This window comes from Arthrobacter sp. CAN_A6 (genome assembly GCF_015751715.1).
In the GTDB taxonomy this organism is placed as follows: Bacteria; Actinomycetota; Actinomycetes; order Actinomycetales; family Micrococcaceae; genus Arthrobacter_D.
Genome location: NZ_JADOUV010000006.1, coordinates 1 through 230,686, shown reverse-complemented (window position 1 = coordinate 230,686; position 230,686 = coordinate 1). Strand labels below are relative to the sequence as shown.

At 66.3% G+C, this 230,686-nt stretch carries 211 protein-coding genes, 10 tRNA genes, 1 other RNA gene, 3 pseudogenes and 1 riboswitch (1 of these 226 cut by a window edge); of the genes and pseudogenes, 124 read left to right on the top strand and 101 right to left on the bottom strand.

Translation table 11 applies throughout. The features are described 5' to 3' along the window. Positions 1-50: the final stretch of an alpha-glucan family phosphorylase gene (glgP, locus tag IWX75_RS12060; protein WP_196822470.1), read on the top strand. The gene continues 2,563 nt to the left of window position 1, outside the view; 50 of the gene's 2,613 nt are visible here — the last part of the coding sequence; its start codon lies beyond the left edge, outside the window; the stop codon is at positions 48-50. Positions 51-89: 39 nt separating this feature from the next. On the opposite strand, the gene glgX is transcribed toward glgP, so the two are convergent. From glgX to IWX75_RS12030, 6 genes are all read right to left on the bottom strand, one after another. Next, a complete protein-coding gene (gene glgX, locus IWX75_RS12055) occupies positions 90-2,183 on the bottom strand; it encodes a glycogen debranching protein GlgX (protein WP_334684299.1) in 2,094 nt (697 codons plus the stop codon). A gap of 11 nt (positions 2,184-2,194) precedes the next feature. Then, positions 2,195-3,175, bottom strand: coding sequence for a 23S rRNA (guanosine(2251)-2'-O)-methyltransferase RlmB (gene rlmB, locus IWX75_RS12050; RefSeq protein WP_196822469.1), 981 nt, complete (start codon positions 3,173-3,175; stop codon positions 2,195-2,197). Between the two features lie 86 nt (positions 3,176-3,261). Further along, the gene (gene cysS, locus IWX75_RS12045) at positions 3,262-4,722 is read right to left on the bottom strand and encodes a cysteine--tRNA ligase (protein ID WP_196822468.1); all 1,461 of its coding nucleotides are present in this window, start codon (positions 4,720-4,722) and stop codon (positions 3,262-3,264) included. A gap of 40 nt (positions 4,723-4,762) precedes the next feature. Continuing rightward, a complete protein-coding gene (gene ispF / locus IWX75_RS12040; RefSeq protein ID WP_196822467.1) occupies positions 4,763-5,281 on the bottom strand; it encodes a 2-C-methyl-D-erythritol 2,4-cyclodiphosphate synthase in 519 nt (172 codons plus the stop codon). After that, positions 5,262-6,056 (bottom strand): 2-C-methyl-D-erythritol 4-phosphate cytidylyltransferase, encoded by a 795-nt coding sequence (gene ispD, locus IWX75_RS12035; RefSeq protein ID WP_334684298.1) that lies wholly within the window; start codon positions 6,054-6,056, stop codon positions 5,262-5,264. Before ispD ends, ispF begins: the two co-directional genes overlap by 20 nt. Before the next feature lie 63 nt (positions 6,057-6,119). Beyond that, on the bottom strand, positions 6,120-6,602 hold the full coding sequence (locus IWX75_RS12030) for a CarD family transcriptional regulator (protein ID WP_026532725.1): 483 nt from the start codon (positions 6,600-6,602) through the stop codon (positions 6,120-6,122). Positions 6,603-6,859: 257 nt separating this feature from the next. Here IWX75_RS12030 and IWX75_RS12025 point away from each other — a divergent pair, with 257 nt between their 5' ends. Next, positions 6,860-7,396: a hypothetical protein gene (locus tag IWX75_RS12025; RefSeq protein ID WP_196822466.1), complete on the top strand. Its 537-nt coding sequence runs from the start codon at positions 6,860-6,862 to the stop codon at positions 7,394-7,396. Between the two features lie 4 nt (positions 7,397-7,400). Here IWX75_RS12025 and IWX75_RS12020 read toward each other — a convergent pair whose 3' ends face one another. Both IWX75_RS12020 and IWX75_RS12015 read right to left on the bottom strand, forming a co-directional pair. Continuing rightward, positions 7,401-8,081 carry a response regulator gene (locus IWX75_RS12020; RefSeq protein ID WP_196822465.1) on the bottom strand — a complete coding sequence of 227 codons (681 nt, stop codon included), beginning with the start codon at positions 8,079-8,081 and terminating at the stop codon, positions 7,401-7,403. Further along, on the bottom strand, positions 8,078-9,304 hold the full coding sequence (locus IWX75_RS12015; RefSeq protein ID WP_196822464.1) for a sensor histidine kinase: 1,227 nt from the start codon (positions 9,302-9,304) through the stop codon (positions 8,078-8,080). The genes IWX75_RS12020 and IWX75_RS12015 overlap by 4 nt, the downstream gene beginning before the upstream one ends. A gap of 171 nt (positions 9,305-9,475) precedes the next feature. On the opposite strand from IWX75_RS12015, the gene phoU reads away from it, so the two are divergent. Beyond that, a complete protein-coding gene (phoU, locus tag IWX75_RS12010; RefSeq protein WP_196822463.1) occupies positions 9,476-10,135 on the top strand; it encodes a phosphate signaling complex protein PhoU in 660 nt (219 codons plus the stop codon). Between the two features lie 90 nt (positions 10,136-10,225). Here phoU and IWX75_RS12005 read toward each other — a convergent pair whose 3' ends face one another. Continuing rightward, a complete protein-coding gene (locus IWX75_RS12005) occupies positions 10,226-10,975 on the bottom strand; it encodes a phosphoglyceromutase (RefSeq protein ID WP_196822462.1) in 750 nt (249 codons plus the stop codon). A gap of 69 nt (positions 10,976-11,044) precedes the next feature. On the opposite strand from IWX75_RS12005, the gene IWX75_RS12000 reads away from it, so the two are divergent. Next, the gene (locus tag IWX75_RS12000) at positions 11,045-11,854 is read left to right on the top strand and encodes a class I SAM-dependent methyltransferase (protein WP_334684297.1); all 810 of its coding nucleotides are present in this window, start codon (positions 11,045-11,047) and stop codon (positions 11,852-11,854) included. A gap of 74 nt (positions 11,855-11,928) precedes the next feature. Here the strand turns inward: IWX75_RS12000 and IWX75_RS11995 are convergent, their stop codons facing one another. Then, a complete protein-coding gene (locus IWX75_RS11995) occupies positions 11,929-12,267 on the bottom strand; it encodes a DUF2516 family protein (protein ID WP_196822461.1) in 339 nt (112 codons plus the stop codon). A gap of 4 nt (positions 12,268-12,271) precedes the next feature. Next, positions 12,272-13,441 (bottom strand): trans-sulfuration enzyme family protein, encoded by a 1,170-nt coding sequence (locus IWX75_RS11990; protein WP_196822460.1) that lies wholly within the window; start codon positions 13,439-13,441, stop codon positions 12,272-12,274. A 115-nt stretch (positions 13,442-13,556) separates the two neighbouring features. Between IWX75_RS11990 and tmk the strand changes: the two genes are divergently transcribed. From tmk to IWX75_RS11970, 4 genes are all read left to right on the top strand, one after another. Continuing rightward, positions 13,557-14,204: a dTMP kinase gene (gene tmk / locus IWX75_RS11985; protein WP_334684296.1), complete on the top strand. Its 648-nt coding sequence runs from the start codon at positions 13,557-13,559 to the stop codon at positions 14,202-14,204. Beyond that, the gene (locus IWX75_RS11980) at positions 14,201-15,364 is read left to right on the top strand and encodes a DNA polymerase III subunit delta' (RefSeq protein ID WP_196822459.1); all 1,164 of its coding nucleotides are present in this window, start codon (positions 14,201-14,203) and stop codon (positions 15,362-15,364) included. The genes tmk and IWX75_RS11980 overlap by 4 nt, the downstream gene beginning before the upstream one ends. Continuing rightward, entirely contained in the window at positions 15,361-16,938 is a 1,578-nt protein-coding gene (locus IWX75_RS11975; protein ID WP_196822458.1) for an alpha/beta hydrolase, read from the top strand. The genes IWX75_RS11980 and IWX75_RS11975 overlap by 4 nt, the downstream gene beginning before the upstream one ends. A gap of 85 nt (positions 16,939-17,023) precedes the next feature. Next, positions 17,024-17,096: transfer RNA gene (locus IWX75_RS11970), tRNA-Thr, on the top strand. A gap of 169 nt (positions 17,097-17,265) precedes the next feature. On the opposite strand, the gene IWX75_RS11965 is transcribed toward IWX75_RS11970, so the two are convergent. Beyond that, on the bottom strand, positions 17,266-17,508 hold the full coding sequence (locus IWX75_RS11965; RefSeq protein WP_196822457.1) for an acyl carrier protein: 243 nt from the start codon (positions 17,506-17,508) through the stop codon (positions 17,266-17,268). 125 nt (positions 17,509-17,633) lie between these two features. Next, the gene (locus IWX75_RS11960) at positions 17,634-17,795 is read right to left on the bottom strand and encodes a hypothetical protein (RefSeq protein WP_196822456.1); all 162 of its coding nucleotides are present in this window, start codon (positions 17,793-17,795) and stop codon (positions 17,634-17,636) included. Between the two features lie 11 nt (positions 17,796-17,806). Between IWX75_RS11960 and IWX75_RS11955 the strand changes: the two genes are divergently transcribed. From IWX75_RS11955 to IWX75_RS11945, 3 genes are all read left to right on the top strand, one after another. Continuing rightward, on the top strand, positions 17,807-17,995 hold the full coding sequence (locus tag IWX75_RS11955) for a UBP-type zinc finger domain-containing protein (RefSeq protein WP_334684295.1): 189 nt from the start codon (positions 17,807-17,809) through the stop codon (positions 17,993-17,995). 163 nt (positions 17,996-18,158) lie between these two features. Further along, entirely contained in the window at positions 18,159-19,010 is an 852-nt protein-coding gene (locus tag IWX75_RS11950; protein ID WP_196822455.1) for an alpha/beta fold hydrolase, read from the top strand. A 256-nt stretch (positions 19,011-19,266) separates the two neighbouring features. Continuing rightward, complete coding sequence (locus IWX75_RS11945) at positions 19,267-20,604, top strand: CAP domain-containing protein (RefSeq protein ID WP_196822454.1); 1,338 nt, start codon at positions 19,267-19,269, stop codon at positions 20,602-20,604. 135 nt (positions 20,605-20,739) lie between these two features. Here IWX75_RS11945 and IWX75_RS11940 read toward each other — a convergent pair whose 3' ends face one another. From IWX75_RS11940 to IWX75_RS11910, 7 genes are all read right to left on the bottom strand, one after another. Next, on the bottom strand, positions 20,740-21,579 hold the full coding sequence (locus tag IWX75_RS11940) for an aldo/keto reductase (RefSeq protein WP_334684304.1): 840 nt from the start codon (positions 21,577-21,579) through the stop codon (positions 20,740-20,742). 88 nt (positions 21,580-21,667) lie between these two features. Next, on the bottom strand, positions 21,668-22,117 hold the full coding sequence (locus IWX75_RS11935; RefSeq protein ID WP_196822452.1) for a hypothetical protein: 450 nt from the start codon (positions 22,115-22,117) through the stop codon (positions 21,668-21,670). A 6-nt stretch (positions 22,118-22,123) separates the two neighbouring features. Further along, positions 22,124-22,651 (bottom strand): bacterial proteasome activator family protein, encoded by a 528-nt coding sequence (locus IWX75_RS11930; protein ID WP_196822451.1) that lies wholly within the window; start codon positions 22,649-22,651, stop codon positions 22,124-22,126. A gap of 120 nt (positions 22,652-22,771) precedes the next feature. Next, complete coding sequence (locus tag IWX75_RS11925; RefSeq protein WP_196822450.1) at positions 22,772-22,981, bottom strand: YbdD/YjiX family protein; 210 nt, start codon at positions 22,979-22,981, stop codon at positions 22,772-22,774. Beyond that, positions 22,981-25,254 carry a carbon starvation CstA family protein gene (locus IWX75_RS11920; protein ID WP_196822449.1) on the bottom strand — a complete coding sequence of 758 codons (2,274 nt, stop codon included), beginning with the start codon at positions 25,252-25,254 and terminating at the stop codon, positions 22,981-22,983. The genes IWX75_RS11925 and IWX75_RS11920 overlap by 1 nt, the downstream gene beginning before the upstream one ends. 134 nt (positions 25,255-25,388) lie before the next feature. Further along, positions 25,389-25,586: a hypothetical protein gene (locus IWX75_RS11915; protein ID WP_196822448.1), complete on the bottom strand. Its 198-nt coding sequence runs from the start codon at positions 25,584-25,586 to the stop codon at positions 25,389-25,391. An 81-nt stretch (positions 25,587-25,667) separates the two neighbouring features. Then, positions 25,668-26,648 carry an NAD(P)H-quinone oxidoreductase gene (locus IWX75_RS11910; RefSeq protein WP_196822447.1) on the bottom strand — a complete coding sequence of 327 codons (981 nt, stop codon included), beginning with the start codon at positions 26,646-26,648 and terminating at the stop codon, positions 25,668-25,670. A gap of 63 nt (positions 26,649-26,711) precedes the next feature. Here IWX75_RS11910 and IWX75_RS11905 point away from each other — a divergent pair. Together IWX75_RS11905 and IWX75_RS11900 are read left to right on the top strand one after the other, a co-directional pair. After that, positions 26,712-26,799, top strand: a tRNA-Ser gene (locus IWX75_RS11905). Positions 26,800-27,149: 350 nt separating this feature from the next. Further along, the gene (locus IWX75_RS11900; RefSeq protein WP_334684294.1) at positions 27,150-31,670 is read left to right on the top strand and encodes an ExeM/NucH family extracellular endonuclease; all 4,521 of its coding nucleotides are present in this window, start codon (positions 27,150-27,152) and stop codon (positions 31,668-31,670) included. Positions 31,671-31,771: 101 nt separating this feature from the next. Here the strand turns inward: IWX75_RS11900 and IWX75_RS11895 are convergent, their stop codons facing one another. After that, entirely contained in the window at positions 31,772-33,754 is a 1,983-nt protein-coding gene (locus IWX75_RS11895) for an FAD/NAD(P)-binding protein (protein WP_196822445.1), read from the bottom strand. 88 nt (positions 33,755-33,842) lie between these two features. Between IWX75_RS11895 and IWX75_RS11890 the strand changes: the two genes are divergently transcribed. Together IWX75_RS11890 and IWX75_RS11885 are read left to right on the top strand one after the other, a co-directional pair. Continuing rightward, entirely contained in the window at positions 33,843-35,933 is a 2,091-nt protein-coding gene (locus IWX75_RS11890) for a prolyl oligopeptidase family serine peptidase (protein WP_196822444.1), read from the top strand. A 72-nt stretch (positions 35,934-36,005) separates the two neighbouring features. Continuing rightward, a tRNA-Ser gene (locus IWX75_RS11885) sits at positions 36,006-36,093 on the top strand. An 80-nt stretch (positions 36,094-36,173) separates the two neighbouring features. Here the strand turns inward: IWX75_RS11885 and IWX75_RS11880 are convergent. Continuing rightward, complete coding sequence (locus IWX75_RS11880; RefSeq protein ID WP_196822443.1) at positions 36,174-38,288, bottom strand: RecQ family ATP-dependent DNA helicase; 2,115 nt, start codon at positions 38,286-38,288, stop codon at positions 36,174-36,176. Between the two features lie 131 nt (positions 38,289-38,419). Here IWX75_RS11880 and IWX75_RS11875 point away from each other — a divergent pair, with 131 nt between their 5' ends. Then, the gene (locus IWX75_RS11875; RefSeq protein ID WP_196822442.1) at positions 38,420-39,826 is read left to right on the top strand and encodes a phosphomannomutase/phosphoglucomutase; all 1,407 of its coding nucleotides are present in this window, start codon (positions 38,420-38,422) and stop codon (positions 39,824-39,826) included. Between the two features lie 122 nt (positions 39,827-39,948). On the opposite strand, the gene IWX75_RS11870 is transcribed toward IWX75_RS11875, so the two are convergent. Further along, on the bottom strand, positions 39,949-41,841 hold the full coding sequence (locus IWX75_RS11870) for a phosphoenolpyruvate carboxykinase (GTP) (protein ID WP_196822441.1): 1,893 nt from the start codon (positions 41,839-41,841) through the stop codon (positions 39,949-39,951). Between the two features lie 278 nt (positions 41,842-42,119). On the opposite strand from IWX75_RS11870, the gene IWX75_RS11865 reads away from it, so the two are divergent. Beyond that, positions 42,120-42,195 (top strand) — tRNA-Arg (locus IWX75_RS11865). Between the two features lie 85 nt (positions 42,196-42,280). Here IWX75_RS11865 and IWX75_RS11860 read toward each other — a convergent pair. Beyond that, entirely contained in the window at positions 42,281-43,966 is a 1,686-nt protein-coding gene (locus IWX75_RS11860; RefSeq protein WP_334684293.1) for a glycosyl hydrolase family 18 protein, read from the bottom strand. A 108-nt stretch (positions 43,967-44,074) separates the two neighbouring features. Between IWX75_RS11860 and IWX75_RS11855 the strand changes: the two genes are divergently transcribed. Further along, positions 44,075-45,493, top strand: coding sequence for a dihydrolipoyl dehydrogenase family protein (locus IWX75_RS11855; RefSeq protein ID WP_196822440.1), 1,419 nt, complete (start codon positions 44,075-44,077; stop codon positions 45,491-45,493). Here the strand turns inward: IWX75_RS11855 and IWX75_RS11850 are convergent. From IWX75_RS11850 to upp, 3 genes are all read right to left on the bottom strand, one after another. After that, a complete protein-coding gene (locus tag IWX75_RS11850) occupies positions 45,490-46,029 on the bottom strand; it encodes a SixA phosphatase family protein (protein ID WP_196822439.1) in 540 nt (179 codons plus the stop codon). The two genes, IWX75_RS11855 and IWX75_RS11850, sit on opposite strands and share 4 nt — an antisense overlap. 55 nt (positions 46,030-46,084) lie before the next feature. Next, positions 46,085-46,924 (bottom strand): winged helix-turn-helix domain-containing protein, encoded by an 840-nt coding sequence (locus tag IWX75_RS11845; protein WP_196822438.1) that lies wholly within the window; start codon positions 46,922-46,924, stop codon positions 46,085-46,087. Positions 46,925-47,391: 467 nt separating this feature from the next. Continuing rightward, positions 47,392-48,027 carry a uracil phosphoribosyltransferase gene (upp, locus tag IWX75_RS11840; RefSeq protein WP_196822437.1) on the bottom strand — a complete coding sequence of 212 codons (636 nt, stop codon included), beginning with the start codon at positions 48,025-48,027 and terminating at the stop codon, positions 47,392-47,394. A 23-nt stretch (positions 48,028-48,050) separates the two neighbouring features. Between upp and tadA the strand changes: the two genes are divergently transcribed. The 3 genes from tadA to IWX75_RS11825 all read left to right on the top strand — a co-directional run bounded on the left by tadA (position 48,051) and on the right by IWX75_RS11825 (position 49,246). After that, positions 48,051-48,560 carry a tRNA adenosine(34) deaminase TadA gene (gene tadA, locus IWX75_RS11835; RefSeq protein WP_334684292.1) on the top strand — a complete coding sequence of 170 codons (510 nt, stop codon included), beginning with the start codon at positions 48,051-48,053 and terminating at the stop codon, positions 48,558-48,560. Positions 48,561-48,608: 48 nt separating this feature from the next. After that, positions 48,609-49,094: a pyridoxamine 5'-phosphate oxidase family protein gene (locus tag IWX75_RS11830; RefSeq protein ID WP_196822436.1), complete on the top strand. Its 486-nt coding sequence runs from the start codon at positions 48,609-48,611 to the stop codon at positions 49,092-49,094. Positions 49,095-49,156: 62 nt separating this feature from the next. Next, positions 49,157-49,246 (top strand) — tRNA-Ser (locus IWX75_RS11825). Between the two features lie 74 nt (positions 49,247-49,320). On the opposite strand, the pseudogene IWX75_RS11820 reads toward IWX75_RS11825, so the two are convergent. Beyond that, positions 49,321-49,464 (bottom strand): annotated as a pseudogene (locus tag IWX75_RS11820) (IS3 family transposase); the annotation flags it as partial. Positions 49,465-49,559: 95 nt separating this feature from the next. On the opposite strand from IWX75_RS11820, the gene IWX75_RS11815 reads away from it, so the two are divergent. From IWX75_RS11815 to IWX75_RS11805, 3 genes are all read left to right on the top strand, one after another. Beyond that, complete coding sequence (locus tag IWX75_RS11815; RefSeq protein ID WP_196822435.1) at positions 49,560-50,279, top strand: LppX_LprAFG lipoprotein; 720 nt, start codon at positions 49,560-49,562, stop codon at positions 50,277-50,279. Continuing rightward, positions 50,276-51,829 (top strand): MFS transporter, encoded by a 1,554-nt coding sequence (locus IWX75_RS11810; protein ID WP_334684291.1) that lies wholly within the window; start codon positions 50,276-50,278, stop codon positions 51,827-51,829. Before IWX75_RS11815 ends, IWX75_RS11810 begins: the two co-directional genes overlap by 4 nt. A 221-nt stretch (positions 51,830-52,050) precedes the next feature. After that, a complete protein-coding gene (locus tag IWX75_RS11805; protein ID WP_196822434.1) occupies positions 52,051-52,827 on the top strand; it encodes a hypothetical protein in 777 nt (258 codons plus the stop codon). Between the two features lie 119 nt (positions 52,828-52,946). On the opposite strand, the gene IWX75_RS11800 is transcribed toward IWX75_RS11805, so the two are convergent. Genes IWX75_RS11800 through IWX75_RS11770 form a run of 7 tightly spaced genes read right to left on the bottom strand, consistent with a single transcriptional unit; the run spans position 52,947 to position 61,052 of the window. Continuing rightward, entirely contained in the window at positions 52,947-54,425 is a 1,479-nt protein-coding gene (locus IWX75_RS11800) for a glycosyltransferase family 39 protein (protein WP_196822433.1), read from the bottom strand. Positions 54,426-54,471: 46 nt separating this feature from the next. Beyond that, on the bottom strand, positions 54,472-55,380 hold the full coding sequence (locus IWX75_RS11795) for a phosphodiesterase (protein WP_196822432.1): 909 nt from the start codon (positions 55,378-55,380) through the stop codon (positions 54,472-54,474). Positions 55,381-55,385: 5 nt separating this feature from the next. After that, positions 55,386-56,519 (bottom strand): glycosyltransferase, encoded by a 1,134-nt coding sequence (locus IWX75_RS11790; RefSeq protein ID WP_196822431.1) that lies wholly within the window; start codon positions 56,517-56,519, stop codon positions 55,386-55,388. Further along, on the bottom strand, positions 56,509-57,846 hold the full coding sequence (locus IWX75_RS11785; RefSeq protein ID WP_196822430.1) for a family 1 glycosylhydrolase: 1,338 nt from the start codon (positions 57,844-57,846) through the stop codon (positions 56,509-56,511). Before IWX75_RS11785 ends, IWX75_RS11790 begins: the two co-directional genes overlap by 11 nt. Beyond that, positions 57,833-58,039, bottom strand: a complete 207-nt coding sequence (locus IWX75_RS11780; RefSeq protein ID WP_196822429.1) for a DUF6752 domain-containing protein — start codon at positions 58,037-58,039, stop codon at positions 57,833-57,835. The genes IWX75_RS11785 and IWX75_RS11780 overlap by 14 nt, the downstream gene beginning before the upstream one ends. Further along, positions 58,036-59,598, bottom strand: coding sequence for a class I SAM-dependent methyltransferase (locus IWX75_RS11775; RefSeq protein ID WP_196822428.1), 1,563 nt, complete (start codon positions 59,596-59,598; stop codon positions 58,036-58,038). The genes IWX75_RS11780 and IWX75_RS11775 overlap by 4 nt, the downstream gene beginning before the upstream one ends. Further along, positions 59,595-61,052, bottom strand: coding sequence for an SDR family NAD(P)-dependent oxidoreductase (locus tag IWX75_RS11770; RefSeq protein WP_196822427.1), 1,458 nt, complete (start codon positions 61,050-61,052; stop codon positions 59,595-59,597). The genes IWX75_RS11775 and IWX75_RS11770 overlap by 4 nt, the downstream gene beginning before the upstream one ends. Positions 61,053-61,271: 219 nt before the next feature. On the opposite strand from IWX75_RS11770, the gene IWX75_RS11765 reads away from it, so the two are divergent. From IWX75_RS11765 to IWX75_RS11735, 7 genes are all read left to right on the top strand, one after another. Then, positions 61,272-61,730 carry a 23S rRNA (pseudouridine(1915)-N(3))-methyltransferase RlmH gene (locus tag IWX75_RS11765; protein ID WP_196822494.1) on the top strand — a complete coding sequence of 153 codons (459 nt, stop codon included), beginning with the start codon at positions 61,272-61,274 and terminating at the stop codon, positions 61,728-61,730. Between the two features lie 100 nt (positions 61,731-61,830). After that, on the top strand, positions 61,831-62,592 hold the full coding sequence (locus IWX75_RS11760; RefSeq protein ID WP_196822426.1) for a DUF4232 domain-containing protein: 762 nt from the start codon (positions 61,831-61,833) through the stop codon (positions 62,590-62,592). A gap of 94 nt (positions 62,593-62,686) precedes the next feature. After that, positions 62,687-67,570, top strand: coding sequence for a DNA glycosylase AlkZ-like family protein (locus IWX75_RS11755; RefSeq protein ID WP_196822425.1), 4,884 nt, complete (start codon positions 62,687-62,689; stop codon positions 67,568-67,570). Next, positions 67,563-68,357, top strand: coding sequence for an Fpg/Nei family DNA glycosylase (locus tag IWX75_RS11750; protein WP_196822424.1), 795 nt, complete (start codon positions 67,563-67,565; stop codon positions 68,355-68,357). Before IWX75_RS11755 ends, IWX75_RS11750 begins: the two co-directional genes overlap by 8 nt. Before the next feature lie 22 nt (positions 68,358-68,379). Then, positions 68,380-69,300 (top strand): RluA family pseudouridine synthase, encoded by a 921-nt coding sequence (locus IWX75_RS11745; protein WP_196822493.1) that lies wholly within the window; start codon positions 68,380-68,382, stop codon positions 69,298-69,300. A 40-nt stretch (positions 69,301-69,340) separates the two neighbouring features. Continuing rightward, on the top strand, positions 69,341-69,967 hold the full coding sequence (locus IWX75_RS11740; RefSeq protein WP_334684290.1) for a DedA family protein: 627 nt from the start codon (positions 69,341-69,343) through the stop codon (positions 69,965-69,967). Beyond that, on the top strand, positions 69,939-71,252 hold the full coding sequence (locus tag IWX75_RS11735) for a tryptophan-rich sensory protein (RefSeq protein ID WP_196822423.1): 1,314 nt from the start codon (positions 69,939-69,941) through the stop codon (positions 71,250-71,252). The genes IWX75_RS11740 and IWX75_RS11735 overlap by 29 nt, the downstream gene beginning before the upstream one ends. A 106-nt stretch (positions 71,253-71,358) precedes the next feature. On the opposite strand, the gene IWX75_RS11730 is transcribed toward IWX75_RS11735, so the two are convergent. Beyond that, positions 71,359-72,549, bottom strand: coding sequence for an acyl-CoA dehydrogenase family protein (locus IWX75_RS11730; RefSeq protein WP_196822491.1), 1,191 nt, complete (start codon positions 72,547-72,549; stop codon positions 71,359-71,361). Next, positions 72,549-73,325 (bottom strand): SDR family NAD(P)-dependent oxidoreductase, encoded by a 777-nt coding sequence (locus tag IWX75_RS11725; protein ID WP_196822422.1) that lies wholly within the window; start codon positions 73,323-73,325, stop codon positions 72,549-72,551. Before IWX75_RS11725 ends, IWX75_RS11730 begins: the two co-directional genes overlap by 1 nt. Before the next feature lie 153 nt (positions 73,326-73,478). On the opposite strand from IWX75_RS11725, the gene IWX75_RS11720 reads away from it, so the two are divergent. The 4 genes from IWX75_RS11720 to IWX75_RS11705 all read left to right on the top strand — a co-directional run bounded on the left by IWX75_RS11720 (position 73,479) and on the right by IWX75_RS11705 (position 78,545). Then, the gene (locus IWX75_RS11720; protein WP_196822421.1) at positions 73,479-74,606 is read left to right on the top strand and encodes a glycoside hydrolase family 76 protein; all 1,128 of its coding nucleotides are present in this window, start codon (positions 73,479-73,481) and stop codon (positions 74,604-74,606) included. A 143-nt stretch (positions 74,607-74,749) separates the two neighbouring features. Beyond that, positions 74,750-75,823 carry an iron ABC transporter substrate-binding protein gene (locus IWX75_RS11715; protein ID WP_196822420.1) on the top strand — a complete coding sequence of 358 codons (1,074 nt, stop codon included), beginning with the start codon at positions 74,750-74,752 and terminating at the stop codon, positions 75,821-75,823. Positions 75,824-75,844: 21 nt separating this feature from the next. Next, a complete protein-coding gene (locus IWX75_RS11710) occupies positions 75,845-77,410 on the top strand; it encodes an ABC transporter permease (protein WP_442858975.1) in 1,566 nt (521 codons plus the stop codon). 16 nt (positions 77,411-77,426) lie between these two features. Further along, positions 77,427-78,545: an ABC transporter ATP-binding protein gene (locus IWX75_RS11705; RefSeq protein WP_196822419.1), complete on the top strand. Its 1,119-nt coding sequence runs from the start codon at positions 77,427-77,429 to the stop codon at positions 78,543-78,545. Here IWX75_RS11705 and IWX75_RS11700 read toward each other — a convergent pair. Beyond that, positions 78,529-79,131, bottom strand: coding sequence for a YdeI/OmpD-associated family protein (locus IWX75_RS11700; protein WP_196822418.1), 603 nt, complete (start codon positions 79,129-79,131; stop codon positions 78,529-78,531). The two genes, IWX75_RS11705 and IWX75_RS11700, sit on opposite strands and share 17 nt — an antisense overlap. A 69-nt stretch (positions 79,132-79,200) precedes the next feature. Between IWX75_RS11700 and IWX75_RS11695 the strand changes: the two genes are divergently transcribed. The 7 genes from IWX75_RS11695 to IWX75_RS11665 all read left to right on the top strand — a co-directional run bounded on the left by IWX75_RS11695 (position 79,201) and on the right by IWX75_RS11665 (position 86,387). Beyond that, entirely contained in the window at positions 79,201-79,890 is a 690-nt protein-coding gene (locus IWX75_RS11695; protein WP_196822417.1) for a VOC family protein, read from the top strand. Between the two features lie 130 nt (positions 79,891-80,020). Further along, entirely contained in the window at positions 80,021-80,560 is a 540-nt protein-coding gene (locus IWX75_RS11690; protein WP_026531628.1) for an NUDIX hydrolase family protein, read from the top strand. Positions 80,561-80,651: 91 nt separating this feature from the next. After that, positions 80,652-81,506: a DUF6707 family protein gene (locus tag IWX75_RS11685; protein ID WP_196822489.1), complete on the top strand. Its 855-nt coding sequence runs from the start codon at positions 80,652-80,654 to the stop codon at positions 81,504-81,506. 85 nt (positions 81,507-81,591) lie between these two features. Further along, entirely contained in the window at positions 81,592-82,866 is a 1,275-nt protein-coding gene (gene tgt, locus IWX75_RS11680; RefSeq protein WP_196822416.1) for a tRNA guanosine(34) transglycosylase Tgt, read from the top strand. Positions 82,867-83,008: 142 nt separating this feature from the next. Then, positions 83,009-83,560 carry a hypothetical protein gene (locus IWX75_RS17725; protein ID WP_334684289.1) on the top strand — a complete coding sequence of 184 codons (552 nt, stop codon included), beginning with the start codon at positions 83,009-83,011 and terminating at the stop codon, positions 83,558-83,560. Further along, positions 83,557-85,794 (top strand): L,D-transpeptidase family protein, encoded by a 2,238-nt coding sequence (locus IWX75_RS11670; protein ID WP_196822414.1) that lies wholly within the window; start codon positions 83,557-83,559, stop codon positions 85,792-85,794. Before IWX75_RS17725 ends, IWX75_RS11670 begins: the two co-directional genes overlap by 4 nt. A 170-nt stretch (positions 85,795-85,964) precedes the next feature. Continuing rightward, a complete protein-coding gene (locus IWX75_RS11665) occupies positions 85,965-86,387 on the top strand; it encodes a hypothetical protein (RefSeq protein WP_196822413.1) in 423 nt (140 codons plus the stop codon). 34 nt (positions 86,388-86,421) lie between these two features. Here IWX75_RS11665 and IWX75_RS11660 read toward each other — a convergent pair whose 3' ends face one another. Beyond that, positions 86,422-87,939 carry a helix-turn-helix domain-containing protein gene (locus IWX75_RS11660; RefSeq protein WP_196822412.1) on the bottom strand — a complete coding sequence of 506 codons (1,518 nt, stop codon included), beginning with the start codon at positions 87,937-87,939 and terminating at the stop codon, positions 86,422-86,424. Between the two features lie 99 nt (positions 87,940-88,038). On the opposite strand from IWX75_RS11660, the gene aceA reads away from it, so the two are divergent. From aceA to IWX75_RS11645, 3 genes are all read left to right on the top strand, one after another. Continuing rightward, a complete protein-coding gene (gene aceA / locus IWX75_RS11655) occupies positions 88,039-89,379 on the top strand; it encodes an isocitrate lyase (RefSeq protein WP_334684288.1) in 1,341 nt (446 codons plus the stop codon). Positions 89,380-89,417: 38 nt separating this feature from the next. Continuing rightward, a complete protein-coding gene (gene aceB / locus IWX75_RS11650; RefSeq protein WP_196822411.1) occupies positions 89,418-91,046 on the top strand; it encodes a malate synthase A in 1,629 nt (542 codons plus the stop codon). A gap of 103 nt (positions 91,047-91,149) precedes the next feature. Further along, a complete protein-coding gene (locus tag IWX75_RS11645) occupies positions 91,150-91,848 on the top strand; it encodes a DsbA family oxidoreductase (RefSeq protein WP_196822410.1) in 699 nt (232 codons plus the stop codon). Between the two features lie 53 nt (positions 91,849-91,901). Here the strand turns inward: IWX75_RS11645 and IWX75_RS11640 are convergent, their stop codons facing one another. The 3 genes from IWX75_RS11640 to IWX75_RS11630 all read right to left on the bottom strand — a co-directional run bounded on the left by IWX75_RS11640 (position 91,902) and on the right by IWX75_RS11630 (position 94,047). Continuing rightward, on the bottom strand, positions 91,902-92,579 hold the full coding sequence (locus IWX75_RS11640; RefSeq protein WP_196822409.1) for a LytR C-terminal domain-containing protein: 678 nt from the start codon (positions 92,577-92,579) through the stop codon (positions 91,902-91,904). Then, entirely contained in the window at positions 92,572-92,871 is a 300-nt protein-coding gene (locus IWX75_RS11635) for a type II toxin-antitoxin system VapB family antitoxin (RefSeq protein ID WP_196822408.1), read from the bottom strand. Before IWX75_RS11635 ends, IWX75_RS11640 begins: the two co-directional genes overlap by 8 nt. A 126-nt stretch (positions 92,872-92,997) precedes the next feature. After that, positions 92,998-94,047 carry a multicopper oxidase domain-containing protein gene (locus IWX75_RS11630; RefSeq protein ID WP_334684287.1) on the bottom strand — a complete coding sequence of 350 codons (1,050 nt, stop codon included), beginning with the start codon at positions 94,045-94,047 and terminating at the stop codon, positions 92,998-93,000. Between the two features lie 76 nt (positions 94,048-94,123). Here IWX75_RS11630 and IWX75_RS11625 point away from each other — a divergent pair, with 76 nt between their 5' ends. Next, positions 94,124-94,618 carry a hypothetical protein gene (locus tag IWX75_RS11625; protein WP_196822407.1) on the top strand — a complete coding sequence of 165 codons (495 nt, stop codon included), beginning with the start codon at positions 94,124-94,126 and terminating at the stop codon, positions 94,616-94,618. Here IWX75_RS11625 and IWX75_RS11620 read toward each other — a convergent pair. Together IWX75_RS11620 and IWX75_RS11615 are read right to left on the bottom strand one after the other, a co-directional pair. Next, entirely contained in the window at positions 94,596-95,996 is a 1,401-nt protein-coding gene (locus tag IWX75_RS11620; RefSeq protein WP_196822406.1) for a Tat pathway signal protein, read from the bottom strand. The genes IWX75_RS11625 and IWX75_RS11620 overlap by 23 nt on opposite strands. 22 nt (positions 95,997-96,018) lie before the next feature. Further along, on the bottom strand, positions 96,019-96,162 hold the full coding sequence (locus tag IWX75_RS11615) for a hypothetical protein (RefSeq protein ID WP_196822405.1): 144 nt from the start codon (positions 96,160-96,162) through the stop codon (positions 96,019-96,021). 686 nt (positions 96,163-96,848) lie between these two features. Between IWX75_RS11615 and IWX75_RS11610 the strand changes: the two genes are divergently transcribed. Both IWX75_RS11610 and IWX75_RS11605 read left to right on the top strand, forming a co-directional pair. Beyond that, positions 96,849-97,736, top strand: a complete 888-nt coding sequence (locus tag IWX75_RS11610) for a hypothetical protein (protein ID WP_196822404.1) — start codon at positions 96,849-96,851, stop codon at positions 97,734-97,736. Positions 97,737-97,759: 23 nt separating this feature from the next. Then, a complete protein-coding gene (locus IWX75_RS11605) occupies positions 97,760-98,677 on the top strand; it encodes an oxygenase MpaB family protein (RefSeq protein ID WP_196822486.1) in 918 nt (305 codons plus the stop codon). A gap of 61 nt (positions 98,678-98,738) precedes the next feature. Here the strand turns inward: IWX75_RS11605 and IWX75_RS11600 are convergent. After that, positions 98,739-98,823, bottom strand: a tRNA-Ser gene (locus IWX75_RS11600). A gap of 196 nt (positions 98,824-99,019) precedes the next feature. On the opposite strand from IWX75_RS11600, the gene ffs reads away from it, so the two are divergent. The 4 genes from ffs to recR all read left to right on the top strand — a co-directional run bounded on the left by ffs (position 99,020) and on the right by recR (position 103,824). Then, positions 99,020-99,115, top strand: an RNA gene (ffs, locus tag IWX75_RS11595) — signal recognition particle sRNA small type. A gap of 74 nt (positions 99,116-99,189) precedes the next feature. Further along, positions 99,190-100,122, top strand: a complete 933-nt coding sequence (gluQRS, locus tag IWX75_RS11590) for a tRNA glutamyl-Q(34) synthetase GluQRS (protein ID WP_196822403.1) — start codon at positions 99,190-99,192, stop codon at positions 100,120-100,122. Positions 100,123-100,131: 9 nt separating this feature from the next. Further along, positions 100,132-103,146: a DNA polymerase III subunit gamma and tau gene (locus IWX75_RS11585; protein WP_196822402.1), complete on the top strand. Its 3,015-nt coding sequence runs from the start codon at positions 100,132-100,134 to the stop codon at positions 103,144-103,146. A gap of 81 nt (positions 103,147-103,227) precedes the next feature. Continuing rightward, entirely contained in the window at positions 103,228-103,824 is a 597-nt protein-coding gene (gene recR, locus IWX75_RS11580) for a recombination mediator RecR (protein WP_196822401.1), read from the top strand. A 48-nt stretch (positions 103,825-103,872) separates the two neighbouring features. Here recR and IWX75_RS11575 read toward each other — a convergent pair whose 3' ends face one another. Next, a complete protein-coding gene (locus tag IWX75_RS11575; RefSeq protein WP_196822400.1) occupies positions 103,873-104,991 on the bottom strand; it encodes an ABC transporter permease in 1,119 nt (372 codons plus the stop codon). Further along, positions 104,988-105,920: an ABC transporter ATP-binding protein gene (locus IWX75_RS11570; RefSeq protein ID WP_196822399.1), complete on the bottom strand. Its 933-nt coding sequence runs from the start codon at positions 105,918-105,920 to the stop codon at positions 104,988-104,990. Before IWX75_RS11570 ends, IWX75_RS11575 begins: the two co-directional genes overlap by 4 nt. A gap of 225 nt (positions 105,921-106,145) precedes the next feature. On the opposite strand from IWX75_RS11570, the gene IWX75_RS11565 reads away from it, so the two are divergent. Beyond that, positions 106,146-107,432: an aspartate kinase gene (locus tag IWX75_RS11565; RefSeq protein WP_196822398.1), complete on the top strand. Its 1,287-nt coding sequence runs from the start codon at positions 106,146-106,148 to the stop codon at positions 107,430-107,432. Between the two features lie 33 nt (positions 107,433-107,465). Here the strand turns inward: IWX75_RS11565 and IWX75_RS11560 are convergent, their stop codons facing one another. Both IWX75_RS11560 and IWX75_RS11555 read right to left on the bottom strand, forming a co-directional pair. After that, positions 107,466-107,708 carry a hypothetical protein gene (locus IWX75_RS11560; RefSeq protein ID WP_334684286.1) on the bottom strand — a complete coding sequence of 81 codons (243 nt, stop codon included), beginning with the start codon at positions 107,706-107,708 and terminating at the stop codon, positions 107,466-107,468. Positions 107,709-107,819: 111 nt separating this feature from the next. Next, entirely contained in the window at positions 107,820-110,933 is a 3,114-nt protein-coding gene (locus IWX75_RS11555) for a S8 family serine peptidase (RefSeq protein WP_442858974.1), read from the bottom strand. Between the two features lie 213 nt (positions 110,934-111,146). On the opposite strand from IWX75_RS11555, the gene IWX75_RS11550 reads away from it, so the two are divergent. The 5 genes from IWX75_RS11550 (at position 111,147) to purL (ending at position 116,143) form a co-directional block, all read left to right on the top strand. Next, positions 111,147-112,052, top strand: coding sequence for a 3-methyladenine DNA glycosylase (locus tag IWX75_RS11550; protein WP_196822396.1), 906 nt, complete (start codon positions 111,147-111,149; stop codon positions 112,050-112,052). Positions 112,053-112,075: 23 nt separating this feature from the next. Continuing rightward, entirely contained in the window at positions 112,076-112,645 is a 570-nt protein-coding gene (locus IWX75_RS11545; protein ID WP_196822395.1) for an SSI family serine proteinase inhibitor, read from the top strand. A gap of 159 nt (positions 112,646-112,804) precedes the next feature. Further along, complete coding sequence (purS, locus tag IWX75_RS11540) at positions 112,805-113,065, top strand: phosphoribosylformylglycinamidine synthase subunit PurS (protein WP_196822394.1); 261 nt, start codon at positions 112,805-112,807, stop codon at positions 113,063-113,065. Then, positions 113,062-113,859, top strand: a complete 798-nt coding sequence (purQ, locus tag IWX75_RS11535) for a phosphoribosylformylglycinamidine synthase subunit PurQ (protein WP_442858973.1) — start codon at positions 113,062-113,064, stop codon at positions 113,857-113,859. Before purS ends, purQ begins: the two co-directional genes overlap by 4 nt. Next, positions 113,852-116,143: a phosphoribosylformylglycinamidine synthase subunit PurL gene (gene purL, locus IWX75_RS11530; protein ID WP_334684284.1), complete on the top strand. Its 2,292-nt coding sequence runs from the start codon at positions 113,852-113,854 to the stop codon at positions 116,141-116,143. The genes purQ and purL overlap by 8 nt, the downstream gene beginning before the upstream one ends. A 6-nt stretch (positions 116,144-116,149) precedes the next feature. On the opposite strand, the gene IWX75_RS11525 is transcribed toward purL, so the two are convergent. Next, complete coding sequence (locus IWX75_RS11525; RefSeq protein WP_196822393.1) at positions 116,150-116,713, bottom strand: DUF1990 family protein; 564 nt, start codon at positions 116,711-116,713, stop codon at positions 116,150-116,152. A 152-nt stretch (positions 116,714-116,865) separates the two neighbouring features. Here IWX75_RS11525 and IWX75_RS11520 point away from each other — a divergent pair, with 152 nt between their 5' ends. Beyond that, complete coding sequence (locus IWX75_RS11520) at positions 116,866-117,681, top strand: DUF1206 domain-containing protein (protein WP_196822392.1); 816 nt, start codon at positions 116,866-116,868, stop codon at positions 117,679-117,681. A gap of 23 nt (positions 117,682-117,704) precedes the next feature. Here IWX75_RS11520 and IWX75_RS11515 read toward each other — a convergent pair whose 3' ends face one another. Beyond that, the gene (locus tag IWX75_RS11515) at positions 117,705-118,121 is read right to left on the bottom strand and encodes a CoA-binding protein (protein ID WP_196822391.1); all 417 of its coding nucleotides are present in this window, start codon (positions 118,119-118,121) and stop codon (positions 117,705-117,707) included. Between the two features lie 296 nt (positions 118,122-118,417). On the opposite strand from IWX75_RS11515, the gene IWX75_RS11510 reads away from it, so the two are divergent. The 4 genes from IWX75_RS11510 (at position 118,418) to acs (ending at position 123,170) form a co-directional block, all read left to right on the top strand. After that, on the top strand, positions 118,418-119,227 hold the full coding sequence (locus tag IWX75_RS11510; RefSeq protein WP_196822390.1) for an ABC transporter ATP-binding protein: 810 nt from the start codon (positions 118,418-118,420) through the stop codon (positions 119,225-119,227). Between the two features lie 87 nt (positions 119,228-119,314). Further along, on the top strand, positions 119,315-120,358 hold the full coding sequence (locus IWX75_RS11505) for an aliphatic sulfonate ABC transporter substrate-binding protein (RefSeq protein WP_196822389.1): 1,044 nt from the start codon (positions 119,315-119,317) through the stop codon (positions 120,356-120,358). Then, positions 120,355-121,254, top strand: a complete 900-nt coding sequence (locus IWX75_RS11500; RefSeq protein WP_196822388.1) for an ABC transporter permease — start codon at positions 120,355-120,357, stop codon at positions 121,252-121,254. The genes IWX75_RS11505 and IWX75_RS11500 overlap by 4 nt, the downstream gene beginning before the upstream one ends. Beyond that, complete coding sequence (acs, locus tag IWX75_RS11495; protein WP_196822387.1) at positions 121,245-123,170, top strand: acetate--CoA ligase; 1,926 nt, start codon at positions 121,245-121,247, stop codon at positions 123,168-123,170. Before IWX75_RS11500 ends, acs begins: the two co-directional genes overlap by 10 nt. A 7-nt stretch (positions 123,171-123,177) precedes the next feature. On the opposite strand, the gene IWX75_RS11490 is transcribed toward acs, so the two are convergent. Beyond that, positions 123,178-123,435, bottom strand: a complete 258-nt coding sequence (locus tag IWX75_RS11490; RefSeq protein WP_196822386.1) for a hypothetical protein — start codon at positions 123,433-123,435, stop codon at positions 123,178-123,180. A gap of 101 nt (positions 123,436-123,536) precedes the next feature. Then, positions 123,537-123,642: riboswitch (SAM riboswitch) on the top strand. Between the two features lie 4 nt (positions 123,643-123,646). Between IWX75_RS11490 and sfnG the strand changes: the two genes are divergently transcribed. From sfnG to IWX75_RS11475, 3 genes are read left to right on the top strand one after another with little or no spacing between them, the layout of a single operon-like run. Next, complete coding sequence (gene sfnG, locus IWX75_RS11485; RefSeq protein ID WP_196822385.1) at positions 123,647-124,801, top strand: dimethylsulfone monooxygenase SfnG; 1,155 nt, start codon at positions 123,647-123,649, stop codon at positions 124,799-124,801. Beyond that, a complete protein-coding gene (locus tag IWX75_RS11480) occupies positions 124,801-126,186 on the top strand; it encodes an O-acetylhomoserine aminocarboxypropyltransferase/cysteine synthase family protein (RefSeq protein ID WP_334684283.1) in 1,386 nt (461 codons plus the stop codon). Before sfnG ends, IWX75_RS11480 begins: the two co-directional genes overlap by 1 nt. Next, on the top strand, positions 126,183-126,695 hold the full coding sequence (locus IWX75_RS11475; RefSeq protein WP_196822384.1) for a CoA-binding protein: 513 nt from the start codon (positions 126,183-126,185) through the stop codon (positions 126,693-126,695). The genes IWX75_RS11480 and IWX75_RS11475 overlap by 4 nt, the downstream gene beginning before the upstream one ends. Before the next feature lie 125 nt (positions 126,696-126,820). Here the strand turns inward: IWX75_RS11475 and IWX75_RS11470 are convergent, their stop codons facing one another. Continuing rightward, complete coding sequence (locus IWX75_RS11470; protein ID WP_196822383.1) at positions 126,821-127,627, bottom strand: carbon-nitrogen hydrolase family protein; 807 nt, start codon at positions 127,625-127,627, stop codon at positions 126,821-126,823. 89 nt (positions 127,628-127,716) lie between these two features. On the opposite strand from IWX75_RS11470, the gene IWX75_RS11465 reads away from it, so the two are divergent. Then, a complete protein-coding gene (locus IWX75_RS11465; RefSeq protein WP_196822382.1) occupies positions 127,717-128,211 on the top strand; it encodes a DUF427 domain-containing protein in 495 nt (164 codons plus the stop codon). Between the two features lie 48 nt (positions 128,212-128,259). Here IWX75_RS11465 and IWX75_RS11460 read toward each other — a convergent pair whose 3' ends face one another. Next, entirely contained in the window at positions 128,260-129,549 is a 1,290-nt protein-coding gene (locus IWX75_RS11460) for an adenylosuccinate synthase (protein ID WP_196822381.1), read from the bottom strand. 186 nt (positions 129,550-129,735) lie between these two features. On the opposite strand from IWX75_RS11460, the gene IWX75_RS11455 reads away from it, so the two are divergent. Next, positions 129,736-130,335, top strand: coding sequence for a hypothetical protein (locus IWX75_RS11455; protein ID WP_196822380.1), 600 nt, complete (start codon positions 129,736-129,738; stop codon positions 130,333-130,335). Positions 130,336-130,351: 16 nt separating this feature from the next. Here the strand turns inward: IWX75_RS11455 and IWX75_RS11450 are convergent, their stop codons facing one another. The 4 genes from IWX75_RS11450 to IWX75_RS11435 form a co-directional block, all read right to left on the bottom strand. Next, positions 130,352-130,546 (bottom strand): helix-turn-helix domain-containing protein, encoded by a 195-nt coding sequence (locus IWX75_RS11450; protein ID WP_196822379.1) that lies wholly within the window; start codon positions 130,544-130,546, stop codon positions 130,352-130,354. A 239-nt stretch (positions 130,547-130,785) separates the two neighbouring features. Next, positions 130,786-131,205, bottom strand: a complete 420-nt coding sequence (locus IWX75_RS11445; protein ID WP_196822378.1) for a DUF3151 domain-containing protein — start codon at positions 131,203-131,205, stop codon at positions 130,786-130,788. Positions 131,206-131,208: 3 nt separating this feature from the next. Continuing rightward, positions 131,209-132,228 (bottom strand): class II fructose-bisphosphate aldolase, encoded by a 1,020-nt coding sequence (gene fbaA, locus IWX75_RS11440; protein WP_196822377.1) that lies wholly within the window; start codon positions 132,226-132,228, stop codon positions 131,209-131,211. Positions 132,229-132,340: 112 nt separating this feature from the next. Beyond that, the gene (locus IWX75_RS11435) at positions 132,341-133,000 is read right to left on the bottom strand and encodes a TrmH family RNA methyltransferase (protein ID WP_196822376.1); all 660 of its coding nucleotides are present in this window, start codon (positions 132,998-133,000) and stop codon (positions 132,341-132,343) included. 64 nt (positions 133,001-133,064) lie between these two features. Here IWX75_RS11435 and IWX75_RS11430 point away from each other — a divergent pair, with 64 nt between their 5' ends. Beyond that, entirely contained in the window at positions 133,065-133,844 is a 780-nt protein-coding gene (locus IWX75_RS11430; protein WP_196822375.1) for an HAD-IIA family hydrolase, read from the top strand. 35 nt (positions 133,845-133,879) lie between these two features. Here IWX75_RS11430 and IWX75_RS11425 read toward each other — a convergent pair whose 3' ends face one another. Genes IWX75_RS11425 through IWX75_RS11415 form a run of 3 tightly spaced genes read right to left on the bottom strand, consistent with a single transcriptional unit; the run spans position 133,880 to position 136,768 of the window. Continuing rightward, positions 133,880-134,881, bottom strand: a complete 1,002-nt coding sequence (locus tag IWX75_RS11425; protein ID WP_196822374.1) for an alpha/beta fold hydrolase — start codon at positions 134,879-134,881, stop codon at positions 133,880-133,882. A gap of 48 nt (positions 134,882-134,929) precedes the next feature. Next, positions 134,930-135,508, bottom strand: coding sequence for an orotate phosphoribosyltransferase (gene pyrE, locus IWX75_RS11420; protein ID WP_196822373.1), 579 nt, complete (start codon positions 135,506-135,508; stop codon positions 134,930-134,932). Positions 135,509-135,559: 51 nt separating this feature from the next. Beyond that, positions 135,560-136,768, bottom strand: coding sequence for an ROK family transcriptional regulator (locus IWX75_RS11415; RefSeq protein ID WP_334684282.1), 1,209 nt, complete (start codon positions 136,766-136,768; stop codon positions 135,560-135,562). Between the two features lie 150 nt (positions 136,769-136,918). Here IWX75_RS11415 and IWX75_RS11410 point away from each other — a divergent pair, with 150 nt between their 5' ends. The 14 genes and pseudogenes from IWX75_RS11410 (at position 136,919) to IWX75_RS11350 (ending at position 150,836) form a co-directional block, all read left to right on the top strand. Next, the gene (locus tag IWX75_RS11410; RefSeq protein ID WP_196822371.1) at positions 136,919-138,442 is read left to right on the top strand and encodes a sugar ABC transporter ATP-binding protein; all 1,524 of its coding nucleotides are present in this window, start codon (positions 136,919-136,921) and stop codon (positions 138,440-138,442) included. Between the two features lie 5 nt (positions 138,443-138,447). Next, positions 138,448-139,497 (top strand): ABC transporter permease, encoded by a 1,050-nt coding sequence (locus IWX75_RS11405; RefSeq protein WP_442858977.1) that lies wholly within the window; start codon positions 138,448-138,450, stop codon positions 139,495-139,497. Beyond that, positions 139,494-140,588 (top strand): ABC transporter permease, encoded by a 1,095-nt coding sequence (locus IWX75_RS11400; protein WP_196822369.1) that lies wholly within the window; start codon positions 139,494-139,496, stop codon positions 140,586-140,588. Before IWX75_RS11405 ends, IWX75_RS11400 begins: the two co-directional genes overlap by 4 nt. Positions 140,589-140,640: 52 nt before the next feature. Beyond that, positions 140,641-141,869 (top strand): annotated as a pseudogene (locus IWX75_RS11395) (substrate-binding domain-containing protein). Between the two features lie 142 nt (positions 141,870-142,011). After that, the gene (locus tag IWX75_RS11390; protein WP_334684302.1) at positions 142,012-142,800 is read left to right on the top strand and encodes a sugar phosphate isomerase/epimerase family protein; all 789 of its coding nucleotides are present in this window, start codon (positions 142,012-142,014) and stop codon (positions 142,798-142,800) included. After that, complete coding sequence (locus IWX75_RS11385) at positions 142,797-144,005, top strand: Gfo/Idh/MocA family protein (protein WP_196822367.1); 1,209 nt, start codon at positions 142,797-142,799, stop codon at positions 144,003-144,005. Before IWX75_RS11390 ends, IWX75_RS11385 begins: the two co-directional genes overlap by 4 nt. 34 nt (positions 144,006-144,039) lie before the next feature. Continuing rightward, positions 144,040-144,783 (top strand): sugar phosphate isomerase/epimerase family protein, encoded by a 744-nt coding sequence (locus IWX75_RS11380; protein ID WP_196822366.1) that lies wholly within the window; start codon positions 144,040-144,042, stop codon positions 144,781-144,783. Beyond that, the gene (locus IWX75_RS11375) at positions 144,780-145,919 is read left to right on the top strand and encodes a Gfo/Idh/MocA family protein (protein WP_196822365.1); all 1,140 of its coding nucleotides are present in this window, start codon (positions 144,780-144,782) and stop codon (positions 145,917-145,919) included. The genes IWX75_RS11380 and IWX75_RS11375 overlap by 4 nt, the downstream gene beginning before the upstream one ends. A 15-nt stretch (positions 145,920-145,934) precedes the next feature. Next, positions 145,935-146,948, top strand: coding sequence for a sugar phosphate isomerase/epimerase family protein (locus IWX75_RS11370; RefSeq protein ID WP_196822364.1), 1,014 nt, complete (start codon positions 145,935-145,937; stop codon positions 146,946-146,948). A 141-nt stretch (positions 146,949-147,089) separates the two neighbouring features. Next, positions 147,090-147,701, top strand: a complete 612-nt coding sequence (locus IWX75_RS17720; RefSeq protein ID WP_334684281.1) for an acyltransferase family protein — start codon at positions 147,090-147,092, stop codon at positions 147,699-147,701. Continuing rightward, on the top strand, positions 147,628-148,314 hold the full coding sequence (locus IWX75_RS17715) for a hypothetical protein (RefSeq protein ID WP_442858972.1): 687 nt from the start codon (positions 147,628-147,630) through the stop codon (positions 148,312-148,314). Before IWX75_RS17720 ends, IWX75_RS17715 begins: the two co-directional genes overlap by 74 nt. A gap of 10 nt (positions 148,315-148,324) precedes the next feature. After that, positions 148,325-149,170, top strand: a complete 846-nt coding sequence (nadE, locus tag IWX75_RS11360) for an ammonia-dependent NAD(+) synthetase (protein WP_196822363.1) — start codon at positions 148,325-148,327, stop codon at positions 149,168-149,170. A gap of 5 nt (positions 149,171-149,175) precedes the next feature. Further along, positions 149,176-149,985, top strand: a complete 810-nt coding sequence (locus tag IWX75_RS11355) for an exodeoxyribonuclease III (RefSeq protein WP_196822362.1) — start codon at positions 149,176-149,178, stop codon at positions 149,983-149,985. Continuing rightward, complete coding sequence (locus IWX75_RS11350; protein WP_196822361.1) at positions 149,982-150,836, top strand: hypothetical protein; 855 nt, start codon at positions 149,982-149,984, stop codon at positions 150,834-150,836. The genes IWX75_RS11355 and IWX75_RS11350 overlap by 4 nt, the downstream gene beginning before the upstream one ends. 30 nt (positions 150,837-150,866) lie before the next feature. Here IWX75_RS11350 and IWX75_RS11345 read toward each other — a convergent pair whose 3' ends face one another. From IWX75_RS11345 to IWX75_RS11330, 4 genes are all read right to left on the bottom strand, one after another. Then, a complete protein-coding gene (locus tag IWX75_RS11345; RefSeq protein ID WP_196822360.1) occupies positions 150,867-151,883 on the bottom strand; it encodes a LacI family DNA-binding transcriptional regulator in 1,017 nt (338 codons plus the stop codon). 2 nt (positions 151,884-151,885) lie between these two features. Beyond that, on the bottom strand, positions 151,886-152,848 hold the full coding sequence (locus IWX75_RS11340) for a carbohydrate ABC transporter permease (RefSeq protein ID WP_196822359.1): 963 nt from the start codon (positions 152,846-152,848) through the stop codon (positions 151,886-151,888). Then, positions 152,845-153,810 (bottom strand): carbohydrate ABC transporter permease, encoded by a 966-nt coding sequence (locus IWX75_RS11335; protein WP_334684280.1) that lies wholly within the window; start codon positions 153,808-153,810, stop codon positions 152,845-152,847. Before IWX75_RS11335 ends, IWX75_RS11340 begins: the two co-directional genes overlap by 4 nt. 105 nt (positions 153,811-153,915) lie before the next feature. Then, positions 153,916-155,274, bottom strand: coding sequence for an ABC transporter substrate-binding protein (locus IWX75_RS11330; protein WP_196822358.1), 1,359 nt, complete (start codon positions 155,272-155,274; stop codon positions 153,916-153,918). Between the two features lie 237 nt (positions 155,275-155,511). Here IWX75_RS11330 and IWX75_RS11325 point away from each other — a divergent pair, with 237 nt between their 5' ends. Further along, positions 155,512-157,302: a glycoside hydrolase family 13 protein gene (locus tag IWX75_RS11325; protein WP_196822357.1), complete on the top strand. Its 1,791-nt coding sequence runs from the start codon at positions 155,512-155,514 to the stop codon at positions 157,300-157,302. Here IWX75_RS11325 and IWX75_RS11320 read toward each other — a convergent pair. The 9 genes from IWX75_RS11320 to IWX75_RS11280 form a co-directional block, all read right to left on the bottom strand. Beyond that, on the bottom strand, positions 157,295-157,921 hold the full coding sequence (locus IWX75_RS11320) for a hypothetical protein (RefSeq protein WP_196822356.1): 627 nt from the start codon (positions 157,919-157,921) through the stop codon (positions 157,295-157,297). The genes IWX75_RS11325 and IWX75_RS11320 overlap by 8 nt on opposite strands. Beyond that, on the bottom strand, positions 157,918-158,484 hold the full coding sequence (locus tag IWX75_RS11315) for a DUF6286 domain-containing protein (RefSeq protein WP_334684279.1): 567 nt from the start codon (positions 158,482-158,484) through the stop codon (positions 157,918-157,920). Before IWX75_RS11315 ends, IWX75_RS11320 begins: the two co-directional genes overlap by 4 nt. Before the next feature lie 17 nt (positions 158,485-158,501). Then, positions 158,502-158,849 carry a hypothetical protein gene (locus tag IWX75_RS11310; RefSeq protein ID WP_196822354.1) on the bottom strand — a complete coding sequence of 116 codons (348 nt, stop codon included), beginning with the start codon at positions 158,847-158,849 and terminating at the stop codon, positions 158,502-158,504. Next, on the bottom strand, positions 158,846-159,037 hold the full coding sequence (locus IWX75_RS11305; RefSeq protein WP_196822353.1) for a DUF2273 domain-containing protein: 192 nt from the start codon (positions 159,035-159,037) through the stop codon (positions 158,846-158,848). The genes IWX75_RS11310 and IWX75_RS11305 overlap by 4 nt, the downstream gene beginning before the upstream one ends. Before the next feature lie 10 nt (positions 159,038-159,047). Then, positions 159,048-159,518, bottom strand: a complete 471-nt coding sequence (locus IWX75_RS11300; RefSeq protein WP_196822352.1) for an Asp23/Gls24 family envelope stress response protein — start codon at positions 159,516-159,518, stop codon at positions 159,048-159,050. Positions 159,519-159,633: 115 nt separating this feature from the next. Further along, complete coding sequence (locus IWX75_RS11295; protein WP_196822351.1) at positions 159,634-160,128, bottom strand: hypothetical protein; 495 nt, start codon at positions 160,126-160,128, stop codon at positions 159,634-159,636. A gap of 161 nt (positions 160,129-160,289) precedes the next feature. Then, positions 160,290-160,365: transfer RNA gene (locus tag IWX75_RS11290), tRNA-Phe, on the bottom strand. A 77-nt stretch (positions 160,366-160,442) separates the two neighbouring features. After that, a tRNA-Asp gene (locus IWX75_RS11285) sits at positions 160,443-160,516 on the bottom strand. Between the two features lie 88 nt (positions 160,517-160,604). After that, positions 160,605-160,677, bottom strand: a tRNA-Glu gene (locus IWX75_RS11280). 157 nt (positions 160,678-160,834) lie between these two features. On the opposite strand from IWX75_RS11280, the gene IWX75_RS11275 reads away from it, so the two are divergent. Next, complete coding sequence (locus IWX75_RS11275) at positions 160,835-161,206, top strand: metallopeptidase family protein (protein ID WP_049822149.1); 372 nt, start codon at positions 160,835-160,837, stop codon at positions 161,204-161,206. Between the two features lie 28 nt (positions 161,207-161,234). Here the strand turns inward: IWX75_RS11275 and IWX75_RS11270 are convergent, their stop codons facing one another. Beyond that, positions 161,235-162,257 carry a universal stress protein gene (locus tag IWX75_RS11270; protein WP_196822350.1) on the bottom strand — a complete coding sequence of 341 codons (1,023 nt, stop codon included), beginning with the start codon at positions 162,255-162,257 and terminating at the stop codon, positions 161,235-161,237. Positions 162,258-162,519: 262 nt separating this feature from the next. Here IWX75_RS11270 and IWX75_RS11265 point away from each other — a divergent pair, with 262 nt between their 5' ends. After that, complete coding sequence (locus IWX75_RS11265; protein WP_334684278.1) at positions 162,520-163,176, top strand: FAD-dependent monooxygenase; 657 nt, start codon at positions 162,520-162,522, stop codon at positions 163,174-163,176. 56 nt (positions 163,177-163,232) lie between these two features. Here IWX75_RS11265 and IWX75_RS11260 read toward each other — a convergent pair whose 3' ends face one another. Then, on the bottom strand, positions 163,233-163,874 hold the full coding sequence (locus IWX75_RS11260) for a copper resistance CopC family protein (protein ID WP_334684277.1): 642 nt from the start codon (positions 163,872-163,874) through the stop codon (positions 163,233-163,235). Positions 163,875-163,980: 106 nt separating this feature from the next. Here IWX75_RS11260 and IWX75_RS11255 point away from each other — a divergent pair, with 106 nt between their 5' ends. Next, entirely contained in the window at positions 163,981-165,432 is a 1,452-nt protein-coding gene (locus IWX75_RS11255; protein WP_196822348.1) for an NCS2 family permease, read from the top strand. A gap of 14 nt (positions 165,433-165,446) precedes the next feature. On the opposite strand, the gene IWX75_RS11250 is transcribed toward IWX75_RS11255, so the two are convergent. Next, a complete protein-coding gene (locus IWX75_RS11250) occupies positions 165,447-166,223 on the bottom strand; it encodes a 3-hydroxybutyrate dehydrogenase (RefSeq protein WP_334684276.1) in 777 nt (258 codons plus the stop codon). A gap of 99 nt (positions 166,224-166,322) precedes the next feature. On the opposite strand from IWX75_RS11250, the gene IWX75_RS11245 reads away from it, so the two are divergent. Further along, the gene (locus tag IWX75_RS11245) at positions 166,323-167,216 is read left to right on the top strand and encodes a LysR family transcriptional regulator (RefSeq protein ID WP_334684275.1); all 894 of its coding nucleotides are present in this window, start codon (positions 166,323-166,325) and stop codon (positions 167,214-167,216) included. A gap of 71 nt (positions 167,217-167,287) precedes the next feature. Here the strand turns inward: IWX75_RS11245 and IWX75_RS11240 are convergent, their stop codons facing one another. From IWX75_RS11240 to IWX75_RS11225, 4 genes are all read right to left on the bottom strand, one after another. After that, complete coding sequence (locus tag IWX75_RS11240; RefSeq protein ID WP_196822347.1) at positions 167,288-168,100, bottom strand: spermidine synthase; 813 nt, start codon at positions 168,098-168,100, stop codon at positions 167,288-167,290. Positions 168,101-168,297: 197 nt separating this feature from the next. Beyond that, positions 168,298-168,585, bottom strand: a complete 288-nt coding sequence (locus tag IWX75_RS11235) for a hypothetical protein (protein ID WP_196822346.1) — start codon at positions 168,583-168,585, stop codon at positions 168,298-168,300. 107 nt (positions 168,586-168,692) lie between these two features. After that, on the bottom strand, positions 168,693-169,034 hold the full coding sequence (locus IWX75_RS11230; RefSeq protein WP_196822345.1) for a thiamine-binding protein: 342 nt from the start codon (positions 169,032-169,034) through the stop codon (positions 168,693-168,695). A gap of 44 nt (positions 169,035-169,078) precedes the next feature. Beyond that, the gene (locus IWX75_RS11225) at positions 169,079-170,392 is read right to left on the bottom strand and encodes a UDP-glucose dehydrogenase family protein (RefSeq protein ID WP_196822478.1); all 1,314 of its coding nucleotides are present in this window, start codon (positions 170,390-170,392) and stop codon (positions 169,079-169,081) included. A 193-nt stretch (positions 170,393-170,585) separates the two neighbouring features. Between IWX75_RS11225 and IWX75_RS11220 the strand changes: the two genes are divergently transcribed. The 7 genes from IWX75_RS11220 (at position 170,586) to IWX75_RS11190 (ending at position 179,874) form a co-directional block, all read left to right on the top strand. Next, positions 170,586-171,788, top strand: a complete 1,203-nt coding sequence (locus tag IWX75_RS11220; RefSeq protein WP_196822344.1) for a glycosyltransferase family protein — start codon at positions 170,586-170,588, stop codon at positions 171,786-171,788. Further along, a complete protein-coding gene (locus tag IWX75_RS11215; RefSeq protein WP_196822343.1) occupies positions 171,775-173,109 on the top strand; it encodes a glycosyltransferase family 4 protein in 1,335 nt (444 codons plus the stop codon). The genes IWX75_RS11220 and IWX75_RS11215 overlap by 14 nt, the downstream gene beginning before the upstream one ends. Further along, positions 173,106-174,251 carry a glycosyltransferase family 4 protein gene (locus tag IWX75_RS11210; RefSeq protein ID WP_196822342.1) on the top strand — a complete coding sequence of 382 codons (1,146 nt, stop codon included), beginning with the start codon at positions 173,106-173,108 and terminating at the stop codon, positions 174,249-174,251. Before IWX75_RS11215 ends, IWX75_RS11210 begins: the two co-directional genes overlap by 4 nt. Beyond that, positions 174,248-176,071 (top strand): ABC transporter ATP-binding protein, encoded by a 1,824-nt coding sequence (locus IWX75_RS11205; protein ID WP_334684274.1) that lies wholly within the window; start codon positions 174,248-174,250, stop codon positions 176,069-176,071. The genes IWX75_RS11210 and IWX75_RS11205 overlap by 4 nt, the downstream gene beginning before the upstream one ends. Further along, positions 176,068-177,282 (top strand): aminoglycoside phosphotransferase family protein, encoded by a 1,215-nt coding sequence (locus IWX75_RS11200; protein WP_196822341.1) that lies wholly within the window; start codon positions 176,068-176,070, stop codon positions 177,280-177,282. Before IWX75_RS11205 ends, IWX75_RS11200 begins: the two co-directional genes overlap by 4 nt. Further along, positions 177,276-178,328 carry a phosphotransferase gene (locus IWX75_RS11195; protein ID WP_196822340.1) on the top strand — a complete coding sequence of 351 codons (1,053 nt, stop codon included), beginning with the start codon at positions 177,276-177,278 and terminating at the stop codon, positions 178,326-178,328. Before IWX75_RS11200 ends, IWX75_RS11195 begins: the two co-directional genes overlap by 7 nt. A gap of 67 nt (positions 178,329-178,395) precedes the next feature. Next, on the top strand, positions 178,396-179,874 hold the full coding sequence (locus IWX75_RS11190) for a sensor histidine kinase (RefSeq protein ID WP_196822339.1): 1,479 nt from the start codon (positions 178,396-178,398) through the stop codon (positions 179,872-179,874). Positions 179,875-179,922: 48 nt separating this feature from the next. Here the strand turns inward: IWX75_RS11190 and IWX75_RS11185 are convergent, their stop codons facing one another. Further along, entirely contained in the window at positions 179,923-181,125 is a 1,203-nt protein-coding gene (locus IWX75_RS11185) for a PucR family transcriptional regulator (protein ID WP_196822338.1), read from the bottom strand. 100 nt (positions 181,126-181,225) lie between these two features. On the opposite strand from IWX75_RS11185, the gene IWX75_RS11180 reads away from it, so the two are divergent. The 5 genes from IWX75_RS11180 to IWX75_RS11160 are packed head-to-tail and all read left to right on the top strand — an operon-like array spanning position 181,226 to position 187,146. Further along, positions 181,226-182,314, top strand: a complete 1,089-nt coding sequence (locus tag IWX75_RS11180) for a ferredoxin reductase (protein ID WP_196822337.1) — start codon at positions 181,226-181,228, stop codon at positions 182,312-182,314. 54 nt (positions 182,315-182,368) lie between these two features. Beyond that, positions 182,369-183,526 carry a fatty acid desaturase family protein gene (locus IWX75_RS11175; protein ID WP_196822336.1) on the top strand — a complete coding sequence of 386 codons (1,158 nt, stop codon included), beginning with the start codon at positions 182,369-182,371 and terminating at the stop codon, positions 183,524-183,526. A 51-nt stretch (positions 183,527-183,577) separates the two neighbouring features. Then, positions 183,578-185,659: a phosphate acetyltransferase gene (gene pta, locus IWX75_RS11170; RefSeq protein WP_196822335.1), complete on the top strand. Its 2,082-nt coding sequence runs from the start codon at positions 183,578-183,580 to the stop codon at positions 185,657-185,659. Then, the gene (locus IWX75_RS11165) at positions 185,656-186,777 is read left to right on the top strand and encodes an acetate/propionate family kinase (RefSeq protein ID WP_196822334.1); all 1,122 of its coding nucleotides are present in this window, start codon (positions 185,656-185,658) and stop codon (positions 186,775-186,777) included. The genes pta and IWX75_RS11165 overlap by 4 nt, the downstream gene beginning before the upstream one ends. A gap of 27 nt (positions 186,778-186,804) precedes the next feature. Next, entirely contained in the window at positions 186,805-187,146 is a 342-nt protein-coding gene (locus tag IWX75_RS11160; protein WP_196822333.1) for a YnfA family protein, read from the top strand. Between the two features lie 19 nt (positions 187,147-187,165). Here IWX75_RS11160 and IWX75_RS11155 read toward each other — a convergent pair whose 3' ends face one another. Beyond that, a complete protein-coding gene (locus IWX75_RS11155) occupies positions 187,166-187,477 on the bottom strand; it encodes an AzlD domain-containing protein (protein WP_196822332.1) in 312 nt (103 codons plus the stop codon). Further along, a complete protein-coding gene (locus tag IWX75_RS11150) occupies positions 187,474-188,205 on the bottom strand; it encodes an AzlC family ABC transporter permease (RefSeq protein ID WP_196822331.1) in 732 nt (243 codons plus the stop codon). Before IWX75_RS11150 ends, IWX75_RS11155 begins: the two co-directional genes overlap by 4 nt. Before the next feature lie 101 nt (positions 188,206-188,306). On the opposite strand from IWX75_RS11150, the gene IWX75_RS11145 reads away from it, so the two are divergent. Then, positions 188,307-189,482 carry a zinc-dependent alcohol dehydrogenase gene (locus IWX75_RS11145; RefSeq protein ID WP_196822330.1) on the top strand — a complete coding sequence of 392 codons (1,176 nt, stop codon included), beginning with the start codon at positions 188,307-188,309 and terminating at the stop codon, positions 189,480-189,482. A 22-nt stretch (positions 189,483-189,504) separates the two neighbouring features. Here IWX75_RS11145 and IWX75_RS11140 read toward each other — a convergent pair whose 3' ends face one another. Then, positions 189,505-191,304, bottom strand: coding sequence for a glycoside hydrolase family 15 protein (locus tag IWX75_RS11140; protein ID WP_196822329.1), 1,800 nt, complete (start codon positions 191,302-191,304; stop codon positions 189,505-189,507). A gap of 40 nt (positions 191,305-191,344) precedes the next feature. After that, complete coding sequence (locus IWX75_RS11135; protein ID WP_196822328.1) at positions 191,345-192,211, bottom strand: glycerophosphodiester phosphodiesterase; 867 nt, start codon at positions 192,209-192,211, stop codon at positions 191,345-191,347. Between the two features lie 171 nt (positions 192,212-192,382). Here IWX75_RS11135 and IWX75_RS11130 point away from each other — a divergent pair, with 171 nt between their 5' ends. Beyond that, entirely contained in the window at positions 192,383-193,588 is a 1,206-nt protein-coding gene (locus tag IWX75_RS11130; protein ID WP_196822476.1) for a DUF445 domain-containing protein, read from the top strand. Here the strand turns inward: IWX75_RS11130 and IWX75_RS11125 are convergent. Beyond that, positions 193,585-194,373 (bottom strand): hypothetical protein, encoded by a 789-nt coding sequence (locus IWX75_RS11125; RefSeq protein ID WP_196822327.1) that lies wholly within the window; start codon positions 194,371-194,373, stop codon positions 193,585-193,587. The two genes, IWX75_RS11130 and IWX75_RS11125, sit on opposite strands and share 4 nt — an antisense overlap. A gap of 206 nt (positions 194,374-194,579) precedes the next feature. Next, on the bottom strand, positions 194,580-194,849 hold the full coding sequence (locus tag IWX75_RS11120) for a GlsB/YeaQ/YmgE family stress response membrane protein (protein ID WP_442858971.1): 270 nt from the start codon (positions 194,847-194,849) through the stop codon (positions 194,580-194,582). A 629-nt stretch (positions 194,850-195,478) separates the two neighbouring features. On the opposite strand from IWX75_RS11120, the gene IWX75_RS11115 reads away from it, so the two are divergent. From IWX75_RS11115 to IWX75_RS11100, 4 genes are read left to right on the top strand one after another with little or no spacing between them, the layout of a single operon-like run. Continuing rightward, positions 195,479-196,243: a DeoR/GlpR family DNA-binding transcription regulator gene (locus IWX75_RS11115; protein WP_196822326.1), complete on the top strand. Its 765-nt coding sequence runs from the start codon at positions 195,479-195,481 to the stop codon at positions 196,241-196,243. Beyond that, positions 196,240-197,262, top strand: a complete 1,023-nt coding sequence (locus IWX75_RS11110) for a 1-phosphofructokinase family hexose kinase (RefSeq protein WP_196822325.1) — start codon at positions 196,240-196,242, stop codon at positions 197,260-197,262. The genes IWX75_RS11115 and IWX75_RS11110 overlap by 4 nt, the downstream gene beginning before the upstream one ends. Next, positions 197,262-199,340 (top strand): PTS fructose transporter subunit IIABC, encoded by a 2,079-nt coding sequence (locus IWX75_RS11105; protein WP_196822324.1) that lies wholly within the window; start codon positions 197,262-197,264, stop codon positions 199,338-199,340. Before IWX75_RS11110 ends, IWX75_RS11105 begins: the two co-directional genes overlap by 1 nt. Positions 199,341-199,382: 42 nt before the next feature. After that, on the top strand, positions 199,383-199,661 hold the full coding sequence (locus tag IWX75_RS11100; RefSeq protein WP_196822323.1) for an HPr family phosphocarrier protein: 279 nt from the start codon (positions 199,383-199,385) through the stop codon (positions 199,659-199,661). A gap of 219 nt (positions 199,662-199,880) precedes the next feature. On the opposite strand, the gene IWX75_RS11095 is transcribed toward IWX75_RS11100, so the two are convergent. The 3 genes from IWX75_RS11095 to IWX75_RS11085 all read right to left on the bottom strand — a co-directional run bounded on the left by IWX75_RS11095 (position 199,881) and on the right by IWX75_RS11085 (position 202,733). After that, positions 199,881-200,606 (bottom strand): hypothetical protein, encoded by a 726-nt coding sequence (locus tag IWX75_RS11095; protein WP_196822322.1) that lies wholly within the window; start codon positions 200,604-200,606, stop codon positions 199,881-199,883. Further along, positions 200,603-201,340: a hypothetical protein gene (locus IWX75_RS11090; protein WP_334684273.1), complete on the bottom strand. Its 738-nt coding sequence runs from the start codon at positions 201,338-201,340 to the stop codon at positions 200,603-200,605. The genes IWX75_RS11095 and IWX75_RS11090 overlap by 4 nt, the downstream gene beginning before the upstream one ends. 133 nt (positions 201,341-201,473) lie before the next feature. Further along, positions 201,474-202,733 (bottom strand): endonuclease/exonuclease/phosphatase family protein, encoded by a 1,260-nt coding sequence (locus IWX75_RS11085; RefSeq protein WP_196822473.1) that lies wholly within the window; start codon positions 202,731-202,733, stop codon positions 201,474-201,476. 231 nt (positions 202,734-202,964) lie between these two features. On the opposite strand from IWX75_RS11085, the pseudogene IWX75_RS11080 reads away from it, so the two are divergent. Further along, positions 202,965-203,378: pseudogene (locus IWX75_RS11080) on the top strand (ZIP family metal transporter); the annotation flags it as partial. A 92-nt stretch (positions 203,379-203,470) separates the two neighbouring features. On the opposite strand, the gene IWX75_RS11075 reads toward IWX75_RS11080, so the two are convergent. Then, positions 203,471-203,543, bottom strand: a tRNA-Lys gene (locus IWX75_RS11075). Between the two features lie 155 nt (positions 203,544-203,698). Between IWX75_RS11075 and IWX75_RS11070 the strand changes: the two genes are divergently transcribed. The 3 genes from IWX75_RS11070 (at position 203,699) to IWX75_RS11060 (ending at position 206,166) form a co-directional block, all read left to right on the top strand. Continuing rightward, on the top strand, positions 203,699-204,346 hold the full coding sequence (locus IWX75_RS11070; protein ID WP_196822321.1) for a hypothetical protein: 648 nt from the start codon (positions 203,699-203,701) through the stop codon (positions 204,344-204,346). Between the two features lie 191 nt (positions 204,347-204,537). Next, positions 204,538-205,155 carry a DUF47 domain-containing protein gene (locus tag IWX75_RS11065; RefSeq protein WP_196822320.1) on the top strand — a complete coding sequence of 206 codons (618 nt, stop codon included), beginning with the start codon at positions 204,538-204,540 and terminating at the stop codon, positions 205,153-205,155. Continuing rightward, positions 205,156-206,166, top strand: coding sequence for an inorganic phosphate transporter (locus IWX75_RS11060; RefSeq protein ID WP_196822319.1), 1,011 nt, complete (start codon positions 205,156-205,158; stop codon positions 206,164-206,166). Between the two features lie 4 nt (positions 206,167-206,170). On the opposite strand, the gene pstB is transcribed toward IWX75_RS11060, so the two are convergent. The 4 genes from pstB to pstS all read right to left on the bottom strand — a co-directional run bounded on the left by pstB (position 206,171) and on the right by pstS (position 210,254). Continuing rightward, positions 206,171-206,950 (bottom strand): phosphate ABC transporter ATP-binding protein PstB, encoded by a 780-nt coding sequence (gene pstB, locus IWX75_RS11055; protein ID WP_196822318.1) that lies wholly within the window; start codon positions 206,948-206,950, stop codon positions 206,171-206,173. A gap of 30 nt (positions 206,951-206,980) precedes the next feature. Then, positions 206,981-208,084, bottom strand: coding sequence for a phosphate ABC transporter permease PstA (gene pstA, locus IWX75_RS11050; protein ID WP_196822317.1), 1,104 nt, complete (start codon positions 208,082-208,084; stop codon positions 206,981-206,983). A 1-nt stretch (position 208,085) separates the two neighbouring features. After that, a complete protein-coding gene (gene pstC, locus IWX75_RS11045) occupies positions 208,086-209,018 on the bottom strand; it encodes a phosphate ABC transporter permease subunit PstC (protein ID WP_196822316.1) in 933 nt (310 codons plus the stop codon). Between the two features lie 120 nt (positions 209,019-209,138). Then, positions 209,139-210,254, bottom strand: coding sequence for a phosphate ABC transporter substrate-binding protein PstS (pstS, locus tag IWX75_RS11040; protein ID WP_196822315.1), 1,116 nt, complete (start codon positions 210,252-210,254; stop codon positions 209,139-209,141). Between the two features lie 206 nt (positions 210,255-210,460). Between pstS and IWX75_RS11035 the strand changes: the two genes are divergently transcribed. The 9 genes from IWX75_RS11035 (at position 210,461) to IWX75_RS10995 (ending at position 223,550) form a co-directional block, all read left to right on the top strand. Further along, positions 210,461-211,588, top strand: coding sequence for an FUSC family protein (locus IWX75_RS11035; protein WP_196822314.1), 1,128 nt, complete (start codon positions 210,461-210,463; stop codon positions 211,586-211,588). Between the two features lie 254 nt (positions 211,589-211,842). Next, on the top strand, positions 211,843-213,561 hold the full coding sequence (locus IWX75_RS11030; protein ID WP_334684271.1) for a sensor histidine kinase: 1,719 nt from the start codon (positions 211,843-211,845) through the stop codon (positions 213,559-213,561). Between the two features lie 276 nt (positions 213,562-213,837). Next, positions 213,838-215,844 (top strand): FAD-binding monooxygenase, encoded by a 2,007-nt coding sequence (locus tag IWX75_RS11025; RefSeq protein WP_196822312.1) that lies wholly within the window; start codon positions 213,838-213,840, stop codon positions 215,842-215,844. Between the two features lie 9 nt (positions 215,845-215,853). Next, positions 215,854-217,338 (top strand): fumarylacetoacetate hydrolase family protein, encoded by a 1,485-nt coding sequence (locus IWX75_RS11020; RefSeq protein ID WP_196822311.1) that lies wholly within the window; start codon positions 215,854-215,856, stop codon positions 217,336-217,338. A 117-nt stretch (positions 217,339-217,455) separates the two neighbouring features. Beyond that, a complete protein-coding gene (gene hpaE, locus IWX75_RS11015) occupies positions 217,456-218,997 on the top strand; it encodes a 5-carboxymethyl-2-hydroxymuconate semialdehyde dehydrogenase (protein WP_196822310.1) in 1,542 nt (513 codons plus the stop codon). A gap of 51 nt (positions 218,998-219,048) precedes the next feature. After that, positions 219,049-220,137: a 3,4-dihydroxyphenylacetate 2,3-dioxygenase gene (hpaD, locus tag IWX75_RS11010; RefSeq protein ID WP_196822309.1), complete on the top strand. Its 1,089-nt coding sequence runs from the start codon at positions 219,049-219,051 to the stop codon at positions 220,135-220,137. A 2-nt stretch (positions 220,138-220,139) separates the two neighbouring features. Beyond that, positions 220,140-220,925 (top strand): 2-oxo-hept-4-ene-1,7-dioate hydratase, encoded by a 786-nt coding sequence (gene hpaH / locus IWX75_RS11005; RefSeq protein ID WP_196822308.1) that lies wholly within the window; start codon positions 220,140-220,142, stop codon positions 220,923-220,925. Continuing rightward, positions 220,910-221,728, top strand: a complete 819-nt coding sequence (locus IWX75_RS11000; RefSeq protein ID WP_196822307.1) for an HpcH/HpaI aldolase family protein — start codon at positions 220,910-220,912, stop codon at positions 221,726-221,728. The genes hpaH and IWX75_RS11000 overlap by 16 nt, the downstream gene beginning before the upstream one ends. Positions 221,729-221,876: 148 nt before the next feature. Then, on the top strand, positions 221,877-223,550 hold the full coding sequence (locus IWX75_RS10995) for a thiamine pyrophosphate-binding protein (protein WP_334684270.1): 1,674 nt from the start codon (positions 221,877-221,879) through the stop codon (positions 223,548-223,550). 41 nt (positions 223,551-223,591) lie between these two features. Here the strand turns inward: IWX75_RS10995 and IWX75_RS10990 are convergent, their stop codons facing one another. The 3 genes from IWX75_RS10990 to IWX75_RS10980 all read right to left on the bottom strand — a co-directional run bounded on the left by IWX75_RS10990 (position 223,592) and on the right by IWX75_RS10980 (position 225,320). Then, positions 223,592-224,536 (bottom strand): EamA family transporter, encoded by a 945-nt coding sequence (locus tag IWX75_RS10990; RefSeq protein WP_196822305.1) that lies wholly within the window; start codon positions 224,534-224,536, stop codon positions 223,592-223,594. Positions 224,537-224,688: 152 nt separating this feature from the next. After that, entirely contained in the window at positions 224,689-225,078 is a 390-nt protein-coding gene (locus tag IWX75_RS10985) for a class I SAM-dependent methyltransferase (RefSeq protein WP_196822304.1), read from the bottom strand. Between the two features lie 5 nt (positions 225,079-225,083). Beyond that, positions 225,084-225,320 carry a hypothetical protein gene (locus IWX75_RS10980; protein ID WP_196822303.1) on the bottom strand — a complete coding sequence of 79 codons (237 nt, stop codon included), beginning with the start codon at positions 225,318-225,320 and terminating at the stop codon, positions 225,084-225,086. A 128-nt stretch (positions 225,321-225,448) separates the two neighbouring features. Between IWX75_RS10980 and IWX75_RS10975 the strand changes: the two genes are divergently transcribed. Then, positions 225,449-226,225: a type 1 glutamine amidotransferase domain-containing protein gene (locus IWX75_RS10975; protein ID WP_196822302.1), complete on the top strand. Its 777-nt coding sequence runs from the start codon at positions 225,449-225,451 to the stop codon at positions 226,223-226,225. Positions 226,226-226,417: 192 nt separating this feature from the next. On the opposite strand, the gene IWX75_RS10970 is transcribed toward IWX75_RS10975, so the two are convergent. Next, positions 226,418-226,795 (bottom strand): hypothetical protein, encoded by a 378-nt coding sequence (locus IWX75_RS10970; RefSeq protein WP_334684269.1) that lies wholly within the window; start codon positions 226,793-226,795, stop codon positions 226,418-226,420. Between the two features lie 193 nt (positions 226,796-226,988). Between IWX75_RS10970 and IWX75_RS10965 the strand changes: the two genes are divergently transcribed. Both IWX75_RS10965 and IWX75_RS10960 read left to right on the top strand, forming a co-directional pair. Continuing rightward, the gene (locus IWX75_RS10965) at positions 226,989-227,567 is read left to right on the top strand and encodes an ArsR/SmtB family transcription factor (RefSeq protein WP_196822301.1); all 579 of its coding nucleotides are present in this window, start codon (positions 226,989-226,991) and stop codon (positions 227,565-227,567) included. Further along, positions 227,564-228,355: an SRPBCC family protein gene (locus IWX75_RS10960; RefSeq protein ID WP_196822300.1), complete on the top strand. Its 792-nt coding sequence runs from the start codon at positions 227,564-227,566 to the stop codon at positions 228,353-228,355. The genes IWX75_RS10965 and IWX75_RS10960 overlap by 4 nt, the downstream gene beginning before the upstream one ends. Positions 228,356-228,377: 22 nt before the next feature. On the opposite strand, the gene IWX75_RS10955 is transcribed toward IWX75_RS10960, so the two are convergent. After that, on the bottom strand, positions 228,378-229,400 hold the full coding sequence (locus tag IWX75_RS10955; RefSeq protein WP_196822299.1) for an NADPH:quinone reductase: 1,023 nt from the start codon (positions 229,398-229,400) through the stop codon (positions 228,378-228,380). 251 nt (positions 229,401-229,651) lie between these two features. On the opposite strand from IWX75_RS10955, the gene IWX75_RS10950 reads away from it, so the two are divergent. Beyond that, positions 229,652-230,071 (top strand): hypothetical protein, encoded by a 420-nt coding sequence (locus tag IWX75_RS10950; RefSeq protein ID WP_196822298.1) that lies wholly within the window; start codon positions 229,652-229,654, stop codon positions 230,069-230,071. 230 nt (positions 230,072-230,301) lie between these two features. Then, the gene (locus tag IWX75_RS17710; protein ID WP_334684268.1) at positions 230,302-230,625 is read left to right on the top strand and encodes a MerR family DNA-binding transcriptional regulator; all 324 of its coding nucleotides are present in this window, start codon (positions 230,302-230,304) and stop codon (positions 230,623-230,625) included. Positions 230,626-230,686: the final 61 nt, after the last annotated feature.

Here is a 230,686-nt window from a genome sequence, read left to right as displayed (position 1 = left end):
ACTCGACCCTGGTGTCGAAGGCGGAACTCGGCCTCGTCGTCAACGCCTGACCGGGCCTCCGGAGCAATCCGGCCGCCCGGCCCACCCGGTCAGCAGCGGTAGATGCTGACCGAGTTGGCTGCAACGGAGTCCGCCTCGCCCGAGAGCAGGCGGGCTCCGTTGCGTTTCATCGCCGGATCGGCGGAGTCGAAGGTGCGCTCGAACCACCGGGGCTGGGCGTCGTCGATCCCCTGGTTCTGGAGGATCCAGGCGGCCGGAAGATGGATCCTCTGGTCCTCGAGGGATCCGTTCATCACCACCAGCCCGTTCACCGTTCCGCCGTGTGACCCCAGCAGGAACTGCACGGTGCGGGTGGCCGGGTTGTCCCACTCCCCCGGGGTCATGGGCAGTCCGGCAGCGCTGAACCACAGGAGCGTGGAGCTGTCGCGGCGGGCCGGAAAGCTTGCCGGGAGCCCGGCGAGGAAGTCGCGCCGGATCGTCAGCAGCGTCCGGGTGGCCTCGAGCATCCGTCTTGCTGCCGCGTCCTGCGGCCAGTGCACCCACGCAAGCTCGTTGTCCTGGCAGTAGGCGTTGTTGTTGCCCCGCTGGGTCCGGCCGAACTCGTCCCCCGCGGTGATCATCGGGACGCCCAGCGAGACCAGCAGTGAGGCCATCAGGTTGCGGGCGGTCTGCTCGCGCGCGGCGATGATGCCCTCGTCCTCCGACCGCCCTTCCGCTCCGTGGTTGTAGCTGCGGTTATCGCTGTGCCCGTCACGGTTGCCTTCGCCGTTGTCCTCGTTGTGTTTGCGGTCGTACATGGTGAGGTCCGCCAGCGTGAAGCCGTCGTGTGCCGTCACGAAGTTGAGGGAGGCCAGGGGACTCCGGCCGGAGCGCGCAAAGGTATCGGTAGAGCCGGCGAGGCGTCCCGCCAATTGCCCGGGCGAGGACCCCCGCCCTCCAGCGCGGAGCGCCGCATGGTCCCGCAACCAGAAGTCCTTGACGGTGTCGCGGAAGCCGTCGTTCCAGTCCGCCCAGCCGTGCGGGAAGTTCCCGGTCTGCCAGCCTCCCATGCCGATATCCCAGGGCTCGGCGATGAGTTTGACGCCGCGCAGTGCCCGTGAGGCCCCCGCCGCCACGAGGAAGGGGTGGCGCGGGGTGAAGGTGTTCGATTCGTCGCGGCACAGGGTGACGGCGAGGTCGAACCGGAAGCCGTCGATCTGGAACTCCTCCGCCCAGTAGCGGAGCGAGTCGAGGGCGAATTCGACCACCTTGGTCTTCGAGAAGTCGAGGGAGTTGCCGCAGCCCGTGGTGTCGACGTACCGGCCGGCGTCGTCGTGCCGGTAGTAGTCCCGGTCCCCCAGTCCCCGCCAGCACAGCGCGGGGCGGCCCTGCGGGCCTTCGGCGGTGTGGTTGTACACGACGTCCAGGATCACTTCGAGGCCCGCCTCGTGGAGCTGCTTCACCATGCCCTTGAACTCCGCGATGACGGCTTCCGGGCCGGCGGCCCGGGCCTGCTTCGTGGCATAGCCGGAGTGGGCTGCGAAGAAGCCCAGCGTGTTGTAGCCCCAGTAGTTGGTCAGGCCGAGCGGTTCGAGGTGGGGCTCGTCGATGTGGAAGTGGACCGGCAGCAGTTCCACCGCCGTGATGCCGAGTTCCTTCAGGTACCCGACCATGGCGGGATGGGCGAGGCCCGCATAGGTTCCCCGCAGGTTCTCGGGCACCCCTGGGTGCAGCTGCGTCAGTCCCTTGACATGGGCCTCGTACACCACGGTGTCCCGCCAGGGCGTGCGCGGACGCTCGGAGGTACCCCAGTCGAAGGAGTGCTCCACGAACACCGAGAAATACGCCGGGCTCGATGCGGCGTCGTCGACTTCGATCGCGCGCCCATAGGGATCGAGCAGGAGCTGCGACGTCCCCGGAGCCCCGGGAAGGGCCTCACCGGTGGGCCAGAACGCGTAGGAGGCACCCTGCGCAATGGGTCCGATCACCCCGTGGTGCACCCCGCCGTCGAGGCCCGGAAGGGTCTCGGACGTCCAGCCGCCGGTGGGGCTCTGGTAGTGGACGTCGATCGACGGTATGGAGGGCGCCCACACTGCGGCGTTCGCGTGGGCGTCATCAGCCCATCGACCCCTCAACCGGTGAAGGCCGAGGGGGAACTCACTCGAGGAATGGGCTGCCTGTCCCTGCGCGCTGATGGGTTGCACCGTTCCGGTGCTCAGGAAGAGCGCTGGCGGGACACCTCGTACAGCGTGATTCCCACCGCCATCGACGCATTGAGGGACTCCATGGCGGAGTCGATCGGAATGGAGACGATCTGGTCGCAGTTCTCCCGCACCAGGCGGGAGAGCCCCTTGCCCTCCGACCCCACGACGATGCAGATCGGGTCGCTGGACAGGGTCAGGTCCGGAAGTGAGACGTCGCCGTCGCCGTCGAGACCGAGAACGAAGATACCCTTCTGCTTGAAGGTCTTCAGGGCGGAGTTCAGGTTGCCGACGCGTGCTACCGGTACGCGGACGGCTGCCCCGGCGCTCGTTTTCCAGGCGGACGCCGTCACGCCCACCGACCGGCGCTCGGGAACGATGACGCCGTGCGCGCTGAACGCGGAGGCGGAGCGGATGATCGCACCGAGGTTCCTCGGGTCGGTGATGCCGTCGAGGGCGATGAAGAGCGGCGCGTTGGAGATGTGGCCACGCTTGAACTTGTCCAGGGTGTCGTCGGCGAGGTCGAGGGCGTCGGCGTACTCGTAGGGTGGAATCTGGAGCATGAGGCCCTGGTGCACGGCACCATCGGTCATCCGGTCGAGTTCCGGCTTCCCCGTTTCCATCACCGGGATGCCCCGCTCGGTCGCCATTTTGAGCGACTCCCGTACGCGGTCGTCCATCTCGATGCGGATCGCCACGTGGAGGGTCTTGGCGGGAATGCCTGCGCGCAGGGCCTCGACCACCGAGTTGCGGCCGGTGACGATCTCCTCGGCCGCCTTGCCCTTGGTCCGCCCGGTGCCGGCGCTCTTCCCACCGCGCTTCGCCGCTGACCGGTCGGCCAGCTCCTTGTTCTTGTACGCCTGGTGATAGGGGCGGTCCTCCGCCTTCGGCGTCGGGCCCTTACCTTCGAGCGACTTGCGTCCATGGCCGCCGGTGCCGATGGTGGGCCCCTTTTTCAACTTGCGCACTGCGCCTGGACGTCCGTGACTGGCCATGGAAAAACACCTTTAAATAGAAGAAGAATCTTCCCCAGTTTACGCGGAAGCGCGACGGCGCCGGATACGCGCCGCTCCGCACCCGGTCAGGGCGCTTCCAACCGCCACGTCGCTCCGGCAGCCGAGTCCTCCACGGTGACCCCGGCTGCGGCCAGGGCATCCCGGATGGCGTCGGCCCGGGACCAGTCCCTTGCGGCACGCGCCTCATCCCGCTGCGTGAGCTGGGAACGGACCAGGGAGTCGAGCGCGATGCCGGCGGCCGACTTCCCGGAGCCGGTAGCCTGCTGTGCGTCATCGAGCCCGAGAACCCTCGTCATGGCAAGGACAGCGGCCAGGGCAGCGCCGGCGTCGGCGTCGTTCCCGTCCGCCAGCGCGGTATTGCCCGCGCGGACGGTTCCGTGGAGCACGGCGAGCGCCTGCGGGACGTTGAGGTCGTCATCCATGGCCCTGCCGAACTCCTCGGGCAGGTGGGCCGCCGGGTCGGTTGCTCCCTCGGCCTCCCCCACCCTCGCGGATGCCTTCGCAAGAAAGCCGTCGATGCGCCCCACGGCTGCCGCGGCCTCCTCGAGGGAGGTGGGGCTGTAATCGAGCACCGAGCGGTAGTGGGCCTGTCCGAGGTAGTAGCGCACCACGCGTGGGCCCGCGACGGCGAGCATCTCCGCGGGGCTCACTGTGTTGCCGACGGATTTCGACATCTTCTCGCCCTGGTAGGTCACCATGCCGTTGTGCATCCAGAACCGGGCGAAAGGATGGCCCGCGGCCTGCGATTGGGCCATCTCGTTCTCGTGGTGCGGGAAGCGCAGGTCCAGCCCGCCGCCGTGGATGTCGAATTCGGGTCCGAGGTACTTAATCACCATCGCCGAGCATTCGAGGTGCCAGCCCGGCCGGCCGGTTCCCCATGGGCTGGGCCAGGATGCCGAGGGCGGGTCAGTGTCCTTCGAGCCCTTCCACAGCGCGAAGTCCCGCGGATCCCGCTTGCCGCGTGGACCGGCGTCGGGCGCGCCCTGCATGTCGTCGATGTTCTGGCGCGTGAGGGATCCGTAGGCAGGCCAGGACCGGACGTCGAAGTAGACGTCGCCGGAATCATCGAGGGCCGGGTAGGCGTGCCCGCGCTCGATCAGCTGCCCGATCAGGGCGTGCATCTCCGGGATGTGCCCTGTGGCGCGTGGCTCGTAGGTGGGCCGGCGCACCCCGAGGGCATCGTAGGCCTTGGTGAACTCGAGCTCGTACCGGTAGGCGAGGGCCCACCACGGCTCATCGGGCACCGTCGCCGGGTCCGCGTCGGCAGCGCCTGCCCCGAACGAGGCGAGGGATTTGGCCAGGATCTTGTCGTCGATGTCGGTCACGTTCCGGACGACCGTCACGCGGTGCCCCCTCGCTTCGAGCCAGCGCGTGAGCTGGTCGAAGGCGATCGCCGAACGGATGTGCCCGACGTGCGGCATGCCCTGCACCGTGGCGCCGCAGTAATAGAGGCTGGCCTTGCCCGGGATCAGGGGTGCGAAGTCGCGCACCTCGGCTTGGGCGGTGTCATAGAATCGCAGGCTCACCGCTCCAGATTACCCGGCGGCGGTCGCCACGGGTCTCCGGTTAGCTGCCCGGGCGCGGCCTGGACCGGACGACGACGGCGGTCGCCACCGCCGCGACGCCCTCCCCGCGGCCGGTGAGGCCGAGGCCGTCGGTCGTGGTCGCGGAGATGCTGACGGGAGCCTGCGCGGCGTCGGACAGGGTCGCCTCGGCCTCGGCGCGGCGGGGCGCGAATTTGGGACGGTTTCCGATGATCTGGACTGCGATGTTCCCGATGTCGAACCCCGCCTCGCGCACGATCGCGGCCGCCCGCTTCAGGAGGAGGGCGCCCGAGGCGCCGGCGTACTCTGGACGGTCGGTGCCGAAGTGCGTTCCGAGATCTCCCACTCCCGCCGCGGAGAACAGTGCGTCCGCTGCGGCGTGTGCAGCGGCGTCGCCGTCGGAGTGCCCGGAGAGTCCCCGCTCCCCGTCCCACAGCAGGCCGGCGAGCCACAGCGGCGCCGGGTCGCCGTCAGGTGCGTAGGCGTGGACGTCGACGCCGATGCCGGTGCGGGGAAGGTGCTCATGGTCGCTCAGGTACATGGTTCGGCCTTTCCGGGAGGAGGGAGGGAGTCTTTCCCGCGACCAGAGTCTCGGCGAGTGCCAGATCGAGAGGCGTGGTGACCTTGAAGGCCAGTGGATCGCCGTCCACCACCACCACGGGAACGCCCTGGAGCTCAACGAGCATGGCGTCATCGGTAATGGCCGGATCTGCCGCATCCGCCCGGTCATGGGCGCTGCGTAGGACTCCCGCGTCAAAGCCCTGGGGCGTCTGGACGATCCGGAGTTCGGCGCGGTCCGGTGTCCCCGCCACCTGCCCGTTGCGCACGATCTTCACGGTGTCGACCACGGGAAGCACGGGAATGACGGCGGTGGCGCCCTCGGACAGGCGGGATTCGACCCGCTGGAACACGTAGTCCGGGGTGAGCGCCCGCGCGGCGTCGTGCACCAGCACCCGGCTCACCGCGTCGCTGAGTCCGGTGAGCCCGGCTCGGACCGATGCCGCCCGGCTCGGCCCGCCGGGCACCGTCGTCACGCGGACCGCCCCGGACGCAGCCTGCGCCACCGCCGCGAGGGCGATGTCGTCTCCGGGGATGACCACCACGATCTCGTGCGCCACACCCGAGGCGAGGACGTTCGCCAGGGCGTGTTCAAGAAGGGTCACTCCCCCGCAGAGCACGCGGGCCTTCGGGATGCCGAAACCCAGCCGCTGCCCCGAGCCGGCAGCCACGAGGATGACTCCGTTCCGGGTTCCGCTTCCAGGCATTCCTGAAGAAGCAGTGTCGGCGGGGGTTTTCTCGGGCTGATGACGTGGCACGGCTTCACCCTACGGCAGGTTAAACGAAAAAGAGGGACCCCTTTCGGGGCCCCTCGAGAACGTTCAGGAAGCCAGAACTTCGTCGAGAACTACTGCAGCCTTCTCTTCGTCGGTCTTCTCGGCCAGTGCAAGTTCGGAAATCAGGATCTGCCGCGCTTTCGCGAGCATCCGCTTCTCCCCGGCGGACAAGCCGCGGTCGTGGTCGCGGCGCCAGAGGTCACGTACGACCTCGGCCACCTTGATGACGTCACCTGACGCAAGCTTCTCCAGGTTGGCCTTGTAACGGCGCGACCAGTTGGTGGGCTCTTCAGTGAATTCGGCCCGGAGGACATCGAACACATGCTCGAGGCCTTCCTTGCCCACTACGTCCCGAACCCCAACGAGGTCAACGTTTTCTGCTGGTACTTCTATTGTCAGGTCACCCTGTGCCACCTTGAGCTTGAGATACATCTTCTCTTCGCCCTTGATGACGCGCATCTTGATCTCTTCGATTTTCGCTGCGCCGTGGTGAGGATAAACAACTGTTTCGCCGACCTCAAAAACCATGTGGACTTTCCCCTTTCCCGCAGATCAGTTTATCACGGCAGCGACACGCCGAACCCGCGTTTTCGCAGGTCAGCAAGGGCAAACCAGCCGATTTAGCTACGATTCTCCTCTTGACGAAAGCGGTATCACCTGATTCAGGGGTTTCCGGGCGAACGAATCGACCCACGCGATCGTGGGCTTTGCCGATAGTCTGTTCCCAGAGGTCCTCACCGGATTCGTCAACCTGTCCCGACAGAAGAACCCCAGGAGTTTGTGCTGTGAAGAGTGCACCGAAGAACCGAGTGCAGCAGGCTGCTGCTGCCGGCGCCGTACTGGCCGTACTGGGGGTCACAGGCTGCACCGCCAACAATCTCCAGGCCACCACCATCCAGTACGCAGCGTCGGACGGCATCGTGAAGGACGTCGGCCCCATCGAGTTGCGCAACATCCTCGTCATCTCGTCGGAGGACGGCGAGCCCGGCAGGCTCCTCGGCACGGCTATCAACACCAGCGACTCTCCTGTGCAGCTCACCATCGAGGCGGAGAACGAAACCGCGGAGATCACCATCGAGGCCGACGAGAAGTGGGTCTTCGAGGACGAGGTGGACGACGACGGCACCCTCGCGGGCATTGCCGAAATCCCCGGCTCCCTGCTGGACCTGACCTTCACCGTCGAGTCCGAGACGGCGGAGTTCAACGTTCCGGTCCTTGACGGAACCCTCGAGGAATACCGCGAATACGTTCCCGGCGGGTTCACCCCTGAACCTCCGGAACCTGCGGTCACCGAGGAAGAAGAAGAGTCAGAGGGGACCTGATCCCTCAGGTCTCGTACTTGTAACCGAGCCCGCGCACCGTCACCAGGTAGCGCGGGTTCGACGGATCCGGTTCAATTTTCGTCCGTAGCCGTTTGACGTGCACGTCGAGCGTCTTGGTGTCCCCCACATAGTCCGAACCCCACACGCGGTCGATCAGTTGGCCCCGTGTCAGGACCCGCCCCGAGTTCCGCAGAAGCATCTCCAGCAGTTCGAACTCCTTGAGCGGCAGGGCGATCTGCACGCCGCCGACGCTGACCACATGGCGCTCGATGTCCATCCGCACCGGCCCGGCCTCGACGGTGTTCGGGACGAGTTCCTCGGGTTCCCCCTGCCGCCGCAGCACTGCGCGGACGCGGGCTACGAGCTCCCGCGAGGAGTAGGGCTTCGTCACGTAGTCGTCGGCGCCCAGTTCGAGGCCCACCACCTTGTCGATCTCGGAGTCCTTGGCGGTCAGCATGATGACGGGGACGCTGGAGCGCTGCCTCAGCTGCCTGCAGACCTCGGTTCCGGACAGCCCCGGAAGCTGCAGGTCGAGCAGGACGAGGTCCGCTCCTGCGCGGTCGAACTCGGCGACGGCGTCGATCCCATTGTCCACCACAGCAACCTCGAAACCCTCCTTGCCGAGCAGGTAGGACAGCGGGTCGCTGAAGGATTCCTCGTCTTCGACAATCAGAATGCGGGTCAAGCGCGGACTCCCTGTTCCTGGGCGCTGCTTCCGCCCTTTTTGGTTGGTTTGGGTACTGTCGCCGCCGGGCGGACCGGTGGCGGAGCGGTGTCGTCGTCGCCGGCTTCCATCTCGGGCAGCCGCACGGTGAAGGTGCTGCCCTGTCCCGCCTGCGACCACACCGTCACCTCGCCGCCGTGGTTGGAGACGACGTGCTTGACGATGCTGAGGCCGAGGCCGGTCCCGCCCGTCTGCCGGGAGCGGGCGGCGTCGATGCGGTAGAACCGCTCGAAAATCCGCTCCTGCTCCTCGGGAGTGATCCCCGTGCCCTGGTCGGTGACGGAGACCTGCACCAGGCCGTCGCGGGAACGCAGCCCCACTCCTACCCTGGTGCCCTCCGGCGAATAGCGGATGGCGTTGTCGATGAGGTTGCGGAACGCCGTCATCAACAGGTCCGGGTCCCCGAACACCGGCAGCGCCACCGACCCGCCGACCACGATGTCGATCCGCTTGCTCTCCGCGGGCAGTTTGTTGCGGTCCACGGCCTCCGCGATCACCGTATTGATGTTGACGGGCTTGCCCCGGCGCACCACGTCGGCCCCCTGCAGGCGGGACAGCTCGATGATGTCCTGAACGAGGGCCGAGAGCCGCGCGGACTCCTTGTGCATGCGCTGGGCGAACCGCCGCACCGCCACCTCGTCCTCCGCAGCTTCGTGGATGGTTTCAGCGAGCAGCGAGATGGCACCCACTGGTGTCTTCAGCTCGTGGGACACATTGGCGACGAAATCGTTCCGGATCTCCTCGGTACGCGTGATCTCGGTGCGGTCGTCGGCGAGGATCAGGATGTATTCGGTTCCGAGGGCCGCCACCCGCACCTGGATCACGATGCTGCCCTGGCCGAGGGGGCCGCGCGGCAGTTCCAGCTGCTCCTGCTCGATCACGCCGTCGCGCCTCACGCGCGAGGTCAGGGCGAGGAGTTCCGCGTGGACCACGGTATGCCCGCGCACCAGGCCGAACGCGTAGGCCGCCGGGCTGGCACGGACCACGCCATCGATTGCGTCCACGATCACGTAGGCCCGGCCGATGATCGAGAGAACCTCAGCGGCGCCGTCGGGCAGCACCGGCTCGTCCTCATAGAGGAGCTGGCTCCGCTGGGTTTCACTCGTGCGGTACGCCAGCATGCCGAAGACACCGAGCGCTAGGCCGACGAGCCCGGCGGTCAGGCTAAGGAATACGAAATCCACGTTCCCAGCTTATGCGCTGGCGTTCCCGCCCGGACCTGATCCGGTGGCAATAGGCAAGGGGTTCAACTAACGTTCACTAGAAGCTGTGCAATAGTTCATGCTCGCCTGAGATTGTCGTGGACGGAACTGTGCACGCAGTTGAACTATCACTTCAACGGAAAGGACGCCCACGTGCGTAAGGTTTTCCAGGCCGAACTCCACCAGATCGGCGAGGAACTGATCGAGATCTCGAAGCTCGTATCGGAGGCGATCCAGAGGGCCGACAGTGCTTTCAGGGGTGCCGACACCGAGCTGGCGCAGGAAGTGATCGCTGCGGACGCCCGCATCGATTTCCTGCAGAACGCCCTCGATGAACGCGCGATCGACGTCCTGGCCCTGCAGGGCCCGGTGGCGAGTGACCTGCGGATGATCGTCGGGGCGCTGCGGATGAGCGCTTCCCTCGAGCGCATGGGGGACCTCGCACGACACATCGCCCAGCTGGCCAGACTGCGTTTCCCCGCCAACGTGGTCCCGGAGCGCATCCGCCCCATCTTCGACGAACTCGCCGACCTCGACTTCCAGATCGCGACGAAGGTCACCGAACTCCTCGAGACCCGCAACCTCGAACTGAACAGCGAGATCAACGCCGCGAACGCCCGCGTCAATGAGCTGCACGCGAGCGTCTTCCGGGCCATCGCCTCGGAGGACTGGAACGAGTCCGCCCCCACCGCGGTCGATATCACCCTCGCGAGCCGGTACTTCGAACGTTTCGCCGACCATGGCGTGTCGGTATCCCGCAAGGTCACCTACCTCGTGACCGGCGAGTGGCACCCGAGTGCTCCGCTGACCTAGCGGCTTCTTCACCTACGACGACGACGGCGGCCTTCCGGGGCCGCCGTCGTCGTATGTGATTTGCCGTTCTCTGCTGGTGGCCGTCTACTGCTAGTGCTTGCCCTGGTTCGCGACTGCTTTGATCGATGCTGCGGCGGCCTCGACGTCGAGGTAGGTGCCGCCGGCCTTGACCGGCACCAGGTTCTCATCCAGTTCGTACACCAGTGGGATGCCGGTGGGGATGTTCAGTGCGGCGATATCGGCGTCGCTGATGCCGTCGAGGTGCTTCACGAGGGCGCGCAGCGAGTTGCCGTGTGCCGCGATCATCACCGTCCTGCCGGCCCTGAGGTCCTCGGTGATGTCCGATTCCCAGTACGGCAGGAAACGCTCGAGGACGTCCTTGAGGCACTCGGTGCGGGGCAGGGCCTCGCCGAGGTCGGCGTAGCGGGAATCATTCGCCTGGGAGTATTCGCTCGAGTCATCGAGGGGCGGCGGCGGGGTGTCGTAGGACCTGCGCCATTCCATGAACTGTTCCTCGCCGAACTCGGCCAGCGTCTGCGCCTTGTCCTTGCCCTGCAGCGCTCCGTAGTGGCGCTCATTCAGGCGCCAACTGCGCTTGACGTCGATCCAGGTGCGGTCCGCAGCCTCGAGGGCCAGGTTGGCCGTGATGGTGGCCCGCTTCTGGCGCGAGGTGTAGACGACGTCGGGGAGGATCCCGGCCTCCACCAGCAGGTGCCCGCCGCGGGTGGCTTCCTCCCTTCCCTTGGCCGTCAGGGCCACGTCCACCCAGCCGGTGAAAAGGTTCTTTTCGTTCCACTCACTTTGCCCGTGGCGCAGCAGAATCAATTTGTAGGAAGTCATGGTTCCCAGTCTGCCGCATCGATGCTTCCCAGGCATCTGTGAACGCACTGTTACCAGTAACCTTGGACGGTGCCGCAGGTCAGACGCAGTCCCCAGTCGGTGGGCAGTATTACGCGTGGAACCACCAACCCCAACCGGCTGCGGCGTGTGGACCGCTGGCTCGCCGGTCCGCAGGCCGTGCGTCTCCGGGCCGCACACGATCCCCTCGTGGTGGACCTGGGCTACGGAGCGGCGCCTGTCACCGCCGTCGAGCTCTTCGAACGGCTGTCCCGCGTGCGGGAGGACATCGAGCTCATCGGCATCGAGATCGACCCCCTGCGGGTGCAGGCCGCCCTTCCGCTCTCACGGGACCGTTTGAGCTTCCGGCAGGGTGGATTCGAGCTGCCGCTGGCCGGCCGGCGGCCCGTCTTCGTGCGGGCCTTCAATGTGCTGCGGCAATACGGTGAGGACGAGTACGAAGCTCATTGGGAACAGGTGCAGGGTGCGCTCGCGCCGGAGGGACTCTTCATCGACGGTACGTGCGACGAGATCGGGCGGCGGGCGACGTGGGTCGCGCTGGATCCGTCCGGGCCGGTGTCCTTCAGCATCTCGATGCGCTTCGGCGCCTTCGCGCTGCCGTCCGACGTGGCGGAACGCCTTCCCAAGGCCCTGATCCACCGTAATATTCCGGGCGAGAGGGTGCATGGATTCCTGGCGGCGATGGACAAGGCCTGGCTCGACGCCGCGCCCCTGTCCCCGTTCGGGAACCGGCAGCGTTGGAATGCGATGTGCGCCGCCCTGAAGGACGCCGGGTGGCCGCTGCTCGATTCGCCGTCGCGCTGGAGGCTCGGCGAGATCACGGTGGGCTGGAACGCGGTGCGGCCCGGCGATTCCGCCTAGCTCGTTCTCGCGGGGGCTTTCTACAGGGAGCTTCTTACAGGGCGCCCCACCGCCTCGCCTTTATCGGCGCGCTGTTACCACGGCCCGTACGGGCCGTAGTTGCCCCCGCGGCCGGCCGTCTCGCTGACGGCGGGCTTGACGTCCGCGAGGTACACGCTTGCCGCGACGACGGCGACCAGCTGGAACAGGTTGAAGCCGCCGCCCCCACCCAGGCCGCCGAGCGCCGATAGAAGACCCACCAGGAGCGCGCCGCCGGTCAGTGCCAGCCAGAAGCCCTTCGTGCGCTTGGAGGCGGCTTCGAACGACGCCGATTTGCGGCGGGCACAGTCGGTGAAGGCCCAGACCTCGATCGCCAGGGCGACGAAGCCCAGCGCGAGGTAGAGGTAACTCTGGATGGAATAGACGATCAGCACGGAATCAGCTTAGCTGTCCGGCTGACGTGAGGGCACCATCGAGGTCCCGCCAGAGGTCCTCGACGTTCTCGATGCCCACCGACAGCCGCACCAGGTCCGCGGGAACGGTGACCGGCTCAGCCGGCTGGCGGCGTCGTCGTTCGATGAGCGACTCGACCCCACCCAGGGAGGTTGCCGGGAGCCAGAGGCGCACCGCGTCGACCAGGGCGTCGGCGGCGGCAAGGCCGCCGGTCAGCTCGATGCTGACGATGCCCCCGAAGCCGTTCAGCTGTTCCCTGGCACGCTGGTGCCCGGGATCCTGCGGAAGCCCTGGGTAACGGACGCGGGCGACGGCGGGGTGCCCTGCGAGCCGCTCGGCGAGGATCGCGGCGTTGGACTGGCTGCGTTCCATGCGAAGGGCGAGGGTCCGCAGGCCGCGAAGCGCGAGCCACACCTCGAACGGACCGGCGATGGCGCCGCGGAGGGTCCGGTGGGCCAGCAGCGTGGCGCGGAGGGCGGCATCGGAGGTGACGAGCGCACCGAGGACGACGTCGGAGTGTCCCGCGAGCCACTTGGTGACCGAATGCAGCACCACGTCCACGCCGTCCTCGAGCGGTCGGCTGATGATCGGCGTATTGAAGGTGTTGTCGGCGACGATGAGTGCGCCGGCGGCGTGGGCGGCCCTGGTAAGAACTGCCATTTCGGCGACTTCGAGCATCGGGTTCGTCGGACTTTCGAGCCACAGCATCAGCTGCTCGCCCTTGAGGTCCTCGATCTCGGCGAGGACGGCTGCGGTGTCGGCGATGTCCACGGTCCGCAGGGCGAAGCGTCCGAGCTGCGCTTCCGCCTGCGCAAGGCTCAGGGAACCGGCATAGGCATGCTTCGGCATGATGACGACGCCGCCCGTCGGGACCAGGGACAGGGCTGCGGCGGCTGCCCCGAGGCCGGAACTGAAGACCAGCGCGGGGTGATCGGCTCCTTCGAGCCGGCCGAGCGCCTCCTCGAAGGGGTCCCAGGCGGGGTTCGACATGCGCCCGTACACGCGGTCGCCCGGTTCCGGGACGCGGGTGCCGAGGAAGGTGGAGGAGAGGACGATCGGCGGGTTCACTGGTGCATCGTGTTCCCGGAGGGGGCGGCCCGCGGCAACCACGAGGGTGTCCGGGGCCAGGGGCATGTCCTCAGCGGAATGGCTCATTGGATCAGGGTAGTTGGCGGGGCTCGTGTCCGGGAATTACGACGCTCACCGAAGGAAGCGGGCTTCGCGCATCCGTCAGGCGGGTACTGTCCGCAGCACTCGGTAGGCTTGAAGGGTGACTTCCGAGAAACCCTCCGGCCTGCCCGGGCTCTTCGTCGCCTTCGAGGGCGGCGACGGCGCCGGAAAATCCACCCAGGCCTCCCTCCTGTGCGAAGCACTGGGGGCCGCGGGCATTCCGGTACTGCGTACCCGCGAGCCGGGTGGGACACCGGTGGGCGAAAAGCTCCGCAGCCTCGTCCTCGAACACGGCCAGGGTGAGATCGACGCGCGCACCGAGGCCCTCCTCTTCGCGGCCTCACGGGCCGCCCACGTGGCGCAGGTGATCCTGCCCGCACTGGCGCGCGGCGACGTCGTCGTCTGTGACCGCTATGTTGATTCCTCGGTCGCCTACCAGGGTGCGGGGCGCGAGCTCGGGGCACAGGCCGTCCTCGACGTGAACCGATGGGCCGTGGATGGGCTGCACCCCGACCTGACGGTCCTGCTCGACGTGGAGCCGGCTGAGGGACGCAGCCGACGCACGGCGCAGGACACCCCCGAGGACCGCCTGGAATCCGAACCTGATCCCTTCCACGAGCGCATCCGGGCGCAGTTCCTCGAGCTCGCAGGAAAAAGCCCGGACCGTTATCTGGTGCTGCCCGCCGGCGGCGTCAGGGACCAACTCGGCCGGAAGATCCTCGACGCCGTCCTGGAGCGGCTCGCGTGAGCGTCTGGTCGGACCTCCGGGGTCAGGAGTCCGTCGTCGAGCAGCTCAAGCGTGCGTCGCAGTCCGGCACCCCCACCCACGCGTGGCTCTTCACCGGCCCACCCGGCTCAGGGCGCTCCAATGCGGCGAGGGCCTTCGCGGCCGCCCTGCTCTGCGATCGCGAAGCGCTCGAGGAACGCGGTTGCGGGACCTGCAAGGCCTGCCGGACGGTCCTGGCAGGATCGCACGCCGACCTCACCAACGTCACCACCGAAAAGGTGACGATCACCATCGACGAAGCCCGCGAGCTGGTCCGCAAGGCGCAGGACAAACCCTCCACCGGGCGCTGGCGGGTGATCGTGGTCGAGGACGCCGACCGCATGCAGGAGCGCAGCACCAACGTGCTCCTCAAGGCCATCGAGGAGCCCCCGCCCCGCACGATATGGCTGCTGTGCGCGCCGAGTCCGGGAGACGTGCTGGTCACCATCCGCTCCCGCTGCCGCTCGGTGAGCCTGCGGCTCCCACCGGTCCGCGATGTCGCCGAGCTGCTGGTGGCCCGCGACGGCATCGACCCGGCGACGGCGGAAGCTGCGGCGCGTGCCGCGCAGAGCCACATCGGCGTGGCCCGGAGACTGGCCACCGACGACGGCGCCCGCGAGCGCCGCAACCAGATCGTCCGGCTCCCGCTCACGCTGCACTCGGTATCCGGGGCCATGAAGGCGGCCGCCGACCTCGTGAAGCTGGCCGAAGCGGAAGCGCAGAGCTCCTTCGAGCAACGGGATGCGCAGGAGCGCGCGGCGCTGCTGACGGCCCTCGGCGCTCCCGAGACGGGCACGCTCCCGCCGTCGATGCGGGCCCAGGTCAAGCGCCTGGAGGAGGACCAGACGCGGCGGGCGAAGCGGTCGAAGAACGACTACTTCGACCGGGCGCTGACGGACCTCATCTCGTTCTACCGGGACGTCCTCATGCTCCAGCTGTCCAGCCCGCGGGAGCTCGTCAACGAGCCGCTCCGTCCCGACCTCGAGGCGTTCGCCGGCAACGGCAGCGCCGAGGACACGCTCCTCCATATCGAGGCCATCAACGAGGTGCGGACGCGGCTCGTGACCACCAACGTGTCTCCGCTCCTCGCCATCGAAGCCATGGCTGTGAGCCTTCTGTCCCGAAAGGACCTAGCGCGATGAAATCCGCACCGGACGGCAGTCCCGCCCCGCCCCGCCGTCGCCGGTGGGGTGCGCTCGCTGCCGGTTCCGTGCTTGCGCTCGCCCTGTCGGGATGCTCGCTGTTCCCCGGCCAGGACGGCGACCCGCCCGAGACGGGAGCCGCCAGCGCCGACCCCACTGTGGTGGGCGAGGTACCTGGAGAGCTGGACCCGTTCTACGGCCAGCAGGTGGTGTGGGAGCCATGCGAGGAGGAGTTCGCGTGCGCCACTGTGGAGGTCCCCCTGGATTACGACGACCCGGGGCGGGACACCATCGAGATCGCCGCGATCCGGTCCGACGCCGACGGCGAGGCCCAGGGCACCATCCTCGTGAACCCGGGCGGGCCCGGCGGATCGGGCTACAACATCGTGAAGAACGCGGTGGAGTTCGTCACGAGTGACACGCTGCGGGAAACCTACGACGTCGTCGGCTTCGATCCCCGCGGCGTCAACCGCTCCAGCGCAGTGGAGTGCCGCACCGACGCCGAGAAGGATGTGGCGCGCGAGCAGTTCATCCCCGCCGGCGCTTCCGACGAGGAAGCACTGGCCCTCCTGACCGAGGAAGCCCGGATCTTCGCCGACCTGTGCGCAGAACGCACCGGGGAACTACTGGGCTACGTCGATACCGAGAGCGCCGCCCGGGACATGGACATCCTGCGGGCCGTTGTGAATGACCCTCGGCTGAACTTCCTCGGGTTCTCCTACGGAACCCAGCTGGGCGCAACCTACGCCGGGCTCTTTCCTGACAGGGTGGGGCGCATGGTGCTCGACGGCGCCATCGACCCGTCGCTCTCCAGCCAGGAGGTCACGCTGGGGCAGGCTGCGGCTTTCGAAGAGGCACTCCGCGCGTACATCGCCGACTGCCAGTCGGGCGACGAATGTCCGTTGCCGGGAACCGTCGACGAGGGCGTCGCCGCGGTGCAGGCCCTCGTCGCCTCGATCGAGGAGGAGCCGCAACGTGCTGAGGACGGGCGCCTGGTCACCGTGGGCACCTTCGTGCAGGGCTTCATCCTTCCGCTCTACGACGACGCCAACTGGCCCACCCTGACCACCGCCGTCGACAGCGCGCTGAACGGCGACGTCAGCGACATGCTGTACCTGGCGGACCTCTCCGCGGAGCGCAGCCCGGACGGAACCTACGCCACCAATGCAACCGAGGCTTTTCTGGCCGTGAACTGCCTCGATTACCCGATGACATCGGATCCGGCGCAGATGGCTGAGGACAGGGAGGAGCTCGTCGCAGCGTCCCCCACCTTCGGGGCGCTCCTCGCCTACGGAGGAGTGACGTGCGCGCCCTGGGCCTACGGCCCCGTGCTCGAACCCGCACCCGTCAGTGCTGCCGGAGCCGGGCCGATGCTCGTGATCGGCACAACCGGGGATCCGGCAACCCCCTATGAGTGGTCGCTTGCCCTTGCCGACCAGTTGGAATCGGCAGTGCATGTCACGTGGGAAGGCGAGGGCCACACGGCCTACGGGCGCTCGAATGACTGCATCGGCGACGTCGTCGATTCCTACTTCGCGAACGGAACGGTGCCGGAGGACGGTGTGCGCTGCTGAGTGCCGCTTTGACCAGCGGGCTTACGCTCTTATACAGTTATTGCTTGTGGATTGACCTCCCGGAAACTTCCGAATCATGAAGCATGCCTCCTTAGCTCAGTCGGTAGAGCGTCTCACTCGTAATGAGAAGGTCGCCAGTTCGACTCTGGCAGGAGGCTCACGCGAAACCCCCGGACCACATGCGGCCGGGGGTTTTCCTGTGCGTAGGGTTGCCGGTCCCGGATCCCCCCACACCCCCCGCTGATTAAGCGGTTATGGCGGCTTCGGGGCGCGAATGGCCGCCATACGTGCTTAATCAGGGGGGTCGAGGGTGGGACGATGCCCCGGTCAGACCAGCGCCGGCCCGGATTCCGCCGACCCCGTCAGCTCCCCGAGGAAGGCGTGGCACTTGGCGGCCCGCTCGGAGTCCTGCGCCATGACCTGCTCGAAGAAGTCAGCGATGTCGTCGCGGCCGGCGTTACGGGCATCACGTACGTACTGCCCGTAGTCGTGGCCCGCTTTCAGCGAGTGGTACTGCAGCGAGATGAGGTCGAACGAGACGTCGTCGAACCCGGTTTCTCCCGTAGCCATGTGGCACCTCCATGGTCGAAATGAACAGGTGGTGTCAGGCTATGGCGCGTCCGAAAGCCGACGCAATGAAAAGAAGAAGCAGCGGCAGGCACTCGCCAGACCGCCCTGATTGTTGTTAGGCGCTGCTACCTTCCATCGGAGTCGACGACGGCGCTCCCACCGGCAGCGGGACCGGCGGCGACGGCGCCGCCACCCAACAGCGCCTTGAGCCGCTCGGCTGCCGGTCGATACCTCTCCGACCGCCCCGCCGGTCGGTTCACGGGGGTGCGATGACCTGCGGGATGCACCTGATCCTTCGGTGCCTGCGGATCCCCAATGCCTGGACTGCCTCGCAGAGGGGACGTTCCCCGTGCACCTGCGGATGTGCTTGGACTGCGGGAATATCGGCTGCTGTGACTCCTCCACCAGCCTCCATGCTGCCCGTCACTTCCGCGAGTCCGGCCACCCCGTCATACGCAGCGCGGAACCCGAGGAAGCCTGGAAGTGATGTTACGTCGACCAGGTCCTGGGATGAACCTTTCGACGATCAGTGTCCGCGGCTTCCACTGCAGGAAAACCATCTGTCCGCCCCCTGACTTCGAATAACAGAGGTATGCATTCGCCGAAAGGGCGGGCCCCTCCGGTCCCCCTCGTTCATCCGAAGGAGCACCATGCCTTTCATCAGTGCCGATACCTCCCCCAACGGTCAAGCCGTCGAGCTGTACTACGAAGATTTCGGGGCCGGCAAGCCCGTGGTCCTGATTCATGGCTGGCCGCTCAGCGGCCGTGCCTGGGAAGGCCAGGTTCCCGCCCTCGTCGAAGCCGGATACCGGGTCATCACCTACGACCGCCGGGGATTCGGAAAGTCCTCGCAACCCTGGTCCGGCTACGACTACGACACCTTCGCCGCCGACCTCAGTGCACTCCTTGAGAAACTCGACCTGCGGGAAGTCACCCTTGTCGGTTTCTCCATGGGCGGCGGAGAACTGGCCCGGTACATCGGCACCTATGGCGACGAACGAATCGCAAAGCTCGTCTTTGCCAGCGCGGTCACACCCTACCTGTGGAAGTCCGAGGACAACCCCGAGGGCGGTGTGGACCAGAACCTCGCGGACTGGTTCGGCAACGGGCTGACGGGTGACCGTCCGGCCTTCCTCAAAGAATTCCTGACCATGTTCTTCACAGCCGGGAAACCATCTCTCCTGAACAAGCCGAAGGTCAGCGACGAGCAGCTCGCGTACAACCTGGACATTGCCGAAGCAGCCTCCCCCAAAGGGACGCTCGATGCAACGACGGCGTTCGCGACCACCGACTTCCGTCAGGACCTGGCGAAGATCGCTGTGCCGACACTCGTGATCCATGGTGATTCCGACACGATCGTTCCCTTCGAGGTCAGTGGCCAACGCACGGCCGAGGCCGTGGCCCACAGCCGGACCGTAGTCCTCAAGGACGCGCCGCACGGGTTGACCGTCACCCACAAGGAGGAATGGAACAGGCACCTGCTGGAATTCCTCGCCCGGTAGCGCACCTGGGTTCAGAACCGGCGCACTTGGTGAGGCCTGCCTGCGATCCCCTGGAGGGAGGCCTCACCTGAACAGACCTTCGGACCGCACAGGGACCTGGGTTCCTCTTGGCGGTGCGAGCCGACGACTCGCGCGTGAGACAGAACATTGTTGATGAATTGCCGTGATATAGCTTTCCTTGGGCAGCCACATACTGCCCAATTCATCAGCATTTCAAGTTCCAATGCGGATCACAAGGTCTCCAAGGGTAATATCCATGCGCGCAACTCGAACGGCTGGAACAATTGCTTTGTCGTCGGCAATTATCCTCAGCGGATTCTTCCCGACGGCGGCAAATGCGGCTCCGGTGATCATCAACCAGGACGTCAGCAATGTCGTTGCCGACAGGAATGACCAGCAGATCATCGGAGTCTTCGCGGAGATCAAAAAATTCCGGGCATCAAAGGGACTTGCTGCTGTGAAGTACAACGGAACCATCTCCTCCGTAGCGCAGGGCTGGGCGGATCACCTCGCGGCCACCGACACCTTTTATCACAACCCCGGATACTCTCGGGATGCGCGGCTCACAGGCTGGAACAAAGCCGGGGAGATCATTGCCGCCCGGTGGGACCGCAGCGCCACTGGAATCGTGCAGCAGTGGATCAATTCCCCGGGGCACAACGCGATCATGAGCGATCCACGCATGAACACCATCGGCATCGGTATCTCCTTCACTGATGGAGTTCCTTCAGTGAATCGAGATCGTTACGCCATGTACGGGGTCGTCAACTTCTTCCGGTACGAAACACCTCTTGCCGGTACGTCCACGAACCCCCAGGAATCGTGCTCGGTCGTCGGCAGTGGAGCTGTGATCTGCCAGGACAACGGTTTTGGGGGCAGCACTCCGATACCGGTTCCGACTACCCCCGCGCCAACGCCCACGCCCAGCACACCGGTCCCGACACCGGTGCCGGTTCAGAGCGAAATCGGCAAGAAGTACGCACAGCCCGGTGTCGCAGGTCTCCTCGGCAGACCGGTCAGTGGTGAGACTGTTTCCAGCAACGGTGGGAAGTACCAGACCTTCGAGAGGGGTGCCATCGTCTGGTCGCCGACGACCGGGGCCCGCATCTCCTTCGGTGGAATCCGGGCGCTGTGGAAGGCCTACGGCGCTGACAACGGCCGCTTCGGGTACCCCACCACGGATGAGATCGGTGGCCTCAGAAATGGAGGCGTGAAGCAGGATTACCAAGGCGGAACCATCGTCTGGTCACCTGCGACAGGCGCACAAATTTCAGTCGGCGCCATCCGCAACGCCTGGGCACGGGCCGGCTCCGAGAACGGCCACCTTGGCTACCCCATCACCGATGAGATCGGCATTCGGAACGGTGGCGCTTATCAGGTGTACCAAAACGGAGCTATCTTCTGGTCACCGGCTACGGGTTCGCAGATCACCTTCGGTGGAATCAAGAATGCCTGGGTAGCAACCGGCTCCGAGAACGGTCATCTCGGCTATCCGATGACTGACGAGTATTCGATCGGCAGCGGAACCATGCGCCAGAACTTCCAGGGCGGATCCATCACCTGGTACCCGACGGGAAGAATTGTCATCAACTGATAACTCAGTCGTCCGTACGACGAAGCCCACCGGAAGGGCACGATCCCGCTGATTAAGCACCTGTGGCGGCCATCCGACTCGGATGGCCGCCACAGGTGCTTAATCAGCGGAGCTGTCGTTCAGGGAACCTGTTGCTCAGGCGAAGTCCGCCGTCGCCGGATCGGCACCGATACGACCTTCAGCGCCCTTGTCGAGTGCATTGATCGCCTCGATGTCACCGTCCTCGAGCGTGACCTTCAGGGACTCGAAGTTCTCACGAATGCGGGACTCGGTCACCGACTTGGGGATGACCACGCTGCCGAGTGCGAGGTGCCAGGCGAGGACCACCTGTGCAGGGGTGGCGTTCCGCTTGGCGGCGATCTCCTGCAGTGTCGGGTCATCGAGCAGACCCTTGCCGGAGCCGAGGGGTGACCACGCCTCGTGGAGGATGCCCTTGCTCTCCTCGAACGCCCGGAGCTCGGCCTGGTTCAGGTAGGGGTGGGTCTCCACCTGGTTGATGACGGGTACGACGCCCGTGGCGTCGATGATCTCCTGAAGAGCCTCGACGGTGAAGTTGGAGACGCCGATGCTCTTGACCCGGCCCTGCTTCTGGAGCTCGACCAGGGCCTTCCAGGTGTCCACGTACTTGCCCTGCTTCGGCTGCAGCCAGTGGATCAGGTACAGGTCCAAGGTTTCCAGGCCGAGGCGCTCCATCGACTCCTCGAAGGCCTTCAGGGTGCTTTCATACCCCTGGTCGGCGTTCCACACCTTGGTGGTGATGAACATGTCATCCCGTGCCAGGCCGGACGACGCGATGGCGCGGCCCACCCCTGCCTCGTTGCCGTAGATCTTGGCGGTGTCGATGTGGCGGTAACCCACCGTGAACGCCGCGCCGACGACTTCCTCGGCGACCTTGTCCTCGACCTGCCACACGCCGTACCCGAGCTGGGGAATGGTGTGGCCGTCGTTGAACGTGAGATTCGGGGATGCGGTCAGAACATTTGGTGAAGTAGTCATATAGGCGGCAACCGGCACGGTGCCGGAATTATTTCGCGATACAGCGGAAGCCTTCCTGTTGCGCGTCTCAACCCTGGAGCTGGCGCTCCGCTTCCGCCACGTCCTCCGCCACCAGCTCGGCCCGCCGGCGAACGTTCCCGAGCCCGGCGGAAGCCACTCCCCAGCGTTCGCCGTCGAGCCGGGTCATAGCGGCGGCTTCCGCCGTCGTCGCCAGCGTATTGCCTGCCTTCGAAAGCGCCCGGTGGACCTGCACCATTGCCCCGGGGATGTCGAGTCCGCTGCTGGGCGAACGCCGCTGTGCCTCCACGCAGACGCTCCGGACCCTCGGAAGCATCTCCCCCAGCTCATTGGCGATCTCGACGAGTTCGCTGTAGACGTCGTCGTCCTCGGTGCCCTCGAGAATCTGGTGGTAGCGGTCCAGCCCGCGGCGGAAGCGGTCATGCGCCCGCCTCCAGACGCCACTGCCCAGCTCGACGTCGTCCTTGCGCCCCTGCCGGGCCGCAGCGAAGAAAGCCACCGGTTGCTAGAGGTACTGGCCGGGGCCGTGCGGATCCTCGGGCGTGAGGGACACGTTCGGCACACCCTGGACGCGCTTGGGTTCGCCGTCCTCCCCGATCACCACGCCAGGCGCGATCTGGGTACCCGGCGGCAGCTGGCGCAGCTGCAAGCGTGCGGCGAGCTGCTGGTTCGCCATGTGCTGGGCGGCGAGGGCGGTCTGGATGCCGTGGAAGAGCCCTTCGAGCCAACCGACCAACTGCGCCTGCGCCACCCTCAACTCGGCGTCGGTGGGGGCGGAGTCGTCATTGAAGGGAAGGTGGATGCGGTGCAGTTCCTCGACGAGTTCGGGGGCGAGTCCGTCCTCGAGCTCCTTCATCGAGCGTTCGTGGATGGAGGCAAGGCGGGCGCGCCCAGCGTCGTCCAGCGGCGACGATCGGACCTCCTCGAGCAACTGCTTCAGCATGGTGCCGATCCGCATGACCTTGGCAGGCTTGTCGACAAGCTCGGCGAGGGGCGCGGCCTTGCCGTCGTCGTGGGGCTGCTGTTCAGTCATGGGCCTATATTCTCACGATCGGGGAACCCATACCGGTTACGACGACGCCGGTCCGACGACGATGCCCGGCCCGGCTGCCCTGGAAAAGGCAGCCCGACCGGGCATCGTCTCGAAAGACTGCTAGCAGCAGCGCCCTTCGGGGTTCGCATCCTGGCGGTCCGTCTTGTCCCGCCAGAACTCCCGCTCCGTCATCGGGGGCTCCGCTACGTGCGTCTTCGCATGATGGTCGAGGTACGTCTGATAGGCGTTCTCACCCATTACGCCCTTGAACAGCCACGCGGCACCGCGGGCAGCCTTCCGTGCCCTTCCCAGGGCAAGGTTGATGCTCATCAGTGACCGGTCCGTACCGGACGCTTGTCGGAATCGAGCGCAGCCCACTGCGCTTCGAGCTCCTTCTCGGCAGGCGTGGCGAAGAACCCCGCAGGGGCATAGGACCGCGCGGCGACCGGTGGATCCTCGGTGTCGGTTCCACCGCCGGCACGCACCGCCTTGATGGTGGCGATGATGGCGGTGGTGATCACGATGATGGACAGCACCACGAAGATGATCGACAGCGTGCCCTGGATGAAGGTATTGCGGACCACTGCTTCCATTGCCGCCACACTCTGTGCCGTACCGAAGCTTTCCTCCCCGGCTGCCAGCGCACCCTTGAAGGCGTTGTGCTGGGCCCAGTAGCCGATGTTGGGAACGGGAGAGAAGATCTTCAGGAACGACGCCGAGATGGTCACCACGGAGGCGAACGCGAGGGGCAACGCCGGTATCCACAGGTACTTGAACACGCCCCGCTTGGCACAGATGGCCATGCAGACCGCGAGCGCAATAGCCGCAAGGAGCTGGTTCGCGATACCGAACAGCGGGAACAGGGTGTTGATCCCGCCGAGCGGATCGGTGACACCCATGATCAGGATGGCACCCCAGCCCGCCACCATGACCGCCGTACAGATCCAGGCTCCGGTCCGCCAGGAGGTGTCGCGGAAACGGGGAACGAAGTTGCCGATGCTGTCCTGCAGCATGAAGCGCGCAACGCGGGTTCCGGCGTCGACCGCGGTGAGGATGAACAGCGCCTCGAACATGATTGCGAAGTGGTACCAGAACGCCATCATTCCCGATCCACCGATCAACCCCTGCATGATCTGGGCGATACCCACGGCGAGGGTTGGTGCTCCGCCGGTGCGTGACACCACCGATTCCTCACCCACGTTGGCGGCGAGCTGGCTCAACGCTTCCGAAGTGAGGTTCACACCCGTCAGGCCAAGGCCGTTGACGAAGGCGACGGCGCCCTCGATGGTTCCGCCCGTGGCCGCAGCCGAGGAGTTCATGGCGAAGTAGATGCCGCGGTCGATCGAGAGTGCCGCGACAAGGGCCATGATCGCAACGAACGATTCCATGAGCATGCCGCCGTAGCCGATGAACCGGGTCTGGCGTTCCTTCTCGATCATCTTCGGCGTTGTCCCGGACGCGATCAGCGCGTGGAAGCCCGAGAGCGCACCGCAGGCGATGGTGACGAAGAGGAAGGGGAAGAGCGACCCCGGTACCACCGGGCCGGCGCCGGTGCTCGCGTATTCGGTCACCGCCGGCGTCGAGATCTCCGGCCGGGTGATCACGATAGCCACAGCCAGCATGACGATGGTGCCGATCTTCATGAAGGTCGAGAGGTAGTCGCGCGGTGCGAGGAGCAGCCAGACCGGGAGCACTGCGGCGATGAAGCCGTAGATGATGATGCCCCAGGCAATGGTGATCCGGTCGAGGGTGAAGATCTCGACGCCCCACGTGGTTTCGGAGATCCAGCCACCGCCGATGATGGCGAGCATCAGCAGGGCGAACCCGATGAGCGAGACTTCGGTGACCTTGCCCGGGCGCAGGTAGCGCAGGTAGACGCCCATGAACAGGGCGATGGGGATGGTCATGGAGACGGAGAACACGCCCCACGGGCTCTCGCCCAGTGCGTTGACGACCACGAGCGCGAGGATCGCGACGATGATGATCATGATGGCGAGGGTGGCGATCAGCGCCGCGGTGCCGCCGATCACGCCCAGTTCCTCGCGGGCCATCTGGCCGAGGGAGCGGCCTCCGCGCCGCATCGAGAAGAACATCACCAGATAGTCCTGCACGGCACCGGCGAGGATGACGCCGATGATGATCCAGAGGGTGCCGGGAAGGTAGCCCATCTGCGCAGCCAGCACGGGTCCGACGAGTGGGCCGGCACCGGCGATGGCTGCGAAGTGGTGACCGTACAGGACCCGGCGGTCGGTCGCTGCGTAGTCCTTGCCGTCCGCCTTGTACTCGGCCGGGGTGGCGCGGCGGTCATTCGGCTTCAGGAGCTTGCGCTCGATCAGCTTCGCGTAGAAACGGTAGGCGATGAGGTAGGTGCAGACGGCGGCGAAGACGAACCAGATGGCGTTGACGGTTTCGCCGCGCACCAGGGCCAGCATGGTCCAGGAAAAGCCGCCAAGGAGTGCGATCCCTACCCAGATCGCGATCTTCGTGGGCGTCCAGCGACGCTCTTCTTCTTCGGCCACCTGCGGGTCGACGGCGGTGGGCGGCAAATCCGGGTCGGAGACCAGCACGTCCGCGTGCTGGTGTGACCCGTTGGAATGACTCATGATGCTCCTCGGAAACGAGTGGGTTAACCACACGAAGGTAGCAACCTTAAGAGGCCTGCGTCACACGACGGGTGAGCGGTCGAAGCGAAATCGCCCAGCGGTAGGACCTGTGCGCCAGGCGGCGCCGGCAGGCACTAGTGATCGTCGTCGTTCGCGTTCGATCCCTCGCTCAGGCTCGCATGCGTGGAGGTGCGGGGATCCTCGCCCTCGTTGGCGGTGTCCTGCGGCCCGCTGTCGACGCCGTCGGGGATCTGGTCGGCAAGGTTGTCGGTGAAACTTTCCGCAGCCTGGGTCAGGCCTGTGTCCTTCTCGCCGTCGTGGTTAGCCGTCATGGTGTGCCTCCTGGATTGGCGCTGTTGCTGATCCTTCAACACTTCCACAGCGGCTCGACGACCGGAAGTCCGGATGCGCTGTCAGGCACGGTCCATTGTCAGGAGGATCTTGCCCGTATGCTCGCCCGAATCGAAATAGGCGTGCGCCGCCGAGGCCTCGCGAAGCGGAAAGGTGCGGTTGACCGCGGTCCGCACCCGCCCCGTGGCAACGAGAGGCCACACCTCACGGCCCACCGCCGCCATGATGGCGGCCTTTTCCGCGGACGGACGTGACCGCAGCGTCGTGCCGGTAACGCTTGCACGCTTGGCCATGAGGGCCCCGAGGTTCAGCTCGGCCTTCGCCCCGCCCTGCAGTCCGATGACGACGAGGCGCCCGTTCACGGCCAGGGCGTCGACATTCCGTCCAAGGTATTTCGCTCCGACGACGTCGAGGATCACGTCGACACCTGCGCCGTCGGTGGCCCGCCTCACCTCCTCGACGAAATCCTGCTCGCGGTAGTTGATCAGGGTGCGTGCTCCGAGGGATTCCGCGAACCGCAGTTTCTCGTCTGAGCCTGCCGTGACCAGCGGGACGGCGCCGAAGGCGAGCGCGAGCTGGATCGCCATGGTCCCGATACCCCCGGAAGCGCCATGGATGAGGACCGTTTCACCTGCTTCGAGGTCGGCGGACAGGAAGAGGTTGGAGTACACGGTGGCAGCGGTCTCGGGCAGGGCCGCCGCTTCCAGGAGATCCACTCCCGTCGGCGCCTCGAGAACCTGGCCTGCCGGAACCGCGACCTGCTCGGCATAGCCTCCCCCCGCCAGAAGTGCCACCACGGCAGTTCCCGTGGCGAAGCGGGACCCGTTCGAATCGGCGATACGGCCGGAAACCTCGAGTCCGGGGTATTCGGAGGCCCCGGGAGGCGGCGGGTAGACACCGAGCCGCTGCTGCACATCCGCCCGGTTCAACCCGGCAGCGACGACGTCGATCAGCACCTCCCCCTCCTTCAGGACGGGCACGGGTACGTCGGTGGGACGAAGGACCTCGGGTCCGCCGGATGAGCTGAGAACAACCGCCAACATGAGGAATTCCTTTACGGTTCGAGATTTTGGCCCAACACGTTCACCCATGAAACACTATCTCCGGGAAGGTTGTCCGAGCGGCCGATGGAGCTGGTCTTGAAAACCAGTGTGCGGTAACCCCGTACCAAGAGTTCGAATCTCTTACCTTCCGCGAGAGCGCAGAATCTGCGGTTCAGGGCCGGTTGAGGCAATCGAGGGATTGCTCCGACCGGCCTTTCTCGTCTCGTCCCGTCTCGTGGGACGGATACCCGGCCGATGCCCGCCTGACACCACACCCCAGGGGCCGGCCAATTCCCGCTCAATCCGGAATCAACCCGGATTTCACATTACTGCCGTGTCGGTAACCCGCTGTTCATTCTTCTCTGGTTTGCTTCTGCCCGGGGAACAAATGTCACATACGTCACATACGGTGTGCTCCAGGTCCGGAACACCGGATGTCCCGTAACTCATCAAGCACCACTCGCGGCTGGAATGAGCCAGGTCCAAGGAGAAATACAGCGGATGATCAATTCGTCAGTGAAGGGCGCGCTTTGTGCGGCGCTGTCGGTGGGCCTGTTGGCCGCACCGGCAACAGCACTCCCGGCAATTGCAGGGGAACTACCCGGGACGACGGCAGTTGCCGCCTCCGGCGTCATCATCAACGAGGCCTATGTCAACGGAGGAAGCGCCGGCGCTCCCTTCAAGAACAAGTTCGTGGAGCTGTACAACCCCACGGAAGCCGCAGTGAGCCTGGAGGGGTGGTCGCTGCAGTACCGCTCGGCGGGAGGAACAGGCGAGCCGGCACCGGTCAGACTCACCGGGTCCATCGCCGCCAAGGGCTACTACCTGATCCAGGGCAACTCGAACGTCGCCACGTCCACGGCCCAGCCCCTGCCGACACCGGACGCTTCCATGGGAACCTCCTGGGCCGCCGGCGGCGGAGTGCTGGTCCTTTCGGACCAGAGCACCAGCGTCGGAACGCTGCCTGTGGGTTCAACCCTGAGTCACCCTGGTGTCGTCGACCTCCTCGGCTATGACTCCACGAGCTTCGAAACCGCGAAGGCCGCCGGGCCGGGCGGTACGACGAACCCGAAGTCCATGAACCGCACAGGCTTCGTCGACACTGACAACAACGCGGCGGACTTCTCGCTTTCAGCCACTGTCACGCCGACGAATGCCTCGGGCACTGCGGGTGAGCTGCCTCCTCCGCCCGAGCCCGAAGCACCGCCCGTCCCGGGAGCCGTGGTGCCGATCCGCGACATCCAGGGAAGAAGTGCAACCTCTCCGCTGGCCGGCCAGGTGGCCACGACGCGCGGCAAGGTCACGGCGGCGTATCCCACCGGCGGGTTCGACGGGTACTTCCTCCAGACCCCCGGAACAGGTGCCAGCGCGGACCAGAGCGCCTCCGATGCGATTTTCGTCTATTCACCTCCCACGGTCGGTACCGTCGCCATCGGCGACTACGTCGAGGTCACCGGCACGGTGGGTGAGACCTTCGGGATGACCCAGCTGACCGTCGCTGCAGGCGGCGCCACGAAGATTGCCGAAGCGGCCGAAGAGGTCAAGGCGTCGGGTATCGCGCTGCCGGCCGGCGAGGTAGCCCGCGAAGCAGTTGAGGGCATGCTCCTCCAGCCGACCGATGCTTTCACGGTTGCGGACAACTACAGCCTGAACCAGTACGGCGAGATCGGTCTTGCGTCCGGATCCGCGCCGTTGCTGCAACCTACCGAGGTTGCGCGTCCGGGCACTGCGGAGAACGCCGCCGTGGTGGCTGACAACGCCGCCCGGGGCATCAAGCTCGACGACGGCGCCTCCACCAACTTCCTCTCCTCCGCGAACCAGGACCAGGTACTGCCGTATCTGACGCAGACCCAGCCGGTGCGCGCGGGATACACCGCAGGATTCACGGCGCCGGTGATTCTCGATTACCGGAACAGCGCCTGGAAGTTCCAGCCGGTGACCGAACTGAACGCCTCCAACGCGGCAGCCGTCCAGCCTGTCACGTTCTCGGGCAGCAGGCCCGCTGCTCCCGAGAATGTCGGGGGCGACCTGAAGATCGCCTCGTTCAACGTGCTCAACTACTTCTCGACAACGGGCGACCAGCTGACTGGATGCACGTACTTCAACGACCGCCAGGGCAACCCGCTGACCGTCCGTGGCGGCTGTGACGCCCGGGGCGCAGCCACGACGGCGAGTTTCGAGCGCCAGGAAGCGAAGATCGTCGCCGCGATCAGCGAGCTCGACGCCGACGTCGTCACCCTCATGGAGATCGAGAACTCGGCCAAGTTCGGCAAGGACCGCGACAGCGCCCTCGCCACCCTCACCGCTGCGCTGAACGAACGCGCGCCCGGCGTCTGGGACTACGTCCGTTCACCTGCAGCGGTTCCCGCACTGGAGAATGAGGACGTGATCCGCACGGCCCTCATCTACAAGAAGGCCGTCGCGGAGCCGGTCGACGAATCGGTCATCCTCGACGACGACGTCGCGTTCTCGAATGCCCGCAAGCCCCTTGCACAGGCCTTCCGGCCGGTCGGCGGCGGCGCGGACACCACGTTCCTCACGATCGTCAACCACTTCAAGTCGAAGGGATCACCCGCCAGTTCCGGCCCCAACGCCGACAACGGCGATGGCCAGGGCGGCTGGAACGCTGCCCGTGTCCAACAGGCGACGGCGCTGGTCGCTTTCGCCGACCGGATGAAGACCGAGGCGGGAACGGACAAGGTGTTCCTCACCGGCGACTTCAACTCCTACTCGGCCGAGGATCCGATGCAGGTTCTCTACGGAGCCGGCTACCTCAACCAGGGCGCAAAGACGGACAAGCACTCCTACGTCTTCTCCGGCCTCAGCGGCTCACTCGACCACGTGCTCGCCTCACCCGCTGCCGATGCGACTGTTGCAGGGGTGGACACCTGGAACATCAACTCGGGAGAGTCGGTGGCCCTCGAATACAGCCGGTACAACACCAACATCACCGACTACTACGCGGCTGACCCGTACCGCGCAAGCGACCACGATCCGGTGATCGTGGGAGTGGACGCTGCACCTGCTGACAGCACGAGTGAACTGAACCTCCTCAACATCAACGATTTCCATGGCCGTATCGACGCCAACACGGTGAGGTTCGCCGGCACTGTCGAGAAACTGAAAGCGGGCTTCGCCGAGGGTGACTCAGCCTTCCTGTCAGCCGGTGACAACATCGGTGCCTCCCTCTTCCCCTCCTCGCTGCAGCAGGACAAGCCGACCCTCGAGATCCTGAATGCCCTTGAGCTGCGCGCTTCGGCTGTGGGGAACCACGAGTTCGATGCGGGCACGGAGGACCTGTCGGGCCGAGTGGCCGACCTCGCGGACTTCCCGTACCTCGGCGCCAACGTCTATGCCAAGGGAACGGTCGATCCGGCGCTCGAGGAATACTCCATCATCGACGTCAGCGGAATCGACGTCGCAGTGATCGGTGTCGTGACGGAAACCACGGCGTCGCTCGTGAGTCCGGGCGGTATCGCCGGTATCGACTTCGGCGATCCCGTGGAGGCGGTGAACCGCGTCGCCAAGGAGATCGAGGCACAGGACCTCGCCGATGTGATTGTCGCCGAGTACCACGACGGCGCCGGAGACGGCGTGGTCGAAGGAGCCACCATCGAGCAGGAGATCGCGGCAGGCGGATCCTTTGCCAGGATTGCGACGGAGACCTCGCCCCTGGTCGATGCCATCTTCACCGGCCACACCCACAAGCAGTACGCGTGGGACGGCCCGGTTCCGGGTGTCGAGGGCAAGACCCGCCCCATCCTGCAGACGGGCTCCTACGGCGAGTTCGTCGGTCAGATCACCCTGACCGTCGACGACGCCACAGGGGACGTCCAGGCGTACACCGCGCAGAACGTTGCACGGACCACCGACACCGACGCGTCGCTCACTTCCACCTTCCCCCGCGTCGCCGAGGTCAAGCGCATTGTGGACAGCGCACTCGCCCAGGCCGCAGTCATCGGCAACCAGCCGGTCGGTTCGGTCACCGCTGACATCACGACGGCGTTCACGGGAACCGGCCGCGACGACCGCGGGTCGGAATCGACCCTCGGAAACCTTGTAGCCGATTCCCTCCGCTCGAGCCTCGGTTCGGCGGAACGCGGCGCAGCCGAAATCGGCGTGGTCAATCCGGGTGGGCTCCGCAACGAGCTCTACCATTCCCCGGACGGTGTGGTGACCTTCGCCGAGGCCAACGCCGTCCTGCCCTTCGTGAACGACCTCTGGACCACCACCCTGACCGGTGCGCAGTTCAAGGAGGTCCTGGAGCAGCAGTGGCAGCCGGACGGCAACTCGCGCAGCTTCCTGGCGCTCGGCCTGTCCGACAACGTCAGCTACACCTACGATCCCGCTCTTGAGCGTGGGTCCCGCATCACGTCGGTGACCGTCGATGGTTCGCCCCTCGACCCTGCACGCGCCTACCGGATGGGCACCTTCAGCTTCCTGGCGCAGGGTGGCGATAACTTCACGGTTTTCCGTCAAGGTACCGACACCCGTGAATCGGGCCTCGTGGACCGGGATGCCTGGATCGACTACATCAAGGCCAACAGCCCGCTCTCGCCGTCGTTCGATCGGCGCGGAGTGGTTGTCCAGGGCGCCCCGTCCGCAGTCCGGGCCGGGGATGCAGTGTCCTTCAACGTCTCGAAGCTGGATATCACTTCCCTGGGGAGCCCGGTCAACACCTCGCTCACGGCGAAGTACGTTGCGGCTGACGGCTCGTCGACCGATCTCGGATCGTTCCCGGTCAGCGGCGGTGCCGCGTCGGTGACCGTTACGGTTCCGGCTGGCGCGAGCGGTGCGGGCAGCATCGTCCTGGTGGCAGGTGGATCACAGACCACCGTCACCCTGCCTGTGACGGTTGAAGCGGTGATCCCCGAGGTGCCGGTGGAACCGGCACTGCCGATCTGTGGCAAGGACAAGCCCGGCAAGGGAGCCGAGCCCGACAAGGGCACGGACGCGTCCGAAATGGTTAAGCCCGAGAAGCAGGGCAAGAAGTGCACGCCTCCCGGAAAGGCAAAGGGCTAACTGACGCCCGACCGAGAATCGGCAGGACCCCCGCGGTAGTTCGTGGGGGTCCTGCCCTTTAACAGCCCTCCGACGTTCCCTTGCTTCCCGCCGGGACCGGCTCAGCTCTGGTGCTGGGGCACTTCCCGTGCTGCGGACGCGGTAAGACTGGTGACAATGGCCCTCGCGATGTCGTCGGCGTCGCGCAGGGTCCGGGCGCCGGCCTCGAGGGAAGCGCCGGCCTCGGCCGCAATGGCTGTCCCCCACTGCACCGAGGCGAGCTGCAGCCCGATCACGAAAAAGTCCTCCTGGACCCCGCCGGCGCCGTTGAGCGCACGGTAGGGGGGCGCTGTCACGTCGAGGCCGCCCGACGCCACCGGCACGCCGTCCTCAGCCAGAAAGAGATGCGGCCTCACCACCTTGTCAGCGATCAACTGGCGCAGAAGCACTGAAACGCTCGTGGACACCCGGTTCGCCGGCATCATCGCCTCCACCAGGTAGCGGGCGGTGAATTCGGTACCCACCCACGGTGATACGGCCCGGAACAAGCCTTCCTCGGTATCGACGCCGAACTTCGGGTTCGGTCCCACGAAATGCACGAGTCCGGCCCGTACGAGCGCCGCCAGCTGAAGGATCCGCTGCAACGGGGGCCCGCTCACAAGTCCCTCGACCAACGGTTCGAACCAACCACGCAGCTCAGCCGTCCAGGCGGCGTCGGTCAGCCCGCCGTCGGCGGCAGCCTGTTTGATCATCGACCGGCCGGCGGTCAGTGCTCGAATGGCCGCTTTCAGTGGATCATCGACGCCAGGAGCGGAACCTGCGGCGTCGGCATCGAGATACTTTAGGACGGCGTCGTCGAAGGATCCGCCGCCCTCGAAGTGTCGCCCGGCGAAGGGGTGTCCCAGTGCTTCGACGTCGAGCTGGAGTGCGGCAGGCACCGCCTGATCCAGCACCTCGCCCAGCGCATGGTGCCACTCCGTCCCCGGGCGATCGAGGGCCCGGCGCACCGCGGCAAGGACCTCCGCCGGAGGCCTGAGCAGCGCCTGGGGATTCACCCGCGCCAGGGAGCCGTAGTACGCCCACAGCACGTCGCGGTGCAGCAGCGGCCAGAAGTCGTGGTCGAAGCCGGGCTGGATGCCCGACAGGGCGAACGCCGCCAGCGACTCCGGGGTGCAGTAGGGCGCCAAGGAAGAGGAGTGCTCTCCATGCTCCATGGAAAGGCCGGGGCCGCGTGCTGCTGCCCGTGCCCGATAGGGCGCCCCCCGGCGCGACGCGGCGATGATCCGGGGTTCCCTGCCCGACGCCGCATAGACCAGCCGGCCGTCGCTGTCCTCGGTGAACCGGCCGCCGCGGCCCTCCGTCAGCTGGATCATGGCGTCGAAGAAGTTCAGCCCCAGGCCCCTGACCAGCACGGGCTTGCCGGCGGGCAGTCGTTTCCAGTCGACGTCGGCGGGCACTGCCGGCGGCCAGTACTGCAGGCCGTAACGTGCGGCGGCGTCCTGCAGCTTTTCCTGCTCGGGCGTCAGCTTCGCGGGCAGATGCCCTGCCGCGAGGACCACGGCGTCGACCGCCAGGCAGGCGCCGTCGTCGAGCTGGAGCACCCATTCCTCGCCCTGCCGGCGAGCGCCCAGCACCTCCGCCGCATGATGAACGACGACGACGGCCTCGCCTGCGTACTCCACCAGCTGCTGGAACACCCAGGCGAGGTACCGGCCGTACAACCTCCGGCTCGGGAAGTCCTCCGCGCCAAGGCTTCGCGCCTCCGCAGCGTCGTCGGCAGGAAGCTCGGAAAGGGCACCGGAGGCCGCGATCTCGCGCCACTGGTCGAAACTGAGGTGCACGGAGGAAGCCGGCAGCGCCTGAGCCGCGTTCCCCACGGGTACCACGGTGGGGAACCGTGACGGCGTGTTCATGAGGAAGAGCCTCGACTGGTCGGTGCGCCAGACATGGCCGGGCCCGGGTTCAAAGGGGTCGATGACGTGGAGAACGAGCTGCATTCCGGCGGCGTCGGCCTGGCCCACGTGGGCGATCAGGCGTTCGACCACCGACGTTCCGCGGGGGCCGCCGCCGATCACGGCCACCTCTGCTCTCCCCCGGTTGATCATGGCTCCACCCTATCCAATGCGTATTACCCGATGAGCCGCCACCGGACTGCCGTGCCGGGATGATTCCGATTCTGTCTAGGATTGCTGGATGACGCATTCCACAGAACAGCGCCCACCCGCATCCACTGATGAGTTCCTCTGGCTTGAAGACATTTACGGCGACCGGCCGCTGGAGTGGGTCCGGGCGCAGAATGCACTGACCGAGGAGAAGCTCATCACCCCGGGCTTTCTGGACATGGAAGCAAAGGTCCTCGAGGTTCTCGATTCCACCGACCGGATCCCCATGGCCACCAAACGGGGAGCGTACTACTACAACTTCTGGCGGGATGCGGGGCACCCCAAGGGGCTGTGGCGCCGCACCACGTGGGAAAACTACACCACCGCCGCGCCGGACTGGGAGGTGCTGGTCGACGTCGACGCGCTCAGTGCAGGCGAGGGCGAGGAGTGGGTCTGGGGCGGAGCGCTATTCCTCCGGCCGCCATCCGGTGAGGATTACCGCCGCGTGCTCGTGGCGCTGTCCCCGGACGGCGGGGACGCCACCCGCTACCGGGAATATGACATCGAGGACCGCTCCTTCGTGGACGGTGGTTTCGACATTCCGACAGCCAAGAGCCGGATCAGCTGGGCGGGGCCGGACACCCTGAATGTGGCAACGGACTTCGGCCCCGGCACCCTGACCTCCAGCTCCTATCCCCGCACCGTCCGCCGGCTTCAGCGTGGCCAGGCGCTGGAGGACTCCGAACTGTATTTCGAGATTCCGGGACACCACATGATGGCCCTGGTGATCCGCGACCAGACGCCGGGTTTCGAGCGCGACGTCGCAGTGGACACCATCGACTTCTATTCGAGCCGCACGCACGTGAGGATCGACGGCGAATGGGTGCACCTGGATGTGCCCGAGGACGTGAACGTCTCCCTCCACCGGCAGTGGCTCATCTGCCGTCCCCGGACCGACTGGGCCTGTGGGGGCGAGAACTACGCTGCCGGCTCGCTGCTGGTCATCGGGCTGGACGATTTCCTTGCCGGCGACCGCTCGTTCACCTGCGTCTTCACGCCGGATGCCGCCACCTCGCTGCAGTCGTGGAGCTGGACTCGCGACTACCTGCTCCTCAACCTGCTGCGGGATGTATCATCCGAAATTCGCATCCTCGACCCGGCCAGGAGCTGGACTGCGAGCCTCCTCGATGCGTGCCCTCCCCTCCACGCCGTGGACGCGTTCGCCGTGGATGACGAGGACCCGGAATCGGGCAACGACTACTGGCTCGTGGCCACGGGTTTCCTCACGCCCTCGGCGCTGTACCGGGGGGAGATCGGCGGCAGTCACCGGCAGGTCAAGGCGACGCCGTCGTTCTTCGACGAGGGCGCATTCGAGGTCGAGCAGCATTTCGCGGTGTCCGAGGACGGTACCCGGGTGCCCTACTTCCAGGTGGCAGCGAAGGATATGGTGCTCGACGGCGGCAACCCCACCCTGCTGTCCGGGTATGGAGGCTTTGAGCATTCGATGACCCCTGCCTACAGCGGCGTGGTGGGTCGGGGCTGGCTGGAGCGGAGAACGGACGACGGACGCCGGGGAGTCTACGTCCTCGCGAACATCCGCGGTGGCGGCGAGTACGGGCCGCAGTGGCACCGGGCGGCCCTGCACTCCAATCGGCACCGGGCGTATGAGGACTTCGCGGCGATCGCCAGGGACCTGGTACGGCGCAACGTCTGCACGCCTGCACTGCTGGGTTGTACCGGGCGCAGCAATGGCGGCCTGCTGGTGGGCAACATGCTCGCCACCTACCCCGATCTCTTTGGAGCCATATCCTGCGGTGTTCCGCTGCTGGACATGCGCCGGTACACCAAACTGTCGGCCGGTTTCTCGTGGATCGCCGAATACGGCGACCCGGACAAGCCGGAGGAATGGGAGTACGTGCGGACCTTCTCGCCGTACCACCTGGTACGCCCCGGCACCGCTTATCCCGAGACGCTGATCTGGACGGCGACGAGCGATGACCGCGTGGGACCCGTCCAGGCCCGCAAGCTGGCCGCCCGGATGAAGGACATGGGGGTGGGGAACGTGTGGTTCCACGAAGCGCTGGAGGGCGGCCATGCCGGTGCCTCCGACAACCGGCAGGCCGCGAGGATGCACGTGATGACCTACGAGTTCCTGTGGGAGGCGTTGACGCGCCACGCCTAGCCAGGACCGATCCGACGGTTTTGCTCTTGTGTGCCCCTTCTGGGTAACCTTGGGGAGCTAGCGATAGCAATTGGAGACGTGCCAGAGCGGCCGAATGGGCTTCACTGCTAATGAAGTGTGGGCCAAAAGTCCACCGGGAGTTCAAATCTCCCCGTCTCCGCGTCAGGGCCCCCTAGGAATAGGGGGCCCTTTTGCATGGGTATCGTCTCGCGGGTCAGGCCCGCGGGTCAGGCACGTACGTCAGGCCCGCAGGGCAAGGGCGAACGGCAGCACCGACTCCGCGCCCGCCATCCTCAACGCGCGCCCTGCCACGGTGATGGTCCAGCGGCTGTCCGCGAGATCGTCGACCAGCAACACCGGTCCCTGGTTGGCTGCGAACCAGGCCTGGCCTTCGGCCGGAACACTGAACCGGTCCCACACCGAGGCGAGCCGGAAGGCGCTGTTGCCGCCCGGCTGCCCGGCGGGCCAGCCCTCCGGAGTACCCAGTACACCGAGAAAAGGTATCTTCCCCACACCGGCGAGCGCCTGCGCGAGGGACCCGATGAGTTGGGGGCGCCGCCGTGAGGGCATCGCGACCACCGCAACGGGCCGGGCATCCCAGTTCCACTGGGACAGGACCCGGATGCAGGCGTCGATCACGGCCGGGTCCAACGGGGCATCAGGGCTCGCGTCGGCCAGAAGCTCCCGCAGCCGGTTCCCCCACCCGAGGTCGGTCATGCGGGCAAGCGCCCGCCCGGTCCCCACCAACTCACCGGGCTTGAGCTTGCCCTTGACCTGCACTCCCAGTTTGTCCATGCCGCTGGGCCACTGCCCGCGTGGCTCGAGCTCCACGCCCACCCGGCTCAGCGCCTGACCCGCATTGTCGGATGCGTCGTGCCCGATATCGTCGGAGTACCAAGGCCCGGCGCAGTTGTCGCAGCGGCCGCAGGGTGACGCCGTCGGGTCATCGAGGGAGCGCGCGAGGAATTCCATCCGGCATGCCGAAGTGTTTTCGTAGTCGAGCATCGCGCGCTGCTCGGCGATCCGCGCCTCACTGATCCGTCGGTACCTTTCGGCGTCGTAGACCCACGCGCGGCCGGTGGCCTCCCAGCCTCCCGATACCTTCCGCACGGCGCCGTCGACGTCGAGCACCTTGAGCAGCAGCTCCAAAGGCGACCTCTTGAGGTTGACCCGCGCCTCCAGGGCAGGTGTCGAGAGAACGATCCCGGGCTCCAGCGCCCCGAGGACCTGCTGTGCAGAATCCTCGGAGGGCATCGAGGAGGTGGCGAAGTATTCCCAGATGTCCTGGTCCTCGGCACCGGGCAGCAGCAGCACATCGGCATTGGGCGTACCGCGACCGGCCCGGCCCACCTGCTGGTAGTACGCCACGGGTGAGGAGGGTGCACCGAGGTGAACCACGAAACCGAGGTCGGGCTTGTCGAATCCCATTCCCAGCGCACTCGTGGCGATCAGGGCCTTGACCTCGTTCTGCTTCAGCGCCGACTCGGCCGCCTCCCGGTCCACAGAGTCAGTCCGCCCGGTGTATGCCCGTACCGCGTGGCCGTTCTCGCGGAGGAGCCGTGCGGTGTCCTCGGCCGCGGACACGGTGAGGGCGTAGATGATTCCGCTCCCCGGAAGGGAATCCAGGTGGGTCAGAAGCCAGGCAAGCCGCGATCGCGGGCTCGGCAGGCGCAGGACGCCCAGCCGCAGTGATTCCCGCGCAAGCTTCCCCCGCAGCGTGAAGACATCGGTGCCGCCGGTGCCCAACTGCTCCTCGACGTCCTTCACCACCCGGGAGTTGGCAGTGGCCGTGGTGGCAAGCACCGGCACGCCCTCGGGGAGCGCCGCAATGAGCTCGCGCAGCCTGCGGTAGTCAGGGCGGAAGTCGTGGCCCCAATCGGAGATGCAGTGTGCCTCATCGATCACCAGCAGCCCGGTGCGGCGCATCAGCTCGGGCAGGTGGCGTTCCCGGAATGCCGGGTTGTTCAGCCGCTCCGGCGACACCAGGAGAACGTCCACCTCATTGGCGTCGAGCTTCGCGGTGATGTCGTCCCAGTCGGTCTGGTTGGCGGAATTGATGGCCTCCGCGTGCACCCCGGCACGGACTGCGGCGGCTACCTGGTCACGCATGAGCGCCAGCAGGGGGGACACGATCAGGGTGGGGCCCGCGCCGCGGTTCCTCAGCAGCAGGCTCGCCACGAAGTAGACGGCGGACTTGCCCCACCCTGTGCGCTGGACGACCAGTGCCCGCCGGCCTCCTTCGACGAGCGCCTCGATCGCTTCGAACTGGCCTTCGTGAAAACCTGCGTCCGCGTTGCCGACCAGCGATTGCAGCATGCTGGTGGCCTGGTCCCGAAGAAGTGCTGTCTGTGGCATGTTGCCAAGTATTCCAGCCGCTACTGCCATTCCAGGCGGCGGGGCAGGGGTATGTGGGCAACCCGACGGACGGCACACGCCGGCCGAATGGCCCATGGGGGAGCGATCCTCCAACAGTTAGACTTCAAACCGTGAACAAAACCTTCGATCTTTCTGCTTCATTCAAGGCCTATGACGTACGGGGTATCGTCGGCGAAACCATCACGGTGGAAACCGTGACTGCAGTGGGTGCGGCCTTCGTCGATTCCCTCGATCTGGCGGGCGAGTCGATCCTGGTCGGCGGGGACATGCGTCCGTCGTCGCCGGAATTCTCCAGCGCCTTCGCGAAAGGTGCCACCCGGCGCGGAGCCGATGTGGTGCTGCTCGATCTCATCTCGACCGATGAGCTCTACTACGCCAGCGGGACGCTCGACGCCGCCGGCGTCACTTTCACCGCGAGCCACAACCCGGCCCAGTACAACGGCATGAAAATGACCCGTCCCGGCGCCGTCCCCCTGTCCTCCGAGACCGGGCTCAAGGAGATCCAGAGCCTCGCCGAGCGATACCTCGACGAGGGGACCATTCCCGAGGTCGCCGAACCCGGCTCCATCAGCGTGCGCGACGTCCTGCCGGGGTACTCCCGCTTCCTGCGCTCGCAGGTGGACCTCTCCTCCCTGCGCCCGCTCAAGGTGGTGGTCGACGCCGGCAACGGAATGGCCGGCCTGACCACGCCCGCGGTCCTCGGCGACCGCCTCCTGCCGGCGTTGCCGCTGGAGATCGTCCCGCTGTATTTCGAGCTGGACGGCACGTTCCCCAACCACCCGGCCAACCCACTCGAACCGGAGAACCTCCTCGATCTGCAGGCGGCCGTCGTGCGGCACGGCGCCGACATCGGCATCGCGTTCGACGGCGACGCCGACCGCTGCTTCATCATCGATGAAAAGGGGGCACCGGTCTCCCCCAGTGCCGTCACCGCCATGATCGCCCGCCGGGAAATCACCCGTGCCCAGGCAGGCGGCGAGGAAACCCCCGTGATCATCCACAACCTCATCACGTCCCGCGCCGTGCCCGAACTCGTTGCACGCGAGGGAGGACGACCGGTGCGCACCCGCGTGGGGCACTCCTTCATCAAGGCAGTGATGGCGGAAGAGGGAGCCGTCTTCGGAGGTGAGCACTCCGCCCACTACTACTTCCGTGACTTCTGGAACGCCGACACCGGAATGCTCGCCGCCATGCACGTCCTCGCCGAGCTCGGCGCACAGGACGGCCCGCTGTCCGAACTCGGCCGCGAGTACGAACCGTACTTCTCCTCGGGGGAGGTCAACTCGAAGGTCGAGGATCTCCCTGCCGCGATCGGGCGTGCCCGGGCAGAGTTCGAAACCGACGGCGTGGTGGTCGACGAACTCGACGGCGTCACGTTCACACCGGACCACGGGAAGTGGTGGTTCAACCTGCGCGCCTCCAACACGGAGCCCTACCTGAGGCTGAACGCCGAGGCGGTGGACCCGGCAACGCTCCGCCAGGTCGTGGACCGGGTGCTCGCCCTGGTCCGGCAGTAATTCCAATCCGGCCATAAGTCCGGTCCGGCAATAGGTCCGGCGGAGACCGTGGCCCTCGAAAGTAGAACGGCCTCGCTGCTTCCAGGTCAGGAAGTAGCGAGGCCGTTCTTCTGCCGGAACCGTCAGACCGCGCTGAACCGTTCCTTCAGCTCGTTGAGCTGATCCGTCAGTTGCTCCGGCAACGAGTCCCCGAAGCGGCTGTACCACTCCTCGATACCCTCCAGTTCGGCTGCCCACTCCGCGGAGTCCACGTGCACGGCGGCCTCTACTTCGGCCGGGGTCATATCGAGTCCCGTCAGGTCGAGGGCATCGCCGGTCGGAACGAAGCCGATGGGCGTCTCGACGGCGTCTGCGGTTCCCTCCAGGCGCTCGATGACCCACTTGAGGACGCGGGAGTTGTCACCGAACCCGGGCCAGGCGAATCCGCCGTCGGCCGTCCGCCGGAACCAGTTGACCAGGAAGATCTTGGGCAGGCGCTCCTGGTCGGCCTTCGCGCTCAGGTCGATCCAGTGCCGCAGGTAGTCGCCGGCGTCGTATCCGATGAAGGGAAGCATCGCCATCGGATCCCGCCGCACCCGGCCCACCTCGCCCGCTGCTGCGGCCGTCGTCTCCGAGGACAGGGTGGAACCCATGAAGATTCCGTTGGCCCAGCTCCGGGACTGCGTCACCAGCGGGACCGTGGTCTTCCGCCGCCCACCGAAGAGGATGGCTGACAGCTCAACGCCCTCGGGCCGGTTGAATTCCTCCGCCAGCATGTCGATCTGGTCGATCGGGGTGCAGAAGCGGGCATTCGGATGAGCTGCCGTGCGTCCTGACTCCGGTGTCCAGTCGTTTCCCTGCCAGTCGGTCAGGTGCTCCGGCACTTCCTTCGTCATGCCCTCCCACCACACACCGCCGTCGTCGGTCAGTGCCACGTTGGTGAAGATGGAGTTGCCCTTGGCGATGGCGCGCATCGCGTTCGGGTTCGTGTGCCAGCCGGTGCCCGGAGCGACGCCGAAGAGACCCGCCTCCGGATTCACCGCGCGCAGCTCGCCTTCCTTGCCGAAGCGCATCCAGGTGATGTCGTCACCCAGCGTTTCGACCTTCCATCCGTCGATCGTGGGATCGAGCAACGCGAGGTTGGTCTTGCCGCAGGCCGACGGGAAGGCAGCCGACAGGTAGTAGGTCTTCTCCTGCGGTGAGGTGAGCTTGAGGATCAGCATGTGCTCAGCCAGCCAGCCCTCATCGCGTGCCATCACGGAGGCGATGCGCAGCGCGTAGCACTTCTTCCCGAGCAGGGCGTTGCCGCCGTACCCCGAGCCGAAGGACCAGATGGAACGCTCTTCGGGGAAGTGCACGATCCACTTCTCCTCGTTGCAGGGCCAGGGCACGTCCTCCTCGCCCTCCGCCAGCGGGGCTCCGAGGGAGTGGAGGGCCGGCACGAATTCCGCGTCGAGCTCGGTGATCCGGTCCAGGACCTCGGTGCCGATGGTGGCCATGATGCGCATGGAGGCCACCACGTAGGCACTGTCGGTGATTTCGACGCCGAACTTCGGGTCCTCGGCATCGAGGTGTCCCATGACGAAGGGGATCACGTACATGGTGCGGCCGCGCATGCAGCCCGAGAAGAGCCCGCGCAGCTTCTCCTTCATCTGCACGGGATCCATCCAGTTGTTCGTGAACCCGGCCTCGCGCTCGTCCTTGGAACAGATGAACGTCTGCTCCTCCACGCGCGCGACGTCAGCGGGGTCGGAGAACGCCGCAAAAGAATGCGGAAAGGTCTCGGGATTCAAGCGGACGAGGGTGCCTCCGTCAACGAGCTCGTCGGTGAGCCGGTTGTTTTCCTCCTTGGAGCCATTCACCCAGTACACGCTGGCGGGTTGCGTCATTTCGGCGACTTCACGAACCCAGGCAAGCAGCGCTGAGTGGGTGGTCGGCGCGGCATGGCTACCCGCAGCAGATCCGGAAGCATTCGCCTCGCTCCGGTCGGCGGTAGTCTGACTTTCTTCAACCTGCTGGCGCACGGGATCGCCCATTACTCTTCCCCTTCGTTGGGTGGCTGGTGTGTATTGATGCTAAGCGGGCGTTATTTCGATGGTCGGCGCAATGGAAAGCGGAAACTCCTTCCGAAGGCAATTATCCGCGGCGAATCAAGCCGGAGCGGAGCCCAAACCGGCTTCGCTGTGATAAAGGTCACATAGACCGGTATAGTCTTTCGACGGTGATCCGGCTGATTAGGCACTCCTGATATTTGGCTGTAAAGTTGACTACGGCCAAACGGCTGGCTGGTGGAACGGTTTATTGCCCACCGCTTGCGTGCGTAGCTCAACGGATAGAGCATCTGACTACGGATCAGAAGGTTGGGGGTTCGAATCCCTTCGCGCGCACCAGGTTCATTGAAGCAATGCGAAAGGCCCCGGTTCTCGACCGGGGCCTTTCGCATTTTCTGCGCTTCTCAGTTCCTGCTCGCCGCGGTCAGTCGCCCGCGGGCCTCCACGGGCCCCATTCCTCGGCGCCGGGAACATCGCCGCGGGTCCACCATTGCGTCCGGTACACCTCGCCCCCGAAGATCACGCGCCGGCCCTCGGTGTACACCTCGCCCTCGTTCCATTCCACGGGCTCGGCGGCGGCAGCTTCCTGGGCGGACAGCGACGGCGACGGTGCCGTCGCGGGAGCCTGCGCGGGCACACCCGGCGACGCCGCTTCCGCACTCGACGGCTGGACAACGGTTTCGGGCAGGACCCGGTCGAGGGCCGGCCCGCGGGATGCTTCGCGCAGCTGGTCGGACAGCACAGCCATCAGGGAACCGTCGCGGTTGCCGGCGAGGTCCCACCACATAGCACCGCCGAGCCCCTTGTCCTGGATGTAGCCGCTCTTGATGCGCAGGGTTTCGGGGTTGTCGTAGCTCCACCACTTGTCGCCGTCGAACCGCCAGGCCGCCCCGAGCGTCGTGTCAGTGAACTCCTCGCCGACCCCGCGTAGCCTGTCGTAGTCCTCAAGGCCCGGCTCCTCGCTCGCCGGCGCAGGGCCGGTGGCGGTACCCCAGGGCTCCTCGGTGTCGACGCCCGCCCAGCCCCTGCCGAACGCGGCGAGGCCGAGCCCGAGCTGGGCCGGGTCGATTCCTGCATCGAGGTATGCGCTCACTGCCTGGTCCGCTGAGAAACGCTCGCCGTCGGGGCGTGGATCGTTCGGGTCGTCGAAAAGGTTTCCCTGGTGACCGGTCATCCCTGGCTCCCACGTTCCCCACAGGTCGTAGCCCTGGATGTTCCCGAAGTCGAGGTAGTCGAACAATTCGGGGTCGTTCCAACCACCGGCCTCGATATCCGCCGGGTTCGCGGGGAGGAAAGCGCTGAGGGAGTAGGAGCGCCCTGTTTTCTCACCATGGGCGTCGAGCTGCTTGCGGAATTCCTTCACCAGCAGCCGGAGGTTCTCGGCGTCGTTGCCGCGGTCCACCCCGTTCCCCTCGAGCCCGTTGTTGCTGCCCGGCCACTCCCAGTCGATGTCGATGCCGTCGAAGATGCCGTCCGCAGCCCCGCTCCCTCCCCTGCCCTCGATCACCGGAAGGTTCCCCTTGATGTACAGGTCGATGCAGGAGGCGACGAGCGCCTTGCGCGATTCGTCGGTGGCCGCGGCACGCGAGAAGTTCTTGGACCAGGTCCACCCGCCGAGGGAGATCACCGCGCGCAGCCCGGGGTTGGCCGCCTTGAGCTGCCGGAGCTGGTTGAACGATCCGGCCAGCGGCTGCTCGGCGGTGTCCCCGATCCCGGCGATCGACCCGGCGGCGTCGTAGGCCATGCCGTAGTCGGCCCAGGCGTCGGAGGCGCCGTCGGACCCGTCCGGCCCGCTTTCCTGCGCCTGATTCGCCTCGAAGCAGGTGAGCGTCTCGTGGTGGATGTTGCCGAAGGCGTAGTTGATGTGGCTGAGATTTCCAGCGGCGCCTGAGTCCTGGAGGGCCTTCATGGGAAAGGAACGCCCATAGACGCCCCACTGGGGGAAGTAGCCGACGCTCCGGTACCCGTTGATGCGGGCCGGGGTCTTGGCGGACTCCTCGGAACCGGTCTCCGAGGAGGAGAACTGCTCCGAGCAGGAGACGATGAGCCCGCTTCCCAGCAGGGCCACGACGGCCAGGGCGCCGATCCGGTGCAGTCGGCGTGGGCGCACTCGTTTCATTCTTTCCTCCGGATGTGAGACCAGCACCGGCAGGCAGCGGCTCCATCAGGCTACGGTATGAAGCTTGCCTCCGCAGGGAGCGGATGGAAGGCTCGGCTCATGAGCAATCCCGGAATTACTGACGTCATTGTGATCGGAGCCGGCGCCGTCGGCGAGAATGCGGCGGGGCGGGTGGTGCAGGCCGGGCTTTCCGCGGTGCTGATCGAGTCCGACCTCGTAGGAGGTGAGTGTTCCTACTGGGCCTGCATGCCGTCGAAGGCGCTCCTCCGACCTCCGGCCGCACTCGCGGCGGCGCGCTCGCTTCCCGGCGCGCGCGAGGCTGCGACGGGGTCCCTCGATGCACAGCAGGTCCTGGACCGCCGTACCGAGTTCACGTCCAACTGGGACGATTCCTCCCAGGCGGACTGGGCAGAGAACGCCGGCATCACGCTGATGCGCGGCCGGGCTCGGATCACCGGTGAGCGCGAGGTGGAGATAACCTCCGACGGCGACGCCACCACCGTGCGAGCGCGCCACGCCGTCGTGCTCGCCTCCGGCTCAACACCCATCGAACCCGCTATCGACGGGCTGGCAGACCTGCCCTTCTGGGGCACCCGCGAGGCGACGTCGGCCAAGGAGGTGCCGGCGAGCCTCACCGTGCTGGGCGGCGGGGTTGCCGGAGTGGAACTGGCACAGGCATTCTCGCGGCTGGGGGCCGAGGTCACCGTCGTGGCCCGCAGCGGGATCCTCGAGAGCTACCCGGAGGAAGCTTCCCGACTGGTCAGCAAGGGACTCGAGAAAGAGGGCATCACACTCCTCACCAACACCGAGACCGCCGCGGTTTCCCAGAACGAATCCGGGCACTTCACCCTGACGCTGAACGACGGCCGGACGGTTACCTCCGAAAAGCTCCTGGTGTCCACCGGCCGGCACCCCAACACCTCCGGGCTCGGCCTCGAGCATCTGGGGCTCGACCCCAAGGCCCTGGATTCCGACGACACGGGGCGGGTGACCGGCGCAGGCGGCTGGCTGTATGCAGTGGGGGACGCAGCAGGCAAAGTGCTGCTCACGCATCAGGGCAAATACGAGGCGCGGGCCACCGGCGACGCCATCGTGGCGCGCGCTGCCGGGAAACTGGGCGATGCCGCCGGGGACTGGACCAAGTACACCTCCACAGCCAACAGCTATGCCGTTCCCCAGGTGGTCTTCACCGATCCTGAAATCGCGATGGTGGGCCGCACGCTGGAGCAGGCGCGCAAGGCCGGGGTCAACGCCTCGGAAACCTCCCTCGCCATTGAGGTCGGCGGGTCGGCCCTCCACTCCGACGGGTACGAGGGCTGGGCGCAGATGGTGGTGGACGAGGACCGCAAGGTACTGGTCGGCATGACGTTCGCAGGACCCGACGTCGCGGAGTTGCTCCATGCGGCGACCATTGCCATCGTGGGTGAGGTACCGCTGGACCGCCTCTGGCACGCGGTCCCCTCCTACCCGACGATCAGCGAGGTCTGGTTGCGGCTGCTCGAGAAGTACGGGCTCTAGCCCCGCCTGGAAGCGGACGCCCGCCGGACCACGAAGTCGGTGACGGCGGCGTCGCGACCGTCGAGCTCCGCCCATTCATGCGGGTGCTGCAGCACGGTGAGTCCCGCCGTCGGATAATCCGTCGCGAGGTCCACCACGGCCTCCTCGTTCGATTCGACCGAGGCCAGCCGCATCGCGAGCTCCTGGACCCCCGGAAGGTGCGCGATCACCAAGAGGCTGGTGACAGTGGGGGGCACCTGGTTGATCAGCGCGAGGATCTCCCCCGGACGTGCCGCATACAACCCGTCCTCGAGCTTGGGCGTGGGCGCCTTGTCGCCGAGCTCCTTGCAGACCCAGGTGCAGGTCTGACGGGCGCGCAGTGCCGAGGAGCACAGGATCAGGTCGGGAAGGGCGTTGTCGGCCATCCACCTCCCGATCAACGGTGCATCGAGGTGCCCACGCGAGCTCAGAGAGCGCTCATGATCCGGAACCCCCTCGCTCCACTCCGCCTTTGCATGACGCAGCAGCATGAGGCGTTTCAGATGGGAGGAGGCCATGCGCGAAAGTCTAGCGGCCACGGCCAACGGTCACGGCCCGCACGCCGGCGTTCGGCTAGATCGAGTACTCAGGTGCCGCCCACACCACAACTTCAGGATGGTCGTAGAAACGGTAGCCCTGCCCGCGCACGGTGCGAACCGTGTTGGCCAGCCGGCCCAGCTTCGAGCGGAGACGCCGGATGTGAACATCGATGGTCCGCTCGTTGGGCACCTCGTCGGCGTTACGCCACAGTCCGCTCAGCAGCTCCTCGCGGCCGACGGTCCTTGCAGCGTTCTCGACAAGGTAGTTCAGGAGTTCGAATTCCTTGAACGTGAGGTTGAGCGTCTCGCCGTCGAGGTGCACCTCCCGGCGGGCAAGATCGATCAGCACGCCGGTGGGCCGTGGCGCGGCAGGCGGGGCACTGTGCTGCGTTTCGCGTGCCCGGCGTTCAACCGTGGGGTCCCCGAGGGCCGCCCGGACCACGTCGATGTCGCTTCCTGCGGCATCGGCCGGTGCGAGTGCAACTGCTGCGTGGGTCTCGACAGCACCGATGAGTGAACGAACATAGGCACGGGCATCCGAGGCGAGCCGGGACAGCGTGGTGCCGTGATCGGCCGCCGTGCCCTCGTCGATGGCCACGTACAGGACGAAGCCCCGGGCAGTGGTGTCTCCGGAGACGGCCTGCGGCCCCGGCACTCCGTTCGGCACGACAACGGGAACAGGGGCCGTATCGGTGGCTGCGGCAGGACCAGGTGCAGGACCAGCCACCTGAGCGAGCGGCGGGCGGTACGACGGCGCCGGATAGGTCTGCGCCTGGCCGTAGCCGGGGTGTACGGAGCTGTGCTGCTGGCGTCCACCGGCCCGGTTCTGGGCGGTGCGGAGGGAGATATGGACGTAGCCCGAAGAAACTGACATGAAAACAACCTCAGAGTGTGTGCCGTCATTCCGGCGCGAATGCTTGGATGTGCCCGGTCGGGATGATGCTTCAGTGGCGCCCGCCGTTGGGCTTGGAGTGCGGAAAAGGCTGGGATGGAGCCGTTACGCGCGCATTCGGAGACAGCGAGTTTCCGCAACGGGCAGAAGGCCCACGGAAGGAACTGCGGCTGCAGATGCTGTCGAGTTGGTGTTCACCCTCCAAATTATTGCACGTAACAATCCAGTACCCGCAAGTAACAATGGTGGCGGTTGTCCACGAAGCAGGGGGAAGGTGCGTGCAGGAGGCGCAGGTGCCGCTGGACGAAAGCACCCCACGGCGATCCGACGGGATCCTTCCCGCGTCAGTTTTTCTTAGGAAATCGCAGGGATGGAACGTTCCGTCTTTTATGATCAACACTCATACCGCAATCGCGGCGTTTCGGCTACCGACAGCAGACGAAGTTTTGCTAGCCCACCACGCCGTACAGACGGTCGCCGGCGTCACCGAGGCCCGGAACGATGTAGGACTTCTCATCCAGCTTCTCGTCGATCGAGGCGAGGACGATGGTGACGTTCTTGCCCTCGAGCTCCTCCCGGAGCGCTGCGAGTCCCTCGGGAGCTGCCAGGAGGCAGATGCAGGTGATGTCAGCGGCTCCCCGGGCGAACAGGAACTTGATCGCCTCGCGAAGGGTTCCCCCGGTGGCGAGCATCGGATCGAGAACGAACACCTGGCGTCCTGTGAGGTCGTCGGGGAGGCGCTCGGCGTAGGTGATGGCCTCGAACGTCTCCTCGTTGCGAGCCATTCCCAGGAAACCGACCTCCGCCGTCGGGACGAGGCGTGTCATCCCCTCGAGCATGCCGAGGCCGGCACGCAGGATGGGCACCACGAGCGGTGTCGGCTTGACCAGCCCGGTTCCGTCGGTCGACGTGACGGGAGTTTCGATGCGCACCGGCTCCACCCGGACGTCGCGGGTGGCCTCATAGGCCAGCAGCGTGACGAGCTCTTCGGTGAGGAGGCGGAACACCGGCGACGAGGTGTCCTTGTCCCGGAGAACCGTGAGTTTGTGGGCTACCAGGGGGTGGTCGACTACCAGTACTCGCATAGCTCAAAAGTACCATTGAGCACATGCCCCCAGACCTGACCGATCCCGCCGTCAGCGGCAGCGCCCGCCATGAGCAGTGGATGGGCTACGCCCTGCAGGCGGCCCGGAGAACCGTTGCCAGCGCCGATGTCCCGATCGGCGCCGTCGTCGTGGGTCCGACCGGCGCGGTGCTGGGCACCGGCTGGAACCAGCGCGAGGAGCTGGACGATCCGACGGCGCACGCGGAAGTGGTGGCGATCCGCGCAGCGGCGGCGGCCCTGGGAAGCTGGCGGCTCGAGGGGTGCACGCTCGTCGTCACGCTCGAGCCCTGCGCAATGTGCGCGGGGGCCTCGGTGCTCGCGAGGATTCCGCGCGTGGTGTTCGGCGCCTGGGACGCCAAGGCAGGAGCGTCGGGCTCGGTCTTCGACGTCCTGCGCGAGCGGAGGCTCAACCACTGGACCGAGGTGTTCCCCGGCGTCCGCGGAGAGGAGTCCGCCGCGCTGTTGAGGGATTTCTTCGTCGGGCAACGCTCGAATTCCGACGCCGGACAATAGTGCGTAGGCTTAGTATTTCCGGATAACCGAACTTCCAAGGAGTACGTAGTGGATACCCAGCAGGACGGCATGAAGGAAGTACACAAGATTCTCGACAACGCGGACATCGCGATCCTCACGACGGTGAGCCGTGAGGGTCGGCTCGTCAGCCGCCCCCTCGCCTTGCACGGTAAGGACTTCGACGGCGACCTCTGGTTCTTCACGGAGGACCCGTCCCCCAAAGCCGACGAGATCCGGGCGAACCCGCAGGTCAACGTGTCGGTGAGCTCCGGCAAGGGCTACCTCTCCATCGCGGGCACGGCGACCCTGACCAAGGACCAGGCGAAGATCGACGAACTGTGGGGCCCCTCCGTTTCCGCCTGGTTCGAGAACGGCCGGGACGACCCCACTGTCGCCCTTATCAGGGTCGACGCCGACACCGCCGAATACTGGTCCATGGAAGCTCCCCGCGTCGTCTCCGCCGTGAAGATGGTCAAGGGGCTTGTCACCGGATCGAAGCCCGACACAGGCAGGAACGACGTCGTCGAGCTCTGATTCCTCGGCCGTTGCCCGCCGTTTTGGGCAGAACGCACGAAACCCGGTAAAGTAGCGGCGTTGGTGACGTGTCCGAGCGGCCGAAGGTGCAACACTCGAAATGTTGTTTGGTGTAAAAGCCAACGTGGGTTCAAATCCCACCGTCACCGCCACCGAGAAGGCCCTGCTTCCCCTGTAAACAGAGGGGAGCAGGGCCTTTCGCTTTCTTCGAAATGGTTCCGAGACGACGGTCTGAATGGACGACGGTCCCTGGAGGACGATGTGCCCGCACCGCGTTCTCCAACGCGGTGACGGCCAGAGAGGATTGCACCCGCGAGTCCATCGAGTACCCCACGGTCCTCCCGGAATGGACGTCCTTCACCGGGCAGAGTTAGAACTTCCCCTCACAGGCTTGGAATTCCAGCCGCTCGGAAACGACAACAGCGAACCAGACGCACGATTGATGCAGGCGTGTACAATTCGGCCATGTACAGTGCAGCCCTGCAGTTCCGCTTTGTGGTGATCTTCGCGCTCCTCATCGCCGGCATCGCCCTCGTTGCAGGGTGCACCAGTCCCGGTCCCGGCCCATCGTCGGAGGATCCCCCCGACCCCGCCGCCCTGTTGAATGAGTCGAGCGAGACCACCAGAGCCCAGACCAGCACGCATCTCGAGCTTTCGGTCGAGGGCGAAATCGCGGGACTGCCGGTCGAGTTCGTCGAGGGCGATCTTACACAGACTCCCGCGGTCGCTGCCGAGGGCACACTCGACATGACATATCTTGACCAGCAGCTCAAAGGGGTTGAGTTCGTGGTCTCCGACGGCAACCTGTGGGCCGCCATCACGTCGGGAGGCAGCCTGACCAACTTCGGGCCGGCATCCAACGTCTATGACGTCGCGACGATCCTGGACCCTGACGTGGGGCTGGCCAACGTGCTCGCCAGTTTCTCCGATCCCAACATCGACGGACAGGAGACCGTCGAGGGCGTGGACACTGTACGCATCACCGGCAACGTCGCCGCGGACGCGGTCAACAACATCTCCCCGCAGATCGGGGCAACGGACCCTGTCCCTGGCACGGCGTGGATCTCCGAGGACGGCAACCGTGAGCTGATGCAGGTCCGGTTGGAGCCCAGCCCCGGTAACAGTGTCACCATGATCCTGTCCGAGTGGGGCGAACCGGTCACCGTCGAGAATCCGGCAGGGTGATTCAGGGCCGGCCCCCGGCAGCCGGGCGGGTGCCGACCAATCGCCGCATCGCGATCAGCGCGGCCAGTCTCGCAGTGGCGCTGGGCGCGCTCGACACCTACGTCGTCGTCACGATCATGACCGACATCATGCGCGACGTCGGCATCGGAGTGAATCAGCTCCAGCGGGTCACCCCCATCATCACCGGCTACCTGCTCGGCTACATCGTGGCGATGCCGCTCCTGGGTCGGGCGTCGGACCGGTTCGGACGGAAGATGCTCATTCAGGTCAGTTTGGCCGGCTTCGCGCTCGGATCGGTAGTCACGGCACTGTCGGCCGATCTCACCATGTTGGTCCTCGGCCGTACTCTCCAGGGTGCCGCCAGCGGCGCCCTGCTGCCGGTGACGATGGCCTTGGCCGCAGAACTGTGGGTTGCACGCAACCGCGCAACCGTGCTGGGCGGTGTCGGCGCCGTACAGGAACTGGGCAGCGTGCTCGGCCCGCTGTACGGCATCGCTTTGGTCGGGCTGTTCCAGCATTGGCAGGCTGTTTTCTGGGTCAACGTGCCGCTTGCGGTGATCGCGATGGTGATGATCCACTTCAGCCTGCCGGACCGGCAGGAAACCGATCACCCCCAGAAGGTTGACGTGGTCGGTGGTCTGCTATTGGCCATCGCCCTGGGCCTGATCGTGATCGGGCTCTACAACCCCAAGCCCGACGGCAAGCTGGTGTTGCCCAGCTGGGGAATGCCGGTGCTGATCGCGGCCGCCGTGGCGACCATCGCATTCTTCGTCTGGGAGAGGTTCGCCCGCACCCGCCTGCTCGAACCGGCAGGAGTGCACGTCAGGCCGTTCCTGGCGGCACTTGGCGCGTCGATGACCGCCGGCGCAGCACTCATGGTGACGCTGGTCAACGTCGAGCTGTTCGGTCAGGGCGTCCTGGGTCAAGACCAGAACCAGGCCGCTCTCCTGCTGCTGCGCTTCCTCGTCGCGCTCCCGATCGGGGCGCTACTCGGCGGATGGCTGGCCACACGTATCGGCGACCGGATCGTAGCGTTCGCAGGCCTGCTCCTCGCCGCAGTGGGCTATCTGCTGATCTCGAAATGGTCCGTCGATGTGCTGACGGCACAACACGATCTCGGACCATTCACCCTGCCGACACTGGACACCGACCTCGCGATTGCCGGCCTGGGTCTCGGCCTGGTAATCGGTCCGCTGACGTCCGCCACGCTTCGCGTGGTTCCCGCCGCCCAACACGGGATCGGATCGGCCGCGATCGTGGTCGCCCGCATGATCGGCATGCTGCTCGGCATCGCGGCGCTGAGCGCATGGGGCCTCTACCGGTTCAACCAGCATCTGACCAGGCTGCCCGCCAGCACGGGCGGCACACTCGAGGAACGGTTGTTGGCCGAGGCCGGGCGGATCCGCGGGGCATACGTCCTGCAGTACGGAGAAATATTCTCGATCACCGCGATTATGTGTGTGGTAGGCGCGGCGCTGGGTCTGCTGATCAGCGCGCGCAATGAGTATGTCGAGGAGCCTGAGCGAGCCACTGCTGGGGACCCGCAGTAACGATCGGGCTTGGGTCAGGCACCCATCGACACTATGACGGCAGCAAGTTCCCCGAAGATAGCCCAAGAATAGATAGCTTCCGGGGTTGTGCTTTTGCCTTGGGCTCATAAACTGTGGTATAGGACCCTCCCCATCCATTCTTGGGGTGGCGTGCTTGGAAGTACTGGTGTCCCCTTCCTTGGAGTCACCATCAACCGCGTGTGTATGAGGAGGATTCTCCAATGAACAAGACACTCCGCTTTATGGCAGTACCCACCCTCGCTATGGGCGCACTTGCCCTTTCTGGATCGCCGGCCATGGCCGCTGACCAGTCCTACCAGGCCACCCTGGGCCAGCTCAACGGCAGCTCCGGCTCGGCCACCATAGAAGTTCACGTCACGGGCAATGAGGCTCAGGTACTGCTGAACGTTTCGGATATGCCCGCGACATTCATGGATATGCCCTACCCGCACGTCCAGCACATCCACGGCGGAGCGCAGGGTACCTGTCCGGATCCCTCTGCTGACAAGGACGGCGACCAGGTCATCTCCACCACCGAAGGGGCTCCGTTCTACGGCGGAGTCCTCACCACCCTCTCCACCAGCGGTGACACCAGCCCCGCAGCTGCCGCTGACATCAACCTCGCCGGTAAGGGGGCCGCCTACACGATTGACCGGACGTTCGAACTGAATGCTGAGACCAAGGCCGCCCTCGACGCCGGCACTGCCGTCGTCGTCGTCCATGGCCTCGACCCGGCGACCCTCAGTCCGGCCGGTGCGGCAGCCAAGTCCGACCTCGCCCCCGCACTGCCCCTGGCAGCAACCTCACCGGCGCTGTGCGGCACCCTGGCGGCCGGACAGGTGGAGATGCCCGTTGGTGGCGCTGACACCGGCGTCGTCCAGGAAACCGGAACCGGAACCGGCATCGGTACATTCGCCATCGGTGGCGGGCTGGCCCTCATCGCTCTGACCGGCGGCGCTTACGTCGTCCGTCGCCGCACCGCAGAACCAGCCGGCTGAACACCGCTGGCCGGTCAAACGCTGGTACACAGGAAGCCCGGCCGCCGTGAAGGCCCGCAGGCCACACCGGCGGCCGTGCTTCTGTTAGCCCTAGATACAGGGAAGCAGGGGCCTTTCCGCTACCCGTTACGAACGAATTTCACCACGGCGCTGCCCGTGCCCTCGAACCGCGCCTCGGCTTCGTAGCCGAAGGAGACAAGGATCTCCTCGTCGGCATCGTCCTCCGCCGGATGGACCAGCCACACCGTATCGTGCTGCAGGATTCTGTCCTCCGACGCCTCGAGGCCGAACCGCTGGTTGTAGATCCTGCCCCAATCGGCTGCACTGATGCCGACTGTCGTGTCCACCAAGCCGGCGAATGAGTCCGGGTACGCGCTTTGCGCCAGGTCCGCGTCGCCCAGCAGGGCCACCGCATCACCGGGCCGCGCGCCGTCGCCCAGTGTCTGGGCAACGAACCTGAAATCGTCGAGGGGGCTCCGGCCGAACTCCGTCCGCTGGCCTACATAGGACGGAAGTGCCAGCACCACCACGGCCAGCAGGACGACGGCACGTTGCCGCGACGTCGTCCCCGGCCCCCGGCCCTCGGCCGGGCGCGGAACCAGCGCAGCCGCGAGGAGTGGAAGCGTAGGAAGGAGGAATGACAGGTAGCGGGGCAAATAGTACGGCGAGCCGAAAACAAGCGAGCCGCCGATCACCGCAATCAGGGGCAGCACAAGGAGGGGAAGCGCGAGCTTTACGAGGAAATGCCGCCGGGATCGGACGGCGCCGGCAGCCGCAAGGGTCCACATCACCGCTGCAAGCCCGTACATGGATACGCTCTCGAACGGCGTGTGCTCGGGAACCGGTTTCCCGTCGAGCAGCATGTACGCGTCGGTGAAGAACTGGAAGAAGGCCACCTCGAAGAACACGCTGCCGTCGATCGGCCGGATCCAGGAGATCTGGAACTGCTGGCTCGCACCGATGATCGCGAGGGTTGTCGTGGGAATCAGCCAGGCCGGACTGAGGGCAAGCACCGCTTTCCAGCGGCGCCGTAGCACCGGATCGAGGAGCACTGTCAGGACATGGGCGACGAAAACCAGCCCGGCATACAAGGACAGCAAGGTGGCCACCATCGCCGCTGCGGCATACCCCGCCCAGAGCCGGCCGGAGGGGTGCTCGCGGATCCGCACCAGGAAGTACGTGGCGAGCACCGCGAACAGCAATGCAAGGGCGTAGGACCGGGCATCGGTCGCCACATACTGGGTACGCGGCAGCACTACGAACAGCAGGGCAGCGACGAGGCCGTAGGTGGTACCAGCCAGACGACGTCCGATCGCCACAAGGAGCCCCGCGGCGGCTGAGACCGCCAGCAGGCTCGGGAAGCGGAGCGCGGTCTCCGAGAGTCCGAACACGGCGGTCCACGCATTGATGAGGACGTAATAGAACGCGTGCACTGCGTCGATACTCTGGGTCATGCGCATCATATCGGCGAAACTGCGGTCGACGGCACTGATGGTCGCTGCCTCGTCCACCCAGAAGCTCGGTATCGATATGCCGATACCGGAATAGATCAGGGTGAGTGCTGCAGCGAGGACCGCGGGTTTCGTGGTCCTTTTCACGCGCTCATTAAAACACGCCGGGGCAGCACCTTCCTCGATGGGGCTGCTAGGTCTTGGCCCCCGATCGGCCGGCATCCCGGACCCGTTCCTCGACCTCCTCGGCCGACAGGTGCCTCCCAACAGTTCGGAACGACCCGAGCGGCGCCACCGAATTGACGATGCTATCCGGGTACACGTGCACGAGGTTGTGGCCCTGGCCCCCGTCGCGCCCGCGGACGCCGCCGTCGGGCACGTGGAGATCCTGCGTGTAGCAGGTTGCCGACGCCACGGACACCGGGATTCCGGCGAACATCGATGACGACGAGAAGTGCAGGTGCCCGCCGAGGATGAGCCGCACGTCCGATCCTTCGATCACGCCGCGCAGGCGGTCCTGGTTCCGCAGCTCGGTCAGCACCGCGAGGTTCTGGATCATCGGAATGGGAGGGTGGTGCATTGCAAGGATGGTCCCCTCCGGTGCGGCCGTCGCAAGTTCCGCCGTGAGCCAGACCAGTTGATCCTCGTCCAGTTCACCGTAATGGTGGCCCGGCACCGAAGTGTCGAGGGTGAGAATCCGGAGGCCCCCGATCCGGTAGCTGCGGTACAGCGGCGCTGCCTCGGGCGCTTCATCGAGGAGGCACTCACGAAGATTCTCACGTCGGTCATGGTTGCCCATCAGCCAGATGAGCGGCGCACCGAGCTCGCGGGCCACCGGCTCGACGGCGTCGCGGAGCTTCCGGTAAGCCTCCGGCTCGCCCTTGTCGGTCAGGTCTCCCGTGAAAATCAGGGCATCGGGCCGGATACCGGAGGCCTGGATGTCACCGAGCAGCTGCTTGAGTCGGGCTTCGCTGTCGACCGCCCCGTAGAGCGGCTCCGGCCGCCCCACGAAGTGGGTGTCACTCAGGTGCAGAAGGAGGTGCTGGTGCGGCGGATGCTCAGCGGAGATGTGAGCATCCGCGCGCAGTTCAGAAGGAGACATGGCAGCTAGGCAGTTGCCTCGGCAGCTGCGGACTCCAATCGGGCACCCTCCGGCGTGAACGCCAGTTTTTCCATGAGCGCCGCAATGCGGTCCCAGTGATGTCTTCTCATCAGGCGGTTCAGCTCCGCGGAAGCAGGCTTGCCGGCCCGCCCCCGAAGCTGACGGCACGCCGCCGCGAAACCGCCGGCGTCGTCCCGCAGGTCGACCACTCCCTCGAAATCCGCGACGACGTCGGGGACCCGCGTCGACACCACGGGGAGACCGCTGGCGAGGTATTCGAGCGTCTTCGTGGGGCTGATCGATTTAGTCGACTCATTGAGGGCGAACGGCATCAGCGCTACATCGAATTCAGCCATCAGGTGCGGAAGGTCCTGATACGCCTGCTGACCCAGGTAGGTGATGTTCGCCGCCTGCGGGAGATCCGTGGCGTCGATCTTGCAGATCGGGCCGATCATCCGGATTTCCCAGTCGGGCAACTCCGCGGCGAGGTCGGCCACGAGGTCCAGGTCGAGCCGCTCGTCAAGCACTCCCACGTAGCCCGCCGTGGGTTTGCTGCGGTCCGGATCGGCGGTGCGGGCGGCCGCAGCATAGTGCTCGGTCGATACTCCGCTGGGTATCAGGTGGGCGTCCTCCCTCCCCTGTTTGACGACCGACCGGTGGAGCGACTTCCCCCCTGCAAAAACGACGTCGGCCTTCCTCAGCGCCTGCCGCTGACGGACCAGAAGCTCCGGGGCTGCGTTCTTGAAAGCCGCAAGATCGTCCATGACGTCATAGACGAGCGTGGTGGGATTCAGGGCGAGTGCCGCTTCGAGTGCCAGCGGCGTGTAGATCCACACCACGCGCTCGCCCTCGGGCTCACCGATCAGCTGTGGAAGTTGCTCGACGTAGTCGGGCATCACCTCGTCGAAGAAGCCGACGTGCCTGCCCTGCTCGGGGATCTCCAGCCACACGCGGGTCAGGCCATCGACCTCCGTGCTGTTGAGCCGGTTGCCGGTGGTCCCGCCCAGGGGAGTCAGCGGCTCTTCGACGAACCAGGTCTTCCGGGCGGGCGCCTTGCCGAGCCGGGAGACCAGCTGCTGTGGCCGTTGCCATACCCAGTCCCACCGTAGGTGCGACAGGACGATGAGTTCACTTTGCATCGACGATCCTCAATTCCATTCGAGTGGTTGTTCGGGGAAGGCTTGATCCGATGTCGGTGGAGGGCGGCTCAAGCCAGTCCCAGTGCGACATCTGCGGGGAATACCCCTGGAGCCAGGTGCTCACCGGTTCCTCCAACCGGTAAGCGGGCAGGTCTGCGGCACGGGCACCGCCCGCGGCCAGCGCATACGACGTCGCCATGACCGAGCCCCGCCGCTCGAGGTTCTCGTCGAGCCAGTAAACTCCCACGGGATCGATATGGCCGTCACAGCGGAACAGCAGCGAATCCCAGTCGGTGGAGTCGATGACCGGGAACCAGCACAGGCCGTCAAGGGGGATTCCCCGCTCCTGCGCCGTCTCGCACTGCTCGAGGACGTATTTGAACCAGGTGGCGCGGTCCGAGGTGTGTCCGCGGACATTCGTCTCGGTGATCATGCAGGGAAGTCCGTAGCGCTCCCAGTACTGCCCGATCTGGTCGGCCAGGGGCAGCGGTGAAGGGGTGGGCGTGGAGCCTCCGTCGATCGAGAAGTTCCACTGGCAGTGGGCGTAGTAGTCCAGGCCGAGGACGTCGACGAAGCCGGGCGTCAGTCCCTTGAGCCGCTCGCCGCCCACGGCTGCAAGATCCCTCGCCAGCTGACCGGCGTCGTCGTAGTCCCTGCCCAGGAAGGCGTCGAGCACCAGGAAACGGCGCTCGTTGGCCATGTCGGCGTAGGACCAGCCCGAGGGGTCGGCCCCCGTGTGGAATTCGCACGTGTCCACCCAGACGTGGCGGGCGGCGGGCAGCAGGGTCCGGTAGAGGCGGCTCGCCTCGGCCACCGCGGGCAGCACGTTCACGATGAGGTCGATGAAGCCCTTCAGCCCCGAGTGGTAGGGAGGCCAGATCGCCTCGTGACCGCTGAGGAACAGGGTGGAGAACGGCTCGTTGAAGAGCGTGTATTCCTCGATCCACGGGTAGCGCCGCGCGAAGGCCTCAGCGTAGCGGAGGTAGGCGTCGCCGAAGCGCGCATCCGCGAAGCCGTCCGAGAGCCAACGGGGATAGCTCGTGTGGTGGACGAGGTCCACGATGGGGCGGAAGCCGTTGTCGGAGAGGTAGCCCAGGACCTCGTCGGTGGTCGACCAGTCGTAGGTACCTTCGGTTTCCTCGATGCGGTGCCACCGGACGGGATACCGCAGGCGCTGGATGCCCGATCTGCTGAGCAGCTCGAGGTCCTCCCGCCACCGGAGGTCGTGCTCCGTGGTTTCGAAGATGTCCCGGTCATGGGCCGGGAGGAACGTGCTCTCGAACCCGCCGATCAGCTCGATGGGCGGATTTCCGTCAGGCCCGGACATGACGGTCCCCCAATTCCTCGTAGACGACGTCCAGCAGCTCCGCCGCACGCAGATTGAGCCTGCGGGACTCGTCGAGGTCGGCATCGAGGCGGGCCACTTCGGCCTTCAGGGCCTGCAGTTCCTGCCGAAGTTCGGCCATCTCACCTGGAAGGTCCTGGTGTGGTTCCCCTGTTCCGTTCCGACTTCTTCTCACCTTTTCTCCTTCCGCACAATGACGCGCTTTCGCGTCGATCCTGCCCCTGCCGCGTCCTGCGGCTCGTCCGAGACAACTGTTTCCTCGTCCTCGATGACCAGCCCGTAGCGCCGGAGCTGCTCCTGGAAGCGGTCCCAGCCGACCAGCTGGCACCCGTTCCAGCGGACCGATTCGCCCGGGCCGTCCGTTGCCACTTCGAACATCCCGCGGCTGCCGCTGCTGTGCAGGAGATGTTTGACCAGCATCAGGGTAGTGTCCCAGCCGAGCGGACTCAGGGCATCGAACAGGCGATTGCCGTAGACGTTCACGGTGCCGTCGAGCGCGACGCACTGCTTCCGAAGGTGGAGCGCAGAGCGTGCCATGTTCAGGTTGACGGCCTCGAAACGGAGGAACCCCGTCGATGCCTTCCGCTGCGAGCCGGCGTACTGGATGGCCGGTCGGCTGTAGTCGACCGCGAGGACGGAACGTGCCGATCCGGCGAGGAAGCGGGCATCAGCCCCCAGCCCGCATCCGAGATCAAGGATGCTCGACCCCGTCCCGAAGACCTCGAGGGCTTTCCGGGCGAGCTCCGATTCCGATTCCGCCGGCCCTGCCGCGATCTCGGCCCGGTGGTGATCCTCCCAGTTCTCCCGATCGACGTCGAAGTGGTTCAGCCACCAGTAGAACCGGCGGAACGCGGCCGGCGGGGTGATGAAAGTGAACGTGGGGTCAGGCGTCTCCCAGCTCGGACCGTAGATCGCCTCGAGCAGTTGTTCGGGCTCGGCCGGACCGGGAAGCATGCGGCCGTTCACGGGAAACCGTTTCAGGGGAAGGATATTCACCCGTTCGGCACGTTCCCTCGCGTGGAAAGTACCGTAGAACCAGCCCGAGCAGACGAAGTAGCTGAAGATATCGAGGTAGAAGCGGTCCGTGATGGATCCGCCCGGGAACATCAGCTGCAGGTGCCCGCTGGAGTGGCGCACCACCTCATACCCGCGTGCCCGCAGGGTGCGTTCCACTTCGAAGCTTTCGAGCGCGACGTCGGAGGGGTTGTCGTGGACGCTGAGGTAGGCGAGATCGGCGTCGTCGTCGTTCGCCAGGATCCTGCCGTTGCGTACGGGCCCCAGCAGCGTGCCGCCGGTGACGAAGAGGTCGATACTCAAGGCGTTGTGCAGCAGCGCGATCAGGTGCTCCGCTTCGTCGAGGACATCCTCCACCAGCCCGGCGTCCCTCCCCTCGAAAGACCGCGCCACGCGGCCCCACTTGTTGACCACCTGGGGCAGTCCCGTCCCCGGTTCGGTCAGGTGCAGTTCGCTGGTCCCGTCATCGAAGGCTACGAGCCGCTCACCCACCAGGGGCACACCATCGCGTTCGACGGCGAGGGTGGCCTGCCCGGTCAGGCGTTCGGCGAGCGCGGGCGGCCACTCCACCGACCACCTGCGCTGTTCGGCCGCTTCGCTCGGTGCCCTGAACGTCCAGATGCGCCGACCACCGAGCAGGAGTGACAGGGGTTCCCCCTCCGAAACCGTCACATCCGAGATGGTCAATCGCAGCGCATCCGCTGTGAGTGACCCGCTCAACGGACAGGTTCCAGTTCCGTCAGCAGGGGATCGGTCTGCGGCAGGCGGACATCGAAGACCTGGCCCGTGGAATCGGAGGCCAGCACCTGGAGGCTCGAGCGCGCCACGGTGGCTGCCTGCACCAGGGTGTTCTTTTCCTCCACACCGAAAGCCTTCTCGCGCATCGGTGTGGCGGTGCGGCTTGGACTGATGCAGTTGACCCGGATCCGGTCGGCGCTCCACTCATCGGCCAGCGCTTGCGTCAGGTTCACCAGGGCGGCCTTGGTGGCGGAGTAGACGGTGTACTTGGCGCGTCCCCGGGTATAGGAACTCGACGAGTAGAGCAGGAGGGAGCCCTGTGATTCGCTGAGGTAGGCATGCGCCTCCTGCGCCACCACGAATGCCGCCATCAGATTCACCCCGACGTCGTGCTGCAGTTGCTCGTCGGTGAGCGTCACGAGCTCCCCCACCGTCAGCACCCCGGCGGTGAGCACCACGTGGTCGATCTTCCCGAAACGTGCCGCTGCGGAAGCGAGCGCAGCTTTCACAGAGGCCCGGTCCTCAACGAAGGTGCCACTGCCCCCGCGGCTGTGGCAGACGACGTCGGCCCCCTCTTCCTCCAGCTGTCGAGCGAGCTCGGCACCTATGCCGGAGCTTCCACCGAGCACCACGACGGCGACGCCGCGAAGGGTCGAGGTGGGCAGGGGAACCGGCCCCGTGCTCTGGTGCTTGAGCTGGAAGAGCTTGTCGGCGAGGTGGATGTCGATGGGGTGGGTGATCTTGATGTTCGCCTCGTGCCCGGGAACGACGATGATCGGGACGTCCGGCTGGTACTTGAGGACCACACTGCAGTCATCCGTCGCCGCGAATGCGGGGTCCTGGCGCGCGAGGACGTAGGCGCGCATCAGGGTCTCCCAGCGGAAGGCCTGCGGAGTCTGGCCCCGCCTCAGCGATGCCCGGGGTGGAATGGCCCGAATGACGTCGTGCTCGTCCACCTCGATGATGGTGTCAGCGGAAGGAATCGCGGTGTCGACGGCGGCATAGGTGTCCAGTGCATCGATGCAGGCCTTGATGATGCCGGCATCGATCAGCGGACGAACGGCGTCGTGGAAGACGACTTTCGCGGTGGGGTCGGCGATCTCCCGCAGGGCAAGGAAGGAGGTCTCGTTCCGGTCCCGACCGCCGGCGAGGATTCCGGTGATCTTGGGGTAGTGCGCCTGCGTCAGCAGTTCCCGGGCTCGCGGGATGGATCCCGGATCCATCATCACGAGCACCTCGTCGATGAAGCCGCAGTCCTGGAAGATCCCCGCAGTGTGCTCGAGACTCGTCTTGCCCGCGATCGGAACCAATTGTTTGGGGATATCGAGCCCCATCCGCGCACCGATTCCGCCTGCGAGGATTACTCCTACAGTCCTCGCCCGGCCTGACGCCCGGTCCGGCACGTCCCCGGAGGAAGTTTCATCGAAATCCACCATGATCCCACCCCATTTCCGATTGGTCCCTGAATTTAGTAAGCGTACTGATGATGACAGTAGTACGCCAGAAGGATTTTGGCCTACGTTCGGCCGTTTTTTACTTGAAGTTCGTGCTTCGTTCACCTCGTGGCTTCCCCTGTCTCTCCCCTGCGTCCCGTGGCGCCGCACGGAGCGATCGACGGATCGGGAGGGACTTCCGGCCGGGGTAGCCTGTGGAGCATGGCGATCCGGGTGCTGGCCGTCGGCCGAAAACATGAAAGCTGGGTCCTTGAGGGGATTGCACGCTACGAGAAACGCCTCAAGAAGCCCTTTGACCTCACGTGGCAGTTCCTTCCGCACTCGTCCCGGGAGGGCGAACCGGCTCGGAAGGAAGAGTCCGAGCGCCTGATGACCAAGCTTTCAGGCAATGACTTCGTGGTGTTGCTCGACGAGCGCGGCAAGGCGATCGACTCCCCGGCCCTTTCCCGCACGCTGCTGCATCCCCTGGACCGTTCGCGCGGCGTCACCCTGATCATCGGTGGAGCGTACGGCGTCGACGCCGGCGTGCACACCCGCGCGGACTTCGTCTGGTCGTTGTCCCCACTGGTTTTCCCCCATCAGCTGGTCCGGCTCATCCTGGCGGAACAGGTGTATCGGGCGCAGGAAATAGCCGGCGGCCGCTCGTACCACCACGGATAGCAAAATCACATCCGTCACTTTTGTAACAATTGCGTCATCAAATGCCGAGCTGGGCACCTTGCCGCCTGGACGGGGGTACGGCCGACCCTAAGGTGATGCTATGAACAATCTGGTGGTCACCCCGCGCCGCGTCCTGGCTGGAACAGCACTCGGCGCCGTCGTCCTTCTCACTGGTTGCGGAATGCTGGGCGGCGGCGGGGACGAGCCTGCAGGAGTGGCCGCGCCGACCGTGTCCTCGAGCGGTGGAAGCAGCACGGACGCCCCACCTTCCGCCGCGCCGTCGAACGAGGACTCAGCTGTTGCAAGCGCCGCTCCCAGCACTGAGCCGACTGCTGAAGCCACCACGGAACCACCCAGCGCCCCGACCCAGGGGCCACCCGAAGCCGCAGCTCCTTCGCCGTCGTCGGACGCCGCTCCCGCCCCTGTCGAAACGGTAGCCGTCGGCACCTGCACCGCCGCCATGCTGACCGGCAGGATCGATACTCCTGCCGGAGCAGGCGGTATGGGAAGCGTCCACCGCGCGATCGTGCTGACCAACGCGTCCACCGCGCCCTGCACGACCGCCGGTTTCCCCGGGGTTTCCGCCGTGACTGCCGAGGGCAACCAGATCGGTCTTCCGGCGGACCGCGACAACTCCTCGCTGACCGTCCTCACCCTCGCCCCGGGCGACTCCGCCGCTGCAACCCTCAAGCAGGGCAGCGGGCAGAACCATGGCGCCGACTGCGGAACGACGCCGGTAGCAGGACTCCGTGTCTACCCGCCCGGCGCCACTGATTACCTCGTGCTGGAGCAGCACGGAGAATCATGCTCGGCGACATCGATCACCCTGATGACCGTGGGTACCCTGCAGCCCGCACAGTAATCCGCGGGTCCTCCCCGCCCCAGGACCATCGCGCGGCTTCCCGGGAACAGCCCGATGATCCTGGAATGTCGGTGCGCCGGGGGATGATGGTCGGGTGACTGAGGTGCTGGACAAATTCACCCCCGCTACCCGGAAGTGGTTCGCGGGTGCCTTCGCTGCGCCCACCCCGGCTCAGGAGGGTGCCTGGAACGCAATCTCCGCCGGGTCCAACGCCCTCGTCGTCGCTCCGACCGGCTCCGGAAAAACCCTGGCGGCATTCCTGTGGGCGCTCGACCGGCTGATGGCCACGGAGGACCCGGTTCCCGCGACCGCTGCATCGACCGGCAGCCCAAGAGCCGGTGATTCCAAGACCGGTGATTCCAAAGCCGGCAAAAAGCAGAAGCGGACCACCCGCGTCCTCTACATCTCCCCGCTGAAGGCCCTCGGCGTCGACGTCGAACGGAACCTTCGCGCACCCCTGATCGGCATCACCCAGACAGCCAAGCGGCTCGGCCTTCCCGCGCCTGCCATCACCGTGGGGGTTCGCTCCGGCGACACCCCGCAGGCGGAACGCCGCTCCATGCTCACCCGGCCTCCTGACATCCTGATCACCACCCCCGAATCGCTCTTCCTGATGCTGACGTCCAAGGCGCGGGAGACCCTGCTGGAGGTGGACACCGTCATTCTCGACGAGGTGCACGCGGTGGCCGGAACCAAACGTGGCGCCCACCTTGCCGTGTCGCTGGCCCGGCTCGACGCCCTCCTCGACAGGCCGGTGCAGCGCATCGGCCTCTCGGCAACGGTGGAGCCGCAGGAGACGGTCGCCCGCTTCCTCTCGGGCAACGCCCCCGTCGAGATCGTCGCCCCGCCGTCGAAGAAGCAGTGGGACCTGACCGTCACGGTGCCGGTCGAGGACATGACGGAGCTCGGCGGTGCTGCCTCCACTGACGACGACGGCGACGCCGCACCCCAGGCGAGCATCTGGCCGCACGTCGAAGAGAAGATCGTCGACCTCATCGAGGCCAACCGCTCCACGATCGTGTTTGCCAACTCCCGGCGGCTCGCGGAACGGCTGACGGCACGGCTCAATGAAATTTCCGAGGAGCGCCGGGAACGCGATGCCGTGTGGGCGGGTCCGCCGACGGCGGAAGGATCGCCTGGGGAGCAACCGGCGGCGAAACCGTCGCGTCCTCCCGCGGAGGTGATGGCGCAGGCCGGCCAGACGAAGGGCGGCGAAGCGCTGCTGGCACGTGCCCACCACGGTTCGGTGTCGAAGGACCAGCGCGCCCTGATCGAGGACGACCTGAAGTCGGGGCGGCTGCGGTGCGTCGTGGCCACCAGTTCCCTCGAGCTCGGCATCGACATGGGTGCCGTGGACCTCGTGGTGCAGGTGGAATCCCCGCACTCGGTGGCCAGCGGCCTGCAGCGCGTGGGCCGTGCCGGGCACCAGGTGGGCGAGGTGTCGCAGGGCGTCCTTTTCCCCAAGCACCGGGGGGACCTGGTGAACACCACGGTGACCGTGGAGCGCATGCTGGCCGGCCGCATCGAGCCGCTCTACATCCCCACCAATCCCCTCGACATCCTCGCCCAGCAGACCGTTGCGGCTGCGGCCCTGGAAACCATCGACGTCGAGGAGTGGTTCGACGTCGTCCGGCGTTCCGCGCCATTTGCGACGCTTCCCCGTTCCGCGTTCGACGCCACACTCGACCTCCTGGCCGGCCGCTACCCCTCCGACGAGTTCGCCGAACTGCGTCCCCGCATCATCTGGGACCGGGTGGAAGGCAGCATCACCGGGCGTCCCGGTGCCCAGCGCCTCGCCGTCACCTCGGGAGGCACCATCCCCGACCGCGGCCTGTTCGGGGTGTTCCTCGTCGGTTCCGCGAGTGAGGGGCCGAAGGCGGGCGGCCGGCGGGTGGGCGAGCTCGACGAGGAGATGGTGTACGAATCACGGGTGGGCGACATCTTCGCGCTCGGTGCGACGAGCTGGCGCATCGAGGAGATCACGCACGACCGCGTGCTGGTGTCCCCCGCCTTCGGGCAACCCGGCAAGCTTCCCTTCTGGAAGGGCGATTCGCTGGGCCGACCGGTGGAACTGGGTCGCGCGCTCGGCGCCTTCGTCCGTGAGATGTCCGGGGCCACTCCGGAGAAGGCCCGGGAGAGGTGCAGCCGGATCGGGCTCGACGACTGGGCCTCCGGCAACCTCATCACCTACCTCACCGAGCAGCGGGAAGCCACCGAGGTGGTGCCCAATGACCGCACCCTGGTGGTCGAGCGTTTCCACGACGAGCTGGGTGACTGGCGCGTCGTCCTGCACAGTCCCTTCGGCATGCCGGTCCACGCGCCGTGGGCGCTGGCGGTGGGTGCGCGCCTCCAGCAGCGCTACGGCATGGACGGTTCCGCCATGGCGTCCGACGACGGCATCGTGCTGCGGGTGCCGCTCATGGAGGACGAACCCCCGGGAGCCGACCTGTTCCTTTTCGACGCCGAGGAACTGGACGGCATCGTGACGGCGGAGGTTGGCGGGTCGGCACTGTTCGCGTCGCGCTTCCGGGAGTGCGCCGCGCGGGCGCTGCTTCTGCCACGGCAGAATCCGAGCAAGCGGACACCGCTGTGGCAGCAGCGTCAACGCTCGGCACAGCTGCTCGACGTCGCCAAGAAGTACCCGACGTTCCCGATCGTCCTTGAGACCGTCCGCGAGTGCCTGCAGGACGTCTACGACCTCCCGGCGCTGAAGGAGCTCGCCTCAGCCCTCGAGCGGCGTGAGCTGCGGATGATGGAAGTGACCACGCAGCAGCCCTCCCCCTTCGCCCGCTCGATGCTGTTCGGGTACGTGGCGTCCTTCCTGTACGAGGGGGACTCCCCGCTTGCCGAACGCCGGGCCGCTGCGCTCTCGCTCGACCCGACGCTGCTCAACGAGCTGCTGGGCCGCGCCGAGCTGCGCGAGCTGCTCGACGCCGGCGTCATCGCGGAGACGGAGCGCGAACTGCAGCGCCTGCGCCCGGACCGGCTGGCACGCGGACTCGAGGGCGTCGCCGACCTGCTGCGTCTGCTGGGACCCCTGACTCCCGGGGAGATTGCCGAACGGCTCGAGGAACCGGCCACCGCCCCTCCGGGCGTGGTGGCAGAGGACGGTGATCCCTTCTCCGATGCTCCCGTTCCCAGCAACCCGCGCGCATCCCCCGAAACGGTGAGCAGCCATGTCGCCGCACTGGTCCGGGTGAACCGTGCCCTCGTGGTCAACATCGCCGGGGTGGAACAGGTTGCCGCGGTCGAGGACGCAGCACGTCTCCGCGACGCCCTCGGCGTGCCGCTGCCCATGGGCATACCCCTCGCGTTCATCGAGCCCGTGGCCGATCCGCTGGGCGACCTCGTGGGGCGCTACGCCCGCACCCACGGTCCCTTCACCGCCGCTGAAGCGGCGTCCCGCCTGGGGCTGGGGGTCGCCGTCGTCGCCGGTGCACTCCAACGGCTGGCGGGGAACGGACGGGCGGTGGAGGGCGAGTTCCGCCCGGCCGAGTCCGTGCCCGCTCCCGAACCGGGGACGACCACCATCGTTCATCCGGCAGCACCGAGCGAATGGTGCGACACCGAGGTGCTGCGGCGGCTCCGGCGCCGTTCGCTTGCCGCGCTCCGGCAGGACGTCGAGCCGGTGGACCCTGCGGCATACGGCCGGTTCCTGCCCGCCTGGCAGCACGTGGGCTCAGGACTGCGTGGGCTCGACGGCGTGGCCACGGTGGTGGACCAGCTCTCCGGGGTGCCCATCCCCGCCTCGGCGTGGGAACCCCTCGTGCTCGGGCAGCGAGTGGCCAACTACTCGCCGGGAATGCTCGATGAACTCACCGCGACGGGCGAAGTAGTGTGGTCGGGCGCCGGTTCACTCGCGGGCAACGACGGCTGGATCGCCCTGCATCTCGCAGAAAACGCACCGCTGACGCTCCGTCCCGACCCGGCCTTCGAACCCACCGCACTGCACACCTCGCTGCTCGAACTCCTTGAGGGAGGCGGCGGTTTCTTCCTGCGCCAGCTGGCGAACCTCCTCCCCGTCCAAGATGCGCCGTCGGAACCCGAGGTGGTGACAGCCCTTTGGGACCTGGTGTGGGCGGGCCGGATCAGCAATGACACCTTCACGCCCGTGCGTGCGCTGCTGGCCAACGGGAAAACGGCCCACAAGCAGCGGCCCGCCCCGCCGCGTGCCCGGTCATCCCGTCCGGGGCGGCTCGGCCGTGCTCCCGGAAAGTCCCTCACCGGCGCTTCGATGCGCCTCCAGTCCGGGGCCGACGGCGGCGGCTTCCAGCGCACCACGCCCCCGCTTGCTGCGGGCCGGTGGAATCTACTACCGCCTCTTGAAGGGGAAACGACGCTGCACGCCCATGCGACGGCTGAACTGCTGCTCGACCGGTACGGTGTGGTGACGCGCGGCGCCGTGGGCAGCGAGGGCATCCCGGGCGGTTTCGGCCTGATGTACAAGGTGCTCGCCCGCCTCGAAGAGATGGGGCGATGCCGCCGGGGCTACTTCATCGAGCACCTCGGCGCGGCACAGTTCGCTGTTCCTGCGACGGTGGACCGGCTGCGTTCCTTCAGTGCCGACAACCAGCCGGCCGCCCCGGCTGGCGTCCTCGGAGCACCCAGTGCCCCGCTGCAGGCGGTTGCGCTGGCCGCGACCGACCCGGCCAACCCCTACGGCGCCGCACTTCCCTGGCCCTCCGCGGATGGCGGGCACCGTGCCGGGCGAAAGGCGGGCGCCCTCGTGGTCCTGGTGGACGGAGCTCTCTCGCTGTACGTCGAACGCGGTGGGAAGACCCTGCTGGCGTTCACCGAGGACCCTGCAGCGCTCGAATCAGCAGCAGCGGCACTCGTCTCGATCATCCGGCGGGGTGCTGCCGAAAAAATGGCGCTCGAGAAAGTGAACGGCGGGGAAATCCTTGACACCGAAGTGGGCCGGGCCCTGGCTGAAGCCGGTTTCTATACGACTCCGAGGGGGCTGAGGATCCGTGCCTGAGGGTGACACAGTCTGGCGCGCGGCACGCGAGCTCAACAAGGCCCTTGCCGGCAGGGAACTGACGCGGTGCGACATCCGGGTTCCTCGATTCGCCACGGTCGATTTCACGGGCGACACCGTCCAGGAGGCAGTGGCACGCGGAAAGCATCTCCTCATCCGCGGCGGCGGTGACGATGGGTGGGACATCCATTCCCACCTCAAGATGGAGGGCCTCTGGCACGTCTATGCGCGCGGGGAGAAATGGCGGCGGCCGGCCTTCAAGGCGCGCTGCGTCCTGGAGACCAGCGAGTCCGTGGTCGTGGGCTTCGAACTCGGTTTCCTGCGCGTGATCACCCGCGCGGAGGAGGAGGACGCCGTCGGATATCTCGGCCCGGACCTACTGGGGCCCGACTGGGATCCGGAGGAAGCGCTGCGCCGCCTGTCCGCCCAACCGGACCGGCCCATCGGGCTCGCCCTGCTCGACCAGCGGAACCTCGCCGGCATCGGCAACGTGTACCGCTGCGAACTGTGTTTCCTGGCCGGTGTCCATCCGCTGACGCCCGTGTCCCTGGTTCCCAACCTGCCCCGGATGGTGGAGCTTGCCAGGAAACTGCTCGAAGCGAACAAGCTCCGCAGCACCAGGGCAACCACGGGTCAGCTGAGGGGCAATAACCTGTGGGTCTACGGCCGCTCTCACCGCGGCTGTCTGCGCTGCGGCACACCCGTGACCCTTGAACAGCTCGGGGACAACGACCTCGAACTCCGCGACCTCTACTACTGTCCCCACTGTCAGCCGGCTCACGCCTGAAGGCCCGTAGGCTTGCAGGGTGATGAAATCCCCGCTGCCCGTGCGAAACGGGGTCAACGCCACGCGCCTGCGCCTCCCGGACGAGGGACCCTGGGACACGGCCCTCGAGTACATCCTCGACCGTTTCGACCACGTGAATCCACAGGGGATCGGCGAGCGCTTCGACCGCGGGGAGGTGGTTGGACTCGGCGGGACCGTCCTGACGCGGGAGACGCCGCTGACCGACCACACCTTCGTCTGGTACTACCGTGAACTGCCCGTCGAGCAGCGGCTTCCCGTCGAGATCACCATCCTCCACCAGGACGAGAACCTCCTCGTCGTGGACAAACCGCATTTCCTGCCGACCACTCCGGGCGGCATGTACGTTGCGGAGTCCGCGCTCGTGCGCCTGCGCGTCCAGCTGGGAATTCCCGACCTCATCCCCATGCACCGGCTCGACCGGATGACGGCCGGCATCCTTCTGTTCTCCGTCAACCCGGAAACCCGGGGCAATTACCAGCTGCTCTTCGAGAACCGGCGGATCACCAAGGAATACGAGGCGGTTGCCCCGGTGCGGCCCGAGTTGAACCTCGGGAACGAACCGCTGACCGTACGCAGCAGGATCATCAAGTCCCGCACCTACCTGCTGGCCCAGGAAGTGGAGGGCGAGGTGAACACCGAAACGACCATCAGCCTGCTCGAGCAACGCCAGACCCCGCAGGGGGTGGTGGGACGCTACCGGCTGCAGCCCCATACAGGGAAAACGCACCAGCTGCGGCTCCACATGGCGGGCCTCGGCCTCGGAATTATGAATGATCCGTTCTATCCGGTACTTCAACCCCAGCAACCGGACAGCTACGACGAACCCCTCCAGCTTCTCGCGAAGAGTATTGCCTTCACTGATCCCCTGAGCGGTGCCGAGTCCTTCTTCGAGTCGTCCCTGCAGCTGTCCGGCTTCGCCTGAAGTCTCGGCCCTGCCGGTAGGCGGACGGTACATTGGGAGTGTGGAACTGCCCGGTGCCGACATTCCAACACTCCTCTACCTCCTCATCATGTTCGCCGTCATCTTCGTGGACGTAGTGTTCCCGCTCGTGCCCTCGGAACTCATGGTGATCGCGGCGGGCACCATGGCCTCCCACGGCGAACTGTTCCTGCCGGGGGCTGTTCTTGTTGCGGTGGCCGGAAGCTGGCTGGGGGACCTTGCACTGTTCCTGCTCTTCCGTCGTCGCCTCACCCACTGGCTGGATCGTTTCCGCTGGGGACGTTCGGTACACCGCGGGTTGCGGAGCGCCGTAGAAAAAGCCGGCAAGTCACCCACCTACGCCGGCCTGGTCGCCGTCCGGTTCCTTCCCGGCGGGCGGACGGCGAGCGTCGCGGCTGCAGGGATCGCTGAGGTTTCCCTCAAGCCTTTTCTGGTCGCCACGGCCATCGGGGCCGTGCTGTGGGCCGGCTGGCTGCTGGGTCTGGGCTACGTCACCGGGGCGACGACGGGGTTGCCTTTATGGATGAGTGCCCTCCTCGGGATGCTGGTCGGTACGCTGGTGGGGGCGGTGACCGCTGCCGTCCTCGCGGTCAAACAACATCGGAAGGTCAAAAGAACCAATGAGCATCCCGCAGAACCAGGGACGTAGGCCGCCGCACGCGCCGTCGTCCCCGCCCGCGGGCGCAACCCCTGCAACTTCTGAAACCACTCCTTCCGATGAGACCGGCGAGGCTTCCGCCGGCCGGCCCGGCGTCCTGGAGCGACTCAAGGCGGCGCGGCCCGGTGCAACGGCTCCCACCGACACCGGATCGAGGAGCCCTGCGGGCATGGCAGACGACGCAGCCGGGAACGTGCGCGACGACGCGGGCCACAAGATGTCCGTTGTCACCCCTGCAAAAGAGGCAATCAGCCCGACGGCGACCTCGCGGGCCGTGGCAGCACGGGCCGCGGCAGCCCGTGCCGCAACCGCCCAAGCTGCGGCGACCTCGCGAATGCTCCGGACCGCGGGGAGCACCTCGCGACGCCTCGTCCGCCGGGGTGCATCCGCCACGACGACGAACGTCCGCTCCTGGAACCGCGATGTGTTCCGTTCGGTCGTGGTGACCCTGGCCGCCCTCGCCTGCATCTTCGGATCCGCGGCCGGCGTCGGCGCTTTCGGCGGTCCGTCGATCAGCGACGCCGCCGGAGGCGTCCTGGCACCGGATGCCACCCTGCTGGCACCCGCCGCCAGGGCTTTCGCCATCTGGAGCGCCATTTACGCCGGGCTGATTCTCTACACGCTCTATCAGTGGCTTCCCTCCCAGCGCACGAGCAAGCGGCAGCGCCGGCTCGGCTGGGTGGTGGCGTCCTCGATGCTGCTCAACCTCGCGTGGATCCTGAGCGTGCAGGCCTCGATGCTCCCCCTCAGCCTGGGCGTCATCCTGCTCCTCCTCGGTGTGCTCCTGTATGCGCTGCGGATCCTGAACCGCACCCGGCCGCGCTCACGGTGGGAAGGCGCACTCGTGGACGTGCCTCTCGGTCTGTACCTGGGATGGGTCATCGTCGCGGCAGCGGCCAACATCGCGTCGGTTGTCACAGCCGCACGGAGCGATCTCTTCGGCTGGGGCGCGCTGGTCTGGGCACTGGTGGGCCTGGCGGCAGTCGCCCTCGGGACCATCACGGTGTGCATGACGGACCGGGGCCGGCTCTCCGTCGCATTCGCCGCCTGCTGGGGACTGGTGTGGATAGCCATCGAGCGGTTCCTGGGGGAACCGAATGCTCCCTTGGTGGCGTTCGCTGCGATCTTCGCCGTCTTCCTGGTCCTGGTCTCGGCAGGATCGCGCCGGCATTCCGTGGACCACAACTACCGGCGCTGGACCCGCGCCCAGCAGGACGCCTCGCGGGAACCCCTCGACCTCCTGGCAACCGAGGACTCCGACGACGCGGACCGGTAGGCGGCACCCAGCCACCGGGCCCGCCTCCGATCAGCCCCTCGGACTGCGCGGACAGCTGCTGGAGCAGCTCGACCGGCAGGGCGGAGAGCGGACCGGGGTACCGGGCTCAGGCGATGGCTGAAACTCCGGTGATGGCGCGGCCTACGATCAGTGAGTTGATTTCGTAGGAGCCCTCGTAGGTGTAGACGGCCTCGGCGTCCGCGAAGACCTTCGCCATGCCGTAGTCGGTCACGATGCCGTTGCCCCCGAGGATATTGCGACCCAGCGCCACCGTCTCACGCATGCGTGCCGTGGTGTAGGACTTGGCGAGCGCGGCCTGCGGCATGTCGGCCCCGGGACGCGGCGCCTCGGCAGTCCCCGACCGCTGGTCCTCCTGCAGTTGGGCGACGCGCACCATCATGGCCAGGCTGGCCGTGGTGTTGCCGATCATGGTGACGAGCTGGTCCTGCACCAACTGGAAACCCGCGATGGGACGCCCGAACTGGTGGCGTTCCACCGCGTACCGGCGGGCGATGTCGAACGCTGCGAGCTGCTGTCCCACCGCTTGCCAGCCCACGAGGATACGGGAGCCCCGCAGCAGGTGCCGGGTGTCGGAGAAACTTGAGATCCCGGCGAACCTGTCGGCCTCGGGGACCCGCACGTTCTCGAGCGTGATGTCGGCATTCTGGACCGTCCGCAGCGCGATCTTGTTGTCGATGCTCGTGCGTGTCACCCCGGGAAGGGTGGCGTCGAGGATGAACCCGCGAATGCCCTGCGTCTCGGTGTCCCGCGCCCATAGGAGCATGTAGTCGCAGAAGGTGCCGTTGCCGATCCAGCGCTTGGCCCCGTTGATGACCCACTCATCACCCCTCCGGGTGGCGGTGGTGGCCATGCCACCGGCGACGTCGGATCCGTGCTGCGGTTCGGTGAGGGCGAAGGCGCCGGTGATGCGCAGGTCCATCGCGTCCTGCAGGAGGCGGGCCTTCTGGTCCTCGGAGCCGAACTCGTGGAGGGCCTCGACGAAGAGATCGTGATGGACCATGAAGAAGGTGGCAAGCGAGGTGTCTGCCCGCGTCATCTCCGCGATCACCATGCCGCTGAAGAGGTGGCTGTAGCCCTGCTGGACCGGGGTGCTGAGGTTCAGCGCCGCGAGCTTCGGGAGCATGTCGTGCGGGAACTCGGCCCGGTTCCACCATTCGACGGCCCGCGGCGTGACCTCCTTGCCGAGGAAGTCACGGACATCCTGCAGCTTTTCGCGTTCGGCGTTGCTGAGGAGCGATTCAAAGCCCAGGAAATCCGCTGAAGGAAGCTGGTCCATCATTTCGGCGCCATGCGAATGGCGCCGTCGAGGCGGATGGTCTCGCCGTTGAGCATCTGGTTCTGGACGATGTGCGCAACCAGCGCCGCGTACTCCGCCGGCTTGCCGAGGCGTGAAGGATGAGGAACCTGCCGGCCCAGGGAATCCTGCGCCTCCTGGGGCAGCCCCGCCATCATGGGCGTTTCGAAGATGCCCGGTGCAATGGTCACCACCCGGATCAGGTACCTCGCAAGCTCCCGTGCAATCGGCAGGGTCATCGCGGCGACACCACCCTTCGATGCCGCGTAGGCGGGCTGGCCGACCTGCCCGTCGAATGCCGCTACGGAAGCCGTGTTGATGATGACGCCGCGCTCATCCGAACCACCGGCGGACCGCACGGGTTCGACCGCGGCCATGGCCTCGCCGGCGAGGCGGAGGACGTTGAAGGTTCCGATCAGGTTGACGTTGAGTACCCGTACGAAATCGGCGAGTGGCAGGACGCCGTCGCGCCCGAGAACCTTGCCCGGAGTGGCGATCCCGGCACAGTTCACCAGTACCCGCAGCGGCCCGAGCTCACCCGCGGCACGGACCGCCGCCTGGACCTGAGCTTCATCAGTCACATCGGCCCCGACGAAACGGGCCTTCGCGCCGAGCTGCTCCGCGAGGTCGGCGCCCGCGGACTGCGGCAGGTCCACCAGGACCACGTAGGCGCCGTCGCCCAGCAGTTTCTCCGCCGTCGCACGCCCAAGACCTGACGCGCCCCCGGTCACCAGTGCCACTGAGCCTGCGATATCCATGGAGCCCGTCCTTTTCGCGAATGTCTCGGGCGCTCCGGGGCTTCCGGATGCCAAGGCCAGAGTACTGTGACGTACGGCATAGCGCACCCGGCGGTCGCCCGGCTGAGCAATCTGCTCAGCGAGGCCCCGGTTGCCGTTCGCTAGGGTGGTTTTATGCTCACTGCACCCGCTGCCCCGCCCGATCCCGCATCGAGAACGCACCTGGCCGCCGCCAGCGTCGAGGCGATCTTCGGCGGACGCTCCCTGGGGCTGCCGGGAACGCGGCTCGCAGCGGTTGCCTTCCCGCACCCCGTCGGCCTGCGGGGCCACTGGCATTACTGGTGGCAGGCACACTATCTGGACTGCCTGATCGACCAGTACGAACGCCTGGCGGAAAGCGACCCGGGCGAGGCCGCCGGAGCCCTGCGGCGGGCGTCTCGGCTCGCGCGCGGGATCTGGGTCCGGAACGGCCTCCGCTGGACCAACTCCTACTACGACGACATGGCCTGGCTCGCCCTCGCGCTCCAGCGTCTCGAGGCAGCATCCGCATCAGCCGGACGACGACGGCGTGGCACCGGTGTCGTACACCTCGAAGACGCGCTTCGCTCGGCGCACACCACCGAGCTCGGCGGCGGGGTTTTCTGGAATACAACCCGGGACTACAAGAACACGGCGACGACGGCGCCCGCCGCGCTATACTTCGCGCGTTCCGGCGAGCCGGAGCGGGCCGCCGATCTGATGACCTGGTTGAGGGAGAACCTCCGGGACGGCGACACGGGACTGTATTTCGACGGCGTCCGGCTGGGGACGGGCCCCGAACCGAGCCGGGACCAGGTGGTCCGCACTATCCACACCTACAACCAGGGAACGGTCCTCGGCGCGCTGGTGACCCTGGCCGACCCGGAGTCCCTAGCCGAAGCCGCTCACCTGGTCGGCGACATCGCCTCCCAACTGGCGAATGCCGAGGGAGTGTTGAAGGTCGATTCCGGGGGCGATTCCGGACTCTTCACCGGCATTCTGGCACGCTATCTCGCACTGGCCGCACGCACCCCTGGTCTCCCCGAGGACGCCGCCCGGACCGCCGTCGGACTCCTGCACGCAACCGCCGACGCCCTCTGGACCCGCCGCTCCCCCGGGAGCGTCCCGGGTTCCCTGGTGTTCCCGCCAGGAAGCAATGGGCAGGGTTCCAAGCCCGTCAGCCTCTCGACCCAGCTCCAGGCCTGGCTGGTCTTCGAGGCCGCCGCACGGGTCCGGCCGGCAGGCCCCGCAGGAGCCGCGAATAATAACGACACAGGAATGTGACTAATTTCCGGAGACGTGCGACACTTTCCGTATTGCCGAGAACTACTTAGGCAAGGCTTACTTGGCGCACCGTCCCCCGGTCACCACCACCCGTTCCGCCGTCAGGCCCCACCCTGCCCGGCAATGTCGTTTGAAAGGCCCCCATGAAGCTCCCATCCACGGCCCGCTCCGCCGCGCTGGCCGCAGCCCTCCTCCTCACGGTCACCGCCTGCGGCGCGAACACCTCCGAGCCGGCCGCCGAGACCGCTCCGTCGACCGGCCCCGCGTCAGCGGAAGCGGCCGAGATCAGCGGCGAGATCACCGTGTACAACGCCCAGCACGAATCGATGACCCAGGCGTGGGTCGACGAGTTCACCGAGCAGACCGGCGTCGAGGTGACACTCCGCCAGGGCAGCGACACCGAGATGAGCAACCAGATCCTCCAGGAGGGCGAGCGCTCGCCCGCCGACGTGTTCATCACGGAGAACTCACCGGCAATGACGCAGGTGGAGAACGCGGGACTCTTTTCCGACCTGACGGAGGAAACGCAGCAGAACGTTCCCGAGGAATACCGCCCCTCCACCAACAAGTGGGCCGGCGTCGCCGCACGGTCCACGCTCTTCGTGTACAACCCGGAGAAGGTGCCCGAGACAGAACTCCCGGAGTCGATCATGGACCTGGCAGACCCGGAGTGGTCGGGCAGGTGGGGCGCCGCGGCAGGCGGCGCCGACTTCCAGGCGATCGTCTCGGCGATGCTCGACGTCGAGGGCGAGGAAGCCACTGCCGCATGGCTCGGCGCAATGAAGGACGGCGCGAAGATCTACCCCAAGAACGGCGCCGCGATGAAGGCGGTGAACTCCGGCGAGGTGGATGCTGCGGTGATCTACCACTACTACTACACCGCCGACCAGGCCGGCACCGGCGAGAACAGCAACAACGTATCGCCCTACTACTTCAAGGGTGAGGACGCGGGAGCATTCGTCTCCATCTCGGGAGCAGGGGTGCTCGAATCCTCCGACAACCAGGCGGCCGCGAACGCCTTCCTCGAATTTATCACCAGCAAGGAGGGCCAGGAGACCCTGAGCTCGGGCAGTGACTACGAATACCCCGTGAGCGCCGACGTGACGCCACGCGAAGGTCTTGTCCCGCTCGAGGACCTGGAAGCGCCGGCAGTCGATCCAGCCGACCTGAACGGCGAGAAAGTCGTGGAACTGATGACCTCGGCCGGGCTGCTCTAGGCCGGCAGCACACTACCGCCCGTGACCAGGGCACTGAAGCTCCGTACGACGGCGGGCGGGAACTCCGGTTCCCGCCCGCCGGTCGGCGTCGTGGGGGCAGTCGTGCTCGTCACCCTCGGCACCCTGGTGCCCCTCGGCTTCGTCGTCTCGATGACCATCGCGACGGGATGGGAGGCAGCCGCCGAACTGATCTTCCGCCCCCGTGTCGGCGAGCTGCTCTTCAATACCGTCGCCCTGCTGATCCTCACCATCCCCTTGTGCGTCGTCCTCGGGGTGGGTGCCGCATGGCTGGTGGAGCGCACCGACCTTCCGGCTGCCCGCCCGCTGTCCTTCCTCCTCGCGGCGCCCCTCGCCGTGCCCGCCTTCGTCAACAGTTACGCCTGGGCCAGCACCATACCCTCCCTTTCCGGGATCCGCGGCGGCGTCCTGATCTCGGTTCTGAGCTACTACCCGCTGGTCTACATTCCCGCGGCAGCGATGCTCCGGCGCCTCGATCCCGGCCTTGAGCAATCGGCTGCGTCCCTGGGCCTCGGTCGGTGGCGGACCTTCTTCCGCGTGGTGCTTCCGCAGCTCCGCCTCGCCATCGGCGGAGGAGCCCTCCTGGTGGGCCTCCATCTGCTCGCCGAGTTCGGCGCGTTCTCCATGATCCGTTTCGACACCTTCACGACGGCGATCCTGCAGCAGTTCCAGTCCACCTTCAACAGCGCGGCGGCGAACATGCTTGCCAGTGTGCTCGTCCTTCTCTGCCTGCTGCTCCTGCTGGCCGAAACCTCGACCCGGGGCCGGGCCCGATACGCCCGGCTCGGTTCCGGCGTGGCGTCCGCGCCAAAGATTCACCCCCTGGGGAGCTGGGCGCCGGTGGGGCTGACCGCCGTCCTGGCCCTGGTCGGCCTCGCGCTCGGGGTGCCGCTCTGGAACGTGACGCGCTGGCTCATCGCCGGCGGCAGGGAGGTCTGGGAAGCAGCCGAGCTGTCGACGGCGCTCCTCCAGACGCTGAGCTACGGCCTCATCGGTGCCGCTGTCACCGTGGTGGCCGCATTTCCCATCGCCTGGCTCGCCGTCCGCCACAACGGAAGGCTCACCCGGCTGCTGGAGAGCAGCAACTACATCACGAGCTCGATGCCCGGGATCGTGGTGGCGCTCGCCTTCGTGACGGTGACCATCAACATCGCGTACCCCTTCTACCAGACGGCCCCCGTGGTCATCACCGCCTACGTCCTGCTTTTTCTGCCTCGCGCGCTCGTCAGCCTTCGCGCAGGCATTGCCCAGGCGCCCCGGGAACTCGAAGAGGCAGCGAGGGCCCTCGGCACGCCGCCCCTTGCCTCCTTCCTTCGGGTGACGCTCCGCCTGAGCGCCCCGGCAGCAGCGGGCGGTGCCGCCCTGGTTTTCCTCGGCATCTCGAACGAGCTCACTGCAACCCTCGTGCTGGCGCCGTCGGGCGTGTCCACCCTCGCCACGCGCTTCTGGTCGCTGAGTTCTGAAATAGACTATGCCGGGGCCGCGCCCTATGCGCTGCTGCTGATTCTCTTGTCCCTGCCCATGACGTACCTCCTGTACCGGCAATCGCGCAAAGCCGTCGGCCAGTAGCTTCCGGAGGATTCCCATGACGACGCACCCTGCAGGCCCGGCCGTGAATCACCTCGACCTCGTTGGACTGACCCGGTCCTTCGGAGGTGTGGAAGTCCTGAAGGGGCTCACGCTCTCGGTGCAGGCCGGGATCACCACGGCCATCGTCGGGCCGTCCGGCTCAGGGAAGACAACCCTCCTGAGGATCATCGCGGGCTTCGATTCCCCCGACTCGGGAACCGTCTCGCTGCAGGGGAACGTCGTCGCCGGTCCGGGCGTGCTCGTCCCTGCGCATCGGCGCAACATCGGCTACGTGGCCCAGGACGGCGCGCTGTTCCCTCATCTGTCCGTCGGGGAGAACGTCGCTTTCGGCCTTGACCGCCGGGCATACCCACGTCGATCCGCCCGGGCACGGGTGCGTGAGCTGCTGGGGATGGTGTCCCTCGCCGCCGCCTACGCCGACCGCCGACCGGATGAACTATCCGGAGGCCAGCAGCAGCGGGTTGCCCTGGCCAGGGCACTCGCCCGAGGTCCGTCACTCATGCTGCTCGACGAGCCGTTCTCGGCGCTGGACACCGGCCTTCGCGTCGCCACCCGCAAGGCCGTGGCAGCAACGCTCGCAGAGACGGGAGTCACCACCATCCTGGTGACCCACGACCAGTCGGAGGCGTTGTCCTTCTCCGACCAGGTTGCAGTGCTGCGGGGAGGAGTCCTGGCGCAGGTCGGGAATCCCTTCGTCGTCTATACGCGGCCGGTCGACCGGCAGACCGCTGAATTCCTCGGCGACGCAGTCATCCTCGAGGCCGATCTTCAGGGGTCCCTCGCCTACTGCGCGCTCGGCGCAATCCCCGTGCGTCGGCCCACCTGCCAGGGCACCGTGCAATTGATGCTACGCCCCGAGCAGATCCGCATCACCGAAGACGGCAGTATCGCCGGAACCGTCCTCGAGACCGACTTCTTCGGCCCCGAGGTGACAGTAACCATCAGGCTCGAGGGCACCGGTGCCGCCGCAACTACCGGTACCGCCGGAACCGGAGGGGAGATCATCACCATCCGGCACTGGAACGCGGCGATGGCGCGGATCGGCACCCGGCTGAGGCTCAGCGTCGTAGGGGAAGGCGTTGCTTTCCCCAGCGTCGCTAATCCTTCGCGTTAGGCCTGCGGCCCTGCGGATACAGCGTCTCCCCGCGCTCCAGCATGCTGGTGAACGCGGCGATGTTCCGCGTCCGTGCGGCATCGGTCTTCAGCTGGCCCAGCCGGAACACCAGGGCATACCGGTTCTGTGCGGACAGCACGTCGAACATCGCCTGCGCGGCCGGACTGGCGGCGACGGCGGCAAGGAGGTCCGCCGGTACCTCGGCCGTGGCGGAGCCGGCATAGGCCCGCTCCCAGCGGCCGTCGTCCAGCGCGGCCTGGATCGCCGCCCGGCCGGAGGGCTGCATGCGCCCCTCATTCTCCAGCCGCCCCACATGCTCCCGGTTGCGGACCGACCAGATACTCCTGGCCCTCCGTGGGGTGAAGCGCTGCCCGAAGCTCATCGTGTCCCTGCTACGCTTCTGGCCATCGATCCACCCGTAACACAGGGCCTCATCGAGCGCCTGCGCGTACGTCAGCGTGGTCGACGAGCCGCCCTTCCTGGAGAGGACGAGCCAGGCTCCGGCGGACGTGCCGTGGTTCTGGTCGAGCCAGTCCCGCCATGCGGCCGCGTCCTGCAGCAGCAGCTCGGGAACATCGGTTTTCATGAAGCCACGGTAGGCCACCGAATCCGGAACAACCAGTCTGTTTCCCCGCACCAACCCGAAGGAATACCGATGCTCCGCGTCCGACCGATCGTGTCCACCCCGAACCCCTCCCGTTACGGTCACCTGCTTTTGGCGCTGGGGCTCCGCGTCGCCACCGGAACCGGCGATTGCAGGGTGTACGACGCCGGCAGTGGCCGGATCGTGCTGCACTCTCCGCAACCAGGAAGTGCTGGGGTGAACTCCGTCGGACTGGGGTTCGAGGTGGGAGATTCGACCGGTGATCTCGATGAGTTCGCACGACGGACACGGCAGGAGGGCACAGCGGTGGACGTCGTCGGGCAAGGTCTCGGCCGCGCAGCCCTCGTTTCAGCCCCGGATGGCACTCTTTTCCTCGCCGTTCCCGGTCCCCGCACCACGCCGTCCCCCGGCGGTCCGCTGAGTGTCGTGGCGCTCTGGCACACAGCGGATTCCGAGGCTGCGGCCAAGGTGCTCCTCGGAATCGGAGCGCGGCCTCGCCATACCTCACCGGACGGCACCAGGCAGGATTTCACGGCGAAGAACGGCGGGCTCATCGCCGTGCATCCTGCTGCGGAAACGTCGGTGACGCTGGGCTTCGAGTACGACGGCGACGTGCGGGGACTCACGGGAAGCCTGAAGGACGCAGGTATCGGATACTCGGTTCCCGAACGGAACCAGGGCCGATCGCTGAGGATCCAGATTCCGGGCCACGCCCCGCTCGTCATCGACGAAAGGCGGTAGGGCCCCCGCTGACGGAACACGACGATTCGGCGTTCCGTACTGATACGAGGGCTCCGCTGCGATTCAGCCAGCGGCCGAAGAACAGCGCGCCGCCCCCGTCGCCCGCATGGTCTGCTATAAAACTGAAGGTATGAACGTTCGCACCCCCGACCCCAATCCGGGCTGGCTCTCCGAAGACGATCTTTACGAGGCCCGCCGCCGCCTGCCGATGGTCTATGTCGAGGCGATCCCCGTGCGGTGTGATTCCCTCGGGTATGTCAATGAGGTGGGGCTGCTGCTGCAGGCCAATGAGCAGGGCGAGATGGTGCGCACCTTCGTGTCCGGCCGCGTGATGTACCGGGAAACCATCCGCGCCGCCCTCCTGCGTCATCTGGAGAAGGATCTGGGGCCGTTCGCGCTTCCACAGCTGCCGCCGTCGCCCGTTCCTTTCACGATCGCCGAGTACTTCCCCTCGCCGTCGGAGACCGGGCTGACCGATGATCGCCAGCACGCGGTCGCACTGGCCTACCTCATTCCCGTCGCGGGCCAGTGTGATCCCCGGCAGGATGCCCTCGAGCTGTCCTGGCTCACGCCCTCGGAGGCCCTCAGCCCGTCGATCCAGGAGGAATTTTCCGGCGGCAGGGCGGACCTCCTGCGCCAGGCCCTCGCGCATGCGGGCTGGGGCCGTTGAGCGCCTTACCCTATCGTGTTAGGAGGCCCCGGATCGTGGGCGGACACAGCTTTGCAGTCGGGAGGACGGCGCCGAGGTGAAAGAAAACCAGGTGGACAAGAACCAGGATTTCCGGCCGGTGCCCGCTGAGGCAGTCCGGGCGGGGGAATCGCTGGTTCTGCCGGGGGGCGGAACGGCAGTCGAGGTGAAGGACACTTCGACCCGTAACGACGACTTCGGCGCGCCGGCACTGATTGTCGCCGAGCTCTCCAACGGGGACACTGTCACGATGGCCACCGGCTCGATCGTGTATGTGGAAGCCACGGGTGCCGCAGGGGTCTCAGCCGTCGCCGCGGATCACGGCTCGCCCGAGGCAGTGGTGGCGCAGCTTGCCGACGCCTACCCTGCGAGCACCGTCGTCCAGGAGACGTCGAGCAGGCTGCTCCGCGGGATCAACCTGAAGTCGGGCAGCAACCTGCAGGACCTGCACCACCTCGCTGTCACCCTCCTCGTGGACCACGGTGACACCGGAAACGCCCTCACTGTCGCCGACCTCCTCACCGTGCTGCCCTTCGACGGGAACTTCGGCCGCTGGAAGTGGATCGAGGGCGCCTTGGCCATTGCCGCCTACCTTTCACGGCACGACGACGCCCGGTCGTCGGCATACTCGGCAGCCCTGCGCTCCGCCGATGACGCCGAAACCGATCCCTTACGCGCGAAGCTCGCGGCAACCGTCCGCCAACGCCAACTCAATGATCCGAACGTGTACGACCCGGAGATCGTCCGTGCCACCGGATCCGGCAACAAGTCGGCGGAGAAGGATTGGCGCGTCCTGCGTCTGGGGGTCCTCCTCTACCTGCGGGCCCACGGGGGCTCCGAGACGCTGACCCGCAGCGTGCTGGAGCGGCGCATCGAATCCGAGTTGGCCGCACTCTCGGGTCTGAACAACGCACTCGGAACGCCCTAGCTCCCCTTCCCTGTTCCCTGACCGCTGACCGCTGACCGCACCGGTACTGGCGGGACGTGCGTCCCCGTTCTGGCAATATGGGTTGGTGCATCCACAGTCCCAGCAGTCATCCTTTTCCTTCACCGTCGGCACCCGGCTCGAGGAACGCGCGGCCCCCTCCGGTCCCACCGGCCCGAGGCACGGGCGCACAGGCACCATCACGACGCCGCACGGGACCATCCGGACGCCGGCATTCATCGCGGTCGGCACCAAGGCGACCGTCAAGGCCGTGCTGCCCGAGTCGATGTCGGACCTCGGGGCGCAGGCGCTCCTGGCGAACGCCTATCACCTTTATCTCCAGCCCGGACCCGACGTGCTCGACGAAGCCGGCGGTCTGGGAGCATTCATGAATTGGCAAGGACCCACCTTCACCGATTCGGGCGGGTTCCAGGTGATGAGCCTCGGCTCCGGTTTCAAGAAAGTCATCACCATGGACGTCCCGGTCGACTCCGAGGCCACCGGGGCCGATGACCGGGTAGCGGTGGGCAAGGAACGCCTTGCGCACATCGACGACGACGGCGTCTGGTTCAAGTCCCACCTCAACGGCGACCGCCACCGGTTCACTCCCGAGATCTCCATGCAGGTGCAGCACCAACTCGGCGCGGACATCATGTTCGCCTTCGACGAGCTCACCACACTCATGAATTCACGCGCCTATCAGGAGGAATCCCTCGAGCGGACACGGTTGTGGGCGCTTCGTTGCATCACGGAGCACGAGCGGCTCTCGAGGGAGCGAAGTAACAAGCCGTACCAGGCATTGTTCGGGGTTATCCAGGGCGCGCAGTACGAGGATCTGCGGCGGAAAGCGTCCCGCGACCTCGGCGCTCTCGACTTCGACGGTTTCGGAATCGGCGGAGCGCTCGAAAAGGAGAACCTCGGAACAATTCTCGGGTGGTGCAGCAATGAATTACCCGAGAACAAGCCCCGGCATCTCCTCGGTATTTCGGAACCCGACGATCTCTTCACGGGAATCGAGAACGGCGCCGATACTTTCGACTGCGTCTCTCCCACCCGTGTGGCCCGCAACTCAGCGTTCTATACGCCTGACGGCCGATGGAATCTTTCGAACGCACGATTTAAAAGGGACTTCGGTCCACTGATGGACGGGTGCGATTGCTACACCTGCGGAAGCTACTCGCGCGCCTACATCCACCATTTGTTCAAGGCGAAGGAGATGGTGTCCGCCACCCTCCTATCGATCCACAATGAGAGATTCGTGATCCGCATGGTCGACGACGCCCGCGCAGCCATTGATGATGGATCCTTCGACGATCTGAAAGCCGAGGTACTGGGCCGTTACTATGCAGGGCATAAACCTTAGTAACCAATGAAGTATGTGGAACTGTTATCGAAGAACTGTTCGGAAGCGCGGAAATCGCTGATACTGTCCGTCTGTACAATCTTCCCGATCGACAGCCCTAATTCCCGAGCGGGATGCTCATAAGCAAGAAAATAGGGGAAAAATGCGGAGTCTCAGACCGCTCTTTTTTTGGGCGGCAGTGGGCGTCGTTGCCCTGTCCGCCTGCACTTCACCACCTGCCGATGCGCCGGACGCACCAGCAGTATCAGGACCGGAGACGGTTGTTTCCGGTGGAGCAAGCACGGCACCGGGATCTCAGGATCCAGGACCGAAAACGCTGGCGCCCGCACCAACAGGAACGGATGTCCCTGCAACGGTGCCGCCCGATCCGGGACCGAGCGTCGAGGCCACCCTGGAAATCAGCAGGGAGTCAGTTCCTGCAGACCCCACCGCCAGCGCCAATGAGGCCCTGAGCAATGTGGTGTGCACGGCCGACGCGGCGGGGGTCTGGTCATTCTCGGGAACACTGACGAACACGGGGGACACCGCGGCAACCTTCTCAGTTGCAGTGGCAGTCGGCAGCACCAGCAGCGTGGCCGGACACGCAACCATCCAACAGGAAGTACCAGCCGGCGGCACGGCTGAAGTCCGCGCGGACGCCTTCGCCGATGGCGCCCCAGCATCATCTACATGTCAGGCGGTTGTCTCACGGTGAATCATCCATCCTCCCTTCCGGGGCGCACGCTGGCCGCGATCTCGTTGGCCGCGCTCCTTCTTTCAGGACTTGCCCCCGGCGCAGTTGCTGCGCCGCCCCCGTCCCCTCCGGTCACGGAACCGGCGGCTCCGGCAACCGCTCCCGCACTTGCACCGGCAACCACGCCTCCAGTCCCGGGCACGACCATGCCTCCAGTCCCGGGCACGACGACGGCTCCGCCGACCACGGCTCAGCCGACCACTGGGGCACCTGCCCCTGAATCGCAGATCCCCGACGTGCAGGTGACCGAGTCCCCCGCTCCGACGGAGGCTCCACCGACTGAAGTCCCATCGGCAGGGGTCACTCCTGCTGCTCCCGAAGCACAGGAGCCGGCTCCCGCTCCCGTTCCGGAAGAGACGTCCGCACCCGAAACGTCCGCACCCGAAACCGGTGCCGCTGCTGCCGCAGCATTCACTCCCATCGGTGGCATTGCCGCCAAGTGGAAGGAGCTCGGAGGAGCCGCAGGCCCGCTGGGCGAGCCGACGTCGAACGAATCCTGTGATGCTTCCGGCCGGTGCGTGGAGACGTTCGTCGGCGGGGAGATCCACTACACCCCTTCAACGGGGGCACACGCGGTCCTGTTCACCTCGGGCAACACCGGGCCGCGCTGGGCCGCCACAGGCGCCCTGGGCGCCTTCGGGTACCCCGTCACTGACGAGCAGTGCACGGCAGCGGGCTGCGCGCAGCGTTTTTCGAGCGGCATCGACCTCACCTGGAGCACGACGGGCGGGCACCGGCAGGTATGGACCCGGGGAGCGATCGGCGGTGCCCTGTACGGCGTGTACGGCGGCTACGCGGGCATCGGCTACCCGTCGACTGCTGAGGTCTGTGGCAAAGCGAACAACGGCTGCGTTCAGGAATTCGGCGGACTTCGAATCGTATGGTCGGCGTCGTCGGGTGCACACGGCGTGTGGGCTCCGGGCGCCATCGGTGGCGCCTACGCACGGACCGGAGCGGAAGCCGGCTGGCTCGGGTATCCCACCTCTCGGGAAACGTGCGGACTGCGGTCGTCGGGTTGCCAGCAGACCTATCAGCGCGGCGTCATCTCCTGGTCACCGGCCACGGGCGCCCAGATCGTCCGCGGCGGCATGCGGGATGCGTGGGCAGCCCGCGGCGCCCATGACGGCGTGCTCGGTTACCCCCTGGAGAACGAGGTGTGCGGCCAGCGGGATGGGGGTTGCCTCCAGAAGTTCCAGGGAGGGTCGGTCTATTGGTCGCCGGCAACAGGCGGACAGTCGGTGAACGGTGACATCAAGGGCCGCTACGAAGGGATGGGCGCCCACAACGGCTACCTGGGCTACCCGTTGACAGCTGAGGTGTGCGGTCAGCGGAACGGTGGTTGCTACCAGTGGTTCCAGGGCGGCCTGATCTTCTGGTCGCCTGCCACCGGATCCCAACCCGTCCGCGGCGGAGTGAAGGCCAAGTACGAGTCGATGGCCATGCACCAGAGCTACCTCGGCTATCCGCAGACGCCTGAACGCTGCGAGGGCGGCGAGTGTGTCCAGCCGTTCCAGGGCGGTTACATCACCTGGAACGTGGCCGGCAACAGGGACCACCGGCACACTGAGTGCACCACCCTGAACGACGGGCGCTCCGTCTATTCCTCGGGCGGGGCGAAGAGGGTCCTCCTCACGATTGCCGGCGGCTACGGCCAGAGTTCCGCCAGCGCGGTGTACTGCCAGAAGGTGGCGGGAACCTATGTCACCGATTGGAAGACCGACGCCACGGTGGGCGCCAGTGGCTTCAAGAGGCCCGGCGTTCCGTCCGGACCGACCCGCTTCAACTTCTCCCCCACCGGCTCCTACTCGGTGACCGAGGCTTTCGGCCTCGGCAATCCGGGCACGGCGCTGCCCTACCGGACGCTCAACCCGCGTTCACGCTGGGGCGGCAATCCCTACACGGACACGTACAACAAATACTTCGAGTCCTCCACCTGGGTGGGTTACGACGAGGACATGTGGTATTTCGCAACACGAGCCACCCACGACTACCGGCAGGGTGCCGTGATCAACTACAACCGACCGCCGGACTCACCCATCGTGCAGGACGCCGGCTTCGCGATCTTCCTGCACCAGAACAAGGTGCCGACAGCCGGTTGCATCGCGCTCGACGACTGGGCCGTTGAGGACTACCTGAGGAAATCCACGCCGGGAGACCGCATCATCATGGGTGTTGCCTCGGATCTGTTCAGGTAGCAGCCGATCCTGCTTCCAGGGCTTCGGAGAAGAACCCCCGACGGGAAACCGCCGGGGGTTCTTTCGTTCCGTCAACCGCCACCCCGATTCCGGCCAGGCGGGAGAGCCACGCACTACGATGAGCTGACCAGTTCGAAGGAGCATCGTGGGCGAACCTCGGGGGTGCGGCAGTGGATGAGAGGAACCCTCGTGAGCAGGGCCGGTCCGAGCCGCGTGTGGTGCTTGGCTTCGGCGCCCTGCTGGTCGGGTTCACCGTCGGCGCTTCCCTCCTCGCCGTCGCCATGGGATCGAGTTGGGCTCTCTCAGGAAGCGATTTCCTTGGTACGGCCACCCTGGCGCTCATCTATGGGCTGCCCATCGGAATCGTCACCGGCTTTCCGCTCGGTGCGGTCCTCAGCGTCGCGCTGCGCGGGGTACCGAACCAGTGGCAGCACGTGCTGGCATTCTTCGGAGTGTTCACCGCCGCAGGATTCGCCGGAATAGCGCTGGTCAGCATCTCCGGGACAGCCCAGAACATGCCGATCGCCCTCGCGATCGGAGTAGCCGCGGCCGTCGGAAGGTTGAGCGTCTGGAGGATGACGAGGACCAGGTGACCGCAGTCCGAAGGAAAAGCCCCGGGCGAGCCGCCTATCCGGAATGAGCGGCGAGGAACGAGTACACCTCCGTCTCGTCCACCCCTGGGAAGGCTCCCGGCGGCATGGCCGCGAGAAGGTGCGAGTGCGCCCGCGCGCTGGGCCAGGCGTTGCCCGCCCACTCCTTCGCCAACGACGACGGCGGGCGCCGGCAGCAGGATTCGTCGGGGCAGGACGACTTCTCCCGAATGTCGGTGTCCCTGCCTCGAAACCATTTCACCTGGGCATACGGCACGCCGACGCTGAGGGAGAACTCCCCGTTCGGCCCCCTCTCCGTCCTCGCGGTGCACCAGTAGGTTCCGCTGGGGGTGTCGGTGTACTGGTTGTAGGCACGGAACTTGTCCTGGACGTCGAACACGACCCGCGAGGTCCACCGCCTGCACGAGGGCTGGCCCTCGATTGCGCCCGTGTGGTCCTGGGGGAAGGTCACGCCGTCGTTCTCATAGGCCTTGTAGATGATGCCGCTCTTATGGGTCTTCTGGAAGTGCGTGAGGATCTCCAGATGCTCCGTCGCGAGGTTCGTGAAGCGGTGCGCTGCCGTCTCGTAGGACACGGCGAAGGTGTCGCGGATGTCCTCCACGGCGATCTCCTTCGACGCCTTCGCACGCCGCAGGTACTCCACGGCCGGTTTCTCGGGCAGCAGCAGGGCAGCGGCGAAATAATTCGTGGCCACGCGCTGGCGGAGGAATTCACCGTAGTTCTCCGGCGTCCGGTGCTCCAGCACGTAGTGGCCGAGGGCCTGCAGGAGCACCGACCGCGGATCGTGGTCGGTGTGCTGCGACTGCGTGAGGTAGATCCGGGAGTTCTTGAGGTCCGTGACCGACCGCGTCGAATGCGGCAGATCACTCACATGGTGCAGCGAGAAGCCGAGGTGCTTGGCGATATCGGCAATCAGGTGCTCCGACATGGGCCCCGCTGAATAGCCGACGGCGTCGAGCAGTTTCTGCGCCTCCGCTTCGATCTCCGGGAAGTAGTTGTTCCTTCGTCGCATGACGCCCCGCAGTTCGGCATTGGCCCGCCGGGCCTCCTCCGGCGTTGCGACCTGTTCGTTGAGGCGGCGCTCCAGTTCAGCTTGGAGGCCGACGAGCGATTCGAGCACTTCCATCGGCAGGCGGGAGGACACACGGACGCGAGGCAGACCGAGGGACTCGTACAGCGGCCCGCGCTGCGCCCGCTCGAGTTCGATCTCCAGGGCTGCCCGGCGGGTGGGCGGCTCCGCCCCGAGCAGTGCGTCGATACTGACGCCGAGGGCGGCGGCGAGTCCCTGCAGCATCCCCAGCTTCGGCTCACGCTTTCCGTTCTCGATCAATGACAGCTGTGAGCCGACGGTTCCCACCTTCCGGCCGAGGTCGTCAAGCGTCATTCCGCCGGCTTTGCGGAGATGCCGGACGCGCCGGCCCAGGCTGATGAGGTCGAGGGTGTCCGAAGCGCCGGCGGCACCGGGGAGGGTAGTCGCATCGGTGCGGGACCACGGGGAAGTCGTCATTTCTTGACGATACGCGAAGAATTGCATTTCTTGCCAGAGTTCCTACCTGGAAACGGCACCCAATGTAGCGAAGTGTTGCCTTTACAGCGGTCGGGGAAACCTCGACCCATTCCGAAGGAGATCGCCATGACGCAGGACTCACCACGGCCGGACAACAATCCGTTCGTCGACCACCAGCCGGCCCTGGACACCGCAGCACAGGAACTCGAGCTCGAGTGGTCCGCCAATCCGCGCTGGGAAGGCGTGACACGTGACTACTCGGCCGCCGACGTCGTGCGGCTGCGCGGCAGCGTGCAGGAGGAACACACCCTGGCCCGCCGCGGGTCGGAGAAGCTGTGGGAACAGCTGACCACCGAGGCGAGAACCGGCGGCTACACCAACGCGCTCGGCGCCCTTACCGGGAACCAGGCCGTCCAGCAGGTCAAAGCGGGCTTGCGGGCGATCTACCTGTCGGGCTGGCAGGTTGCGGCTGATGCCAACAACTCGGGCCACACCTACCCCGACCAGTCGCTGTACCCGGCGAACTCCGTCCCCACCGTGGTGCGCCGCATCAACAATGCCCTGCTGCGCGCGGACCAGATCGAGTGGGCCGAAGGCGTTTCGAGCGTCGAGGACTGGATGGTCCCCATCATCGCCGACGCCGAAGCCGGCTTCGGCGGTCCACTCAACGCCTACGAACTGATGAAGTCCATGATCCAGGCGGGAGCCGCGGGCATCCACTGGGAAGACCAGCTCGCCTCGGAAAAGAAGTGCGGCCACCTCGGCGGCAAGGTGCTGATCCCCACGCAGCAGCATGTGCGCACCCTCAATGCCGCGCGCCTCGCAGCCGACGTCGCCGGTACGCCATCCGTGGTGATCGCACGCACCGACGCCGAAGCCGCGACGCTCATCACCTCCGACGTCGACGAGCGCGACCAGCCCTTCGTCACCGGCGAGCGCACAGCCGAGGGTTTCTACCACGTGCGTAACGGCCTGGAGGCCTGCATCGCACGGGGACGTGCGTACGCCCCGTACGCGGACCTGCTGTGGATGGAGACCGGCACACCGGACCTTGGGCTCGCCAAGAAGTTCGCCGAGGGCATCAAGTCCGAGTTCCCCGATCAGATGCTGTCCTACAACTGCTCGCCGTCGTTCAACTGGCGCAAACACCTCGACGACGCCACGATCGCGAAGTTCCAGCGCGAGCTCGGCGCCATGGGCTTCACGTTCCAGTTCATCACCCTCGCCGGTTTCCACGCGCTGAACTACTCGATGTTCGACCTCGCCCACGGCTACGCCCGCGACGGCATGACGGCGTACGTGGATCTCCAGGAGCGTGAGTTCGCCGCCGAGGACCGCGGGTACACCGCAACGAGGCATCAGCGCGAAGTGGGAACCGGCTACTTCGACCAGGTGGCCACCGCACTGAACCCCACCGGCAGCACCCTTGCCCTGGCCGGTTCCACCGAGACCCAACAGTTCCACTAGGACGTCCCCGCTTCATCAGGCAGCATTCAGGAGCCATCATGAACCACACCTATACCCTCAACGGCATCACCCTGACCGCGCCGAGCGTGAAGCGACAGGGTGAGATCCTCACGCGCGAGGCGCTGGATTTCGTCAAGGAACTCCACAAGGCCACTTCTGCACGGCGGACGGAGCTGCTGCAGTTCCGCCGGCAGCAGTGCCAACGGATTGCCGACGGGGCTGATCCCTGCTTCCTGCCGGAGACGCGCCACCTGCGGGACGACCCGTCCTGGCAGGTGGCTCCGGTAGCACCGGGGCTCGAGGACCGCCGCGTGGAGATCACCGGACCGGTGGACCGGAAAATGACCGTCAATGCGCTGAACTCGGGGGCGAAGGTCTGGCTGGCCGATATGGAGGACTCCTCGACCCCGTCGTGGTCCAACGTCATCAACGGGCAGCTGAACCTGAAGGATGCGCTCCGAAACAGGATCGACTTCACTTCCCCCGAGGGGAAGGAATACAGGCTCAAGGGCGAGGCCGATGACCGTCCCACCATCGTGGTGCGCCCCCGCGGCTGGCACCTGGTCGAGAAGCACGTACTGATCTCCAATGTCCCGGTTGCGGGCGCCCTCCTGGATTTCGGCCTCTACTTCTTCCACAATGCCCGCACGCTGATCGAGCAGGGGCGTGGCCCCTACTTCTATCTCCCGAAGCTCGAAAATCACCTCGAGGCACGGTTATGGAATGACATTTTCATCCTGGCGCAGCAGCTGCTCGGCATCCCGCAGGGCACCATCCGCGCCACCGTGCTGATCGAGACCATTCCCGCGGCTTTCGAGATGGAGGAGATCCTTTACGAATTACGGAACCACTCGTCCGGCCTGAACGCCGGCCGCTGGGACTACATCTTCTCGGTCATCAAGAACTTCCGCACCCGAGGGCCGCGGTTCGTCCTTCCGGACCGACAGTCAGTGACCATGACAGCACCCTTTCTGCGGACCTACACCGAGCAGCTCGTGCGGGCCTGCCACCGCCGTGGAGCGCACGCGATCGGCGGTATGGCGGCGTTCATTCCGAACCGCCGGGATGAGGAAGCGAACGCTCGGGCGCTGGATGGAGTGCGCGCGGACAAGGCGCGGGAAGCCGACGACGGCTTCGACGGGTCGTGGGTGGCCCACCCGGACCTCGTGTCCGCGGCCCGGGAGGTCTTCGACGCCCGGCTGGGTGACAGGCCGAACCAGCTGGATCGGCTGCGGGACGACGTCGTTCCCGATGGCAAGGCACTCCTGGATATTGCCGCCACCCCCGGTTCGATCACCGAGCAGGGCATCCGCGGCAATCTCGAAGTCGGGCTCCGCTACCTTGAGTCCTGGCTGCGGGGGAACGGAGCGGTGGCCATCAACAACCTCATGGAGGACGCCGCGACGGCGGAGATCTCCCGCTCGCAGATCTGGCAGTGGATCTACACGAACGCGGTGACGGACGACGGCGAGATCGTCACCCGCGATTGGGTCGAAGCCCTCCTCGACGAGGAATTCTCGGCCCTTCGGCGCTTCGACGGCGACCGGTTCGACGACGCACGGGAGATCTTCGAGGAGGTAGCCCTCGGCGAGGAGTTCCCGGCGTTCCTGACCACGTCGGCCTACGACCGCTACCTGCAGGAAAGCCGGGAATTCGCGGTGGCCTGACCCCCGCTGATTAAGCACTTATGGCTGCCTCCCACCCCGGAGAGCAGCCATAAGTGCTTAATCAGCGGGAATAGGAGTCACCACCACACAGGTTGCAGGAAGTATGGACATCGAGATTTTTTCTGACGTGAAATGCCCGTGGTGCTTCGTCGGGAAGCGACGGTTCGAGAAGGCCCTCGCGGCATTTCCGCACCGGGACCAGGTGAACGTGACGTGGCGGAGCTTCCAGCTGGATCCCTCACTTCCCGACCACTACGAGGGCACCGAGCAGCAGTACCTTGCCGAGCGCAAGGGCATTCCCGCCGAGCAGGTTCGCCAGATGTGGGACAACCTTGTCACGCAGGCCGCCGGCGAGGGCCTCGATTTCCGGTTCGACGACGTCGTCGTCGGCAACTCCTTCACCGCGCACCGGTTCCTGCACCTCGCGAAGGCGCACGGGTTCGGCGCGGAGGCCAAGGAGGCCGTCCTGTCCGCCCACTTCGAACACGGGAAGGACACCAGCGACGTCGACGTCCTGGTCCCGCTGGGCACGTCGATCGGCCTCGCCGAGAACGAGATCCGCAGCACGATCGGCAGTGATCGATTCGCCGACGACGTCCGGCAGGACATCGAGGAAGCCCGCAGCCTGGGAGTCAGCGGCGTCCCGTTCTTCGTGATCGACCGGAAGTATGGAATTTCAGGGGCCCAGCCCACCGAGGCGTTCGCCGATGCCCTCGCGAGCTACTGGAAGGAAACGAATCCGCTCACCATGGTGGCGGCATCGTCCGATGGTGAAGCCTGCGGCCCGGACGGGTGCAGCTGAGAATTCCAGAGTGCTGCAGGCCCGCATGCTGCGGGCTTCACTGCCGCCCGGCGTCAGGAACTTGCAGGAGCAGCTTCATCGGTCGCCTCGGGAAGGCAGGTCAACCCGGCGGGCGTGATGTCCACCGCTTCAGGCGGGACGATTCCGCTGTACCCGGAACCGAGGACGACATCGACAGTACGGTCCTCGCGGTTGTCATTGAGATAAAGCGACCCCGGAATGGTGCGCTGCACCGTGAAGGCGTTCGCGGCGCCGTCGGGCCCTGACACGATGATGGCCGTCATGCCGGTCCGGCTGACGTCCCGGTTGCCGATGTCGACCACCGCGAATGCGCGTCCACGCAATTGGGCCGCAGCTGTATCCGCAAGGCCGTTGATAGTAGTGCTGTTGTAGACGTTCACGGTGATCGCACTGGGATCCTGATAGTCGAACGGTCCGGCCGGGCACGACGGCGCCGTCGGGCCGGAAGTGGGCTCCGCCGCTCCGAAGTCGACTTCTCCACGCTGGATGGCCAGAGCCACGAGGACCGCGGCGATCAACAGACCGATGAGCGTCACGAGAACCAGCCCGTGGAGAATCGGCTTGAGGTTCGAGTGGGGGCGACGGGTACTTTCGACCTCGTCGGTGAAGACCGCCCCCAGATCTGCCTCGGTGACGATCCGGTGGCCGTGCCACTCGGTAGGGTCCTTCTTCGCATTGGCCCGCTCGGAGCGCGGTGACAGCTCAGGCATCGATGACCAGCACGCGAGCGTGCAGGATGGTCCTCTGGTGAAGCGCTGTACGAACAGCGCGGTGCAAGCCGTCCTCGAGGTACAGCGTGCCGTTCCACTGCACGACGTGCGGAAAGAGGTCACCGAAGAAGGTGGAGTCCTCTGCCAGGAGCGCCTCGAGGTCGAGGGTTGTTTTTGTCGTCACCAGCTCGTCGAGCCGCACCTGCCGAGGAGGCACCACCGCCCAGTCCCTTGGAGTTACGTGTCCATGGTCCGGATAGGGCCGGCCATCACTCACTGCTTTGAAGATCACTGATACAGACTAGGGAAAACAGCCACACAATGGAAAGCGGAGTCCTGCCGGGCATGACTTCCGGGGCGGGAACCATTGATGAAGGGCTGCGCGCACGTTCGCTCGCAGCCCTTCGTCGAACGTGCGTCACTCAGCAATGATGGGCACGATCCTTTCGGCCAGGACCTCGCTGGTAATCCAGTCGAGCCACTGCGCTTTCAGCAGATAACGTCCGGGCCCGGGAGGGTCGAGTATGAGATCGTAACGCTCCGCGGCTCCGAAGGACAGACAGTCGGTGGTCAGCGGATAGCCTGCCGCGGCGCAGGGCGGAGACGGCGTGACGGAGGTGTCGCGGTAGGGTCGGCCGTCGTGGGAAATGACTTCCGCCATTCTCAGCGAATTCCCCGCTTCATCGGAAAATTCGATATAGGTCGGCATGTAATTGCCGTTGAGCACCCTCAGCAATGTCGGTTTCTTGGCACCACCTTTGACGTTCGCCCGGAGGGATGTCATCCCCCAGACGACTTCGTCTCCATAACGACGGCTGGCCAGCTCGCCCCCGATCATGTAGAAGTGTTTCGGCTCGAAGCGGTTGAGCCCGACATCCTCACCGGACAACCCCTCCGCGTGCCCCATTTCATGCCACCGCGGATCCACGGAATAGGTCATGAGGAGCGCCTCGGTCTCGATGTCGTACTCCGGGCCGTCGACGAATGCGCGCCGCGCTCCGGGCGTGACTGGATAAGCTGGATCTACCCTTGGGTCCACGATCAGTGGCCCCAACATGCCCATCTGCGCGTGAAGCACTGTATTGACGTGGCAGTGATAGAAGTACGTTCCTGCCGCCCCGTAGTTCGGATCTCCCGGCCGGCCCGGCTCAGGCTGCCACTGGTAGGTGTAGGTACCGCCGATCTCGAACGACGTATGTCCCACACCGTCGTTCCGGGGATCCGGTTCCATACCGTGCCAGTGCATGGTGTGCGGACCCATGCTGGGCTCAACCGTCGCGTGGAAGATGTCCCCCTCCTTCACCCGGAGGCTGGGTCCGGGGAAGCCCCTCTCGGACTCCTCCGTCTCGAAGCTCCACATCTCGAACTCCGCGCCGTCGTCGAATCTCATCTCACGGCCGAAGACCCCGATCTCGTACGAGGTCTGGGCTGTCTGGAGGAACTCGGTGACTGGATTGTCCTCGTCCACCTGTTCTGAGCTGAAGTCGACCTGGCTCTCGAACGTGTGGCCACCGTGAGCCGGTGGCGGAGCCGGAGTGGTCGGAGTGGCGGTTCCCGACGGCGCAGCAGTCTCCGTCGCAGTTCCTGACGGCGTCGTGGTTTCGGTCGCAGTTCCTGACGGCGTCGTGGTTTCGGTCGCAGTTCCCGACGGCGTAGCAGTCTCCGTCGCAGTTCCCGACGGCGTCGCGGTCCCCGACGGCGTCGCCTGGGTCGTTGTAGGCGTCGGAGCCTTCGTCGTCGACGTCCGGGTCGGCGTCGGAGCCTTCGTCGTCGTCCGGGTCGGCGTCGGAGCCTTCGTCGTCGTCCGGGTCGGCGTCGGAGCCTTCGTCGTCGTCCGGGTCGGCGTCGGAGCCTTCGTCGTCGACGTCCGGGTCGGCGTCGGAGCCTTCGTCGTCGACGTCCGGGTCGGTGTGGGTTTCGGTGTCGCGGTCCTTCTGGCCTCTCGCCGTTCCCTTTCCAACGCTTCCCGGCGTGCTCTTTCAGTATCACGCCGGCTCGTCGACGGATTGATGATGCTCATGATGACGCTCCGCTGCTAGGTGCTTTCAAGGTCCAGTGAGCCACCAGTCCTCCCGGGTACATTCCCCCGGCGGCGGTCTGGGACGGTTCGGCGTGACAGTGCATCGGGTAAACCCAGTCAGTGGTCCTGGCCAGCCAGACCTGGTCCACAGCGTCCGGTGGCCGCTTCATCGGGAGGATGCAGTCTTTTACGTGCATGGGTGAGAGTTCCACTACGTCCTCCCACTGCTGCATCACGACGTGTCCATCCGGGTCGACGAAACCATCGTCCCTGGACAGTTCCCGGTTGTTCCATCTCGCCAGCCAGATGTGGTTGCCGTGGAAGTGCATCTGGTGGTGGACGATCCCCGGATTGATCAGCCGCACGAGTTGTCCGCCGCGCAATGTGCCCAGGGTGGTCCCCTCACCGAACTGGCGGACATCGACCTGCCGGGGGAAGCCGGCGATGAGCGTCTCCTCCTCGCTCGCCAGGTTCAGTGCGGCGTCCTTGGTGATCGCAAGCGATTCGTAGCCGCTGCGGCCGTTCAGCGTGAAGTAGCGAGGAACCGCCTTGGTCTGCTGGGGATTGACCGTCTTGCCGGTCGCCTCCATTTCTGCCCAGACGGGATCGATGTCGTGGCAGAGCCAGATCCACTGGCGTTCGAAGGCCGCAAGTCCGGGCGCTACGTCCCATTGGTGATTGGGATGGATGACGACGATCGCACCGAACAGCCCCAGGACACGTTCCACCGGAGCGTTGGACGGATCGCTGAAGATATATGACCCGGGTGGCGGGCAGGCCAGGTTCAATTCAGCTGTCGCCGACGGCGCAATGGCCCCGGTTGTGACGTCCGATCCTCCCGGGCCGGCACCGTGGATCGTGAAGCGGTGCTCTTTTGCGAGGCGGTTGTGGATTCGGAAGCGCAGGGTGCTGCCGACCTCCGCGATGATGGTCCGCTTCGGAAAGTAGCTTGCCCAGTAGTTTCGCCGGATCATGAACTGACCGGAGTTCGCCCCGTCAGCCGAGGCGGGCTGCGGGACCCCTGCCGGCGGCAACTGGGCGCCCAACGGATAGCTGCGGCTTTCAACCACTGTCCCGGCAGCAGTGAACACCACCGGGGACAGGGCAAGGTTCGGATTCGCATCCTTCAGGTTCGTCGGGCTGGTGCCGAAGCCACGGTGATACACCAGCGAATCATCGACCATCTTGAGGTAGCCCTCGTTGATGTACAGGTCGAGTACGCCCGGAACTGCGGGCACAGCCATCGGAGCCCGAACCTGTGCGGCTCGGGGCTGAGCTGGTACGGCCGCGCGTGCCGGCGACAGTACGGCAAGGCCGAGGCCTGCTGCCGCTCCGTATTTGAGGAGGTGCGCTCTCTTCAGTTCACGGCTACCGAAATTTTCTGCTTGCGTGGTCACGATGTTTCCCTCTGGCAGAACGTCACCCATGATCGGCCTCCAACCAGCCCGGTCGGGCATCGATCCTGGGTACGGGCAGGTCAAGCGGAGTTGAATGGTCCCAGGGGTCGATGAACTCGGCTGAGAACTGGAAGGCGTCGGAGGGAATCAGGAAGCTGATCAACATCCGCGCTGTCTCACCTGCACCAAGTGATGCAGGAACACCGCTGGATCCCCGGTTGGTGATCGTGGGCCCGACTGTCCCCACCTTCATACGGAGCTGCCCGGGTGGGAGGAGGATCGGGGCCGGCGTGTCATTGAACGCCGTGAGCTCGACGAGGAGGTGGCTGCCCCAGGTGTGGTTCGCCGGTTGCTGCAGACTCCGGTTGCTCGACCCACCGTGAGTAGCGTGGGACGATCCTGTCGGGCCGGCAGAGCCGCTTCCGCCAGGCTTCGTCTGCAGTCTGGATTGCCTTTCGGCTGATGTGATCTGAACTGTTCCGAAGGAGGTTCGCACTCCAGTGCTGCCGAACACCGATCCACCGGAAGCCATGCCAGCGGCAATGGTTCCTCCGGCCGTCAGCGCTATCGCTGTACCTGTAAGGGCTCCGAATACCCGTCGAGTGAGAGATATCTCGCCGCTCTGCTGAATTGGGCTGCGATGTCGGAGTGCGGTTGTCTGAACTGAGTCCCCCATGCGATGGCCCACCTTTCTGAATCAATGTGGAATCTGATGCAGTAAATGATTCACGGCACACCTTGGGTTAACCATGGGCTTTAGGTTCATGCCGGTTCGGCGCTCACGGTTACCGTTCTGCACGGCGTCGCTTAGTGCGATGACCGGTGAACGTCTGTTCCGGAACATAATGGGAAATGCCTTCTTCGCGCCTCGGCCTCCTTCTCGACGTGGATGGTCCCATCGCCAGCCCCGTAACCCGCACGGTTCCGCCGGCAATCATCCGGGACCTCCTGACCCTTGCCGCTGCCGGGTGGCCGGTCGTCTTCAACACGGGAAGGTCGGACGAGTTCATTCGAGAACAGGTTCTGGCGCCAATGCTTGCCGCGGGCATCCCCGACGGTGTGCGGTTCTTCGCTGTCTGCGAGAAAGGTGCAGCCTGGTTCAGCTTCGGGAACGAAGGAGCGGGCGAAGTGCTGGTGGATCTGGATCTGGCGTTGCCGATGAGTTTCGGCGACGACATCCGGGACATTGTGGAGGAGAAGTACTCCCATCTGATGTTCTTCGATGAAACCAAGCGCGCGATGGTGTCGGTGGAGCAATCCCTCGACGCTTCGAGCGCGGATTACCTTCTGGGCCAGGCATCCTTCGATGCCGATGCCCTCGAGATCCTGCACAGTCATGACATGGGTGCAAGCCGGCTCGCCCGCGTGGCGCCGGACAGCAGCGGCAATATCGAGTACCGGATCGATCCGACGATCATCTCAACGGACATCGAGTCCGTGCGGGTCGGTAAGGACCTCGGCGCTGAACGCGCGCTGAAGCTGCTCGCGCCGCTTACGGAGATTCCCGTGCAGTGGCGGACCGTCGGTGATTCACGCACCGACTACGCGATGGCCGACTACCTCCACGAGCACGGGTACGACGTCGCGCACGTAGACGTCCGGCCAGCCGACGGAGTTCCCCCGACGCCCTACCCGGTGCTGACGGAACACGGCCTGACCAACGAAGCGGCGGGAGCCGCTTTTCTTGCGCGCTGCGTGGCTTCGATTCCGGGGCCCGCGCTCGAACGCCCAGTTCCGTAAGCCATAATGACGGGGTGGCAGGCATGATTTCCCGATGGCGCACCCAACTTCGCAAGACGTTCACCGCGAACAGCGACGAACCTCCGACATGGGCCGAGGAGCTCGACTCCGGAGACGACGTCGGCTACTTCCCGCCGGAATCGGCGGCGTGGGCGATCCACAGTTCGATGACACCCCTGGTGGCAGGAATCCGCGCGCTGTTGCTGCAAACCCTCCACCCGGGCGCGATGGCGGGAGTCCACGACCATTCATCGTTCCGCGAGGACCCGCTCGGTCGGCTGGCCAACACCATCCGGTGGATTTTCACTGTCACCTACGGGTCCACGACTGCCGCGAAAGAAGGATCGGCCTTCGTCCAGCGGCTCCATACTCGCGTAACAGGCGCCTACGTCGACAGTAAGGGAGTTGAACAGCGGTATACCGCGGGAGACCCCTCCCTTGTGCGTTGGGTGCATCTGGCCTTCACTGATGCATTCCTTGCAGCGCATAAAGCTTACGGCGGGCGGATCCCGGGAGGGCCCGACCAGTATGTCGCCGAATGGGCACGGGCAGGTGAACTGATGGGAGTCGATGACCCACCTCGGTCCGAGGCCGACCTCGCCGCGCAACTCGCCGGATTCGACCCCGAGCTGACTAATAGCCGTCAGGTCCAGGAGGCCCTCCGATACATCAAACGGCCTCCCCTGCCGCGATCACAACGGGCCGGATACGGCATCCTGTTCGCTGCAGCAGTTGCCACGCTAGAGCCGCGCCACAGGGAGCTGCTGGGACTCCGTGCCCCGAAGCTGGGGCCCGTTCCGCTGCCGATCAAGAGTGCGACGCGTCTCGTGATGGGTCTGGTCCGGCTCGGTCTGGGACCCGAGGGCCCGAGTGAGGCGGCCGCGAAGCGGCGAATCGCGCGGGTTACAGCAGTGGACGGAACGAAGGATCCAACAGGGTAGCGATTCAGGAAACACGAAAGCCCCCGTCATGGCGGGGGCTTTCGTGGTACTCGTTTATCTGCGGAGGATGGGGGATTTGAACCCCCGAGGGCGTGAACCCAACACGCGTTCCAGGCGTGCGCCATAGGCCGCTAGGCGAATCCTCCTGATTTGGAGCAGACACCAGACTACCCGTACATGGTTGATGTGCCGAATCGGGATGACTTCCAGCGCTGTCGGCTCGGGGCGACGCGTGGGACGTGCCCCTGTTCCGGGGCTGCAACAACGATCGGCACTACCCGCGGCCGGCCCTGGAATCGACCGTAGCCGGAATGGCGGCAGGGGTTTTTGTGTAGACTATTTCCCGGCCCCTCATGTGGTGTCATCCTGTGAACTCCCCCAGGACCGGAAGGTAGCAAGGGTAAGCGGGCTCTGGCAGGTGCATGAGGGGTCTTCACTTTAATCCGGCCCATGGACGCAGGGATGCGCCAGGTGCCAGGAATTCTGTATGCGGAGGGGCGAGGAGCCGGCCAGTGCGGGAAGGTACAGGTGCAGGGCGCTTTGCTCCCAGCCCGACGGGCGAACTGCACCTTGGAAACCTCCGCACAGCCATCCTGGCCTGGCTCTTCGCGCGCAGCACCGGCCGCCGGTTCCTGCTCCGGATCGAGGACCTCGACCGCGTCCGGGCGGGGGCTGAAAACGCCCAGATCCGCGAGCTCCTGGCGTCCGGGTTGTCGTGGGACGGGCCGGTGACCCGGCAGAGCGATTACGGCCACCGCTACGCCGCCGCCGTAGAGAACCTGAACCGGGGTGGCCTGCTTTATGAATGCTTCTGCACGCGTCGTGATATCGCGGAGGCATCGTCCGCACCCCACACCATCCCTGGAATTTACCCTGGTACCTGCCGCCGGCTCGGGACCGCGGAACGCGCACGCCTTCGCCTCGTGAGACCGCCGGCACTACGCCTGAAGACCGACGTCGAAACCTGGACCATCACTGACGAACTTTCCGGGGAACATACCGGTCCCGTGGACGACTTTGTGGTCCGGCGGAACGATGGCGTGCCTTCCTATAATCTCGCCGTGGTCCTGGACGACGCGGCACAGGGCATCGACCAGGTGGTGCGGGGGGACGACCTGCTGAGCTCCTCACCACGCCAGGCCTACCTCGGTCAACGGTTGGGCCTGCCCACTCCGCGCTATGTGCATGTGCCACTGGCCCTGAACGCGCAAGGCCAGCGGTTGGCAAAACGTGACGGAGCCGTGACACTCGAGGATCTGGCGGCCGAAGGTCTTGGCTCCGCGCGGGTGCGGGAAATCATCCTCGGCTCACTTGGATTGCCCACCGCATCCCTCGCAGACGCGCTGCGCGCCTTCGACCCGTCGAAGCTTCCCCGTGAGCCCTGGATCGTCACTCCCGCGCACCTTTCCCCGACCGGCACGCCTTCTGTCACCCCCAACCGATAAGGTTTCTTTGTGAGTACAGCCCTTTACCGCCGATACCGCCCGGAAACCTTTGCGGATGTCATCGGTCAGGAGCACGTTACCGATCCGCTGATGGCCGCGATCGACAAGAACCGCGTCAACCACGCATATCTTTTCTCCGGCCCGCGCGGCTGTGGGAAGACGACGTCGGCGCGGATCCTCGCCCGGTGCCTCAACTGCGCGAGCGGCCCTACCTCGACGCCGTGCGGCGTCTGCGACAGCTGCGTGGAACTGGCACGCAACGGCTCCGGCAGTATCGACGTCATCGAGATCGATGCCGCGAGTCACGGAGGCGTCGATGATGCGCGCGACCTTCGGGAACGCGCTACCTTTGCTCCCGTGCGGGACCGGTACAAGATCTTCATCATCGACGAAGCCCACATGGTCACCTCGGCGGGCTTCAACGCGCTGCTCAAGATCGTCGAGGAACCGCCCGAGCACATCCTCTTCATCTTCGCGACCACCGAACCCGACAAGGTCATCGGCACCATCCGTTCACGTACCCATCACTACCCTTTTCGACTGGTGCCGCCGGAACCGCTCATGGCCTATCTGGAAGTGCTGTGCCGCCAGGAGAACGTTCCGGTGGCCCCCGGCGTTCTCTCACTCGTGGTGCGGGCCGGCGGCGGATCGGTACGGGACTCGCTCTCTGTACTCGACCAGCTCATGGCAGGCGCAGGAGAGATGGGACTCGACTACGAACTCGCCGTCTCGTTGCTCGGGTACACCCATGCGACGCTCCTGGACGACGTCGTCGACGCCGTGGCGGCGGGCGACGCCGGCACGGTCTTCAATGCGGTCGACCGCGTCATCCAGACGGGCCACGACCCACGGCGGTTCGTCGAGGATCTGCTGGAGCGTTTCCGCGACCTCATCGTCATCAATGCCGTTCCGGAAGGGGCAGCATCGATCCTGCGCGGCATTCCGGACGACCAGCTGAACCGCATGCGGGCGCAGGCAAACCAACTGGGCGGCGGCGAGCTGTCGCGGTCCGCGGACGTCACGAACACCGCCCTCACCGACATGACGGGCGCAACATCTCCCCGCCTCCACCTTGAACTTCTGTGCGCGCGGTTGCTCCTTCCTGCTGCGGACCAGTCCGTCCGCGGAACCCTCGCGAGGGTCGACCGCATCGAGCGCCGGCTCGAGTACGCAGCCGGCGGCACTCCCCAGCACGACGACGCCGGTCAGCCCGCCGCGGACAGCCGTCGCGAAACTGCGCCCGAAACTTCACCTCGACCTGGTGCCGTGGTACCCGCGGGAAGGGAAGCCGCTGCCGATTCAGACAGCGGATTGACTCCACCAGAACCAGCCGACGCGGGGTTCGGCCCCGCTGCTGCGTCCAACTCCACGCCGCGGGCGCTGCCGGCCGATACCGCAGCATCCAATGAGGTGCAGGACTCGGGCAAGGAGCAACCGCGCGTCACTCCGGCCGCTTCCTCCAGTCGCCTTCCGAACCGCTCCTCGGATGCTGCGCAAATTCCGACGCATGCTCCTGATACCGCGCCGGCTCAAGGCCCCGGAACAGCTCCCCTCCCGGGTGCAGGTTCCGGTCCAGCTCATACCGCTCCGGCTTCCGGCGTCGGCGGTGCAGGGCAGATCGAGATGGTGCGGCGCGCATGGCCTGAGATCATGGATGAGCTGGCCAAGATCAAGCGCATCACCTGGCTGAACGTCAATGTGGCGGCCAAGCCCCGCTCGCTGGAGGGCAACGTCCTGGTGCTTGCTTTCACTACGCCGGGCAATGCCATCGCCTTCCAGCGCGGCCCCCACGCCGACAACCTCAAACAGGCAATCCATACGGTCCTCGGGCTTTCCTGCGAGATAGAGGCATTGCACGACGGCGCGGCGGCAGGTGGGGCGGGCCCAAAAGTACCGGCCGGTCGGCCGGCCGCGAATAGGGAAGTCGGAAAGACTGCACCTGCCGTTGTCGCCGAAACCGAAAGGCCTACCGGCGTTCGGGAGACCACCGGGACGACCTCCGGCGCTGCGGCGGGCGCCGCCTCGGCCTCCGAACCCCGAGGGAACACTGAAACTGCTTCGTCACCGGGCGGAAGCACCGAAACGCCTATCGCGCCCCGCGAAAGCACCGAAACGCCATCCGGCGTTGCCGCAGACGCGGGAAAAACGTACAGCACCGCTACCGGATCCGGCAGCGGACTCGGCCGGAACGTCGGGCCGGCGTCGGATTCCGATGTCACCGCCAGCCGGAAGACCGGGGCCGGTACGGGCTCCGGTATCCGCGCGGATCCTTCGCAGGAAACCACTGGTGGTTGGAGCCCCCGTGACTCGGACGATTCCTGGGCAATGGTGGAGCCGCCCGAGGATTCCTACGATCCCGGGCCCGGATGGCAAGGTACGCCAGTGGCCGCGAGTTTCCGCCCGCCGAAGGACGAAGCAGGCGCGCCAGCGGCCCCCTCGAATCCGCCCCGCCCAGAAGTAACGCCGAAACCCGGCGGCCCCCGTTCCGACGAGCAGGGCGCTGGTCCCGCAACCTCCACACGAAGGCCGGATCCAGCTCAGCAGCAACATGCTGATGCACCAGCCTCAGCGCGTCCCGGGACAACCGGGACAACCGACGCGGCTCCGGGGGCGGCTTCAACTGCGGCCCCCGCAACCCGGACACCTTCGGCGCCAGCAGCGCCAGCAGGAGATCCGGCAAGAGATTCAACGCCGGCATCAGTGGGCCCCCGGTCGACCAGCGACGACGGCCCACCGAACGGCGGCCGCACCAACGGCTCCCGAACCGCTGACGCTGTCCCTGCCGCTATCCCTGATGCCGGGAATCGGCCTGTCAGCCGGTATCAGCGGTTGCTCGACGAGGCCGAGCGCAAGCGGGTGGAGTCGGCTGCCACGAGCAACCGCGCCGTAGACTTGAGGTACGTCGAAGATGTTCCCAGCGCCGACGACGAAACGCTCGAGGAGTCCGGCCTGGTGGGCCGAACCGCTATCGAACGCATACTCAATGGGCGCCTGGTGGAAGAGCGAAGCGTCGAACCGCAGTAGAGTCCGCACTGTACGTGTTACCTGCCGTAATCCTGGTTGGGAACAGCATCCGATGATCATCAACCGAACAGAGAAGGTTACGTGTACGAAGGCGCAGTCCAAGAACTCATCGATGAGCTGGGACGCCTCCCGGGAGTGGGCCCGAAATCCGCGCAACGCCTCGCTTTCCACATCCTTGAAGCGGACAGCGAAGACATGCAACGGCTGGTCACCGCGATCACCACCGTGAAGGAACGCGTGAAGTTCTGCGCGATCTGCGGGAATGTTGCTGAACAGGAAACGTGTGGGATCTGCCGCGACCCGCGCCGCGATCCGACCATGATCTGCGTCGTCGAAGAATCGAAGGACGTGATCGCCGTGGAGCGGACACGCTCTTTCCGAGGCCGGTATCACGTTCTGGGCGGTGCCATCAACCCGATCGCAGGCGTCGGACCCGAGCAGTTACGCATCCGCGAGCTTCTCAGCAGGCTGTCCGACGAGCAGATCCAGGAGATCATCATCGCCACCGACCCCAACCTGGAGGGCGAAGCGACTGCCACCTATCTGGTGCGCATGCTCAAGACCATTGGTATCCCCGTGACCCGGCTGGCTTCGGGGCTGCCGGTGGGCGGCGACCTCGAATACGCCGATGAAGTCACGCTCGGGCGCGCCTTCGAAGGGCGCCGGGCCATGTCGTAGGTAGGCGGTCAGAGTCGGCAACAGGGTACAGGGCGTGGCTCGCGCTCGTCATGCAATCCTTGTCCCGCGCGCCAGGCGGACGGCCGGCGTCGTCAGCTTCTTCCGTCCCAGCAGGAGCAGCCCGCCCGCCAGGAGGCCCTGCAGAGCCACCCCCAAAGGCCAGATGGGCGGTTGTCCCCCAAGGTCGGGAGCTACACCGATCTCGTCACAGGTCACATTGGTGTCGGGGCCTGCCTGCATCATCCTGACGCCCTGACTGATCGCTTCCATGACGCCGGGCTGTTCGAACTGCCCACCAAGGGGCGTAGGGTCCTGCCGGTCACGCGCATACGGAACGGCATCGGCGACAACAACGAAGGGGTTCGCCGCGAGAAGCCAGGCGGTCCGCTCGGTGCGGGGGACATCCTGCACCGAGGTTTCCGTGACGCACTCGAAATCAGCCGGATCAGGGACGCTTGTTTCGTCGAGCAGTTCGGAACTGGTGTAGGACTGGTATGACATGGTCACGGTCGTCCTTTCGGACACCAGCGGCATGGTCAGGCCGAAGACGATGAGCGTGCCGACAGTCAGCATCGCAACGAGCATGTACGTGATGACGATGGAGAAGAGGGGCCGATTGGCGAGAGCGGAGACGCCCACCCCGACAGCGGCAATGAGTCCCAACTCCAGGGCGAGCATCCCAAGGGAAACGAACGCCTCACCGGCCGGCACACCTCCGAGCGCCAGAGCCCAGAAGATGAACGGGCAGCTCACCACGAGGAAGGCCAGGGAACCGGCCCAGGACGCCAGCCATTTTCCGACGAGCAACTGGCCCGGGGTGAGCAGGGTGACCTGGAGGATCGCCAGCGTTCCTGCTGCACGGTCGCCGTTCACCGCGTTCGCGGACAGTCCCGGCGCCACAAGCAGACCGAGGAACAGCACGAATCCGACCACCATGTCGAAGAGCACTGGTCCCCGGTTGTCGCTGGCGCCGAGGAAAGCCGTGGCGAGGACGAAGATCATCCCGAGGACGACGAGCCAGATGGCCAGCATGATGTACCACCCCCTGGCGCGGAGGCGTTGCCGCATTTCGAGCCAGAACACCGTCCGGAGGGCGGACCAGAAGGGAAGTCGGTCAGCCTCGGGAGCTTCTCCGGCAGCGGAACGCGGGGCGGTATCGGTACTCATCGTCGATCCGTCTCCAGGCTCATGTAGGTCTCTTCCAGTGCGCCGCCGGCCGGCGCGAATGCTGTGACGACGACGTCCGCCAACACAAGGGTGCGCAGCAGCCAAGCAGCTTCCTGCGTGCCGGTCAACTCCACCTGATACTCGACACGCCTCGAGTCGCCCCGCTCAACGAAGCGGACGCCGTGGCTGGTGAATGCCGCAGCAAGAGCGGACATCGGCTCCGCCTGGACGCAATAGCGGCGCGTCTGGGTGCCGGCCTCGTCGATGGTCTGACTCTTGACGGACTCCCCGCCGTTGACGAAGACCGCGCGGTCTGCGATCTCATCGAGTTCAGAAAGGACGTGACTCGATATGACGACGGTCTTGCCTCCGCCGACGAGTGTCCTCAACAACGTCCTCAGCTCCACCCGTGAGCCCGGGTCGAGGCCCGATGCCGGCTCATCCAGCAGCAGGATCTGGGGATCATGGATGAGGGCTCGCGCCAGCGACAGTCGTTGCTGCTGCCCCCTGGACAGCACCCTTGCAGGTTGCCCCGAGTAGTCGGCGAGGCCCACTGTCTCGAGTAGTTCATGCGCCCGCCGGGTGCGGTGAACCGGCCGCATACCATATAAGGCACCGAGCGTCGTCAGGACCTCAAGCACCGTGAGGGACTCCCAGAAGCCAAGGGTGTCCGGCATCCACCCGACCGATCGGCGCACCGCCGCAGTCTGGGTTACCGGATCGAATCCGCCCACCCGCACCGTTCCCCGATCGGGAGCAAGAAGCGACGCCATAATGAGCATCAGCGTGGTCTTCCCCGATCCGTTGGGCCCGATCAGGGCGGTCACTTCGCCGGGTGGTGCTACGAAATCGATGTGCCGGATCGCGTGCACGGAACCGAACTTCCGCGCAACGCCGTCGACAACGATTCCCCCATGTTCGTTGGTCATAGGTTGACCATAGAACACAGGTCACCCTCCTGAACCCCGGAACCCGACACAAAGTTCGAGGACTTCCGGTCACGCCGCTACACTTGCACGGTGTCCCGTCCGCATCAGGCATGCCTCGGACGGCCGCACCAGTCGCCAGGGTCGCCGTGCTGGTCGGATTGCAGATCGCCGCTGCGCTCTGGTCCGGCAACGTCAACTTCGTGTCAAGGATCGGTAAGTGAGCGCATGAGCTTCATAGTTCAAAAGTTTGGCGGGTCCTCGGTTGCCGACGCCGAGGGCATCAGGCGCGTAGCTCGCAGGGTGGTCGAGACGCAGGCCGCCGGCAACCAGGTGGTCGTGGTGGTCTCCGCGATGGGTGACAGCACCGATGAGCTCCTTGATCTGGCGTCACAGGTGTCGAGTGCCCCGCACGCCCGCGAGATGGACATGCTGCTCAGCGCCGGCGAGCGGATTTCCATGGCCCTCCTCGCAATGGCCATCAACGGTCTCGGGGCGTCCGCGCACTCCTTCACGGGGAGCCAGGCCGGCATGATCACCGACGCAATCCACGGCAAGGCCCGCATCATCGATGTATCTCCCCACCGGATCCGCACCGCGATCGAAAAAGGCGACGTCGCTATCGTCGCGGGCTTCCAGGGAATGAGCCGCGACAGCAATGACATCACGACGCTGGGCCGCGGGGGATCCGACACCACGGCCGTCGCCCTCGCTGCAGCCCTGGATGCGGACGTCTGTGAAATCTATACCGACGTCGACGGCGTCTACACCGCCGACCCGCGCGTCGTGCCGTCCGCGCAGAAGATCGACACCATCTCGAGCCAGGAGATGCTCGAGATGGCAGCCTCCGGCGCCAGAATCCTGCACCTGCGCTGCGTGGAGTATGCCCGCCGGTTCGGGGTACCCCTTCACGTGCGCTCCTCCTTCAGCCACCACGAGGGAACCTGGGTACTGCCCAGCCCCGACGACAAGATCACGATTCAAGAGGGAGAACCCTTGGAACAGCCAATCATCTCGGGTGTAGCGCACGACCGCTCGGAAGCAAAAGTCACGGTGGTAGGAGTGCCCGACATCCCCGGCAAGGCCGCCGAGATTTTCGGGATCGTGGCCGGGGCACACACGAACATCGACATGATCGTCCAGAACGTGTCCACGCACGGGTCGGGCCGCACCGACATCTCATTCACCCTCCCCATCGTGGACGGAGCCGCAGCTCTCGCCGCGCTCGGAGAGGCGCAGGCCCGGGTGGGCTACGAAGCAGTCGACTACAACGAGAAGATCGGAAAGCTGTCGCTGATCGGAGCCGGAATGCGGTCCAACCCCGGGGTTTCCTATCGTTTCTTCCGGGCCCTGTCCGATGCGGGGGTCAATATCGACATGATCTCCACCTCGGAGATCCGCATCTCCGTAGTGACGAGCGCCGATCTCCTGGACACCGCGGTACGAGCGGTCCACGCTGCTTTCGAGCTCGACGGCGAAGCCACCGCCACCGTGTACGCGGGGTCGGGCCGCTAGCTTGTCGCTACGGATCGTAGCGACAGCAGAGGGTTATCGAACCCTGCGCGGAACGATGTAGGTACTTCCATCGGCGCGCGTCTCGGTTTCCCACTGGTCTGCCTCGGAACGCTGTTGCTGAAGCAGCGCTTCGTTCTCAGCTGTCATCGGGTGGTCGAGTGAGCTCGACTGCGCGGGACCGAAAAAGACCCGCGCCTTTCCCGTGACCTTCATGAACCGCTCGACCATGCCGGGCCTCGGCGGCTCTTCTTCTTTGTCAACCGGATTCTTGTCCATGGAACCAGAGCCTTTCCGCAGGGAGCCCTTCCAGTTTAGGGCACCGGCAGCTGCAGGACAGCAGAAGGGACCGGCAGCCGCAGCTGCCGGTCCCTTCTGTTGGACAAGCTCCTAGCGAAGGAGTGAAACCTCTACGGCGGGAGCCCCACCATCCACCACGACCGGAGCCACTGGAGGAGCGCCGGCCGCTTTCTTGCCGCTGCCCACCGTGACGTTGACAGTAGTTACAGGTCCTGTTCCGAACTGGACGAGACCGACATAGCTGCCTGCCTCAAGGCCGTTCCAGGAGACGTTGACCTTTGCTTCCTGGCCGTTGGCGAGCTGCAACGGGTTGGGGTCGACCGTCAGGTTTCCTTCGTCTCCACCCAGGACAGTCGACTCGACAGTGCCTGCTCCGGGGCCGTTGTCCGCCGTGCTGAACAGGTTGGCGATGACCCGGTAGGTCCCCGGTACAGGGTTGTTCAGCACAAGTGCCTCGCTCGCGGAGGCCGTAGCCGCCTGAAGAACACTTCCGTTCGGCGTCCGAACGAAGAGGTCGAAGTCATCAGCCGCGTCCGCAGCGTTCACTGCGAACTTCGCGAGCGAGGTGCCTTCGGGAACCACGACCTCGCTGACGTTGTTGCTGGCGTCGGATACGACGTTGGCAGCACCGCCTGGCAGGAGCTCGATGTCGCTGCGGTCGGCCTTACCAAGGCCCTGCACAGCAACGTCGACCGGGCCGTTGAGTCCGGACACGACGTCGAATTTCCCGGATCCGGAACCCTTGGCGGACTTGAAGTCAACGGATTCGGGAGCGGTGGCAGTCACCGGACGCACCGTGACGGGCGATGTGACAGTGGTGCCTTTGCTCTCGGTCCATGTGAGATGGCCCATGGCGAACGCGTCAAGTGCGGCCGTCCTGTTTTCGAAAGTGACCTCGAACGACTTCGACTCGCCTGCTGCAGTGAAGTCCAGCCTGGCGGGAGAGACCGATGCGTCGATTCCGGGGAGATCAACGCTCGCGGTGTAGCTGCCGGGTGCGGTTGCGGTGACGGTACGGGTCACGGTGACCTTGCCGGTGAGGTGACCCAGGGCGAAGGACGGCACGTTGACATCCCGTGCTTCCACCACCTGCTTCTTCTTCAGGCCCAGTTCCGCTCCGAGGCCCTGGAGGAAACCGTTCCAGTGATCGGCGTCGGCGTCGTACACGAGGCCGGGGCTGAGCAGGCCTGCCGTGTTCACATGGCCTGCTCCGGTTGCGAAAAGGTCTTCATTGGTGCTGCTGTCCTCATTGACGAGGTCCCCCGCGGTGGTCATGAGCGAGGACTTCACAGCTGCCGGTGACCAGGCCGGGTTCTCCGCCAGGACGAGGGCTCCGAGACCGGCAACCTGAGGTGCGGCCATGGAGGTTCCCGAGAGGAATCCGAAGTTCTCGCCTGTCTTCACCGGTGAGACGCCTGCGAGTACGTTGACTCCGGGGGCTGCCACATCGGGCTTCAGAAGGTCGGAATTCGCAGCCAGTGACGGCCCGCGCGAGGAGAACGCCGCAATTTGCGGGTCAGGTGAGGTGGGAAGGCCGGTAGTGTCCTCATCGACCAACGCGGCGGTGAGCGTAGGGTTCGCTGCGAGCTTCTCCTTGATGGCAGTGCCGTCGACATGCACCGTCGGTACTGCATGCAGGTCGAGGTCCAACGATCCCGGAGTCACGTTGACAAGGACCATGCCTACGCCGTCAGCTTCCGAGACGGCAGCACTCTTGAGTACACGATCCACGACGCCGCGGTCGCAGACCACGATCTTTCCTGCGACCTTCGCGGGATCAAGCGTGCCAGGGGTGCACAGGGCGACCGCGGAGGCGGCCGCGCCCTCGCGGCCCGCGTTGGCCGCGAGCACGACGGCGGTCTGGGGAACGTTCCGGTTCATCACTGAAGCTCCGCGGTACTTGGTGCCGTCCGAGAGTTCGACGGTGCCCTGGAGCGCGTGCGAGAAGGTGCTTGCAGCCACCGTGGTCAGCCAGGGCGAGCTGTGGTTCACAGTGCTCGCGGTGGGGCCCGAGTTGCCGGCCGAGGCCGAAACGAAGATCCCGGCCGATGCCGCGGAAAGGAACGCCATGGCGACGGGGTCGGTGGTTGAGTTGTTGTTTCCCGAGATCGAATAGTTGAGGACGTCCACGCCGTCGATGATGGACTGTTCGATCGCCGATACTGACGCGGAGCTGTAGCAACCGCCCGCTGCCTGGGCGTTCTCCCAGCAGACCTTGTAGACCGCTACTGCTGCGGCGGGAGCAACGCCGGCGCCCTTGCCGAAGTCGCGTCCGTCGACCGACACCTGCACGTCCGCATTGCCTGCGGCAGTCGAGGCGGTATGGGTGCCGTGGGAATCGATGTCCAGCGGCGAAAGAACTTCGTTCTCCGATGGGGTGGCGAACTGTAGGAAATCGTCAGCGTAGTAGCGGGCGCTCAGGACCTTCGAGTTGCACGCGCTGCCGTCGAACTCTTCGCCGACTTCGCAATCCCCCAGGAAGGTGGTGCCGTCGGCCTTCAGCATCGCGATTTCGCCCTCGGGCGTCAGGTACGGCTCGCCGACCACGGGCGCTCCCGTGAGGGGCTGGACCGGGGCGCCGGTCAGGAACGCACTTTCCGGCCGGTAACCCGTATCGATGACACCCACGACAGTGCCCTTGCCCGCGTTCTCGACTCCACCGAACTGGGTGGCCCACGCGCCGTCCTCCCCCGGGAGACCGAGGAATTCAGTGCTCGAGTAGTCGGGACTGTTCTGTACGTTCGGCGCCACCGCGTAGACGTCGGGGTTCTTCGCCAGTTGTGCTGCCTGGCCCGCCGTCAGTTCTGCGACAAAGCCGTTCAGGGCGACGGTGTAGGAGGAGTCGACCTCGATGTCGACGACGGCCGCGACGTCCTGCTGCTTCTTCTTCAGACGCGCTTCATAGGCCCGGGCGTTCGGCGAATCCAGCTCCAGCTTCTCGCCCTTGCCTGGTTTCGTTGCCGGAATTCCTTCCGTTCCTCCGTCGTAGGAGGCGAGTGGGTGCTCCTGCAGCATCACGATGTAGGAACCGTCCTCGAAGCTGCCGGCGCCCTGGATCTGGGGGGTGGTCTGCAGGGGCGCCGGCGCCGCGATCGCGGCCGGTGCCAGCGAGGCTGATGCCATGAGTAACGGCATCCCCAAAGCGATAACCGTGGCTGTGCGGAACCTGGAGCTCCGCGGCACGGCTTGGCCTTGTCGTGTCATAGGAAAAATTGCCTTTCGTCAGTGCGGGCGCGGCATCGCCGATCCCCTCATGCTGGGACCCCTGGATGAGACTCCTCTTGTGACAACAGTCACAAGCGTCACAGCGGTCACAAACTTACCCCAGGCAACACCATTCATCCAGAGCAAAGCGGGCCCGCTGCCGAAATTCTTTGCCGACTATGTACGGAATTGGAGGGAGGTGATAATGGAACGATGTCTTCGCGATCCGCAACGCTCCTCGCCGAAACGGAGTGGCTCGTACTCGAGGAGATCCACCAGTCACGCGTGCGAAGGTTCACTGCACCGTACCTGCTCCGCCGCTCCACCGGCGCGAAGCACCCCGTTGAAGACTTCCTCTTCACGTACTACAACCAGAAACCGGGGCAGCTTCTGAGGTGGCACCCCGGAGCGGGAGTGGCGCTTGCCGGGGCGGCGGCCCTGGATCGGACAGGCTGGAAGTACTACACACAGAACGACGACGGCGTGGGCGTCGATGGTGCCGCCATCCTCCACGACCGTGGGGCTACCGTCGACTTCACCCTCACCATTCTCTCCGGGACGGCAGCCCGTCCCGCACAGTTCGGCTGCTTCGGTCTCCATGAGTGGGCAATGGCCTACAAATCCCGGCTCAACGGCGTGCGGCACGAGTATCTGGAGCTGAGGCTCGGCGCTGAGGGAACGGACGGCGTCGTAGAGGCCGAGAAAATCCGCTGTACCCACTTCGACGCCTTCCGCTTCTACACACCCGAAGCGGTACCCCGCAACGAGCTCACGCCCACGCGTGAGAACCAGCGGACCCTTGAACAACCCGGGTGCCTCCACGCGAACATGGACCTCTACAAATGGGCGTACAAGCTGACTCCGCTGCTCTCGAGCGGCATTGTCATGGACTGCTTCGAACTGTCTTGGCGCATCCGTGCCATGGATATGCGCGCTTCACCCTACGACCTCTCGGAGTGGGGCTTCCCACCCATCCGGATCGAGACACCGGAAGGCAAGGCGGAGTACGTCAGGAAGCAGCGCGCGTTCTCGGCGGAGTCGCAGGAACTACGGCGTCGGCTCCTCGATGAACTCCAGCGGGCCGTCGAGCCCTGCCGGGCGGCACTGCCGCTACGCTGAACGAAGCTGCCACGAGGAGGCCCATGGATCGCGTTCACCGCCAGCCAGCACGCATCGGCCGGCCCGGACTGGCGCTCGCCGCGGTTGCGGTGCATATCGCCCTCGTGTCCTGCGGTGGCGACCCAGGCGCCACCCCCGCCGAACCGACCCCTCCCAGCCAGGAGTCGGTCATGCCGCCCCCAGCACCAGCCCCTCCCAGCCAGGAGTCCACCATGCCCTCCCCCGTGCCACCGTCGTCCGCTGCCAGCACCGAGGCAACCACGCTCCTCACCGTCGAGATCCGACAGTCCGAGACCGCTGAGCCCGTCGAGTACGTCCTCGAGTGCTCCGGCGATGCGTCGGGTCCGAACACCACGCTTCCCAACGCCGACGAGGCCTGTGCCACTGTGCAAAGCCTCGGAGCGGATTTTTTCAATGCACTGCCCAACACGAACGTCGTCTGTACCCAGCAGTACGGCGGACCACAGACAGCCTCGATCAGCGGAACGGTGAACGGCACGCAGGTCCGCGCGCGGTTCGCACTGACGGACGGCTGCGAAATCTTGCGCTGGAACGCCGTCCGCGGCATCCTCGGTGCAGGCGGCGCAGCCTAGCGGGTTCCGGTGGCTTCCAAGGTGAAGCGCGAAGGGGATGTGCAATAGACTTGGAGGGCAAGCTCGCGGAGCGCTGGCCACCAGCGTGAGACGGCACTTCCGGGCGACTGCATTCAATGCTGGTACTCCCAGCCCTCGCCGCCCCACAGGAGTTGCCGGATGCCCCGGATCGTTGTCGATGTCATGCCCAAACCCGAAATCCTTGACCCGCAGGGCAAAGCCATTGCGGGAGCACTTCCCCGGCTCGGCCTGAACGGTTTTGCCGGCGTCCGCCAGGGTAAGCGGTTCGAGCTCACCGTCGAGGGCGAGGTCACGGCCGAGGTGCTCGAGCAGGCCCGCCAGGCCGCATCGACACTCCTCTCGAACCCCGTGATCGAGGACGTGACCCGCGTGGAGGTTCTCGAGGAGGACGCGCAGTGAGCGTCGAGACGCCCCTGATCGGCGGTCCTCAGCCAGTGGCCTCGAACAACGCCGACAACCCGCTCAACGGCGTGAGGGTCGGCGTCGTCACCTTCCCCGGGTCGCTCGATGACCGCGACGCAGTGCGCGCCGTGCGCCTCGCGGGCGGGTCCGCGATCCACCTGTGGCACGGCGACCACGATCTGCAGGGCGTCGACGCCGTCATCATCCCCGGCGGTTTCTCCTACGGCGACTACCTACGGGCCGGTGCCATCTCCCGCTTCGCTCCACTCATGGAGCAGATCACGGCGGCAGCCGGCGGCGCCAGCGGAAATGCCGGTGCCCTACCGGTGCTCGGCATCTGCAACGGATTCCAGGTCCTCACCGAAGCCCACCTGCTGCCGGGTTCGATGATCAAGAACAACTCCCTGCACTTCCTCTGCCGGGACCAGCGGCTGCGCGTCGAGAACGCCGACACCTTCTGGACCTCCGAGTACTTCCAGGGTGAGGAACTCGTCATCCCGCTGAAGAACCAGGACGGCCAGTTCGTGGCGGACGACTACACCCTCGACGTCCTCGAGGGGGAAGGCCGCGTGGTGTTCCGCTACGTGGACGGCAACCCCAACGGCTCGCGCCGGGACATTGCCGGCATCTCGAATGAGGCAGGGAACGTCGTCGGGCTGATGCCCCACCCCGAGCACGCCGTCGAGGCCGGGTTCGGCCCCGATTCGTCAGCGAAGGGCCCGGTCGGAGTCCGCGGCGGCATCGACGGGCTCGGCATTTTCACCTCGGTACTCAAGAAGTTGGTTGGCTAAGTTGACGCATACGTCCAAAAAATTCAACATCGACTCCGTCGCCAATGCAGAAGCCTCCCCGGGCCAGAGCCTGCCGTGGGCGGAGCTCGGCCTGAAGGAGAACGAGTACCAGCGCGTCGAGGAAATTCTCGGGCGCCGCCCCACCGGGGCCGAACTCGCGATGTACTCGGTGATGTGGAGCGAGCACTGCTCCTACAAGTCCTCCAAGGTGCACCTTCGGCAGTTCGGCGACAAGGTCACCGACGCCATGAAGGAACACCTGCTCGTCGGGATCGGCGAGAACGCGGGCGTAGTCGATATCGGAGATGGCTGGGCCGTGACCTTCAAGGTCGAATCCCACAACCACCCCTCCTTCGTGGAGCCGTACCAGGGCGCCGCAACCGGCGTCGGCGGCATTGTCCGCGACATCATCTCCATGGGCGCCCGACCCGTCGCCGTGATGGATCCGCTGCGCTTCGGCGCCATCGACCACCCCGACACCCCGCGCCTCGTCCACGGGATCGTGGCGGGCATCGGCGGCTACGGCAACTCCCTCGGCCTGCCGAACATCGGCGGCGAAGTGGTCTTCGATTCGGTGTACCAGGGGAACCCGCTGGTGAACGCCCTCGCGGTCGGCGTGCTGCGCCACGAGGACATCCGGCTCGCCAACGCGTCCGGCGTCGGAAACCGGGTGGTCCTCTTCGGAGCGCGGACGGGCGGCGACGGCATCGGCGGCGCCTCGGTGCTGGCCTCCGAATCGTTCGACGCCGATAAGCCGTCCAAGCGCCCCGCCGTCCAGGTCGGCGATCCGTTCGCGGAAAAGGTGCTCATCGAGTGCTGCCTCGAACTGTTCAAGGCTTCGGTGGTGGAGGGCATCCAGGACCTCGGCGCCGCCGGAATCTCCTGCGCAACCTCGGAACTGGCCTCGAACGGTGACGGCGGCATGCACGTGGAGCTCACCAACGTGCTGCTGCGTGACCCGAGCCTCACGCCCGGCGAGATCCTCATGTCCGAGTCGCAGGAACGCATGATGGCCGTCGTGACGCCGGAGAACACTGAGGCTTTCGAGGCGATTCTGGACAAGTGGGCCGTCGAGTATTCGTGGCTCGGCGAGGTCACCGACACCGGCAGGCTCATCATCGAGTGGGACGGCGAGAAGATTGTCGACGTCGATCCCCGCACCGTGGCCCACGACGGCCCGGTCTACGAACGCCCCTACTCACGGCCCGAGTGGCTCGACGGGGTGCAGGCAGATGCATTTTCCGGCAAGCAGCCCGAAGACCTGCGGGAAGCAGTGCTGGAGCTCATGGCGTCCCCGAATATGTGCTCGAAGGACTGGGTCACCGACCAGTTCGACCGCTACGTCCAGGGGAACACGGCACTGGCGATGCCCGACGACGCCGGCGTGGTCCGCGTCGACGAGGAGACCGGCCTCGGCGTCGCCATTTCGACGGACGCGAACGGGCGCTACTCCTACCTCGACCCCTACGAGGGTGCACGCCTTGCCCTTGCGGAGGCGTATCGCAACGTCGCCACCTCGGGTGCCCAGCCGCTCGCCGTCACCGACTGCCTCAACTTCGGCTCGCCGGAGGACCCCGAGGTCATGTGGCAGTTCGCCGAGACCGTACGCGGGCTGGCCGACGCCTGCCAGGAACTCGGCGTCCCGGTGACCGGCGGCAACGTCTCGCTCTACAACCAGACCGGCGGCGTGGCCATCCACCCCACCCCGGTGGTCGGCGTGCTGGGAGTGTTCGACGACGTCGCACGCCGCACGCCGTCGGGCTGGCGTGAGGACGGGCAGGCCATCTACCTGATCGGCACCACGAAGGATGAGCTGGACGGCTCCGAATGGGCCAACCTCCGCGGGCACCTCGGCGGCCGGCCCCCCGCCGTCGATCTCACCGCGGAGAAGACGCTCGCGGCCATCCTCGTGAACTGCTCACGCGACGGCATGGTGGACGGCGCACACGACCTCTCCGAGGGTGGCCTCGCCGCCGTGCTGTGCGAGATGGCGCTGCGCTTCGGCGTGGGCGCGCGCATCGGCCTCGACGAGCTGTGCGAGCGCGACGGCGTCGACGCCTTCACCGCGCTGTTCAGCGAGAGCCAGGCCCGCGCCGTCGTCAGTGTTCCCCGGTCCGAAGAAGTGCGCTTCAACGACATGTGCACCGCGCGGAACTTCCCCGCGATCCGCATCGGTGTGGTGGATGTCGAGAATCAGGCGCTCGATGTCCAGGGCTATTTCAACCTGCCGCTCGGGCAACTGCGGGAAGCACATGAGGGAACGCTTCCGAGGCACTTCGGGTAGGTCGCTTCACCGCCCTGCAAGTCTCCGCGCCGCCCCGACATAGCGGGACAGGACGTACTTTTGGGTGAGCCGGGTGACGGGGGAGCCGATCGTGTAGAGCAGGTTCGCGGGAACGCTGTAGGCACTGCAGGTGAAGATCAGCTTTCCCGCCGCGGTCAGTTCGGCATAGAAACCTTCTTCCCCCCGCACGGGGTGGCCCTTCAGGGTGCCGTACCCGAAACCGGCCCGCTGCTCGAGGACAGCGCGCCCTGCGCCGTCGAGCAGGGCCTCCCGCGCCCAGACGACGCGGCAGGGCGCGGGAATCCTCGCCCTGCCGATCCCGAATCCGGAGACCACTTCACCACCCGGTGCGGCTCGGGGCGCATCCGGCTCCATAGTGAGGCCTGCGCCGCGATGGAGTTCCCAGGACAGGATGCCGTCGGCCAGTGCGAGGAAAGCAGCGGCAGGATCAGCAGCCTCGATTCCGTGCGACTCGGCCATGCCCCGGTAGCCCTCCGGCCAGTCGCCGTCGAGTCGCTCCGGATACGGCCGGTCCGTCGCGCCGACGTCCGGATACGTGAACTGCCTCATGGTGCTCCACCTGTCACTTCCCGCACCTACGGAACCTCCCGAGGGGATTCCCGGGAACCGGGGCGCCGATGAACTCCAGAATATCCCCGGGAAGACGCACCCATGCTGCCCCCGAAGTGGCAGGATGAGGGGACATCTCAGCAGGAGGACCCATGGGCCAGATCGAACGGCAAGCCACCAAGGCAGCGGATGCCACCGATTCGAAGGGCTTCATCCTCGCGGCCCGAGCGGGATATATCGCCGCCGGACTCCTCCATATTCTCATCGGAGCAATTGCGCTGCGGATTGCCAACGGTGGTTCGGGCAGCGCCGACCAAAGCGGAGCCATTGCCCAGTTGGCGGCAAGCCCGGGCGGCAGCATCCTGCTCTGGGCCTGCTTCCTCGGCTGCTGCGCCCTCGCCCTGTTCATGCTCAGTGAGGCATTCCTTGCGACGAAGGCAGTTGGCGGCAAGGACAAACTCGGGCGCCAGCTCAAGTTCGCCGGCCAGGCGGTCGTCTACGGAGCTATCGGCGCCACCTTCGGTATCTACGCTCTCGGCGGGTCGACGAGCAGCAGCGGTTCCACCCGATCGGTCAGTGCCTCACTGATGTCCAACCCTGCAGGATCGGCGTTCCTCATCGCGATCGGCGTCGGAGCTGTGGTCACCGGTGGGTACTTCATCTACAGCGGGGCAACCCAGCGGTTCCGCAAGGATCTGAAGGCTCTTCCGGGCGGCAGCGCGGGCAAGGCGGTCACTGTCCTCGGATCGGTGGGGTACGTGGCGAAGGGAGCCGCCCTCGGCGTGCTCGGCGTACTGCTGGTTCTTGCAACGGTGCGGAACAATCCCGAAGAGTCGACGGGGATCGATGGCGCCCTGAAGTCCCTCCAGGAGGCACCGTTCGGCATCTGGCTCCTCGGTTCGGTGGCCGTGGGACTCATCTGCTACGGCATCTTTCTGGTGGTGCGCTCACGTTACCAACGCATGTGAACGTCGAAGCTAGGGGCCCGACGCTACAGGCCGAACTGCGGTGCCTCGATGACCGGACAGGCATTCATGACGACGTCGAGCCCGGCCGCCTTCGCTCGCTCCGCCGCAGATTCGTCGATAACACCCAACTGCAGCCACACCGCTTTGGCACCCACGGCAATCGCCTGGTCCACCACGGCGCCCACCCGCGTCGAGTTCACGAAGCAGTCGACCACGTCGATGGGCCCCGGAATTTCCGCAAGGGTCTGATACCCGGCCTGCCCGTGGACGTCGTCTCCCTTCAGGCTCACCGGGACGATCTCCATCCCGAGCCGGTCCAGGAGGAAGCGCGAGACACCGACGGCCGCACGTCGAGGGTTGCTCGACAGACCGACCACTGCCCAGCGGCCGTGAACCGTCAACAGCCGGCGAAGAACGGCGGGGTCGTTCCGGTGGTCCATGGCGTACCTTCCCTCGGGCTTCCGTCCAGCCTAGGCGTTCCGGTCGGCCGGCGGCCGGTCCCGGGTGTCGCTTTGTTACGGCGCCGACTTGTGGGAAAGGGGCGTCCGGGCGTTTCATAAGAAGTGACCATCCCGAGCGGCTGAGAGACCTGGATCAGTGAAGCCGCAGCAACCCTGGTTGTCCGTATCCCCCTGATACCGGCAATAACAAGGAGCAAGCCAAGGGCGCCGGCCGCTGAAGGGCACCGGTAAGGCTTGTTCCGTAGGGTGCTACCGCCAGGACCGATGGAGTAACCATGACCGTTTTGGCATCCCGCACCACCACCGAACCGCGCCGCAAGCAGGCGCTCGACGTTCGGTTCTCACAGCTCGGGCGCAGCTTCGGCTCCGCCGGGAACCGGCAGGTCGTGCTGCGGAACATCACCGTGGACGTCAGGGCAGGCGAGATCCTCGCCATCCTCGGCACCAGCGGCTGCGGCAAGTCCACTCTCCTCCGTGCCGCGGCCGGCCTCGATGTTCCTGACACCGGGACGGTCCTGATCGACGGAACGCCGGTCAACGGAATCGACGAACGATGCGCCGTGGCCTTCCAGGAACCGCGGCTGCTTCCCTGGCATACCCTGCAGGCGAATGTGGCGATCGGCCTGCCGAAAAGCTCCAGTGCCAGTGCCGGCAAGGCGAAAGTCCTCGAGCTCCTGAAGCTGGTGGGCCTCGACCGCTTCGCCAAGCACCGCCCGCGTGAGATCTCCGGTGGCATGGCCCAGCGGACGTCGCTGGCCCGGGCACTGGCACGCAATCCGGGCGTGCTCCTGCTCGACGAGCCGTTCGGCGCCCTTGACGCACTCACCCGGATCAAGATGCAGGACCTCCTCCTGGAAATCCACCAGTCGCAGCCCGCAACGGTGCTGCTGGTGACCCACGACGTCGACGAAGCCCTTCAGCTCGCCGACCGCATCCTCGTGCTGGGACGCGACGACGACGGCCCCGGCTCCACCATCTCGGAGCTCGTTCCCGTTCCCGGAGAGCGTCCCCGCGACCGCAACTCCGCCGAACTCGGCGCCCTGCGCAGCTCTCTCCTTCGAATGCTGGGCGTTTCCGGGCACTGACCCGCGCGCAAGTCCCGAAGTCTCCTGTCCCTGGTCTTTCCGGACCACTTTCCTGCCTGCCGATCATCGATTCTCCGAAGGATTCCCATGAAACCCCGTTCCCTCTTCCGGACCGCCGCCCTCGCAACTGCCCTTTCCGTCGCCCTGACCGGGTGCCTCGCGGGTGAAAACGCCTCGACGTCGGCCGACACCGTGGCCACAGACGGAGCAACCGAAGGCGGCACCCTGAACATCGACTTCGCCACCTACAATCCCCTCAGCCTCGTCATCAAGGAACAGGGCTGGCTCGAGGATGAATTGGGCAAGCAGGACATCACCGTGAACTGGGTGCAGTCGGCCGGCTCCAACAAGGCCAACGAGGCCCTGCGTGCCGGTGCTATCGACGTCGGCTCCACCGCCGGATCGGCTGCCCTGCTGGCCCGCTCCAACGGCTCCCCGATCAAAGCCATCGACATCTACTCCCAGCCGGAATGGGCCGCCCTCGTGGCCCTGCCGGGCTCGGGGATCGAGAGTGTCGAGGATCTCCGCGGCAAGTCGGTCGCCGCTACCAAGGGCACCGATCCCTACTTCTTCCTGTTGCAGGCCCTCGAATCGGCCGGGATCGACCAGTCCGAGGTGGAGGTCCAGAACCTCCAGCATGCTGACGGGCGCGCCGCGCTTGCGAGCGGCGCCGTGGATGCGTGGTCCGGTCTCGACCCCATCATGGCCTCGGCCGAGCAGGACGGTGCCGAGCTGTTCTTCCGCAACATCGATTTCAACACCTATGGGTTCCTCAACGCCACGGAGAGCTTCCTGGAGGAGAAGCCCGACGTCGCCCAGACCGTCGTCAACGCGTACGAGAAGGCGCGCGAGTGGGCCAAGGCCAATCCTGAGGAGACCGCCGCAATCCTCGCCGACGTGGCAGGAATCGATCCGGCGGTTGCAAGTGCCGTGATCATCGACCGTACGAACCTCGACGTCGAACCGGCACCCGGCGACGCACAGCGCACGGTGCTCGAGAAGATCGGCCCGGTCTTCGTGGAAACCGGCGACGTCGCCACCCAGGAGCAGATCGACGAAGCGCTGGACACCCTTTTCGACGACTCGCTGGTGAAGAGGGCTGATCCGGCAGCGATTGCGGCATCCTCATGACAGGGACGACCGGCGCCGGTGGTACGCCCGCCCCCAGGGGTGGACTCAGGGCTTCGGGCGTCCCGGTCGGCCCCGTCGGACCGGTCGGCCCCGTCAGCCGCGTCGTGCCGGAGGCTCCGTCCCCACCGACCGGTAGCCGGGCCCGCAATCGCGTCGCTGCCGCCCTGATCGGCCTGATCTTTCCGGCGGCACTCCTCGTTGCGTGGCACATCAGCACGGAGACCGGCTATTTCAGTCCAGCCGAACTGCAGTCACCGCGTGCCGTGGGAGCTGCCGCGGTCGAACTGTTCAACCGCGGCGAGCTCATCAACCACATCCTCATCTCGACACAGCGCGTGCTCATCGGGTTCCTCGCCGGAGCAGCCCTCGGCACCGTCTTCGGTGCACTGCTCGGCCTGTCCCGCATCGCCGATCTGCTGCTCACTCCCACGGTGGGGGCAATCCGGGCTGTGCCCTCCCTCGCCTGGGTTCCGCTGCTCATCCTGTGGATCGGCATCAACGAGGACTCGAAGGTCACGCTCATCATGATCGGAGCTTTCTTTCCCGTCTTCACCACGCTCTACCTCGGGCTGCGCCACGTGGACCGCAACCTGGTGGAGGCAGCGCGGGCCTTCGGGCTGAGCGGCGTCCGGCTCCTCACCACCGTGCAGCTGCCCGCCGTCGTTCCGGCACTCTTCTCCGGACTGAGGCTCGCCCTGGCGCAGTCCTGGCTGTTCCTGGTGGCAGCCGAACTCATCGCGTCCTCGATGGGCCTCGGCTTCCTGCTCATCGATTCGCAGAACAACGGCCGGGTGGACCGCATCCTCCTGGCGATCATCCTGCTCGCAGTGATCGGCAAGACCACGGATGCCCTGCTGGGCCTGGCTGAAAGGTGGGCTGTCCGCCGATGGGTGTGAGGATCGGCGAGCAGGACCCCCTCCGGACCGAGACCGGGCGCATCTCGTTCTGGGAAGAGCAGGCCCGCCGACTCGACTGGGCCGAGGAATGGCACACGGCCCACACCTTCGAGCCGGCACGCCCGGCCCCGGGCGGCGACCTGTCCGTCCCGGTGATCGAATGGTTCGCGGGCGGAAAACTCAACGTCGCTGAAAACTGTGTGGACCGGCACGTCGCGGCGGGCAACGGCGGCAGGACTGCACTGTTCTTCGAAGGCGAGCCGGGCGACCGCCGCGCGGTCACCTACTCCGACCTGCAGGAGGATGTGGCCCGCGCAGCGAACGCGCTATCGGCCCTCGGCGTCGGGAAGGGCGACCGCGTGGTCATCTACCTCCCCGTCCTCGTCGAAACGGTGGTGGTGACGCTGGCGTGCGCCCGGATCGGCGCCGTCCACTCGCTCGTCTTCGGCGGTTTCTCTGCCGAGGCACTGCGCTTCCGGGTCGAGGACACCGGGGCGAAACTGCTCGTCACCACGGACGGACAGTACCGCCGGGGGAAGGCGGTACCCGTCAAGGGCAACGCCGACGCCGCCGTCGCCGGTGTGGATTCCATCGAGCATGTCCTCGTGATCCGTCGCACCGGCTCCGAGATCGACTGGACACCGGGGCGAGACGTCTGGTGGCACGATGCCGTCGACACTGCGTCGCCGTTCCACGAAGCGGAGGCGTTCGACGCCGAAACTCCGCTGTTCATCATGTACACCTCGGGCACCACGGGGAAACCGAAGGGCCTGGTGCACACCTCAGGCGGTTATCTCACGCAGGCCTCGTGGAGCTTCGAGCACCTGTTCAGCAACCCCGACCCGGCGCTGCGCTCCACGGATGTCCACTGGTGCACGGCCGACCTCGCCTGGGTCACCGCCCACACCTATGAGATCTACGGCCCGCTCTCCAACGGCGCCACGCAGGTGATCTTCGAGGGAACGCCCAACACCCCGCACCCCGGCCGCCACTTCGAGGTCATCGAGCGCTACGGCGTCACCAGCTACTACACCGCCCCCACGCTGGTGCGCTCGCTCATGGGCTGGTTCCCCGACGGCGTTCCCGCCGGATACGACCTCTCGAGCATCCGCGTCCTCGGAACCGTCGGCGAGGCCGTCAACCCCGAGGCCTGGCGCTGGTTCCGGGCCAACCTCGGCCGGGGAACCGTACCCGTCGTGGACACCTGGTGGCAGTCCGAGACAGGCGCCACGGTGCTCTCCCCCAGTCAATCGGACGAGTGCTTCAAGCCGGGCTGCGCCTCCCGCGCGCTACCCGGGGTCAGCACCCGCATCGTCGACGACGCCGGAGATCCCGTGCCGCCGGGCGTTCAGGGGCTGATCGTGGTGGACAGGCACGGCCCCGCCATGGCCCGGACCGTCTGGGGCGATCCGCAGCGCTACCTCGACTCCTACTGGCGGAAGTTCGCGGCGCAGGGCTGGTTCCTCGCTGGTGACGGGGCCAAGTACGACGACGACGGCGACACCTGGATCCTGGGCCGGGTGGACGACGTCATCAACGTGTCGGGGCACCGGCTGTCGACGATCGAGATCGAATCGGCGCTCGTGGCACACCCCTTCGTGACGGAGGCCGGAGTGTGCCCGGTGGCTGACCCGCTGACAGGGCATGCGATTGTGGCCTTCGTGGTGCTGGCCCCCGGTGCGGACCGCTCGCAGGACATCCGTTCCGCGCTGCGGGCCCACGTCACGAAGGTGATCGGGCCGGTCGCACGGCCTGCCGCCGTCGTGGTGGTCGACGACGTTCCGAAGACGCGGTCCGGGAAGATCATGCGCCGCCTGTTGACGCAGCTGTACGAGGGCGGCACGCTCGGCGATACCACGTCGCTGCAGAACGAGGACTGCATCCCGGGCATTGCGGCGGTGCTGGCCGGGCGGTGACGGTGCGCTAGTGGGCGCTCCGCCGCTCCCGGACCACTCTGCGGGCCCGGCGCCACTTTCCGAGGGCCAGCAGGACGAGAGCCGAGCAGGGAATGAGCATCCCTGCCTGCTGGACATAGAACCATCCGCTGACGGAAGGGCCCGGGTCACGAAGCACCAGGACGATGCTGAGAAGGAGGGTGGCGGCCACCACGGCAGCCGCCCAGAACACGGTCCGCCAGAGGGCTGATTCGCCGGTGCGCTCCGCCGACCGCCAGGATTCCATCGGTCAAGGGTACGGGACGCCACGGAGCTGTCCGTCCCAATGTGACGTTCTCGGACGACACATTCTTTGTGCCGCCCCCTGCCCCCTGTCAGACTCGAAGGTGACCATCCCGAGCGGCCGAGAGATCTGGCTCACTGACGCCGCAGCAACCCTGGCCCGTGCTCCGAGCACTCGGCAATAGGGTGCTACCGCCAGGGCCGATGGAGGATTCATGAGCACTCCCGATCTTTCCCAACCACTCAAGTTCGCCTACTGGGTCCCGAACGTCAGCGGCGGGCTCGTGGTCTCGACCATCGAGCAGCGCACCAGCTGGGACTTCGACTACAACAAGAAGCTGGCCCGGATCGCCGAGGACGCCGGCTTCGAATACGCACTGTCCCAGACCCGCTACGCGGCGTCGTACGGTGCGGACAAGCAGCACGAGGCGACGTCGTTCTCCCTCGCCCTGCTCGCGGCCACCGAAAAACTGAAGGTGATCGCCGCCGTTCACCCCGGCATGTGGCAACCCGGTGTGCTGGCGAAGTTCATCATCACCGCCGACCACATCTCCAACGGGCGGGCCGCCGTCAACATCGTGTCCGGCTGGCTGAAGAACGAGTTCACCGGTTTCGGCCTGCCCTGGCTGGAGCACGATGAGCGGTACGTGCGCACCGAGGAGTTCATCCGGATCCTGCGCGGCCTCTGGACCGAGACGAACTTCTCGCAGGAGGGCAAGTACTACAACATCACCGACTTCACGCTGAACCCGCCGCCCGTGGACGTTCCCGGGCGTGCCCACCCCGAAATCTTCTTCGGCGGGAACTCGACGGCGGCCCAGGCCACCGCCGGGCGCGTGGCCGACTGGTACTTCTCGAACGGCAAGGACCTCGAGGGCTTCCAGGAGAACATCGCGGGGGTCCAGGCGTCAGCCGGGCAGGTGGGACGCTTCCCGAAGTTCGGACTCAACGGCTTCGTCATTGCCCGCGACACCGAGAAGGAGGCCCGAGAGACACTCCGCGAGATCGTCGCGAAGGCGCACCGTCCGGCCGTCGAGGGATTCCGCGACGCCGTCCAGGAAGCCGGCGCCTCCACCGTCGACGGAAAGGGCATGTGGGCGGATTCCTCGTTCGAGGACCTCATCCAGTACAACGACGGTTTCAAGACCCAGCTCATCGGCACCCCCGAGCAGATCGCCGAGCGGATCGTCGAGTACAAGAAAATCGGAGTGAACCTCCTCCTCACGTGCTACCTCCACTTCCAGGAGGAAGTCGAGGCCTTCGGCAGGGACGTGATGCCGATCGTCCGCGAACTCGAGGCAGACGCCGCGGCGAAGGCCGGCGTCGACTTCCACCTGGACACACCCCTTACCAGCAAGGCAGGCGTTTGATGGCAGAGAAGACTTTCGGTTTCCGTACCCGGGCACTCCACGCCGGCGGTACACCCGATGCAACCCACGGCGCACGCGCAGTGCCCATCTACCAGACGACGTCGTTCGTGTTCAAGGACACCAACGACGCCGCGAACCTCTTCGCGCTGCAGAAGTACGGCAATATCTACTCCCGCATCGGCAACCCCACCGTCGCCGCGTTCGAGGAGCGCATCGCCTCCCTCGAGGGCGGCATCGGAGCGGTGGCCACGGCATCGGGCATGAGCGCCGAGTTCATCACCTTCGCCGCCCTCTGCCAGGCCGGCGACCACATCGTCGCGGCGTCCCAGCTGTATGGGGGAACGGTGACGCAGCTCGACGTCACGCTGCGCCGCTTCGGAATCGAGACCACCTTCGTCCCCGGCACGGACCCCGCGGACTACGCAGCCGCCATCCAGGACAACACCAAGGCCGTCTACGCCGAAGTCATCGCCAACCCTTCCGGCGAGATCGCCGACCTCGAGGGGCTCGCAAAAGTCGCATCCGACGCCGGAGTGCCCTTCATCGTCGATTCCACGCTCAGCACGCCGTACCTCATCCGGCCGATCGAACACGGTGCCGACATCGTGATCCACTCCGCCACCAAGTTCATCGGCGGCCACGGAACCACCCTCGGCGGCGTCATCGTGGAGAGCGGCCGCTTCGACTGGGGCAACGGCAAGTTCCCCATGATGACCGAACCCGTGCCCTCCTACGGCAACATCCAGTGGTGGGCCAACTTCGGCGAATACGGGTTCCTCACGAAGCTCCGCACGGAGCAGCTGCGCGACATCGGACCGTCGCTGTCGCCGATGTCGGCCTTCCAGCTGCTGCAGGGCGTTGAGACCCTCGCCCAGCGCCTGGACGAACATCTGAAGAATGCCCAGGCCGTCGCCGAATGGCTGCAGGCCGACCCCCGGATCGAGTACGTGAACTATGCGGGACTTCCGACGCATCAGCATTCCGCCCGCGCCCAGAAGTACTTCCCGAATGGCCCCGGTTCCGTTTTCAGCTTCGGCGTCAAAGGCGGACGCGCAGCGGGACAGAAATTTATCGAGTCGCTGCAGCTGGCCTCGCACCTGGCGAACGTCGGTGATTCCCGGACACTCGTGATCCACCCCGGATCCACCACCCATCAGCAGCTTTCCGCGGATCAACTGGTGGCAGCCGGCATCCCCGAGGACCTCGTCCGTATCTCCGTGGGCCTCGAGGACCTCGAGGACATCCTGTGGGACCTCGACCAGGCCCTTGACCTGGCAGTCGTGTCCACCGAGGACCCGGCCGACGACGCCGAGCTACCGCAGGTGCCGGCCGACGGCAACGAGCAGGACCAGTCCCGCACCAGTGCGGTAGGAGTTGGAGCATGAGCACAGGTACAGAACAGACGACGCCGGCCCGGACCTGGGAAGGCCCATCAGCGCCCGAGCGCCTCAACCTGCTGCGCCAGGCGAAGTCGATCGCGATCGTGGGCGCCTCGGACAAACCCTCGCGGGCCTCGTACTTCGTGGCCACCTACCTGCAGTCGTCCTCGCCCTACCGCCTGTATTTCGTGAATCCGGTGGCGAAGGAGATCCTCGGCCAGCCCGCCTACGCGTCGCTCGCCGACCTCCCGGAGGTGCCCGACGTCGTCGATGTCTTCCGCAAGCACGACGACCTGCCCTCGGTGCTTGCGGAGGCGCGGGACGTGGGTGCCAGAACCCTCTGGCTTCAGCTCGGTTCCTGGCATGAGGGCGTGGCGCGGGACGCCGAGGACGCGGGCATGACCGTGGTGATGGACCGCTGCATCAAGATCGAGCACGCGAGGTTCCACGGCGGGCTGAACCTCGCCGGGTTCAACACGGGAGTGATTTCCTCGAAGCGGCAGATCACCACCTGACGGGCGGCCGAACACGGGCCATGAAAAAGGCCGCACCGGGACCGGTTGGGGGTCGGTCCCGGTGCGGCACTTCCGTCCAAGCCTACTGCAGCGGGCGATGAACCCGTTCAGCCGAGGACGGCGAGTCAGTGCGGCTCGACGATTTCACTGTTGCGGGCGAAACGGCGGTTGTTCAGGACTGGCAGGAACTCGCGGACATCGTCGATCCTGCGGCGGGTCACCTCGGTGGTGACCACCCCGCGTTCCTCATCCTCGAGGTACACGTGTGCAACACCCATCGGATCGAGGATGGCCGAGTGGCCGATCGTGTGCTTGCTCGAGGTACCGGCTGCGGCCACCCACACCGTGTTCTCGATGGCCCGCGCCCGGAGCAGGGTTTCCCAGTGTTCCACCTTGTGCTCGCCCTTGAACCAGGCTGCGGGAACACAGATGAGGTCGGCGCCGGCATCGGCGAGCGCCCGTGCCTGTTCAGGGAACCGGATGTCGTAGCAGGTCATGAGGCCAACCGACATGTCGCCCACCGGCACCACTTTGATGCCGCCGTCGCCCGGTTTGATCCGGCTGGACTCCTGATAGCTGAAGGCGTCGTACAGGTGCAGTTTCCGGTAGGTGTCCGCGATCCGGCCCGTCCTGTCGATGAGGACGAGCGTATTGAACGGACGCTCCTCGCCGCTGGACTCGTACCCGCCGGCCACGACGGCGATATCGTGCTCCGCTGCGAGGAAGGACAACTGCTGCACGAATCCGGTCCAGTTGGCGTCGACCGCGACCTGCAGCGGCCCTTCGACCTTCCCGATCGAGAACATCGACTCCTCGGGAAACACGATGAGGTCCGATCCCGCTGCGCTCGCTTCAGCGGCGAGCCCGCGCATCACCTCGAGATTGCTTGCGGTGTCCCCGCCCGGTCGAAACTGCCCTACGCTGACTAACATCCGTGCCGCCCTAATCCCGTCGATGACGTTTCCCCCAAGCCTACAGAGTTGCCACCCCTTTCCCAGGGCCGCGTTGTTACGGTTGGTTCATGAAGAAATCGCGGATCATTCCAGGGCCCGGTCAGGAAAGCGTGTGGGATTACCCCCGGCCACCACGGGTCGAGCAGGTGTCCGGGAGGGTCGGGGTGCGTTTCGGCGGGACTCTCATCGCCGACACGACCAACGCCGTGCGGGTGCTCGAGACGAGCCACCCTCCGGTCTACTACCTCCCGCTCGCCGACTTCGCGCCCGGCGTGCTGGTTCCGTCGGCAGGCACGACCTTCTGCGAATTCAAGGGAGAAGCTGCCTATTTCGACGTCGGAGCAGGCGGATCCCGTGTCCCGCGCGGGGCCTGGACCTACCCCCGGCCGGTGCGCGGCTACGAGGACCTGTCCACGCGGGCTGCCATCTACCCCGGCAGGATGGACAGCTGCGAGGTCGACGGTGAGATCGTGCAGGCGCAGGACGGCGATTTCTACGGGGGCTGGATCACCGAGGGGATCGTGGGCCCGTTCAAGGGAGCCCCCGGCACCTGGGGCTGGTAGCGAAGCTACCTCACCCGGCCCACAGTTCAGCTCAGTTCAGTTCACGGTTCAGCCAGCGATGAGGTCGTTGACCACGATCGTCTGGTCACGGTCGGGGCCGACGCCGATCGCCGAGAACCTTGTGCCGGAAATCTTCTCCAGGGCACGTACATAGGCCTGCGCGTTCTCCGGAAGGTCCTCGATGGTGCGGGCGGTCGTGATGTCCTCCGTCCAGCCGTCGAAGTACTCGAAGATGGGCTTCGCGTGGTGGAACTCGGTCTGCGTCATCGGCATCTCGTCGTGCCGGACGCCGTCGACGTCGTAGGCGACGCACACCGGGATCCGCTCGATGCCGGTGAGGACGTCGAGTTTGGTCACGAAGTAGTCGGTGAAGCCGTTGACCCGTGAGGCGTGGCGCGCCAGCACGGCGTCGTACCAGCCGCAGCGCCGCGGCCGGCCGGTGTTCACGCCGAACTCGCCGCCCTTCTTCTGCAGGTACATTCCCATGTCATCGAACAGCTCGGTGGGGAACGGGCCCGCCCCGACGCGCGTTGTGTAGGCCTTGATAATGCCCACCGCACGGTTGATCCGGGTGGGGCCGATGCCCGAGCCGACCGACGCGCCGCCTGCGGTGGGGTTCGACGACGTCACGAACGGGTAGGTGCCGTGGTCCACGTCGAGGAACGTGGCCTGGCCGCCCTCCATGAGGACCACCTTGCCGGCGTCGAGCGCCTGGTTGAGGACGAACGTGGAGTCGATGACGAGCGGGCGCAGGCGATCGGCGAAGGACAGGAAGTACTCCACTACCTCCTCCACCTCGACGTCGCGGCGGTTGTAGACCTTGACCAGCAATTCGTTCTTCTGCTTCAGCGACCCCTCGACCTTCTGGCGAAGGATCGATTCGTCGAAGACGTCCTGGACACGCAGACCCAGCCGCGCCACCTTGTCCATGTAGGCGGGGCCGATGCCGCGGCCCGTGGTGCCGATGGCGCGCTTTCCGAGGAAGCGCTCGGTGACCTTGTCGAGGACCTGGTGGTAGGGGGCCACGAGGTGGGCGTTGGCCGAGACCCGCAGCTTCGAGGTGTCAGCTCCACGCGCCTGAAGGCCGTCGATCTCCTCGAAGAGAGCCTCGAGGTTGATGACGCAGCCGTTGCCGATGATCGGAACGGCATTCGGGCTGAGGATGCCTGCAGGAAGGAGCTTCAGTTCGTACTTCTCGCCTCCCACCACCACCGTGTGGCCGGCGTTGTTGCCGCCGTTGGGCTTCACGACGTAGTCGACACGCCCGCCGAGCAGGTCGGTTGCCTTGCCCTTACCCTCGTCGCCCCACTGGGCTCCGACAATCACGATTGCTGGCATGGGATCCTCCCCCATTAGTCACGGATCCCGCGTCCCCGTTCCGGGACCCGCCTGGAGCCGTGCATGAGAACGCCCCAAGAATCCTTCGCGTACCCGCCGCGGACTCTGGGGCTCTTACTCCCCGAGTTTAGCCGAGCGGGCGAGCGGGCGTCGAAAGTGGTCCGGCGCTGCCGGGAGAATGGGTTCATGGACCGTTTCGTTGGACACATCGTCGGCATCGGCACCGCATCGGGAACCCGGCTGGTGGTGGGCCTTTGGGACTCGTCCCGCTTCGGACGGTTCGCTGACATCATGATCGAGGACTCTGCAGGCCGCCGGACACTGCTGGCGCCGGAGCAGGCGATTGCCGAGTATGTCGGGGCTACCTACACGTTCGACGACGTCGTCATCACGCCTGTGGCCTGGACGCTCACCGCCCGGCACCTCACGCTCGACGCCGGGGTCCTGCAGCTTGCAGCCGATATCGGCGGGACGACGGTCCTCGGACGGCTGCTGGGACTCGTTCCGAAGCGCCTTGCCACCAGCCCGCGCTGGCTCACGTTGCTCAATCCGGTTGCCCGCGTGCTGATGAGAGGCGTCCGGACAGCGGGATCGGCGGGCAACGGCCGCCGCGAGTACTACGGCGTTCTTTCGGTCCGCTCCATCGCCGGCGCTTCCGCGTCCTGGCGCGGGGAGGATCTGGGGACGCTCGCCCCCGTGAGTCCGCCCGTGCGGTTCGGTTTCAGTTCAGCGCCGCCGACCCCGGCCCTCGTGGCGGTGGTGACGACGATCGTTCATCCGGGATGATGCCCGGGCGTCCTGCCTAGTGGCCAGGGTTCATCAGTTCCAGGTACTTCCGGACCGCATCCTCGGGCACACGGTAGGAGCGCCCGAAGCGGATGCTGTTGATGGCACCGGACTGGACCATGCGGTAAACCGTCATCTTCGACACCCGCATCAGGGCGGCTACCTCCGACACGGTGTAGAGCTCTCCCGTAACAACTCCAGCAAGGGACATTGTGTACCTTTCGTCTCGTGAAACACGTTGGCCTACTCCTTTAACTGTGGACTCATTCTTGAATGTTGCACAACCGTTACTACTACCTGTTTCTCCTTGGCTGAACCAAGTAGTTTTACGTGGAGCTACGGGCTCCTTCCGTTTTCTACGGGACTTTGACGACAATAAGGGAGCCACCGGAATGGTGGCTCCCTTATCGAGGTCGGATGTGCTACTTGTTATAGGTTGTGCGCCGGGAGCTAGGCCCCCAGTTGCGCACTCGCCTCCGGGTCGGAATCCCGCAGCAGCACGGCAATCCGTTCAGCTTCCTCGATCTCGCCGATGGACGCCGCCGCCCGCCCGAGCGCGTACAGTGCCCGGAGGAACCCGCGATTGGGCTCGTGCGAATACGGCACCGGACCGGTTCCACGCCACCCGCTGCGCCGCAGTGCATCGAGTCCGCGGTGATAGCCGGTGCGCGCATAGGCGTAGGACTCGATCGTGCGGCCCTCGGCGTATGCCTCGTCAGCGAGGATGGCCCACACCAGGGACGACGTCGGGTGCCGGGCCGCGAGGTCCACTGCTTCATCCCCGGCCGCCAGCCGCTGGATGACGTCGGGCTCTTCGGGGAGGTGGGTGGGCTCGGGGCCCATCAGGTTCCTGCGGAATTCGTCGGACATGTCCTAGAGCTTCTTTCCGGCGGAACCGAGGGACGCGGCGGCCTCGACCACACGCGCAGCAAGTCCGGCCTCGGCGGACGCACCCCATACGCGGGGATCGTAGACCTTCTTGTTGCCGACTTCGCCGTCGACCTTCAGGACGCCGTCGTAGTTGCGCAGCATGTGATCGGCCACCGGGCGGGTGAAGGCGTACTGGGTGTCGGTGTCGATGTTCATCTTGATGACCCCGTAGGACACGGCGTCGGCTATTTCCTGCTCGCTGGACCCTGAACCGCCGTGGAACACGAGGTCGAAGGGCTTGTCCCTGCCGAGCTTGGTGCCCACCTGCTGCTGGATGTCCTTGAGGATCTCGGGGCGCAGTTTCACGCCGCCGGGCTTGTAGACGCCGTGCACGTTGCCGAAGGTGAGCGCTGTCAGGTACCGCCCGTGCTCGCCCGCACCCAGTGCGTCGATCGTGGCGAGGGCATCCTCGACCGTGGTGTACAGCTTGTCGTTGATGGCGTTCTCCACACCGTCCTCCTCGCCGCCGACGGTGCCGATCTCCACCTCGAGGATGATCTTCGCGGCGGCAGCACGGGGGAGGATCTCCCGGGCGATGCGCAGGTTCTCCTCGAGCGTCTCCGCCGAACCGTCCCACATGTGCGACTGGAAAATCGGGTTGCCACCGTTCTTCACTGCCTCCTCCGACGCCGCGAGCAGCGGCAGTACGAAGCCGTCCAGCTTGTCCTTCGGGCAGTGGTCGGTATGGAGCGCGATGTTCACGTCATACTTCTTGGCAACCTCATGGGCAAAAGCCGCGAAACCCAGTGAACCGGCCACCATGTCCTTGACGCTCGCGCCGGACCAGTAAGCCGCCCCGCCGGTGGAAACCTGGACGATGCCGTCGGACCCGGCCTCGGCGAATCCGCGCATCGCAGCGTTCAGGGTCTGGGAAGAGGTGACGTTCACGGCCGGGTAGGCGAATCCACCCGCCTTCGCGCGGTCGATCATGTCGGCGTAGACCTCAGGTGTGGCAATTGGCATGCTGCTGACTCCTTCATGGATGGGAACTGCTTGCTTCATCCTAGCGATCAGGAGGTGCCTGCGCAGGGCTGCGCAGAAGGCGAACCCACGACGAACCGGCAGCGGACGGGCCCTAGATGCCCTGCCCGAACACATGCCGGCGAACCCAGCCGTGCATGGCGATGGCCGCAGCCGCGGAGGCATTCATGGACCGGGTTGAACCGAACTGTGCGATGGACAGGGTTGCATCGGCCGCGGCATGGACCTCGGCCGTCAGGCCGGGCCCCTCCTGCCCGAACACGAGGACGCATCTCTCCGGAAGCTCATAGGTCTCGAGCGGCACGGAATCGGGGAAGTTGTCGATTCCCACGATGCGCAGTTCCTCGCCCTGCGCCCAGGCGACGAAATCCTCGACGGTCGGGTGGTGCCGTACATGCTGGTAGCGGTCGGTGACCATCGCGCCGCGCCGATTCCACCGGCGTCGTCCGATGATGTGGACCTCCTTCGCCAGGAAGGCGTTGGCGGTGCGGACCACTGAACCGATATTGAGGTCGTGCTGCCAGTTCTCGATGGCGACATGGAAGGGGTGCCGTCGGGTGTCGAGGTCAGCCACGATGGCGTCGTGCTTCCAGTACCGGTAGGCGTCCACCACGTTGCGCGTGTCCCCCGCGGCAAGAAGCTCCTCGTCCCACTGCCCGCCCTCCGGCCATTCGCCCTGCCACGGACCCACGCCGACGGCGGTCAGGGGGTCGGTCGGCGTCGGATCAGTTGCCGTATCTGTACTCTCTTTCACCCCTTCAGCCTAAGGTGAAAGACTGGACCTGATCTTCGGAAGCGTCCACAAGCGAAGGAAGCCCATGCGGGAAAACGAACACATCGAATGCTGGCTTACCGACATGGACGGCGTGCTTGTCCATGAGAACCACCCCATTCCCGGGGCAGCAGAGCTCATCGACCGCTGGGTGGCCACGTCGAAGCGTTTCCTCGTGCTGACCAACAACTCCATCTACACGCCGAGGGACCTTGCCGCGCGGCTGAAGGCCTCGGGGCTCGAGATTCCCGAGGAGAACCTGTGGACCTCGGCCCTGGCCACGGCACAGTTCCTCAAGGGCCAGCTTCCCGGCGGCCGGGCCTACGTGATCGGGGAGGCCGGGCTGACGACGGCGCTGCACGAAGCCGGCTTCGTCCTCACCGACTCCAACCCCGACTATGTGGTGCTCGGCGAAACCCGCACCTACTCCTTCGAGGCGATCACCAAGGCGGTTCGGCTGATCCTCGACGGCGCCCGTTTCATTGCCACGAACCCCGACGTCACGGGTCCCTCGAAGGAGGGCCCCCTCCCCGCGACCGGAGCGATCGCGGCGATGATCACCGCGGCGACCAACCGGGCCCCCTACATCGTCGGGAAGCCCAATCCCATGATGTTCCGCTCAGCGATGAACCAGATCGATGCGCATTCGGAGACGACGGCGATGATCGGCGACCGGATGGACACAGACATCATCGCTGGCATGGAGGCCGGGCTCCACACGGTCCTTGTCCTCAGCGGCATCACCCAGCCCGACGACATCGATGCGTACCCCTTCCGGCCGGACCAGATCGTCAATTCAGTGGCCGACCTCATCGACCAGGTGTGAACCGACGGGGCTTGAACCGACCAGGTGCGGTTCCGCTAGAACGCTATTTTCCTCCCGCCGCCCGTCGGCAGCGGAATGAGGTTGTCCTGGATCGTTCGGACGAGGGTCCGGTAGATCAGCGGGTTCCACTGGGGACTCGCGTGGGCCGGAAGCGCACCGGTGGTGACGGAGTCGGCGGAGACCAGGTTGTCGGGAAACGCGGACGCCCACCCCGTCCGGGCGAGCGCATAGTCGACGACGGCGTCGTTCGGGTTGCCGACGAACGCCATGCGGGTTTCCCCCAGCGCACCCTGGAAGCGCCCGATATTGAAGCGGTAGATGTAGGACGCCTGGGACTGGATGAGGACGCTGCTGGGGGCGAGTGGGGAAAGCTGTTCGAGGGTCTGGTCCAGGATCTGGCGCCACGTGCGCTCATTCTTATGGACGATGCGCTCCCCCAGTTCGTATCCACCGCGCACCACAATGGGCACCCGGTACCCGGCCTCGTACAGGAAGACCACGCCCTCGAACATCCGCTGGTCCAGCACGTCAGCCCTGCTGTGCGGGCTCGAGTCGAGCAGGATCAGCTCCACCGGGATGCCCCGCTCCGCAAGGCGTGCCGCCACTTCGACGGCCACCATGCCGCCGAAGCTGTGACCGTAGAAATACAGCTTCTCGAGCTGGAAGTTGCGCACGTAGCGGTTCATCGCCGCCACGATGTTGTTGATGTCCAGGCCCCGGTTCGAGTAGCCCACCACCGCCATCCGGCCCCGCCGGGACAGCGCGGGCCGGAGGGAGTTCAGGATCCAGAGGCCCTCCTCCCAACTGGTCTTGTAGCCCGGGAAGAGTACCCAGGAGGCATCGGGAAAGCTGGTTCCGGCCGAGTCGTCATCGAGGGGGAGGATGCGCAGTTCCTCGCGCTGCCGCTGGATGCGCCTGGTCACTGCGAGGTCGGCGACCAGCGTCAGCCCCAGTCCCGAGCCGGCCAGGAAGGCCCTTCGGGAGAAGCCGGCGAGGTCGCTGGAGGAGGAAAGGAGCCGCTCGGCGTCATCCGTCATGCCCACCCTTCCCGTTCGTTCATTCGTCCCTCGGGCGGGCCGCTGCCGCTAGGCGAGACCGAGCTCGTCCTTGCCGAAGGCGAAGAGGTAGGGGACTCCGGCTTCGGTTTCGATCCGTTCCTTCGAGCCGGTGCTGCGGTCGACGATGACGGCGACGGCCTGCACCTTCCCGCCCGCCTTCCGCACTCCCTCGACAGCGGTCAGCGCGGATCCGCCCGTGGTGGAGGTGTCCTCGAGTACGACAACCGGACGGCCCGCGACGTCGGGGCCCTCCACCTGCCGCGCCATGCCGTACGTCTTCTGCGCCTTGCGCACCACGAACGCGTCGATGCTCCGGCCCGCCCGGGAGGCGGCATGCATCACGGCGGTCCCCACCGGGTCCGCACCCATGGTGAGGCCTCCAGCGCTCTGGAAGTCGATGCCGGCGTCGTCGAGCAGCGCGAGCATCACCCGGCCCACCAGGACCGACGCCTCGGAGTGCAGCGTGATGCGGCGCAGGTCGATGTAGTAATCGGCCTCGACGCCACTGGAAAGGGTCACCTTTTTCCGGACGACGGCGAGCTCCCGAATCAGCTCGAGGAGTCGGGCGCGGTCGGACGAGTGCTCGGCGAAGGTATCTGCGGTCATGCGGCAAGTCTATCGAGAGCCGGCAGGGCGGCTCGCCCGGGCGCCGTGTCGTCAGGGACCGGACAGCGTCGCGGCCTCGATGGACTCCGGTGAGAGGACATGCGCAATGGCCATGGCTGCGGCGCCTGACACTCCGGCCCGTTCGCCCGAGACCGAGGGCACGATCCGCAGGTGCTCGGTCGCCAGGGGAAGAGACCGCCGGTAGACCACCTCGCGGATGCCCGCGAGGAGGTGCTCTCCCGCCGACGCCATGATTCCGCCCACCACGATGACCGAGGGATTGATGAGGTTCACGCAGGTGGCAAGGACGTCCCCGATGTCACGGCCCGCCTGGCGGATGACCTGGATGGCCGCGGCGTCCCCGGCCCGCACCAGGGAGATCACCTCGCCGCCGGAGGAGAGCCGGCTGCCGGTGACGGCGCTGAGTGCAGCCGCGAGCGCCGGACCTCCGGCCACTGCTTCGAGGCACCCGGTGTTTCCGCACCTGCACGGCAGTTCACCCCCGCGCAGGATCCTCACGTGGCCCAGGTCTCCGGCCGTGCCCTGGGCCCCGCGCTGCAGGGTACCGCCCGAGATGATTCCCGCACCGATGCCGGTCGCCACCTTGATGAACATGAGGTCGCCCGTGTCGCGCCAGTGCGCGTTCTGCTCTCCCAAAGCCATGATGTTGACGTCGTTGTCCACGAGCACCGGCACGGGATAGGCCCGCTGTACCAGCCCGGGAACGTCGAAGCGGTCCCACCCGGGCATGATCGGCGGGTTGATGGGCCTTCCGGTGTCGTGCTCGACGGGGCCGGGCAGGCCGATGCCGATGGCGGCGAGATCCCCCGGGCTGCGCTCTCCGGCGACGAGGAGGCGCGAGATCGCCTCCACCAGCCAGCCGAGGACCACGTCCGGGCCCTCGGAGATGTCGAGTACAGCGCGCTCGGAGCCGAGCTCGGTACCCGCCAGGTCCGAGAGGACGACCAGCGCATGGGTCGCACCGAGGTCGGCGCCGATCACCACGCGTGCTGCCGGGTTGAGGGCGAACAGCGACGGCGGCCGGCCCCCCGTGGAGGCGGCACCTCCGTAGGGAGCGACGAACCCGAGCTCCATGAGGGTGTCCACCCGGGACGCGACGGTCGACCGGGCGAGCCCGGTGAGCTGCGCGAGTTCCGCGCGCGTGCGGGGCTGGCCGTCCCGCAGCAACTGGAAGATCTCGCTCGCCCCGGGGGCGGGAGGGGAAACGCGCAGTGCCTGCGTTGCCGCCGGTTCTCCCACTTTCTCTCCTGCCGATTGCTTACGCGTGGTGGTCAGCATCCTTGAAGTAAACCACGACTTCGGACCGCTCGGCACCTACCTAAATTACTTTTCTCAACAGCTTTTGTCGCTCTATCGACAAAAGTCGGTTAGCTGTGTCACAGTGGGCGCGTGGCTAACGACGTCGATCCCTCCGCTCCCGAGCCTGTGCTGCAGGCAAGCGGGCTGTCGAAGAGTTTTTTCGGCGTGCCGGTATTGAGTGATGCGTCCCTCTCGCTGGTTCCCGGCCAGGTCCACGGGCTCGTCGGCGAGAACGGTGCAGGCAAATCGACACTCATGAAGCTGCTCGCCGGGGTCTATCAGCGCGATTCCGGGATCATCGAGATCTCGGGCCGGCCGGTGGACTTCTCCCATCCCACCCAGGCGCACTCGGCAGGGTTGTCCACGGTGTTCCAGGAGTTCAACCTCCTGCCTGAACGCTCGGTGGCGGAGAACATCTTCCTCGGCAGGGAGCCGCGCCGCGGGATCCTGGTGGATACCAAATCCATGCAGACCCGCACCTCGGAGCTCCTCGGGGAACTCGGGGTCTCGAGCATCCGGCCGGGCAGCCTGGTGAACTCGTTGTCCGTGGCGCAGCAGCAGATCGTCGAGATCGCGAAGGCGATCAGCTATGACGCCCGGATCATCTCCATGGATGAGCCCACGGCGGCACTCGCCGGACCCGAGGTGGACCTGCTGTACGGGATCATCCGTCGGCTCACCGGGCGCGGCGTCGCAGTGCTCTACGTGTCCCACCGGCTGAAGGAGATCTTCGACCTGTGCGACACCATCACGGTGCTGAAGGACGGCCGGGTGGTCGGCTCCCACCCCGCGTCGGAGCTCGACGACGCCGCGCTCGTCCGGCTCATGGTGGGCCGACCCATCTCCGCCTACTTCCCCGACCCCGAACCCGGCACCGAAGTGGGGAAGATCGTGCTCCAGGTCGACGGATGCGGCAATGACCAGCTCGACTCGATCGACCTGTCGCTGCGGTCCGGTGAGATCGTCGGCGTCGCCGGCCTCCAGGGGTCCGGCCGTACCGAGCTGCTCGAAGCCCTTTTCGGTGCGGCGCCCTTCACCCGCGGCACCATGGAGCTCGAGGGCGCCCGGTACGCGGGCCGCTCGCCGCGCGAGGCCGTGAGGCGCGGCATCGCCCTGATCACGGAGGACCGGAAGTCGCAGGGGCTCAGCCTGAACCAGTCGATCCTCGACAACGCCCTCAGCGTGGTCCGCTCGGTCTTCCCGTCCCGGAACCGCAAGGCACGGGCGGGTATTCCGGGAGTCTTCTCCTCGCTCGAGGTAGCCGCACGCGATCTGGACCAGGAGGTCCAATACCTTTCCGGCGGCAACCAGCAGAAGGTGGTCCTCGCCAAGTGGCTCGCCGTGAACCCGCGCGTGGTGCTGCTTGACGAACCCACCCGCGGGATCGACGTCGGCGCCAAGCTCGCCGTGTACCAGCTCATCCGCTCACTTGCCGCGCAGGGCACCGCAATCCTCCTGGTGTCCAGTGAACTCCCCGAAGTCCTCGGAATGGCGGACCGGATCCTGGTGATGCGCGATGGCCGCATAGCCGGCTCAGCCGCACCAGGGTCAACGGAGGAAGAAGTGCTGGCGCTGGCCGCCGGCGTCCGAACCGATCAGGAAGCCCCGAAATGAGTTCGATGAGGATGCCGGCCCTGACGTCGACCCACCTTGTGTATGCAGTGGTGCTGGTGACCATTGCCGTGGGTGCGGTGCTGGTGGGCAGTACCGGCAGGAATTTCTTCAGCACCGGCAATATCTCCGACATCCTCACCGGCACGAGCGTCCTGGGATTCATCGCGATCGGCCAGACCGTCGTCATCCTGGTGGGGAGCCTCGACCTCTCGGTTCCTTATGTCATCAGCCTCTCGAGCCTCGTCGCGGCCACGGTCATGGCGAACCAGGCGGGTAACGTCCTGGCGGGCGTGCTGGCGGCCCTCGCACTGGCCGCCGCAGTGGGCCTCGTCAACGGCCTGGTGGTATCCGGCCTGAAAGTACACGGTTTCATCGCCACCCTCGGCATGGGTCTGATCATCAGTGGCTACCTCGCCTCCAACTACAAGGGAAGCGCCGGGCAGACCCCGCTCGCCTTCCGGCTCATCGGCGCCACGGGAATCGGCCCCGTTCCGGTTTCCACCCTGATCATGCTCGCCTGCGCCGGGATGGTCCTGCTGGTGCTGAACCGGTCGCGGCTGGGGCACCATATGTTCGCCGTCGGGGGCAACCTCGACGTCGCAAGGATGTCGGGCATCCGGACGCGCGGTCCCGTGATCGCCGCCCACATCCTGTGTTCCGTGATGGCGGGTCTGGCCGGCCTCCTCCTCGCCGCCCGCCTCGGGGTGGGCAGCCCGACGATCGGGACGCAGGGAGGCTATGACCTGCTGTCGATCGCGGCGGTGGTCCTTGGCGGGACCCTGCTCGCGGGTGGGAAAGGTTCCCTTGTCGGAACGCTGGGCGGAGTGCTGATCTTCGCGATGATGGACAACATCATGAGCGTCCTGCAGATCAACCCCTTTCTCAAGGACGTGGTGCGCGGCGTCGTCATCGTGGTCGCGGTCGCCGTCTATGCGCGGCGCAGGAGGGTGGGCCGCCCCGCGAGGTTCTCCGGCACCGATACCGGTGGGGCCGGACCTAGAGACACCCCGCAGGGGCCACAGCCCAGCCATGAGGACCGCGGAGTGAGCGCATGAGCGCCGACCAGACGAGCCGGGCGGTACCCGGAAGCACGCGGCAGATCACCCTCGCCCAGAACCGGTCCTCCCGGGCTGAACGCCTCCTGAGGTTCCTTCGCACTCCCGGAGGCGCGGTGTTCGTGCTGCTCCTCGCACTGCTGGCCGCCGTCATCGCGGCGAACCCGTCCTTCGGGGAACCGGGCTCGCTCATCCGCTTCATCGGCCGCACCGCACCCATCGCCATCGCCGCGATCGGCCAGTACTTCGTGATCGCCTCCGGCGAATTCGACCTGTCCATGGGCTCGGTCGTCACCGCGCAGGTGATCATCGCGGGGAACCTGATCGGCCAGGATGAGAGCCGGGCCGTTCCCGTCCTGCTGCTGATGCTGGTCTTCGGCGCCTTCGTGGGATTCGTCAACGGGTGCGTCACCACCCTGCTCCAGGTTCCGAGCTTCATCGTGACGCTCGGGACGATGCTCGCGCTGCTGGGCCTGGTGATGTACTGGACCGGCGGCGCCGCCACCGGCAACCCGGCCGACAGCTTCCGGCAGATCGGGCGCGGTGGCATCCGGGATGTTCCGCTGGTCGAGGTTCTTCCCTACCCCCTGCTCATCCTGGTGGGAATCGCGGCCGCCGCCGCCTGGCTGATGCGCCGGCCCTTCGGTCGCACACTCCTCGCCGCAGGTGACAATCCGCGGGCGGCGGCCCTTGCCGGGACCAGGGTGTGGTGGATCAAGACCCGCGCGTTCATGCTGTCCTCACTGGCAGCGACAGTGGCCGGCATCATCCTGGTCGGATACGCGGGCGTCCACCCTTCCGTGGGGCGCGGCTACGAGTTCACGGCGATCACCGCCGTCGTGCTGGGCGGGGTGGTGCTCGGCGGGGGGCGTGGCTGGGTGCTCTCCGCGGCGGCCGGCGCATTCTCCCTCGAACTGCTCTTCACACTGCTGAACTTCCTCGGCGTGGAGTCGACGTGGCGCGACACCGTGCAGGGCCTGATCATCATCGGAGCCGTGGCAGTGGCGGCCCAGACCTGGCAACGCAAGAGGCGTGGCGCTTCGCCGCCGGCGCTCCAGGTACCACCAATCCAACCCGGCACTACCGCTTGAGGCACCACCAGCACGGACCAGGCCCGCAGGGGCACCAGAAGGAAGGGACACCATGCACAGGAAAGTACGAACCCGGATCACAGTGGTCGCGGCAACGTCGCTGTTGGCACTGACAGCATGCACCACCGATTCATCGATCGAAGACCCGCCGTCGGCGGAAGCGGCCCCGGCCGCCACCGAAGCCGCCCCCGCGGAAAGCAGCGATGAGTGGTTCGACCAGGCGGTCTACGACACCCAGGACGAGCAGCGTGCGGCCACCTTCGAGGGGGACCCGGAACAGCCGTACCTGCAATATATCGACGGCGCGATGACCGACACCGCGGCCTTCGCCGCCGAGGGCCCGCAGAAGGTGTGCTTCGCCAATGCCTCGATCTCCAACCCGTGGCGGCAGACCGGCTGGATCACCATGAACGAGCAGCTCAAGGCGCTGCAGGACTCGGGAGTGATTTCCGAGATGGAGACCCGCGACGCCCAGGACGACGACAACACCCAGATCTCCGATATCGATTACTTCATCAGCGAAGGAAACTGCGGCGCCTTCGTCATCTCCCCGAACTCGACGGCCGCCCTGACTCCGGCGGTCGAACGCGCGTGTGAAACAGGCAAGCCCGTCGTCGTCTTCGACCGGGGCGTGGAGACCGACTGCGCCACCACCTTCATCCATCCCATCGGTGGCTTCGCCTGGGGCATCGACACCGCCGAGTTCCTTTCCGGCAAGCTGCAGGAAGGCGACAAGGTGGTGGCCCTTCGCATCCTGCCCGGGGTCGATGTCCTCGAGCAGCGGTGGGCCGCTGCGGAGCGGATTTTCGAGGAGAACGGTATCGAGGCAGTCGACTACTTCACTGGCGCCGATCCCACCGAGATCAAGAAGATCATCGCTGACGAACTGGCTACCGGGGACGTGCAGGGAGTATGGATGGATGCCGGCGACGGTGCCGTGGCAGCCATCGAGGCCTTCGAGGACGCCGGAGCCGATCTGCCCGTCATGACGGGTGAGGATGAGCTGAGCTTCCTGCGGAAGTGGGAGGAAACCGGCATCGACGCCCTTGCGCCTGTCTACTCGAACTTCCAGTGGCGCACCCCGTTGCTGGCTCTCGAGAAGATTTTCGGGGCGAGGAAGTGCCCGCTGAGTGGGTTCTGCCCCAGTCGCCCATCACCGAGGAGGACCGCGGTGAGTTCCTCGAGGCGAACGACGGTATGCCGGACGGCCATTACGCCAAATTCGGCGGCGAGGACCTGCCGGGCTACCCCACCGTGTGGCAGGAACGCCAGATCCCCTAGGGCTCCGGCTTCTGGGACAGGCACCAACGAGACGAAAGGAGGGAAGCGGGCCGTGCAACGAGCAATCGGCATCAACACGTGGGTGTGGGAATCACCCCTCACCGACGCCGGCCTGCTTCCGCTCCTCACCAGAATCGCGGGCATGGGCTTCGACTCCGTGGAGCTGCCCCTCGAAAACGCCGGAGACCTTTCATCCTCCGCAGTCCAGGACGCACTTGCGGCAACCGGCCTCACCCCCTATATCGTGGGTGCCATGGCTCCCGGACGCGACCTCGTCGAGGCCGACGGCGGAATCATCCGGGCCACGCAGGAGTATCTCGGAGCGTGCATCCAGTTGGCCTCCGACGTCGGTGCTCCCGCGGTCTGTGGGCCGTTCTACTCGGCTACCGGTCGCCTGTGGCGCATGGACGACGGCAAGCGCGAGCGCGCGTACTCGGAACTCCGGGAAAATCTCGAGCCGTTGGCAGCGCAGGCACTGGAGAGCGGCGTCGTGCTGGGAATCGAACCCCTGAACCGTTATGAAACCTCCCTGCTGAATACGGTGGGGCAGGCGCTCGAAGCATTGGGCCCGCTCCTCGGAAGCGGCGTGGGGCTCGCGCTCGATACCTATCACCTGAATATCGAGGAGCGGTCCTCGACCGACGCCATCCGGCAGGCAGGCACACACCTGGTCCACGTGCAGGTGTGCGGAAACGACCGCGGCGCACCCGGCGGGGACCAGACCGACTGGCAGGGAATCCTCGAGGCACTCGACGACGTGGGATACACCGGCGCACTGAACATCGAAAGCTTCACCTCGACCAACGCAAGCATCGCCACGGCGGCGTCGATCTGGCGTCCGCTGGCGGTAACCCAGGACCGGCTGGCCGAGGACGGGCTCGCGTTCCTGCGAGGTGCGTCGGCAAGCCCTGATGAAGGACACTCCCTATGACCACCACTCCCCCGGGGCCCGCGACGACCCCCAGCCCCGCCCCGGCTCCCTCCCCGACACACGCCCCGTCGCGAACCCTCGGCGTCGCCGTCATCGGCTACTCCTTCATGGGCCGCGCGCATTCGAATGCCTGGCGGAACGTCAACGCCTTCTATGAGTCGCCACGCGTCGAGCAGCGGCTCCTGGTGGGGCGCGATGAGCACCAGTTGGTCCCGGCAGCGCAGCGGCTCGGTTGGGCCGGAACCGCGACGGACTGGCGGACGGTGCTGGAACGCGACGACATCGACATCGTGGATATCTGCACACCCGGGCATCTCCATGCCGAAATCGCAGTGGCAGCCCTAGAGGCGGGCAAGCATGTCCTCGTCGAGAAGCCCCTGGCGAACTCCGTGGCGGAGGCCGAGACCATGGTGGCGGCGGCCACAGCGGCCCGCGCCCGGGGCATCCAATCCATGGTGGGTTTCAACTACCGGCGGCTGCCGTCGCTGGCACTGGCGCGGGACCTCCTGGCTGCAGGCCGGGTGGGTGAGGTGCGCCAGGTCCGCGTGAGCTACCTGCAGGACTGGCTCGCGGACGAGAACGCACCGATGAGCTGGCGCCTGCGCCGGGAAACCGCCGGATCCGGCGCCCTGGGGGACCTGGCGTCCCACGCCGTGGATCAGATCCAGTTCCTCCTCGGCACTACGGTCACGTCAATTTCCGGGACGGTGAACACGTTCGTTCCCGAACGGCCGGGCGCCGCAGGACTGGAAGCCGTCACCGTCGACGATGCCGCCTGGGCAACGCTGCACCTCGCCTCCGGTGCGGTCGCCAGCCTCGAGGTATCCCGGTTCGCCACCGGACGAAGGAATGCACTGCAGATCGAGGTCTACGGATCCCTCGGCTCCCTCCGGTTCGACCTCGAGCGGTTGAATGAACTTCAATACTTCGACGCCACGGCACCGGCCGAACTGCAGGGCTCGAGCCGGATCCTGGTGACCGAGGAGACGCACCCCTACCTCCACGCCTGGTGGCCCACCGGTCACACCCTCGGGTGGGACCATACCTTCACCACCCAGGCCGCGGACTTCCTCACCGCGATAGCGTCCGGAACAGCCCCCCGGCCGTCATTCGAGGACGCCCTGGACGTGCAGCGGGTGCTTTCCGCCCTGGAGGACAGCGCGCGGGCGGGAAGTGCCGTCGTCGAGCTCGATCAGCCCAGCTGAACCCGCGCACATCCGAGAACAACAAGGAGACCCAGTGCACCCCAGCACGCTGTCCGTCCAGCTGTACACCGTCCGGGACGCCATCGAGGCCGACCTCGACGCCACGATCGACCGCATCGCCACCATCGGTTTCCGCCAGGTGGAACCGTACGGCTTCACCTCCCGGACCGCCGACCTTGCTGCCGCACTTCACCGCAACGGTCTCACCGCACCCTCCGGGCACGCTCCCCTGCTGTCCTCCGAGCAGGCCCCGATCTTCGAGGCAGCGCGTGCCCTCGGCATGACCACGGTGATCGACCCCTTCGTTGATCCTTCCCGCTGGCTTTCCGAGGACGGCGTCAAGGCCACGGCCGAAGCGCTGAACGCCGCAGCCGACGCCGCAGCCTCCTATGACCTCCGCGTGGGCTATCACAACCACTGGTTCGAGGTGGAAACCGACTTCGGCGGCCGCACCGGGCTGGAAGTGCTCAGCGCCCATCTCTCACCGGAGGTGGTCCTCGAGGTCGACACCTACTGGGTCACCGTCGGCGGGCGATCGCCGGCCGCCCTCCTGGGGAAGCTCGGCGACCGCGTGAAGTTCATCCACGTCAAGGACGGTGATATTTCCCGGGACAACAAGGCACAGGTCGCGGTGGGGGCCGGGAGGATGGACATCCCGGCCGTGCTGGCCGCAGCCTCGGCGGTGGAGACCTTCGTCGTTGAACTCGACGACAGCTCCGGGGACCTTTTCACCGCGCTCGAGGACAGCTTCACCTACCTCACCAGGGACGAAGCGTGAAGCAGGACAGAAGACAGGAAACGGCAGCACGCACAGGCGGCCCCGTGGGCATCGGCATCATCGGAGCCGGCGTCATCAGTGAGCAGTACCTGGCGAGCTTCGCCGCCTTCCCCGATGTGGCAGTGCATGTGATTGCCGACCTTTTCGAGGAAACCGCGAAGGCCCGGGCCGTACAGTACGGAATCGCGGAGTCCGGGGGTATCGACGCCGCACTGAACCACCCCGACGTCGAGATCATCGTCAATCTGACTCCCCCGGCCGCCCACGTGGAGATAGGCCTCGCCGCGATAGCAGCCGGGAGACACGTGTGGTCCGAGAAGCCCTTCTCGCTGGATCTCGACAGCGGCCGGATCCTGCTGCAGGCAGCCGATAACGCCGGGTTGCGGCTCGGGTGCGCGCCTGACACCTTCCTCGGCGCCGGCTTGCAGACCGGCCTCCGGATGATCTGCCGCGGCGACATCGGCACGCCGCTCACTGCGCTTACGCTGATGCAAAGCCCCGGCCCGGAAGCCTGGCACCCCAACCCCGCCTTCCTTTTTCAGGAGGGAGCCGGTCCGCTGTTCGATATGGGACCGTACTACCTCACGGCGCTCATCCAGGCCTTCGGACCGATCTCCTCGGTGGCAGCGGTCGGCTCGAAAGCCAGGTCGACCCGCGTGATCGGCTCCGGGCCGAGGGCCGGCGAGGAGTTCGATGTGACGGTTCCCACCCATGTGGGAGCTCTCCTGAAGTTCCGGGAAGGAGCATCGGGCCAGAGCGTCTTCAGCTTCGAATCTCCGCTGGTCCGCCAGAGCTTCCTCGAGATCACCGGCACCGAGGCCACCATTTCCCTCCCGGATCCCAATCGGTTCGACGGTGACATCCGGTTGAGGCGTGCGGGTTCGGAGGAGGAGGAGACGGTGGTATCCATCGGCTCGACCTGGGGCCGGGGTGTCGGAGTCCTTGAGATGGCCCGTGCCATCCGGACCGGTTCGGCCCACCGCGCCCAGGGCCTCGCCGCCTTCCACGTGCTCGACGCCATGGTCGCCATTTCGACGTCGATCGGCGCCGCAACCTTCGTCGACGTGGCCAGCACCGCGGCAGCCGCCCCGCCGCTGGACGAGGACTGGGACCCGACAGCATCCACGCTCTCCTAACGAAGAAGGAAAACCATGGGACGCAACTACACCCTGTTCACCGGCCAGTGGGCCGACCTCCCGTTCGAGAAAGTCGCCGAACTCGCGAGCCGGTGGGGCTACGACGGTCTCGAAATCGCCGTTTCCGGAGACCACCTCGACGCGTGGCGGTGGGACGACGACGCCTACATCCAGGACCGCCTCGACATCCTGGAGCGGAACAATCTGAAGGTGTGGGCCATCTCGAACCATCTCAAGGGCCAGGCGGTGTGCGATGACCCCATCGATTTCCGGCATGAGGCCATCGTGGGGCCCCGCGTCTGGGGCGACGGGAACCCCGAGGGCGTCCGCGGGCGCGCCGCGGAGGAGCTGAAGCTTACAGCGCGCCTTGCACAGAAGCTGGGCGTGAAGACAGTGGTCGGCTTCACCGGATCCTCCATCTGGCAGTATGTCGCCATGTTCCCGCCCGTCCCGGCATCGATGATCGACGCCGGCTACCAGGACTTCGCCGACCGCTGGAACCCCATCCTCGACGTGTTCGACGAGTGCGGAGTCCGCTTCGCCCACGAAGTCCACCCCTCGGAGATCGCCTATGACTACTGGTCCACCCAGCGCGCCCTCGAAGCGGTGGGACACCGTCCGGCGTTCGGCCTGAACTGGGATCCCAGCCACTTCCTCTGGCAGCAGATCGATCCGGTGGCGTTCATCTCGGACTTCGCCGACCGTATCTACCACGTGGACTGCAAAGACACCAGGATGCGCATGGGCGGCGGCCGCAATGGCATCCTCTCCTCGCACCTGCCCTGGGGGGACCAGCGCCGCGGCTGGGACTTCGTCTCGACCGGCCGGGGCGACGTGCCCTGGGAGGACAGTTTCCGCGCACTCACCGCGATCGGCTATGACGGCCCGATCTCCGTCGAATGGGAGGACGCCGGAATGGACCGCCTGCAGGGGGCACCCGAAGCGCTGGCCTTCCTCAAGCAGTTCGACTTCGCCCCGTCGGACACCTCATTCGACGCCGCCTTCACCCAGGCTGCACCCGGCCAGTAGGAGCAACGGCTTCTCGAGTGTCCGCTACGCGTGACGCGCCCGCTACACCTGCCTAACATGGTCCTCACCCGTGCCCGATGGTCCGGGAAGCGGCAGGCCATTCGGGCACTCCGTTGCGCGATCGTCGGGGATTGGTTCGACATGACAAGCATTCAGGCGAAGCCTGCCGGGCCGGCGTCCGGTGGCCGGCCCGGGACCCTTGTCCCCGGGCGTGACCGCTACCTCGACCTGCTCCGGGCCATAGCACTCGTGCGCATCGTGGCGCTTCATACCTTCTTCAATGCCGTGTGGCTCACCGTCGTCTTCCCCTCCCTGGGAGTCATGTTCGCCCTTGCGGGAGCGCTCATGGCACGGTCACTCGAGCGGCCTGCCCTCGAAGTGTTGAGGAGCCGCACGAGGCGTCTGCTCCTGCCGCTCTGGGTCTACAGCCTCACCGTCGTCGGCCTGCTGTCCCTTCAGGGCTGGCGGCCTGCCGAAGGCGACGCCGGGGGCTGGTGGCTACGCCTGATGCTGTGGTTCGTACCCCTCGGGGACCCTCCTTTCCCACAGGTGGACCCAGCAGCCAGCGACTACAGTGCGCTCGCCTGGGGGGGAAGGTGCCGCCGACATCCTCTGGTACATCCGCGCGTATTTCTGGTTCGTCCTGCTGTCCCCCCTGCTGCTCAAGGCGTTCCGGCGCTTGCCCTGGGTGACACTGTTCTTCCCGCTCGCCCTCACGGTCCTTCTCGCGACCGGCACGGTGGGCCTTCCTGATCCGGTTGCTTCTGTGGTCGACGGGTTCGCTACCTACGGGTCCTGTTGGGTGCTGGGTTTTGCGTATCAGCTGGGGTTCCTGCAGGCGCTCCCCCGCGTCGCTACTCCGCTGGTGGCGACGCTCCTCATGGCCGCCGGCTTCTGGTGGGCAGCAGGTCACCTCGGTGACACGGGTTGGGATCTCGGAGCGATCCCCCTCGCGCAGGCGCTCTGGTCCTTCGGGTTCTGTGTCCTGCTCCTGCGCATCTCCCCATCCTGGTCGGCGCTGCCCCGTCCGCTGCGGATCCTCGACGGAATGATCACCCTGATCAACAACCGCGCGATCACCATCTACCTCTGGCACATAGTGCTGCTGATAGCGACGGTTCCCCTGATCGATCAGCTCTGGAACGTCCCGTTCCTCGAAACGTCGTTCGCCTGGCTGCTGGGCAGCGAGGCGCTCCAGTTCGCTGCCGTCTGGATGATGCTCGGACTGGTGATCCTGGCGGTCGGCTGGGTCGAAGACGTCGCTGCACGCCGGCCACCCCGCCTGTGGCCCTCCGGCAAGGGGCGATCGGGCGGGGCCCCGCACCGCAGTGATGCCCGTAACGCCCGTGAAACCTCCGCCGGGTAGCCTAGGAAACATGCGGAAACTGCAGGCGATCATCATCGCGGAACTGGGCGTCCTGCCCACCATCGAACCCGTCGCCGAGATCCGGAAACGCGTCGGATTCCTCAAGGACTACACCCGGGCCACCGGCACCCGCGGTTTTGTGCTCGGCGTGAGCGGGGGGCTGGATTCCACCCTCGCCGGCAGGCTCGCCCAGCTCGCCGTCGACGAGCTGCGGTCCGAGGGTTCCGACGCCGATTTCCTTGCCATGCGCCTGCCCTATCGCGTGCAGCAGGACGAGGACGACGCCCAGAAGGCACTCGAGTTCATTCGGCCGCGTACCTCCCTGACCTACAACGTGGCTCCGGCGGTCGACGGTTTCCAGGCGGAGTTCGCGCGGGCAACCGGTGAAAGCATCGCCGACTTCACCAAGGGAAACACGAAGGCCCGGGCCCGCATGGTGGCCCAGTACGCCGTCGCCGGGCAGCACAACCTGCTGGTTCTCGGCACCGATCACGGCGCCGAGTCCGTCACCGGGTTCTTCACGAAGTTCGGTGACGGCGGTGCGGACATCCTTCCCCTGTTTGGGCTGAACAAACGGCAGAACCGGGCCCTGCTCCGGGAGCTCGGCGCGGGCCCCGATCTTTACGACAAGGTGCCCACGGCCGACCTCCTCGACGAGCTGCCCGGCCGGGCGGACGAATCCGAGCTGGGGCTCACCTACGACCAGATCGACGACTACCTCGAAGGCCGGGACGTCGGGGAGCCGGCGGCAGACGCGATCGAGCGCAGGTATTGGATCACACGCCACAAGCGGACGGTACCGGTGACTCTCCTCGATTCCTGGTGGAAGTCCCCGGGGCCTGCATTGGTAACGTAGGACCCGTGAAGATTGCCACCTGGAACGTCAATTCCCTCCGTGCCCGCACCGACCGCGTGGAGGCCTGGCTGAAGCGCTCCGACGTCGATGTCCTCGCCATCCAGGAAACGAAGTGCAAGGACGAGAACTTTCCGTGGGAGATGTTCGAGAACGCCGGCTTCGAGGTGGCGCACTTCGGGCTGAGCCAGTGGAACGGGGTCGCGATCGCCTCGCGGGTGGGGCTCGACGACGTCCAGCGCACCTTCGAAGACCAGCCCACCTTCGGGAAGCCCGGCGTCGAGCCCGTGCAGGAAGCCCGTGCCATCGCCGCGACCTGCAACGGGGTGCGGGTCTGGAGCCTCTACGTCCCCAACGGACGTGCTCTAGATGATCCGCACATGCCATACAAGATCTCCTGGCTCGACACGCTCCGCGGGCACGCGCGGGAATGGCTCGCTGCCGATCCCGAGGTGCAGCTTGCCCTGATGGGTGACTGGAACATCGCGCCGCAGGACGAGGACGTGTGGGACATCGACCTCTTCGTCAACGGCGGCTACACCCACGTCAGCCCGCCGGAGCGTGCTGCGTTCCAGGGATTCCTCGATGCCGGCTTCAGTGACCTTGCCCGCCCCTTCACCCCCGGGCCGGGCCTCTACACCTACTGGGACTACACCCAGCTGCGGTTCCCGAAGAAGGAGGGCATGAGGATCGACTTCGTGCTCGGTTCCCCGGCCCTGGCGGCACGCGTGACGGGAGCATCGGTGGACCGCGAGGAACGCAAGGGCAAGGGAGCATCGGACCATGCACCGGTGATCGTGGAGCTCGGGGATTCATGACGCAGCCGAAATCGGCGGGGACCCTGATGCCCTTTCCCTATGTCTCCTTCCTCCGGGTCTACGAGCCGCTGGACGCCTTCAGCGACGCGCAGCAGCTCAGCATCCTCGGGCAGCGGTCGCGGGAACGGCGCATCACCGAGGAACTCGATCGGGAGCAATCGCTCCGGCGGATGCTGCGCACGGTTTCGGACCCCTTCCCGCACCATGAGGCCGACCTCGTGCGGGTCCTCCACTACCCCATGGTGAGTGGGACCACGGCGCCCTACTACTGCCCCAACCAGCTCGCCGTCCGCACCACTCTGGCTGCCGAGTCACTCGACCACAGCCTCCGCGGGCCGCTCGTTGACGTGCTGGTGCCGGAAGCCGCACGCGAAGCCCAGCAGGCGCGCCTCGATCCCGACACTTTTGCTGATTCTGTGGCCAAGCTGCACACCAGGTCGGCCACGTGGGGCGTACCGTTCGCGTGGTTCGTGCTCATCCACGAGGACGACCTCACCGAGGTCATCGAGGACGGCGGCAAGGTCAGCACCGTGCGCGTCTCAGTGCGGATCAACGAGTGCATCGATCGCGGACGCAGGGCGGTGGCGCAGCTTGCTGTCGGCGCTCCCGAGCTCGACCTCCTCGATGAACTGACGGAGATTCTCGAGTGGCTCGAGATCTTCCGCCGGGACGCCGTGGTGGAGGTGGACTACGGGCCGGTAGCCGATCGCGTCTTCCCGGATGAATCCCCCCTGGACGTGCGGCTGGGTATCGAGAGCCTTGCCGAGGCCGACATGACGGGCGCTGCGGCGTCCTACCGGCGTCTCGCCTCCCGGTGGATCCCCATCCGCCAGCTCGCCCGGGCGTCGTGAAGAGAGCTTCCTGACGGAGGCCGCGGCACGTTACAGCCCGGGCCGCGGCGGCCCGGTCGACCTTCGCGCAACGAGCAGGTGGGGCTGGACCATCGGGGTCTCCACCGCCGGCTCTCCCGCGAGTTCGTCGAGCAGCAGGCCGGCCGCGTAGGCGCCCTGGTCCTCGGGCCGCTGGGCGATAGTGGTGAGCCCCATCGGTTCGGCGAATTCGTGGTCGTCGATGCCCATGATCGAGAGTTCACCCGGGACGGAGATCCCGCGCTCCTGGGCGGCCATGAGCGCGCCGAAAGCCATCTCGTCCGAGGAGCAGAGAATGGCGGTGGGGCGGTCAAGGGCGTTGTCGAGCAGCGTTCCGGCAGCGGCCTTGCCGTCGAGGAACCGGAAGTTCCCCTGGGCGTCCCACTGCGGGCGGACGGCCATCCCGTGCCTGCGCATGGTGCGGTCGAACGCTTCCTCGCGGATGCGTGGAACCTCGAACTCGATGCCGTACGAATCCCCTCCCCGCAGATGTGCGATACGCGTATGGCCGAGGCCGAGGAGGTACTCCACGGCCTCGGTCATCGCGGCGGCGTCGTCGATGCTGACATCGCGCATCCCCTGCACCGATCCGCCGACCACCACGCTCGGGGAATCGAGATCCTGCAGTGCACGGCGCTCCTCGGGGGTCAGCGCCATGCACATGACCAGCAGGGCGTCGATACGCTTGCGCAGGATGGAGCGGTGGAAGACCCGCTCGCGGTTCACCCCGGTGCCCCCGAGGCTGAAGACGATGAGGTCGTAGCCTGCAGCCCTGAGCCTGCGGTCCACGCCGTCGAGCATGGCCGAGAAGTACCAGCGGTCCACCAGCGGGAGCAGCACTCCCATGGCCATGGTCCGGCCGGAGGCGAGGCCCGAAGCGGCCGACGACGGCACGTAGCCCAGCCGGTTCGCCGTGCGTTCCACCCGGGCACGGGTGCCCGGGGAGACCCCGGGCAGCCCGCGTAGCGCGCGCGACACCGTTGCAGTGGAAACACCCACCGACCGGGCGACGTCGTCGATGCTTGTCACCGTCAGCCCTTGAGGCCGCCCGCCAGCAGTCCCCGGACGAAGTACCGCTGCAGGCCGAAGAACACCGCGAGCGGCACGATGATCGAGACGAAGGCGCCGGCGGTGAGCCGCTGCCACTCGCCTCCGCGTGAACCCTGGAGCTCGGCGAGGCGCTGGGTGATGGGCGCGACGTCGGCCCCTCCTCCCGAGAACACCAGGGCCACCAGGAGGTCGTTCCACAGCCACAGGAACTGGAAGATGCCGAACGAGGCAAGTGCCGGCGTCGCGAGCGGCACGATGATGCGCCAGAAGATGGTGCTGTGTCCCGCGCCGTCGACGCGCGCGGCCTCGATCACTTCGCCCGGGATCTCGGCGATGAAGTTGTGCAGCAGGAAGATCGCCAGCGGCAGCCCGAAGATGGTGTGGGCCACCCACAGTTGCGCGTAGGTGCCGCTCGGCAGGAGCTGGAACTCACCGATCGCGAGTACCTGGTTGAACAGCTGGAGGAGCGGGATGAGCGCCATCTGCAGGGGCACGATCTGGAGGGCGAAGACGAAGATGAACAGGCTGTCCTTACCCTTGAACCTTCCCCACGCGAACATGTAGGCGGCCATGGAGCCGAGGACCAGGGTGAAGATGGTTCCGGGGATCACGATTGCGAGTGAGTTGACGAAGTAGGACAGCAGGTTGGGCGACTGGCTGCCGCCGGGGCTGAGAACGTCCTCGTAGTTGGCGAGGGTGAACTCGAAGTCGGTGAAGACGTTCCACCAGCCGTTGCCCTTGATGTTCGCTTCGGGGCGGAAGGACGAGATGAACAGCCCGAAGGTGGGGATGGTCCAGATGACCGCGATGAGGACGGCGGCGATCGTTGCTCCGCGCGAGGTCAGGCGCTGCTTGACACGCCGCTGGATAGGCGGCTGGTCGTCGGACCTCGCCTTGAGCTCGGGGAAGACGTCCTTGGTGTTCTCTGCCGGGATGGCGCTCATCGGATTTCCTTCTGCTTGCGGAGCAGCCGGGCGTTGTAGACAACGATGGGCAGCACCATCAGGAACAGGATCAGGGCGAGTGCGGCGCCCCTGCCGGGTTCACCGGCACGGAACGCCTGGGTGTACATCTCGTTGGCCACCACCGAGGTCTCGTACTGGCCGGCTGTCATGGTACGCACGATGTCGAAGACCTTCAGCGTTCCGATGGTGATGGTGGTGACCACCACGATCAGGGATCCGCGGATGGTGGGAATGGTGACGTTGCGGAACTGCTGCCAGGCGCTGGCGCCGTCGAGGCGGGCGGCTTCCACGATCTCCGTCGGAATTCCCTTGATGGCAGCCGAGAGGACCACCATCGCGAAACCGGTCTGGATCCAGATCATGACTGCAATGAGGAAGAACGTGTTCTCCGGTGCGTCGAGGAGGAACTGCTTTGGCTCCTGCCCCAACCACACGAGGATCTGGTTGAACAGGCCGATCTGGTCCTGTTCGGGACCCTTGTACGCGTAGACGAACCGCCAGATGACGCCGGCTCCCACGAAGGAGATGGCCATCGGCATGAAGACCAGGGCCTTGAGCGTCTTCTCGCCCCGAGCCTTGTCGATGAACACCGCGTAGGCGAGGCCGATGGCCGACGCCAGCGAGGGCACGATGACCACCCAGATGACGGTGTTGCGCAGCGTGACGAGCGCCTCCGGCTGCGTGAACATCCAGATGTAGTTGTCGAGGCCGACGAAGGCACCGGTCCGGTCCGTGAAGGAAAGATACGAGGTCTGCAGCGCCGGGAGCACCAGGCCCACGGCCAGGAGGATCAACGCCGGGGCAAGGAACCCGGCGATCTGGAACTTCTCCCGCGACGATTTGGGCGCTCGGTCCACCACGAGCATGACCAGACCGATGATGGCGGCGAACACCGCCAGGCCCACCACCACCTGTAAACCTTTTTCTGCTAAATCTTCCACAGCCCAGCCTCCTTGGTGCGCAGTATGAAAGGAACGTTGACCGGCAGGAATGCCGCCGGCTGCTTCCGTTGCGGGAAGCAGCCGGCGGTGTTCCCACTGTGCTGGCTAGGAGCTGGGCCAGCTGTCCTCTACGGCGTCGGTGACTTCCTCGGTCGAGGAGCCGTTGATCCAGTTGACGATGCCGCTCCAGAAGGAGTTGGCACCGACGGCACCCGGCATCAGGTCCGATCCGTCGAAGCGGAAGACCGTCTCGGGATCCTGCAGCAGTTCGATCGACTGGCGGTCGAGGTCCGACGTCGCCAGCTCGGGGTCAAGTCCCGTGTTGGCGCTGATGGCTCCACCCTGCTCGACGCGGGCGTTGGCGAACTCGGCGCTCGCGAGGTAGGCCTGGAGGGCCTGGACCTCAGGTCGGTCCGCGTAGGCACCGATCATCTCGCCGCCGCCGGTGATTGCAGTGCCGGCGGCAGGATCCACTGGAGGCGTCATGAATGCCCAGACGTCGCCGTCCTCGGCAACGTTGGTTCCCTCTGCCCAGTTCGCTGCCTGGAAGGACGCTTGGTGGTGCATGGCGCAGCTTCCGTCGATCACGGGCTGGCCCGCTTCGGCGAATGGCGTCGACAGGATGGAGCGTGAGTCTCCGAACCCGCCGTTGACGTAGTCGTCGTTCTTGAGGATGTCGCCCACCTTGTCGAAGGATTCGACGATCTGGGGGTCGTTGAAGGGGATTTCGTGGGCAACCCACTGGTCGTAGACCTCGGGGCCGTGATCGCGAAGCACGGCGTCCTCGACCCAGTCCGTGCCGGGCCAGCCGGTAGCTTCACCGGATTCGAAACCGGCACACCAGGCTTTCATCTCTTCCTCTTCGCTGGCGATCGTCTCGGTCAGCTCCATCATCTCGTCCCAGGTGGTCGGGACTTCCCAGCCCTTCTCCTCGAAGGTGGCCGGAACGTACCAGACGTAACCCTTGATGTTGGCGAGCATCGGCGCGGCGTAGAACGTGCCGTCGACAGTGCCGTAGGCCTTCCAGTCCTCCGACCAGCCCTCGTCGACGAGGTCCGATACTTCCTGGGGAGCCGGCTTCAGGAAGCCGGCCTGCGCCTGGGCTGCGAGCAGGCCCGGCTGCGGGAAGATCGCGAGGTCGGGAGCAGTGCCACCCTGCGCACGGACACCGATCTGCGTCTCGAATTCCTTCGAACCCTCGTACACGACCTCGATTCCGGTGCAATCAGCGAAATCGAGCCATGAATTCTCAAGCCTTTCGGCCTCGACGTCCACGATCGTGGAGTAGACGCTGACTTCGGTGCCCTCGTGCTGTCCGTAGGACTCGTAGGCGGCGCAGTCCGCGTCACCGGATCCACCGGCTTCTTCGGATCCTCCGCCGGAACCACAGGCGGAAAGGGCAAGTGTGAGAACGCTCAGCGCTGCTACCGGCAGCACTGCTTTCTTCGAGCGGATAATCGCCATTAAAATAGACTCCTTCGTCTGACGGCACGCACCTGGTTCCCCCGGCCTCGAAAGAAAGGGATCAAACCATGCCGCCGCCTCACCAGATTGATATCCTGAGAGTAAGCGCTTACGTAGATCCCGACAACCGGAACGGGATCCGGACCCCCGGTTGATACCGAATTGTGATTTACGCCATAGCCGTCCGCCGTCCGCAGCACGCGGTCCTGCACCACCAAATCCCGCAAGGAGACCCCCATGACGAGTACCACCCCGGCTGGAACAGCGACTTCCGGTGGGACCACAGCCTCCCAGCGCCCCTGGTGGGCGGACGCCGTGATCTACCAGATCTACCCCCGCTCCTTCGCCGACGGCAACGGCGACGGCATGGGCGATCTCCCCGGAATCCGCTCCCGGCTGCCGTACCTGGCGGAACTCGGCGTCAACGCCGTCTGGCTGTCGCCCTTCTATGTGTCGCCGCAGGCCGACGCGGGCTACGACGTCGCCGACTACCGTGCAGTGGACCCCCTGTTCGGCACGCTGGCCGATTTCGATGTAATGCTGGCCGAAGCCCATTCCCTGGACCTCAAGGTGATCGTCGACCTTGTTCCCAACCACACCTCAGATGAACATGAATGGTTCCAGGCAGCACTCCCCGCGAAGCCGCACTCCGCAGAGCGCGAACGCTATATGTTCCGCGAGGGATCAGGGCCCGACGGTTCGCTGCCGCCGAACAACTGGCAGTCCATCTTCGGCGGCAACGCCTGGACGCGCGTGGAGGACGGCCAGTGGTACCTGCACCTCTTCGACACCAAGCAGCCCGACCTGAACTGGGAAAACGCCGAAGTCCGTGAGGAGATGGTGTCGGTCCTCCGGTTCTGGCTCGATCGCGGCGTCGACGGCTTCCGCATCGACGTGGCCCACGGCCTGGTGAAGGCCGAGGGCCTTCCCGACTGGTCCGAGCGCACCAGCATGGTCGAGGGCCGGGAGCACCCCACAGGGGCCGAGGACACAGGGGCCGAGGACGGCGCTGCCACAGGACTTGAGACGGAGCCCACGCCGCCGTACTTCGACCAGCCCGGTGTCCACGCCATCTACCGGGAGTGGAACAGCGTCCTCTCGGAGTACGAGGGGAACCGCATGCTGGTGGCCGAGGCGTGGGTTGAACCCGCCGAGCGGTTGTTCCACTACGTCCGGAAGGACGAGATGCAGCAGGCGTTCAACTTCGGCTTCCTGCTGGCGGGTTGGCATGCGGGCCGCCTCCAGGCGAGCATCGAGGAGTCGCTGTCGGAAGCCGGAAAAGTGGGTGCTCCCAGCACCTGGGTGCTGTCCAACCATGACACCGTCCGGCACACGAGCCGCTTCGGACTGAGCGATCCGACGACCTTCCCGAAAGGCCTCAGCGCCGATGATGAACAGCCGGACGAAGCCCTCGGGCTGGCCCGGGGCAGGGCCGCCGCCCTGGTGATGCTCGCGCTGCCGGGTTCCGCCTACCTCTACCAGGGCGACGAGTTGGGCCTCCCCGAACACACCACGCTGCCGCACTCCGTCCGTGAAGACCCGGCGTTCTTCCGTACGGGCGGGGCGGAGCGCGGCCGGGACGGTTGCCGCGTTCCACTCCCGTGGACGGCGGCGTCTCCGGGATTCGGTTTCGGAATCTACCCGGAGGGGAAGCCAGGACCGGACGACGCCGGCGTCCGTCCCTGGCTTCCCCAGCCCGAGGCATTCGCCGCCTATGCGGCCGACTGCCAGGTGGGCGTCGAAGGATCGACGTTCGAGCTGTACCGCGCGGCACTGGAGCTGCGGCGGTTGCACCGCCTCGGATCGGGAGCAGTCGAGTTCTCCGAGCTGAACGACCCGGCGCGGGGGGTGCTGTCCTTCCGCAATGGTGAGGTGCTTGTGGTGGCCAATATGGGGAAGGCACCGGTGAAACTGCCTGCCGGTCACGTCGTGCTGGTGGCCAGCACTTCCGATGCCGCTCCGGACGGCGGCGTCCTCGCTCCGGATACTTCTCTCTGGCTCATGGCGGATCGGAAGGACGCTAGCTGACCCGTTCCGGCCGCGTGAAGCGCGAGCGTGCCCCGGAGCTGATGCTGATCAGCACCGGGGTACGCCGGCCCGCCACGAGGTCCAGTGCCTCGATGAGCTCGGTCGTCACTGCAGCAATAGCGTAGGGCGACACCCCCTTGCGGGGGAAGAGCCGCACTCTCAGTGCCGGTCCTCCGTGGAAGTCCCACGTGGTGACCACGGCGTTGACCAGATCATTGCCCTCCAGCAGGGCAGCCCTCAGCGCCTGTTCGGCAGCGCCGGCGGTGAGCGTGACGGAGCCCGCGGCGCCCGCGGCGTCGCTGCCTGCAGGTCCGGGCGTGTAGGCGAAGACGCCGGTCCGGCCCCTGCCCTGTGCCGCGATCCACGCGGTCCCCAGGACCGCCACGAGCAGGAGCGCCGCTGCCAGCACGATCCACAACCAGGAGTCCTCCTGCCCGTCCAGGGTGGTTCCCTGTCGGATCCGGTCGGCCTGGAGCCCGGCCTGCAGGGTGAATTCCTGCCACGGCCCGGCGGAACCGGGGACGTATGCCAGTGCGGCACCGCAGGTTCCCGCAAGCATCAGCACCAGGCCGCAGAACCCGAGAAGAATCCGGTTGAGCGCCCGGGGCGTACTGTTCACTGTCCGATCACTCCCGACGGCGCGATCCTCACCCGCACCACCGGCAGTGGCTCCACCGACGCGTACCGCAGGTCATCCTCGACCGCGGCCTGCACGGCCGCGGCGTCGACAGGGATCCCGGATGTGGGGCGGACCTGCACCTCGGCGGTTCTCCGTCCGACCGTCACCATCACCTGCTCCGGCGCGACGCCTGCCGCGAGCCGGGCCCGCCGCGCCAGTGCGGATGCGAGCACCTCGGCGTCTACCACCACGGCTGCCCGCTCACTCGGCACCACGTAGCGGATACGCCTGCCGGGCAGCACGGCAAGGAGGAACAGGACAAGCCCGACGACGAACAGCAGGAACGAGCCCGTCCCCAGCACCGCGGGCGCGACGCCCGCGGGAAGACTGCCCAGCCAGGCCGCAGCGCTCTCGAAGTCCAGGAGGAAGGGCGGATCACCGACGGCTTTCAGAACGGCCTCCAGGAACAGCAGGGCACTTCCGAGCACGACGAGGGCTGCGGTGAGGACGGCGGGAACGGCACGGGAGGCGTGCAGTTCACGCCGCAGGATGCGCGGAGTCACCCTCGATATCCGATCCCTCACTTCACCCGCCGTTCGCGTGCCACCGACATGCCGGTGACGCGCATGTCCACCCGGCTGAGCCTGGCTCCGGTCAGCTGCTGAACCCGCATCCGGATCACTGCCTGCGCGTCCTGCGCACGGCGGGTCAGCGAGCCGCCGAAGGCTTCGACCAGCGAGGGGTCGGCAACTACTGCGGCCAGTGGAGGAATGGAAAGCGGCAGCGCGAGGTGGAGGGCCAGCAGGCCGGCTTCATCGTCGAATGAGGCCCTCACATCCCCGGCGGAGATTCCCAGTGTTTCGGCAGCCACGGCCCGTGCCGTACTGGTCAGCGCCTGCGTGGTGATCCGGGTGTGTCCTGCGATCATGAGGATGAGCGGCGTCCGGCGAGGGCATCGCGGACGCTCCGGAGATCCAGCTTGCCTTCGAGGATGCGCCCGCTGATCGCTCCGCATGCCATCAGCAGCGCGGTCAGGAGGAAACCCCAGAAACCGAAGGTAAGGGCGGCGAAGGCCAGTATCGCCCCTACTGCCATTCCAGCCTGGGTGGGTGTCATGGAGATTTCCTTACTCGATGGGAGTGCGCGCGGAAGCGCCGGGCGAGCGGCCTTTGTCCACACTGCGGATTTCGTTGCTGCGGGTGTCATTGAGGCCGGGGATGTGGACATCAGCGATTTCCACGTTGACCTCGATCACGTCAAGACCGACCAACTCCTCGACTGCCTGGCAGACCGCGGTACGTACTGAATCCGCCAGCCTGTTCAGCGGGTAACCGTAGTCAGCCACCAGACTGATATCCACTGCCACCTGGCTCTGTCCGACCTCTACCCGGACCCCCTGGCCCAGATCATTGCCGCCGACGGCGTCCCGGATGGCACCGAGCGCACGGCCGGTTCCCGCACCGAGTGCATGGACCCCCGGCACCGACCGCGCTGCGATCGCCGCGATCTTCACCGCAGCCGGGTCACCGATGACCGTGCGTCCTGCCACCCCATCCACTGATTGCCGGACCGGACTTCCGCCGTTTCGTTCATCCATCGGGTGCGCCCCTTTCTCGTGTGCCCAGCCTAAGCCCCGGCACGGGCCGCACCCGCGCATTGATGTCCCTGCGCTTCGGCACGGCGAGATGTAGGAGGCCAGGGGCCCGCCCGGCCTATTGGGACGCCTGCTCTGCGCAATGGGCGCCCAGCCAGTCCTGCACCGGCCTCAGCGCCTCGCGGAAACCCGGTTCATCGAACTCTCCCGAACCTCGGGGCGGCACCTCCACTGCTGCAGCGAGCACCGTGAAGTTCCCGTGCAGCTCCCCCGGGACCTTTTCGCGCAATTCGAGGATCTGGTTCCGCAGTGCGGCCAGTGCTGTGGGATCGGAGTGCGAGCGGAGACTCATCGGCGCGAGCAGGATCGAGGACACCCCTCCGGCCACCATCACACAGGAGTCTGCAGGGTCAGGGACCGGCGCCGATCCTGGGGCCGCGTCCACCGTTTCCGGTGCGCCGGTTCCAGCATCATCGGGCTGGACAGTGTCGAGGACGGTCGGAGGCGGCGGCATATTGATTGCCGGGGCGGAATCGCTGACCGTACCACCGCCGCAACCGGTGGCAAGCAGTACTACGGCTGCTGCGCAGACGGCAGTCGAAGGCAGTCTCAATGCGGGCCTTTCCGTGATGTGCTCCCCGGGTTCCAACGCACGGGCCGTGCAGTACTCTCCCGGCCCTCCCGCTGGCGGCCTGCACCGGGAGAACGGGAAATCTTCCGTCCCACATTAAACAAAGAAACCCCGCGCTCCCTGGGGATCAGCGGGGTGTTCAGTGGTGGCTCCGACCGGCGTCGATCCGGTGACCTTTCGATTTTCAGTCGAACGCTCTACCAACTGAGCTACAGAGCCTTGCAACCATCGTGACGATGACTGCTTCCAGCCGGGCTTAATCGTACGTCGAACCGGTACTGCCTAAGCCGCCTGAGCGACCCTGACGGGACTTGAACCCGCGACCTCCGCCGTGACAGGGCGGCGCGCTAACCAACTGCGCTACAGGGCCTAGCTTTTCTTGCACTTGCATTTTTACAAGATCTTTATCCTACCAGCATCTCTGCGGCGGATTGACCGCGAATACGGCCTGTCCTGCGTACCCCCAACGGGATTCGAACCCGTGCCGCCGCCGTGAAAGGGCGGTGTCCTAGGCCGCTAGACGATGGGGGCCTGGATCACACCGGGGTTCGAGCTACCCCCGGAAAATACTGGATCTCCGGGGAATTCTTCCCTGCTGTGGACGTCTAAAACTATAGGGCCTCGATCTCGATTACACAAAATAGCTGCTCGGAACGCCCGGTCCAGCACGGCACACTAGAATCCGAGCATGCCGATAGACATCAGCCTCGCGGAGTTCGAGGCCGCCGTCGACGACGCCATCGACGAGATCCCCGACGACCTCGCCCGGGCCATGAACAACGTGGCGATTTTCGTGGTGGAGGAGTACGAGCCTGGCCCCGGCGAAGAACCCGACACCGAACTGCTGGGGCTGTACGAGGGTACCCCCCTGACCGAACGGGACTCCTGGTGGGACGCCGGCTCCCTTCCGGACCGGATCAGCATCTTCCGACAGCCACTCCAGCGGGCTTGTTCGACGCGCGAGGAACTGGTTGAGGAGATCCTCGTGACCGTGATCCACGAGGTGGCGCACCACTTCGGCATCGACGACGACCGCCTCCATGAACTGGGGTGGGGCTGAACCGCGGTTCGGCCTTCCGGCAAACCACCTACCCCACGGGGGGAATCATCGGCCCGAAGGATTCGCGGTCCTGCAGTCGCGGATCGTCGCGGTCGGGCACCACCAGCACCGGGCCTTTGGCATGGTGCAGCACCGCCTGGCTGGTGGAGCCCATCAGCATCCCCGTGAAGCCGCCCCGTCCCCGCGTGCCGAGGACCAGGAGTTCCGAGGTCGCCGAGGCCTTGATCAGGACTTCGGCCGGCGGGCCGTCCCTCAACTCCACGGTGATCGGCAGATCCGGGAAGTGGCTCTGGAGCCAGTCCCTGCCGGCGTTGAGCTGGACGGTGATGTCCGCGTGCAACGCTTCACGATCCAGCGGTGCGGGTACCCAGGCAAGCGAACCGTTGAAAGGTGCCAGCGAACAGACCACGCGAAGCGCCAGCCCGCGTGACTGCGCCTCCTCGGCGGCCGCGAGCGACGCCGTGCGCGCATGCTCGGAGCCGTCGACACCCACGACGACGACGGGCTCCACACCCTCCTTCGACGGCACGGTTCCGCTCTTGCGGTGTTTCTCGGCGAGTTCCGGACGGCCCAGTCGGGGAGAGCTGCAGAGCGGGACGATGACCGTGGGACATTTCGCGTGCGCCGGCAGCGCACTGCTGACCGATCCCAGCAACCGGCCGACGAATCCTCCGCGTCCCCGCGACCCCACCACCACGAGCTCGGCCTCTTCAGAAAGATCGAGGAGAACCCCTGCCGCATCCCCGGTCTCGATCCGCGGAACAACCTCGACGCGTAGATCCTCGAGGTGGGTCAGCGACTCGTCGAGGACGCTGCGCGCACCTTCGCGGATCACGGCGTCGTCGACCGTCGCGTACCCGGCGTCCATGCTGGAAGCCGCGAAGACCGGGATGGTGTAGGCGGTGACCACATGAAGCGGCACATTACGCCGCTCGGCCTCGCGTGCGGCCCACAGCAGGGCGCATACGCTCTGGTCGGAGCCGTCGACCCCCACCACGATGCCATGCCTTCCAGGGGCCTGGAACGAATCCCCTACGTGTGAATTGCCCACGGCAAACCTCCTTTGGTTCCGCGTCCCTGACCGGGTCGCGGTCACGGGTGTTCTAGTTGTAGCCTACTCAGAATCCGCGGTCTATCCACGGTGCAGAAAGTTATATAGGCTTCGAGCAATTGTCGTGGAGCGCAGCCACCCGAAAGGGGGGCCGGCTTCGCACGCAATGCTCCTGGTTGACCCGTTCGCAGCCAGGAGTCCGTACGGTCCGGAAGAGGCGCCGGACCGTACGGAACTATCCTTCTCACCGGAGGTATCAATAGTGACTTCTCTGCCGCTTGAATCGGTCCGCGCAGCGTCCAGCGCGTGTGCCCACGCGGAACTGACCACCACCGTGGTCATCGGCGCAGGCCTTTCCGGCCTTGCGGTAGCGAGTGAACTGAGCCGCCGGGGAATCGACTCCATCGTTGTCGAGAGCCTCGAGTGCCTCGATTCCGGAGCCTGCCGAACCGTGATGACCGATTCCGTGTCACTCTCGGAGCGCTCCGAACTGATGCGCCTGCTTCGGGGCTATGCCTCGAGTCATCGGCTCGATGTCCGGCACTCCACGATCGCGGAACACCTGAGCATCATCGGCCATTCGAAGATCCTGCCGGAGGACCGCGTGCCCGTGTCGAAGAAGTGGGCGGTGCAGACGGCCGACGGCGTGCTGCTCGCCGACCACGTGGTGCTCACCAAGTATCCGCAGAACCAGCTGCGGCGGTTACTTCGCTCCATGGGCATCGCCATCGGAAGCGACTTCAAAGCCGCACTCCGGGCGATCGGACTTCACCTGGTGGGCGTGGGTGAACTGCTGACCCCTACCACCCGCGAGATCGTGCGGCAGGCGAAGCTCGTCAGTGATGCCATCGTGGCGGGCTCTCGGGCCCTCGCCCAGTTTCCGCCCGCGCTCCCCGCAGTCTCACCGCTACGCGCCTGACGCCGCAGCACCGCCGGCACCCTTCTGTCCGCGCGGAGTTGAAGCGCACTGGTTCCTCAGCGGCTCAGGCGCCTGCGCGCCGTGATCCCCAGCCCGACGGCGAGGGCCAGAAGTACCGCGATCATGACGATGATGCTCCAGGGAAAATCACTGACGCCCGCGGCCTCCGTGTCCGGTGCGTCCGCTTCAGCCGTCTCGAGGGGAACACCGGTGGTTGCCGCATCGGGTGCTACTGCCTCGTCCGGCTCTGCTGCACCGGGCGCCGCTGCTGCCGCTCCTGAGGCGGCGGTGAAGGTGAAGGATCCCTCGATCGGGTGCGAGTCGGAGGACACCACCCGCCAGTTGACCGTGTACTCGCCCGCCGGCGCCCCCGGACGCACCGCCTGCTGCGCCGAGGCGTTCACGATCTGCGGTGCGCCTTCCGCCCAGTCCGTACCGGAGTCGTCGAGGATCTGCATCTCCGCGCCGATGCCCGACGGCACCTGGGAGAACATCAGCTCCACCGTGGCGGGCAGAACGTCCACTGCGCCGCCTGCCGGCGGATTGCTGCCGGAGAGCTCGTCGTGGGCCGACGCGGGTGCGGCGGTGAGCAGCGACAGCAGCATCGCGGCCATTGCAGCGAGGACCAGTGCGGCGTTCCGCAGGGCGGGCGTGGGACGGATCGAGCGGGCGACGGGCGGGAAGGACATGAGGGGCATCGTCCAAGCCTATCGGTCGGAACTGGCATGGAGCTGGGTAACAAGCCGGTAATCACGCCGCGATAGGATTTCGAGCAAGCGCCCCACCTCTTTCGAAGGACCCATCATGCTCAAACAAGGCTCCGTGCTGGATCGCTACTTCGAAATCACCGAACGGGGATCCACCTCTTCACGGGAGATCCGCGGAGGGGTGGCCACGTTCTTCGCCATGAGCTACATCGTGGTGCTGAACCCGCTGATCCTCGCGGGAGCCGACTCCTCGGGCGCGGAGCTCGGATTCGAACGCGTTGCCGCTGTCACAGCCCTCGTGGCGGGCATCCTGACCATCGTCATGGGAGCGTGGGCCAAGTACCCCTTCGCCCTGGCGACCGGCCTGGGGGTGAACGCGTTCGTGGCCATCACCGTCGCCACGAACCCGGGGCTCACCTGGCCGGACATCATGGGCCTTGTCATGCTCGCGGGCCTCACCATGCTGGTGCTGGTGCTGACCGGGTTCCGGACGGCAGTCTTCAACGCGGTGCCCGAAAGCCTGAAGACCGCGATCGTGGTGGGCATCGGGCTCTTCATCGCCCTGATCGGCCTCGTGAATGCCGGCTTCGTGCGCCGCATCCCCGACGTCGCGGGAACCACCGTTCCGGTGGGCCTCGGCTTCGAGGGCGTCCTCATCGGGTGGCCGACGCTCGTCTTCGTCGTCGGCCTGATCCTCACCATTGCACTCGTGGTCCGTCGCGTCCGCGGGGCCATCCTCATCGGAGTGCTCGCCGCAACGATCCTCGCCGTCGTCATCGAGGCCGTGGCCAACGTGGGCCCCAGCTTCATCCCGGGCGAGGATCCGAACCCCCAGGGCTGGTCACTCGTGGTGCCGGAACTGCCCACCGGAGCATGGGTGAGCCTTCCTGACCTCAGCCTGATCGGGAACGTGAGCCTGTTCGGCGCCTTCGGCCGCCTCGGCGCCACCGCCGCGATTCTCCTCACCTTCACCATTCTGCTGAGCATCTTCTTCGACGCGATGGGGACGATGGTGGGCCTCGCGAATGAAGCGAAGCTCGTGGATAAGAAGGGCAACATTCCCGGAGTGGACCGCGTGCTGATCGTCGATGCCCTCGGCGCTGTTGCCGGTGGTGCGGGTTCCGTGTCATCGAACCAGATCTACGTCGAATCGGGCGCGGGCATCGGCGAGGGCGCGCGGACCGGCCTCGCCAACGTGGTGACCGGTGTCCTGTTCCTGCTCGCGATGTTCATCACGCCACTGATCAGCCTGGTGCCGTTCGAAGCGGTGGCGCCCGCGCTGGTCGTCGTCGGGTTCATGATGGTGGCACAGGTGGGCCGCATCAATTTCGACGACTGGGGCATCGCCATCCCGGCATTCCTGACGTTCACGCTGATGCCGTTCACCTACTCGATCGCGAACGGACTGGGGGCAGGTTTCATCGCCTTCGTGCTGATCCGTGCCATCCAGGGGCGCGGGCGCGAGGTGCACCCGCTGATGTGGGTCGTCGCCGGAGCGTTCGTGGTGTTCTTCGGCATCGGTCCGATCGAGCAGATACTCGGAATCTAGCCGGACAGACGGCCCTACCGCGCGGACCAGCCGCCGTCCATGACGTAGGAGGAGCCGGTGACCATGCCGGCGTCGTGGTCGGCGAGCCACGAAACGAGCGAGGCCACTTCGGCCGGCTCGACGAGCCGCTTGATGGCCGACTCCGTGAGCAGAATCTTGGACAGCACCTCGTCCTCGGTGATGCCGTGGAGCCGCGCCTGGTCGGCGAGCTGGTTCTCCACGAGCGGAGTGCGCACGTAGCCCGGGTTCACGCAGTTGCTGGTGACGCCATGGGCACCGCCCTCCAGTGCCGTGACCTTCGACAGCCCCTCCAGCCCGTGCTTCGCTGCCACATAGGCCGATTTGTAGGGAGAGGCCCGCAGCCCATGGACCGATGACACGTTGATGATGCGGCCGAAATCCTTCGCGTACATGGCTGGCAGGCACGCACGGATCAGGAGGAACGGCGCCTCGAGCATCAGGGCGAGGATGCGCCGGAAAGCCTCGGGATCGAACTCCTCGATGGGGCTGATGGTCTGGATTCCGGCGTTGTTGACCAGGATGTCGGCGTCGAGGCTGAGGATCTCGAGCGACCGCGTGTCCAGGAGGTCCACGGCCCATGCTTCGCCGTTCACCTCTGCGGCGAGCGCCTTCGCGCCGTCGGCATCGCGGTCGGCCACGACGACGACGGCGCCGCGGGCTGCGAGCGCGCGCACGCACGCGGCGCCGATGCCGCTGGCACCCCCGGTCACGATCGCACGCCGGCCCTCGAGGGACTTTCCGTGCTGGGGTGGGTTGGGCATGGTGCTCATGGGAGTCTCCTCGGTCGGCGCTGACCTATCGAGTATTCGTGCCGGTTCCGGCGGCCAGCAATAGCCAAATCAGCAGGAGCGGTCTGCGATACTGCAGAAGTGCCACTCCCCGATCCGCAGGATCTTTTGATCCTGCTCGCCGTCTCCAACTCCGGACGGTTCACCTCCGCAGCCGATTCACTCGGCCTGAACCACACCACGGTGTCCCGACGCATCGCCGCCCTCGAGAAGTCCCTGGGCGGGCACGTCCTGCTGCGTTCGAGTGGAGGCTGGGAGCTGACCGACCTCGGACGACGAGCCGTCCGTGCGGCCGAGGGTGTCGCCGAGGCCGTCGCGCAGTTGGCGGACGACGACGGCGGCGCCCTCACCGGCGTCGTGCGGATGAGCGCGACCGACGGTTTCAGTGCCTACATCGCGGCTCCCGCCTTCGCCCGGCTGCGCGCGGCGAACCCCGGGCTGAGTATCGAGATCGTCGCCGCGACGCGTCGTGCCTCACAGACGCGGAGCGGACTCGACCTCGAGGTGGTAGTTGGGGAACCCCAGGTGCACCGGGCCGAAGCAGTGCGCCTGGGCGCCTACGTACTGGGGCTCTACGGAGCGCGGTCCTACCTGGAGGAGCACGGGCGGCCGACGTCGGTCGATGAAGTGCTGGCACATCCGCTGGTGTACTTCATCGATTCCATGCTTCAGGTGGACAGCCTTGACGCTCCGCGGCGGCTCCTGCCGTCGATGCGGGACTCGCTCAGCTCCACCAACGTCTTCGTGCACGTGGAAGCCACACGGGCCGGCGCGGGCCTGGGCCTCCTGCCCTGCTTCATGGCGGACCGACACCCGGACCTGGTGCGGCTCCTGCCGGAGGACATTGCGGAGAAGCTGGACTACTGGCTCGTCGCACGGCCGGACTCGCTGCGCCAGCCTGCCGTGGCCGCCGTCGTGCGTGCCCTGCGGCAGGCGACGGCGAGGTTCGAGCCGGAGCTGCTGGGTCGGGGCTAGCTGCGGAGAAAGATCGGGCTATGTGGCGCACATTCCCGGTAGGCCCGGGTTGAACGCAACCAGCCGGCGGGTCAGTCCCTCAGCACCTGTGCACCGGCCGCGAACTTCCGCGCCTGCGCGTCCTGCCACAGGTGCGCCGGCACGCCGCCACCGAGCAGCTCCCGCGCGAGGGAGGGGCTGTCACCCAGCGGAGCGTCGCTTCCCGCGATGATGACGTTGCCGTGCCTGCGGCCCTTGAGCATCGCCGGGTCCGCAATGATGACCAGGTGCTGGAAGAGTGAGCCGATGGTCGCCGCCTCCCGCCGCGCCATCTTGAGATCGGGACGATCGCCGCAATTGACCAGGTACACGCCGTCGGGCGCCAGCACGTCCTTGGCTTCCTGGGTGAACTCGACGGTGGTGAGGGCCTGAGGAGTGAGGCTTCCCGCGAAGACGTCGCGGATCACCAGGTCGCGGCTCGATGCGCTCAGCGATTGCGTGACCTCGCGCGCCTCCCCCACGCGGATGCGCACCAGCGGCGCCCGCGGGAGATCGAACCATTCGCGCACCAGTTCGGCCAGCCTGCCGTCGAGTTCGACCACCACCTGGCGTGCATTAGGATGCGCAGCGGCGAAGTAACGCGCAAGGGTGCAGGCTCCCCCGCCGAGGTGGAGGACGCGGAGCTTTGCCTGCGCCTCCCAGCGGGCATCGACCAGCGAGGCGGTCCAGCGCATGTACTCGAAGTCGAGGCGGAGCGGATCGGTGAGGTCGATATGCGAGCTCGGCACGCCATTTATCCGCAGCACCCACCCGTTGGAGTTGTACGGATCCGGCTCCAGCTCACAGGTTCCGGTGTCGATCGGGAACTCCCCGTACACCGGCTGCGGCGCCGCGGCGCGGGCCATCAGTGACTCCTCCGGATTCCATGGCAGGCAACAACGACGGACCGGGGAGTTAACGGAGGCATGCCGCAATGCTACTGGCGGTGCATCCGGAACATCGGCCGGAAGTGCCAGGTGGGACCGCACAGCATCGTCGTACCGTCGGGGATGAAACCGTTGCGTGCGTAGAGACGCTCGGCCCTCGGGTTGCCCTCGAGGATCTAGAGGTACGCCGGTTCTTCACCGATGGCGGTGGCGAGCAGGCGCTGCCCCAGCCCGGACCCGTGCGTCCGGTTCACCGTATAGATATGGTGCAGCTCGAAGTCCGGGCGGTCGGCATCCCGGCCCGGCCCCGACGTCGCAATGGCCACCGGAGCGCCGTCGCCGTCGAACGCGAGCCAGCTCCGCGCTCCTCCCGGCGTACCTGCGGCGTCCTCGAGCATTCCGCGGCGCCGCTTGATCAGAGTGGGCAGGTCGGCGTCGTAATGCTCATGGAACTCGCGCGGCATGATGTGCGCATATGTCTCGTGCAGCGCCGCGACGTGGGTGCGGGCGTAAACCTCGGCGTCGTCAACGGTTGCGGCCCGGATGAGGCACTGCTGCGTGAGGTGCTGCGTCAGGAGTGCCCCTCGTACTGTTCCTGCTCCGCGATGGCCGCTTCCATCCGCTCGACCTTCCCGGTCAGTTCCTCGGAGTAGCCGGGCCGGATGTCGGCCTTCAGCACCAGCGAGACGCGGCTGCCGTAGCGGCCGACCGCCTCGGTGGCGTGCTTCACCACCGCCATCACCTCGTCCCACTCCCCCTCGATGGTGGTGAACATGGAATCCGTGGAGTTGGGAAGACCCGATTTCCGCACGACGGCGACGGCGGCCGCCACGGCGTCGTGCACCGACCCCTCGGGGTTCTCACGGGACAGGTCGGAGGTACCGGACGGGGCAATCGAAAAGGCTACGAGCATGAGCCCAGTCTGGCATGCGGCGGACGCCCTGGGCTATGTATTGGCTATGGCCGTCCGATGCCCTGATAATTCCAGCCGGCGCTCCGCCACTGTGCAGCATCCAGCACGTTGCGGCCGTCCAGGATGTTCCGGTGCCGCACGACGGCTCCGGCGGCAGTGGGCGAAAGCTCCCGATATTCGTCCCATTCGGTGAGCAGCAGCAGGGCATCGGCCTTTTCCAGGGCTGCGTCGAGGTCGGGCTCGAAGGTCAGTTCGGGGAAACGGCCACGGGCATTGCTGAGCGCCTGGGGATCGGTCACGGTCACATCCGCTCCCTGCAGCTGCAGCTGGGCGGCGATGCTCAGCGCCGGGGAGTCCCGGACGTCGTCGCTGTCGGGTTTGAAGGCGGCACCGAGGACGGTGATGCGTTTACCCAGAAGGGAACCGCCCACCAGCGTACGGGTCAGCTCCACGACGCGGATCCGACGGCGGACGTTGATGTCGTCCACCTCGCGCAGGAACGTAAGCGCCTGGTCGGCCCCGAGTTCTCCGGCGCGGGCCATGAAGGCGCGGATGTCCTTCGGAAGACAGCCACCGCCGAAGCCGATGCCGGCGTTGAGGAACTTCCTTCCGATGCGCTCGTCCGCACCGATGGCGTCGGCAAGCAGGGTGACATCGGCTCCCGCGGCGTCGCACACCTCGGCCATGGCGTTGATGAAGGAGATCTTGGTGGCCAGGAACGAGTTGGCTGCGGTTTTCACCAATTCGGCAGTGGCATAGTCCGTGATGAAGCGTTGCGTGCCTTCCGCCAGCGCCGCCGCGTAGACGCCGTCGAGCATGGCGGCGGCCCCGGCCCCGGCGTCGCCCGACGGCACGCCGTACACGAAGCGGTCGGGGTGGAGCGTGTCCTTGACGGCGAAGCCCTCGCGCAGGAATTCGGGATTCCAGGCGAGTACCGCGTCCGGATGACGCTCCTGGAGACGCTCAGCCAGCCGGGCGGCAGTGCCGACGGGCACCGTGGATTTCCCCACGATCACGTTTCCGGGCTCCACCGAGTCGAGCAGCCCGGAAAAGGCAGCATCGAGGTGGCGCAGGTCAGCGGCATACTCGCCTTTCCGCTGCGGAGTACCCACGCACAGGAAGTGGACCTGCGCCCCCTTGATATCGGACGGATTCGAGCTGAACTTCAACCGCCCCGAGACAAGGACTTCCTCCAGCAGCTCGGCCAGCCCCGGTTCGAAGAAGGGCGCACGCCCCTCCTGCAACTCGGCGATCCTGCGTTCATCGACGTCGACCCCCACCACTTCATGGCCGAGCTTCGCCATGCAGGCTGCATGCACTGCCCCGAGGTAACCGCAGCCGATCACGGAGATGCGCATCGGGGTCGGTCCTGGCGTTTGAATAGCTTTCATGTCCGATTCTAGGAATTCCAAGATGAGACACCTGTTAGAGACGGATGAGAACAATCTCATGAGAGCTCTCTCATCAAGCGTTCACCAAGGTCTCATCCGGGCCTGACTGAATGAATAACCAGAAGCTCACCAGCAAGAGACGGCTCAATTAAGGCGCACCATGTCACACAAGTTGAAGAAGGAACTCCGGGTAGTCCTCTACTCCCACGATTCACAGGGACTGGGGCATACCCGACGCAACCTCGCAATCGCCCATGCGCTGGCTGCCACTCTCCCCGGGCTCACCGGCCGCCAGGTCACCGGCCTGCTCGTGACCGGGGAATCCTCCGCGACGCGATTCGACAGCCCCGAGGGGTGGGACTGGGTGGTGCTGCCGGGCATTCGCAAAGGCGCTGACGGATACACCCCCCGCCACCTCGCAATCGGTCAGAAGAAACTCGTTCGCCTGCGCTCCTCCATGACCGACGCCGTGCTGGCCCAGTTCAAGCCCCACCTCGTGATCGTGGACCGCCATGCCTTCGGCGTCGACGGCGAGCTCCGACAGGCGCTGGTGGCGCTTCGCAAGGCACGGCCCGCCTGCCGGATAGTGCTGGGGCTGCGGGAAGTCCTCGACAGCCCGAGCGTTGCGAAACGGGAGTGGAAGAACCTCGGCGACCTCGACCATCTCGCGGATACCTTCAATGCGCTCTGGGTTTACGGTGATCCTGGGTTTCATGATCCTGTGCGGACAGGCGAGATCCCCGCGCGGCTCAGCCCCCTGGTCCGCTACACGGGCTACCTTTCGGCAGGACGGGTGTCGCGGCGCCGTACCAGTGGCGCGCGGAGGCCGTACCTCCTCACCATGGCCGGAGGCGGATCGGACGGTCTCGACGTCCTGCTCACCGCGGCCCGGGCCACCCTTCCCGAGAAGTACGAGCACCTCATCATCACCGGACCGCAACTGCCCAAGGAACACCGGATCCAGGTTGAACAGGCGGCGACCCCCGGCACGCGGGTGCTGGGCTCGGTGCGGGACGCGCTGGCGGAGATCAAGGAAGCCTCGGCCATCGTCTCCATGGGTGGGTACAACTCAGTGTGCGAGATCATGAGTACGAGCACCCCGGCGCTGATCGTCCCCCGCATCAGCCCGAGGCGTGAGCAGCTGATCCGCGCGGAGTCGCTGGCTCGTCATGACCTCCTCGACGTCTGCCATCCGGAGGAATTCACCTCCGCGGCACTGAGCCGATGGTTCACCTCGGTGGCGGGTTCCGACGTCGACCGCTCGGCAGTGGATCTCGCCGGCCTTGAATCGGTGGCCGGACTGGCAGCCGATCTGCTGGACACCCACCTCCTCGAAGATTGGACCTCCAGTGAAGCCGTCTAGCCCTTCCCGCACCGCCTATGTGCTGAAAATCTATCCGCGTTTCTCGGAGACCTTCATCGTGACGGAAATCCTTGCCCGGGAAGCGGCCGGGGAGGAACTCGAGATCTTCTCGCTCCGGCCCCCCGTGGACCCGCGGTTCCACCCCGAACTCGCACGGGTCCAGGCACCGGTCACCTACGTGACGAAACCCGCGAAGCTCAGCGACGGGTGGGCTCTGATGGCGGCCGCGCACCAGGAGCTACCCGGTTTCGGGGAGCGCTTCGCCGACATCCTGCCCAGCCTGGTGAACATGGATCCCATCGACGTTCATCAGGGGATTGAACTGGCGACACTTTTCCACAGCCGCGGCATCACCCACGCCCACGCCCACTTCGGCTCCGTCGCGGCGCGCACGGCCCGTATCGCGTCTGCCCTGACCGGCATCCCCTTCTCCTTCACCGCGCATGCCAAGGACATTTTCCACGAAGAGGTTGACCAGCCCACCCTGATCAGCCTGATCGGGCACGCGCACCACGTGGTCACGGTCAGCGACTTCAACCTCGGCTACCTCCGCGGCCTCGCCCCGGATCAGGCGCCCGCCATCCACCGCGTGTACAACGGGCTGGAGCTCGACCGCTTCGCCTACTCTCCTCCGTCCCCGCCCCGGAATCCCTTCCGGATCGTCGCCGTGGGCAGGCTCGTCGAGAAGAAGGGCTTCCGTCTGCTCCTCGACGCCGCCGCCGAACTGATCGGCAGCGGAACGGCCCTCGAGGTGAGGATCGCCGGCGGTGGACTGCTGCAGGAGGATCTCGAGCAACAGATCCACCGCCTCGGGCTTTCGGACGCCGTCACCCTGCTCGGGCCGCGGACACAGCAGGAGGTGGTCGACCTGCTCCGCTGGGCGGACGTCTTCGTTGCTCCCTGCGTGGTCGGCGAGGACGGCAATATGGACGGGCTGCCCACCGTACTGCTCGAGGCCATGGCCACCGGCGTGCCCTGCATCGCGAGCGATATCACCGGAATCCCGGAAGTGATGACGGACGCCGCGGGACGCAGGACCGGCGTGCTGATTCGCTCCGGCGAAACGGCCGAACTCGCGGACGCACTCCGTTTCGTGGCGTTGGACTCCTTCGACCGCGAGGGAACCGCGGGCGCCGCACGCGCACTGATCGAGCGGTGCTTCGACTCGAAGGTGCAGTCCAACCGGCTGCGGGAACTGGCGTCGGGTGCCGCCGTCGTGCCGTCCGGGACAGCCGCCGGGCCGTCCGGGACAGCCGCCGGGCCGTTCTCTTCCGCCGGGATGGCGGGCAGCTTCGGCGGCGTGCCGGTCAGGGCGTCATGATCCGGGTGGCATATTTCTGCATCGACCCCGGTGTGCCCGTCTTCGGATCCAAGGGCGCGTCGGTGCATGTGCAGGAAATCCTCCGGAGCTGGCGGGCACTCGGCGCGGAAGTCACGCTGTACTGCACGCGCACGGGCGACGACGTCCCCGCGGACCTCGCGGATGTTCCGGTGGTGGTACACCGCATCCCCAAGGGTGACGGCGCCGCCCGCGAGCGCTTCCAGGCGGACGCCGCGGCCGCCCTTGCGCAGCAGGCCATCACAGCCGGGACCACCGTGGTGTATGAACGGTACTCGCTCTTCAGCGATGCCCTGGCGCGGGTCACGGCGGCACTCGGGATCCCCGGTTTCCTCGAGGTGAACGCACCGCTGATCGACGAACAGCGGACCCACCGGGCCCTGCACGATGAGGCTGCGGCCCGGCACGCACTACGTTCCCAGGTCGCGGGAGCCACTCGGGTTGCGTGTGTCTCGGCCCCGGTGGCCCGCTGGGTCCAGGACCGCGTCCTGCCCGAGCACCGGGAGAAGGTGCAGGTGGTGCCCAACGGCGTGAACGTGGAACGCATCCGCCCCACCCCCGAATCCGGAGGCATGCCCGTGGTGGTGTTCGTCGGGACCCTGAAGCCCTGGCACGGGGTGGACTCCCTGATCGAAGCCAAGGCTGTGTCCGCAGGCGGGTGGTCCCTGAGAATTATCGGGGACGGCCCCGAGGGGCCGGCGCTCCGCGAACTGGCCGCGGACCGGGATGTGACAGTGGAGTTCGTCGGGGCCCTTCCCCCGGCGGAAGTGCCCGCAGCCCTGGCCGGGTGCGCCATTGCCAGCGCACCGTATCCGGCGTCGGCCAATGCGGAGGACCAGTACTTCTCGCCGCTGAAGATCTACGAATACTGTGCGGCCGGGTTGCCGGTGATCGCCTCCAAGGTGGGGCAGGTCCCGTCCATTCTCGACCACGGCGTCACGGGCATCCTCGTCGAGCCGTCCCGACCGGACGCACTCGCTGCGGCGATCGACGACCTGGCCGGAGCGCCACTCGCCCGTGCTGCGATGTCGGCTGCCGCCCGCAGGATGGCCACTGCCGGCCACAGCTGGGACGGCGTGCTGCAGCGCATCACCGCAGGAATCCCGCTGGAAGGGACACCGTGAGCAACCAGGGCGTGCAGCAGCAACCGCTTCGCCGGACGCTCGGGATCATCCGGCCACATCTTGGACGCCACAAGGTCCTCATGGGTGGGGGCGTCCTCGCGCTCCTCTTCGAGGTGGCTTTCCGGGTACTCGAGCCCTGGCCTGTGAAATACGTGGTGGATGCGATCACCCGGAGCCTGGGAGCGGAGTTCGCCGGCACGGGACCGGTTGCCACACCGGCCTTCCTCCTTGCCTGCGGCGCCGCCCTGGTCCTGCTCACCGGGCTCCGTGCGCTCTGCAACTTCCTGGCCACGGTGGCCTTCGCCCTGACCGGGTCACGGGTGGCCACCGAACTGCGCGGCCGGGTGTTCAGCCACGTCCAGGCGCTGTCCGCCCGCTATCACTCCTCGGCACGCACCGGTGACACGGTGCAGAGACTGGTGGGCGACGTCGGCCGGCTCCAGGAAGTGGGTGTCAGCGCGGGCCTGCCCCTGCTCGCCAACTGCATCACGCTCGTCGCGATGGCCGGCGTCATGTTCTGGCTGGATCCGCTGCTGGCACTCGTGGTCGCGCTCGCCTGCGCGTCGTTCCTCTTGCTGTCACGCCTCAGCACGGGCAAGATCACCGTGGCGGCACGGCGCACCCGCAAGGGCGAGGGTGCGCTGGCCAACACCGCACAGGAGAGCCTCGGCGCCATCAAGGTGGTACAGACGTACGGCCTCGAGGAGACCCTCGCCGACCGCTTCGGCGCGAGCAACGAGAAGACCCTCCGGGACGGCGTGCAGTCGCGAAGGCTTGCTGCGGCGCTGGAGAGGCGCACCGACGTGATCGTCGGGTTCGCCACCGCCGTCGTCCTCGCCGGCGGCGGCTGGCGCGTGGTCCAGGGTGCCATGACCCCCGGGGACCTCGTCCTCTTCCTCATGTACCTGAAGACCTCCATGAAACCGCTGCGGGACCTCGCGAAATACACGGGCCGCATCGCCCGCGCCACTGCCTCAGGGGAGCGGGTCGCTGATCTCCTCGATGAGCAAATCGATATCCGGGACGCCGAGGACGCCGCGCCCCTGGGGAAGGTGTGGGGTGACGTGGAACTGCGGAACGTCACAGCGGGCTATGCCGACGCCGCTCCTGTACTGAAGGACGTCACGCTGACATTCCTGGGTGGCCGGAGGACCGCCGTCGTCGGGCCCTCCGGATCGGGGAAGTCCACGCTCGTTTCACTGCTGGTCCGGATGATGGACCCCGTGTCCGGATCGGTGCATCTCGACGGCAGGGACCTGCGCGCCATCACCCTCGCTTCCCTGCGCGCCAATGTGAGCCTGGTCCTCCAGGATTCGGTCCTGTTCACCGGGACCATCCGGGAGAACATCCGGTACGGGCGGGTCGATGCCACCGATGCCGAAGTGGAATCCGCCGCCCGGACCGCCTCCGTCCACGGGTTCGTATCGGCCTTCGCGGACGGATACGACACCGTCGTCGGGGAGCGCGGCGGCACCCTTTCCGGCGGCCAGCGCCAGCGCATCGCCATCGCCCGGGCGCTGCTGCGCAACGCGCCCGTCGTGATCCTCGACGAGGTGACCACGGGACTGGACCAGGATTCGCGGTCGGTGGTGCTCCTCGGCCTGGACACCCTGACGCGGGACCGCACCACCATCACCATCACGCATGAGCCGTCCGTGGCCCTCGATGCCGACTGCATCATCTGGCTGCAGGACGGGCGCGTCCTGCTTCAAGGAACCCCCGATGACCTGAGAAAGGACCCGATGTTCGCAGCCTGGGCACAGCAGGAAACCGCCGAGGAGGTCCGACTCACCGGATCTGCTACGGGAGGCACCGAATGACCGCCCTGAAGTCCCGTTCCCTGGCCGCCATCGACCCCGCCCTGCCCGCGCTCGGCGTGCTGTTCGACCCGCCGGGGCTGAGCGCACTGCTCGGACGTCCGGTGCGGGCGGACCGCCTCCGCCACAAGCCCGGCGTGTCAGTGGTGGCACGCCTGCGCGAGGACGACGGCGGCATCCGCTGGCTGACGGCGTACGCTCCGGGGAAGGGCGCCAAGGTCGAAAAAACCCTCCGCCGAGCCGCGGAAAGCGGTGTTGCCCTTGAAACCATTCCGCTTCCCGGAGCACCCGGCCAGTTTCTGGTGTCAGGGCCGATCGAACTCGATCCGCGGTTGTACAAGACCCTGCGGCCCCTGCGAAGCTCCGGCGTCCTCGAGGGATGGTCCGTCCTCAACTACAACCCGCACCGGAGGGTGGTCTTCGCCGTCGGGCAGGGGCACGCCCGGACAGTCTGCAAGACGGGGTCCGCACACCGGGCCGATGCGGAACTGCTCGAACGGCTTGTCGCGGGCGGAGTGCCGGTACTGACCCAGGCCAACCCCGCCGGGCTGCCGGACCTCGGGCAGCTGCGCTATTTCCCCTGGTTCGGCAGCGGCGACCTCAGTGAGCTGCCGGTGAACAGCTCTGGTACTGCCGGCACCGGCACCGGCGCCCCCGCCTTCGCGGCAGGGCAGGCGCTCGCGCTGCTGCACGCCCAGCCACCGGCCTCCTTGACCCCGGGCATGCACGCTCCGGCAGCAGCTCTGGCGCACCACGTGGCCCGGAATTCCTCCCTCGTCCCGCCGCTGGCCGGACGGCTGGAGAACCTTTCCGCCGCCCTCGAACCCCTCCTGCGCAGGCCGGGGCACGCCGCATTGATCCATGGCGACTTCTCGGCCGACCAGGTGCTCGTCGACGGCTCCGACATCCGGTTGATCGACCTCGACCGCTGCACCTATGGCGCGGCCGCAGCCGACCTGGGAAGTTTCGCGGCCGTCGAGCTCCTTCAAACGCCCGTGCCCGCACAGGTCCCGGATGTCCTCGGGCTTCCGCTGACCGGCGCGATGCTCGAGGGCTACAGCGCAGGCCCCCTGGACGTCAGCCGCGAGGAGGTCCTTCCCTGGGTGGTCTTCCACCTCCTGAGCCGCCTTGGTGACCCCTTCCGCTCGTGTTCACCGAACTGGTCCGGGGAGACCGAAGCCAGGCTGGACCTGATGGAGGACCTCCTGTGCTGAGCCTTATTCCCGGGACGGTCACGGACTCCGCCGGCCGGGCGGCCACCGTCCACCGCGCCTGGCCCCGCAGCGACGGCAGGCTGACGTTCGAGGCCCGGGAGAATGACGGCGGTCTCATCCGCGCCGGCGTCATCGATTCCCCCGGGAAAGCCACCCTGGTTCCCTACGGGAAGGATCCGGTCCTCGGCGGACTGGCGGGCGCACTGGGGAACGGTGAGCTGGTGGTCCATCGCTACAGGAAACGTGCGGTCATCAGGGTCGGCGACGGGTACCGGAAGATCCTCCCTCCGGGCAAGGCCGAAAACGTGGCCGCCGCTCACCGCCGCATGCGGACCCTGGCGACGCCCGCCGGTGTCGAAACGCCCGACGTCGTCTCCACCCTCCCGGGCGGCCTCACTCTTTCCCTGGTGCGTGGAACGAGCTTCCATGAGCTGGGAAGGGCAGCCCTCGGGAAACCGTTCCCGCCGAACGGATGGACGCAGGGCTGGGAACTCTGGTCGCGGAAATGGCCCCTGCTGGCAGTGAACCCCCCAGGCGCAGCCCCTGCAACCCACTCCCCCGGAGATGAAGGTGCCACGCTTCGGCAATGGGTCGAACGGTGCGTGGAGTTCGGGCAGTTCGACATCCGCCCGGAAAAGTTGGAGCAGGCGGCCCTGGAGGTGGAGCGCCGCCTGCTGTCGGGGGCGCCGCAGCCACCGGTCCTCTCCCACCGGGACCTGCACGACAAGCAGGTGCTGTTCAGCGCCGCGCAGGGAACGATCGGTCTGATCGATTGCGACACTTTGGCCCTTGCCGAACCGGCACTCGACCTCGCCAACCTCCTGGTGCATCTCGAGTTCCGGCGCGAGCAGGGAGTTCTCTCCACCGCTGCGGAGCAGTTCGCAAGCGACGCCATTTCCAGCACTGCGTCGGCCATGGCGGTGCCGTCGGACCGGCTCCTGGCCTATGCCGCCTCGACGCGGCTTCGGCTGGCCTGCGTCTACTCCTTCCGGCCGCCCTACCGGTCCTTGGCGGAGGACTGGGCGAGACGGGTCCTCGACAGTTGACATCCCCGACGCCGGCACCCATGCCACCTTCGCTACCCTCGGCACCCCCGCGGTTACGCTTACGCCTATGACACCAGCGAAAGAGGCTTTTCCACGGTGGGTCTCCAGCATGAGGGTGCGCATCGTCGCCGTCGTCGTCATCCTGCTCCTGCTGTCCTCCATCGGTTCCGTCCTGCTGCTGCGCGTGGTGCTGTTCGAACGCCTTGACGAGGAGATCGGCGCAAGCCTCGACCGGGAGGCGGAGGAATTCCAGCTCCTCGCCAGCGGTGTGGATCCGCGGACCGGCGAGCCGTTCGGGGACGATATCGCCGCGATCTTCGACGTCTATTTCTCGCGCGAGATCGCCGATGAGGGTGAAACGCTGCTCGCCTTCATCGACGGGAACCTGTACGAATCGCGCCGTGCCACGCGAGTGCCTGATACGGACGAGTTCGGGCGAACCATCGAGTACTGGCTCTCCTTGGAGGAACCAACCGAGGGTTCGATCGACACCGACGCCGGAAACACCAAGTACTTCGCAGTCCCGATCCGGGGTGAACCAAGCGACGGGATGTTCGTCGTCGCGAATTTCCCGGCGAACGAACGGGGGGAGATCACCGACGCCGTGCAGACCCAGGTCCTGGTCCAGCTGGGTACCACAGCACTCGCGTCGCTGCTCGGCCTCGCACTTGCTGGACGGGTGCTCCGGCCGCTGCGGAATCTCGCGCAGACCGCCCGGACCATCTCGGAGACCGACCTGAGCCGGCGGATCGAGGTGGAGGGGAAGGATGAGGCATCGCAGATCGCCGGAGCCTTCAATGACATGTTGGCGCGCCTGGAGCAATCCTTCACCACGCAGCGGCAGTTCCTCGACGACACGAGTCACGAGCTGCGGACGCCGCTGACCATCATCCGTGGCCATCTCGAGCTCCTGGAACTCGATGAGACACCCGAGGAACGGGGCCAGACCGTCGCCGTCGTGACGGACGAGGTGGACCGGATGAACCGTATCGTCGCCGACCTGTTCCTGCTGGCGCGCGCCGAGCGGCAGGACTTCCTCCAGCTCGGGCCCGTGGAACTGCAGGAACTGATCATCACGGTTCACCGCAAGATGTGCGCGCTGGCTCCCCGGGACTGGCAGAGGAAGGAGCCGCCCCCCGGAGTGGTCTCCGCCGACCGGAACCGCCTCACGCAGGCACTGCTGCAGCTCGCGGACAACGCCGTGAAGTTCACGGACACCGGCTCCGCGATCCAGCTGGGAGCCGCCGTCACCGGAAAGGAGGTCCGGTTGTGGGTGGCGAATTCAGGGCCGTCGGTGCCGCCAGAGGATGCGAAGCACATCTTCGCCCGCTTCCGGCGCGGATCGGTCCGGTCCGCCACGAATTCCGGAGGAGCAGGGCTCGGGCTGTCGATCGTTGCAGCAATTGCCGAGGCGCACGGAGGGCGGGCCGAGCTGGTTCCCCGGCCCGGCTGGGGAGCGTCCTTCGAAATCGTGCTTCCCCGGGACGCGCGGGAAGCGCCGGAGGCTCCACTCCGAGCTGCGTCCCGCTCCACCCCCACTGGTTGAGGACTTGCGGCCGGCGCGCAGGTCGGATGCCGGCCCGGGGTGCCTGCATCAACGGGGAGTGAGCCACCCACTCCGTAACGCCATTTCCAGTTCGAACCGGCCCTGCGGGTCCTTCAACTCATCACCGAAAAGCTCCCGCAGCTGCACCACCCGGTAGCCCACCGTCTGCGCATGGATCCCCAGCTCGGCCGCGACGAGGCTGCGCTGCCCCCAGTGCCTCAACCAGGACAGCAAGGTCTCAGCCAGCTTGTCCCGCTGCGCCGGAGGCAGGTCGGTCAGGGGGGCCAGCCGGCGCTGCGCCAGCTCGGTGATCGCAGTGGGCTCGGCGCCCAGGATGACCTGCGTCAGGTGCTCGTCCGCCCAGATGGGCGGGTCCTCGGGCCCTTCGCGCGGGGGCAGCATCGAGGCGGCGAGGATGGCCAGCCGCAGCGAATCGGGGACCTGCTCCAAGCCGCCGGCCGGACCCACCGATGCGCCCCGGCCCCGCAGGGTCCTGGCCAGTTCGGTCCGTGCCGCAGGAGCCGGCCGCTCCGGAACAAGGGCGACGGCGTCGGTCTCGCGTTCGATCACCAGCGAACCGGGACCGAGCCGCATCCGCAGGCCCTCCGCCCGCTCGAGCGGCAGGTTCACCACGGCGAGCCGTGCCGGGAGCGCCCAGTCCGCCATGGACGCTGCCTGGCGGAGGGCCGTCTCATCCGACTGCCCCATCAACAGCAATTCGAGCAGTTCGGCCCGACGCCGGTCCACGGCCCCTGCACGCTCCGACTGTTCGAACGCATAGGCTTCAGCGCTCACCGCCGAGAGTTCATCGATGTACGCGAGGATGGATTCACCGAGGTTGACCACCACGCCGAGACCCAGATTGTTCTCCGCCGACACTTTCGACATCTCGCGGAAGGTGACGCGCGCACCCGTACGGTACGCACTCAGCAGGGCGTCCATGCTCCTGCCCTGCCGGAATTCACCCCTGCCGAGGCCTGCCACCAACTGCCGGCTTTCCTCGGAGAGGGCGGGTAGCCGTGTTCCGGGAAGCTGCAGGAACCGGTCGAGTGCCACGGCGACCCCGCCGCGCAGACCGCTGCCGAACCGCCCCTCCATGGGGCGCGCATAGGCCGGCACCAACTGCGGTACGGCCTCGATGATGGCTTCGACGATTCCGCTCACCAACGGCCTCAGCATGTCACTGACTTCGCGTGGGAGTCCAAGCCAGGGAGGGTCGAGGGCAGGTGCCGGGAGGCGATCTGCGGACATCTTATACACCGGACCTTTTGTTTCGGCGAGCTAGTTAGCCAACCCTAATCGTATGCCCGGATAGAAGAATCGGAACGCAAACCGTTCTAAGCTTGAGTATATGATCCGGCTCCCCAGACTGGCACGCGCCGCGTCTGCTCTCATCACTCCGCTCACACCGGAAGACTTCCTCGCACTGTTCAACCCGGTCTTCTCGGCCCGGCAGCTGCGTGGTGTCGTCACCCGGGTGGAGCGCGAGACCGAAAACTCGGCAACCATCTACTTCCGTCCGGGGTCCGGCTGGCATGCCCATCGCGCCGGCCAGTGGGCCCGCATCGGGGTCGAGCTCGACGGCGTCCGGCACTGGAGGTCCTATTCGCTGAGCGCAGCGGCCGGCCAGGACCCTGCCATCACCGTGACCGATGCCGGCGCGGTCTCGAACGTCCTGGTGCGGAACACCCGCCCGGGGGACGTCCTCTTCCTCGCACCGCCGCAGGGCGATTTCGTTCTTCCCGAACATCCCCGTGCGCTCCTCATGCTGACGGCCGGAAGCGGCATCACCCCCGTCATGTCGATGATCCGCACCCTGGTGCCGCGCCGACCGGACGCCGACGTCATCCTGCTCCACTCGGACCGCACCCCCGAGGTGAGCCTGTTCCGCGAGGAACTCAACGAGCTCGCGGACCAGTTTCCCAACCTGCGGGTGACCCACTGGTTCACCGAGGAGCGCGGTCGGCTCGATTTCACGGCGGACACCCTCGACGGGCTGTGCCCGGACTGGCGCTCCCGTGCCGCCTATGCCTGTGGGCCGGAAGGCTTCCTCGACGACGCCGAGCTCTTCTGGGCAGCGGAGTCGGCCCTTCCCCGCACCGATCCGGAACCCGGCCGCGCGGATCCGGGAAGCCTGACCATCGAACGGTTCAGCACCAGCCTCGCGGGCGGGGCGGGGCACGACGGCGGCCTGGTCACCTTCGAAAGCTCCGACCGTGAGATCGAGGCGGACGGGGAAACGCCGCTGCTCGACGTCGGAGAGGACGCAGGCATCCTCATGCCCAGCGGGTGCCGCATGGGAATCTGCCACAGCTGCCTGCTGCCGCTGCGGGCCGGACAGGTCCGCGACCTCCGGACCGGGGAAGTGCACGGCGATCCGGGCCAACTCATCCAGACGTGCGTTTCGGCAGCCGCCGGACCCGTCAATCTCGACCACTAGACCGAAGTACCTGCAACCACCGATTTCTCATCCGATTCCCAAGGAGAACAACCCATGACGACTACCCTGACCCGGCCAGGAGCCCTGGCAGCCTCCGGCCACCCGCTGGTCCGCCCGCACGCGGCACGCCACCTCACCGACGAGCAGGTGGCCGAGCTGGGCGTAGAGCTCGACGCGATCCGTGACGACATCCTCGCGAAGCGCGGAGCCACCGACGCCGCCTACATCCGCCGCGTCATCAAGGTCCAGCGCGGCCTCGAGTTCGCAGGCCGCGGCGCCCTCCTGTTCGGGCGCAACAAAGCCGCGTGGGTTGCCGGCACCACGATGCTGAGCTTCGCCAAGATTCTCGAGAACATGGAGATCGGCCACAACGTACTGCACGGCCAGTGGGACTGGATGCGGGACCCCGACATCCACTCCACCACCTGGGAATGGGACTTCGTGACACCCGCCAGGTCCTGGCAGCACACCCACAACGACCTCCACCACCGCTGGACCAACGTGGTGGGCAAGGACCGCGACGTCGGATACAACCTCCTCCGCATGGATGCCGACCAGCCCTGGAAGCCCTTCAACCTGGGCAATCCGCTGTACAACGCCATTCTGGCCCCCGTTTTCGAATGGGGAATCGCGCTCTACGACCTCGAGCTTCCGGAATACCAGGAAGGCCTGAAGTCCAAGGCCGACATGAAGCGGGACCTCAAGGCAGTCGGTATCAAGGCCGCCAAGCAGTTCACCAAGGACTACGCGGCAACACCTGCCGTCGCCATGCTGACGGGATCCGGCAAGCAGGCGCTCTACGGCACCCTCGTCGCCAACGCGGTGCGCAACGTCTGGGCCCACGCCGTCATCTTCTGCGGACACTTCCCCGAGGGCACCGACACCTTCACCGAGGAGATGGTCGAGGGCGAAACGCGCGGTGACTGGTACGTGCGGCAGATGATCGGTTCCGCGAACATCTCCGGGTCCAAGCTGATGCACCTGATGACCGGCAACCTCTCCCACCAGGTCGAGCACCACTGCTTCCCCGACCTGCCGTCGAACCGGTACGCCGAGGTGGCGGTCCGCGTCCGCGAGATCTGCAACCGCTACGGCCTGCCCTACACCACGGGTCCGCTGCCCAAGCAGGTGGCATCCACCTGGGCCAAGGTGTTCAAGCTCGCCCTCCCTGGCAAGGGCTCCGGCAAAGAGGGGACGCCCGCAACCGCATAACACCCGGACCCGCAGATGGCCAGCGGTGAACGAGCCTGTCAGGATGGGGCAATGACCCGCGGAATTTATGTGAGCGCCATGACCCCCGGCTCCGGCAAGTCCCTGATCTCCCTGGGGCTTGCCGACATGCTGCACCGGCACGCCGACCGCGTGGGCTTCTTCCGGCCCATCGTGGAAGGGGATGATCCTGCGGCGGATCCGATGGTGCGGCTCCTGCAGCGCGGTTTCAATCTGTCCCCCGAGCGCTCGCGCGGAGGCCTGACGAGGGCCGAGGCGCGGGCTCTCCTCGTCTCGGGGGACCGAGCGGAGATCGACGCGCGGTGCGTCGCCATCTACGGGGAGATCGCGGCCGAGTGCGACGTCGTGATCGTGGAGGGCACGGACCTCAGCGGAAACGATGCCGCCGTCGAGTTCGACCTCAATGCGCGCCTCGCCAACAACCTCGGCGCCATGGTGCTCGCCGTGGTCAGCGCGAAGGGGATGTCGGTCGCGGAGGCGGCGGACACCGTCGACGTCGCACGCCGCGAACTCGACGCGGCCAAGGTCTCGCTGCTGGCCATGATGGTGAACCGGGCGTCCGACGACGCCGTCGGAGAGATCGCCTCGCACGTGCGGCCAGGCCGCTCCGGCCGCCCGGTGTACGTGATTCCAGAGCTCGCCGAGCTCTCGCAGCCCACCGTTTCCGAAGTCTCGGCGGAACTCGGAGCCCGCCAGATCGCCGGCAGTTCCAACCTCGAGCGCGATGTCACCTCGGTGCGGGTCGCCGCCATGAACGTGGGCAATTTCCTCCACCTCCTGACCGACGGGGCGCTCGTGATCGTTCCCGGCGACCGCGCCGATGTCCACGTGGCCACGCTGGCGTCGTCGTTCTCCCCCGAATTCCCCGTGCCCTCGGGAATGATCCTCACCGGGGGGCTCGCGCCGGACCCCAACATCCTCGCCCTCCTGGCACAGGCGCCGTTTCCCGTGTTCACGCTCGACGACGACACCTACACCGTCGCACGCCGCGTCAGCGAGGTGCGGGGCGAGATTGCCAGCGGGTTGCGCCGCAAGGCCGCCGCGGCACTCGGTGCCTGGTCCCGGCACGTCGATGAGACCGAGCTGCTCGAGCGCCTCGAACTTCCCCGGGCCGTCCGCATGACGCCGCTACGGTTCCTCCACGACCTCATCCAGCGGGCACGGTCCGAGCGCCGCTCCATCGTGCTGCCCGAGGGCACCGATGTCCGCGTCCTCAAGGCCGCCGAGATCCTCCGCCGGCGTGATGTCTGCGACCTGACGATCCTCGGTCCGGAGGCCCGCATCCGCGAGCTCGCCTCGGGCCAGGGCATCGACCTCACCGGGCTGACCCTGATCGACCCTGAGACGTCGGAGCTGCGGGAGGAGTTCGCCGCCGAATACGTGCGCCTGCGTGCGCACAAGAACGTGTCGATCGAGCAGGCACGCGAGCGTATGCTGGAGGGCGCATACTTCGGTACCATGATGGTCCAGCTCGGCACCGTGGACGGCATGGTGTCAGGAGCCGCCCACACCACGGCCAACACCATCCGTCCCGCGCTCGAATTCGTGAAGACCAAGGACGGCGTCCGGATCGTCTCCTCCGTGTTCCTCATGCTCCTGCAGGACCGCGTGCTGGTCTACGGCGACTGCGCCGTCAATCCCGATCCCGATGAGGAACAGCTGGCCGACATCGCCATCGCCTCCGCCGAGACCGCGGCGCAGTTCGGCGTGGAGCCGCGCGTGGCGATGCTCTCCTACTCGACGGGAGAATCGGGCTCGGGCGGCGCGGTGGACGAGGTGCGCCGCGCCACCGAACTGGTCCGGAAACGGCAGCCCGGACTAGCCGTCGAGGGACCCATCCAGTACGACGCCGCCGTGGACGCCTCGGTGGCCGCGTCCAAGCTGCCGGGTTCCTCGGTCGCCGGTCAGGCGACGGTCTTCATCTTCCCGGACCTCAATACCGGCAACAACACCTACAAGGCGGTGCAGCAATCGGCCGGTGCCGTCGCCGTCGGCCCCGTGCTGCAGGGCCTGCGGAAACCGGTCAACGACCTGTCCCGCGGGTGCACCGTCGAGGACATCGTCAATACCGTGGCCATCACCGCAGTACAGGCCCAGCAGGAAAGGCTCCCATGATCGTGCTCGTCATCAATTCCGGGTCGTCATCGCTGAAGTACCAGGTCCGGGAAGGCGGGAACGTCCTCGCCGAGGGTCTGATCGAGCGGATCGGCGAGGCCGAAGTGCCCGACCACACGGCAGCCCTCGACCTCGTCGACCGGCAGTTGACGGACACCCTTCAGGGCCGCACGATCGACGCGGTCGGCCATCGGGTGGTCCACGGCGGCGAGCGGTTCAGCGAGCCCGTGCTGATCGACAACGAGATCACGCGGGCGATCGAGCGCCTGAACCCCCTGGCGCCGTTGCATAATCCTGCTGCGGTGCAGGGGATCCGCGCCATCACCCGGAAATGGCCGGACATGAGCCAGGTGGCGGTTTTCGATACCGCGTTCCACCGCACGCTGCCCGAGCGGGCGTGGCGGTACGCGGTTCCCGACAAGCTGTACCGGAAGTACGGCATCCGCCGCTACGGTTTCCACGGCACCAGCCACGAGTATGTCTCCCGCGGGGCCGCGGCCCTGCTGGGCGTTGAACCGGGGAATTTCAGCGGCGTGATCGCGCACCTCGGTAACGGAGCATCGGTGACCGCCGTGCAGGACGGCAAGAGCATCGACACGTCGATGGGTTTCACCCCGCTCGAGGGCCTCGTGATGGGCACGCGGTCAGGCGACATCGACCCCTCGATCCTGCTGTTCCTGATGCGCGAGGGCTATTCTGCCGACGACCTCGATACGCTCCTCAACCGGGAATCCGGCCTCCGGGGACTGACCGGGACCAATGACATGCGTTCGGTGGACGAGGCGGCTGCCTCAGGAGACCATCGCGCGCAGGTCGCCCTGGATGTGGCGGCGTACCGTCTCGCCAAATACATCGGTGCGTACCACGTGGCGGTGGGCGGCGCGCAGGCGCTGGTATTCACCGCGGGAATCGGTGAGAACGCAGCCGGCTTCCGGGCCGCCACCGTGGCGCGCCTGACCGCGTTGGGCCTGGTGCTCGACGACGACCAGAACGCGGCCCGCGGCGCGGAAGCCCGCGTGATCAGCGCCACCGGATCCGCCTTCCCCGTGCTGGTGGTGCCCACGGACGAGGAAGCAGCGATCGCGGAGGCGACGACCGCGGTCGTCACCTCGGGCTGACAGCGCCCGCTCGGGCACACTTGGCGTATGACGATCACCAAATCAGTCGTTCTGTTCGTCTTCGCTGCCTGTGCGGAGATCGGCGGCGCCTGGCTCATCTGGCAGGCAGTGCGCGAAGGCCGCCCGTGGTGGTGGGCAGGACTCGGTGTCATGGCACTGGGTGTCTACGGCTTCATCGCGACCCTGCAGCCCGATGCCTCGTTCGGGCGCATCCTCGCTGCATACGGAGGCGTCTTCGTGGCCGGCTCGCTCGCCTGGGGGATGATCTTCGACGGGTTCCGCCCCGATCGGTGGGATGTCGCCGGCTCCGCCATCTGCCTGGCCGGGGTCGCCGTGATCATGTTCGCGCCGCGGTTACCGTCCTCCTGAACGCGGTCGCCGCAATCCGTCAGGCTGCCCCGAGCAGTCTGGCGAGCGCAGCAGCAGCTGCGCCTGCAGCGACCACCACGAGGAACGGCGCACGGAACCAGAGCGCGATCGCTGCCGCCGCGAGTGCCGCCAGCCTGGCATCCGCCACGACCTGGGTGCCGGCGGCCACCGTGTTGACGGCGGTCAGCGCCGCCAGCAGGCCGATCGTCACCGACCCGGCGACCCGGAGCATGCGCGGGTTATCGAGCAGCCTCGTGGGCACCAGGTAACCGGCGAGTTTCGTCGCCATCGAGACCAGGCAGGCAATGAGGATCCAACCCCAGAGAGTCATGCCGGTTTCTCCGGGTCGACACCGGAAGGATAGGGGTCGACGTCGGGTTCCAGGCCCTCGGTGGCCGGACCGAGACCGGAGAGGCCCAGGGCCGCGGCCACCACTGCGGCGATGAGGATCGGAACTCCCGGCGGAACAAGGGGAACCGCAAGGACGGTCACGACGGCGCACACCACAGCGATCGCGGCGGGCTCCTTCGCCTGGATCCGCGGCCAGAGGAGTCCCAGGAACGCTGCGGCGGCCGCGCCGTCGAGTCCCCACTGCGCCGGGTCACCGATGGCCGCTCCCAGCAGGGCGCCCAGCCCGGTGAAGATATTCCACAGCACGAACACCCCGATGCCCGCGGCCCAGAACCCCCGCCGCTGCTCGGCAGGGTCGGTCTGGCCGGTCGCGGTGGCCACCGATTCGTCGATCGTGACCTGGGCGGCCAGCAGCTTCCGCCAGCCTGCGGGCCGAAGCAGGAGGTTGAGCTGCATGCCGTAGACCCCGTTCCGGATACCCAGGAGCGCCGAGGCCGACAACGCCGAAAGCCCGCCGCCGCCCCCTGCGATCACACCGATGAACGCGAACTGGGAGCCGCCGCTGAACAGCAACAGGCTCAACGCCATCGTCTGCCATAGATCGAGGCCGGCCGAGACGGACAACGCACCGAAGGAGAGCCCGTAGAGGCCCGTCGCCACCGCAATGGAAAGGCCCACCTTCACGGCGGGCGATTCGGAAAGTTTCACCGCCCTAGGCTATGCCGGGCGGGAAGGAAACTTTCCATTTGTGTCGATGAGGGGAATAGTGGGAATCGACAGCCTACTTACTAATCCTGAGGAGAGCACCGATGAAAGCAGTGACATGGCAGGGACGACGCAACATCAGCGTGGACAACGTGCCTGATCCGCAGCTTCAGGAACCGACGGATGCGATTGTGCGCATCACCTCGACGGCCATCTGCGGCTCCGATCTGCACCTCTACGAGGTGTTGAGCCCGTATATGGACCGCGGTGACATCCTTGGCCATGAGCCGATGGGCATCGTCGAGGAGGTCGGCAGCGAGGTGACGAACATCAAAGCGGGTGACCGCGTGGTCATCCCCTTCAATATCTCCTGCGGACACTGCTTCATGTGCTCGCGTGGCCTGCAGTCCCAGTGCGAGACCACGCAGGTCCACGAACAGTCGACGGGCGCGAGCCTGTTCGGTTTCTCCGAGCTGTACGGCTCGGTCCCGGGCGGCCAGGCCGAGTTCCTGCGCGTCCCGCACGCGAATTACGGCCCGGTCAAGGTAGGGCACGACCTCCCGGATGAGCGCTACCTCTACCTTTCGGATATCCTTCCCACGGCCTGGCAGGGGGTCAAGTACGCGGACGTGCCCGACGGCGGGACCCTCGCCGTCTACGGCCTCGGCCCCGTGGGCCAGTTCGCTGCGCGGATTGGCAAACACCTCGGGTATCGCGTGATCGGCATCGAACCCGTACCGGAACGGCGGGCGATGGCCCAACGCCATGGGGTGGAGACCATCGACTTCACCAAGGACCTCGGTGAGGAACTGCGGAGCATGACCGGCGGGCGCGGCCCGGATTCGATCGTCGACGCCGTCGGACTGGAGGCACACAACTCGCCGGTGGGCGCTTTCGCCCAGAATGCCGTCGGCCTCCTGCCGGACGCACTGGCCCAGAAAGCGATGGACGTTGCCGGAGTGGATCGCCTCTCGGCGCTGCACTCCGCCGTGGACGCGGTCCGCAGGGGTGGAACGATCTCGCTGAGCGGTGTCTACGGCGGAACGGCGAGCCCCATGCCCCTCAAGACGATGTTCGACAAGCAGATCCAGTTCCGGATGGGCCAGTGCAACGTTCGCAGCTGGACCGACGAACTGCTGCCACTCGTCGAGGACCCCTCAGATCCCCTCGGCGTGACCGACCTCGTCACCCACGAGGTCTCGATCGACGAAGCGCCGATCGCCTACAAGACCTTCCAGAAGAAGCAGGACGGCTGCATCAAGGTGATCCTCAAGCCGTAACGCCTTCCTCCGGACAGGAAGGTCAACCGACCAGTTGCGCCCTGGTGTGCGCCTCCTGAAGGGCGTCGGCGGCACGCACCAGGGCAAGGTGGGAGAAGGCCTGGGGGAAGTTCCCCGCCATGCGGCCCTGCGCGGCGTCGTACTCCTCCGAGAGCAGGCCCAGCTCGTTGCAATAGCCGACCAACTGGCCCATGAGCGCGGCCGCCTCCTCCTCGCGGCCGCTGTGGGCGTACTGCTCCACGAGCCAGAAGGAGCAGGCGAGGAAGGGATGCTCTCCTGCCGCCAGGCCGTCGGCCACGGACTCGGTACGGTAGCGCGCCAGTAGCCCGTCCGCGTTGAGCAGGTCCGTCTCGAGTGCCGCCACAGTGCCGAGCATCAGGGGGTCGTCGTAGTCGACGAATCCTACCTGCGGCAACTGCAGCAGGGAGGCATCCATCTCGGTGCCGCCGTAGGTCTGGGTGAAAGCGTTTCTTTCAGCGTTGAAGCCGCGCTCCATGATCTCGGCGTGCAGCCCGTCGCGCAGCGCCTGCCAGTGATCGGCGGGACCGGTAAGGCCGTGGTCGCGGACTGCGCGGACCCCGCAGTCGAAGGCGGCCCACATCATGACCCTCGAATGGGTGAAGTGCATCTTCTCCCCCCGCATCTCCCAGATCCCGTGGTCGCGGTCGTCGAGATGATTCTCGGCGAAGGTCAGCAGGGCTTTCTGCAGCGGCCAGGAGAAGTGGTCCTCCTGCTCGCCGTGGCAGCGCAGCTTCTCCAGCGCCACCATGACCTCGCCGACCACGTCGGCCTGGTACTGGGTCACAGCGCCGTTTCCGATCCGGACCGGCGTGGATCCGGCATAGCCGGGCAGGTGGTCGAGGATCTTCTCGGGCAGGTCGCGCTCGCCTGCCACCCCGTACATGATCTGAAGGTCCTCCGGGTCCCCCGCTACGGCCCGCAGCAACCAGTTACGCCACTCGAGCGCCTCCTCCTGGAGGCCGTGCGTCATCATCGCCTCGAGCGTCAGGGCTGCATCGCGCAACCAGCAGAACCGGTAGTCCCAGTTCCGCGCGCCGCCGAATTCCTCGGGTAGTGAGGTGGTGGGGGCGGCAACGATGCCGCCCGTGTCCTCGTGCGTGAGGGCACGCAGGACCAGCAGTGACCGCAGCACGGCGGGGCCGTACGTGCCGCCGTCGTCGTAGCTCGAGGCCCACGACTTCCAGTAGGTGATGGTCTCGTCGAGCGCCTCGTCGACGTCGAGGGCCCTGGGCGCCGGCCGGTGCGAGGGGTACCAGACCAGCTCGAGGTCGACCACCTGGTCCGCTTCCACGGAGAAGGTGCCTCGGTGGCGATGGTCGGCCGCGGTCAGGCGGGGGCTGCGAAGCATCAGGGCATCGGGCCCGGCGATGCCGAGCAGCACCGGGCCGTCGTCGTCACCCTCCTGGCTCACCCACGGCAGGATCGTGCCGTAACCGAAGCGGATCTCCAGCTCCTGCCCCATGGCCACCGTGCCCTGGATGCCCTGGATGCGCCGGACGATCGAGGCGCGGCGGTCGCCGGTGGGCATGAAGTCCGTCACGAGCACCTCGCCGGTGTCGGTGCGCCAGTGGGTCTGCAGAACGAACGTCGAATCGATGTAGCTGCGTTTCACCACTTCGGCGCCGGCGGACGACGGCGCCACCAGCCACCGGCCGTGGTCCTCCGTGCCGAGCATTGCCGCGAAGACCGACGGCGAGTCGAAGCGCGGGAAGCAGAGCCAGTCGATACTTCCGCTCCGGGAGATGAGGGCTCCCGTGTGCAGGTCGGACAGAAGGGCGTAGTCCTCGATGGGGGATTGCATGACTCAACTCAATCACACCCGCAAGTAGTACCGCCGGGTTTCAGTGCGCGGGCTCGCTGCGCAGTTCCATCATCAGTGCGGGGTAGTCGGTGGTGACTTCCTGCACGCCGAGCGAGGTGACCAGTTCGAACTGCTCAGGGGTATTGACGGTCCAGACCCGCACCCGAAGGCCCTCCTCCACCCACCGCCGCACACGGTCGGGGTGGTCCCGGACATAGGCGATGCCTGGCCCGGCCGTACCGACGACATGCCCGTCCAGGAGTTTTTCACCCTCCCGCATCGCCCGGCTCATAAGGTTGATCACTGCACCCTCCGCGATCGATCCGATACTGAGGGCATCCCGCACTTCGCCCGGTTCGACGTCCGCGACCAACTGGCAGAGCGCGTGGGGAGGCGCCGATTCGGCCAGCTGCCGCATCGAGTCCGGATTGAAGCTCATGAAACTGATATCGATGGCACCCAGCTTCGAGCTTTCGGGGTCCCAGCCCTCATGCATCAGGAAGGCGATCAGTTCTTCCTCGAGGCGCAGGCCGAAGGGACTCGGATGCTTGAGTTCGATCGCCAGGGCGAGAGGCCGCCCAGCGAGCCGAAGCAGGTCGAGGAGTTCCTTCAGTGTCAGCAACTGATTCGCGGGTCCACCGAATTCGGAAGGAATCCGGGCGCCCTTCCACGAGGAGAAGTCGAGCTGCCGGAGCTCGTCCAGCGTGGCATCGGCTACATCTCCCGAGCCGTTCGACGTCCGGTCCAGCGTGGAGTCATGGATGCAGACGAGCTGCTCGTCTCTCGTCAGGTGGACGTCGCACTCCATGCCGTCGGCACCCTCGGCCAACGCCTGGAGGTACGCGGCGCGAGTGTGCTCGGCGAACTCCCCGCTCGCTCCCCGGTGGGCAAAAATCACTTGACGCACGCGCTGCACCTATCCTTTGGCTCTACCCGGACGTTTCGCTACCACGCTACGCGAGACAGCCATTCCCGGTGCCCTGCGGCACGGGTTCCGGCTGCTGCCGTGGCTAGACTGACACCTGTGGATGGAGAAACAATCGGCACCGACGATCAGCGTGCCGCAGGACTGCGGCGCATGAAAACCCTCGCGACAGGCATGCTCGTGGTGATGGCGATCATCTTCCTCGGAGCGTTTGCGTTCCAGGAGCAGTACCCCTGGCTCCAGTACGTCCGGGCGGCGGCTGAGGGCGGGATGGTAGGGGCGATCGCTGACTGGTTCGCGGTGACCGCGCTCTTCAAGCACCCGATGGGCCTGAAGATCCCGCACACCGCGATCATTCCGCGGAAGAAAGACCAGATCGGCCTTTCCCTCGGCCAGTTCGTCGAGGAGAACTTCCTCTCGGAATCGGTGGTCCGTTCGAAGCTGGACACAGCCCGTATCGCAGAGAAGGCAGGAGCCTGGCTGGAACGGCCCGAGAGTGCGGACCGCGTCGCGGCGGAGGGCGCTGCACTGATCCGCGGCATGTTCACGGTACTCAACGACGACGCCGTGCAGGGCGTCATCGAATCCATGGTGCGCAAGCATGTGGTGGAGCCTCCGTGGGGGCCTCCTGTAGGCCGCATGGCGGAGCGGATCTTCGATGAGGGCCATCACCACCGCCTGGTCGATCTCCTCGTGGACCGTACCGCTGACTGGGTGGATGCGAACTACGCCGTGGTCACGCGCGTCGTGGCCCAGCGCTCGCCCACCTGGGTGCCCCGGCTCGTGGACGGCGTGGTGGGCGACCGAGTGTATGCGGAGGTTTCGAAGTTCATCCGCGCGGTCCAGGACGATCCACGCCACGAGGTTCGGATCGCTCTCGACAAGTACCTGAAGGACCTCGCCGGCGACCTGCAGCACAGTCCGAACACCATTGCCAAGGCCGAGGAGATCAAGGCCCAGCTTCTTGACGATCCCCGGGTGAGAGACCTCACGGCACGAACCTGGTCGACCGTCAAGACGGCGCTGCTCGAGGCCGTCAATGACCCGGACAGCGAGCTCACCACGAATTTCAAGGCTGCGGTCCGGGACTTCGGTTCCCGGCTGTCGAGGGATCCCGAGCTCGCCGGCAAAGTGAACCGCTGGATCTCCGACGGCGCGGCCTACGCCGTCCGCACCTACCGCAGCGAGATCGCGGGAGTCATTTCCGAGACCGTGGAACGGTGGGATGCGAAGGAGACCTCGCGCAAGATTGAACTGCAGATCGGTAAGGACCTGCAGTTCATCCGCATCAACGGCACGGTGGTCGGTGCGCTTGCCGGGCTCACGATCTTCTCCGTGGCCCACGCGGTTTTCGGCTAGTTCCGCTCCCGGCCTTCCGGTCGATCGAGGGTATTCGCGAGTTCGCCGGGGATGGTCTGCGGAAGCGGACCGAACGCCAGCCGCGTGGCCTTGATGACCGCCTTGCCCATCACGTGGTTCCCTGTCCCGCCGACAACCGCACCGACGCCGAACGGAAGCGCCCTGCCCAGCATCATGCCTCCCTGCCTTGCGAGCATCCGTCGCAGGAACTGCCGCCGGATGGTGGCAGCGAGCCCTCCGACCACCGAGGCGGGAGCCGCCTTTCCCATCAGGTTGCCCCAGTGCTGGGTTGCCCCGGAACCGGCCGATGCTCCCAGCGTTGAGGTGATGAGGGCCGTGCCTTCCTCTCCCATCAGGATCGCCATGACCATGGCGCGCGAGCGCTCCGGGTTATCGGTGCGGATTCCGTGGAGTTCCGCGATCGACTCCGCGTACAGCGCGGTCGTCTCGAGGAAGCCGACGGTGGCGGCGGCGGACAGTCCCAGCGAAGCGATCGTCCCCACGGCCGGCACTGCGGCGGTTGCGCCGACAGCGGCCCCGGTGAGCGTGGTTGCCCGAAGGTAGTCCCGCTCCAGCAGGATCGCCAGTTCGGCCGGTGACGCCTTGGGGTTGCTGCGGCGGACCCGGCGCAGGTTGGCCAGCACGAGTGGCCGCTGAACGTCGAGGGCACGCTCGATGGCCCGGGCGATGGAGGGCTTGGGGTTGCCGTCCTTGTCGAACAAAGCATTGTTGGCGGCCTTGGCCGCGGGATGGGGCCGATTCCGGCTGAACGGGTTCTTGGGCATTGTTTCCTTTCCTTGCCGGCAGGACCGGCAGACGGGACGCGCTTCAAGTCTAGGTTCGCCAACCGGGCGGTCCCTTCCCGAGGGAACATGCGGCTACCGGCGGCGCCTCTCCTACAGGAAAGGCGCCGCCGGAGATCCGGCGGCGCCTTTCCTGTTCCCACGCTGTTCCCCCAAGGACCAGGTGGATTTTACTGCAACAGTGTCGCTTAGACGCGTGAACCACGCTTGGTGACGGCACCGTAGATGACGAGGACGATGAGTGCGCCGAGGACGGCGAACAGGATCGACGGAAGGGAGAACGTCGAGGATGTATTGACGTTGAAGACCGCATTGGCGATGAATCCGCCCAGCAGTGCGCCGACGACGCCGAGGATCATGGTGATCAGCCAGCCGCCTCCCTGCTTGCCGGGCAGGATCAGCTTGGCGATGGCACCGGCGATAAGGCCGAGAATGAGGAATGCGAGGAAGTGCAACATGTGGTGCTCCTTGAGTGATATGTGCCGAACCACGAGGATCGACGGTTGCGGATAAGACCGATGCACCGAGGTGCAACTTTTTTCTACCCTACTTCATCAGCATGCTTAGGGTTCAATCCTAGCACTCACCCATTGCCGGCGATCAAGGCCCTGACCGGCCCGGGAGTCGGGCGCGGCGGAGTCCTCGAAAATCTCCGGTCACCAGCAATGGCGCGGTTATCGGGAACCGGGAACAAGCGGCGGTTACCCCGGGGGTGCTCGGCGCCCATCCGATCCCTGCACCCGACGGACCTTCGGTTATCACCGTCCGTGAACCTATTGCGATCCGAATGGATCGGAATTCCGCCGAGATTGTATCGAGATTGCGGGGAGGTAAAAACAATGTAAACGAATCCGGAATTTCGCTTATTGCACTGCGTGCAATCCCATTCTCTTCTTCGGCTTCCGCGACGCAGGCCGGCCCCCGGACCACCCCTGGGAAGCCTGCTGTTTGCAGCGGTCGGAGCAGCCTCACTGGTCCGGTTTTCTGTGTTTGTGCTTGTTTTTGTCCTAAAAGCCTTGACTACCACAGATAACCGGGGCTACTCTCACATAACCAAAGATTCACGCTGCCAGCACAGGAGCTCCGGATGTTCGCCGAGGAACGTTACCGACAGATCAGCAACCTCGTCTCTGCCGATGGCAGGGTCACTGTTGCAGGATTGTCCTCACGCTTCGCCATTACGAAGGAAACGGTGCGGCGCGATCTGGCCCTGCTAGAGCGCGACGGTGTGCTCCGACGAGTTCACGGAGGCGCGATCGCCGAGAACTCCGCGACGACGAACGAACCGAGCCTGACCAGCCGTGAAGCCACGCACACGTCGCAGAAGCTGCGCATCGCCCAGACCGCCCTTGACATGGTCCCGGCAACGGGCGCCATCGTGCTTGATGCCGGCACCACCACCGGAGCCCTTGCCGGGCTTCTTCCCGCGGACCGGCCGGGTCTGACCGTCATCACCCACGCCGTTCCAGTAGCGAACTCCGCAATCAACTCGGGCCTGCAGGTGGAACTGGTGGGCGGGCGCGTGCGGGCTCCCACCAGCGCTGCCGTCGGAAGCGGCACCGTGGCCCGCTTCGGCAGGTTGCGCGCCGATGTCGCGTTCGTGGGGGCCAACGGCATCTCGGCCGGATTCGGCCTCAGCACGCCCGACGCCGACGAAGCGGCAGTGAAGGCGGCAATCGTCCGTTCCGCCCGCAGGGTGGTCCTGCTGGCCGACAGTTCAAAGTTCAACGAAGAGACCCTCGTCAGTTTCGCTTCCCTGGAGGACATCGATGCACTCATCACCGATTCGGCGCCGACCGGCGCCCTCGCCGCAGCTTTCGCCGACGCCGACGTCGAGGTGGTGATCGCGTGATTCTCACGCTTACCGCCAATCCGAGCATCGACCGTACGGTGGAACTCACCCTGCCCCTTGCCCGGGGCGCCGTGCAGCGCGCATTCGGGGCCGCGCAGGAAGCCGGAGGAAAGGGCGTCAATGTCAGCCGGGCGCTCACCGCGTCAGCTGTGCCGTCCCTGGCCCTGCTGCCGGGCGACGACCGCGACCCCGTTCTCGCCGGGCTGCGGGGAGCAGGAGTGCCCTACCGCAACCTGGGCATCGGCGCGCCGCTTCGGACCAATACGGCCCTCACCGAACCCGACGGCACCACCACGAAGATCAACGAACCCGGGCCACGGCTGACCGCGGACCAGGTCGAGGCCCTCCTAGCACTGGTCGTGAAGGAATCCGAAGGCGCGCAGTGGCTTGTCCTTGCAGGGTCCCTGCCGCCGGGCGTTCCGACCGACTTCTACACCACGGTCATTGCTGCAGTGCGGGAGCGGTACGGCGCTGCGGCACCGTTGATGGCCGTTGATTCCTCGGGGGTCCCCCTCGCGGAGGCTGCAGGTGGACCGAACCCACCGGATCTTCTCAAGCCGAACGCTGAGGAACTTGCTGAACTGACGGGGATCGGCGATGGGAGCGGACTCGAGGAGGACTTCGAGCTGGCTGCCCGCGCCTGCGGCGTCCTCATCAGCGCGGGAACCGGCGCTGTCCTCGCTACCCTCGGGTCGCGGGGGGCCCTGCTCATCACTCCGCGGGGAGCCTGGCACGCCCAGCACCCTCCCGTCGTCGCGCGCTCGACGGTGGGTGCCGGCGATTCAGCGCTTGCGGGGTACCTGCTGGCACAGGTTGCGGGTGAGCTGCCCGAGAACTGCCTGCGCCAGGCAGTGGCTCACGGCTCAGCGGCAGCATCCCTGCCGGGCTCCGCAGTGCCTTCCCTGATCCAGACCACGCCGGCTGCAGTCACAGTCACGAAACTTCTGACCACCTTTCCGGTGATCCATCCCAGCGCAGTCGCGCCCCACGCAACACCCCTTGCACAGGAGGAAGTCTAATGTCCGATCTCATCACACCGGAGCTTGTCACTCTGGATTCGAACCTGGGAACCGAGAGGTCCTCGGTGATCCGCTACCTGGCTGAACAGGTTGCCGGGCAGGGCCGCTCCAGCGAAGTGGACGGCCTCTATGCCGACGCACTGGCCAGGGAGGAGAAAACGGCTACGGGAGTTCCGGGCGGCATTGCCATCCCCCACTGCCGGTCCAAGGCAGTGCTGGTCCCGACGCTCGCCATGGCGCGCCTGTCCCCGGCCGTCGACTACGGCGCCAAGGACGGCCCCGCCGACCTGGTGTTCTTCATCGCGGCACCCGATGGCGCCGACCAGGAACACCTGAAGCTGCTCTCGAAGCTCGCGCGGTCGCTCATCCGGAAGGACTTCACCGCCTCCCTCCGGGCCGCCGAGACGAAGGAGGACATCGTGCGGCTCGTCGAGGGAGCGCTGGGCATAGGGGTGGAGGCTGCCCCGCAGGCCGCAGCAACCGCCTCGAACAGCGGTCCGGCGGGTGCGACCGTCGCCGGCGCGTCCGCCGTCGGGCACGCTACGCCTACCGCGCAGGATGCACCGGACACCACGGGGGAGGCCAAGGGTGAGGTCCGCCGCCTCGTTGCGGTGACCGCATGCCCCACCGGTATCGCCCACACCTACATGGCCGCGGATTCCCTCGTGGCCGCAGCAAAAGAGCGCGGCATCGACCTCCAGGTGGAAACGCAGGGCTCCTCGGGTGCAACTCCGCTGGACCCCTCGGTCATCGCCGCGGCCGATGCTGTGATCTTCGCCGTCGACGTCGACGTCCGCGACAAGGCACGCTTCGCGGGCCTTCCCGTCATCACGTCGCCCGTCAAGCGCGGGATCGACGAGCCCGGCGTCATGGTCGAGGAAGCGGTGGCGGCGGCGAGGAATCCGAACGCCCGACGCGTGGCAGGGACGGCGGGCGGTGAACAGGCCGACGACGACGAGGGCAAGGACAGTATCGGCAGCACACTCAAGCGCGCCCTGCTGACCGGTGTCAGCTATATGATTCCTTTCGTTGCCGGCGGTGGACTCCTGATCGCCCTCGGTTTCCTGCTCGGCGGCTACCTCATCACGGAGACGGCGGACGCCGTCGTCCTGGAGAACAGCCTGCTGAACCTGCCCGAAGGTGGTCTCGGCCAGTACCTCGGCGCGGTGGCCTTCAAGATCGGCCAATTGTCCCTCGGGTTCCTGGTGCCGGCGCTCGCCGGCTACATCGCCTATGCCCTCGCCGACCGTCCCGGCATCGCCCCGGGCTTCGTCGCCGGTGCTGTGGCGGGCTTCATGGGTGCGGGCTTCCTCGGCGGGATCGTCGGTGGCCTGCTCGCAGGCTATGTGGCACTGATGATCGGCCGGCTCTCGGTCCCCCGTTGGCTGCGCAGCCTCATGCCCGTGGTGATCATCCCCCTCGTGGCATCCATCGTGGCCTCGGGCCTCATGTTCCTCGTGCTCGGCGGACCCATCGCCGCCCTGACCGTCGGACTGAACAACTGGCTGTCCGGCCTCACCGGAACGGCCGCCCTCGGTCTCGGCGTCATCCTCGGCCTGATGATGGCCATCGACCTCGGCGGTCCCGTGAACAAGGTGGCCTACTCCTTCGCAGTGGCGGGCCTCGGTGCAGGCGCCATCGACAATCAGGCTCCCTGGCAGATCATGGCCGCTGTGATGGCAGCGGGAATGGTCCCACCGCTGGCGATGGCCCTCGCGACGACGATCGACCGCAACAGGTTCACCGTCGCCGAAAGGGAGAACGGAAAAGCAGCCTGGCTGCTGGGAGCGGCGTTCATCTCGGAGGGGGCAATCCCCTTCGCGGCCGCGGATCCCCTGCGCGTGATTCCATCGTCGATGATCGGCGCAGCGGTAACCGGCGCAATGGTCATGGGAACAGGGGTCACCTCCCAGGCACCCCACGGCGGGATCTTCGTCTTCTTCGCGATCGGGAACGTGGTTATGTTTATAGTGTCCATTCTCGTCGGCACGATCATCTCGGCCCTCGTCGTCGTCGCACTCAAGCGCCATGCGGCACGCCGGAAGAACGCGGTTCCCGCTGAAGCGGTAGCGGCCTGAGCGCCACCAGTAGTAGCTCCATCAACCACGAAGGAACACACCATGGCAGAACGCAAAGCAGCAGTTGCAAGCCGCGTAGGCCTGCATGCCCGCCCCGCTTCAATCTTCGCCGAGGCTGCGGGGGAGCTTCCCCTGGAAGTCACCATCGCGATGGAGGGCGAGCCCGCCGAGGAGGCAATGGACGCGTCGAGCATTCTGTCGCTCATGAGCCTCGGTGCGTCGCACGGCGACGTCGTCGTACTCCGCGCTGAGGGTGACGGCGCCGAGGACGCGCTCGAGACACTGGCGAGGATCATCGAGACAGATCACGACGCCGAGTAGCCGGCAGCTCGTCCCCACTAAAAAAGCAGGTGCGTCCACCCGTTCTAATGGACGCACCTGCTGGTTCAATAACGATCCGCTGACCCCCCACGGTCATCGGCAGTTACATATTCATAATTTTTGCACACGATGATGAAAACGTGAATAGCCCTTGGACACAGTTCGGTCACTATTGACCCGATCGGCACGTCGAAGTATCCGCAGCTTCTTCCGGCGGTCCTACGGTGCCAGCAGGTTCGAGCGCCCACCGCTCCTGGCCGCACGCCATTTGCTGAACCAGATCAGGCAAAGACCGAGCACCACGCAGAGGATGGCACTGAAGGGCAGGACGATGACCCCCGCCCCCAGATCGACGTTGAAAAGCTGCAGCACAGCGAACACCGTAACTATCCCGAAGCCCAGCGCAAGAAATCCACCGGCCAGGCGATGAAGGAATCGGGTATGCCTGTTGACCGCTGAGGCAAGGGCCGGGCCGACGAGGCATGCGGCCACGTATCCCGGATAGAGCCGTCCCGCCTCGCTGTAGCGCTCCACGGCGTCCTGGTCCGCGAAGGCCGTCAGTCCCGTATTACTGTAGGGAAGGTCGCTCTGGACGAAGAAGTACACGGTAAAGGCGACCGTCACTGCCAGGACTGCCATGCCCAGCGGACCGACGATGAATTTCCGTGCCCGCGGTGCCTTGAAGGCGGCCACCATCCGTACGCCCAGGAGGACGAAAACCGCGTAGAGGCACAGGCGGATCACCAGGTTGGCCAGATTGACGCCGCCCAACAGCTGATCCACCGCCAGGTAGATGGGCTCGAGGGAAAGTCCTACCGCCACCGACAGCAGCACCAGGGCGGCGAACACCACCCTGCCGCGTCCGCGAACCACATCCGGTACCCGGATTGCCGCTCCCAGGAGGCACGCCGCCAGCGCCACCCATTGAATCGCCACTGCGCTCATCCCAGGTTCTCCCAAATCGCTTGGTCCTGGCCGTCGTCGAGCTCGGCCTTCCGCAACTGCTTTCCAAGAATCTCCAGACGGTCCCGCCCGAGCTGCACCAGCTCGATATCGGTCAAGGCCCACAGTGCGCGCTCCCGTCCGTTCTCGGGCCAGCCACCCTCCGCGGGAGTCAGGAGCCCCGTCACCACGAGGCCGCTCGTCAGCGATACCCCTGCAATACGGGCGGCCTCGACGGCGAGCTCGGGGCTGAACCTGCCGGCGGTGAGCTGCGCCGAGACGTTCTGGCGCGCGACGCCGGTTCGGGCAGCCAGGCTCTGCCGCAGATCCCCGGGATCGACTGCTTCTACCCAGGCCCGCACCGAGTGCCGGTGGGGGAAAGGTGCCAGCTCCAGCTCTACGGTTTCACCGGTGCGCTCCCTGTCCTCACTGCGCGCGACCAGTAACCGCAGTATGTCGATGGAGGACACCTGGCTCACCAACTCGGCGTCCGTGGGCGGGCGGAGGCCGGACTCCAGATCCTGGTACCCCTCGAACCCGGCCAGTGCCTCCACAGGGTCTTTCGAGTATCCCCGCGCGATGGCGATGATCGTGCCCACCGACACTTTTCCCCGGACCAGTTGCTGCGCGAGGGTGGACCGCTTGATTCCGGCCGTCCGGCAGACCTCGGAAACGGTGTCATTCGGGGCGATCCGGGAGCGCCACAGTTGGAATGCCTTGGCTGTGACCGCCATCATTCCCTTCCGATTGGACTTATCGTGCTCCCATGGAAGTATACTGAAGTCACTGGCTCCCCATTCTGCGATTCCCCCATACGCAGAACGCGGAGCCAGTTTCAATTTAAGCACCGGACCGGACGGTCCAGCCGTCTCACTGGTTCCTGAGCAGCACGTCCACGGAGACGAGCCTGTGGTCGCTCGTCGGAAATGGGAAGATGCCGGTGAGCTCGGAGCCCGGGGTGCCGACCTTCGGCCAGTAGATCCCTGATCCCAGCACCTTCAGCGTCTTCGATGGCAGCACGTAGTCGGCGCGGAGGTTGCCCACGCCCTGGTCCTCGAAATCCGCTGTGTCATGGCGTGGATCGCCCCGGTGCCCGGCGTTGGCTGCGCCCTGGAGAGCCGAGGCCTCAGCCGCTCCGTCGGCGGCCGGCCGGGGATCCTGGACCAGCTCGTTCTTTAGCAACTGGTCGATCGAACCACGCAGCGAGTCCCCGTCCCGGGGGTCACTGTTCAGGTCACCCAGAATGACGAACCGCTCGCTGCGCGCAAGGCCGCCGTATCCGCCGTCGTCGTCATAGATGTAGCGGGCCGTTTCTCCGCCCCGGATGTAGTCGGCCCACAGGCGGATCTCGTCGGAGTTCCGCTTGCCGTTGCGGTCCTCGCTGCCGTCGAAGGCCGGCGGCGTCGGATGGCTCACCAGAACGTGCACGGTGCTTCTTCCCACAGTGACCGGGACGTCCCAGTGCGACTTGCTGGAGAGCCGGACCTCGGCCAACTCGTCGGCCGAGAACCACCCGGAATCCTGTACCACCGGATCAGCCGGCAGCCGGGCGTCCGGCATATCGCTCCACCGGAAGTTCTGGAAGGTCCGCACTTCCTCTTCGTCGATCGGGTACTTCGAATAGACCACCATGCCGTACTGGCCCTCGAAGGTTCCGTATCCGTAAGCGTCCTCCGGGCCTCCGACCGAGCCATCGTTGTTTAGGTCGAAACCGCTCGTCACACCGGTGTTGGAGGGTGCGGTATAGAAATAGGGATAATCCGCGGGGGCCTGTCCCTGCTGGCCCACGCCCAGGTAATGGGTGCGGAACAGCTCGGCCGCCTCATGCCCGGCGTCGTAGTCGAATTCATTGAGGAGGAGGACGTCGGGCTGGTTGGCCTGGATGACCTGCGCCACGGCTTTCGCCTGCGCATTGGAAGGTCCGGCGAGATCACGGATGAGGTCCCCTGGATTCGCGCGGTTCAGACTGGCGTTGTAGGTGGCGAACCGGATCCCCTTCTGGTCCGCGCCCTGATCCTCGGGGGCGATCACCAGGGAGGACAATCCTCGGGCAGCACCGGCCTGGGCAGGTGAGAGCGTGCCGACGGCCAGGACTGCGGCTGCAACAGCCGCGACGGTCCATCTCCCCATCGCTCCCAACCCGACCCCCAAAGTAGTTTCCTGCAGAAACTTAAACCCTACCGACAATCGGGTCGGTGGAACGGCTGGGGAAATAACGATTCGAACTCAAGCATTGTTCGGATCGAAGGAGGAATCCGGCCCGGGAGTCAACGGAAAAAATCCCCGCGCACCCCTGTAGGGCCGTGCAAAGCTGGACCGGGCCCCGCATTGGGGAGGAAAAGGAGACACCGACATGCCGTTGTGGGTGCCCTCCTCGACGGGATTCCCGAATCAGTGGTTCTCGGGCTCGGTCTCGTCACCGCCGGTGCTGTCAACCCGGCGGTCCTGGTCGCGGTATTCATCTCCAACGTGCCGGAGGGACTGTCGAGCACAGCCGGCATGAAGAAGTCCGGGCGGTCCGCACGCTACGTCTTCGGCCTGTGGGGAAGCATCTCCCTGCTCTGCGGGGCGGCGTCACTGGTCGGCTTCACACTGCTGGATGGCGCGTCCGGAGGCACCATCGCCTTCATCACCGCGCTGGCCGCCGGCGCAATCCTGGCCATGGTGGCGGACACCATGATTCCCGAGGCATTCGAGCGCCAGCATATGCTGACCGGCCTGATTGCCTCGCTGGGTTTCCTCACCGCGTTCGTGGTGCACCAGGCGGCCGGCTAGCCCCTTCGGGAGTGCTTTCTCCTTCTTCCGCGTTAAAAGGCAAACCCCCACCGGCCTTGCGGCCGGCGGGGGTTTCCACTTCCGGAAGGAAGTGGGCCCTGAGGGGCTCGAACCCTCGACCCACGGATTAAAAGTCCGATGCTCTACCATCTGAGCTAAAGGCCCAACTCGAACCCGCTGGTGCTCACCAGCCGGAACGACCACCTAACTTTATCGCAAACACCGAAGGCCCGATGCACGTCCGCTGGAAGCCGTTCTCGTTCCGCACTGCGCCAGGGCGGAACCTGCAGGCCGGCAGTGCACAGGAGTATTCTCATTGCATGGATGGCGAATATACGAACAAGAGCCCACGGCCCCACAAGCCCAAGCAGTTTGCGCCCGTGGATTTCGAGGTCTTCGCGGGCGGGGTGGACCCCTCACGTGTTTCCGAGGCGGCGCACATGTCGGCGCACGCACTGGTGCATCACGGCAGGGGAAGTGATGACCCTGAGATAACCCGCCGCCTCGTGGAGCTCGCCGATCAGCAGGGCCTCGAAGCCATCGCCGAGATGTGGGCGGAGAGCCCGGCGCGCTCGTTGCCGGGCGCGCTGTGGCGCCTGTACGCGCTGCGCGCCGCGACCCAGCGTGATCCTGACCGGATCGCCGCCTACTTCGCCTCCGGGAAAGAGGTGGCGCAGGTGTCCAAGGTCGTGGCCGGCGTGGCGGAACCCCCTGGCGCCTCCGAGATGACCGACATGGCGGACACCATCCTTTCCGGTGCGTTCGAAGGCGATTTCGACGTCGCGCTCGAGCGCTTCGCCGCCTTCTGCCGGGTGGTCGCCCTCGGTCAGACGAACCATGCTGAAGCCGCGGAGGCGGGCAACGGCGCCCATGCCTCCCGCCTGACGAAGAACTCCCACCAGCTCATCAAGACTGCCGAGGACCTTGAGCACGCTGCGGCGTCCTGGCGCCGCGGGGAACTCGACTGATCCGCCGGCGCCCTGCTGATCTTGACACGGGCGCCGCAGAGGAGAACACTAAAAGTGGCGTCGGACCGTGGAACCCCCGGGCTTCAACACTCAGCCGCTTCGAGCGGCCTTCCGCCGAGAGGCGCTCCCGGTTCGACGCCATTACTCTGCCTCCAGGGACAGCCTCGGGCGCAACTTGCCAGGAAGATTTCGTGAAGCTACGCCTATTTCCGCAGGAGAACGCAGGGCTTGAACTTCTGTCCCGGATGGCACGGCAACTGGTTCTCGGCGTAGGGACGATGTCGGCGATCCTCGGGGCGACAACGGAGGAGTACGACCGCCTGGCTGAGGAACTGCACCAGCACGAGGCCGTGTCGACCGACCTGCACTTCGCGCTCCTGACCTCCATGCGGACATCCTTCATCAATCCGCTACCGCGGGAAGACCTCTACTCCCTCTCCCGGCTCCTCAACGAAGCCATCGAGAAGCTGGACGGTGCCGCCGAACTCATCGCCCTCTACCGGTTGAGCAAACTGAGCCAGCGCGCCGTCGACCAGTTGGAAGTGATCAACCGCCAGGCCGAGCTGACGGCTGCGGCGATGCAGCGGCTCAATTCGATGGATGAACTCGAGGAATACTGGATCGAGATCCTCCGCCTGGCCAGGCGTGCTGAGAGGACACACCGCAGCTGGTGCGCTGAACTCCTGCGGGACCACAAACCGCTGGTCTACGCCCGCCACCGGGATGTTGCGAACCAGCTTGTTGACGTGACGAAGGATATTCGCAGGGTGGCCACCCAGGTGGGCAGCATCCTGGTCAAGGAATCCTAGGTGGAAACCCTCCTCCTCGGAGCAGTAGTGTGCCTCGCGGGTGGTTTCGCCTTCCTCAACGGCTTCCACGACGTCTCGAACTCGGTAGCCACCGCCGTCCGTACCCGCGCCCTGACGCCGACCGTCGCGGTCCTCCTGGTGGCAGTTTTCAACCTCACGGGTGCGCTGCTCAGCACGTCCCTCGCGCTGTTCTTCACTGAAGCGGCAATCGGCCTGCCGTCCGGCCAGGCCGGACTGGGCATCCTCATCGCCGGGCTGCTGGCCGCTGGGTGCTGGGGGTTGTTCACGTGGCGCCGAGGCAAACCGTCGTCGTCCACCCACGCCCTGCTCGGCGGGCTGGCCGGCGCGGGAGCCGCATCGCAACTCACGGACGGCCAGGCCATGGCCGGGGCGGGCCAGGCGTTGCTCCTGCAGATCGCGCTGCCGCTCCTGCTCTCCCCCGTGGTGGCCTACGTGTTGGCCTACGCGATGGTCTTTCCGGCGACCTGGCTGCTCCGGCACAGTGCGCCCGGCAAGGTGAACCGGGGCAATCGGATGGCGCAGTCGGTCTTCGCCGGCGCTTTCGCCCTGGGCCATGGCCTCCAGGACGGCCAGCGGACCATGGCGGTCATTCTCCTGGCCCTCGTGGGGACCGGATACTCGAACGGGTCGCAGATGCCCTTGTGGGTCCAGGTCTTCGCCGCCGTCCTCCTGGCCACCGGGTCCCTGTTCGGGGGGTGGCGCATCACCCACACGCTCGCGCACCGGCTGGTGCACATCGATCCGCTGCGGGGGATGACGGCGCAGGGTGTCAGCTCGGCGATGCTCTTCGTCGGGGCGATCTCGCTCCAGATGCCGCTCTCCAGCACGCACACGATGACCTCGGCGATCATCGGCGCCGGTGCCAACCAGCGATTCTCCACGGTGCACCGGCCGGAACTGGCCCGGATTCTTGCCGTATGGCTGGGCACCGCCCCGGTGACGGCACTCCTCGGAGGAATCTTCTTCCTGGCACTCAGCCCGCTGCTGTAGCGTCCTAGCCGAACCGTCCGGACACGTAGTCCTCGGTGGCCTTCTCTGCGGGCTTGCTGAAGATGGCTGCGGTTTCACCGTACTCGATCAGCTTGCCCGGCTTACCCGTGCCCGCGATGTTGAAGAACGCCGTCTTGTCCGAGACGCGCGCTGCCTGCTGCATATTGTGGGTCACGATCACCACGGTGTACTCGTTCTTCAGCTCGTTGATGAGGTCCTCGATGGCGAGGGTGGAGATGGGGTCGAGCGCCGAGCACGGTTCGTCCATGAGGATCACCTGAGGTGAAACCGCGATGGCCCGCGCGATGCAGAGGCGCTGCTGCTGGCCACCCGAAAGCCCCGATCCCGGACGTCCGAGGCGGTCCTTGACCTCGTTCCAGAGGTTCGCTCCCTGCAGCGACTTCTCCACCAGGGCGTCGGCGTCGGACTTGCTGATGCGCTTGTTGTTCAGTTTCACCCCGGCCAGCACGTTGTCACGGATGGACATGGTGGGAAAGGGGTTGGGACGCTGGAACACCATGCCGATCTGGCTGCGGACCGTGACGGGATCCACCGCTGCGTCATAGAGGTTGTCGCCGTCGAGCAATACCTCGCCCTCTACGCGCGCCCCGGGGATGACCTCGTGCATCCGGTTGAGCGTGCGCAGGAACGTGGACTTGCCGCAGCCCGACGGGCCGATGAAAGCGGTGACGGAACGTGCTTCGATGTTGATGTTGACGTCCTCCACGGCAAGGAACTTGCTGTAGTAGACGTTGAGGTCCTTGACGTCGATTCGCTTGGACATGTAATCCTTATCGGTTGTTGCCGCGGGTTGTCAGCGGCTGGTCTTGGGTGCGAACATGCGGGCGACGAAACGGGCCACCAGGTTCAGGAGCATCACCATGATGATCAACAGGAGGGCCGCCGCCCATGCGCGCTGCGTGCTTGCGTCGATGTTCGTCGGCGAGGTCGGCGTGAGGATCTGGTAGTAGATGAACGTTGGAAGGGTGCTCATCCATCCGCTGAAGACGTTCCAGTTGATGGCGCTGGCAAACCCCGCCGTTACCAGAATAGGTGCAGTCTCGCCGATCACCCGTGCGATAGCCAGGGTTACGCCGGAGGCGATACCCGAGATCGCCGTGGGAATGACGACCTTCATGATGGTTCGCCACTTCCGCACGCCGAGTGCGTAGGACGCCTCGCGCAGTTCGTTGGGAACGATCTTCAGCATTTCCTCGGTGGAACGGACCACGACGGGAATCATCAGGACCGAGAGCGCGACGGCGGCAACGAAACCCGTGCGCGTGCCCGGGCCGAACAGGAGTCCGAAGAGCGCCGCGGCGAACAGTCCGGCGACGATCGATGGAATGCCGGTCATGACGTCCACGAAGAAGGTGATGGCCCGCGTCAGCGGTCCGCCCGTACCGTACTCGATGAGGTAGATGGCTGCCAGCAGCCCGACCGGCACCGAGATCAGTGTGGCCCACAGGGTGATCTGCAGGGTACCGATCACTGCGTGATAGGCGCCGCCGAGCACTGGCGTCCCGTTTTCGGCTGCGCTGTTGTCGACCGCCCCCGTCACCCCGTTCATGGAGGTGAACAGGAAGTCGTAGGAGATACCGGGCACCCCCCGCTCGAGGACGGTCCAGATCACCGAAAGGAGCGGGAGCAGCGCCAGGAGGAAACACCCGTAGACGAGGTAGGTGGCCAGTGAGTCGGTTGCCTTGCGCCCGCCCTCCACCGTTGCCGTGACGATGGTCGCGCCGACGACGAAGAAGACTGCAGCGAACACCGCCCAGGAGACGATGCTGAAGCCCACGAGGGCCGAAACGGCTGCGGCGAGGACGACGGCCGCGCCGAGGACCACCCACACCGCGTAGCGCGGCAGCCTCCCCTTGGTCAGCTGGGACTGGCGACGGCTCAAAGTTGCGTTGGTCATGTCAGTTCGCCCCCGAGAATTCCTTGTGGCGGCTGATGATCCAGCGCGCGATGATGTTGACGGCCAGGGTGATGACGAACAGGACCAGTCCTGCCGCGATCAGCTCGCTCAGCCGCAGACCGAAGGCCTCCGGGAAGTTGAGCGCGATCTCGGCCGCGATGGTCTGGTTGCCGGACTGGATCAGGCTCGCCTGAAGTGCGCCTCCGGACAGCACCAGGGCGACGGCCATGGTTTCACCCAGAGCCCTGCCGAGGCCCAGCATCGCCGCGCTCACAATGCCCGGTCGGGCGAACGGGAGGACCGCCATGCGGATCATCTCCCACCGCGTAGCCCCCATGGCGAGTGCTGCCTCTTCATGCAGGTTCGGTGTCTGGAGGAAGATCTCGCGGCTCAGCGACGTGATGATCGGCAGCACCATGACGGAGAGCACAATGCCCGCAGTGAGCATGGTGCGGCCGGTCTGACTGGCGGGGCCTTCGAAGATCGGGATCCAGCCCAGGTACTGGGCGAGCCAGGCGTAGGCGAGGGCGAGTTGTGGCGCCAGGACGGCGTAACCCCATGCGCCGTACACCACCGAGGGAATCGCTGCCAGCAGGTCGATGACGTATCCGAAGACCTGCGCGAGGCGCCGGGGCGCGTAGTGGGAGATGAAGAGTGCGACGCCGATTCCGAGCGGCGTCGCAATCAGCAGGGCGATGGTCGCGGCAATCACGGTGCCGACGACGATCGGCAGGATGTACGAGCCGAATCCTGCGCCGCCGGTGATCTCCGCGGGGTCCGCGCTGAACGTCGGAAGTGCCTGCACGAGCAGGAAGACGGCAACGCTGAAGAGGACCGCCAGTATCAGGCCGCCCGCGGCGAGTGTGGCTCCGGAGAAGATCTTGTCTCCTGAATCGCCAGCTCGCCCCGTGCTGGTCAGACTGTTGGTTGACACTGAGAACCCTTCAGAACGGATGGTGGCGCTGCTTCGGTAAGTTTTCACGGTCTTCGGCGGCATTACAAGCTGAGCTGCCCCGCCCGGTACGTTTCCCCGGGCGGGGCAGCTCAGGAGGAGCTAGGAAGCGACGGCGATCGAATCGATCGCCTGCTGGGCCTGCTCGCGCAGCGCCTCGGAGATGGGGGCGTTGCCCGCGGAGCTGGCGGCATCTTCCTGGCCCTGCTCGCTGATGGCATAGGAACCGAAGGCCTTCGCGAGGTCCACCGTCTCCTGATCCTCATAGGTGGTGCAGTAGATGTGGTAGGAAACCAGCACGACGGGGTAGGCGCCAGATTCCGTGGTGTCGCGCTCGAGATCGAGGGACATGTCAGCGTCCGGCCGGCCCTCGACCGGAGTAGCAACCTCGACGGCCCGTGAAGCAGCTTCCGGGCTGAGTTCGACGTACTCCTCGCCGACCTTCACGAGCGCCTGCCCGAGGTCGCCGACGGCGGAAGCGTCCGTGTAGGTGATGGCACCCTCGGTGGCCGTGGTGGTCGAGACCACGCCGTTGGTGCCCTGGGCGTTCTCGGCCACGACCTCTGCGGGCCAGTCGCCCGACGCCTCGTCCGTCCAGACGTCCGGGGCCGCTGCGGCGAGGTATTCGGTGAAGTTTTCCGTGGTGCCCGACTCGTCCGCACGGTGGACCACGGTGATCGGGGTGTCGGGCAGTTCCACGCCCTCGTTCTGGGCGGCGATGGCGTCATCGTTCCAGTTCGAGATCTCGCCGCGGAAGATCGAGGCGATTGTGGGGGCGTCGAGGTTCAACGAATCGATGCCGGGAAGATTGAAGGCGACGGCGATCGGTGAGACGTAGGCGGGGATGTTGATCGCACCGTCCGGCCCGCAGACTTCCTTCGAGGCCTCATACTCTTCGTCGTCGAGGTAGGCGTCCGACCCTGCGAACTGAACGCCCTGCGCGAGGAAAGCGTCACGACCCGCTCCGGACCCGTCGGGGGAATACTGAATATTCGCGCCGCTGTGCATCGCCTGGAATCCTGCCTGCCAGGCGGTCATCGCGGCGTTCTGGGCGGAAGATCCGGCGCCGGTCAGCGTTCCCGTGACTTCAGCCGCTGCGGAGGTTGCTCCACCGGCGGGCTCAGCCTGATTTGTCGCATTGTCAGAACCACAGGCTGTCAGTGCCAGCGCAGCTACCGAAATTACTGCCGCTGCGCGGCCAAAACGAAGAGCCTTCACGAAATGTTGCCCCTTCCAGGGTTTTTGTCTAGTCGTGCGTTCGATGCACCCGAATCGGGAGGTACGCGTTTTTGTACATCCTCGAAGTTATGCGCCGCAGGTAACGAGACTGCCGAAGGAAAGTGAACAAAAGGTGAACGGTCCTTGGCCATTACGTTCACCCAGTGTGCGGGGTGGCAGTTGGGGAAGGCTCCTAGACTGGGGGCATGCCGCCGCGCAAGGGACTGACGATCTTCCGCTCCTTCCTGCGTTCCAGGACACGGGTGGGGCTCAAGCGCAGTTCCTCTTCGGTGGTGACGGCCCTGCAGATGACCGTGTGTGCGGTGGGAGCCTACGCCTTCGCCGAGCAGGTGCTCGGACACGACGGACCCCTGTTCGCCGCCACTTCCTCAATGATCGCGCTGGGCTTCTCGCGCGACCCGCGGCTGCGGCGCGTGCTGGAGGTGGGGTTGGGCTGCACGCTCGGGATCGCTCTGGGGGACCTGCTGCTGACCCTGTTCGGAACGGGACTCTGGCAGGCCGCCGTCGTGCTTTTCGTGTCGATCCTGCTGGCGCGGTTCCTCGACAGCGGCACCATCTTCACCACCCAGCTCGGCCTGCAGTCGTTGCTCGTGGTGCTGCTGCCTGCGCCCGACGGCGGTCCCTTCACGAGGAGTGCGGACGCGATCGTCGGCGGATTGTTCGCGCTGGTGATCACGATCCTCCTGCCCCGTGATCCCCGCCGTGAGCCCAAGACCAACGTGCGCGGGCTCCTCAACGAGTTGGCGGGAGTCCTGCGGGACAACGCTTCGGCGCTGACCTCGAGTGACGCCACCGCCGCGTGGCACGCGCTGGTGCGTGCCCGGAACACCCAGCCCGAACTCGACCGGTTGACGAGCAGCATGCGCGCAGCGAAGGAAATTGCACGGATTTCCCCTGCGTTCTGGCGCCACCGCAGCGAACTCGGATCCCTTGGCGGTTCCATCGATTCGATAGACCTCGCGATCCGCAACAGCAGGGTGTTCTCGCGCCGCCTCACGTCCGTCATCAACCACGCCGCACTGACCGACGAGGCGATTGCCTCGCTCACCCAGATCCTCGAGGACACCGCCGATGCGGTGGACAGGCTCGCACGTGCCCTATCGACGGCGGACGGCGCCGAGCGCCGGGCCAACCTTCGCTCGGCGCGCAATGACCTCGCCGCCGTCGCCACCGACCTCCATCCTCGGACCCTGCACGTCCAGCGGCTCGAAGGGGAGGCACTCATCCTCCTTTTCCGGCCCCTGATCGTCGACCTCCTCGAAGCGACGGGGCTTTCGCACGAGGAAGCGGCGGTCTATCTGCCGCGGCTCTAGGGACCTGGCGCGCAGCGTGCACCGCGCGCTCTGCACCCCTCCGAGGCGGCGCGCTCTGCACCCCTCCCCGGCGGAAGCAGGCACCGGCACCGGGAACGGTACAGTGCAGTAACAGTGCCGTCCCCATTGCGACCGGCACGAAATTCGACTCGTGCCGGCGTCGGGCGCTTTCCTGGCCGAGGCCCTGCGGGGCCATCCAAGGCGAAGGCACCGCCGTGGTCGGCGGCAGGTCTCTACAGGGAAGTGGTGAATTCGTGCGAAGCGGACAGCCGAGGGGTGCGTTCGACCCGGCGTCGTTGAGTAATCTTCCGGTTCAAACCCGGGTGGTACTGAGCCAGCTGCCCCTGACGTGCACGACGGCAATCGTGTTGCTCGAGACATTCTTTCTATCGCCCGAGGCCTTGCGGGGGCCGTTGCTGCAGCTCAGTGTAGTGCTGCACGTCCTGATTCTGATCCTTTGCCTGGTGGTGCCATGGCAGAAACTCCATCCGCGGCTTGCCCTGATCATCCCGCTCGTGGACTTCGTCCCGATCCTTCTGACACGTGAGGGTGTTGGCGGTGAGCTTACGGCACTGGGGTTCCTCTGCACTTTCCCGATGATCTGGTTCGCGGCCTCGGGTCTCCCGTTATGGAGCACCCTTTCGGTGGCTGTGCTGGCCCCGTTGGTGGTCGTGTGGGCGCCACTTTTCGCCCGCGGTGGGCTTGTGAGCGGCGTCGACCTGGCCCGGCCGGCGCTCCTTCCGCTGATCATGGTGGCGGTGAGCCTCACGATCTGGGTCATCACGGGGAGCCTGCGGGGCCAGCGACACGCCCTGGAGGCCAAGGAAGCCGCCCTGCAGGCGGAGCTCAATGTCAGCGCAAGGCGCCGGGGCCTGCTCGACACGGTCATGAACGCCGTCGACGTCGGCGTGGTTGCCTTCGGCGTCGCGGGGGAAGGCACGCTGGTCAATGACAAACTCCGTGCCTTGAGGCAGCAGATCGCGCAGGAGTCCTCCATCGAGTTGTTCTCCGCTGACACCTTCACCGACAGCGATGTGCCGATGTTCGACGCCGAAGGAAGAACCCGGCTGGAGGACTACGAGAAGCCTCTGCACAGGGCCGGCCAGGGACAGGAATTCTCGGGATACCTGATTCGTTTCGGGGAGGAACCCCACCAGAGGATGCTCTCGACGTCCGCCCGGGTACTGCGGAATGGTGAGGGGCACGCGGACGGTGCCGTGGTGAGTTTCACCGACATCACCGAACTGGTGGCCGCACTGAAGGCCAGGGATGACTTCGTGTCGAACATGTCCCACGAGCTCCGGACCCCGCTCACCTCGATCAAGGGCTATGCCGAGATGATGGCTGCCGACCCGCAGGCACCCGAGCACATGACCGACGCGCTGGGCATCGTCCAGCGGAACGCGGACCGACTGCTGCACATGATCAACGACCTCCTCGACTCCTCCTCGTCATCCGCGACGGAGGTGCGGCCGGCCCCGACCGACTTCACCCGTCTGGTCACGAGGAGTATCGCTTCGTGTGGTCCCAAAGCCGGTGCTGCCGGGGTGCGTCTACTCAATTCCATCGAGGGGCCGCTGTCGGTGTTCTGTGATCCGGTGAGGATGGAGCAGGTCCTCGATAATCTGCTGTCCAATGCGATCAAGTATTCCCCCGACGGCGGGACGGTCACCGTGCGGGCGGAGCGGACCGGCGACGGCGTGGTGTGCACGGTGGAGGATACCGGCATGGGGATGAGTGAATCCGACCAGGCTGCGGTGTTCACCAAGTACTTCCGCAGCCCCAGCGTGCGGATGTCCACCATCCCGGGCACAGGGCTCGGCCTGGCCATCACGAAGAAGATCATCGAGCAGCACGGAGGGTCCATCACCTGCGCGAGCAGGCTCGGTCGGGGAACCGTGATGACCTTCACGTTGCCGTTCTATACAGGAGCCGGACAACTACCTCGGAGACTGGCCGAACAGGCGGCATAACGGTGCGTCGTCCGAATCCGTCGGTCCCGAACAGCCCGGTCCGGTTGCTGAGCCGGAGAATTTCGGATGACCGACTCCCGAGGACGCGGCTTCACCAGGACGACGCGTACGGCCGACCTGTGTCCGGTTCCGCTCCTCGAAAGCGCTTGTCACGCATGGAAGGTCTGGCGTAGAATTTTGAGCTGACCGCCATGTTTCGATTATCGAACGCCGTTTCCTTTTATCGAACACAGTCTGACGGCGACGAACAGCCACACGATGAAGTGAGGAAAGCCCGTGCAGTTCCATCACCACGGTTACGTGTCCGGGGACCCGCGTGTCCAGCCGGCTGCCGGCGTCGGTATCAACCGGCCCGCGGTGCTTCCCGACGAGGTCGACGTGCTCATCGTCGGCAGCGGACCCGCCGGCATGCTGGCAGCCGCGCAACTGTCCCAGTTCCCCGGTATCACCACGCGGATCGTGGAGCGTCGGGGCGGGCGGCTGGCCATCGGCCAGGCCGACGGCATCCAGGCCCGAAGCGTGGAAACCTTTCAGGCCTTCGGCTTCGCCGAGCGGATTACCGCTGAGGCCTACCGGATCACCGAGATGGCGTTCTGGAAACCGGACCCGAAGAACCCCTCGTGCATCGTCCGCGCCGCCCGCGCCGTCGACGACGCCACGGGTATCAGCGAGTTCCCGCACCTCATCGTCAACCAGGCCCGCGTACTGGACTACTTCGCCGAGTTCATGGCGAACTCGCCGACGCGTATGTCCCCCGACTACGGTTTCGAATTCGTCGGCCTCGCCGTCACCGGCGACGGCGCCTACCCGGTCAGCGTGCGGCTTCGTTCCACGGCCGGGCCCGACGACACCAGGGAGCGCACTGTCCGAGCCAAGTACGTGGTCGGCGCGGACGGCGCACGCAGCAAGGTTCGGGACTCGATCGGCTGCACGCTCGCCGGCGACCAGGCCAACCACGCCTGGGGCGTCATGGATGTCCTGGCGAGTACGGACTTCCCCGACATCCGGCTGAAGTGTGCCATCCAGTCCGGCACGGGCGGCAGTATCCTGCTGATCCCGCGCGAAGGCGGTCATCTTTTCCGCATGTACGTCGATCTCGGAGAGGTCGATCCGGACGGCAAGGGGGCCGTGCGCGGGACGACCGTCGAGCAGATCATCGCCAAGGCCAACGCCATCCTCCACCCCTATACGCTCGACGTCCGCAACGTCGCCTGGCACAGCGTGTACGAGGTGGGCCACCGGCTCACCGACCGGTTCGACGACGTCCTCCCGGAGGAACTCGGCACCCGTACGCCGCGCGTGTTCATCACCGGCGACGCCTGCCACACGCACAGCGCCAAGGCCGGCCAGGGCATGAACGTCTCGATGCAGGACGGCTTCAATCTGGGGTGGAAACTCGGGCACGTGCTCGAGGGCCGCAGCCCGGAGAGCCTGTTGTCCACGTACTCGGCCGAGCGCCAGGTCATCGCCAAGGACCTCATTCACTTCGACAAGGAGTGGTCCACACTCATGGCGAAGAAGCCCGAGGAGTTCGAGAACCCCTCGGAACTCGAGGACTTCTACGTGCGTACCGCTGAGTTCCCCGCCGGCTTCCGCACCCAGTACGCGCCCTCCATGCTTGTCGCCACGCCGGAGCACCAGGACCTGGCCACCGGTTTCGCCATCGGCAAGCGCTTCAAGTCCGCGCCCGTGGTGCGGGTCTGCGACACCAATCCGGTGCACCTCGGACACCAGGCCAGGGCGGACGGCCGCTGGCGCATCTACGTCTTCGCCGACGCGGCGCTGCCCGGCAGACCCCAGCCCGGACCGGCGGTGCAGGGAGCGGAACAGCAAGGTGACCCGTCACCCGGAGCGGCCTTCGCCGATTGGATCGCGACCTCGCCGGACTCGCCCCTGGTCGCGACGCCGTCGGGTGCTGACCGGAACGCATGGTTCGACGTCAAGGTGATCTACCAACAGGACCACGCGAATATCGACATCGGAGCCGTACCGGCGGCATTCAAGCCGCAGGTGGGTCCGTTCCACCTCACCTACCTCGAGAACGTCTACGCCGTCGACCCGGCAGCAGACATCTTCGACCTGCGCGGCATCGACCGCGGCGGCGTCGTCGTGGTCGTAAGGCCGGACCAGTACGTGGCCGACGTCCTGCCACTGACGGCGACGGCGGAGCTCGCCGCGTTTTTCGCACCCCTCCTGTCGGTCCGACGGCCCGGGGAAGTCCCGCTCGACGCGCTACCTCATGCACCCACCGCAGACCCGGATCTCGTGAGCAACCGGACGTAAGGAGAAGCTTTGCAGCAGGTCAATGATGACACCCTGGCGGCAGCCCGGAAGGTGATCGCCGTCCACATCAACTACCCGAGCCGTGCCGCCCAGCGGGGACGCACCCCGGCCCAGCCCTCCTACTTCCTGAAACCTTCCTCCTCACTGTCGCAGAGCGGGTCCATCGTGGAACGGCCCGCCGGCTGCGAATTGCTCGGCTACGAAGGCGAAATCGCCCTGATCATCGGCGAGCGCACCCGCCGCGTCAGTATCGAGGACGCCTGGAACCGCGTGGAATGGGTCACCGCGAGCAATGACCTCGGAGTCTACGATCTCCGGTATGCGGACAAGGGCTCCAACCTCCGTTCCAAGGGCGGTGACGGCTTCACCCCGGTAGGTCCGGCGCTCATCCCTGCACCTGCCGTCGACCCCGCCGGTCTGCGCATACGCACCTGGCACAACGGCGAGGTGGTCCAGGACGACACCACTGAGGACCTGCTCTTCCCCTTCGCGCGCCTGGTGGCCGACCTTTCGCAGCTGCTCACCCTCGACAAGGGGGACATCATCCTCACCGGCACGCCGGCCGGGGCGTCGGTCGCCCGACCCGGCGACGTCGTCGAGGTGGAAGTCAGCGGGGCCGAATTCACCACCGGGCGGCTGATCACCCGGGTGGCGGAAGGCTCGACGCCGCTCGCGGACTTCGGCGCCCGACCCAAGCCCGACGACGCGCAGCGGGAGGAGGCGTACGGGTCCCGCGAGGCCGCCGGCCTGCCGGCAATGCCTTCCGCGCAGCCTTCCCCGCAGCCTCCCGCACTGAGCGCGGAGCTGAAGGCGAAGCTCGAAAGCGTGTGTACGGCAACGCTCTCCTCCCAGCTGCGCAAACGGGGCCTCGACAACGTCAGCATCGACGGCCTCACCGCCACCCGGCCGGAGCGGCGCGTGGTCGGCCTGGCCCGAACCCTGCGCTTCGTCCCCAACCGCGAAGATCTCTTCAAGACCCACGGCGGAGGCTTCAACGCGCAGAAGCGGGCCATCGATTCGGTTCGGAAAGGCGAGATCCTGGTGATGGAAGCCCGCGGCGAGAAGGGCACCGGAACCATCGGCGACATCCTCGCCCTGCGCGCCCAGGTCCGTGGTGCGGCCGCCATCATCACCGACGGCGGCGTCCGGGACTTCTCCGCCGTGGCGGCCATGGAGCTGCCCACCTACTACGCCAACCCGCACCCCGCCGTTCTGGGGCGCCGACACATCCCCTGGGATACCGACATCACCATCGCGTGCGGCGGCGCGACCGTGCAGCCCGGGGACGTCATCGTGGCCGACGCCGACGGCATCCTGGTGATCCCGCCCGCGCTGGCCGAGGACGTGGCGGACGAGTCCATTGCCCAGGAACGTGAGGAAACCTTCATCACGGAGATGGTGGAACAGGGCAACAGCGTGGACGGCCTGTACCCGTTGAACACCGAGTGGCGGGGAAAGTACCAGGAATGGGAAGCGCGCAGGTCCGATGCGTGAAGCAGCCGGGGTGGACGAGCCCGAAGCTCCGGCCGGCCCCGCGGCGCGACCCTCGCCCCCTCCCCGGCCCGGGCCGCAGCAATCGACCGTTCGATCCCACAGCACGAAGGAAAGCCGATGACGTTACCTGCAGAGAAGACCGGAACCCAGTACCTGCCCGAAAACCTGCCCACGCACCTCCAGCACTACATCAACGGTGAATTCGTGAACTCGGTGGGTGGCGCGACATTCGACGTCCTCGACCCGGTGTCCAACGCCACCTACGCCACGGCCGCCGCCGGCCGGAAGGAAGACATCGACCTGGCGGTGGCCGCGGCCCGCGACGCGTTCGTGAACGGCCCGTGGCCGAGGATGAAGCCCCGCGAGCGTTCCCGGATCCTGAATCGGATCGCCGACGCCGTCGAAGCGCAGGAAGAGCGCCTCGCAGAACTGGAGAGCTTCGACACCGGCCTGCCCATCACCCAGGCGAAAGGCCAGGCCCGACGCGCGGCGGAGAACTTCCGGTTCTTCGCGGACCTGATCGTGGCCCAGTTCGACGACGCCATGAAGGTCCCCGGTTCCCAGATCAACTACGTCAACCGTAAGCCGATCGGCGTCGCAGGGCTCATCACCCCGTGGAACACCCCGTTCATGCTCGAGTCCTGGAAGCTCGCCCCGGCTCTGGCGACGGGCAATACCGTGGTCCTGAAACCGGCCGAGTTCACTCCCCTGTCCGCGTCGCTGTGGGCGAGGATCTTCTCGGACGCCGGATTGCCGGACGGCGTGTTCAACCTGGTCAACGGCCTGGGCGAGGAGGCCGGGGACGCCCTGGTCAAGCACCCCGACGTGCCGCTGATCTCCTTCACCGGAGAGACGACCACGGGCCGGACCATCTTCCGGAACGCCGCTGAGAACCTCAAGGGCCTGTCCATGGAGCTCGGCGGCAAGTCCCCGTGCGTCGTGTTCGCCGATGCCGACCTGGATGCGGCCATTGATTCCGCGCTGTTCGGGGTGTTCTCGCTCAACGGCGAACGCTGCACCGCCGGCTCCCGCATCCTCGTGGAACGCACCGTCTACGACGAGTTCTGCGAGAAGTACGCCGCCCGTGCCAGGAACATCGTCGTCGGTGATCCCCACGACCCTCGGACCGAGGTCGGCGCGCTGGTGCATCCCGAGCACTTCGCCAAGGTGGCCTCGTACGTGGAGCTCGGCAAGTCCGAGGGCCGCCTGCTCGCCGGCGGGGGCCGGCCGGAGCACCTGCCCGAAGGCAACTACATCGCCCCCACGGTGTTCGCCGACGTCGCCCCGGATGCGCGGATCTTCCAGGAGGAGATCTTCGGTCCCGTCGTCACCATCACCCCCTTCGAGAACGACGACGAAGCCCTCGCTCTGGCCAACAACACCCGCTATGGGCTGGCCGCCTACGTCTGGACGCAGAACCTGACCCGCGCGCACACGTTCTCCTCGAACGTCGAAGCCGGCATGGTGTGGCTCAACAGCCACAACGTCCGCGACCTCCGCACCCCGTTCGGCGGCGTGAAGGCCTCGGGCCTGGGCCACGAGGGCGGCTACCGGTCCATCGATTTCTACACCGACCAGCAGGCCGTGCACATCAGCCTCGGCTCCGTCCACACGCCCAAGTTCGGCAGCGTTCAGGACTCCGCAGCCAACGAAGGCTGAGCTTCGGTCCTCCTGCGCATTTTCCTCCCCTGCTCGAAGAAGAGAGAATTCATGAGCAACGTCATCCCCAAACCTTCCGTTCCCGCGCCGGACATCGTTCGCTGCGCCTACATGGAGATCGTGGTCACCGACCTCGCCGCCTCCCGCGCGTTCTACGTGGACCTCCTGGGTCTGCACGTCACGGAAGAGGATGAGAACGCCATCTACCTGCGCTCCTTCGAGGAGTTCATCCACCACAACCTGGTGCTCCGTAAGGGACCGGTCGCAGCCGTGGCAGCCTTCGCCTACCGAGTGAAGTCCCCCGCCGAGGTCGATGCCGCCGAGGCCTACTATCGGAAACTGGGCTGCCGCACCGAGCGCCGTAGGGATGGCTTCACCAAGGGCATCGGCGATTCGGTCCGTGTCGAGGATCCGCTGGGCTTCCCGTACGAGTTCTTCTACGACGTCGAGCACGTGGAGCGTCTCACGCAGCGCTATGACCTCTACTCCGCCGGGGAACTGGTCCGCCTGGATCACTTCAACCAGGTGACCCCCGACGTCCCGCGGGGACGGGCGTACCTCGAGGACCTCGGCTTCCGCGTCTCCGAGGACATCCAGGATTCCGACGGCGTTTCCTACGCCGTGTGGATGCACCGCAAGCAGACGGTGCACGATACCGCCCTGACCGGCGGCAACGGTCCACGGATGCACCACGTCGCCTTCGCCACCCACGAGAAGCACAACATCATCCAGATCTGCGACAAGATGGGGGCCCTGCGGATCAGCGACCGCATCGAACGCGGCCCGGGCCGTCACGGTGTGTCCAACGCCTTCTACCTCTACATCCTGGATCCCGACGGCCACCGCATCGAGATCTACACCCAGGACTACTACACCGGGGATCCGGACAACCCCACCGTCACGTGGGACGTCCACGACAACCAGCGCCGCGACTGGTGGGGAAACGCCGTCGTGCCCTCCTGGTACACCGAGGCCTCGCTGGTCCTGGACCTGGACGGAAACCCGCAGCCAGTGATCGAACGCACCGAGAACAACGAAATGGCAGTCACGGTGGGTGCCGACGGCTTCTCCTACACCCGCAAGGACGCCGGGAGTCCCGACGGGGATCGGATCGGCTTCAAGCTCGGGGCGCAGCTGTAGCCATGATGGACGACGCAACAATCGAGGCCATCGCCGATGAACTGCTGGAAGCCGGCCGCAGCCGGGTTCCGATTCCACGCTTGACCGCACGCTATCCGGACATGTCGGTGGAGGACTCCTACGCCGTCCAGCGGCGCTGGCGGCACCGCAACGAGGACGCCGGCCGGAAACTCGTGGGGCGGAAGATCGGCCTCACGTCCAGGGCCATGCAACAGGCCACCGGCATCACCGAACCCGACTACGGCATGATCTTCGACGACATGGTGCTGGAGACCGGCTGCTCCGTGACATGGGACCAGTACAGCCATCCGCGGGTGGAGGTGGAACTGGCCTTCGTCCTCAAGAAGGACCTGGCCGGCCCCGGGTGCACCATCTTCGACGTCCTCAACGCCACGGACTACGTGGTTCCGGCCCTGGAGATCCTTGACTCGCGCATCGAAATGGCGGACAGGACGATCGTGGACACCATTGCGGATAATGCCGCCATGGGTGCCATGGTGGTCGGCGGACGCCCGGTGCGGCCCGACGCCGTCGACCTGCGCTGGGTCTCGGCCATCCTCTACAAGAACCAGACGGTGGAGGAGACCGGAGTGGCCGCCGGGGTCCTCGACCACCCGGCCGCCGGCGTGCACTGGCTCGCCAACAAGATCGCCGCCCACGGCGACGGCCTGAAGGCCGGCGACATCATCCTCGCCGGATCCTTCACCCGCCCGCTCTGGGTCTCCAGGGGCGATACCGTCCATGCCGACTACGGAAACCTGGGAGCTGTCACATGCCGCTTCGTCTAGCACCGACCTTCGCGGCCGGCCTTGCTGCTGCCGACCGTCCACTGGTCGGCATGTGGGTGTGCTCCGGCAGCCCGCTCGTTGCGGAGATCTGTGCCGGATCGGGCCTGGACTGGCTGCTCGTCGACGCCGAGCACAGCCCCAACGGACTCGAATCCATCCTCGCCCAGCTCCAGGCCGTGCACGGCTACCCGATCCAGGTGCTGGTCCGGCCGCCGGTGAACGATCCCGTGGTCATCAAGCAGTACCTCGACCTGGGTGTGCAGAACCTGCTGGTCCCCATGGTGAACTCGGTGGCCGACGCCGAAGCCGCCGTCGCTGCCACCCGGTATCCGCCCTCTGGTGTGCGCGGCGTGGGCTCAGCCCTGGCGCGGGCTGCGCGGTGGAACCGGATTCCCGACTACCTCGGCTCCGCGGCCGGAACGATCAGCGTCACGGTGCAGATCGAATCTGCGGCCGCTGTCGACGCCGTGGAGGACATCCTCGCAGTCGAGGGGGTGAACGCCATCTTCCTGGGGCCCTCGGACCTCGCCGCTTCGCTGGGGCTGCTCGGTCAGCAGGAACATCCGCAGGTGCGCGCCGCCGTCGAGCACTGCCTCGCAGCAGCCCGGCGTGCCGGGAAACCGGCAGGGGTCAACGCCTTCAACCCCGCCACCGCACACCATTACCTGGCCGCCGGGGCCGCTTTCGTCCTGGTGGGTGCCGACGTAGCCCTGCTGGCGCGCGGTTCCGAAGCACTCGCCGCCGAATACATCCCGTCCCCGGAGGATCGCGCCAACGACGGCGGCGCCCCCGGCAGCTACTGACCACTCCCCGGCGACTTGTCACCCCAGCCACCGCTGTCGTACCCTCAGTCGTCAGGTGGATTCCACCAGTGCCCTCAAAAAGGGCAATATCGGACGCACTCCGTAGACACATATGGCAACCAGACCATTTGTATCTCCAGGAGTTCCCGTGGCCCCTTTCACAGTATCCTTCCGCGTCGCCCAGATCCTCGCCGCGCACACGTCCGACATCTTCGGCGTCATGGGTAACGGCAATGCCTATTTCCTCGACGCAGCGGAAGCCGTCGGGATGAAGTTCACTGCGGTCCGTCATGAGGGCGGCGCCGTCCCGGCCGCTGACGCCTACTTCCGTGTCTCGGGGAGACTGGCGGCAGCCACCACCACCTACGGAGCCGGATTCACCAACGCCATCACCGGGCTGGCCGAAGCGGTCCAGGCGCAGATCCCCGTGGTCCTGATCACCGGTGACGCGCCGGCCGACGGGTTACGGTCCTGGGATGTGGATCAGACGGCCATCGCCGCCGCGGTCGGCGCTCCCACCTTCACCGTGACTCCCGAAAATCCTGCCGCCATCACCCGGCAGGCCGTTGCCCACGCCCTGCAGCACCGCACCGCCGTCGTCCTCGCCATCCCCTACGACGCCGCCACCGCCCCGGCGCCGGAGGAGCAGCTGTTTCCCTACCCCTCCCCCACGGCACCTGCGCTTCCCAGTGGCCGAACCCTGGCGGCCGCCGCTTCACTGTTGACCGCAGCGAAACGACCCCTTGTCCTGGCCGGGCGTGGAGTACACCTCTCAGGCGCCGGCAACGAATTGCAGGTGGTGGCGGACAAACTCGGTGCCCTGACCTGCAGCACGGTCCTGGCCCGCGGCCTCCTGCCCTCCCGGGATTCGGATCTGGGCATCGCCGGGGGCTTCGGCACGGAGGAGACCGCACAGCTCATGGCGGAGGCCGACGTCGTCCTGGTGGTCGGAGCCCGGCTGACCCAGTTCACCATGCGCTTCGGAGAGCTCATCGTGAAATCCGCCTCCGTTCTCCAGATCGATACCGCCGCAGTACCCACCCATCCGCGCGTGGACAGCTTCCTGCAGGGCGATGCGCTGGCAACAGTGAAAGCGCTGTCCCGGCTGCTTCCCGACCATCCCCCCGCCGATAACTGGCGGGCCTCCTCCGCCCGGCGCGTAGCTGCGCTCCCCCCACGGCCACTGGGCGACGGAACGGCACTCGATGGCCGGTTGGACCCGCGCAGCGTCGCGGCTGCCCTCGAGGACATCCTGCCCCGGGACCGGATCGTGGTGCAGGACGGCGGGCACTTCATCGGGTGGGCCCCCATGTATTGGGACGTAGCCGGCCCGCACGCGCTGCAGATGGTCGGTACCGCCTACCAGAGCATCGGCCTCGGCCTCGCGAGCGCCGTGGGAGCCGCAGTAGCTGCGCCTGACGCCACAACGGTGCTGGTGACCGGCGATGGTGGGCTCCTGATGGCACTGGCCGACCTCGAGTCAGTAGTGCGCACCGTCCGCAGGGGCGTGATCGTGGTGTTCAACGACGCCGCCTACGGTGCCGAGCTCCACCAGTACGGCATTCAGGGCGTGACCAAGCAGCCGATGATCATTCCCGACGTCGACTTCGCGGGGATGGCCCGTTCCCTCGGGGCCGACGGCGCGACCATCCGCACCCTCGGCGATCTCGACCAGCTTCGTACCTGGCTCAGCTCCGGAGCGGACGGCGTGTTCCTGGCGGACTGCCGCGTCAGCTCGACCGTCGTCGCTCCGTACATGGCCGAGATCGTTGCCGCGAGCGCCAAGTCGCGGGCTGCAACACGGGAGCTGACCACAGCCTGAGGCCGGTTCATCAAGCTGGGAGAGGGCGAGCCGCCCGGTGTTCAGACCCTCCAACTGCCTACCGGCGGTGGAGCGACCGGAGGAGACTCCGGAGCCGGTTGTGGCTGTTGGGTGCGGTCACGGCCGCCGGTGAGCACTGCTGTGGCCACTCCTCCCAGGAGAAGCAGCCCGCCGACGATCTCAGGAACGGTCGGCTTCTCCTGCAGAACCAGCCAGGCGGTACTCATTCCGATAACCGGAACGAGCAAGGTGAAGGGGACCACGGCAGATGACGGGTATCTCGCGAGAAGGTGGTTCCAGATGCCGTAGCCGATCAGGGACGCGAAAATGGCTGTGTACAGGGCACTGACGATAGTGGCGGGCTGGAGATCGGTGAGCGTTGCTGCGACAGCTTCCGGACCGTCGATGACGAGGGAGAGTCCAGCCAGGGGCAGTGGAACGACGGCGCCGGACCAGACCACCAGCCCCAGCCCTGATGCCGCTTTGGCTTTGCGTGCGATCACGTTGCCTGCAGCCCAGGAGAGGGCTGCTCCGAGCACGATGATCAGCGGAAGCAGTGGCGCCACGGCGCTGCGGCCCAGGGCCACGACGGCCAGACCGGCAACACCCAGGACGACGCCGAGAATCTGGCGCCGGCTGGGGCGCTCGCCGAGGAACGCGGCGGCGAGCAGAACGGTCAGTAGTACCTGTGCCTGCAGGACGAGGGAGGCCAGGCCTGCCGGCATGCCCAGCGCCAGGGCCAGATACAGCAGTCCGAACTGCCCGGCACTCATGAAGAGTCCGACGCCGAGGATCGCCGTCCAGCTGATGTCGGGCTTCCGCACGAAGAAGATCCACGGAAAGACCACCAGGGTGAACCTCATCGCGACGAACAGCAGGGGTGGAACTTCGCGGCCGTTGGCGTGGAGGCCCAGATCGATGGCCACGAAATTGAGTCCCCACAGAACGGCGACGAGGACAGCGAGAAGGGAATGGCGAAGGCTCACGGTCCTCATTCTGGCCTAGTGGAAGCCTGAAGGACCAACACTGCCGGCCGAACGCGGCCCTCGGAACATCTTCCTGATGCCCAGGTCGACCCGGTCCGGGTCCACGCGGGAATTGCAGACATCGCCGCAGGCGTTCCCCTGTCGGACTGACCTCATCCAGGTTCCAGCAGCCTGGTGAATGTCGAGTGCTCGTCTGTCACATGCTCTTCGAGGTCCGCACGGGTCCAACCACCCTCTTCCGACGAGTAGCCGGTCGAGCACCAGTGTTCGATGCGATCGACAGCCTCGGAGGCTGGGAAGTTGTAGACGATATCCCACAATCGGAGGATGCCGCCAGGACGCAGCATTGTTCGTATCCGGTTGAGCGCCAGTGCCTTCCAGAAGTCCGGAAGATGATGGAGCGCATAGCGGGAGTACACCAGATCGGCGTCGGCCGCTGGCCAGTCGAAGGTGAGGAAACCGCCCTCGACCACAGCCACGCGTGCGTTGGCGGTTGCGACCTTGCGGCGAAGCTCAGAAAGCATGACCGGAGATGGGTCCACAGCGATTATGTTGGCCCATTGCGAGCGGCGAGAAGCGAGAATTGGCCAGTCCCTGCCCCCAGGTCGATCACCGTGCTGTTCGGACCCGGAACAAATCGGCGCAACCATTCGACCTCGGCCGCTGCGCCGGCGTCTTCCTTCTCGTCGTAGCGCGCTACATGCTCCTCATCAGTGTTCTCCCGGCCAAGGGACGTGCGCTCATCGAGGAACCAGGAGGGCCCGCATGAGTGCTTTTCAGTCATGTCTCACTCTACGTATCGCGATCCACAACCCTCAAGGCATGCAGACCGCGATGGTCTTGTCAGCAACAGTGCGGAAAGCACCGAATGGGGCCGGGCGTAGGGTGGAAGCTGGACGAAAGGAACACTTCATGAAGAAAATCCTCATGGTACTGACCAGCGTTTCCGAGATCGGCGACACCGGAGAGAAGACGGGCTATAACGTCGCCGAAGCTGCACATCCCTGGAAGGTCTTCAAGGATTCCGGGCATTTCGTCGATTTCGCCTCCATCCAGGGCGGCCAGCCCCCGCGCGACGAGGTGGACTCAGAAGATCCCATCCAGGTCGCCTTCACGAAGGACGAGACCACGCGCGCCGGTCTCTACAACACTGCCCGCGTCGACGTCGTTGATCCCGACCAGTACGACGCCGTCTACCTCGTGGGTGGCCACGGCACCATGTGGGACTTCCCGGACAGCGAAGGCCTGCAGAATCTGGTGGCCAGCGTCTACAACGCCGGCGGCCTGGTGGGAGCGGTCTGCCACGGACCCGCCGGTCTGGTGAATGTGGAACTGGCCAACGGGCTTCCCCTCGTCCATGGCCGGAAGGTGGCCGCCTTCACCAACGACGAGGAGGTTGCCGCAGGAAAGGACAAGGTCATCCCGTTCTTCCTGGCAGACCGACTCGAGGAACAGGGCGCCACCCACGTTTCCGCTGACGTCTTCGAGGAGAAGGTCGTGGTTGACGACCGGCTGGTGACCGGCCAGAACCCGGCCTCGGCCGCCGGTGTGGCCAAGGAGATGGAAAAGCTCTTCGCAGCGGTCATCCACCAGGAAAAAGCCGAGGAACAACACGAGACAGAGACTCTGCGCGCCGAGAAGGACGCCGAGAAAAACGCCAAGAAGGCTGCCGCAGAAGCGGAGCACTAAGGCTGCAGGTTCCCGGAACCAGCGGCCGCCCCAACGATGGGGCGGCCGCTGGTGGGTGTAGGTGGGCTCAACGGATACGAGCGAGATCTCGTCGGATGTAGCGCAGGTGTGGCGGGAAGCCGGTCACCTGCCGTTGTCGCTCGGCCCGCACCGCGAGGATTCCCTCGTACGCTGGCGGGTTCTCGCGGAAGATCAACATGTCGAAGCCCACCTCGTCTCGTTCTCTACGGGGGCGTCCACCAGGTCCGGGGGCGTGCGCGTCACCGTCTCCTCCCACGCGGACTGCACAGCGACCCAACCCTCGCGTAGGCCTTCGGGCGTCTGCGCCTTCTGCAGCTCCCGGCCCGGAAACTGCAGGTTGAGCTCGGCGTCCACGAGCGGCACCACGGGGACCCCGTTGACGAGAAGACTGCCGAAGAACAGGTCGTGACTGTCGATGTCGAGGCCGCCCACGTCGACGCCGCGCATCGACACGCCGCTGACATCGGAGAAACGCAGGGTGGCGCCCTTGAAACTCGCCTGAACGAAGGTTCCGCCTTCGAACTCCTTTGTGCCGAAATAGGTCGTCACCGCTCCATTATCACCGCCGTCGGGGACAGTCCGATGCTGTGGTAGCGGTCTACCGTGGCGAGGCCGGCTCCGATGATTTCTCCGATGTTCACCGGCATGGGCCCCTGAACCTTCAAATCACGGGCGCGTTCGTCGCACCGCCAGAGCAGCGAGGCCTCTTGACAGTATTTATTGTCAAGAGCACGATGGTGGCATGCAGGACGTCGAAGTTATCGAAAGCGCGGAGGCAGCCGCCGCCGTGCTGGATCCGGTCCGAGCCAGACTGCTCGGTGAGCTGTCAGTTCCGGCCTCCGCCGCCGGGCTCGCCGCCCGAGTCGGCATCGCACGACAGAAGGTCAACTACCACCTCAAGGCCCTCGAGACGCACGGACTGGTGGAGCTGTTCGAGGAGCGCCGGCACGGGGGCATCACCGAGCGGGTGCTACGGGCAACGGCTGCATCGTATGTCGTGTCTCCTGCGGCTGTGAGCGCGTCCGCGGCTGATCCAGATGCCAACGACGACCACCTGTCGGCGGGCTACCTCGTCGCACTGGCCGGCAGGCTGGTGCGCGAGGTCGGCGCCCTGGCGCGCCGGACCGGTGCGTCCGGCAAGCACCTGCCGACGCTGACCATCGACACACAGATCGGTTTTCGGTCGGCCGCCGACCGGGCTGCCTTCGCCGACGACCTGACCGCCGCGGTGCTCGACCTGGCCGCTCGCTACCACCATGACGACGGGCGCCCGCACCGGCTCGTCGTCGCCGCACACCCCCTTCCTGAGGAGAACCGATGAGCACGACCCCGAACGTCCCATACCGCCTGGAATTCAGCGTCGAAGTCCCGGGAACCCCGGCGCAGGTCTGGCAGGCCATCGCCACCGCCAAGGGCATGAGCGCCTGGTTCCTTCCGACCGAGATGGAGGAGCGCGAGGGCGGCTCCCTGCATTTCACCATGGGCCCCGAGATGGGCTCGGACGGCCAGGTCACCGGCTGGGATCCGCCGCGCCGCCTCGCCTACGAGGAGGATTGGGCCGCCCTCATGGGCAAGGACCGCGACGCACTCAGCCCGCTGACGTCGGAATTCCTCGTCGAGGCGCAGTCCGGCGGCACCTGCATCGTGCGCGTCACCAGCAGCGGCTTTGGAACCGGTGCCGCCTGGGAGTCAGAGTTCTGGGATGACATGGGACCCAACTGGATACCGTTCTTCGACAATCTGCGCCTCTACCTGTCGCACTTCCCCGGCCAGGAGGCCACACAGCTCGAAGCCACCGCTTCCCACCCCGGCGACGCGCACGCACTCTGGTCGACCCTGCACGACGCACTCGGGCTGGGCGACGAGGGCGCGACGGTCGAGGTGCGCGGTGCTACCGGCAGGATCGAGCGTGTCGGCGAACGGCAGACGCTGATTCGGCTCACCGCGCCCGTGCCCGGGATGCTCAGCGTCTTTGCTTACAGCGAGGACGACAGCACGGCGACGGCAGGTGTAAGGGCGTACCTGTTCTCCGCCGACGCGGCGGACTACGTGCGGCGCGAAGAACCGGCGTGGCAGACCTGGCTGCAGGGGCTCACCGTCCCGGCCTGACCTTCTGCGCGCAGCCGCCTGTTCAAAGCGTCTCGTCGTTGACGCGGATGAGGATCTTGCCGGTTGTGCCGTTCTCGACGGCATCGTGTGCGGCAGCAGCGTGCTGGAGGGGGAACCAGGTGAGAGGAAGCCCAGCGGACTCACCGACGGGCAAGGCGTCGACACGCAGCGCGGCCGTGATGTCCTCCGCGGCGGCGTGGAGAGCTTCCGGCCCTACCGTGTAGAGAAGCAGGCCCTGCCAACGGACATTCTTCGCAAAGCTCGCGACGATCGGGGCTGTGAATTCGTAACCGTTGTTATTCGCGTAGTAGGCGATGCTGCCGTGATTGGCGATCACCTCCACATCAAGCGCTGCATTCTGACTCGGGGACACCTCCACGATGTGGTCGACGCCACTTGGGGCGATTTTGCGGATGCGATCGGCGAGAGCTTCGTCGGGGTAGCGCAGGACGTGGTGAGCCCCGGCGGCGCGGGCGAGCTCGGCCTTCGGGTCGCTGCTGACCGTCGCGATGATAGTTGCACCCGCCCAGACCGCGAGCTGGATCGCAGCATGACCGACCGCTCCGGCGCCGCCCTGGACGAGGACCATCCGTCCCTCGAGCACGCCCGGGGCGAGCCGGGACGGCCCGTGCTCGTGCACGGTCAGGGCGCGGTGCGCCGTCATCGCCGGCACACCCAGACTGGCGGCCACGTCGAAACCGATACCCTCCGGAAGCCGAACCACCCGGTCAGCGGGAAGGACAGCGAACTCCTGGGCGGTCCCTGTCGGGCGACCGTGGGCCGCGAGGTACAGCCAAACCCGGTCGCCCACCTCCAGATCGGTAACACCCTCGCCGACGGCGTCGACAACTCCGGCACCGTCCTGGTTCGGCACGATCTCAGGGAAGGTGATGTCGCCGTCACCGCGGGCCTTCCAGTCGGTGGGGTTCACGCCGGAGACGGCGATACGAACCCGCACTTCACCCTGACCAGGAGCACGAACCTCGCGGTCGACGAAGGAGAGAACCGATGAGGCACCAGTGAGGGAGTAAACGATTGCTTTCATGAACAATCAAAGAAGGAATAAGCGCCTTCTATTCCCACGCTACGTGAACCAGGACCCTGAGTTGTGTCACCAGGACGAGACACCACCAACTCCAGCCATCACTGCTCCTCCCATGTCTTACTACCCTGCTTCTCAGCAGGGGGATCCCTGGCTGTGAGATCAGTTGCGAGACAGTGTCGCGGTGATTGACAGTAGGATGGGACGCTCGTGATGACTTGACCGCGTTACCCGATCCGAACAGGAAATCCGTCGTGCCGACACTGCGTGCTACCCGATCCAGCATGGCCCGTGCCCTGTCCATGACTGCGATACTGCTGGTCCTTACCGGTTGTTCATTCGTCGATCCACAACCCGATACCCAGCAACCCGCTGCAGAATCACCCACGAGCTCGGCACCCTCCGGCGGACCAGCCACCGACGCGGCCGTTGGCACCGTCGACGACGCATGTGCTCGAATCATCGACATGGTGCGCACAGCACCTGAACAGCTGGGCACAGACCCACTGGGACTGCTCCTCGAGATCGATGAGATCGCCAGAACGGCCCCGCCGGAGCTGGCCGGCCAAATCACTGAGCTCCGTGATGCCGTCGAGAGCTTTCGGCAGGGTGATGAATCACTGATCAGTGTGGTGCGCAAAGCCCGGCAGCTGCAGGAGCGCTGCTCGGCCTGACGTGCAAGCAGCCCGTTCCGGGGCAATTAATGGTACCCGGCGTGGCCGCTCAGCACGTGTCCTAACCGGCCGGGCGTTGCTGATGGAGCGAATCCGAGATGGTTGGCGGATGGGCGGAGCGCGGCCCATCAGTCGGCGAGGGGCGGGGTCGATGTAGCGGAACTCGTCACTGATGAGCAAAAGTGGAGCATAGATACTGGTACTGAGTATCGCTACAGAAACAGGCATCTATGAGCGGATCGGCTGGGTCGACGACTCATGTAGCAAATACGTTCGTTTTTGAGGCGGCGCCCGGCCGCCAGATTGCTCATCTGCCGCAGGTTTCCGCCAAGTTCACGCCACCGCTGGGTTGGGCCGTTTGTCTTCAAGTACTTGAAGTTTGTATCGTTGATGGAGTGAGCGCACCGACCATCCGGAGAACATACACAATCAAGGAAGCGGCGGCATTGACGGGACTGCCGGCCAGCACGTTGCGCTATTACGAGTCGATCGGTGTGATCACTCCGATGGGACTGCTGAAGGTTTGGTTGACTCGTGGGGTTGATAGTTTTTAGGCGGCTAGCGCCATGTTGTTGATTGTCTCAAATTCGATCGGGGTCAGTTTTCCGAGGGCTT

Coding starts and splice junctions, on each gene's coding strand:
- rlmB (WP_196822469.1), bottom strand. CDS start 3,175: ATGGCCAGTCACGGACGTCCAGGCGCAGTGCGCAAGTTGAAAAAGGGG.
- ispF (WP_196822467.1), bottom strand. CDS start 5,281: ATGTACCTGAGCGACCATGAGCACCTTCCCCGCACCGGCATCGGCGTC.
- IWX75_RS12030 (WP_026532725.1), bottom strand. CDS start 6,602: ATGGTTTTTGAGGTCGGCGAAACAGTTGTTTATCCTCACCACGGCGCA.
- IWX75_RS12005 (WP_196822462.1), bottom strand. CDS start 10,975: ATGACTTCCTACAAATTGATTCTGCTGCGCCACGGGCAAAGTGAGTGG.
- IWX75_RS11990 (WP_196822460.1), bottom strand. CDS start 13,441: ATGAGCCATTCCGCTGAGGACATGCCCCTGGCCCCGGACACCCTCGTG.
- IWX75_RS11975 (WP_196822458.1), top strand. CDS start 15,361: ATGAAATCCGCACCGGACGGCAGTCCCGCCCCGCCCCGCCGTCGCCGG.
- IWX75_RS11965 (WP_196822457.1), bottom strand. CDS start 17,508: ATGGCTACGGGAGAAACCGGGTTCGACGACGTCTCGTTCGACCTCATC.
- IWX75_RS11950 (WP_196822455.1), top strand. CDS start 18,159: ATGCCTTTCATCAGTGCCGATACCTCCCCCAACGGTCAAGCCGTCGAG.
- IWX75_RS11945 (WP_196822454.1), top strand. CDS start 19,267: ATGCGCGCAACTCGAACGGCTGGAACAATTGCTTTGTCGTCGGCAATT.
- IWX75_RS11930 (WP_196822451.1), bottom strand. CDS start 22,651: ATGACTGAACAGCAGCCCCACGACGACGGCAAGGCCGCGCCCCTCGCC.
- IWX75_RS11925 (WP_196822450.1), bottom strand. CDS start 22,981: ATGAGCATCAACCTTGCCCTGGGAAGGGCACGGAAGGCTGCCCGCGGT.
- IWX75_RS11920 (WP_196822449.1), bottom strand. CDS start 25,254: ATGAGTCATTCCAACGGGTCACACCAGCACGCGGACGTGCTGGTCTCC.
- IWX75_RS11915 (WP_196822448.1), bottom strand. CDS start 25,586: ATGACGGCTAACCACGACGGCGAGAAGGACACAGGCCTGACCCAGGCT.
- IWX75_RS11910 (WP_196822447.1), bottom strand. CDS start 26,648: ATGTTGGCGGTTGTTCTCAGCTCATCCGGCGGACCCGAGGTCCTTCGT.
- IWX75_RS11900 (WP_334684294.1), top strand. CDS start 27,150: ATGATCAATTCGTCAGTGAAGGGCGCGCTTTGTGCGGCGCTGTCGGTG.
- IWX75_RS11895 (WP_196822445.1), bottom strand. CDS start 33,754: ATGATCAACCGGGGGAGAGCAGAGGTGGCCGTGATCGGCGGCGGCCCC.
- IWX75_RS11890 (WP_196822444.1), top strand. CDS start 33,843: ATGACGCATTCCACAGAACAGCGCCCACCCGCATCCACTGATGAGTTC.
- IWX75_RS11880 (WP_196822443.1), bottom strand. CDS start 38,288: ATGCCACAGACAGCACTTCTTCGGGACCAGGCCACCAGCATGCTGCAA.
- IWX75_RS11870 (WP_196822441.1), bottom strand. CDS start 41,841: ATGGGCGATCCCGTGCGCCAGCAGGTTGAAGAAAGTCAGACTACCGCC.
- IWX75_RS11855 (WP_196822440.1), top strand. CDS start 44,075: ATGAGCAATCCCGGAATTACTGACGTCATTGTGATCGGAGCCGGCGCC.
- IWX75_RS11850 (WP_196822439.1), bottom strand. CDS start 46,029: ATGGCCTCCTCCCATCTGAAACGCCTCATGCTGCTGCGTCATGCAAAG.
- IWX75_RS11845 (WP_196822438.1), bottom strand. CDS start 46,924: ATGTCAGTTTCTTCGGGCTACGTCCATATCTCCCTCCGCACCGCCCAG.
- upp (WP_196822437.1), bottom strand. CDS start 48,027: ATGCGAGTACTGGTAGTCGACCACCCCCTGGTAGCCCACAAACTCACG.
- tadA (WP_334684292.1), top strand. CDS start 48,051: ATGCCCCCAGACCTGACCGATCCCGCCGTCAGCGGCAGCGCCCGCCAT.
- IWX75_RS11815 (WP_196822435.1), top strand. CDS start 49,560: ATGTACAGTGCAGCCCTGCAGTTCCGCTTTGTGGTGATCTTCGCGCTC.
- IWX75_RS11805 (WP_196822434.1), top strand. CDS start 52,051: ATGAACAAGACACTCCGCTTTATGGCAGTACCCACCCTCGCTATGGGC.
- IWX75_RS11795 (WP_196822432.1), bottom strand. CDS start 55,380: ATGTCTCCTTCTGAACTGCGCGCGGATGCTCACATCTCCGCTGAGCAT.
- IWX75_RS11790 (WP_196822431.1), bottom strand. CDS start 56,519: ATGCAAAGTGAACTCATCGTCCTGTCGCACCTACGGTGGGACTGGGTA.
- IWX75_RS11785 (WP_196822430.1), bottom strand. CDS start 57,846: ATGTCCGGGCCTGACGGAAATCCGCCCATCGAGCTGATCGGCGGGTTC.
- IWX75_RS11770 (WP_196822427.1), bottom strand. CDS start 61,052: ATGGTGGATTTCGATGAAACTTCCTCCGGGGACGTGCCGGACCGGGCG.
- IWX75_RS11765 (WP_196822494.1), top strand. CDS start 61,272: ATGGCGATCCGGGTGCTGGCCGTCGGCCGAAAACATGAAAGCTGGGTC.
- IWX75_RS11760 (WP_196822426.1), top strand. CDS start 61,831: ATGAACAATCTGGTGGTCACCCCGCGCCGCGTCCTGGCTGGAACAGCA.
- IWX75_RS11745 (WP_196822493.1), top strand. CDS start 68,380: ATGAAATCCCCGCTGCCCGTGCGAAACGGGGTCAACGCCACGCGCCTG.
- IWX75_RS11735 (WP_196822423.1), top strand. CDS start 69,939: ATGAGCATCCCGCAGAACCAGGGACGTAGGCCGCCGCACGCGCCGTCG.
- IWX75_RS11730 (WP_196822491.1), bottom strand. CDS start 72,549: ATGGACCAGCTTCCTTCAGCGGATTTCCTGGGCTTTGAATCGCTCCTC.
- IWX75_RS11725 (WP_196822422.1), bottom strand. CDS start 73,325: ATGGATATCGCAGGCTCAGTGGCACTGGTGACCGGGGGCGCGTCAGGT.
- IWX75_RS11720 (WP_196822421.1), top strand. CDS start 73,479: ATGCTCACTGCACCCGCTGCCCCGCCCGATCCCGCATCGAGAACGCAC.
- IWX75_RS11715 (WP_196822420.1), top strand. CDS start 74,750: ATGAAGCTCCCATCCACGGCCCGCTCCGCCGCGCTGGCCGCAGCCCTC.
- IWX75_RS11705 (WP_196822419.1), top strand. CDS start 77,427: ATGACGACGCACCCTGCAGGCCCGGCCGTGAATCACCTCGACCTCGTT.
- IWX75_RS11700 (WP_196822418.1), bottom strand. CDS start 79,131: ATGAAAACCGATGTTCCCGAGCTGCTGCTGCAGGACGCGGCCGCATGG.
- IWX75_RS11695 (WP_196822417.1), top strand. CDS start 79,201: ATGCTCCGCGTCCGACCGATCGTGTCCACCCCGAACCCCTCCCGTTAC.
- IWX75_RS11690 (WP_026531628.1), top strand. CDS start 80,021: ATGAACGTTCGCACCCCCGACCCCAATCCGGGCTGGCTCTCCGAAGAC.
- IWX75_RS17725 (WP_334684289.1), top strand. CDS start 83,009: ATGCGGAGTCTCAGACCGCTCTTTTTTTGGGCGGCAGTGGGCGTCGTT.
- IWX75_RS11660 (WP_196822412.1), bottom strand. CDS start 87,939: ATGCAATTCTTCGCGTATCGTCAAGAAATGACGACTTCCCCGTGGTCC.
- aceA (WP_334684288.1), top strand. CDS start 88,039: ATGACGCAGGACTCACCACGGCCGGACAACAATCCGTTCGTCGACCAC.
- aceB (WP_196822411.1), top strand. CDS start 89,418: ATGAACCACACCTATACCCTCAACGGCATCACCCTGACCGCGCCGAGC.
- IWX75_RS11645 (WP_196822410.1), top strand. CDS start 91,150: ATGGACATCGAGATTTTTTCTGACGTGAAATGCCCGTGGTGCTTCGTC.
- IWX75_RS11640 (WP_196822409.1), bottom strand. CDS start 92,579: ATGCCTGAGCTGTCACCGCGCTCCGAGCGGGCCAATGCGAAGAAGGAC.
- IWX75_RS11615 (WP_196822405.1), bottom strand. CDS start 96,162: ATGTTGATCAGCTTCCTGATTCCCTCCGACGCCTTCCAGTTCTCAGCC.
- IWX75_RS11610 (WP_196822404.1), top strand. CDS start 96,849: ATGCCTTCTTCGCGCCTCGGCCTCCTTCTCGACGTGGATGGTCCCATC.
- IWX75_RS11605 (WP_196822486.1), top strand. CDS start 97,760: ATGATTTCCCGATGGCGCACCCAACTTCGCAAGACGTTCACCGCGAAC.
- IWX75_RS11575 (WP_196822400.1), bottom strand. CDS start 104,991: ATGAGTACCGATACCGCCCCGCGTTCCGCTGCCGGAGAAGCTCCCGAG.
- IWX75_RS11570 (WP_196822399.1), bottom strand. CDS start 105,920: ATGACCAACGAACATGGGGGAATCGTTGTCGACGGCGTTGCGCGGAAG.
- IWX75_RS11565 (WP_196822398.1), top strand. CDS start 106,146: ATGAGCTTCATAGTTCAAAAGTTTGGCGGGTCCTCGGTTGCCGACGCC.
- IWX75_RS11560 (WP_334684286.1), bottom strand. CDS start 107,708: ATGGACAAGAATCCGGTTGACAAAGAAGAAGAGCCGCCGAGGCCCGGC.
- IWX75_RS11555 (WP_442858974.1), bottom strand. CDS start 110,933: ATGACACGACAAGGCCAAGCCGTGCCGCGGAGCTCCAGGTTCCGCACA.
- IWX75_RS11550 (WP_196822396.1), top strand. CDS start 111,147: ATGTCTTCGCGATCCGCAACGCTCCTCGCCGAAACGGAGTGGCTCGTA.
- IWX75_RS11545 (WP_196822395.1), top strand. CDS start 112,076: ATGGATCGCGTTCACCGCCAGCCAGCACGCATCGGCCGGCCCGGACTG.
- purS (WP_196822394.1), top strand. CDS start 112,805: ATGCCCCGGATCGTTGTCGATGTCATGCCCAAACCCGAAATCCTTGAC.
- IWX75_RS11525 (WP_196822393.1), bottom strand. CDS start 116,713: ATGAGGCAGTTCACGTATCCGGACGTCGGCGCGACGGACCGGCCGTAT.
- IWX75_RS11520 (WP_196822392.1), top strand. CDS start 116,866: ATGGGCCAGATCGAACGGCAAGCCACCAAGGCAGCGGATGCCACCGAT.
- IWX75_RS11515 (WP_196822391.1), bottom strand. CDS start 118,121: ATGGACCACCGGAACGACCCCGCCGTTCTTCGCCGGCTGTTGACGGTT.
- IWX75_RS11510 (WP_196822390.1), top strand. CDS start 118,418: ATGACCGTTTTGGCATCCCGCACCACCACCGAACCGCGCCGCAAGCAG.
- IWX75_RS11505 (WP_196822389.1), top strand. CDS start 119,315: ATGAAACCCCGTTCCCTCTTCCGGACCGCCGCCCTCGCAACTGCCCTT.
- IWX75_RS11500 (WP_196822388.1), top strand. CDS start 120,355: ATGACAGGGACGACCGGCGCCGGTGGTACGCCCGCCCCCAGGGGTGGA.
- acs (WP_196822387.1), top strand. CDS start 121,245: ATGGGTGTGAGGATCGGCGAGCAGGACCCCCTCCGGACCGAGACCGGG.
- IWX75_RS11490 (WP_196822386.1), bottom strand. CDS start 123,435: ATGGAATCCTGGCGGTCGGCGGAGCGCACCGGCGAATCAGCCCTCTGG.
- sfnG (WP_196822385.1), top strand. CDS start 123,647: ATGAGCACTCCCGATCTTTCCCAACCACTCAAGTTCGCCTACTGGGTC.
- IWX75_RS11480 (WP_334684283.1), top strand. CDS start 124,801: ATGGCAGAGAAGACTTTCGGTTTCCGTACCCGGGCACTCCACGCCGGC.
- IWX75_RS11475 (WP_196822384.1), top strand. CDS start 126,183: ATGAGCACAGGTACAGAACAGACGACGCCGGCCCGGACCTGGGAAGGC.
- IWX75_RS11470 (WP_196822383.1), bottom strand. CDS start 127,627: ATGTTAGTCAGCGTAGGGCAGTTTCGACCGGGCGGGGACACCGCAAGC.
- IWX75_RS11465 (WP_196822382.1), top strand. CDS start 127,717: ATGAAGAAATCGCGGATCATTCCAGGGCCCGGTCAGGAAAGCGTGTGG.
- IWX75_RS11460 (WP_196822381.1), bottom strand. CDS start 129,549: ATGCCAGCAATCGTGATTGTCGGAGCCCAGTGGGGCGACGAGGGTAAG.
- IWX75_RS11455 (WP_196822380.1), top strand. CDS start 129,736: ATGGACCGTTTCGTTGGACACATCGTCGGCATCGGCACCGCATCGGGA.
- IWX75_RS11450 (WP_196822379.1), bottom strand. CDS start 130,546: ATGTCCCTTGCTGGAGTTGTTACGGGAGAGCTCTACACCGTGTCGGAG.
- IWX75_RS11445 (WP_196822378.1), bottom strand. CDS start 131,205: ATGTCCGACGAATTCCGCAGGAACCTGATGGGCCCCGAGCCCACCCAC.
- fbaA (WP_196822377.1), bottom strand. CDS start 132,228: ATGCCAATTGCCACACCTGAGGTCTACGCCGACATGATCGACCGCGCG.
- IWX75_RS11430 (WP_196822375.1), top strand. CDS start 133,065: ATGCGGGAAAACGAACACATCGAATGCTGGCTTACCGACATGGACGGC.
- IWX75_RS11425 (WP_196822374.1), bottom strand. CDS start 134,881: ATGACGGATGACGCCGAGCGGCTCCTTTCCTCCTCCAGCGACCTCGCC.
- pyrE (WP_196822373.1), bottom strand. CDS start 135,508: ATGACCGCAGATACCTTCGCCGAGCACTCGTCCGACCGCGCCCGACTC.
- IWX75_RS11405 (WP_442858977.1), top strand. CDS start 138,448: ATGAGGATGCCGGCCCTGACGTCGACCCACCTTGTGTATGCAGTGGTG.
- IWX75_RS11400 (WP_196822369.1), top strand. CDS start 139,494: ATGAGCGCCGACCAGACGAGCCGGGCGGTACCCGGAAGCACGCGGCAG.
- IWX75_RS11390 (WP_334684302.1), top strand. CDS start 142,012: ATGGGCTTCGACTCCGTGGAGCTGCCCCTCGAAAACGCCGGAGACCTT.
- IWX75_RS11385 (WP_196822367.1), top strand. CDS start 142,797: ATGACCACCACTCCCCCGGGGCCCGCGACGACCCCCAGCCCCGCCCCG.
- IWX75_RS11370 (WP_196822364.1), top strand. CDS start 145,935: ATGGGACGCAACTACACCCTGTTCACCGGCCAGTGGGCCGACCTCCCG.
- IWX75_RS17720 (WP_334684281.1), top strand. CDS start 147,090: ATGACAAGCATTCAGGCGAAGCCTGCCGGGCCGGCGTCCGGTGGCCGG.
- nadE (WP_196822363.1), top strand. CDS start 148,325: ATGCGGAAACTGCAGGCGATCATCATCGCGGAACTGGGCGTCCTGCCC.
- IWX75_RS11350 (WP_196822361.1), top strand. CDS start 149,982: ATGACGCAGCCGAAATCGGCGGGGACCCTGATGCCCTTTCCCTATGTC.
- IWX75_RS11340 (WP_196822359.1), bottom strand. CDS start 152,848: ATGAGCGCCATCCCGGCAGAGAACACCAAGGACGTCTTCCCCGAGCTC.
- IWX75_RS11330 (WP_196822358.1), bottom strand. CDS start 155,274: ATGGCGATTATCCGCTCGAAGAAAGCAGTGCTGCCGGTAGCAGCGCTG.
- IWX75_RS11325 (WP_196822357.1), top strand. CDS start 155,512: ATGACGAGTACCACCCCGGCTGGAACAGCGACTTCCGGTGGGACCACA.
- IWX75_RS11310 (WP_196822354.1), bottom strand. CDS start 158,849: ATGATCGCAGGACACACCCGGATCACCACGCAGGCGCTGACCAGTACG.
- IWX75_RS11305 (WP_196822353.1), bottom strand. CDS start 159,037: ATGACACCCACCCAGGCTGGAATGGCAGTAGGGGCGATACTGGCCTTC.
- IWX75_RS11300 (WP_196822352.1), bottom strand. CDS start 159,518: ATGGATGAACGAAACGGCGGAAGTCCGGTCCGGCAATCAGTGGATGGG.
- IWX75_RS11275 (WP_049822149.1), top strand. CDS start 160,835: ATGCCGATAGACATCAGCCTCGCGGAGTTCGAGGCCGCCGTCGACGAC.
- IWX75_RS11260 (WP_334684277.1), bottom strand. CDS start 163,874: ATGCCCCTCATGTCCTTCCCGCCCGTCGCCCGCTCGATCCGTCCCACG.
- IWX75_RS11255 (WP_196822348.1), top strand. CDS start 163,981: ATGCTCAAACAAGGCTCCGTGCTGGATCGCTACTTCGAAATCACCGAA.
- IWX75_RS11250 (WP_334684276.1), bottom strand. CDS start 166,223: ATGAGCACCATGCCCAACCCACCCCAGCACGGAAAGTCCCTCGAGGGC.
- IWX75_RS11240 (WP_196822347.1), bottom strand. CDS start 168,100: ATGGCCCGCGCCGCGGCGCCGCAGCCGGTGTACGGGGAGTTCCCGATC.
- IWX75_RS11235 (WP_196822346.1), bottom strand. CDS start 168,585: ATGCCGCGCGAGTTCCATGAGCATTACGACGCCGACCTGCCCACTCTG.
- IWX75_RS11230 (WP_196822345.1), bottom strand. CDS start 169,034: ATGCTCGTAGCCTTTTCGATTGCCCCGTCCGGTACCTCCGACCTGTCC.
- IWX75_RS11225 (WP_196822478.1), bottom strand. CDS start 170,392: ATGCGCATCTCCGTGATCGGCTGCGGTTACCTCGGGGCAGTGCATGCA.
- IWX75_RS11220 (WP_196822344.1), top strand. CDS start 170,586: ATGTCACACAAGTTGAAGAAGGAACTCCGGGTAGTCCTCTACTCCCAC.
- IWX75_RS11210 (WP_196822342.1), top strand. CDS start 173,106: ATGATCCGGGTGGCATATTTCTGCATCGACCCCGGTGTGCCCGTCTTC.
- IWX75_RS11200 (WP_196822341.1), top strand. CDS start 176,068: ATGACCGCCCTGAAGTCCCGTTCCCTGGCCGCCATCGACCCCGCCCTG.
- IWX75_RS11190 (WP_196822339.1), top strand. CDS start 178,396: ATGACACCAGCGAAAGAGGCTTTTCCACGGTGGGTCTCCAGCATGAGG.
- IWX75_RS11185 (WP_196822338.1), bottom strand. CDS start 181,125: ATGTCCGCAGATCGCCTCCCGGCACCTGCCCTCGACCCTCCCTGGCTT.
- IWX75_RS11180 (WP_196822337.1), top strand. CDS start 181,226: ATGATCCGGCTCCCCAGACTGGCACGCGCCGCGTCTGCTCTCATCACT.
- IWX75_RS11175 (WP_196822336.1), top strand. CDS start 182,369: ATGACGACTACCCTGACCCGGCCAGGAGCCCTGGCAGCCTCCGGCCAC.
- pta (WP_196822335.1), top strand. CDS start 183,578: ATGACCCGCGGAATTTATGTGAGCGCCATGACCCCCGGCTCCGGCAAG.
- IWX75_RS11165 (WP_196822334.1), top strand. CDS start 185,656: ATGATCGTGCTCGTCATCAATTCCGGGTCGTCATCGCTGAAGTACCAG.
- IWX75_RS11160 (WP_196822333.1), top strand. CDS start 186,805: ATGACGATCACCAAATCAGTCGTTCTGTTCGTCTTCGCTGCCTGTGCG.
- IWX75_RS11155 (WP_196822332.1), bottom strand. CDS start 187,477: ATGACTCTCTGGGGTTGGATCCTCATTGCCTGCCTGGTCTCGATGGCG.
- IWX75_RS11145 (WP_196822330.1), top strand. CDS start 188,307: ATGAAAGCAGTGACATGGCAGGGACGACGCAACATCAGCGTGGACAAC.
- IWX75_RS11140 (WP_196822329.1), bottom strand. CDS start 191,304: ATGCAATCCCCCATCGAGGACTACGCCCTTCTGTCCGACCTGCACACG.
- IWX75_RS11130 (WP_196822476.1), top strand. CDS start 192,383: ATGAAAACCCTCGCGACAGGCATGCTCGTGGTGATGGCGATCATCTTC.
- IWX75_RS11125 (WP_196822327.1), bottom strand. CDS start 194,373: ATGCCCAAGAACCCGTTCAGCCGGAATCGGCCCCATCCCGCGGCCAAG.
- IWX75_RS11120 (WP_442858971.1), bottom strand. CDS start 194,849: ATGTTGCACTTCCTCGCATTCCTCATTCTCGGCCTTATCGCCGGTGCC.
- IWX75_RS11115 (WP_196822326.1), top strand. CDS start 195,479: ATGTTCGCCGAGGAACGTTACCGACAGATCAGCAACCTCGTCTCTGCC.
- IWX75_RS11105 (WP_196822324.1), top strand. CDS start 197,262: ATGTCCGATCTCATCACACCGGAGCTTGTCACTCTGGATTCGAACCTG.
- IWX75_RS11100 (WP_196822323.1), top strand. CDS start 199,383: ATGGCAGAACGCAAAGCAGCAGTTGCAAGCCGCGTAGGCCTGCATGCC.
- IWX75_RS11095 (WP_196822322.1), bottom strand. CDS start 200,606: ATGAGCGCAGTGGCGATTCAATGGGTGGCGCTGGCGGCGTGCCTCCTG.
- IWX75_RS11090 (WP_334684273.1), bottom strand. CDS start 201,340: ATGATGGCGGTCACAGCCAAGGCATTCCAACTGTGGCGCTCCCGGATC.
- IWX75_RS11085 (WP_196822473.1), bottom strand. CDS start 202,733: ATGGGGAGATGGACCGTCGCGGCTGTTGCAGCCGCAGTCCTGGCCGTC.
- IWX75_RS11070 (WP_196822321.1), top strand. CDS start 203,699: ATGGATGGCGAATATACGAACAAGAGCCCACGGCCCCACAAGCCCAAG.
- pstB (WP_196822318.1), bottom strand. CDS start 206,950: ATGTCCAAGCGAATCGACGTCAAGGACCTCAACGTCTACTACAGCAAG.
- pstA (WP_196822317.1), bottom strand. CDS start 208,084: ATGACCAACGCAACTTTGAGCCGTCGCCAGTCCCAGCTGACCAAGGGG.
- IWX75_RS11035 (WP_196822314.1), top strand. CDS start 210,461: ATGCCGCCGCGCAAGGGACTGACGATCTTCCGCTCCTTCCTGCGTTCC.
- hpaE (WP_196822310.1), top strand. CDS start 217,456: ATGACGTTACCTGCAGAGAAGACCGGAACCCAGTACCTGCCCGAAAAC.
- hpaD (WP_196822309.1), top strand. CDS start 219,049: ATGAGCAACGTCATCCCCAAACCTTCCGTTCCCGCGCCGGACATCGTT.
- hpaH (WP_196822308.1), top strand. CDS start 220,140: ATGATGGACGACGCAACAATCGAGGCCATCGCCGATGAACTGCTGGAA.
- IWX75_RS11000 (WP_196822307.1), top strand. CDS start 220,910: ATGCCGCTTCGTCTAGCACCGACCTTCGCGGCCGGCCTTGCTGCTGCC.
- IWX75_RS10980 (WP_196822303.1), bottom strand. CDS start 225,320: ATGACTGAAAAGCACTCATGCGGGCCCTCCTGGTTCCTCGATGAGCGC.
- IWX75_RS10975 (WP_196822302.1), top strand. CDS start 225,449: ATGAAGAAAATCCTCATGGTACTGACCAGCGTTTCCGAGATCGGCGAC.
- IWX75_RS10965 (WP_196822301.1), top strand. CDS start 226,989: ATGCAGGACGTCGAAGTTATCGAAAGCGCGGAGGCAGCCGCCGCCGTG.
- IWX75_RS10960 (WP_196822300.1), top strand. CDS start 227,564: ATGAGCACGACCCCGAACGTCCCATACCGCCTGGAATTCAGCGTCGAA.
- IWX75_RS10955 (WP_196822299.1), bottom strand. CDS start 229,400: ATGAAAGCAATCGTTTACTCCCTCACTGGTGCCTCATCGGTTCTCTCC.
- IWX75_RS17710 (WP_334684268.1), top strand. CDS start 230,302: ATGAGCGGATCGGCTGGGTCGACGACTCATGTAGCAAATACGTTCGTT.